The 227,277-nt window shown below is 61.7% G+C and carries 224 protein-coding genes and 2 pseudogenes (1 of these 226 cut by a window edge); 116 read left to right on the plus strand and 110 right to left on the minus strand.

The window, feature by feature from the left end; all coding sequences use genetic code 11:
* The first annotated feature begins 74 nt into the window (after positions 1-74).
* From K3555_RS10265 to K3555_RS10290, 6 genes are all read left to right on the plus strand, one after another.
* Entirely contained in the window at positions 75-989 is a 915-nt protein-coding gene (locus K3555_RS10265) for a DMT family transporter (RefSeq protein WP_259992427.1), read from the plus strand.
* 55 nt (positions 990-1,044) lie between these two features.
* On the plus strand, positions 1,045-1,908 hold the full coding sequence (locus K3555_RS10270; RefSeq protein ID WP_259992428.1) for an ATPase: 864 nt from the start codon (positions 1,045-1,047) through the stop codon (positions 1,906-1,908).
* Positions 1,909-1,967: 59 nt separating this feature from the next.
* Positions 1,968-2,885 carry a homoserine O-succinyltransferase gene (gene metA, locus K3555_RS10275; protein WP_260008396.1) on the plus strand — a complete coding sequence of 306 codons (918 nt, stop codon included), beginning with the start codon at positions 1,968-1,970 and terminating at the stop codon, positions 2,883-2,885.
* Positions 2,860-3,840, plus strand: a complete 981-nt coding sequence (locus K3555_RS10280) for an alpha/beta fold hydrolase (RefSeq protein WP_260008397.1) — start codon at positions 2,860-2,862, stop codon at positions 3,838-3,840. The genes metA and K3555_RS10280 overlap by 26 nt, the downstream gene beginning before the upstream one ends.
* A 61-nt stretch (positions 3,841-3,901) precedes the next feature.
* Complete coding sequence (gene ppk2, locus K3555_RS10285; protein ID WP_260008398.1) at positions 3,902-4,771, plus strand: polyphosphate kinase 2; 870 nt, start codon at positions 3,902-3,904, stop codon at positions 4,769-4,771.
* Positions 4,764-5,381, plus strand: coding sequence for a TetR/AcrR family transcriptional regulator (locus tag K3555_RS10290; protein ID WP_027258814.1), 618 nt, complete (start codon positions 4,764-4,766; stop codon positions 5,379-5,381). The genes ppk2 and K3555_RS10290 overlap by 8 nt, the downstream gene beginning before the upstream one ends.
* Here K3555_RS10290 and K3555_RS10295 read toward each other — a convergent pair.
* From K3555_RS10295 to K3555_RS10315, 5 genes are all read right to left on the minus strand, one after another.
* Positions 5,378-6,436 carry an adenylate/guanylate cyclase domain-containing protein gene (locus K3555_RS10295; RefSeq protein ID WP_260008399.1) on the minus strand — a complete coding sequence of 353 codons (1,059 nt, stop codon included), beginning with the start codon at positions 6,434-6,436 and terminating at the stop codon, positions 5,378-5,380. The two genes, K3555_RS10290 and K3555_RS10295, sit on opposite strands and share 4 nt — an antisense overlap.
* A complete protein-coding gene (locus K3555_RS10300; RefSeq protein ID WP_259999290.1) occupies positions 6,433-6,801 on the minus strand; it encodes a group 1 truncated hemoglobin in 369 nt (122 codons plus the stop codon). The genes K3555_RS10295 and K3555_RS10300 overlap by 4 nt, the downstream gene beginning before the upstream one ends.
* Positions 6,802-6,945: 144 nt before the next feature.
* Positions 6,946-7,431, minus strand: a complete 486-nt coding sequence (gene rpsI / locus K3555_RS10305) for a 30S ribosomal protein S9 (RefSeq protein WP_129370747.1) — start codon at positions 7,429-7,431, stop codon at positions 6,946-6,948.
* A gap of 5 nt (positions 7,432-7,436) precedes the next feature.
* Positions 7,437-7,895 (minus strand): 50S ribosomal protein L13, encoded by a 459-nt coding sequence (gene rplM / locus K3555_RS10310; RefSeq protein WP_129370746.1) that lies wholly within the window; start codon positions 7,893-7,895, stop codon positions 7,437-7,439.
* 165 nt (positions 7,896-8,060) lie between these two features.
* Positions 8,061-9,464, minus strand: a complete 1,404-nt coding sequence (locus K3555_RS10315; protein WP_260008400.1) for a PLP-dependent aminotransferase family protein — start codon at positions 9,462-9,464, stop codon at positions 8,061-8,063.
* Between the two features lie 94 nt (positions 9,465-9,558).
* Between K3555_RS10315 and K3555_RS10320 the strand changes: the two genes are divergently transcribed.
* The 4 genes from K3555_RS10320 (at position 9,559) to asd (ending at position 12,556) form a co-directional block, all read left to right on the plus strand.
* Complete coding sequence (locus K3555_RS10320; protein WP_027258807.1) at positions 9,559-9,792, plus strand: DUF1127 domain-containing protein; 234 nt, start codon at positions 9,559-9,561, stop codon at positions 9,790-9,792.
* Between the two features lie 246 nt (positions 9,793-10,038).
* Positions 10,039-10,545: an adenosylmethionine decarboxylase gene (gene speD, locus K3555_RS10325; RefSeq protein WP_260008401.1), complete on the plus strand. Its 507-nt coding sequence runs from the start codon at positions 10,039-10,041 to the stop codon at positions 10,543-10,545.
* Positions 10,542-11,405, plus strand: a complete 864-nt coding sequence (gene speE / locus K3555_RS10330) for a polyamine aminopropyltransferase (protein WP_260008402.1) — start codon at positions 10,542-10,544, stop codon at positions 11,403-11,405. The genes speD and speE overlap by 4 nt, the downstream gene beginning before the upstream one ends.
* A 254-nt stretch (positions 11,406-11,659) precedes the next feature.
* Positions 11,660-12,556, plus strand: coding sequence for an archaetidylserine decarboxylase (asd, locus tag K3555_RS10335; protein WP_260008403.1), 897 nt, complete (start codon positions 11,660-11,662; stop codon positions 12,554-12,556).
* On the opposite strand, the gene K3555_RS10340 is transcribed toward asd, so the two are convergent.
* Positions 12,546-12,968: a PaaI family thioesterase gene (locus K3555_RS10340; RefSeq protein WP_129370735.1), complete on the minus strand. Its 423-nt coding sequence runs from the start codon at positions 12,966-12,968 to the stop codon at positions 12,546-12,548. The two genes, asd and K3555_RS10340, sit on opposite strands and share 11 nt — an antisense overlap.
* A 58-nt stretch (positions 12,969-13,026) precedes the next feature.
* On the opposite strand from K3555_RS10340, the gene K3555_RS10345 reads away from it, so the two are divergent.
* The 4 genes from K3555_RS10345 (at position 13,027) to gluQRS (ending at position 17,059) form a co-directional block, all read left to right on the plus strand.
* Positions 13,027-13,815, plus strand: coding sequence for an enoyl-CoA hydratase (locus K3555_RS10345; protein ID WP_260008404.1), 789 nt, complete (start codon positions 13,027-13,029; stop codon positions 13,813-13,815).
* A gap of 383 nt (positions 13,816-14,198) precedes the next feature.
* Positions 14,199-15,554, plus strand: coding sequence for a methylenetetrahydrofolate--tRNA-(uracil(54)-C(5))-methyltransferase (FADH(2)-oxidizing) TrmFO (trmFO, locus tag K3555_RS10350; protein WP_259992500.1), 1,356 nt, complete (start codon positions 14,199-14,201; stop codon positions 15,552-15,554).
* A gap of 33 nt (positions 15,555-15,587) precedes the next feature.
* Positions 15,588-16,202: a class I SAM-dependent methyltransferase gene (locus K3555_RS10355; RefSeq protein WP_260008405.1), complete on the plus strand. Its 615-nt coding sequence runs from the start codon at positions 15,588-15,590 to the stop codon at positions 16,200-16,202.
* The gene (gene gluQRS / locus K3555_RS10360) at positions 16,199-17,059 is read left to right on the plus strand and encodes a tRNA glutamyl-Q(34) synthetase GluQRS (RefSeq protein WP_260008407.1); all 861 of its coding nucleotides are present in this window, start codon (positions 16,199-16,201) and stop codon (positions 17,057-17,059) included. The genes K3555_RS10355 and gluQRS overlap by 4 nt, the downstream gene beginning before the upstream one ends.
* Before the next feature lie 45 nt (positions 17,060-17,104).
* Here the strand turns inward: gluQRS and hisI are convergent, their stop codons facing one another.
* On the minus strand, positions 17,105-17,476 hold the full coding sequence (gene hisI / locus K3555_RS10365) for a phosphoribosyl-AMP cyclohydrolase (protein ID WP_260008408.1): 372 nt from the start codon (positions 17,474-17,476) through the stop codon (positions 17,105-17,107).
* Positions 17,477-17,553: 77 nt separating this feature from the next.
* Between hisI and K3555_RS10370 the strand changes: the two genes are divergently transcribed.
* A complete protein-coding gene (locus tag K3555_RS10370) occupies positions 17,554-18,006 on the plus strand; it encodes an iron-sulfur cluster assembly scaffold protein (RefSeq protein WP_260008409.1) in 453 nt (150 codons plus the stop codon).
* A 290-nt stretch (positions 18,007-18,296) separates the two neighbouring features.
* Here K3555_RS10370 and K3555_RS10375 read toward each other — a convergent pair whose 3' ends face one another.
* The 5 genes from K3555_RS10375 to K3555_RS10395 form a co-directional block, all read right to left on the minus strand.
* Positions 18,297-18,419, minus strand: a complete 123-nt coding sequence (locus K3555_RS10375; protein ID WP_259992508.1) for a hypothetical protein — start codon at positions 18,417-18,419, stop codon at positions 18,297-18,299.
* Positions 18,420-18,567: 148 nt separating this feature from the next.
* Positions 18,568-20,658: an ATP-dependent DNA helicase RecG gene (gene recG / locus K3555_RS10380; protein ID WP_260008410.1), complete on the minus strand. Its 2,091-nt coding sequence runs from the start codon at positions 20,656-20,658 to the stop codon at positions 18,568-18,570.
* Complete coding sequence (ligA, locus tag K3555_RS10385) at positions 20,655-22,907, minus strand: NAD-dependent DNA ligase LigA (protein WP_260008412.1); 2,253 nt, start codon at positions 22,905-22,907, stop codon at positions 20,655-20,657. Before ligA ends, recG begins: the two co-directional genes overlap by 4 nt.
* 169 nt (positions 22,908-23,076) lie before the next feature.
* Entirely contained in the window at positions 23,077-23,796 is a 720-nt protein-coding gene (gene ctrA / locus K3555_RS10390) for a response regulator transcription factor CtrA (protein ID WP_259992512.1), read from the minus strand.
* Positions 23,797-23,913: 117 nt separating this feature from the next.
* Positions 23,914-24,201, minus strand: a complete 288-nt coding sequence (locus K3555_RS10395; RefSeq protein WP_259999311.1) for a DUF1153 domain-containing protein — start codon at positions 24,199-24,201, stop codon at positions 23,914-23,916.
* A gap of 147 nt (positions 24,202-24,348) precedes the next feature.
* Between K3555_RS10395 and mnmA the strand changes: the two genes are divergently transcribed.
* Positions 24,349-25,494 (plus strand): tRNA 2-thiouridine(34) synthase MnmA, encoded by a 1,146-nt coding sequence (gene mnmA / locus K3555_RS10400; protein WP_259992515.1) that lies wholly within the window; start codon positions 24,349-24,351, stop codon positions 25,492-25,494.
* Between the two features lie 242 nt (positions 25,495-25,736).
* On the opposite strand, the gene lpxB is transcribed toward mnmA, so the two are convergent.
* The 13 genes from lpxB to pyrH all read right to left on the minus strand — a co-directional run bounded on the left by lpxB (position 25,737) and on the right by pyrH (position 38,109).
* Complete coding sequence (gene lpxB / locus K3555_RS10405) at positions 25,737-26,900, minus strand: lipid-A-disaccharide synthase (protein WP_260008413.1); 1,164 nt, start codon at positions 26,898-26,900, stop codon at positions 25,737-25,739.
* Entirely contained in the window at positions 26,897-27,685 is a 789-nt protein-coding gene (locus K3555_RS10410; protein WP_260008414.1) for an LpxI family protein, read from the minus strand. Before K3555_RS10410 ends, lpxB begins: the two co-directional genes overlap by 4 nt.
* Positions 27,686-27,689: 4 nt before the next feature.
* The gene (lpxA, locus tag K3555_RS10415; protein WP_259992519.1) at positions 27,690-28,475 is read right to left on the minus strand and encodes an acyl-ACP--UDP-N-acetylglucosamine O-acyltransferase; all 786 of its coding nucleotides are present in this window, start codon (positions 28,473-28,475) and stop codon (positions 27,690-27,692) included.
* Position 28,476: 1 nt separating this feature from the next.
* Positions 28,477-28,947, minus strand: a complete 471-nt coding sequence (fabZ, locus tag K3555_RS10420; RefSeq protein ID WP_129370710.1) for a 3-hydroxyacyl-ACP dehydratase FabZ — start codon at positions 28,945-28,947, stop codon at positions 28,477-28,479.
* Between the two features lie 75 nt (positions 28,948-29,022).
* Positions 29,023-29,568 carry an OmpH family outer membrane protein gene (locus K3555_RS10425; protein ID WP_260008416.1) on the minus strand — a complete coding sequence of 182 codons (546 nt, stop codon included), beginning with the start codon at positions 29,566-29,568 and terminating at the stop codon, positions 29,023-29,025.
* 73 nt (positions 29,569-29,641) lie between these two features.
* On the minus strand, positions 29,642-32,053 hold the full coding sequence (gene bamA / locus K3555_RS10430) for an outer membrane protein assembly factor BamA (protein ID WP_260008418.1): 2,412 nt from the start codon (positions 32,051-32,053) through the stop codon (positions 29,642-29,644).
* A 126-nt stretch (positions 32,054-32,179) separates the two neighbouring features.
* The gene (locus K3555_RS10435) at positions 32,180-32,308 is read right to left on the minus strand and encodes a hypothetical protein (protein WP_259992731.1); all 129 of its coding nucleotides are present in this window, start codon (positions 32,306-32,308) and stop codon (positions 32,180-32,182) included.
* A gap of 140 nt (positions 32,309-32,448) precedes the next feature.
* Positions 32,449-33,798: an RIP metalloprotease RseP gene (gene rseP, locus K3555_RS10440; RefSeq protein WP_260008420.1), complete on the minus strand. Its 1,350-nt coding sequence runs from the start codon at positions 33,796-33,798 to the stop codon at positions 32,449-32,451.
* Positions 33,799-33,802: 4 nt separating this feature from the next.
* Positions 33,803-34,975: a 1-deoxy-D-xylulose-5-phosphate reductoisomerase gene (gene dxr / locus K3555_RS10445; protein ID WP_260008421.1), complete on the minus strand. Its 1,173-nt coding sequence runs from the start codon at positions 34,973-34,975 to the stop codon at positions 33,803-33,805.
* Between the two features lie 16 nt (positions 34,976-34,991).
* Entirely contained in the window at positions 34,992-35,768 is a 777-nt protein-coding gene (locus tag K3555_RS10450; protein WP_260008422.1) for a phosphatidate cytidylyltransferase, read from the minus strand.
* On the minus strand, positions 35,765-36,523 hold the full coding sequence (locus K3555_RS10455) for an isoprenyl transferase (RefSeq protein ID WP_129370700.1): 759 nt from the start codon (positions 36,521-36,523) through the stop codon (positions 35,765-35,767). Before K3555_RS10455 ends, K3555_RS10450 begins: the two co-directional genes overlap by 4 nt.
* 8 nt (positions 36,524-36,531) lie before the next feature.
* Positions 36,532-37,095 carry a ribosome recycling factor gene (gene frr, locus K3555_RS10460; RefSeq protein WP_129370698.1) on the minus strand — a complete coding sequence of 188 codons (564 nt, stop codon included), beginning with the start codon at positions 37,093-37,095 and terminating at the stop codon, positions 36,532-36,534.
* 264 nt (positions 37,096-37,359) lie between these two features.
* Positions 37,360-38,109, minus strand: a complete 750-nt coding sequence (pyrH, locus tag K3555_RS10465) for a UMP kinase (RefSeq protein ID WP_129370696.1) — start codon at positions 38,107-38,109, stop codon at positions 37,360-37,362.
* A gap of 129 nt (positions 38,110-38,238) precedes the next feature.
* On the opposite strand from pyrH, the gene miaA reads away from it, so the two are divergent.
* From miaA to K3555_RS10495, 6 genes are all read left to right on the plus strand, one after another.
* A complete protein-coding gene (gene miaA / locus K3555_RS10470; protein WP_259999326.1) occupies positions 38,239-39,099 on the plus strand; it encodes a tRNA (adenosine(37)-N6)-dimethylallyltransferase MiaA in 861 nt (286 codons plus the stop codon).
* Between the two features lie 140 nt (positions 39,100-39,239).
* Entirely contained in the window at positions 39,240-40,052 is an 813-nt protein-coding gene (locus K3555_RS10475; RefSeq protein ID WP_260008424.1) for an AraC family transcriptional regulator, read from the plus strand.
* Positions 40,053-40,352: 300 nt separating this feature from the next.
* The gene (locus tag K3555_RS10480; RefSeq protein ID WP_260008426.1) at positions 40,353-42,017 is read left to right on the plus strand and encodes an ABC transporter substrate-binding protein; all 1,665 of its coding nucleotides are present in this window, start codon (positions 40,353-40,355) and stop codon (positions 42,015-42,017) included.
* Between the two features lie 122 nt (positions 42,018-42,139).
* Positions 42,140-43,192: an ABC transporter permease gene (locus tag K3555_RS10485; protein WP_259984658.1), complete on the plus strand. Its 1,053-nt coding sequence runs from the start codon at positions 42,140-42,142 to the stop codon at positions 43,190-43,192.
* A gap of 15 nt (positions 43,193-43,207) precedes the next feature.
* On the plus strand, positions 43,208-44,422 hold the full coding sequence (locus K3555_RS10490) for an ABC transporter permease (RefSeq protein WP_259984660.1): 1,215 nt from the start codon (positions 43,208-43,210) through the stop codon (positions 44,420-44,422).
* A gap of 95 nt (positions 44,423-44,517) precedes the next feature.
* Positions 44,518-46,608: an ABC transporter ATP-binding protein gene (locus K3555_RS10495; RefSeq protein WP_259999332.1), complete on the plus strand. Its 2,091-nt coding sequence runs from the start codon at positions 44,518-44,520 to the stop codon at positions 46,606-46,608.
* 121 nt (positions 46,609-46,729) lie between these two features.
* Here K3555_RS10495 and K3555_RS10500 read toward each other — a convergent pair whose 3' ends face one another.
* The 3 genes from K3555_RS10500 to K3555_RS10510 all read right to left on the minus strand — a co-directional run bounded on the left by K3555_RS10500 (position 46,730) and on the right by K3555_RS10510 (position 49,340).
* A complete protein-coding gene (locus K3555_RS10500; protein ID WP_260008427.1) occupies positions 46,730-48,193 on the minus strand; it encodes a sulfotransferase in 1,464 nt (487 codons plus the stop codon).
* Positions 48,194-48,263: 70 nt separating this feature from the next.
* Positions 48,264-48,638 carry a hypothetical protein gene (locus K3555_RS10505; protein WP_259999336.1) on the minus strand — a complete coding sequence of 125 codons (375 nt, stop codon included), beginning with the start codon at positions 48,636-48,638 and terminating at the stop codon, positions 48,264-48,266.
* A 117-nt stretch (positions 48,639-48,755) separates the two neighbouring features.
* The gene (locus K3555_RS10510) at positions 48,756-49,340 is read right to left on the minus strand and encodes a lytic transglycosylase domain-containing protein (RefSeq protein ID WP_259999338.1); all 585 of its coding nucleotides are present in this window, start codon (positions 49,338-49,340) and stop codon (positions 48,756-48,758) included.
* Positions 49,341-49,573: 233 nt separating this feature from the next.
* On the opposite strand from K3555_RS10510, the gene ssb reads away from it, so the two are divergent.
* The 3 genes and pseudogenes from ssb (at position 49,574) to K3555_RS24970 (ending at position 50,926) form a co-directional block, all read left to right on the plus strand.
* The gene (gene ssb, locus K3555_RS10515; protein WP_259999340.1) at positions 49,574-50,107 is read left to right on the plus strand and encodes a single-stranded DNA-binding protein; all 534 of its coding nucleotides are present in this window, start codon (positions 49,574-49,576) and stop codon (positions 50,105-50,107) included.
* Positions 50,108-50,406: 299 nt separating this feature from the next.
* A pseudogene (locus K3555_RS10520) lies at positions 50,407-50,523 on the plus strand (IS3 family transposase); the annotation flags it as partial.
* Positions 50,524-50,683: 160 nt separating this feature from the next.
* Positions 50,684-50,926, plus strand: coding sequence for a transposase (locus K3555_RS24970; RefSeq protein WP_409201685.1), 243 nt, complete (start codon positions 50,684-50,686; stop codon positions 50,924-50,926).
* Between the two features lie 415 nt (positions 50,927-51,341).
* Here the strand turns inward: K3555_RS24970 and K3555_RS10525 are convergent, their stop codons facing one another.
* The 3 genes from K3555_RS10525 to K3555_RS10535 form a co-directional block, all read right to left on the minus strand.
* Positions 51,342-52,745, minus strand: coding sequence for a TRAP transporter large permease (locus K3555_RS10525; RefSeq protein WP_259984672.1), 1,404 nt, complete (start codon positions 52,743-52,745; stop codon positions 51,342-51,344).
* A 5-nt stretch (positions 52,746-52,750) separates the two neighbouring features.
* The gene (locus tag K3555_RS10530) at positions 52,751-53,401 is read right to left on the minus strand and encodes a TRAP transporter small permease subunit (RefSeq protein ID WP_129370679.1); all 651 of its coding nucleotides are present in this window, start codon (positions 53,399-53,401) and stop codon (positions 52,751-52,753) included.
* An 81-nt stretch (positions 53,402-53,482) separates the two neighbouring features.
* On the minus strand, positions 53,483-54,499 hold the full coding sequence (locus tag K3555_RS10535) for a C4-dicarboxylate TRAP transporter substrate-binding protein (RefSeq protein ID WP_260008428.1): 1,017 nt from the start codon (positions 54,497-54,499) through the stop codon (positions 53,483-53,485).
* Positions 54,500-54,989: 490 nt separating this feature from the next.
* On the opposite strand from K3555_RS10535, the gene acs reads away from it, so the two are divergent.
* From acs to K3555_RS10575, 8 genes are all read left to right on the plus strand, one after another.
* The gene (acs, locus tag K3555_RS10540; RefSeq protein ID WP_260008430.1) at positions 54,990-56,951 is read left to right on the plus strand and encodes an acetate--CoA ligase; all 1,962 of its coding nucleotides are present in this window, start codon (positions 54,990-54,992) and stop codon (positions 56,949-56,951) included.
* 7 nt (positions 56,952-56,958) lie between these two features.
* Positions 56,959-57,645 (plus strand): adenylate kinase, encoded by a 687-nt coding sequence (locus tag K3555_RS10545; RefSeq protein ID WP_259999349.1) that lies wholly within the window; start codon positions 56,959-56,961, stop codon positions 57,643-57,645.
* A gap of 188 nt (positions 57,646-57,833) precedes the next feature.
* Entirely contained in the window at positions 57,834-58,118 is a 285-nt protein-coding gene (locus tag K3555_RS10550; RefSeq protein ID WP_129370675.1) for a DUF4212 domain-containing protein, read from the plus strand.
* A gap of 1 nt (position 58,119) precedes the next feature.
* The gene (locus K3555_RS10555; RefSeq protein WP_260008431.1) at positions 58,120-59,904 is read left to right on the plus strand and encodes a sodium:solute symporter family protein; all 1,785 of its coding nucleotides are present in this window, start codon (positions 58,120-58,122) and stop codon (positions 59,902-59,904) included.
* Positions 59,905-60,008: 104 nt separating this feature from the next.
* Positions 60,009-61,832: a putative nucleotidyltransferase substrate binding domain-containing protein gene (locus K3555_RS10560; RefSeq protein WP_260008432.1), complete on the plus strand. Its 1,824-nt coding sequence runs from the start codon at positions 60,009-60,011 to the stop codon at positions 61,830-61,832.
* A gap of 123 nt (positions 61,833-61,955) precedes the next feature.
* On the plus strand, positions 61,956-62,471 hold the full coding sequence (locus tag K3555_RS10565) for a hypothetical protein (protein WP_260008433.1): 516 nt from the start codon (positions 61,956-61,958) through the stop codon (positions 62,469-62,471).
* A 2-nt stretch (positions 62,472-62,473) separates the two neighbouring features.
* On the plus strand, positions 62,474-63,883 hold the full coding sequence (locus tag K3555_RS10570) for a 3'-5' exonuclease (RefSeq protein ID WP_260008435.1): 1,410 nt from the start codon (positions 62,474-62,476) through the stop codon (positions 63,881-63,883).
* A 60-nt stretch (positions 63,884-63,943) separates the two neighbouring features.
* Positions 63,944-64,444, plus strand: a complete 501-nt coding sequence (locus K3555_RS10575) for a flavin reductase family protein (protein WP_259984688.1) — start codon at positions 63,944-63,946, stop codon at positions 64,442-64,444.
* Positions 64,445-64,470: 26 nt separating this feature from the next.
* On the opposite strand, the gene K3555_RS10580 is transcribed toward K3555_RS10575, so the two are convergent.
* From K3555_RS10580 to K3555_RS10610, 7 genes are all read right to left on the minus strand, one after another.
* Complete coding sequence (locus K3555_RS10580) at positions 64,471-65,271, minus strand: ATP-binding protein (RefSeq protein WP_260008436.1); 801 nt, start codon at positions 65,269-65,271, stop codon at positions 64,471-64,473.
* 319 nt (positions 65,272-65,590) lie between these two features.
* Complete coding sequence (locus K3555_RS10585; protein WP_260008437.1) at positions 65,591-66,577, minus strand: ABC transporter substrate-binding protein; 987 nt, start codon at positions 66,575-66,577, stop codon at positions 65,591-65,593.
* A gap of 80 nt (positions 66,578-66,657) precedes the next feature.
* Positions 66,658-67,503: an ABC transporter permease gene (locus tag K3555_RS10590; protein ID WP_260008438.1), complete on the minus strand. Its 846-nt coding sequence runs from the start codon at positions 67,501-67,503 to the stop codon at positions 66,658-66,660.
* Between the two features lie 85 nt (positions 67,504-67,588).
* Positions 67,589-68,506, minus strand: coding sequence for an ABC transporter permease (locus tag K3555_RS10595; RefSeq protein ID WP_260008439.1), 918 nt, complete (start codon positions 68,504-68,506; stop codon positions 67,589-67,591).
* Between the two features lie 147 nt (positions 68,507-68,653).
* Positions 68,654-69,493: an ABC transporter ATP-binding protein gene (locus K3555_RS10600; RefSeq protein WP_260008440.1), complete on the minus strand. Its 840-nt coding sequence runs from the start codon at positions 69,491-69,493 to the stop codon at positions 68,654-68,656.
* Positions 69,494-69,554: 61 nt separating this feature from the next.
* Positions 69,555-71,009 carry a dihydropyrimidinase gene (hydA, locus tag K3555_RS10605; protein ID WP_260008442.1) on the minus strand — a complete coding sequence of 485 codons (1,455 nt, stop codon included), beginning with the start codon at positions 71,007-71,009 and terminating at the stop codon, positions 69,555-69,557.
* Between the two features lie 132 nt (positions 71,010-71,141).
* The gene (locus K3555_RS10610) at positions 71,142-72,392 is read right to left on the minus strand and encodes a Zn-dependent hydrolase (RefSeq protein ID WP_260008443.1); all 1,251 of its coding nucleotides are present in this window, start codon (positions 72,390-72,392) and stop codon (positions 71,142-71,144) included.
* Between the two features lie 268 nt (positions 72,393-72,660).
* On the opposite strand from K3555_RS10610, the gene K3555_RS10615 reads away from it, so the two are divergent.
* Positions 72,661-73,275, plus strand: a complete 615-nt coding sequence (locus K3555_RS10615) for a TetR family transcriptional regulator C-terminal domain-containing protein (RefSeq protein WP_260008444.1) — start codon at positions 72,661-72,663, stop codon at positions 73,273-73,275.
* 187 nt (positions 73,276-73,462) lie between these two features.
* Here K3555_RS10615 and preA read toward each other — a convergent pair whose 3' ends face one another.
* The 12 genes and pseudogenes from preA to K3555_RS10675 form a co-directional block, all read right to left on the minus strand.
* Positions 73,463-74,767: an NAD-dependent dihydropyrimidine dehydrogenase subunit PreA gene (gene preA, locus K3555_RS10620; protein WP_259984708.1), complete on the minus strand. Its 1,305-nt coding sequence runs from the start codon at positions 74,765-74,767 to the stop codon at positions 73,463-73,465.
* Between the two features lie 53 nt (positions 74,768-74,820).
* On the minus strand, positions 74,821-76,155 hold the full coding sequence (locus K3555_RS10625) for an NAD(P)-dependent oxidoreductase (protein ID WP_260008445.1): 1,335 nt from the start codon (positions 76,153-76,155) through the stop codon (positions 74,821-74,823).
* Between the two features lie 157 nt (positions 76,156-76,312).
* Positions 76,313-76,951 carry a cupin domain-containing protein gene (locus tag K3555_RS10630; RefSeq protein ID WP_260008446.1) on the minus strand — a complete coding sequence of 213 codons (639 nt, stop codon included), beginning with the start codon at positions 76,949-76,951 and terminating at the stop codon, positions 76,313-76,315.
* Between the two features lie 88 nt (positions 76,952-77,039).
* Positions 77,040-77,438 carry a RidA family protein gene (locus tag K3555_RS10635; protein ID WP_259984714.1) on the minus strand — a complete coding sequence of 133 codons (399 nt, stop codon included), beginning with the start codon at positions 77,436-77,438 and terminating at the stop codon, positions 77,040-77,042.
* 144 nt (positions 77,439-77,582) lie between these two features.
* Positions 77,583-78,587: an Ig-like domain-containing protein gene (locus K3555_RS10640; protein WP_260008448.1), complete on the minus strand. Its 1,005-nt coding sequence runs from the start codon at positions 78,585-78,587 to the stop codon at positions 77,583-77,585.
* Positions 78,574-80,049 (minus strand): Ig-like domain-containing protein, encoded by a 1,476-nt coding sequence (locus K3555_RS10645; RefSeq protein WP_260008450.1) that lies wholly within the window; start codon positions 80,047-80,049, stop codon positions 78,574-78,576. The genes K3555_RS10640 and K3555_RS10645 overlap by 14 nt, the downstream gene beginning before the upstream one ends.
* A 93-nt stretch (positions 80,050-80,142) precedes the next feature.
* Positions 80,143-81,048: pseudogene (locus tag K3555_RS24975) on the minus strand (calcium-binding protein); the annotation flags it as partial.
* 120 nt (positions 81,049-81,168) lie between these two features.
* Positions 81,169-81,369, minus strand: coding sequence for a hypothetical protein (locus K3555_RS24980; protein ID WP_409201686.1), 201 nt, complete (start codon positions 81,367-81,369; stop codon positions 81,169-81,171).
* A 146-nt stretch (positions 81,370-81,515) separates the two neighbouring features.
* Positions 81,516-82,253 carry an SDR family oxidoreductase gene (locus tag K3555_RS10660; protein ID WP_260008455.1) on the minus strand — a complete coding sequence of 246 codons (738 nt, stop codon included), beginning with the start codon at positions 82,251-82,253 and terminating at the stop codon, positions 81,516-81,518.
* Entirely contained in the window at positions 82,250-83,578 is a 1,329-nt protein-coding gene (locus K3555_RS10665; protein ID WP_260008457.1) for an FAD-binding oxidoreductase, read from the minus strand. The genes K3555_RS10660 and K3555_RS10665 overlap by 4 nt, the downstream gene beginning before the upstream one ends.
* Positions 83,575-83,994 (minus strand): GtrA family protein, encoded by a 420-nt coding sequence (locus tag K3555_RS10670; RefSeq protein WP_260008459.1) that lies wholly within the window; start codon positions 83,992-83,994, stop codon positions 83,575-83,577. Before K3555_RS10670 ends, K3555_RS10665 begins: the two co-directional genes overlap by 4 nt.
* Positions 83,991-84,239: a hypothetical protein gene (locus K3555_RS10675; RefSeq protein ID WP_260008460.1), complete on the minus strand. Its 249-nt coding sequence runs from the start codon at positions 84,237-84,239 to the stop codon at positions 83,991-83,993. Before K3555_RS10675 ends, K3555_RS10670 begins: the two co-directional genes overlap by 4 nt.
* A 21-nt stretch (positions 84,240-84,260) precedes the next feature.
* Here K3555_RS10675 and K3555_RS10680 point away from each other — a divergent pair, with 21 nt between their 5' ends.
* A complete protein-coding gene (locus K3555_RS10680) occupies positions 84,261-85,838 on the plus strand; it encodes a DUF2079 domain-containing protein (protein WP_260008461.1) in 1,578 nt (525 codons plus the stop codon).
* 97 nt (positions 85,839-85,935) lie between these two features.
* Here K3555_RS10680 and K3555_RS10685 read toward each other — a convergent pair whose 3' ends face one another.
* The gene (locus K3555_RS10685; RefSeq protein WP_024089791.1) at positions 85,936-86,199 is read right to left on the minus strand and encodes a DUF2312 domain-containing protein; all 264 of its coding nucleotides are present in this window, start codon (positions 86,197-86,199) and stop codon (positions 85,936-85,938) included.
* A 193-nt stretch (positions 86,200-86,392) separates the two neighbouring features.
* On the opposite strand from K3555_RS10685, the gene K3555_RS10690 reads away from it, so the two are divergent.
* On the plus strand, positions 86,393-86,611 hold the full coding sequence (locus K3555_RS10690; RefSeq protein ID WP_024089790.1) for a hypothetical protein: 219 nt from the start codon (positions 86,393-86,395) through the stop codon (positions 86,609-86,611).
* 29 nt (positions 86,612-86,640) lie between these two features.
* Here K3555_RS10690 and K3555_RS10695 read toward each other — a convergent pair whose 3' ends face one another.
* Complete coding sequence (locus K3555_RS10695; protein WP_129370651.1) at positions 86,641-86,856, minus strand: hypothetical protein; 216 nt, start codon at positions 86,854-86,856, stop codon at positions 86,641-86,643.
* A 293-nt stretch (positions 86,857-87,149) separates the two neighbouring features.
* On the opposite strand from K3555_RS10695, the gene K3555_RS10700 reads away from it, so the two are divergent.
* Genes K3555_RS10700 through K3555_RS10715 form a run of 4 tightly spaced genes read left to right on the plus strand, consistent with a single transcriptional unit; the run spans position 87,150 to position 89,332 of the window.
* The gene (locus tag K3555_RS10700; RefSeq protein ID WP_260008462.1) at positions 87,150-88,013 is read left to right on the plus strand and encodes an MBL fold metallo-hydrolase; all 864 of its coding nucleotides are present in this window, start codon (positions 87,150-87,152) and stop codon (positions 88,011-88,013) included.
* Between the two features lie 22 nt (positions 88,014-88,035).
* Positions 88,036-88,461 (plus strand): YeeE/YedE family protein, encoded by a 426-nt coding sequence (locus K3555_RS10705; RefSeq protein WP_260008463.1) that lies wholly within the window; start codon positions 88,036-88,038, stop codon positions 88,459-88,461.
* Positions 88,461-88,895, plus strand: coding sequence for a DUF6691 family protein (locus K3555_RS10710; RefSeq protein ID WP_260008464.1), 435 nt, complete (start codon positions 88,461-88,463; stop codon positions 88,893-88,895). The genes K3555_RS10705 and K3555_RS10710 overlap by 1 nt, the downstream gene beginning before the upstream one ends.
* 11 nt (positions 88,896-88,906) lie before the next feature.
* Entirely contained in the window at positions 88,907-89,332 is a 426-nt protein-coding gene (locus K3555_RS10715; RefSeq protein WP_260008466.1) for a TIGR01244 family sulfur transferase, read from the plus strand.
* A gap of 265 nt (positions 89,333-89,597) precedes the next feature.
* Here K3555_RS10715 and K3555_RS10720 read toward each other — a convergent pair whose 3' ends face one another.
* From K3555_RS10720 to K3555_RS10740, 5 genes are all read right to left on the minus strand, one after another.
* Positions 89,598-90,938 carry a FliM/FliN family flagellar motor C-terminal domain-containing protein gene (locus K3555_RS10720; RefSeq protein ID WP_260008468.1) on the minus strand — a complete coding sequence of 447 codons (1,341 nt, stop codon included), beginning with the start codon at positions 90,936-90,938 and terminating at the stop codon, positions 89,598-89,600.
* Between the two features lie 84 nt (positions 90,939-91,022).
* A complete protein-coding gene (locus tag K3555_RS10725; RefSeq protein WP_260004992.1) occupies positions 91,023-93,701 on the minus strand; it encodes an ATP-binding protein in 2,679 nt (892 codons plus the stop codon).
* The gene (locus tag K3555_RS10730; protein ID WP_129370644.1) at positions 93,701-94,033 is read right to left on the minus strand and encodes a hypothetical protein; all 333 of its coding nucleotides are present in this window, start codon (positions 94,031-94,033) and stop codon (positions 93,701-93,703) included. Before K3555_RS10730 ends, K3555_RS10725 begins: the two co-directional genes overlap by 1 nt.
* On the minus strand, positions 94,030-94,410 hold the full coding sequence (locus K3555_RS10735; protein ID WP_259992618.1) for a response regulator transcription factor: 381 nt from the start codon (positions 94,408-94,410) through the stop codon (positions 94,030-94,032). Before K3555_RS10735 ends, K3555_RS10730 begins: the two co-directional genes overlap by 4 nt.
* Before the next feature lie 92 nt (positions 94,411-94,502).
* On the minus strand, positions 94,503-95,801 hold the full coding sequence (locus K3555_RS10740) for a short-chain fatty acyl-CoA regulator family protein (protein ID WP_259984749.1): 1,299 nt from the start codon (positions 95,799-95,801) through the stop codon (positions 94,503-94,505).
* 231 nt (positions 95,802-96,032) lie between these two features.
* On the opposite strand from K3555_RS10740, the gene K3555_RS10745 reads away from it, so the two are divergent.
* From K3555_RS10745 to K3555_RS10765, 5 genes are all read left to right on the plus strand, one after another.
* Complete coding sequence (locus K3555_RS10745) at positions 96,033-97,379, plus strand: substrate-binding protein (protein ID WP_260004993.1); 1,347 nt, start codon at positions 96,033-96,035, stop codon at positions 97,377-97,379.
* A gap of 131 nt (positions 97,380-97,510) precedes the next feature.
* On the plus strand, positions 97,511-98,533 hold the full coding sequence (locus tag K3555_RS10750) for a branched-chain amino acid ABC transporter permease (protein WP_129370641.1): 1,023 nt from the start codon (positions 97,511-97,513) through the stop codon (positions 98,531-98,533).
* Positions 98,534-98,536: 3 nt separating this feature from the next.
* Entirely contained in the window at positions 98,537-99,739 is a 1,203-nt protein-coding gene (locus tag K3555_RS10755) for a branched-chain amino acid ABC transporter permease (RefSeq protein ID WP_259984753.1), read from the plus strand.
* A gap of 12 nt (positions 99,740-99,751) precedes the next feature.
* Positions 99,752-100,507: an ABC transporter ATP-binding protein gene (locus K3555_RS10760; RefSeq protein WP_259999395.1), complete on the plus strand. Its 756-nt coding sequence runs from the start codon at positions 99,752-99,754 to the stop codon at positions 100,505-100,507.
* Between the two features lie 12 nt (positions 100,508-100,519).
* Positions 100,520-101,275 carry an ABC transporter ATP-binding protein gene (locus tag K3555_RS10765; RefSeq protein ID WP_259999397.1) on the plus strand — a complete coding sequence of 252 codons (756 nt, stop codon included), beginning with the start codon at positions 100,520-100,522 and terminating at the stop codon, positions 101,273-101,275.
* A 152-nt stretch (positions 101,276-101,427) separates the two neighbouring features.
* Here the strand turns inward: K3555_RS10765 and K3555_RS10770 are convergent, their stop codons facing one another.
* Positions 101,428-102,924 (minus strand): class I adenylate-forming enzyme family protein, encoded by a 1,497-nt coding sequence (locus tag K3555_RS10770; protein ID WP_260004995.1) that lies wholly within the window; start codon positions 102,922-102,924, stop codon positions 101,428-101,430.
* Between the two features lie 91 nt (positions 102,925-103,015).
* Here K3555_RS10770 and K3555_RS10775 point away from each other — a divergent pair, with 91 nt between their 5' ends.
* The 4 genes from K3555_RS10775 to aat all read left to right on the plus strand — a co-directional run bounded on the left by K3555_RS10775 (position 103,016) and on the right by aat (position 106,266).
* Positions 103,016-103,552, plus strand: coding sequence for a PAS and helix-turn-helix domain-containing protein (locus K3555_RS10775; protein ID WP_259984761.1), 537 nt, complete (start codon positions 103,016-103,018; stop codon positions 103,550-103,552).
* A gap of 156 nt (positions 103,553-103,708) precedes the next feature.
* The gene (accB, locus tag K3555_RS10780; protein ID WP_259984763.1) at positions 103,709-104,200 is read left to right on the plus strand and encodes an acetyl-CoA carboxylase biotin carboxyl carrier protein; all 492 of its coding nucleotides are present in this window, start codon (positions 103,709-103,711) and stop codon (positions 104,198-104,200) included.
* A 9-nt stretch (positions 104,201-104,209) separates the two neighbouring features.
* Positions 104,210-105,559, plus strand: coding sequence for an acetyl-CoA carboxylase biotin carboxylase subunit (gene accC, locus K3555_RS10785; protein WP_259984766.1), 1,350 nt, complete (start codon positions 104,210-104,212; stop codon positions 105,557-105,559).
* 74 nt (positions 105,560-105,633) lie between these two features.
* Positions 105,634-106,266, plus strand: coding sequence for a leucyl/phenylalanyl-tRNA--protein transferase (gene aat, locus K3555_RS10790; RefSeq protein WP_260004997.1), 633 nt, complete (start codon positions 105,634-105,636; stop codon positions 106,264-106,266).
* On the opposite strand, the gene K3555_RS10795 is transcribed toward aat, so the two are convergent.
* From K3555_RS10795 to K3555_RS10820, 6 genes are all read right to left on the minus strand, one after another.
* On the minus strand, positions 106,230-106,592 hold the full coding sequence (locus K3555_RS10795) for a DUF2155 domain-containing protein (protein WP_260004999.1): 363 nt from the start codon (positions 106,590-106,592) through the stop codon (positions 106,230-106,232). The two genes, aat and K3555_RS10795, sit on opposite strands and share 37 nt — an antisense overlap.
* On the minus strand, positions 106,592-107,047 hold the full coding sequence (gene mlaD / locus K3555_RS10800) for an outer membrane lipid asymmetry maintenance protein MlaD (RefSeq protein WP_129370628.1): 456 nt from the start codon (positions 107,045-107,047) through the stop codon (positions 106,592-106,594). The genes K3555_RS10795 and mlaD overlap by 1 nt, the downstream gene beginning before the upstream one ends.
* A 24-nt stretch (positions 107,048-107,071) precedes the next feature.
* Complete coding sequence (locus K3555_RS10805) at positions 107,072-107,458, minus strand: NADH:ubiquinone oxidoreductase subunit NDUFA12 (RefSeq protein ID WP_129370627.1); 387 nt, start codon at positions 107,456-107,458, stop codon at positions 107,072-107,074.
* Between the two features lie 133 nt (positions 107,459-107,591).
* A complete protein-coding gene (locus tag K3555_RS10810) occupies positions 107,592-107,960 on the minus strand; it encodes a RidA family protein (RefSeq protein WP_260005000.1) in 369 nt (122 codons plus the stop codon).
* A gap of 563 nt (positions 107,961-108,523) precedes the next feature.
* Positions 108,524-109,792 carry an ATP-dependent Clp protease ATP-binding subunit ClpX gene (gene clpX / locus K3555_RS10815; protein WP_129370625.1) on the minus strand — a complete coding sequence of 423 codons (1,269 nt, stop codon included), beginning with the start codon at positions 109,790-109,792 and terminating at the stop codon, positions 108,524-108,526.
* A 149-nt stretch (positions 109,793-109,941) separates the two neighbouring features.
* Positions 109,942-110,574, minus strand: a complete 633-nt coding sequence (locus tag K3555_RS10820) for an ATP-dependent Clp protease proteolytic subunit (protein WP_129370624.1) — start codon at positions 110,572-110,574, stop codon at positions 109,942-109,944.
* A gap of 253 nt (positions 110,575-110,827) precedes the next feature.
* Here K3555_RS10820 and K3555_RS10825 point away from each other — a divergent pair, with 253 nt between their 5' ends.
* Both K3555_RS10825 and K3555_RS10830 read left to right on the plus strand, forming a co-directional pair.
* The gene (locus K3555_RS10825) at positions 110,828-111,835 is read left to right on the plus strand and encodes a GlxA family transcriptional regulator (RefSeq protein WP_129370623.1); all 1,008 of its coding nucleotides are present in this window, start codon (positions 110,828-110,830) and stop codon (positions 111,833-111,835) included.
* A 395-nt stretch (positions 111,836-112,230) separates the two neighbouring features.
* Positions 112,231-113,670 (plus strand): hypothetical protein, encoded by a 1,440-nt coding sequence (locus K3555_RS10830; RefSeq protein ID WP_260005001.1) that lies wholly within the window; start codon positions 112,231-112,233, stop codon positions 113,668-113,670.
* 97 nt (positions 113,671-113,767) lie between these two features.
* Here K3555_RS10830 and K3555_RS10835 read toward each other — a convergent pair whose 3' ends face one another.
* The 9 genes from K3555_RS10835 to K3555_RS10875 all read right to left on the minus strand — a co-directional run bounded on the left by K3555_RS10835 (position 113,768) and on the right by K3555_RS10875 (position 121,697).
* Positions 113,768-114,814 carry a c-type cytochrome gene (locus K3555_RS10835; protein WP_260005002.1) on the minus strand — a complete coding sequence of 349 codons (1,047 nt, stop codon included), beginning with the start codon at positions 114,812-114,814 and terminating at the stop codon, positions 113,768-113,770.
* Entirely contained in the window at positions 114,798-116,069 is a 1,272-nt protein-coding gene (soxC, locus tag K3555_RS10840; protein ID WP_260005004.1) for a sulfite dehydrogenase, read from the minus strand. Before soxC ends, K3555_RS10835 begins: the two co-directional genes overlap by 17 nt.
* A 114-nt stretch (positions 116,070-116,183) precedes the next feature.
* Positions 116,184-117,881 (minus strand): thiosulfohydrolase SoxB, encoded by a 1,698-nt coding sequence (gene soxB / locus K3555_RS10845; protein WP_260005006.1) that lies wholly within the window; start codon positions 117,879-117,881, stop codon positions 116,184-116,186.
* A 98-nt stretch (positions 117,882-117,979) separates the two neighbouring features.
* On the minus strand, positions 117,980-118,831 hold the full coding sequence (gene soxA, locus K3555_RS10850; protein ID WP_260005014.1) for a sulfur oxidation c-type cytochrome SoxA: 852 nt from the start codon (positions 118,829-118,831) through the stop codon (positions 117,980-117,982).
* A 74-nt stretch (positions 118,832-118,905) separates the two neighbouring features.
* Entirely contained in the window at positions 118,906-119,235 is a 330-nt protein-coding gene (gene soxZ / locus K3555_RS10855) for a thiosulfate oxidation carrier complex protein SoxZ (RefSeq protein ID WP_259984786.1), read from the minus strand.
* A gap of 44 nt (positions 119,236-119,279) precedes the next feature.
* Entirely contained in the window at positions 119,280-119,696 is a 417-nt protein-coding gene (gene soxY / locus K3555_RS10860) for a thiosulfate oxidation carrier protein SoxY (protein WP_260005022.1), read from the minus strand.
* 58 nt (positions 119,697-119,754) lie between these two features.
* A complete protein-coding gene (gene soxX / locus K3555_RS10865; RefSeq protein ID WP_259984788.1) occupies positions 119,755-120,231 on the minus strand; it encodes a sulfur oxidation c-type cytochrome SoxX in 477 nt (158 codons plus the stop codon).
* A gap of 127 nt (positions 120,232-120,358) precedes the next feature.
* Positions 120,359-120,940 (minus strand): thioredoxin family protein, encoded by a 582-nt coding sequence (locus tag K3555_RS10870; protein ID WP_260005023.1) that lies wholly within the window; start codon positions 120,938-120,940, stop codon positions 120,359-120,361.
* Between the two features lie 19 nt (positions 120,941-120,959).
* Positions 120,960-121,697, minus strand: coding sequence for a cytochrome c biogenesis CcdA family protein (locus K3555_RS10875; RefSeq protein WP_260005025.1), 738 nt, complete (start codon positions 121,695-121,697; stop codon positions 120,960-120,962).
* 109 nt (positions 121,698-121,806) lie between these two features.
* Here K3555_RS10875 and K3555_RS10880 point away from each other — a divergent pair, with 109 nt between their 5' ends.
* From K3555_RS10880 to mdoH, 11 genes are all read left to right on the plus strand, one after another.
* Positions 121,807-122,190 (plus strand): hypothetical protein, encoded by a 384-nt coding sequence (locus K3555_RS10880; RefSeq protein ID WP_260008529.1) that lies wholly within the window; start codon positions 121,807-121,809, stop codon positions 122,188-122,190.
* A gap of 60 nt (positions 122,191-122,250) precedes the next feature.
* Positions 122,251-122,589 (plus strand): helix-turn-helix transcriptional regulator, encoded by a 339-nt coding sequence (locus K3555_RS10885; RefSeq protein ID WP_129370612.1) that lies wholly within the window; start codon positions 122,251-122,253, stop codon positions 122,587-122,589.
* 20 nt (positions 122,590-122,609) lie between these two features.
* Positions 122,610-123,668, plus strand: a complete 1,059-nt coding sequence (locus tag K3555_RS10890; RefSeq protein ID WP_260005027.1) for a YeeE/YedE family protein — start codon at positions 122,610-122,612, stop codon at positions 123,666-123,668.
* A 175-nt stretch (positions 123,669-123,843) separates the two neighbouring features.
* Positions 123,844-125,877 (plus strand): PhoX family phosphatase, encoded by a 2,034-nt coding sequence (locus K3555_RS10895; protein ID WP_260005029.1) that lies wholly within the window; start codon positions 123,844-123,846, stop codon positions 125,875-125,877.
* A 155-nt stretch (positions 125,878-126,032) separates the two neighbouring features.
* A complete protein-coding gene (locus K3555_RS10900) occupies positions 126,033-126,503 on the plus strand; it encodes a DUF302 domain-containing protein (RefSeq protein WP_260005031.1) in 471 nt (156 codons plus the stop codon).
* A gap of 150 nt (positions 126,504-126,653) precedes the next feature.
* Positions 126,654-128,267: a thiamine pyrophosphate-binding protein gene (locus tag K3555_RS10905; RefSeq protein ID WP_260005032.1), complete on the plus strand. Its 1,614-nt coding sequence runs from the start codon at positions 126,654-126,656 to the stop codon at positions 128,265-128,267.
* A complete protein-coding gene (locus K3555_RS10910) occupies positions 128,251-129,453 on the plus strand; it encodes a CaiB/BaiF CoA transferase family protein (RefSeq protein ID WP_409201654.1) in 1,203 nt (400 codons plus the stop codon). Before K3555_RS10905 ends, K3555_RS10910 begins: the two co-directional genes overlap by 17 nt.
* Before the next feature lie 260 nt (positions 129,454-129,713).
* Positions 129,714-131,075, plus strand: coding sequence for a tetratricopeptide repeat protein (locus K3555_RS10915; protein WP_260005034.1), 1,362 nt, complete (start codon positions 129,714-129,716; stop codon positions 131,073-131,075).
* Positions 131,076-131,099: 24 nt separating this feature from the next.
* Complete coding sequence (locus K3555_RS10920; RefSeq protein ID WP_259999434.1) at positions 131,100-132,362, plus strand: OpgC family protein; 1,263 nt, start codon at positions 131,100-131,102, stop codon at positions 132,360-132,362.
* Positions 132,359-133,867: a glucan biosynthesis protein gene (locus tag K3555_RS10925; protein ID WP_260005035.1), complete on the plus strand. Its 1,509-nt coding sequence runs from the start codon at positions 132,359-132,361 to the stop codon at positions 133,865-133,867. Before K3555_RS10920 ends, K3555_RS10925 begins: the two co-directional genes overlap by 4 nt.
* The gene (gene mdoH, locus K3555_RS10930; protein WP_260005041.1) at positions 133,864-135,741 is read left to right on the plus strand and encodes a glucans biosynthesis glucosyltransferase MdoH; all 1,878 of its coding nucleotides are present in this window, start codon (positions 133,864-133,866) and stop codon (positions 135,739-135,741) included. The genes K3555_RS10925 and mdoH overlap by 4 nt, the downstream gene beginning before the upstream one ends.
* Before the next feature lie 263 nt (positions 135,742-136,004).
* On the opposite strand, the gene K3555_RS10935 is transcribed toward mdoH, so the two are convergent.
* Positions 136,005-136,841: a PHB depolymerase family esterase gene (locus K3555_RS10935; RefSeq protein ID WP_260005043.1), complete on the minus strand. Its 837-nt coding sequence runs from the start codon at positions 136,839-136,841 to the stop codon at positions 136,005-136,007.
* Positions 136,841-137,317, minus strand: coding sequence for a rhodanese-like domain-containing protein (locus K3555_RS10940; RefSeq protein WP_260005045.1), 477 nt, complete (start codon positions 137,315-137,317; stop codon positions 136,841-136,843). Before K3555_RS10940 ends, K3555_RS10935 begins: the two co-directional genes overlap by 1 nt.
* 288 nt (positions 137,318-137,605) lie before the next feature.
* Between K3555_RS10940 and K3555_RS10945 the strand changes: the two genes are divergently transcribed.
* Genes K3555_RS10945 through selD form a run of 7 tightly spaced genes read left to right on the plus strand, consistent with a single transcriptional unit; the run spans position 137,606 to position 145,726 of the window.
* The gene (locus K3555_RS10945; RefSeq protein WP_260005047.1) at positions 137,606-140,467 is read left to right on the plus strand and encodes a monovalent cation/H+ antiporter subunit A; all 2,862 of its coding nucleotides are present in this window, start codon (positions 137,606-137,608) and stop codon (positions 140,465-140,467) included.
* 2 nt (positions 140,468-140,469) lie between these two features.
* Positions 140,470-140,823, plus strand: coding sequence for a Na+/H+ antiporter subunit C (locus K3555_RS10950; protein ID WP_259984816.1), 354 nt, complete (start codon positions 140,470-140,472; stop codon positions 140,821-140,823).
* Positions 140,823-142,361: a monovalent cation/H+ antiporter subunit D gene (locus tag K3555_RS10955; RefSeq protein WP_260008531.1), complete on the plus strand. Its 1,539-nt coding sequence runs from the start codon at positions 140,823-140,825 to the stop codon at positions 142,359-142,361. The genes K3555_RS10950 and K3555_RS10955 overlap by 1 nt, the downstream gene beginning before the upstream one ends.
* Positions 142,358-142,855 carry a Na+/H+ antiporter subunit E gene (locus tag K3555_RS10960; RefSeq protein WP_259984818.1) on the plus strand — a complete coding sequence of 166 codons (498 nt, stop codon included), beginning with the start codon at positions 142,358-142,360 and terminating at the stop codon, positions 142,853-142,855. The genes K3555_RS10955 and K3555_RS10960 overlap by 4 nt, the downstream gene beginning before the upstream one ends.
* Positions 142,852-143,121 carry a K+/H+ antiporter subunit F gene (locus tag K3555_RS10965; RefSeq protein WP_260005049.1) on the plus strand — a complete coding sequence of 90 codons (270 nt, stop codon included), beginning with the start codon at positions 142,852-142,854 and terminating at the stop codon, positions 143,119-143,121. Before K3555_RS10960 ends, K3555_RS10965 begins: the two co-directional genes overlap by 4 nt.
* Positions 143,122-143,130: 9 nt before the next feature.
* Positions 143,131-143,532 carry a Na+/H+ antiporter subunit G gene (locus K3555_RS10970; protein WP_259984822.1) on the plus strand — a complete coding sequence of 134 codons (402 nt, stop codon included), beginning with the start codon at positions 143,131-143,133 and terminating at the stop codon, positions 143,530-143,532.
* Positions 143,533-143,563: 31 nt separating this feature from the next.
* Positions 143,564-145,726 carry a selenide, water dikinase SelD gene (selD, locus tag K3555_RS10975; protein ID WP_260008532.1) on the plus strand — a complete coding sequence of 721 codons (2,163 nt, stop codon included), beginning with the start codon at positions 143,564-143,566 and terminating at the stop codon, positions 145,724-145,726.
* A 239-nt stretch (positions 145,727-145,965) separates the two neighbouring features.
* On the opposite strand, the gene mnmH is transcribed toward selD, so the two are convergent.
* On the minus strand, positions 145,966-147,018 hold the full coding sequence (gene mnmH / locus K3555_RS10980; protein WP_260005050.1) for a tRNA 2-selenouridine(34) synthase MnmH: 1,053 nt from the start codon (positions 147,016-147,018) through the stop codon (positions 145,966-145,968).
* Between the two features lie 189 nt (positions 147,019-147,207).
* Here mnmH and K3555_RS10985 point away from each other — a divergent pair, with 189 nt between their 5' ends.
* Entirely contained in the window at positions 147,208-147,699 is a 492-nt protein-coding gene (locus K3555_RS10985) for a MarR family winged helix-turn-helix transcriptional regulator (RefSeq protein WP_259984828.1), read from the plus strand.
* 5 nt (positions 147,700-147,704) lie between these two features.
* On the opposite strand, the gene K3555_RS10990 is transcribed toward K3555_RS10985, so the two are convergent.
* Entirely contained in the window at positions 147,705-148,394 is a 690-nt protein-coding gene (locus K3555_RS10990) for an SOS response-associated peptidase (protein WP_260005051.1), read from the minus strand.
* Between the two features lie 91 nt (positions 148,395-148,485).
* Here K3555_RS10990 and K3555_RS10995 point away from each other — a divergent pair, with 91 nt between their 5' ends.
* A complete protein-coding gene (locus K3555_RS10995) occupies positions 148,486-150,234 on the plus strand; it encodes a tetratricopeptide repeat-containing sulfotransferase family protein (protein ID WP_260005052.1) in 1,749 nt (582 codons plus the stop codon).
* 6 nt (positions 150,235-150,240) lie between these two features.
* On the opposite strand, the gene K3555_RS11000 is transcribed toward K3555_RS10995, so the two are convergent.
* Both K3555_RS11000 and K3555_RS11005 read right to left on the minus strand, forming a co-directional pair.
* Positions 150,241-150,549: a DUF1992 domain-containing protein gene (locus K3555_RS11000; RefSeq protein WP_260005053.1), complete on the minus strand. Its 309-nt coding sequence runs from the start codon at positions 150,547-150,549 to the stop codon at positions 150,241-150,243.
* Positions 150,550-150,702: 153 nt separating this feature from the next.
* Positions 150,703-152,283, minus strand: coding sequence for a bifunctional UDP-sugar hydrolase/5'-nucleotidase (locus K3555_RS11005; protein ID WP_260005054.1), 1,581 nt, complete (start codon positions 152,281-152,283; stop codon positions 150,703-150,705).
* Positions 152,284-152,445: 162 nt separating this feature from the next.
* Between K3555_RS11005 and K3555_RS11010 the strand changes: the two genes are divergently transcribed.
* The 3 genes from K3555_RS11010 to arsC are packed head-to-tail and all read left to right on the plus strand — an operon-like array spanning position 152,446 to position 154,177.
* Positions 152,446-152,784, plus strand: coding sequence for a DUF952 domain-containing protein (locus tag K3555_RS11010; RefSeq protein ID WP_260005055.1), 339 nt, complete (start codon positions 152,446-152,448; stop codon positions 152,782-152,784).
* On the plus strand, positions 152,781-153,839 hold the full coding sequence (locus K3555_RS11015) for a quinone-dependent dihydroorotate dehydrogenase (RefSeq protein ID WP_260005056.1): 1,059 nt from the start codon (positions 152,781-152,783) through the stop codon (positions 153,837-153,839). Before K3555_RS11010 ends, K3555_RS11015 begins: the two co-directional genes overlap by 4 nt.
* Positions 153,836-154,177 carry an arsenate reductase (glutaredoxin) gene (arsC, locus tag K3555_RS11020; RefSeq protein ID WP_260005058.1) on the plus strand — a complete coding sequence of 114 codons (342 nt, stop codon included), beginning with the start codon at positions 153,836-153,838 and terminating at the stop codon, positions 154,175-154,177. The genes K3555_RS11015 and arsC overlap by 4 nt, the downstream gene beginning before the upstream one ends.
* Positions 154,178-154,213: 36 nt before the next feature.
* Here arsC and K3555_RS11025 read toward each other — a convergent pair whose 3' ends face one another.
* From K3555_RS11025 to K3555_RS11035, 3 genes are read right to left on the minus strand one after another with little or no spacing between them, the layout of a single operon-like run.
* The gene (locus K3555_RS11025; RefSeq protein ID WP_259999466.1) at positions 154,214-155,533 is read right to left on the minus strand and encodes an MATE family efflux transporter; all 1,320 of its coding nucleotides are present in this window, start codon (positions 155,531-155,533) and stop codon (positions 154,214-154,216) included.
* 4 nt (positions 155,534-155,537) lie between these two features.
* The gene (locus K3555_RS11030; protein WP_259984844.1) at positions 155,538-156,056 is read right to left on the minus strand and encodes a PaaI family thioesterase; all 519 of its coding nucleotides are present in this window, start codon (positions 156,054-156,056) and stop codon (positions 155,538-155,540) included.
* Positions 156,053-156,475, minus strand: coding sequence for a PaaI family thioesterase (locus K3555_RS11035; protein WP_259984846.1), 423 nt, complete (start codon positions 156,473-156,475; stop codon positions 156,053-156,055). Before K3555_RS11035 ends, K3555_RS11030 begins: the two co-directional genes overlap by 4 nt.
* A 124-nt stretch (positions 156,476-156,599) precedes the next feature.
* On the opposite strand from K3555_RS11035, the gene K3555_RS11040 reads away from it, so the two are divergent.
* From K3555_RS11040 to K3555_RS11080, 9 genes are all read left to right on the plus strand, one after another.
* Positions 156,600-156,968, plus strand: coding sequence for a MerR family DNA-binding transcriptional regulator (locus tag K3555_RS11040; protein WP_134829707.1), 369 nt, complete (start codon positions 156,600-156,602; stop codon positions 156,966-156,968).
* Between the two features lie 286 nt (positions 156,969-157,254).
* Positions 157,255-157,656 carry a MerR family DNA-binding transcriptional regulator gene (locus tag K3555_RS11045; RefSeq protein WP_259992627.1) on the plus strand — a complete coding sequence of 134 codons (402 nt, stop codon included), beginning with the start codon at positions 157,255-157,257 and terminating at the stop codon, positions 157,654-157,656.
* Positions 157,657-157,730: 74 nt separating this feature from the next.
* Complete coding sequence (locus K3555_RS11050) at positions 157,731-159,512, plus strand: acyl-CoA dehydrogenase C-terminal domain-containing protein (RefSeq protein WP_260005060.1); 1,782 nt, start codon at positions 157,731-157,733, stop codon at positions 159,510-159,512.
* A gap of 66 nt (positions 159,513-159,578) precedes the next feature.
* Positions 159,579-159,791, plus strand: coding sequence for a hypothetical protein (locus K3555_RS11055; RefSeq protein WP_134829705.1), 213 nt, complete (start codon positions 159,579-159,581; stop codon positions 159,789-159,791).
* Between the two features lie 28 nt (positions 159,792-159,819).
* Entirely contained in the window at positions 159,820-160,968 is a 1,149-nt protein-coding gene (locus tag K3555_RS11060) for an acyl-CoA dehydrogenase family protein (RefSeq protein ID WP_260005061.1), read from the plus strand.
* Positions 160,969-161,247: 279 nt separating this feature from the next.
* Positions 161,248-161,880 (plus strand): glutathione S-transferase family protein, encoded by a 633-nt coding sequence (locus K3555_RS11065; protein ID WP_260005064.1) that lies wholly within the window; start codon positions 161,248-161,250, stop codon positions 161,878-161,880.
* Between the two features lie 10 nt (positions 161,881-161,890).
* Positions 161,891-163,102, plus strand: coding sequence for an acetyl-CoA C-acetyltransferase (locus K3555_RS11070; protein WP_260005066.1), 1,212 nt, complete (start codon positions 161,891-161,893; stop codon positions 163,100-163,102).
* Positions 163,102-163,587, plus strand: coding sequence for a cupin domain-containing protein (locus K3555_RS11075; RefSeq protein ID WP_260005076.1), 486 nt, complete (start codon positions 163,102-163,104; stop codon positions 163,585-163,587). The genes K3555_RS11070 and K3555_RS11075 overlap by 1 nt, the downstream gene beginning before the upstream one ends.
* The gene (locus K3555_RS11080) at positions 163,584-165,785 is read left to right on the plus strand and encodes a 3-hydroxyacyl-CoA dehydrogenase NAD-binding domain-containing protein (RefSeq protein ID WP_260005078.1); all 2,202 of its coding nucleotides are present in this window, start codon (positions 163,584-163,586) and stop codon (positions 165,783-165,785) included. Before K3555_RS11075 ends, K3555_RS11080 begins: the two co-directional genes overlap by 4 nt.
* Before the next feature lie 98 nt (positions 165,786-165,883).
* Here the strand turns inward: K3555_RS11080 and K3555_RS11085 are convergent, their stop codons facing one another.
* The 3 genes from K3555_RS11085 to K3555_RS11095 form a co-directional block, all read right to left on the minus strand.
* Positions 165,884-166,564 (minus strand): Hint domain-containing protein, encoded by a 681-nt coding sequence (locus tag K3555_RS11085; RefSeq protein WP_260005080.1) that lies wholly within the window; start codon positions 166,562-166,564, stop codon positions 165,884-165,886.
* Positions 166,565-166,674: 110 nt separating this feature from the next.
* A complete protein-coding gene (locus K3555_RS11090) occupies positions 166,675-167,340 on the minus strand; it encodes a sulfotransferase family protein (protein WP_260005081.1) in 666 nt (221 codons plus the stop codon).
* A gap of 174 nt (positions 167,341-167,514) precedes the next feature.
* Positions 167,515-168,438, minus strand: a complete 924-nt coding sequence (locus K3555_RS11095; RefSeq protein ID WP_260005082.1) for a DMT family transporter — start codon at positions 168,436-168,438, stop codon at positions 167,515-167,517.
* A gap of 76 nt (positions 168,439-168,514) precedes the next feature.
* On the opposite strand from K3555_RS11095, the gene K3555_RS11100 reads away from it, so the two are divergent.
* The gene (locus K3555_RS11100) at positions 168,515-170,143 is read left to right on the plus strand and encodes an AMP-binding protein (RefSeq protein WP_260005084.1); all 1,629 of its coding nucleotides are present in this window, start codon (positions 168,515-168,517) and stop codon (positions 170,141-170,143) included.
* A gap of 105 nt (positions 170,144-170,248) precedes the next feature.
* Positions 170,249-171,259 (plus strand): hypothetical protein, encoded by a 1,011-nt coding sequence (locus K3555_RS11105; protein WP_260005086.1) that lies wholly within the window; start codon positions 170,249-170,251, stop codon positions 171,257-171,259.
* A gap of 211 nt (positions 171,260-171,470) precedes the next feature.
* On the opposite strand, the gene K3555_RS11110 is transcribed toward K3555_RS11105, so the two are convergent.
* The 5 genes from K3555_RS11110 to K3555_RS11130 form a co-directional block, all read right to left on the minus strand.
* Positions 171,471-172,793, minus strand: coding sequence for an SPOR domain-containing protein (locus tag K3555_RS11110; protein ID WP_260005091.1), 1,323 nt, complete (start codon positions 172,791-172,793; stop codon positions 171,471-171,473).
* Between the two features lie 184 nt (positions 172,794-172,977).
* Positions 172,978-173,610: a uracil phosphoribosyltransferase gene (upp, locus tag K3555_RS11115; RefSeq protein WP_027259330.1), complete on the minus strand. Its 633-nt coding sequence runs from the start codon at positions 173,608-173,610 to the stop codon at positions 172,978-172,980.
* Between the two features lie 90 nt (positions 173,611-173,700).
* Positions 173,701-174,912 carry a phosphopentomutase gene (locus tag K3555_RS11120; RefSeq protein ID WP_260005092.1) on the minus strand — a complete coding sequence of 404 codons (1,212 nt, stop codon included), beginning with the start codon at positions 174,910-174,912 and terminating at the stop codon, positions 173,701-173,703.
* A complete protein-coding gene (locus K3555_RS11125; RefSeq protein WP_259999494.1) occupies positions 174,912-176,216 on the minus strand; it encodes a thymidine phosphorylase in 1,305 nt (434 codons plus the stop codon). Before K3555_RS11125 ends, K3555_RS11120 begins: the two co-directional genes overlap by 1 nt.
* Positions 176,216-176,608: a cytidine deaminase gene (locus K3555_RS11130; RefSeq protein ID WP_259984878.1), complete on the minus strand. Its 393-nt coding sequence runs from the start codon at positions 176,606-176,608 to the stop codon at positions 176,216-176,218. The genes K3555_RS11125 and K3555_RS11130 overlap by 1 nt, the downstream gene beginning before the upstream one ends.
* A 103-nt stretch (positions 176,609-176,711) precedes the next feature.
* Here K3555_RS11130 and K3555_RS11135 point away from each other — a divergent pair, with 103 nt between their 5' ends.
* From K3555_RS11135 to K3555_RS11145, 3 genes are all read left to right on the plus strand, one after another.
* Positions 176,712-177,116 carry a hypothetical protein gene (locus K3555_RS11135; protein ID WP_259999496.1) on the plus strand — a complete coding sequence of 135 codons (405 nt, stop codon included), beginning with the start codon at positions 176,712-176,714 and terminating at the stop codon, positions 177,114-177,116.
* Positions 177,117-177,173: 57 nt separating this feature from the next.
* Positions 177,174-179,447: an NADP-dependent malic enzyme gene (locus K3555_RS11140; RefSeq protein ID WP_260005094.1), complete on the plus strand. Its 2,274-nt coding sequence runs from the start codon at positions 177,174-177,176 to the stop codon at positions 179,445-179,447.
* Between the two features lie 62 nt (positions 179,448-179,509).
* Positions 179,510-179,911 carry a GFA family protein gene (locus K3555_RS11145; protein ID WP_259984884.1) on the plus strand — a complete coding sequence of 134 codons (402 nt, stop codon included), beginning with the start codon at positions 179,510-179,512 and terminating at the stop codon, positions 179,909-179,911.
* A 94-nt stretch (positions 179,912-180,005) separates the two neighbouring features.
* On the opposite strand, the gene prpE is transcribed toward K3555_RS11145, so the two are convergent.
* Positions 180,006-181,895 carry a propionate-CoA ligase PrpE gene (gene prpE, locus K3555_RS11150; RefSeq protein WP_260008533.1) on the minus strand — a complete coding sequence of 630 codons (1,890 nt, stop codon included), beginning with the start codon at positions 181,893-181,895 and terminating at the stop codon, positions 180,006-180,008.
* Between the two features lie 532 nt (positions 181,896-182,427).
* Here prpE and K3555_RS11155 point away from each other — a divergent pair.
* Positions 182,428-183,873, plus strand: coding sequence for an amidase family protein (locus K3555_RS11155; RefSeq protein ID WP_260005096.1), 1,446 nt, complete (start codon positions 182,428-182,430; stop codon positions 183,871-183,873).
* Between the two features lie 444 nt (positions 183,874-184,317).
* Here the strand turns inward: K3555_RS11155 and K3555_RS11160 are convergent, their stop codons facing one another.
* Complete coding sequence (locus tag K3555_RS11160; protein WP_260005098.1) at positions 184,318-185,079, minus strand: NAD kinase; 762 nt, start codon at positions 185,077-185,079, stop codon at positions 184,318-184,320.
* A gap of 168 nt (positions 185,080-185,247) precedes the next feature.
* Here K3555_RS11160 and glyA point away from each other — a divergent pair, with 168 nt between their 5' ends.
* Complete coding sequence (glyA, locus tag K3555_RS11165) at positions 185,248-186,543, plus strand: serine hydroxymethyltransferase (protein ID WP_260005100.1); 1,296 nt, start codon at positions 185,248-185,250, stop codon at positions 186,541-186,543.
* Positions 186,544-186,666: 123 nt separating this feature from the next.
* Positions 186,667-187,377: a class I SAM-dependent methyltransferase gene (locus K3555_RS11170; protein ID WP_260005102.1), complete on the plus strand. Its 711-nt coding sequence runs from the start codon at positions 186,667-186,669 to the stop codon at positions 187,375-187,377.
* A 66-nt stretch (positions 187,378-187,443) separates the two neighbouring features.
* Here the strand turns inward: K3555_RS11170 and K3555_RS11175 are convergent, their stop codons facing one another.
* From K3555_RS11175 to K3555_RS11190, 4 genes are all read right to left on the minus strand, one after another.
* Positions 187,444-187,731, minus strand: a complete 288-nt coding sequence (locus K3555_RS11175) for a hypothetical protein (protein WP_129370559.1) — start codon at positions 187,729-187,731, stop codon at positions 187,444-187,446.
* 71 nt (positions 187,732-187,802) lie between these two features.
* Complete coding sequence (locus tag K3555_RS11180; protein WP_260005103.1) at positions 187,803-188,480, minus strand: PspA/IM30 family protein; 678 nt, start codon at positions 188,478-188,480, stop codon at positions 187,803-187,805.
* Positions 188,481-188,570: 90 nt separating this feature from the next.
* Positions 188,571-189,167 carry a TetR/AcrR family transcriptional regulator gene (locus K3555_RS11185; RefSeq protein ID WP_260005104.1) on the minus strand — a complete coding sequence of 199 codons (597 nt, stop codon included), beginning with the start codon at positions 189,165-189,167 and terminating at the stop codon, positions 188,571-188,573.
* Between the two features lie 66 nt (positions 189,168-189,233).
* Positions 189,234-189,599 (minus strand): hypothetical protein, encoded by a 366-nt coding sequence (locus tag K3555_RS11190; RefSeq protein WP_259993705.1) that lies wholly within the window; start codon positions 189,597-189,599, stop codon positions 189,234-189,236.
* Positions 189,600-189,702: 103 nt separating this feature from the next.
* Between K3555_RS11190 and K3555_RS11195 the strand changes: the two genes are divergently transcribed.
* Positions 189,703-190,461: an alpha/beta fold hydrolase gene (locus K3555_RS11195; protein ID WP_260005105.1), complete on the plus strand. Its 759-nt coding sequence runs from the start codon at positions 189,703-189,705 to the stop codon at positions 190,459-190,461.
* Here the strand turns inward: K3555_RS11195 and K3555_RS11200 are convergent.
* The 4 genes from K3555_RS11200 to K3555_RS11215 form a co-directional block, all read right to left on the minus strand.
* Positions 190,458-190,646 carry a hypothetical protein gene (locus K3555_RS11200; protein ID WP_259984910.1) on the minus strand — a complete coding sequence of 63 codons (189 nt, stop codon included), beginning with the start codon at positions 190,644-190,646 and terminating at the stop codon, positions 190,458-190,460. The genes K3555_RS11195 and K3555_RS11200 overlap by 4 nt on opposite strands.
* A 162-nt stretch (positions 190,647-190,808) precedes the next feature.
* A complete protein-coding gene (locus tag K3555_RS11205) occupies positions 190,809-191,120 on the minus strand; it encodes a non-heme iron oxygenase ferredoxin subunit (protein ID WP_260005107.1) in 312 nt (103 codons plus the stop codon).
* 34 nt (positions 191,121-191,154) lie between these two features.
* Complete coding sequence (locus K3555_RS11210) at positions 191,155-192,183, minus strand: fatty acid desaturase (protein ID WP_260005109.1); 1,029 nt, start codon at positions 192,181-192,183, stop codon at positions 191,155-191,157.
* Positions 192,184-192,287: 104 nt separating this feature from the next.
* Positions 192,288-193,046 carry a class II aldolase and adducin N-terminal domain-containing protein gene (locus K3555_RS11215; RefSeq protein WP_260005111.1) on the minus strand — a complete coding sequence of 253 codons (759 nt, stop codon included), beginning with the start codon at positions 193,044-193,046 and terminating at the stop codon, positions 192,288-192,290.
* Between the two features lie 113 nt (positions 193,047-193,159).
* Here K3555_RS11215 and K3555_RS11220 point away from each other — a divergent pair, with 113 nt between their 5' ends.
* The 11 genes from K3555_RS11220 (at position 193,160) to K3555_RS11270 (ending at position 204,211) form a co-directional block, all read left to right on the plus strand.
* A complete protein-coding gene (locus K3555_RS11220; RefSeq protein WP_260005113.1) occupies positions 193,160-194,050 on the plus strand; it encodes a LysR family transcriptional regulator in 891 nt (296 codons plus the stop codon).
* Between the two features lie 254 nt (positions 194,051-194,304).
* Positions 194,305-195,324 carry an IS110 family transposase gene (locus K3555_RS11225; protein ID WP_260005117.1) on the plus strand — a complete coding sequence of 340 codons (1,020 nt, stop codon included), beginning with the start codon at positions 194,305-194,307 and terminating at the stop codon, positions 195,322-195,324.
* 901 nt (positions 195,325-196,225) lie between these two features.
* Positions 196,226-197,212: a thiamine pyrophosphate-dependent dehydrogenase E1 component subunit alpha gene (locus K3555_RS11230; RefSeq protein ID WP_260005119.1), complete on the plus strand. Its 987-nt coding sequence runs from the start codon at positions 196,226-196,228 to the stop codon at positions 197,210-197,212.
* Between the two features lie 21 nt (positions 197,213-197,233).
* Positions 197,234-198,259: an alpha-ketoacid dehydrogenase subunit beta gene (locus K3555_RS11235; RefSeq protein ID WP_260005121.1), complete on the plus strand. Its 1,026-nt coding sequence runs from the start codon at positions 197,234-197,236 to the stop codon at positions 198,257-198,259.
* A 71-nt stretch (positions 198,260-198,330) separates the two neighbouring features.
* Positions 198,331-198,564 carry a lipoyl domain-containing protein gene (locus K3555_RS11240; protein ID WP_260005123.1) on the plus strand — a complete coding sequence of 78 codons (234 nt, stop codon included), beginning with the start codon at positions 198,331-198,333 and terminating at the stop codon, positions 198,562-198,564.
* 50 nt (positions 198,565-198,614) lie between these two features.
* On the plus strand, positions 198,615-199,247 hold the full coding sequence (locus K3555_RS11245; protein ID WP_260005125.1) for a 2-oxo acid dehydrogenase subunit E2: 633 nt from the start codon (positions 198,615-198,617) through the stop codon (positions 199,245-199,247).
* On the plus strand, positions 199,244-199,942 hold the full coding sequence (locus K3555_RS11250) for a lipoyl protein ligase domain-containing protein (RefSeq protein ID WP_260005126.1): 699 nt from the start codon (positions 199,244-199,246) through the stop codon (positions 199,940-199,942). Before K3555_RS11245 ends, K3555_RS11250 begins: the two co-directional genes overlap by 4 nt.
* A 35-nt stretch (positions 199,943-199,977) precedes the next feature.
* Entirely contained in the window at positions 199,978-200,571 is a 594-nt protein-coding gene (locus tag K3555_RS11255; protein WP_260005128.1) for a hypothetical protein, read from the plus strand.
* 12 nt (positions 200,572-200,583) lie between these two features.
* Positions 200,584-202,161 (plus strand): GMC family oxidoreductase, encoded by a 1,578-nt coding sequence (locus K3555_RS11260; protein ID WP_260005129.1) that lies wholly within the window; start codon positions 200,584-200,586, stop codon positions 202,159-202,161.
* Positions 202,162-202,271: 110 nt separating this feature from the next.
* Positions 202,272-202,862, plus strand: coding sequence for a VOC family protein (locus K3555_RS11265; RefSeq protein ID WP_260005130.1), 591 nt, complete (start codon positions 202,272-202,274; stop codon positions 202,860-202,862).
* A gap of 56 nt (positions 202,863-202,918) precedes the next feature.
* Positions 202,919-204,211, plus strand: a complete 1,293-nt coding sequence (locus K3555_RS11270; RefSeq protein WP_260005132.1) for a HupE/UreJ family protein — start codon at positions 202,919-202,921, stop codon at positions 204,209-204,211.
* 110 nt (positions 204,212-204,321) lie between these two features.
* On the opposite strand, the gene K3555_RS11275 is transcribed toward K3555_RS11270, so the two are convergent.
* The 6 genes from K3555_RS11275 to gatC form a co-directional block, all read right to left on the minus strand.
* Positions 204,322-206,052 carry a sigma-54-dependent Fis family transcriptional regulator gene (locus K3555_RS11275; RefSeq protein WP_260005141.1) on the minus strand — a complete coding sequence of 577 codons (1,731 nt, stop codon included), beginning with the start codon at positions 206,050-206,052 and terminating at the stop codon, positions 204,322-204,324.
* A gap of 104 nt (positions 206,053-206,156) precedes the next feature.
* Positions 206,157-206,495 carry a carboxymuconolactone decarboxylase family protein gene (locus K3555_RS11280; protein ID WP_260005142.1) on the minus strand — a complete coding sequence of 113 codons (339 nt, stop codon included), beginning with the start codon at positions 206,493-206,495 and terminating at the stop codon, positions 206,157-206,159.
* Positions 206,496-207,304: 809 nt separating this feature from the next.
* Positions 207,305-207,994, minus strand: coding sequence for an N-acetylmuramoyl-L-alanine amidase (locus K3555_RS11285; protein WP_260005150.1), 690 nt, complete (start codon positions 207,992-207,994; stop codon positions 207,305-207,307).
* Entirely contained in the window at positions 207,994-208,770 is a 777-nt protein-coding gene (locus K3555_RS11290; RefSeq protein ID WP_259984945.1) for a hypothetical protein, read from the minus strand. Before K3555_RS11290 ends, K3555_RS11285 begins: the two co-directional genes overlap by 1 nt.
* 41 nt (positions 208,771-208,811) lie before the next feature.
* Entirely contained in the window at positions 208,812-210,299 is a 1,488-nt protein-coding gene (gene gatA, locus K3555_RS11295) for an Asp-tRNA(Asn)/Glu-tRNA(Gln) amidotransferase subunit GatA (protein WP_260005157.1), read from the minus strand.
* Between the two features lie 5 nt (positions 210,300-210,304).
* Positions 210,305-210,592, minus strand: a complete 288-nt coding sequence (gene gatC, locus K3555_RS11300) for an Asp-tRNA(Asn)/Glu-tRNA(Gln) amidotransferase subunit GatC (RefSeq protein ID WP_259984949.1) — start codon at positions 210,590-210,592, stop codon at positions 210,305-210,307.
* Between the two features lie 186 nt (positions 210,593-210,778).
* On the opposite strand from gatC, the gene K3555_RS11305 reads away from it, so the two are divergent.
* On the plus strand, positions 210,779-211,471 hold the full coding sequence (locus K3555_RS11305; protein WP_260005158.1) for a metal-dependent hydrolase: 693 nt from the start codon (positions 210,779-210,781) through the stop codon (positions 211,469-211,471).
* 119 nt (positions 211,472-211,590) lie between these two features.
* On the opposite strand, the gene K3555_RS11310 is transcribed toward K3555_RS11305, so the two are convergent.
* From K3555_RS11310 to K3555_RS11325, 4 genes are all read right to left on the minus strand, one after another.
* Positions 211,591-212,214 (minus strand): DNA-3-methyladenine glycosylase I, encoded by a 624-nt coding sequence (locus K3555_RS11310; protein ID WP_260005159.1) that lies wholly within the window; start codon positions 212,212-212,214, stop codon positions 211,591-211,593.
* Positions 212,211-212,504 carry a YciI family protein gene (locus tag K3555_RS11315; RefSeq protein ID WP_259984956.1) on the minus strand — a complete coding sequence of 98 codons (294 nt, stop codon included), beginning with the start codon at positions 212,502-212,504 and terminating at the stop codon, positions 212,211-212,213. Before K3555_RS11315 ends, K3555_RS11310 begins: the two co-directional genes overlap by 4 nt.
* 21 nt (positions 212,505-212,525) lie before the next feature.
* Positions 212,526-213,107 carry a TetR/AcrR family transcriptional regulator gene (locus K3555_RS11320; RefSeq protein WP_260005160.1) on the minus strand — a complete coding sequence of 194 codons (582 nt, stop codon included), beginning with the start codon at positions 213,105-213,107 and terminating at the stop codon, positions 212,526-212,528.
* A gap of 95 nt (positions 213,108-213,202) precedes the next feature.
* A complete protein-coding gene (locus K3555_RS11325; protein ID WP_260005161.1) occupies positions 213,203-213,652 on the minus strand; it encodes a nucleoside deaminase in 450 nt (149 codons plus the stop codon).
* Between the two features lie 61 nt (positions 213,653-213,713).
* On the opposite strand from K3555_RS11325, the gene K3555_RS11330 reads away from it, so the two are divergent.
* The 12 genes from K3555_RS11330 to K3555_RS11385 form a co-directional block, all read left to right on the plus strand.
* On the plus strand, positions 213,714-214,754 hold the full coding sequence (locus K3555_RS11330) for a pseudouridine synthase (protein WP_260005162.1): 1,041 nt from the start codon (positions 213,714-213,716) through the stop codon (positions 214,752-214,754).
* Positions 214,755-214,927: 173 nt separating this feature from the next.
* Positions 214,928-215,821 carry a 5-bromo-4-chloroindolyl phosphate hydrolysis family protein gene (locus K3555_RS11335; protein WP_260005163.1) on the plus strand — a complete coding sequence of 298 codons (894 nt, stop codon included), beginning with the start codon at positions 214,928-214,930 and terminating at the stop codon, positions 215,819-215,821.
* A gap of 18 nt (positions 215,822-215,839) precedes the next feature.
* Positions 215,840-217,030 (plus strand): toxic anion resistance protein, encoded by a 1,191-nt coding sequence (locus tag K3555_RS11340; RefSeq protein WP_260005164.1) that lies wholly within the window; start codon positions 215,840-215,842, stop codon positions 217,028-217,030.
* A gap of 14 nt (positions 217,031-217,044) precedes the next feature.
* Complete coding sequence (locus tag K3555_RS11345; RefSeq protein ID WP_409201655.1) at positions 217,045-217,977, plus strand: DUF2927 domain-containing protein; 933 nt, start codon at positions 217,045-217,047, stop codon at positions 217,975-217,977.
* Positions 217,978-218,003: 26 nt separating this feature from the next.
* A complete protein-coding gene (locus tag K3555_RS11350) occupies positions 218,004-219,194 on the plus strand; it encodes an SPFH domain-containing protein (RefSeq protein WP_259984969.1) in 1,191 nt (396 codons plus the stop codon).
* Positions 219,195-219,279: 85 nt separating this feature from the next.
* Positions 219,280-220,401: a TFIIB-type zinc finger domain-containing protein gene (locus K3555_RS11355; RefSeq protein WP_260008535.1), complete on the plus strand. Its 1,122-nt coding sequence runs from the start codon at positions 219,280-219,282 to the stop codon at positions 220,399-220,401.
* Positions 220,402-220,546: 145 nt separating this feature from the next.
* A complete protein-coding gene (gene dtd, locus K3555_RS11360; protein ID WP_260005165.1) occupies positions 220,547-220,993 on the plus strand; it encodes a D-aminoacyl-tRNA deacylase in 447 nt (148 codons plus the stop codon).
* A 448-nt stretch (positions 220,994-221,441) separates the two neighbouring features.
* Entirely contained in the window at positions 221,442-223,025 is a 1,584-nt protein-coding gene (locus K3555_RS11365; RefSeq protein ID WP_260005166.1) for an ABC transporter substrate-binding protein, read from the plus strand.
* The gene (locus K3555_RS11370) at positions 223,026-223,982 is read left to right on the plus strand and encodes an ABC transporter permease (RefSeq protein WP_259984981.1); all 957 of its coding nucleotides are present in this window, start codon (positions 223,026-223,028) and stop codon (positions 223,980-223,982) included.
* Positions 223,979-224,794 (plus strand): ABC transporter permease, encoded by an 816-nt coding sequence (locus tag K3555_RS11375; RefSeq protein WP_259984983.1) that lies wholly within the window; start codon positions 223,979-223,981, stop codon positions 224,792-224,794. The genes K3555_RS11370 and K3555_RS11375 overlap by 4 nt, the downstream gene beginning before the upstream one ends.
* Entirely contained in the window at positions 224,791-226,428 is a 1,638-nt protein-coding gene (locus K3555_RS11380; protein WP_260005167.1) for an ABC transporter ATP-binding protein, read from the plus strand. The genes K3555_RS11375 and K3555_RS11380 overlap by 4 nt, the downstream gene beginning before the upstream one ends.
* 225 nt (positions 226,429-226,653) lie before the next feature.
* Positions 226,654-227,277, plus strand: partial view of a DUF1326 domain-containing protein gene (locus tag K3555_RS11385; protein WP_260005168.1) — the 5' portion only. 18 nt of this gene lie beyond the right edge of the window; the window shows 624 of its 642 coding nt (coding positions 1-624); it begins with the start codon at positions 226,654-226,656; its stop codon lies off the right edge, out of view.

The raw sequence follows: 227,277 nt of genomic DNA on the forward strand, positions 1-227,277 counted from the left end.
CTTTTCCGGGCGGGGTTTTCTTTTGCCGCAAGATCCGGGTCGCTCGCATCAGCCCTGCGCGCTAACTGATCCGCATGAGCCCTCAAAAAACCATATCCCCCCGCGCCTGGGCCGAGCTGATACTGCTCGGCGTGATCTGGGGCGGATCGTTTCTGTCGATCCGCATCGCCCTGGACGAAATCCCCGTTGTTACCCTTGTGCTGCATCGCTGCGGCTGGGCGGCGCTGTTCCTGTGGGGCGTGGTGCTGCTGATGCGGCTGCCGGTGCCAAAGGAGCCGCGTATCTGGGGCGCCTTTCTGGTGATGGGCCTTTTGAACAACATCATCCCCTTCGGCCTGATGACCTGGGGACAGCTGTATATTGAGACCGGCCTTACCTCGATCCTGAATGCGGCCACGGCCATCTTCGGCGTCATCGTCGCTGCGCTGGTGTTTGCCGACGAACGGCTGACAGCACGCAAGGCACTGGGAGTGGCGCTGGGGTTTCTCGGCGTGGCCACCGCCATCGGGCTGGAGCAATTTGCCAATTTCGACATCCGAAGCACCGCTCAACTGGCAGTACTGGCCGGCACCGTGTCTTATGCCTTTGCCAGTGCCTGGGCGCGGCTGAAACTGTCCGGACTGCCGCCGCAGGTGGCGGCTGCCGGTATGCTGACCGGCTCCACCCTCTGCCTGCTGCCGGCAGCCTTGCTGGTTGACGGCCCGGTTTCGCTGAGCCTGGAAACCGGCACCTGGCTATCCATTGCCTATTTTTCGCTGATTGCCACTGCTGGCGCCTATCTGCTGTATTACCGGGTGCTAGCGTTGGCGGGCAGCGGCAACCTGATGCTGGTCACCCTGATCATTCCGCCGGTTGCCATCCTGCTGGGCGCCTGGTGGCTGGGAGAAGAGTTGAAACCGCAGGCCTACGCCGGTTTTGCCCTGCTGGCAGCCGGGCTTATGGTCCTGAACGGCAAACCGGTCCTGCGGCGCAAACGCACACGGAATTGACCAAGCCCCCGCAGGTGATTAGCAAGGCGTGAAACCTTCAGGGACTTGGGATCTCATGCTTTACACTTCTGCGCAGGACTGGCGCGACGCGCCCAACAAACGGGTGCTGTTCTTTGGCATGTCCGGGCTTGGCAAAACCTATGTCAGCAACATCCTGCGCGGCGCCGGCAGCTGGTTCCACTACTCGGTCGATTACCGTATCGGCACCCGCTACATGGGCGAATACATCGCCGACAACGCCAAGGCCGAGGCGATGAAAGTGCCGTTCCTGCGGGACCTTCTGCTGTCGGATTCCATCTTCATCGGCTCCAACATCACGTTTGAGAACCTGACCCCGGTTGCCTCCTATCTGGGCAAACCAGGCGATAAGGCCAAAGGCGGGCTGCCGATTGGCGAATACAAGCGCCGCCAGGAACAGTTCCGGGTCGCCGAAATCCGGGCGCTGCTGGATACGGAATACTTCGCGGGCCGCGCCCAGCAGCTTTACGGCTATCCGAATTTCATCTGCGATACTGGCGGGTCGATCTGCGAATGGGTCGATGCCAATGACCCGAACGATCAGGTTCTGTCGGAACTCAGCAAACACACGCTGATGGTCTGGATCAAGGGCAGCGAGGCCCACACGGCAGAACTGGTGCGCCGGTTCGACCGCGCGCCCAAGCCGATGTCCTATCAGCCGGAGTTTCTGGACCGGGTCTGGCAAGAGTATCTTCAGGAAAATGGCGTAGCCGAAGGGGATGTCGACCCTGATACTTTCATCCGCTGGACCTATGCCCAGGCGCTGGCGCACCGCCAGCCGCGCTATCAGGCGATGGCCGACAATTGGGGCGTTACCGTCACCGCCGATCAGATCTCAGCCGTCAAGGATGAGGCGGGTTTCGAGGATTTGATCGCCTCCGCTCTTGAGGCCCGCGGCTAAGCCGCTTATCTGACGAATTCCGCTATATCGCACAACCTTCCGCAAATCAGGACACTGACATGCCCATCAAGATGCCCGCAGACCTCCCCGCCTATGACGTTCTGACGAACGAAGGCGTGATGGTCATGTCGCCGGACCAGGCGGCGCGTCAGGACATCCGCCCCATCCGCATCGGCCTGCTGAACCTGATGCCCAAGAAGATCCAGACCGAAAACCAGTTTGCCCGGCTGATCGGAGCAACCCCGCTGCAGATCGATCTGAGCCTGATCCGGATGACCGAGCATCAGACCAGGAACACCGCGGCTGAGCATATGGCCGAATTTTACCACTCCTTCCAGGAAGTGAAGAACGAGAAGTTCGACGGGCTGATCATCACCGGCGCCCCGATTGAGCATCTCGACTTCCCCGAGGTGACCTATTGGGAGGAGATGCGCGAGGTGTTCGAATGGACCCAGACCAACGTGCATTCCACCTTTGGCGTCTGCTGGGGCGGCATGGCGATGATCAACCATTTCCACGGCGTGAAGAAACATATGCTGGATCACAAGGCGTTCGGCTGCTTCCGGCACCGGAACCTGGCGCCGGCTTCGCCCTATTTGCGCGGGTTTTCGGACGATTTTGTGATCCCGGTCAGCCGCTGGACCGAGATGAAGCAGGCCGAAATCAGTGCAGCACCAGGGCTGAAGACGCTGCTGGGCAGCGACGAAGTCGGCCCCTGCCTGGTTGAGGACAAGGCGCACAACGCGCTCTATATCTTTAACCATTTTGAGTATGACAATGATACGCTGAAGCAGGAATACGACCGCGACGTGGCCAATGGCACCACGATCAACGTGCCGGGCAACTACTATCCGGACGATGATCCCAGCCAGCCGCCGCAAAACCGCTGGCGCAGCCACGCGCATCTTCTTTATGGCAATTGGATCAATGAGATCTACCAGACCACGCCTTATGAAATGGATCAGATCGGCCGCTAAGGTGCTGGTTTACGCAGGCCTTGCACTGGCGGCCGCCGCTGCGCTGACCAACTGGCAGGCGGGCCGCCGCGAGGCAGCGGCTGTCGCAAGCCACCCGCCATTGGGACAAACCCTGGTGGCGGGCAGCCACCGGGTGCATGTGGTAGAGATGGGCCGGCCCAAAGGCAGCGCGCCGGATCTGGTGCTGATCCACGGCTCCAGCGGCAGTACACGCGATATGACCTTCCGGCTGGCACCGGCTTTGGCAGAGGACTTCCGTATCCTGATATTCGACCGGCCCGGACTGGGGTATTCAGACCGCATCAATGGCACCGGGGCGACCATCCGCCAGCAGGCTGCCCTGCTGCGCCAGGCCGCGGCGCAAATGGGGGCGGACAGGCCGATTGTGCTGGGCCAAAGCTATGGCGGCGCGGTTGCGCTGGCCTGGGCGGTGGACCACCCGGACAGTATCTCGGCGCTGGTGACTGTGTCCGGCGTCGCCTATCCTTGGACCACGCCGCTGGACCCGCTGTACCGGGTCACCTCCTCGCGTGCTGGCAGTATGGTGGCGGTGCCCTTGCTGACCGCCTTTGTGCCGGACAATGCTGTGTCCCGATCGCTGCAGGAGGTCTTTGCGCCGCAAGCCGTGCCGGAAGGATATGCGGCACATTTTGGCCCTGGCCTGTCGCTGCGGCGCACGTCCTTGCGCGCAAATGCCCGGCAACGGGCAAACCTGCTGCAGGAAGTGACCGAACTGTCGCCGCGCTATGGTGAAATCCCGGTTCCGGTGGAAGTTCTGCACGGCACTGCTGACGATCTGGTCAGCCCGGAGCTTCACGCCCAAGGCCTGGCCCGGAATGTGAAAGGCGCGCAGCTGACCCTGCTGGATGGTATCGGCCATATGCCGCAGCATGTGGCCACAGCAGAAGTGGCCGCAGCCGTACGCCGGGCCGCACTGCGCGCACAATTGCGTTAAAACGATTCACATTCCTTGCCTCTTGCCCATATAAAGGGTTGAGGACAGAAGGGTTTTTCACATGCCGCTGCCATATGACGGGGCCATAAGCCACTATTACCGGACTGGCGCGCCGGAGGAGATCCGCAAGGCCATCAAAGGCGCGGATAAAGACGGGATCCTCAGCCCCAGCTACCCCTACCGGGAGCGGATGAAGCGCAAGGCCTACGAGGCGGAGCTGGAGGCGCTGCAGATCGAACTGGTCAAGCTGCAGTCCTGGGTCAAATCCAGCGGCGCCCGCATTGCCATTGTGTTCGAAGGCCGGGACGCGGCAGGCAAGGGCGGCACCATCAAGCGCTTTCGCGAGAACCTGAACCCCCGCGGTGCGCGGATCGTGGCGCTGTCCAAACCCTCCGAGGCCGAACAAAGCCAGTGGTATTTTCAGCGCTATGTCCAGCACCTGCCGTCGGGCGGCGAAATCGTGTTCTTCGACCGCAGCTGGTACAACCGCGGCGTAGTGGAAAGGGTGTTTGGTTTCTGCACGGACGCGCAGCGCGAGCGCTTCTTCCGCCAGGTTCCGGGGTTTGAACGGGCCCTGGCCGAGGATGGCGTGCATCTGTTCAAGTTCTGGCTGAATGTCGGCCGGGCAGAACAGCTGCGCCGCATTCTGTCGCGCGAGTCCGACCCGTTGAAACAGTGGAAACTCAGCCCGATTGACGTGAAGGGGCTGGAGAAATGGGACGGCTACAGCGCCGCCATTTCCGAAACCTTTGCGCGCAGCCACAGTGCCGAGGCCCCCTGGACCATCATCCGCTCGGATGACAAACGGCGGGCGCGGCTGGCGGCGATGCGCAGCGTGCTGCACGCGGTTGACTATGAAAGCAAAAACGCCGATGCGATTGGCGAGTTGGACACTGGAATTTGCGGAGGCCCGGATATCTGGGATGCCTAAACGCGGCTATCATCACGGCAATCTGCGCCAGGCGCTGGTCGAAGCAGCCCTGCATCTGATCGAGGCCAAGGGCCCGACCGGGTTCACCCTGTCGGAGGCTGCCAAACAGGCCGGAGTGACCCCCGCCGCCGTCTACCGCCACTTCAAAGGCCGCGAGGATTTGATCGCCGAAGCCGGGCGGCAGGGCTATGCGATGTTTGCCGACCTGATGCAGCACGCCTATGACAAATACCAGCCCTCGGCGCTGGCGGCGTTTGAGGCTACGGGGCGCGCCTATCTTGCCTTTGCCCGCAAGCATCCGGGCCATTACATCGCCATGTTTGAAAGCGGCATTTCGGTGAACCGGACGCCGGAACTGGCTGATGCTGCTGCCCGGGCACGGGCGATCCTGGAACGCGCGGCGGCAGACCTCAGCCAGCATATCCCAGAAGACAAACGCCCGCCTGCTTCGATGTTCTCGGCGCATGTGCTGGCGATGAGCCACGGAGTGGTGGAGCTTTATGCACGGAACTCGCCCGGTGCCGCCTCGCCCTTCCCGCCCGAGGACCTGCTGGAAAGCGGTATCGGTATCTACTTGCGAGGACTGGGGCTGATTGCACCGGACGGTTAGAACCGGCTGCTGGGCTGCGGGGCGCGCAACTCGTCACCGACGTTGACAAGATGCACCTCACCGATGCCCTTGATATCTTCGGGGCCAATGTCGGTGACGCGGAATTCCTCGGACAGGGCTTCCTTCATCTCTTCCGGCGCGACGATTTTCATCGGGTTGGCAAAGACTTGCAGGCGCGAGGCCAGGTTCACTGCCGGGCCGAAGACGTCATAAACGTATTTCTGAATACCGACCACCGAACCGACGGCCGAGCCGGTGCCCAGCCCGATCCGCGCCTGCCATTTATGCTGGTGGCTTTGGTTGCGCCGGTCCAGATAGCGCAGGAACCTGGTAGCGCAATGGGCCACGGCGGTGGCGTGATCCGGGGTAGGATCCGGCATCCCGGCCACCGCCAGATAAGCATCGCCAATGGTCTTGATCCGCTCGCAGCCGTATTGTTCGACGATGCGGTCAAAGGCGGTGAAGATATCGTTCAGCTCGCCCAAGGTCACCGTTGGATCGGTGCGCGATGCGAAGTCCGTAAAGTTGACGAAATCCAGCATCACCACTGACACTTTGGGATAAAGCTGCGGTGTCACCACGCCGAAGGTCTTGAACTCCTCATAGACCGAGCGCGGCATCAGGTTCAGCAGCAACCGTTCCACCCGCTCCTTCTCGCGCTCCAGCTCGCGGGTGTTGCGCTCCACCATGGCGGAATAGCTGTCGATCATGCTTTCCAGCTCGCGGATGCGGGTGATGTTCTGGCATTCCACTACCAACAGCGCCTCGTCCAGATGGCTGGCCTGGGAGATGTTGATGGCAAAGACCAGCGTCCGCCGCTTGCGCTTGATTTTCAGCTCCGCAGAATAGCGCAGCCCTTCATCGCACAGCGGGCCAAGATCCTGTGGCTGCAACCCTTCGATGGCATCCGTAAGGGCCGCATCCGGGCCGGGTGTGCCAAACCACTCAGCAAAGGGTTGATTGTGAAAGACAAACCCCAGATCAGAAGCGCGTACTACGGCAACTCCGACGCCAACGGCGCGCAGCAGCTGCTCGTTGATGGCAGCAATGCTCATGCGGCGTCCCGGTGGACGATGACGTTGCGCTTGCTTTCAATTGCGGCAAGCGTGGCCCGCACGTCCGGCTCGGACAGCCCGTGCTGCTCCAGCGCGTCTTTCAGCAACGCGCCCATTTCATCAAAGTCATCATGGGTTATGGCCAGGGCCCGGTGCACCGCCTCCAGCCGCTCATCACTGAAGGATGCAGGCCCGCCCAGCAGCGAGGAAATGAACTTGGTCTGATGGTCGATCAGCCGCGCCATATCGACATCGGCGAAGTAGTCGCCGATCTGATCGGACTCAAGCGCCAACTCATAAAAGGTCATCACGACCCGGCTGATGGCGCTGAATCCGCCGTATTTCTCATAGATGGTTTGCGCCATGGCAGCGTTCCCCCAACAGGAAGCGGTCCGCCCATGTTACGGCATTTTTTGAAAAAAGTTAACGGTGCAGGAAATTTGCGTATTCCAAACACAAAAAGGGCCGCTTCAAGAGCGGCCCTTTTGCAGTTCTGTTTCTGTGCAAGCTTAACGCTTGGAGAACTGGAAGCTCTTACGGGCTTTGGCCTTACCGTATTTCTTCCGTTCCACAACACGGCTGTCGCGGGTCAGGAAGCCAGCCGCTTTCAGCGCGCCGCGCAGAGCGGGATTATACAGCTGCAGCGCTTTGGAGACGCCGTGCTTGACCGCACCGGCCTGACCGGACAGGCCGCCGCCTTTGACGGTAGCGTAGACGTCGAATTCGCCTTCAACACCGGCAACCTGGAACGGCTGGCGCAGGATCATCTGCAGCACCGGACGGGCGAAGTATTTGTTGATTTCCAAACCGTTCACTTCGACCTTGCCGGAGCCCGGCTTGATCCAGACACGGGCAACAGCGTCTTTACGCTTGCCGGTGGCATAGGCGCGGCCCAGTTCATCGCGAACCGGCTCACGTGTGATGGTTTCTTCGGCCACTGCTTCCACACCGGTTGCAGCTGCGAGCTCTTCAAGAGTGTTGATCTGATCAGACATCTACATTAGCTCCGGGTGTTTTTCTTGTTCATGGATGCAACATCCAGAACTTCGGGGGCCTGTGCTTCATGCGGGTGCTCGGCACCGGCATAGACACGCAGATTGGTCATGATCTGACGGCTCAGACGGTTGCCCGGCAGCATGCGCTTGACCGCTTGGGTCACAACGCGCTCGGGGTGCTTGCCTTCCAGGATTTCCTGTTTGGTGCGCGATTTGATGCCGCCCGGGTGGCCAGTGTGCCAGTAGAAGTGCTCTTCGCGCTTCTTGCCGGTCATCTGCACCTTTTCGGCATTGATGATGATCACGTTGTCGCCCATATCCATATGCGGAGTGAAGGACGCTTTGTGCTTACCACGCAGGCGCATGGCGACGATGGAAGCAAGACGGCCCAGAACAACGCCCTCGGCGTCGATCAGGATCCACTTCTTCTCGATGTCTGCCGGAGTAGCAGAGAAGGTTTTCATGGCAGGTCAATCCTGTTTGTCGTGACGGCAGATTCCCCGAAAGGAAACGCCTGAATGCGATGGAGGGGGTTTACGGCGATCACAAAGCCGCGTCAACAGCGGCAATCAACAATAAACATAGCAAATTCAACATCTTACAAATTAGGTATAATAATACCCCAAAAATCAGACGCTGATCTGCTCGGGCGGGTTGTCCAGCAGGGCACGCAGGCGCAGCATCGCCTCCTCGAACTGTTTCAGCGGCACATGCGCGTTGATGGCGATGCGCACCGCATGCGGCGCGCGGCCGTCGCGTAGGGCAAATTCATCTGCCGAGCGGATCTGAACACCGTTTGATTCTGCGGCGCGGGTGAAAGCGGCAGCGCGCCAGCCCGAGGGCAGCCGCAGCCAGACAAAGGGCACATCCGGATTCCAGGTCAGATCAAACCCGCCAAGCGCATTGACCGCGACCCGGACATAGCGGGCCATTTCCCCGCGCACCGCCGCCACCAGATCAGGCAGCCGCGGATCGCTGAGCAGGATCCGCACCAGATCTGCCAGCGGCTGCGCCAGGCCGAAATACCCGTGTTCCGCCACCCGCCGCAGGTCCGTGGACCGGCCCTCGGGCGCCAGCGCAAAGCCGACGCGAAGGGCTGGTGTCAGGATCTTGGAGATCGAGGACACATGCCAGGCAAGCTCCGGCGCCAGCGACCGGTAGCTGGGTGCGCGCGACTCGCCCAACCGGTAGCAGTCATCCTCGACGATCTGCACCCCGTGGCGGCGGGCAATGCGGACAATCTCCTTGCGGCGCCCCAGCGGCGTGTGCAGCCCGGTCGGATTATGCACCTCAGGGCTGGTGCACAGCACCGTGGCGCCGGTCTTGCGGATCGCCAGTTCCATTGAATCCGGCCGGATGCCGTGTTCATCCATGGCAACCTCGACCACCTGCGCCCGCAGCAGTTCCGCGGCACGGCGGAACCCGGCATAGGTCAGATCCTCAACCATGATCACCGGCTGCGGCCCCTCGAGGATCGCTTGCAGAACCACCATCAGCCCGTTCTGACCGCCATGTGTCAGGACAATGTCGTTTTCTGTGACCATGCCGACCGGCGACTGCCCCACCCAGGCCGCCGCCGCCTGGCGCACCGGCAGATAGGCGTCGCGGGTCGGATAATTCAGGAAATTGCGTGCCTCGCCTTCCGCCACCTTGTGCAGCGCCTCGCGCACCGCGGCCACCTGCCCCATATCGGCAATCCGCGGGCTGAACAGGCTGACATGGCCGGGATCGCGCGCTTCCAGCAAATGCAGCTCCCGCGACCATACGTCATCGGGCACCGGCTTTTTCTTTTCGGCTACAAAGGTGCCGCGCCCAACCTCGGCCTCCAGCACGCCTTCATCGGTCAGAATGCTGTAGGCGCGGGCTACGGTGCCGGGTGTAATGCTCAATTGATACGCAAGATCGCGCACTGGCGGCAGCTTTGTACCAATTTTCAAACTGCCCAATTCGACAGCAGACCGGATTGTATCTGCCACCTTTTTATACTTGGGACCTTTTGTCTCACTCAGGCTTTGCGGCCAAATTGTACCCATTACAATCCATCCTTGGACAACACGCTTACCCCTTTGTATCAAAACATCACGACAAATCAACAGGATTGTATCAACACAATACAGGAAGCCTCCCATGGTACAGCACACGCAAATGGCACACTCGAACATGTCCTATCTGATCAGCCGCCCGGGCCTGCCGGTGCTGGCGCAATGGGCCGTCCTCTTTGCTGTGCTGGTCACCAAGTGGAGCCTGCGCCGCCGCACAAGGACCCATCTGAAACACCTGAGCGCAGCACAGCTTAAGGACATCGGGCTGAGCCGCCAGGACGCCCATTATGAAGCCACTCTTCCGTTCTGGCGCCCATGATCCCCTGGGCAATAGAACAACCTGACGGCCGGGGTTCGCCCCGGCCCTTTTTTTTGCCCGCCCTCATGATCCGCAGGATGCAGGTCCTTGCGCGTTACCGGCTATGCAAAAATTAAAGGTTGATCGAATCTCCCCCCCGGCCTAAATGCCCCTCACTTTCGGTACCGATCCCAACCCCGGACCCTTATTCGGGGGGGCGCTAAGGAACCGGCTGGATTGCAATCTACTGGAACGAAGGGGAGTGTCATGAAAGACGCCAACCTCTTCCAACTGGGGATCGGTCTGGAGACAGGCGCCCATGAGGAAGATACCGCCCGCGGTGTAACAGCCGCGAATATCGACTCCGTTGTGGACTCGGACCGCGAAGACCATTTCATCCGCAAGGATGGCAAGGTGTTTGCTGGGACCCATCTGATCATCGAAGTAATGAAAGGCACCGGCCTGGACTGCGAAGCCCGCATCCAGAAAGCGTTCCGCGACTGCGTTGACGTTTGCGGCGCCACCCTGCTGCACATCCACACCCACAAGTTTTCGCCCCAGGGCGTCTCCGGCGTGGCCGTGCTGGCGGAAAGCCATATCTCTGTGCACACATGGCCTGAAATCGGCTATGGCGCCTTTGACGTCTTCATGTGCGGCGATGCCGAGCCGTGGAAAGCCGTCGGCGTGCTGAAAGAGGCCTTCAACACTGACATGGTGGAAGTGCGCGAACTGCTGCGCGGAGAGGAACTGATCGCCAAAGAGGTTGCGGCATGAGCAGTGCCAGCAAACCGGAGTGGGTGACGGAAAGCCTGCACTCGCATTACGCCCAGGCCCTGCGCGTGGACGAAATGCTGTATGACAGCAACACCGAGCATCAGCGCCTGAAAGTGTTCCAGAACGGCCAATTCGGCCGCATCCTGACACTGGACGACGTGGTGCAGACCACCGAAGGCGACAACTTCATCTACCACGAGATGCTGACCCACGTGCCGATCCTGGCGCATGGTGCCGCAAAACGCGTGCTGATCATCGGCGGCGGCGACGGCGGAATGGCCCGCGAGGCGCTGCGCCACACGTCGGTCGAACATGTCACAATGGTGGAGATCGACGGCGGCGTGGTGGATTTCTCGAAAGAATACCTGCCGATGCTGAGCGACGGCGCCTTCGACGATCCGCGCCTCAATCTGGTGATCAACGACGGTGCGCTCTTCATGAAAGAGAATACCGGAAAGTTCGATGTGATCATCGTCGATTCGACCGACCCGATCGGCCCCGGCGAAGTGCTGTTCACCGACACCTTCTATGGCCACGCGGCCCGTTCGCTGACCGAAGACGGCATCATCGTAACGCAAAACGGCGTGCCGTTCATGCAGGGTGACGAGCTGACCGGCACCCTGCGCGCCTTCCAGGCGCTGTTCGCCGATGCGTCCTGTTATCTGGCGTCAGTGCCAACCTATGCCGGCGGGCCGATGGCGTTTGGCTGGGGCAGCCACTCGGACAAGGCCCGTAACGTGAGCCTTGCGGATCTAGAGGCACGCTTTGCCGCCGCCGGGATCGAGACCGGATATTACAATCCGGAGATCCACAAGGCCGCCTTTGCCTTGCCGAACTACGTGAAGAAGCTGTTCCCCTAAAGAACATCAGGGACAAGGGGGCGGCGGCCCCCTTTCTCTTTTTTGGAAAAGCAATTCCGCCCGCCTAGCGGGCAAGCGTCGCGCATCCGGTGCTAAGGCACTTTTCTGCCGCAAAAGCTCCACTGGCGCATTCGCAAGACGGCCCCCGGCCCCTGAACGGTCCCGGCCCCGGCGTTGCGACCCAATTCCGGCCTTGGCCCCGCCGCCGCTTCTTGCTAGGCGCGGCGGAGCAGAAACCAGACGTGGCAGGCCCTATGAAGCGCGATCCCATCCTTGTTGTTGACCGCGACACCGGCGAGACCTTTGAAGAGGCCGTGCTCGGCGAGAAATGGATTCGCTGGGCCTATCAGAACGCCAGTGCCCGGCCCATCGAGAAACTGCTGTTTCGATCGCCCCTCATCAGCCGTCTGATGGGCACCTGGTTCAACTCGCGGTTCTCCAAGAGCAAGATCAAGGCGGTGATAGAAGGCCTGTCGATCGACATGACCGAAGCTTCTGCCGACACTGAGAGTTTCTCCTGTTTCAATGAATTCTTTGTCCGCCACCTGAAACCCGAAGTGCGCCCCTTCAGCACCGACCCCAAGGACGTTGTCTCCCCTGCCGATGGCCGGGTGCTGGTGTTCCCGGAATTGGCCGAGGACATATTTGTGCCCGTCAAAGGCCACCCGATGTCTGTCCGCACCATGCTGCCAGGCATCGCCGATCGCTTCATCGGCGGCGCCCTGGCCATCGTGCGGCTGTGCCCGGCGGATTATCACAGATACCACTTTCCTGCCGCTGGCCGGATCAATGGCGCCCAGGACATTGCCGGCGCGCTGCATTCGGTGAACCCGATTGCGCTGGGGGCCGGGCCGGATGTGTTCGGCGAGAACAAACGCAGCTGGACCCTGATCGAGACCGAAACGCTGGGCACCTATTGTTTTGTCGAGGTCGGCGCCTTTGGTGTCGGCAGCATCGTCAACACCCGTACCGCTGGCGACGTGCAGAAGATGGACGAGAAGGGTTACTTCAAATTCGGCGGCTCCACCGTGGTGGTGGTGTTTGAACCCGGCAAGATCCGTTTCTCCGACGATCTGGTGGCAAACAGCGCCAAAGGCCGGGAGACGCTGGTGAAAGTCGGTCAGCCCTTTGCCACTGCGGTTAACGCTTAGGCGGGATCGAATATGTCATGCTGGCGCGCGCCACCGGCTCTGCCAGCCCTTCGGAATACATCAGCACATCGGCAACCGCCAAAACCCGGCCCAGCTTCAACAGCCGCGCCTCGGCGATGATATCCGCGCCGGCCACGGGTTTGCGCATGAAATCCAGCGAACAATTGGTGGTGACGGCCAGCGCCTCGCGCCCCAATCGCGACAGGAGCAGCGCATAGATCGCGCAATCCGCCAGTGCAAACATCGACGGGCCCGATACCGTGCCGCCGGGCCGCAAATGCCGCTCGGCTGTCAAAAGCCGCATCCGCAGGCCCTGCTCATCCATCGCGTCGATGGCGAAATCGTCTTTTACCTGCGGAAAAATCTCGTGCAGGTAATCCGTCAGACCTGCGACATCAAATGCCAGCGTCATGCTTTCCCTTTCCCCTATCCCTGCATAGAGTTGCCCCGAGAATTGCGAGGAGGGCAAGATGACAATTCTGGAACGTCACGACACGGGCGGCATTGCCCGGCTGAAGATGAACACGCCGGAAAAACTGAACGCCCTGTCGGACGAGATGCTGGCGGCCCTGCAGGCGCAGATCGACGCCCTGCGCGAAGACAGCAGTATCAAGGTGGTGATCCTGTCCGGCACCGGCAAAGGGTTCTGTGCGGGCCATGACATCAAACAGATGACCGCAGGCCGCGCCGCGGCGGACGGCGGCAAGGCTTACTTTCAAGACCTGTTTGCCCGCTGCACCAGCGTGATGACAGGGCTGCAGTCGCTGCCCCAGGTGGTGATTGCCCAGGTCCATGGTATCGCCACGGCAGCAGGCTGCCAGCTGGTTGCCTCTTGCGATCTGGCGGTGGCGGCAGAGGACACCAAATTCGGCGTCAACGGGGTGAACATCGGGTTGTTCTGCTCCACACCGATGGTGGCCCTGTCCCGCAATATCCCGCGCAAGCAGGCGTTTGAGCTGCTGACCACCGGCGAGTTCATCAATGCCGCCCGCGCGGTGGACCTGGGTCTGGCCAACCGCGCCGTGCCGCTGGAGGAGCTGGAGGACGAAACCGCCCGGCTGGCGGAAACCATCGCCGCAAAACTCGGCTCGGCTGTTAAAATCGGCAAACAGGCATTTTATCAGCAGCTGCAAATGCCGCTGGATCAGGCCTATGCCTATACCAGCGGAGTGATTGTCGAAAATCTGATGTACCGCGACACCATCGAAGGCATGGCCGCCTTTATCGAAAAACGCGCCCCCGACTGGCAGGAAAGCTGATGCGTCGGGAGGATTTTTCGGGAATTCCGGCCTGACCCCCGGAATTCTCCGAAAATTTTAGGCTTTGTTTACCAATCCGCACATATTGTTTCCTTAAGACGCCAGCCAAACGCCTTTCAATTCGGGCGGAAAGATGGCAAAGATTGGGCACGGTCGCTGATTAGTCACTGACCGGCACAATTTGGGCTGCTGCTGCGGAAGGGTCCCTCCAACCGGTTCTCTCTCACCGGTGACCATTCCCGCAGCGGCGGCCCCAAATTTCCCTCCCTCCCGGTCAGATCACATTCAGCCAACAAATTCTGTGCGATTTGCGGCGGCTCTGCGGCACGGGTTCGACCGCCAAGCCTGTTGCGCAACCCCTCCCCCTGCCCTATGTGGCGGGCATGACAGATCATTCGGCACAGACATTGCATATCGTGGGCGGCGGCATGGCCGGGTCCGAGGCTGCCTGGCAGGCGGCGAACATGGGCGTATCCGTGGTGATCCACGAAATGCGCCCCAAGGTAGAGACCTTTGCCCATCAGACCGGCAACCTGGGCGAGATGGTCTGTTCCAACTCCTTCCGCTCGGATGATGACGAACAGAACGCTGTAGGCCTGCTGCATTGGGAAATGCGCGCAGCAGGCGGGTTGATCATGGCCACCGCGGACAAACACCGTCTGCCCGCCGGCGGTGCGCTGGCGGTGGACCGCGATCCCTTTGCCGAAACTGTGACGGCTAAGCTGAAGGCGCATCCGAATGTGTCGGTCTCTTACGAAGAGATCACTGAACTGCCTGTGGACGGCCACTGGATCTTTGCCACCGGTCCGCTGACATCACCGGAACTGGGGCAGGCAATCCAGGCGGAAACCGGCGCCGAGGCACTGGCGTTTTTCGATGCCATCGCGCCGATTGTCTATGCGGAAAGCATCGACATGTCCCAGGCCTGGATGCAGTCGCGCTATGACAAGGGCGAGACCGAGGAAGAACGCACTGCCTACCTCAACTGCCCGATGGACAAGGACCAGTACGAAGCCTTTATCGACGCATTATTGTCAGCTGACAAAACTGAGTTTCACGAGGGCGAGACCGCCGGGTATTTCGATGGCTGCCTGCCGATCGAGGTAATGGCAGATCGCGGCCGCGAGACCCTGCGCTTTGGCCCGATGAAGCCGGTGGGTCTGACCAATCCGCATCAGCCTGACGTCAAGGCCCATGCGGTGGTGCAACTGCGCCGCGACAACGCGCTGGGGACGCTGTTCAACATCGTCGGTTTCCAGACCAAGATGAAATACGGCGCCCAGACAGACGTGTTCAAGATGATCCCCGGGCTGGAGAACGCCAGCTTTGCCCGCCTTGGCGGCATCCACCGCAACACGTTTTTGAACTCCCCCACTCTGCTGGATGCGCAGATGCGGTTGAAATCAAAACCCAACATTCGCTTTGCCGGCCAGATCACCGGCGTCGAGGGGTACGTGGAAAGTGCAGCAATGGGACTGCTGGCAGGCCGGCTGGCTGCTGCGGAAATCCTTGGTCAGGACCTGCCGGAAGTTCCGCAGGACAGTGCCATGGGCGCGTTGATCCATCACATCACCGGCGGCGCCGAGGCCAAGACGTTTCAGCCGATGAACGTGAACTTCGGCCTGTTCCGTCCGGTTGACGGTCTGAAGGGCGGCCGCCGCGGCCGCAAGGACCGCTACAAGGCCTATACCGACCGCGCCAAGGATGTCTGGCAACAGTGGCTCAGCAACTTTTCCTAGACGGACTGCGGCTGCCGGGCCTAAACTTGCAGCATGAGCGAAAAGTTTCTGGACAAGGCCTACGACCTTGAAACACCGGAAGCGACCCTGGAGCACTACAACCAATGGGCCGCTTCCTACGACGCCGAGATCGCCGAGAACGGTTACGCCACACCGGGCCGTATCGCCGAAGCCTTGGCAAAGTTCCAGCCGGACATGAATGTGCCCGTTCTCGATTTCGGCTGTGGCACCGGCCTGGCAGGCCTGGCCCTGCGGTTGCAGGGGTTTGACACCGTGGATGGTATGGAACCGTCTGACGAAATGCTCACCCAGGCCCGCAGCAAGGGCGTCTACCGCACATTGACACAGATTGACGTCATGGACAGCAAGCCGATCCCGCAAGGCGCCTACCGCCAGATCACCGGCTGCGGCGTTCTGGGCACTGGCGCAGCCCCGCCAGCGGTATTCGACATGATCCTGCATGCCTTGCCGCGCGGCGGGCTGTTTGCCTTTTCCTACAATGATCACGCGCTGGAAGACCGGGCCTATACCGGCAAACTCAATGAATGGCTGGACTGTTCGGCCGCCCGGCTGTTATTCCGGGAGCACGGCGACCACCTCCCTGGAATCAACTTGAAGTCCACCGTATATGTAATTGAAAAAACGTGACATTCACCACCCGTTTTGCGCCATCTCCAACCGGACCGCTGCATCTGGGCCACGCCTATTCCGCCATCCTGGCGCATGATATGGCCATGGCGGAAGGCGGCAGCTTTCTGCTGCGTATCGAAGATATCGATCAGTCCCGCGCGCGCCCCGAATGGGAGGCGCAGATTTTTGAGGATCTCGAGTGGCTCGGCCTGACATGGCCGCTGCCGGTAATGCGCCAGTCGGACCACCTGCCCCGTTACCGCACCGCACTGGACCAATTGACAGTGATGGGCCTGACCTATCCCTGCCGCTGCAACCGTGCCGATATCGAGAACGCCGCAGGCGCCCCGCAAGAAGGGGTTCCGCAATTCGGCCCCGACGGGCGCATCTACCCAGGCACCTGCCGCGCGCGCCTGACATCCGAGGCCACGGACAAGGACGTGATCCGGTTGAACATGATGAAAGCCGTCCAAGCAGCTGATTTACGCAGCTTCACGGAAACCAGCCCGGAGTTCGAAGGCATCCATCACCTGGACCCGGAACAATTGATCATGGCCGTTGGCGACATCATCCTGGTGCGCCGGAATATGGGCACATCCTACCATCTGTCCGTTGTTGTGGATGACGCGGATCAAGGCATCACACATGCAGTACGCGGTGCGGATCTTTTTGAGGCCACACAGATCCACGTGCTGTTGCAAAGCCTGCTCGGACTACCGACTCCAATCTACCACCACCACCGCCTGATCCGCGATGCGCATGGCAAGCGCCTTGCCAAACGCGACGATGCCCGCGCCATCGCCAAATACCGCGCCGAGGGGGCTACCCCGCAGGACATCCGCGAAATGGCCGGCCTGCCCGCTTCTTCTGGCTGAAAATATCCCCGCCGGAGGCACGGCCCGCCAGGGCCGTATCCTTGTTCAGCCCATCGGCTTCATCAGCTCAATCTCTTCGCCAGCGCGCACCGCAGTATAAAAACAGGTCCGCCGGTTGGTATGGCAGGCCGCCCCGGTCTGACGCACCAGCGCCAGCAGGCAATCCCGGTCGCAATCCACCCGCAGGTCTATCAGTTCCTGCACGTGGCCCGAGGTTTCCCCCTTCACCCAAAATGCCTGGCGCGACCGCGACCAATAGGTCACATGCCTGGTCTCCAGCGTGCGGACCACCGCATCGGCATTCATCCAGGCCATCATCAGAACTTCGCCCGAAGCCTCATCCTGCGCAATGCAAGGGATCAGCCCGGCATCATTGTACACCAGGCTGGCGGGATCAAAGGACGCGGCAATAGTCATGGATAAAAACCTTTTGCATCTGCTGTTCGGCTCCCTATGTATGGGGAAGAACCAAGCAGGGAAAGCCCGGGAAAGACATGGCTGGCGAAAGTGATCTGATCAAACTGTACTCCACCCGGATTCTGGCGCTGGCCGCGGATATCCCACATCTCGACAGGCTTGAATCCCCCAGCGCCACTGTCAAGAAACGCTCGCCGCTTTGCGGCTCTGCCGTGACCGTCGATGTTTCTGTGGAAGACGGGAGAATCGCGGATTTCGGCCAGGACGTAAAGGCTTGCGCGCTGGGACAGGCCTCGGCGGCAGTGGTGGGCGCCCATGTCATCGGCCGCTCGCTGGAAGAGGTTGAGACCGCCCGCGACCAGCTGAAGGCGATGCTGACCCAGAACGGCCCGGTGCCGGACGCGCCTTTTGACGGATTGGAAGTTCTGCAGCCTGCCCGCGAGTTCAAGAACCGCCACGCCTCGATCATGCTGGCGCTGGAGGCAACGCTGGAAGCCATGCAGACCGCCGCCAAGGAGCGCTGCGCCTGACGCGGCCTTTTGCGGCCCTGCACAGGCAGCCCAAATAATCGCAACGCGACCTGCACCTGTGCAAATCATTACGCTGTGTGATCACTCTCCCCTCAAATAAAAAGACCGCCGCGCATCCGGGCAGGATGGCGGCGGCAGTCATGCTCTGCTGTGCGGGACCCGGGCCGGCCAGGCTGGATATTGAGGCAATCCAAGTGGGGATCGGGACAGGCGGTTGATCCCTCGGGCAGTCCGGGACAGGAAAGGGCCGGCCCGGCACAGCAGATGCAATCAGGAATGGGAAAAGCGGATCAGAACAGCCCTGGAAGATGCAACGCCGCCACCAGCATCACCATCAGCGAGGCCGCGCCTATGGCGTCCTCCAGCAGGGTCGAATGGGCGTTCTGCATGGTGGTTTTGATCTGTGTAATCATGGCTCGGACCTCCTCCGGTCAGTCTCTTCGCTCTCTGGCAAGTTTGTTGCCTCTTTGTTCTCATTTTCAAGAACGCCTGTAAAGAACTTTTTGAGAACATTTGCGAACAGATTGGGGAACCGCCAGAGAACACGCTTTGAAATTCGCGTTAACCCACTGTAATCAAACGGATTGCCTGATCCTGCTTCATCAGCCACAGTAGAACACGCGCAGCCTTGCCGCGGGGGCTGTCCAGTTTGGGATCGGCGGCCAGCAGCGCCCGCGCATCGCTTTGCGCCACCGCCATCAGCCCGGCCTGGCGCTCCAAATCGGCAATACGGAAGCGTGGCAGGCCGGATTGCGCGGTGCCGATCATGTCGCCCGCGCCGCGCATCTGCAGATCGGTTTCCGAAATCCGAAAGCCATCCTCGGTTTCGCGCAGCACTTCCAGCCGTTTGCGCCCGCCCTCGGTAAGCGGCGGCTGATACATCAATAGGCAGGTTGACTGGGCACTGCCGCGCCCCACCCTGCCGCGCAGCTGGTGCAGCTGCGCAAGGCCGAAAATCTCGGCCCGCTCAATCACCATGATCGAAGCATTCGGTACGTTCACCCCCACCTCAATCACCGTGGTGGCCACCAAAACCTTGGTTCTGCCCTCCTGAAAGGCAGCCATGGCCGCATCTTTGTCCGCAGGCGGCATCTGGCCATGCACCAGCCCTACAGTGCCCTCACCCAGAATGGCCCGCAGATGCTTGAACCGTTCCTCCGCCGCTGTCAGGTCGCTCAGCTCAGACTCATCGACCAGCGGGCAAACCCAGTAGCACTGGCGTCCCTCACTGATTGCTTTGCGCAGATGATCAACCACTTCCTGCATCCGCTCGGTGCTGATCACGGCGGTCTTGACTGGCTTGCGCCCCGGCGGTTTCTCGTCCAGCACTGAAACATCCATGTCGCCATATTGTGCCAGCGCCAGCGAGCGCGGGATCGGCGTGGCGGTCATCACCAGCACATCCGCGCCCTTGCCTTTTTCCGCAAGCTCCATCCGCTGGCGCACACCAAAGCGGTGCTGTTCATCGACAATGGCCAGCCGCAGATCGCGGAATTCTACATCCTGCTGGAACACCGCGTGGGTACCTACCAGGATGTGAATGTCACCGCATTTCAGCGCCGCCAGCTTGGCCTTGCGCTCCGCGCCTTTGTCGCGCCCGGTAAGGATCTCAATCACCACACCTGCGTCCTCGGCCAGCGGTGCAAGCCCTTCCATATGCTGCTGCGCCAGAATGCCCGTGGGAGCCATCATCACCCCCTGCCCACCTGCTTCAACAGCGACCAGCAAAGCCATGAAAGCAACCAAGGTTTTGCCGGAACCCACATCGCCCTGCAAAAGCCGGTTCATCCGCTTGTCCGTCGCCATATCCGCCGAAATTTCCTCGATTGCGCGGGCTTGCGCGCTGGTCGGCCGGTACGGCAATGCCTTCAACACCCGGGATAGCAGCCGCCCTGTGGCCTGACTTTCAATGCCGCGAATTTTACGTTCGGTCTGGCGGGCCAGCGCCAGGGTCAGCTGATGGGCAAACAACTCGTCATACGCCAGCCGCGCCCGCGCCGGTGCCTGCGGGTCCAAGTCACCGGGACCCTGCGGTGCATGAGCTGTTTGCAATGCATCATGCCAAGCGGGCCAGTTTTCCCGAAGCATCTGCGCCGGGTCGATCCATTCGGCCAGCTCCGGCATCCGCGACAGCGCGCTTTGCGCCGCCTTATACATGGTCTTCTGGGTGACGCCGTGGGTCAGGCTGTAGACCGGTTCATACTCCGGGATCTCATGCGCTTCCTCAACAGGCAGCATGTGGTCCGGGTGAACCATCTGGGCCAGCCCGTCAAACAGCTCCAGCTTGCCCGAGACCACACGGCGCGCGCGCTCCGGCAGCTGAGCCTCAAGATAGCGGCTGCGGCCATGGAAGAACACCAGTTGGAATTCTGTCTCCGCATCTTCCACATGGATCCGGTAGGCACCGCCCCGGTTACGGGCCGGGCGGTGGCTGCCGATGGTCACTTCAACTGTAACGACGGCGGGCAGATCCACCCCAAGGATAGTATCGCGCCGCCGCCGGTCCACCACCGAATACGGTAGCGAAAACAATAGGTCACGCGGTGTCTCGACCTCTACCTGAGTAAGGGATTGTGCCGTTTTCGGGCCAACCCCTTGCAAGGTTTCGGTCCCGGCGAACAGCGGAAACAGGATTTCGGGACGTCCGCTCATGCCTCTGCAATCAGCTCCAGCCAGCTATCTTCATCCATTGTCCGGATGCCCAGATCAGCCGCCTTCTTGGCCTTGGACCCCGCGCCCGGCCCGGCCACCAGTATGTCGGTCTTTTTGGAGACCGAGCCGGACACTTTGGCACCCAAAGTTTCGGCCCGCGCCTTGGCTTCGGCGCGGGTCATCTTTTCCAGCGTGCCGGTGAAAACCACGGTCTTGCCCGCCACCGGGCTGTCTGCTGCCGGTGCATCCGGCGGCACAATGGTCAGCTTAGCCACCAGCCGGTCAAAGGCCGCGCGTTCTTCGGGGTTGGCAAAGGCGTCTGACAGGGACAGGCCCAGCACTGCGCCAATCCCATCCACACCGATAAGGTCCGCCCAAGCAGAGGCGGCTTCGGCTGGAACACCGCAAGCGATAATCGCCGCGTCGCGGGCGTCCTTGATGCGGGCACGGCGGCCCTCCTGCGTGGCAGCCTGGCGTTCAGCCTCCTCAGCCTCATCCGCTGCCCGGTGCGCCAGCGCGGCGGGTCGCGCGGCGTCAACCGCCTCCGCCATCGCGTACCAATCCCGGTAATGCAACGCCAGATCGCGGCCGGCAACTTCGCCCGCGTGGCGGATGCCCAGGGCATAGATCAGTTTGGCCATCGGTATGGTGCGTTTTTCAGAAATCGCAGCAAACAGGTTATCCGCAGATTTTTCGCCCCACCCTTCGCGGTTCTTCAACTGCTGGAGTCCGGATCCATAATTTTCTTGCAAATCAAAGATATCCGCGGGTTCTTTCACCCACTCGTCTGCATGAAACTGCTCCACCTGTTTGGCGCCCAGACCCTCAATGTCAAAGGCCGCGCGGGACACAAAGTGCTTCAGCTTTTCCACCGCCTGCGCCGGGCAGATCAGGCCGCCGGAACAGCGCCGCACGGCGTCACCTTCTTCGCGCACAGCCGGGCTGGCGCATTCCGGGCAAGTCTGCGGGAACTGATAGGGCGCGGCATCCGCAGGCCGCTTGGCCAGATCCACATCGGCCACTTTCGGGATCACATCGCCGGCCCGGTAAATTTGCACCCAATCACCGATGCGGATGTCTTTGCCCGCCCGGATCTCCGCGCCCTTAGAGTCGCGGCCCTGGATGTAGTCCTCGTTGTGCAGCGTCGCATTCGACACCACCACGCCGCCAACGGTCACAGGGGTTAGACGGGCAACCGGGCTCAGCGCGCCGGTACGGCCGACTTGAATGTCGATGGCCTCCAGCCGGGTCCAGGCGAGTTCCGCCGGAAATTTATGCGCGATCGCCCAGCGGGGCGTGGTCGAGCGGAAGCCCAGCCGCCCCTGCAAGGCCAGATCATTGACCTTATACACAACGCCATCAATGTCATAGCCAAGCGTTGCGCGCTGTTCTTCGATGCTGCGGTAGTGGCTGATCATCTCTTCAAGAGTTGCGCACAACCGGGTCAGCGGGTTTGTTTGAAACCCCAGGGAGTGCAGCCGCGCAATTGCCTCCATCTGCGTTTCTGCCAGGGGTTCACTCAGCTCACCCCAGCTGTAGGCAAAGAACCGCAAAGGCCGGACCCGGGTGATTTCCGCATCCAGCTGCCGCAGCGACCCTGCGGCGGCGTTGCGCGGATTGGCAAAAATCTTGCCGCCGCGTTCTTCGTGCCGGGCATTCAGCGCCTCGAAATCCGCGTGACTCATGTAGACTTCGCCGCGCACTTCCAGCACTTCCGGCGCGCCGTCCAGCTGCTGGGGAATGTCGGCAATAGTTCGGGCGTTGGCGGTCACATTTTCACCAATGCTGCCATCGCCGCGCGTTGCCGCCTGGATCAGAACGCCCTGTTCATAGCGCAATGACAGCGATAACCCGTCGATCTTGGGTTCGGCGGTAAAAGACAATCCATCAAAAGGCGTGAGGCCCAGGTATTTGCGGATGCTGCGGTCGAAATCGGCGACGTCCTCATCCTCAAAAGCGTTGCCCAGCGACAGCATCCGCACCGAATGGGTGATCTTGCCAAAGCCAGATGCCGCGGGCGCGCCAACAGCATCCAGCCGGGCCGCTGTTTCAGCCAATTCAGGGAATGCCTCTGCCAAGGTCCGGTAACGGCGTTTCAGCGAATCATACTCGGCATCGCTGATCTCAGGCGCGTCGGCCTGATGATAGGCCAGATCCGCCGCCCGAAGGTTTTCTTCCAGTGCCAGAAATTCAGCCTGCGCGTCTTCAGCCGTCAGGTTTGCCACGTCTTTTTCTGTTTTCTCTGCCACGCGCGGTCCCTCTTCGTTCTTCCCTTTCGTGATAAGGTGCGGCGCCAGCCGCGTCCAGCGCATCCATCAGACCGTCAGCAACAAGCTGCAAAAAGCAAAAAGACCCGCCAGCCGGCAGGTCCTTGCAACCGGCGGCACATGGTCATGTGCCGACCGGGTGATCATCCTTTCAGGCGCCGACAGCCAGCCGCTGGCCGCCTGAAAGGTGGTCCTCCTGCGGATCACGCAGCACATAACCGCGGCCCCAGACAGTTTCGATGTAATTCTCGCCGCCTGTTGCATTGCTAAGCTTCTTACGCAACTTGCAGATGAAAACATCAATGATCTTCAGTTCCGGCTCATCCATGCCGCCATAAAGATGGTTCAGGAACATCTCCTTGGTCAGCGTGGTGCCCTTGCGCAGCGACAGAAGCTCCAGCATCTGGTATTCCTTGCCGGTCAGATGCACCGCCTTGCCATCGGTCTCAACCGTTTTGGCATCCAGGTTGACCGCGATCTTGCCGGTCTTGATGATAGATTGCGAATGCCCCTTGGAACGGCGGATGATCGCATGGATCCGCGCCACCAGTTCCTCACGGTGGAAAGGCTTGGTCAGATAGTCATCCGCGCCAAAGCCGAAGCCCTTGATCTTATTGTCGGTATCATCGGCACCGGACAGTATCAGAATCGGCGTTTCGATACGGGACATGCGCAGCTGGCGCAGGACCTCGTGGCCGTTCATATCGGGCAGCCCCAGATCCAGCAGGATCAGGTCGTAGTCGTAAAGTTTAGCCAGATCGATCCCCTCTTCCCCCAAATCCGTCGAGTAGACGTTCAGGTTGGCATGGGTCAGCATCAGTTCGATGCTTTTGGCCGTGGTCGGATCATCCTCAACCAGCAGAATGCGCATATTATTTTCTCCGCCTGTACACTGTTTCCCTCAGGTCGCGTTAACCTTGGTGGAAAAAAGTTAATGCCTCGTTACCATGATGGTTAATTTACAAATGCAACTCAAGGGCGGGCCTGTTTATTTTGCGTCAGGGCTGCGGAATTTCTTGAGACGCGTGGTTTTCAGGGCCTCTTCGCCATGGTCTGCAACCGCTGCAACCCAGCTTCGGAACTCTTCCTCGCTCAGCCCGTAACGCTGCATGGCTTCCTTCTGAGGCAGCAGCCCGTACAGAACACCGCGCACCACCGCAGCCTTGCGCGAGGCAACCCAGCGCCTGGTGGTTGTCGGCGGCAGGTCCGCCCGGGTCATGATAGTGCCATCCGGCAGGGTGACGGCGCGCGGCCCGTCAACTTTCTTCAAAAACATCTTTCTTCCCTCGAAGATCTTTTTCGTTGAGGTCTGGCACAAGAATTTCCGATCAGGCTTAACGGCACGTGAACCACGGCCCTTGAGAGTCTGTAGGATTTTCCTATATTCTGCGGCGCCTGCCCCCTTGCCTTCAGGAGCTGCCCCATGGCGCTGGACCACGACTCAAACCTAAACTCGCTCGGCTTTGCCAAACCGCCCTCGGAAACCCGGGTGGTGGTGGCCATGTCAGGCGGCGTCGACAGCTCTGTTGTCGCTGCATACTTGGCCGATCAGGGCTATGACGTGGTCGGCGTGACGCTGCAGCTTTATGATCACGGCGCGGCGCTGGCCAAAAAAGGCGCCTGCTGTGCGGGCATCGATATCCACGACGCGCGGCGCGTGGCCGAGGAGCGCGGCTTTCCGCACTACGTCCTGGATTATGAGAACATTTTTAAGGATGCGGTGATTGACGAGTTCGCAGACAGCTATCTGGCCGGTGCAACCCCGGTGCCTTGCATCCGCTGCAACGAGCGGGTGAAGTTCAAGGACCTGCTGGAGACTGCCAAGGATCTGGAGGCCGACTGCATGGCCACCGGCCACTACATCCAGCGTATGATGGGGGCAAACGGGGCAGAGCTGCACAGCGCCGAGGATGCAAACCGCGACCAGAGCTACTTCCTGTTCTCAACGACGCCGGAACAGCTGGATTACCTGCGCTTTCCGCTGGGCCACCTGCCCTCCAAGGACGCAACGCGCAAGATGGCAGCGCAATACGGGCTGGCCGTAGCGGACAAGCCTGACAGTCAGGACATCTGTTTTGTGCCGGACGGAAACTATGCCGGGGTGATCGAAAAACTGCGCCCCGGTGCTGCGGAGCCGGGCGACATCGTTCATTCCGACGGCCGGGTGCTGGGCCGCCACGACGGGGTGCTGCACTACACCATCGGCCAGCGCCGCGGCCTGGGCATCGGCGGCCTCAGCGAACCGCTGTATGTGGTGAGGCTTGATGTGGACAAGAAACAGGTTGTTGTCGGCGCCAAGGAGCTGCTGGCCACCCGCACCATCCCGGTGCGCGAAATCAACTGGCTGGGCGACACGGCGTTCACCTCGCAGGATGAATGGCATGTGAAGGTCAGAGTCCGCTCCACCCGCCCCCCGCGCGAGGCGATCATCCGTCCTCTGAGCGAAACAACCGCCGAGGTCGAGCTGCTGACCCCGGAGGAAGGCGTCTCTCCCGGCCAGGCCTGCGTGTTCTACGCCAGCGAAGGCTCCCGCATCTTTGGCGGCGGCTGGATCTGGCGCGGTTACTGAGGCGCGCCATTGGGCGGTTGCGCCAGGTCAGGGAAACGCAGGTTTCCAAATCAAAAATGAGTCAACGCTAAGGGCGCATTTGCGCCCGAGCGATTCCCGGCAATACTAAATCCGCCGAGTCATCTTGCCGACCCGCACATGTTCTGCGCTGCCCGGGCGGCGCGCTCCGCGCGGGTGCGCAGCGCCCGCGCTACCAAAAGCCGCGCGGCGGAGGCATCAGCCTCCGGCGCGCTCCTGCCCTATCAGCTGGGTAAACGGTCCAGGACCGCGCGGGCGGCACGCAGTCCTGGCTCTTCACCACCCTTGCCAAGACGTTGCATGGTCACGTCCATGGCACCCAATTGCGCGCCAGGGTCGGCTGAAACCGCAGCCAGCCGGGCAGCTATATTGTCCGGTGTACACTCTGGCCCCAGGCATTCCGGCACCACGCGGGTATCGCTCACCAGGTTGACCAGCGTCACAGTGTCGATCAGCGCCATGCGTTTCATGATCTGCCAGGTCAGCCATTGGAATTTGTAGGCAATCACCATCGGCGTGGCCGCGGCGGCCAGTTCCAGCGATACCGTGCCAGAGGCGGCCAGTGCCAGATCCGCTGCCGCAAAGGCGGCGCGTTTGTGGGCCTTTGCCGTGGCTGGCTCGAATTTGTTCGGGTCAATCAGGACGGTGCCCGCAGGCCAGCTCTGCAAGGTCTCCTGCACCAGCCCTGCAACCGGCGCGGCGGCAGGAACGACCACCTTATAGTCCGGATGTGTCTCCAGGAAGTGTTTCAAGGCAGCCCCGAAGTCCGGCGCCAGCCGCGATATCTCAGAGCGCCGCGAGCCTGGCAGCGCCAGCACAAAGGGCGCATTTCCCAGACCAAATTGCTGCCGGAACGCAACAACCTCATCACGCGAGGCCTGCGGCTCGGCGACCACCGGGTGGCCGGCAAAGTCGCAGGCCATACCGGCCTTTTCCATAAGCGGCGGCTCAAACGGCAGCAACGCCAGCACATGGTCGATGACCTCAGCCATTTTGCCTGCCCGTTTGGGCCGCCAGGCCCAAACCGAGGGCGCCACGTAATGAACTGTGCGGATATTGCTTTGCTCTTTGACCAGCCGCGCTACCCGCAGCGAGAAATCCGGGCTGTCGATGGTGATCAGCACATCCGGCTTGGTTTCCAGAACCGCATCGGCTGTTTCCCGGATCCGGCGTTTCAGATGGCGGTATTTGGGCAGCACCTCGGCCAGCCCCATCACCGACAGCTCATCCATCGGAAACCGTGAGACCAGCCCCTGCTCAGCCATCAACGCACCGCCAATGCCGTCGAAACTGACGTCCGGTTCCAGCTGCTTCAAACCCGCCATCAACGCCCCGCCCAGCCGGTCGCCCGAAGGCTCTCCCGCCAGAATGAACACCCGCAGGCTCATCCCTTGCGCAGCCACAGGAACAGGCCCAGCCGGTCACAGGCCGAAATCACCGCCTCCTGATCCAATACGATCACGCCGCCTGCTTCCAGTGCAATGCCGGACAATCCGGCCTTAGCCGCGGCTTCCACTGTCCCGGCACCAATGGTGGGGAGGTCAGCACGGCGGTCCTGTGCCGGTTTCGGCGCCTTGAACAGCAAACCGCCCTGCCCGTCCGGGCGCTGCAGCAGCGAGGCCAGCATCCAGTCGGTGCCGAAGATGTTCTCGACCGCGATTGCCTGCTGCTTGCGCACTGCACAGGACTGGCCGATATCAGCCGCACACATGGCGGCGACAATTTCCGCGCCCCGTACAGCATCTGCCTTGTCCAGCTCGCCCGGCTGGACCTTGGTCGGCACGCCCTCTGCCATCAGCAGATCCGGCGCTACCTCATGCGCGGCGCGGACAGTGAACCCAGCCTGTTCGAAAATGCCAATGATCGCCCGCAAAGCCCCGTCATCGCCAGCAGCCAGCGCCGCCTGCAGCACCGGAACCAGCGGCATCGTCGCGGCATCGATGGCCGAAGGGTCGATATTGGGACGGCGCACCGCGCCCGCCATGCAGATCTCGGTCACATCTGCGGCCTTCAAGCGTTCCAGAAAGGATCCCAGCTGTTCAAACCGGAAAGTCACTTCCGCAACCACCGCGTCCGGTTCGGACCCTGCCATCGCACAGATCAGCGGCCGGCCGGCAACACGGGATACAACTTCAGCCGGCAGTTCACCGGTGCCTGCAATCACTGCCAGCATGGTCTCAGCCCCCCGGTGTCAGGAAAGAGCGGTCGCTGCCGCCGGTGATGAAAGCGACGATCCGCTGCACGTATTCGCTGTCGCTCTCGTCCCCCAGCCGCTTGGCGCGCTCCTGAAAGGTGCCTTCGCCCTGGGCCAGCATCTGAAACGCCGCACGCAAAGCGGTGATGTCGCTGCGGGCCACGCCGCGGCGTTTGAGCCCGACCAGGTTCAACCCGTCCAGTTCGCCCCGTTGCGCCTGCACCAACCCGTAGGGGATCACATCATTGGTCACCATGGTGACTGCGCCGATGATGGCGCCGCGGCCGATACGCACCCATTGGTGGATGCCCGACAGGCCGCCGATGATCACGTCATCCTCCAGCACGCAGTGGCCCGCCACCGCGGCAGAATTCACCACAATCACCCGGTCGCCGACCTGGGCATCATGGGCGATATGGCAGCCCGCCATGAACAAGCCGTCGTCGCCGATGCGGGTCACGCCGCCGCCGCCGTCGGTGCCGGCATTCACCGTCACATGCTCGCGGATGCGGTTGCGCTTGCCGATCACGGTCTTGCACTTCTCGCCCTTGAACTTCAGGTCCTGCGGGATCTCGCCCAGCACCGAAAAGGAGAATACAACGGTTTCGTCGCCGATCTCGGTGTCGCCTGTGACCACCACATGGGATTTCAGAACAACCCGGTCCCCCAGCACAACATCAGGTCCAACCAGGCAGAACGGGCCGATCTCGCAGCCCTCGCCGATTTTGGCACCGTCTTCGATAATGGCGCTGGGGTGGATGCTGCTCATATCAGGCGCCCTCTACCTGGCGGTCAACCATCGCGGTGAATTCGGCTTCTGCGGCCACTTCACCGTCCACCGTGGCGCGCCCCAGGAACTTGAAGATCTTGCCGCCCGGTTTGCCGCGCAGGGTTTCGACATGCATTTCCAGCACATCACCGGGCACCACCTTGCGGCGGAATTTGCATTTGTCGATATTCATGAAATAGATCAGCAGATCGGTATCGACCATGTCCATGCCAACGCCAAGCATCACGCCTGCGGTCTGCGCCATCGCCTCGACGATGGTGACACCCGGCATGATCGGCGTTCCCGGGAAATGGCCCTGGAAATGCGGCTCATTCATGGTGACATTCTTGATGCCGCGGGCCGATTTGTAGCTGTCGATATCAACCACCTTGTCGACCAGCAGGAACGGGTAGCGGTGCGGCAGGATCCGCTGGATCAGTTGAATGTCAGCATTTTGCAGCTCGGTGGTCATGCGTGGTTTCCCATTATCGTCAATTATGCTGCGCCGTCCCTAGCAAGCAGAGGGCACTTGGGCAAGTTCGCACACTCAGCGCTCACTCTCCTCATCTGCTGCGCCATCGCCAAGAACCTCGTCTATCCGGCCGATTGCCAGACTGGTGATATCAGCGGCATTGGCGCTCAGAAAGACCGAAGCATGATCCAGAATCGCCCCAGCGCCGGACTCCCGCATGATCTGCTGCAGCACCGGCAGTGAGGCGGCGATGAATTCCCGCCGGGCTTCCTCGCCCATCTGGTTGATTTCACGCAGCTTCTGGTCCTGGCGGCGCCGGGTTTCCTGCACCTTCTGATCAAAAGCATCCGCCAGGGCACGGAAGGCGTTCGGCGCCATGTCGCTGCGGCGTTCGGTCAGCTCCAGCTCCTCGGCGCGCAGTTCAGCCTCGATGCGGCGGTTTTCCGCGGTCAGCACTGCGCCCTCGGCCTCAATCTCGCGCTCCACCCGCTTGCCAAAGGCGCTTTCGGAAAACAGCCGGTCTGGCTGGATGGTGAGGATGCCGCTTTGCGGCAGCCCCAGCTGGAATTCCGCACCCGCATTGGGGGGGGGTGAAGCCGGCTCCTGGGCCAGGGCCGGCACCGTCCCGGGCCCGGACAGCGCTATGGCAAGACCAAGCGCTGCCCAATAACTGGGCGCAGGCCGCCGCACCAGATCAGAACCGCGCCTGCAAAGTCAGGTCGAAACTCTGTTCCTGGTCAAAGTCCTCTTTCTGGAGGGCTTTGGAGAAGTTGAAGCGCAGCGGGCCGATCCCGGTGGTCCACAGCAGGGAAACGCCGACGACGTGGCGGAACGATCTGCTGCCTCCTACCACAGTTGCATTTCCGCCTGCGGGGAGGGATCTGTCCACGTTCTGCGTTCCCCAAAGGCTGCCAACATCATAGAACAGGGCGCCACGCATCCCCAGTTCCTCAGGCAAGCCCAGCGGGAATTCCGCATCAAAGCGGGCTACAGCATAATAGTTGCCGCCCAGGAAGTCATTGTAGTTTCCGTTAGGCGCGCCGCTGGACTGGTCCCGCGGACCGATACCGCCGGGTTCGAATCCGCGCATAACCGATGGGGTCAGAACGAACCGGTCGATCGAGCGGCTGGAACCGCTGCCTTCCCATTGGAACGCACCCGCCTCCAAGGTCGCACGGATCGTGACTTCCTCGTTCAGAATCTGTTTCTGCGCCACAATCTTGGTTGTGGTCTTGAAGTACTCAGAATCTCCGCCCAGGCCGGCATAGTCGGCCCCGATTTCAACCAGGAAGCCCGCAGTCGGATCCAGGCCGGTCAAACGGCTGTCATAGCGGTAGGTGAAACCGATGGCACTCGACGAACGCTCACCCTGCGCGATTTCATTGCGGATAACCGGACTCGCCAGGAAGGAGGTCGTGTCGTCATCCTCGCTATCGCTGAACAGCATCTCGTCCGCATCCCACGTATAGCGGACCTGAAGCGAGGTATCCTCGCCTGTGTTGAAGGTCAGCGCGGGCTGGAAGAAGATCCGCTTGGTGCGGTATTCCGAGAAACTGGAGTCGGTTTCATTCAGACCGAGATCCAGATCGAACCGAAGATCCCGCCCCAGAAGCGAAGGCTCGGTAAAGCCCAGAACATAGGAATCCGATTCCGTCGCCGTGGCGATATTGAACGACAGCCGCTGACCGCGGCCCAGGAAGTTGTTCTCGGTCAGGCCGACGCTGACCCCGAAACCATCCGTGACCGAGTATGCACCGCCAAGATTCAGCGACCCGGTTGGCTGTTCCTCGACGTCGACGTCGATAATCACCTGATCGGACGAGCTGCCCTCACGGGTTTCCACATCGGCGTTGGCAAAGAAACCAAGCGCCCGGATACGCTCTGCGCTGTTGCGGATGGACCGCGGATTGAAGGGGTCGCCTTCCACCGAGCGGAATTGCTGACGTACCACCCGGTCCAGCGTGGTGGTATTGCCTTCGATATCGATACGCTCGACAAACACCCGCGGACCGCGGCGCAATACGAACTCAATATCCAGGGTCAGATCCCGCTCATTGCGGGTGACCCGCGGCTCGACCCGCAAAAAGTCGATCTCATTGCGGACGGCCAGCCCCTCCATCCGGTCGATCGCATTCTCGACCAGCGACGGGGAGTAGACCACGCCGGGCTTGATCTTCAGGGTGGAGCTAAACAGGTCGGCATCCGCTTCCGGCATTTCGCTGGTCACAGAGACATTGCCAAACCTGAATTGCTGACCTTCGGTCACATCGACCACCAGAAAAACCGCATCCCGCTCGCGCGTGACTTCAGCATTGGAGCTGTTCACCCGGAAATCCACGTAACCGCGCGACAGATAGAAATCACGAAGCACTTGCTTGTCGAATTCCAGCCGGTCCTCGATCAACGTGTCCGAGTTGATGAAACCGCGCAGAAATCCAGCCTGTTTGGTCTGCAGGATCCGGCGCAGACGGCGGTCGGAATAAACCCGGTTGCCGGTGAAGGAGACGCGCTCCACCTCGATGGTGTCGCCTTCGGAAATCTCGAACACCAGGTCGACGCGGTTGTTGTTGCGGCGGATAATCCGCGGGGTCACGCGCGACGCCAGACGGCCTTGAACGCTGTACGCCTCGGCAATTGCGGCGGCGTCGCGCTCAGCCTGCGAGGGGCTGAACACCCGGCGCGGCGCAGATTCGATAATCTGGTCCAGGGAATCATCCTTGAGACGGCGGTTGCCCTCAAAGCTGATCTGATTGATGGTCGGGAATTCGGTGACTTTGATCACCAGCGTATTGCCGCGCGGCAACAATTCCACTGTTTCAAATACGCCACTGTCAAGGATGCGCTGATAGGCGTCGTTCAACTCGCCCGCACTGACTGTCTGCCCCCGTTCGATCCCGGTGTAGGCAACAACAGTGGACGTCTGGATCCGCTGATTGCCCTCGACCTGAACCGTATTGAAGCGGAAGCTTTGCGCCTCGGCCGGCAGCGGAGACAATGCATAACCCAGCGCAACCGCCAGAGAAATAGCCGAAACTTTACGGTACAAGATGTTGATGCCCGACTTACACTCACCACAGGACTTGCCTGCGACTTTCCCCCAAACCATTTTTCAAAACCCGATTATTATAGCAGCTTTGGGATGTGCGTACCGGGTTTGAAAGCGCTTGTCAAAACCAACAAAGCGCATTCTGGCAGCAACCGGCACGGCGGGCTTGCGCGCCGGTTGCAGGAATCACAATGTGGCGAGCCAGGCGCCTGCGGTCAATGCGCCGAGGACGGCAAAACCCGTCAGCGCACGGTCCCAATTCAGCAGAACCAACAGGCCCAGGCCATGGTAAGATTGCGAGAGTGTCTGCATCATTTGTCCCCCAGTTATCGTTCACCAGTCCGCAAAGCACCTATCTGGCACAATTTGCGGATTGATAAAAAGTTAACGGGAGAATGTGGCAGCACTTGGGCGGCAAAATGGCCGCCCGAAGTCATCCTTTCTGTACCGGCTTCTCAGCAGAACAAATCATTGCCAAGCGCAAACACCATCAGCGACAGCACAATAGCAATGCCAAGCGACATCAGCACCCGCACCGCCCGGTCGCTGGGCGGACGGCCTGCCACGGCCTCGTAGGCGTAGAACATCAGATGGCCGCCATCCAGCGCAGGCACCGGGAACAGGTTCAGCAGGCCCACAGCCGTCGACAGCACCGCAATGAAGCGGATAAAGCTCTCGGCCCCCTGGCTGGCCATCGCGCCCGAAGTTTCGGCAATGCCGATCGGCCCGGACAGGTTGCAGGTGCTGATGGCGCCGGTGATCATATGCTTCAGCCCCGACAACGAGGTCTCCACCACAGCCCAAACCTGATAGGTTCCCGCCGCCAAAGAGGCGCCGAAGCCTGCGGATTCTGTTGCCGGTTCAAAGGCCAGGCCGCCAATGATGCCGATCCGCCAGCGGGTGGCAAAGCCGCCATCCGGCTGCGGCTCATCGGTGCGGCGCGGCGCCAGGGCCATTTCGACCTGCTGGCCGTCGCGCCAGACGTCCAGCACCAGCACTTTGCCGTCCGCAGCCTCGACGTGCGTCTTGAGCTGGTCAAAGGACACAACCGGCGCGCCATTCATCGCCAGGATCACGTCTTCCGGCTGCAATCCTGCATCTGCGGCTGCACTGCGCGGCACCACACCGCGCACATAGGGCGGATAAAGATACGGTCCGCTGACGCTGATTTCAGTACCGTCGCGGCGCACTTGATAGTCCAGCGGCTGCTCTTGCGGCAGGGCCTCGCGGAAGGCCTCCCAGGCATCGGGATCGGTATAGCTTGGCACCGCAATTCCGCCTGCTGCTATCAGCTCATCCCCCTGCTGCAGCCCGCTTTCGACCCCCGGCAGCGGCGCCAGCACGCCGATGGTCAGCGGGTCACGCATGATGCCTTGGGACATGGCAACTGCGGTAAAGATGATCGCCGACATCACAAAGTTGAACACCGGGCCTGCTGCCACAGTTGCGGTCCGGGCCCACAACGGCGCGCCATGCATGGTGCGGCGCAGGGCTGCCGGATCGTCTGCGGCGGCTTCCATAGCACCGGCATCCTTGCCCGAGGCCGCATCAGCATCACCAAGAAATTTCACATAACCGCCAAACGGCAGCGCTGCGACCTGCCAGCGGGTGCCGTGTTTGTCCACCCGGCTCCACAGCACCGGACCAAACCCCAGCGAGAACACCTCGGCGTGGATTCCCGACCAGCGGCCAACAATGTAGTGGCCGTATTCATGCACTGCCACAATCACCGACAAGGCGATGACAAAACTGGCAATCGTATAAAGAAAACCGCCAAACTGCGGAACAAAAGCAAGTACGTCCAAAGATCTACCCTATGCGTTCTTCTGCGGCGCGTGCCGCCTGTTGCCGGGCGAGATGGTCGACCCGGGTCACGTTATCAAGTGTCATTGCGGCATCAATGAGGTCACGTTCCGCTGACATGCGCTCCAGCGCGGTCTCGGTGACGGCCGCCATATCAGTGAACCGGATGCGGCCTGCGATGAAGTCATCCAGCGCCTGTTCCTTGGCGCCGTTAAAGGCTGCGCCCATCATGCCGCCGCGGGCCATCACATCATAGGCCAGGCGCAGCGCCGGATAGCGGGCCGGGTCCGGTGCGCGGAAATTCAACTGGCCGATGCGGGCCAGATCCAGCCGCTCCACCGGCAGTTCCTGGCGTTCCGGCCAATGCAGCGCGTATCCGATGGCGTGGCGCATGTCCGGCGCGCCCAGATGCGCCATCAGCGCACCGTCATTGAAGCCAACCAGCGCATGAACCAGCGATTCGGGATGCACCAGCACCTCGATCTGTTCAGGCCGGACACCGAAGTATTCCCGGGTTTCAATAACTTCCAGCGCTTTATTGAACATGGACGCGCTGTCGATGGTGATCCGCTGCCCCATGTCCCAATTGGGGTGGGACGACGCCTGCGCCAGGCTTGCACCTGGCAGCTCTTCCAGCGGCCAGTCGCGAAATGCCCCGCCGGACGCGGTGATGATGATCCGCTCAACTGCACCGATGTCTTCGCCCGCCAGGCCCTGGAACACCGCCGAATGCTCGCTGTCCACCGGCAGCAGCCGGGCGCCGTGCGCCGCTGCTGTCTCCAGCAGCAACCGGCCGGCGCAAACCAGCGATTCCTTGTTGGCCAGCGCCAGGGTGGTGCCGTGTTTCAGCGCCTCCAGCCCCGGAGCCAGACCAGCCGCGCCCACAATGGCCGACATGATCCAATCCGCGGGACGCGCAGCAACCTCAACCAGCGCCGCCTGCCCTGCTGCGGCCTCGACGCCGGTTCCTGCCAGCGCCGCGCGCAGATCCGGCAGGCGGTTGTCATAAGCAGTCACAGCAACATCAGCCCGCAGCGCAACAGCGTCTTCGGCCAGCTGGGCGATATTGGCGCCGCCGGTCAGCGCCACAACATCATAAGCGTCCGGCGCGCGGCGGATCAGATCGATGGTGTTCTGGCCAATCGAGCCCGTCGCGCCGAAAATCGAGACTTTCCGCATAGTTTTTCCTGTCTGGTTATCCCCAGAGGGCGGTCACGGCCAGGAACATCGCCGCAGCCCCCAGCATCCCGTCGAACCGGTCGAACAGCCCGCCATGGCCGGGAATCAACCCGCTGGAATCCTTGACGCCCATCTTCCGCTTCAGTGCGCTTTCGGCCACGTCGCCCGCCTGGCTGGCCATCGACAGCAGCACCGACAGCACCACAATGCCATAGCCCAGACCCATCTGCCCGGCAAAACCCGCGCCCACGACAGCAGCTGCCAGCCAGCCAGCCGCTGTGCCGCTCCAGGTTTTCTTGGGGCTGACACGCGGCCAGAACTTTGGCCCGCCGATTGCCTTGCCGGCAAAATAGCCCGCGATATCAGTTGCCACCACAATGCCGATCAGCCACAGCATCCAAGCCACACCCATCTGGCCGCGCAGCCAGATAAAGCCGAAACCCGCCAGCAGAACCCACAAGGCAAAGCCGGTGAAATACTGCCGCCGTTCGCTGATCTGGCTGAACCCTGCCGCCACAGGGGCCGCCAAGACCGGCAGCACCCAAAGCACCGGCAGGAACGACGCCAGCAGTACGGCAACGGCAGAGATTGCACCAAGCTGCAGCGCAGTGCCGCTGCGCGCAGGCTGAAGCATCCGCACCAGTTCCCACACCATGCCGCCGCTGCACAGCGCAATCATCACATCAAACACCAGCCCGCCGGCCCACACGGCATATCCGCCCGCGGCCACCATCACCAGCGCAGACAAGGCCCGCGGCAGCAGGTCCGCCCAGCGGCCCTTGGCGGCACTCATGTTTTGACGGCCCCGAACCGGCGGTCGCGGCTGCCATAGCTGTTGCAAAGCCTCGCCAGCTCCTCACCGGAGAAATCCGGCCACAGCGTGTCGATGAACTCATACTCCGCATAGGCCGATTGCCACAGCAGAAAGTTCGAGATCCGCGCCTCGCCGCTGGTGCGGATCACCAGATCCGGATCCGGCAGCACATGGGTGTCCAGATACCGCGGCAGAGTTTCTTCATCGACTTTGGCGGGATCAAGCCGGCCATCCGCCACATCCTGCGCCAGCCGCTTGGTGGCACGGGCAACCTCGTCACGGCCACCGTAATTCAGCGCGATGGTCAGCTGGGTGCCGTCGTTGCCTTCGGTCTTCTGTTCCAGCTTGTCCATCAGGTCGATCAGCTTGGCATCCAGCCGAACCCGGTCGCCGATAAAGCGCACCCGGACATCTTTTTCGGCCAAAGCGTTCATTTCCTTGGAAATGTAACGCCGGAACAGGCTCATCAGGCCTGCGACCTCGGTCTGGGTGCGTTTCCAGTTCTCGGTCGAAAAGGCAAAGATAGTCAGGTATTTCACGCCCAAACTTGGGCAGCACTCGACAACTTCACGCACCCGGCGCGCGCCGGCATGGTGGCCGAACAGCCGCGGCCGCCCGCGGGCCTGCGCCCAGCGGCCATTGCCGTCCATGATGATGGCCACATGGCGCGGGCCGGAACGGACCGCCGGAGACTCTCCGGCGGCGCTCAATTGCGGATTTGCATCTCCTGGCATACTGCCGGTCAGACCTGCATGATTTCGGCTTGCTTGGTCTCAAGCGCCTCATCCACGGCCTTGATCATCTTGTCGGTCAGCTCCTGCACTTCGGCTTCCCAGAACTTCTGATCGTCTTCCGACATGCCGTCGGCCTTGGCCTTCTTGATCTGGTCCATGCCGTCGCGGCGCACGTTGCGGATCGAAACCCGGCCATGTTCGGCATACTGCCCGGCAACTTTGGTCAGCTCGCGGCGGCGTTCCTCGTTCAGTTCCGGAATCGGCAGCATGATGATGGTGCCATTAAGCTGCGGGTTGATCCCCAGCCCGGATTCGCGGATTGCCTTTTCGACCTTGCCGACCAGGCCCTTGTCCCAGACGTTGATGGTGACCATGCGCGGTTCCGGCACGTTCACGGTGCCGACCTGGTTGATCGGCGTCATCGAGCCATAGGCATCCACCATCACCGGCTCCAGCATCGAGCCAGAGGCCCGGCCGGTGCGCAAGGACGCGAATTCGGTCCGCAGGTTGGCCATGGCACCGTCCATACGGCGCTTCAGGTCGTCGGTATCCAGTTCAAAATCATCAGACATTCTGCTCTCTCCCCTTATCTGAGGCGGTCTTCCCTTGGCTCATAAGCCATTGGAAGGCTGATGTATAGCGATGTCGGCCAGGATTTGCCGCCGCCGGGATTGCATATTGCCCCTTGCCGGTCTCCCCTGTCATCCAGGAAATTTAGTCTGCATTCCGGTGATTTCACGGAATTGCCCTGCCTCGCCAAGGGATCCGCCCCGGCCAGACACAAAAAAACGCGGGCTGCAATGGGCCCGCGTCTTTCCTCAACCCCTGATCAGGGCTTAGCCGTGAACCTTGGTATAGGTGCCTTTGCCGGCCAGGATGCCGCGGAAGCCGCCCGGCTCATCCAGCGGGAACACGATCAACGGCAGATTGTTGTCACGTGCCAGCGCAATGGCCGAGGCATCCATCACCTTCAGCCGTTTGGCAAAGACTTCGTCATAGCTGATCTCGTCATAACGGACGGCATCGGCATGTTCCTTGGGGTCTTTGTCATAGACGCCATCAACCCCGTTCTTACCCATGAAGATTGCCTCACAGGCCATTTCATTGGCCCGCAGGGTGGCGGCAGTATCGGTGGTGAAATACGGGTTGCCGGTGCCCGCCGCAAAGATGCAAACCCGCTTTTTCTCCAGGTGGCGCACGGCGCGGCGGCGGATATAGGGTTCGGCCACCTCATCCATGCGGATCGCCGAGATCACCCGGGTGAAAACCCCCAGTTCTTCCAGCGCCGACTGCATGCCAAGCGCATTCATCACGGTTGCCAGCATCCCCATGTAATCGGCGGTGGTCCGTTCCATGCCCTGGGCGGACCCGGACAGACCGCGGAAGATGTTGCCGCCGCCGATCACCATGCAAATCTCGACGCCCATCTCCTGCACCGATTTCACTTCGCGGGCGATGCGCTGCACGGTCGGCGGATGCAGGCCGAACCCCTGATCGCCCATCAATGCCTCGCCCGAAATTTTCAGCATGACGCGTTTATAGGCGGCGGCCGGATGCAGCTCCGGCTTGTCTTGCGGTTGAGGCATGTTGCGCTCCAGAAGATGTGAGGGTTAGTTTGCGCGCAAAATGAAGCAAATCGCCGCCGGTTTCAATCCGCGCAGCGCGCTTTCCGCACAGTTTTGCGGAACTGGACTTAAGAGACGGAACACGCCTGAATGAACCTGCCTGACATCAACCCGGATCTGCCTGTGCTGATTGCCGGCCCCACCGCTTCGGGAAAGTCCGCGCTGGCGCTGGAGATTGCCGCGCGGCAGGGCGGCATCATCGTCAATGCCGATGCCAGCCAGGTCTATGATTGCTGGCGGGTGATCACCGCCCGCCCCTCGGCTGAGGAAGAAGCGCAGGCGCCCCACGCGCTCTACGGGCACCTGCCCTATGATGCGGATTATTCCGCCGGCCATTGGCTGCGCGAGGTGCTGGAGCTGCTGAAAGGGCCTGAACGGGTGATCATCACCGGCGGTACTGGCCTTTACTTCACCGCCCTGACCGAAGGCATGGCGGACATTCCTGCCACCCCGCCCGAGGTCCGCGCCAAGGGCGACAGCTTGCCCCTTGAGGCGCTGCTGGCAGAGCTGGACCCCAAGACCGCCTCCCGCATCGATCTGCAGAACCGGGCCAGGGTGCAGCGCGCCTGGGAAGTGCTGAAGGCCACCGGCCGCCCGCTGGCCGGCTGGCAGGATGACACCCCCGCCCCGGCGCTGCCGCTGTCCGGCTGTACCGCACTGGTGCTGAACTCAGAGAAATCCTGGCTGGAGGCCCGCATCCGCAAACGCTTTGGCCAGATGCTGGATCAAGGCGCCATGGCTGAGATCGGCGCGATGCAGGACCGCTATGACCCCGCCCTGCCCTCCTGCAAGGCGATCGGCGTTCCGGAATTGATGGCTTATGGCCAGGGCCGGATTTCGCTGACCGAGGCAGAAGAACGCGCGGCCATCGCCACCCGGCGGTTTGCCAAGCGTCAGCGCAGCTGGTTCCGCGCCCGCATGAAAGACTGGCAGCAGGTGGCCCTGGCCTGACCGCCGCTGCGCGGACAACCAGCAGGCACAAACCCTAAAAATTTAGGCGTTTTCGGTGCCAGCCGGCGAAAACTTGCCAGAATCAGGGATTCATGCCCTGTTGCAGCAGATCGTATTTGTTCCTGCGCCTAAGATATCTGATGCCATTTGATCCGACCCTGTCCGGCGACATTCACGCCGCCCCCTTGTCCAGGCTTGCCCCAGACGGCGCCTGGCAGACCGGGTTGGCGCATACCCGCCGCGAACACCTGCTGATCTGGATCACCCGCGGACAGGGGCGCATCTGTGTCAATGGCGCACAGCGCGGCTTTGGCCCCTACAGCGCCATCTTCCTTCCGGCCGGCACGCTGTGGTCCGCCGAATTCACCCGCCAGTGCCTGGGGCAGGTTCTGTCGGTATCCGGCCCGCTGCCGCTGCCATTTCCGGAAACGCCGGTCCAGAAGCGGTTCGCCAGTCTTCAGGACCAGGCCAGGCTGACCGCCCTGTTCGAAGCCATCAGCCGCGAGCAGAACGCGCAGGAGCTGCTCTGGCACCGCTCCGTTCAGGCACATTGCGAACTGGCCGCCATTGCATTGCACCGGCAACCGGAGCCCGCCGGACGGGCTGCCCGGCAGACCGCAGCGCAGCGCCTGTGCCAGGCCTACTGCCTCCGCATCGCCGAACTGCCCGGCACCCAGGCCGCCATGGCCGATCACGCGGCCGCGCTGAAGGTCACGCCAACCCACCTGACGCGGGTCTGCAAGGCCGAGACCGGCAAGACCGCCGCAGCCCTGCTGACTGAGCGCCAGCTGCACGCCGCGCGCACGCTGCTGATCAGCTCTGAGCTGCCCATCCGCGACATCGCTGCTCATCTGGGGTTTGGCAGCGCCGCTTACTTTACCCGCTTCATCTCCCAGCACGCCGGTCAAACCCCCAGCGCAGTGCGCAAAGCCGCCCGCAAGAAGTCACAATAGTTTGATCCGCTTGCAGATTCTTGCATGTTTTCCAGCAAGTGCGGAATTCACCCCGGTTACTGGGCAGTTTTGAACAGTATTCAGTAGCATACCGTTTCAATTCGGGAAAACGACACCCCGAATGTCGTAATTTTACCTTCAAACGCCGAAACTGTGCATTGACGAAACGGCATATCTCTGCCCGAATACAGCCATGGGGAAACTTTAATCCAAAACGCTAAACAAAAACGCCCGGCACACCGCCGGGCCAAAATCCGTTTCGCAAGACAAATGACCAAACGGGATAACAGGGAGACCTAAATGACCAACGACACAATCAACGGAGCACCGGTACACTGGGCCGCCAAGATGCACGCCGGAGAAGTGCTGGATGGCAAGCTCGACCGCCGCGAGTTCCTGACCCGCGCCACCGCGCTTGGTGTGACCGCAACGGCTGCCTATGGCATGATCGGCATGGCCGCACCGGTACAGGCTGCTGAAGAGAAAAAGCAAGGCGGAACCCTGCGTATCCAGACCGAAGTCCGCCCGCTGAAGGACCCGCGCACATTTGACTGGTCGCAGATGGCCAACAAGACCCGCGGCACCATCGAATATCTGGTTGAATACAACAATGACGGCTCCTTTACCGGCATGCTGCTGGAAAGCTGGGAAGTCAACGAGGACGCAACCGTCTACACGCTGAACGTCCGCAAAGGCGTCAAGTGGAACAACGGCGACGACTTCACCGCCGAAGACGTGGCCCGCAACATTGCAGGCTGGTGCGACAAGTCGCTGGAAGGCAACTCGATGGCCGGCCGTTTTGCGACCCTGATCGACGCAGACTCCGGCCAGGCGATTGAAGGCGGCATCGAAGTGGTCGACAGCCACACCGTGAAGCTGAACCTGCCGAACTCCGACATTTCGCTGATCGCGGGCATGTCGGATTACCCGGCGGCGATTGTTCACGCGTCCTTCCAGACCAATGATTTCCTGTCCAACGTCGGCACCGGCCCTTTCCTGCTGACCGAACTGGAAGTGGGCGTGAAATCGACCCTGGAACGCAACGACAACCACACCTGGTGGGGCGAAGCGATTTACGGCAAGCCCGCTTTGGACCGTATCGAATACGTCGATTTCGGTACCGACCCGTCGTCCTGGCTGGCCGCGCTGGAATCCGACGAAGTCGACATGCTTTATGAATCGGTTGGTGAATTCATCGACGTGATGGACGGTCTCGGCTACAAGAAATCCGAAGTTGTCACCATGTCTTCGATTGTGATCCGCACCAACCAGCTGGCAGAAATCGACGGCAAGAAGCCCTATGCTGACAAACGCGTCCGCCAGGCGATCCAGATGGCTGTCGACAACTCCGTCTGTCTTGAACTGGGCTATGGCGGCCGCGGCGAGCCAGCCGAAAACCACCATGTCGGTCCGATCCATCCGGAATATGCCGAACTGCCGCAGCAGAAGGTTGATCCGGCGGGCGCCAAGGCGCTGATGGAAGAAGCCGGCATGATGGATTTCGAGCATGAAATCCTGTCGATTGACGACGACTGGCGCCGGAACACCACCGATGCCGTGGCCGCACAGCTGCGCGACGCAGGCTTCAAGGTTAAGCGGACCGTTTTGCCCGGCTCGACCTTTTGGAACGACTGGGTGAAGTACCCATTCTCCTCGACCAACTGGAACCACCGCCCGCTGGGTGTGCAAATCTGGGCCCTGGCCTATAAGTCCGGCGAAGCCTGGAACGAATTCGGTTGGGAAAACGCTGAGTTCGACGCCCTGCTGGCAGAAGCTCTGTCGATCGCCGACGCCGACAAGCGCCGCGAGGTCTCGGCCAAGGGCCAGGCGCTGATCCAGGAAGAAGGCGTTACCATCCAGCCTTACTGGCGTTCGATCTACCGCCACACGCGCGAGGGCGTTGTCGGCGCGGATATGCACGTCGCCTTCGAGCACCATCATTACAAATGGGGCTGGGCTGCATAAGCAAAGCCCTAACAGGCTCCCGGCACCCGCACCGCCCCGGATGGGGCGGTGCTTTCCAGCTAAGATGATAAGAGACCCGCACCTGCAGCCGGGTCCGATCCGCCAGACTGACAGGGGACCCCATGGGACTTTTCATTCTCCGACGTTCAGGCGTGATGCTGCTGACGGCCTTGTGCCTGACGTTCATCGTGTTCTTCCTGACGAACCTTTACCCGAACCTTGAGAAACTCGCCAAGACCCAGGGCAACTTCCGCATGTCGGACGAAGCCGTGGCCAGTTGGCTGGACTCCAACGGCTATGGCGGCTCCATGGTCTCAAAATACGGCCAATGGCTGGGCGTGCTGCCCGGCTGGACCCAAGAAACCGAAGAGGGTTTCAAAGGCCGGTGCATGACTGGCACCGTTTCAGCCGAAGTGGCCGCCGAAGCCTCAACCTTTTGCGGTATTCTGCAGGGTGACTGGGGCTATTCGACCCGTTTTAAAGACGAAGTTTCCTCCATAGTGGCAGTGCGTTTGGGCAATACCGGCCGCCTGATGTTCTGGGTGCTGGTCCTGATGATCCCATCGGCACTGATCATCGGTGTCCTGGCGGGGATGCGCGAAGGATCGGTGACGGACCGAAGCCTGTCGACGGCCTCAATCCTGACGACGGCAACGCCGGAATACGTGTCCGGGGTGATCTTTATCGCTGTCTTCACATCTTCCACCGTCGGTCTGAAATGGTTCAAGGGCACCGCCACCTCGGCGATGGATAATCCGAATTTCGAAAACTTCTTCCTGCCGGTGCTGACCATCGCGCTATACGGCATGGGCTACATCGCCCGGATGACCCGCGCCTCGATGACCGAGGTGATGACTGCGCAGTATATCCGCACCGCCCGCCTTAAGGGTGTGAGTTTTCACAACATCGTTCTGAAGCACGCGCTGCGAAATGCACTGATTGCGCCTTTCACCGTCATCATGCTGCAGTTCCCCTGGTTGCTGAACGGCGTGGTGATTGTCGAAACCCTGTTCAACTACAAGGGCTTCGGCTGGATCCTGGTGGAAGCCGCAGGCAATAACGACATCGAACTGCTGCTGGCCGTCTCTGTGGTCTCAGTTGTCGTGGTTCTTGTGACACAGCTGATCTCGGACATTGGCTATGTGTACCTGAACCCGCGTATCCGGATCTCTTAAGGAAGGCAGCAGAGAATGGAACCTCTTAGCGCAATTGAAATTGCAGGGCGTATTATCTACCAGCTGTCTCCGGTTTGGATTTCCCTGGTGATCCTCTACGCTTTCTCGATCGGCTTCAAACGGCGGCTTGGCCTTTACGGCAAGCTGTTTGACAGCCCCATCGGCATGATCGGCTTTGGCCTGGTGATGTTCTGGGTGTTCACCGGCGTCTACGGCGCCATGGACATGATCATCACCCATGACCCGCTGGCACAGCTTTCCGGCATGAAGAACAAGGTGCCTGGCACGCCGCTGCGCAGCCCTGAAGAAGGTCAGTATGAATGGTATCTGCTGGGCGGTGACAACCTGGCCCGGGATGTCTTCAGCCGTCTGGTCAAGGGCGCCTGGGAAGTCATCAAGATTGCCCCGATGGCCGCGGTCTTTGCCTTTATGGTGGGGATCACTCTGGGCCTGCCCGCGGGCTATTACGGCGGCCGCCTGGACACGATTCTGTCGTTTGCAGCCAACCTGATCCTGGCCTTCCCGGTGATCCTGCTGTTCTACCTGCTGGTGACCCCGGAAATCGTCGCCACCGGTGTTCCGAACTATATGGCCATCGTGCTGTTTGTGTTCCCGATCATCTTTGTCGGGGTGCTGCTGAACTCGCGCTACTACACCCGGCCCAAACTGCGCAACTGGCTGCTGCCGGTTGTGCTGGGGACCATCATCTGGTTCTATCTGCAGCTGGTCTCCAACGGCGGTTACCTGATCAAAACACCGGAATACGCGATCTGGGGCCTGCCCCGGGCGATGGATATGTTCGACATTCCCGGCGGTATCCTGGTGGTGTTTGTCTCGGTGGTCTTCGTCAACTCGCCCACAGTGTACCGTATCGTGCGCGGCCTGACGCTGGACATCAAAACCCGCGACTATGTAGCCGCAGCGCAAACCCGCGGCGAAGGGCCCTGGTACATCATGCTGTGGGAGATCCTGCCCAACGCCCGCGGTCCGCTGATCGTCGATTTCTGCCTGCGCATCGGTTATACCACCATCCTTTTGGGCACCCTGGGTTTCTTTGGCCTTGGCCTGCCGCCGGAAAGCCCGGACTGGGGATCGACCATCAATGACGGGCGCAAGCTGCTGTCGATCTACCTGCACCCGGCGCTGCCGCCTGCCTTTGCGCTGCTGACGCTAGTTCTTGGTCTGAACCTGCTGGCGGACGGGTTGCGCGAAGAAAGCCTGAAGGACTGATCCGGCTGGGGGACCGGCCCACCCGGTCCCCCGGAGAATTGGAGCCAGATGAAGGGGTCCTTTTCCCCTCCCGCTCCAACAGGGAGAATAAGAAAATGAGCAAAATAGAAGAATACGACGGCCCGATCCTTGAGATTGACAAGCTGTCGATCTCCTTCTTCACCCGCCTGCGCGAAATTCCTGCGGTGATGGACTTTTCCGTAGCCGTGCAACCGGGTGAGGCTGTCGGGTTGGTCGGCGAGTCCGGCTGCGGCAAATCCACTGTGGCGCTTGGCGTCATGCAGGACCTGGGCAAGAACGGCCGCGTTGTCGGCGGAACTATCAAGTTCAAGGGCCGCGACCTGGCCGAGATGAGCGCCGAAGAGCTGCGCGACATCCGCGGAAATGAGATCGCGATGATCTATCAGGAGCCGATGGCCTCGCTGAACCCGGCGATGAAAATCGGCAAGCAGCTGATGGAAGTGCCGATGATCCACGAGGGCGTCAGCGAGAAGGAAGCTTATAACCGGGCGATGGAAGTGGTGACCGACGTGCGCCTGCCCGACCCGGAGCGGATGCTGAACTCCTTCCCGCACCAGCTGTCGGGCGGCCAGCAGCAGCGGATCGTGATTGCGATGGCGCTGATGTCGAAACCGTCGCTGCTGATCCTGGATGAACCCACCACCGCGCTCGACGTGACGGTTGAGGCCGCCGTGGTTGAGCTGGTGAAGGATCTGGGTAAGAAATACGGCACCTCGATGCTGTTCATCTCACACAACCTCGGCCTGGTGCTGGAAACCTGTGACCGCCTGTGTGTGATGTATTCTGGCGAAGCGGTTGAGCGCGGCTCGATCGCGGATGTGTTTGATGAAATGCAGCATCCCTATACCCAGGCGCTGTTCCGCTCAATCCCGCTGCCGGGCGCCGACAAGAACTCGCGCCCGCTGGTGGCCATTCCCGGCAACTTCCCCCTGCCCCACGAACGCCCCAACGGCTGCAACTTCGGGCCGCGCTGCGACTATTTCGAACAAGGCCGCTGCGATCAGGATATGATTATCCCGATGTCGCCGGTGCATGGCAACGACCGCCATGAAACCCGCTGTCTGAAGTTCCAGGAAATCGACTGGAACGCCCCGATTACCTTGGCTGAGACGAAGGAAAAAACCGCGCCTGGCAAGGTTGTTCTCAAGATGGAAAACCTCAAGAAATATTATGAGGTCGCAGCCAACGCCCTGTTCGGCGGCGGCGAGAAGAAGGTGGTGAAAGCCAACGAAACGCTCAGCTTCGAGGCACGCGAGTCTGAGACATTGGCCATCGTCGGTGAATCCGGCTGCGGCAAGTCCACCTTTGCCAAAGTGCTGATGGGCCTGGAAACCGCCACCGAAGGCCAAATCCTGCTGGACAATCAGAACATCGAACAGATCCCGATTGAGGAGCGCGACACCAGGACTGTCTCGGACGTGCAAATGGTGTTCCAGAACCCCTTCGACACGCTGAACCCGTCAATGTCGGTCGGCCGCCAGATCATACGGGCGCTGGAAATCTTCGGCATCGGCAACTCTGAAGCCGAGCGCAAAAAGCGGATGCTGGAGCTTTTGGACCTGGTAAAGCTGCCCCGCGCTTTTGCCGACCGGATGCCGCGGCAACTGTCAGGCGGCCAGAAACAGCGCGTGGGCATCGCCCGCGCCTTTGCCGGCGGTGCACGTATTGTGGTGGCGGACGAACCCGTCTCGGCGTTGGATGTGTCGGTGCAGGCGGCGGTGACCGACCTCTTGATGGAGATCCAGCGCAAGGAGAAAACCACGCTGCTGTTCATCTCCCACGATTTGTCGATCGTGCGCTACCTCAGCGACCGGGTGATGGTGATGTATCTCGGCCATGTGGTGGAACTGGGCGACACCGATCAGGTGTTCTCGCCGCCCTACCACCCCTACACCGAGGCGCTGTTGTCGGCGGTGCCGATTGCCGACACCTCAATCGTGAAAGAGCACATCGTGCTGGAGGGCGACATCCCTTCGGCGATGAACCCGCCGCCGGGCTGCCCGTTCCAGACCCGTTGCCGCTGGAAGTCCGAAGTTCCAGGGGGCCTGTGCGATAAGGAAGTGCCGCCTGTGCGCCAGTTGGAAGACGGCCATCAGATCAAATGCCACCTTAGCGACGAGGTGCTGGAGCGCATGACACCGGTGATCAAGGTTGCGGCGGAGTAAGACGCGAGAGCCTCAGCAAGTGTCTTCATCCACAGCCTAAAAAAGCCGGGGTCGAATACCCCGGCTTTTTTAGCTTCTGAGCTCCGCTGATAGAATTCAACCAGTGACTGGTTGATTCAGCTCATATAACAGGACCAGTTTCAAAGCGGCCAGTCAAAGCCGCGTTTTTGTCCCAGCGCTCCCAGTTTTCGATCCACTCCTGCCCGCCCAGTGCCTCAACAAGCGGTTGCAACTGCTTTTCAAAAGGTTTCCATTTGTTCAGGCCCTTAATGTTGATTTTCTCTCGTACTTGTAGAAGCGATGCGGTATTCACAACGCTCTTATTGCCTTCTGGTGCAAGGCAGGCATCTTCCCAGTCCAGCCCGCATTGCTGGAGCAAAACCGGGATTTGGTTCTCGGGATCAGTGACAAGCGCCTCATAGGATTGGACCCGCATCTGCGTCCCAAGCTTGGACTGGTAGTCCAAGGCCGAGCGGTACACCTCGCGTGTCATGCAGCCAAGCCAGTCCAACCTGCAAGTGAATGCCATGACCTCCTGGAAGCAAATCGAGAAATTCGATAGCCCTACATCCAGCGGGTGCCGCGACAAGAAAACAAACTTGCAGCCTGGCAGGAGAACCTGAGCCAAGGCCATGTCCCGGCAATTCATGGGCATTTTGTCGATCAATACCGGGCCCTTGTTCTGCCCGTTCAGAGCCAACTGAAAGTACATCTTGCGAAAAACTTCAATCTCCTGCTCCTCTAAGCTGCCGGCCCAGGACCAAACATCTGTGCCTCTTCCGACCTCGGCCGTATACTTGCGAACCTCCCGCAATGTCCGGGACAGTGCCTTGCTTTCGCCAATTGTTTCAACGGCAGAATGCCGTTGCAGGATTGCCTCTGCCCACGTTGTGCCCGATCTCGGCATGCCGCACACAAATATCACTTTGGGACCGGCTGGATCGCTCGTTTCCGACAGTGCAGGTTTGAACTGTTGGATTTGACCGTCGATGGCACTTTGCAGTGCTTCGGAATGGAACCGGGCGCCCAGTGATGCCTTCGAGCGTGCAAAACAGTTGAAGGCCACTGAATACTTGCCGTGACGCTTTTCAATCAACCCAATGGTGTTGTGGACCAGAGCCTGATCCATCGGTGGCAGAGTTTTTTCCTGCGCAAGTTTCTTGAGGCGCTTGTACTTCTGGCCATTTCGCGAAAACGGCTCCAGGCCGTTCAGAGCCGACAACGCCCGGATCAGATAGGGGTCCAGTTTCAAAGCCGTTTTAAAGTTACCGGCAGCAGCTTCGATGTTGCCCGCGGTTTGCTGCATTGCCGCCAGCTTTGCCCAACCTGCAGCCACATCGGGCCATTGCTTCACCATCACTTGGATCAGCGACAATGCCGTTTGCACGTCGCCTAGCTGGTAATAGCTCATCGCGGTACGATCGAGCGTTTTGATGTCAGGCAACCCCGCCTTGACACGCGGTATCAATACAGCAAGCGCCTGCTTGTAGTGCCCCTCCGCCAGAAAACTGTCAACGCGCTCAAGCCATGGTTCAGCCCGCATCTCCACCTCAGATCCGGGAGGTTTGCGCACATGTTGGTTCATCAGCCGCTCCTTGGTTCTGGCTTCAGCATGAACCTAAGGGAAAGTCGGTAAAGGAGCTGTAAACAACCTGTCAGCTCAGCAGCAGCACCACGATCATCAGCAGGTTCATCGACGCAAACTGCATCAGCCGCGGGGCCTCTTTCCCTTTGGCCGCAGCCAACAGGGCAGCCGTTACCGAAGCGGCCAGGCCAGCCAGCGCCAAGCCGCCGCCGATTGCACCCGCAAGGCCGGTTTCCGGGCCCCAAGGAGATCCGGCCAAAGACATGCCCTTGAGGCCGGTGCCGATCAGAATGCCAACAATGGCACCTGCCAGGCTCAGCACAGCACTGCGCGGCTGCCGGGGCAGACGGCTGGCCAGGACACTGTCGATCATCTGCCGCGTCGGAACCGCGCTCGGCTGCCAGTCAATCCGGTTGATCCGCTCATCAAAGCTGTTGGTATACAAGCTATTCCCTCCAGAACTTGAGGGCAGATTCATAAAAATTTAAGGCAAATGCGTGACGCTATCACGGAGTTAACGGGGCATTAAGGGAACTTACCCACAGGTTAATAAAACGGCGCGTCAGCTGCCCCAGATCTTCTTCACGTAGTTCTGGGTTTCCTTATAGGGCGGCACCCCGCCGTATTTCTTCACCGCGTCCGGACCAGCATTATAGGCTGCCAGCGCCAGCCGCCAGGACCCGAATTTGCGGAACTGCCGCGCCAGATACCGCGCGCCGCCCTCCAGGTTCTGCTGCGGCACCGCAGGGTTGACCCCCAGCGCCCGTGCAGTTGCAGGCATCAGCTGTGCCAGGCCCAACGCGCCTTTGTGCGATTTGGCGTTCGGGTTCCAATTGCTCTCCTGCTGCACCAAGCGCAGGAACAGATCTTCGGGCACACCGTGCTGGCGCGCCGCGTCCCGCGCCAGCTGCAGATACTGGCCGCGGTACTTGCCGCTATAGGGCAGCGTGCCCGCGGCTGAAGGGATCTGATAGGTCTTGGGCTGCAGCCGGGTTGAGTTCTTGTACTGGGTCGCCGCACGGCCATCCAGCACCCTGGTGTGGGCGGAAAACAAATCCCGCCGGTTCTTGGTGCTCAATACATCGGCGGCGGCAGGCTGCCCTGCCCCGACCATGGCAATCACCAACCCCGCAACGGCTTTGCGCATTTCCGCTGTCCCAACACTGTCCCACTTTGCGCAAATATAACCAATGCAGAAGAAATTTAAAGCAACACCGGCGCAATCCGTCATCATTGCAGCGCAAACTCCTGCAAAATCATCCCCAGAGAGCTGCTTTCCTCACCTTGCACAGGTCTGTACTGTGCCAATCAAGCAGCCCGGACGGATTCGCGCCGGACCGGTGCTGGACAGGACATTCAGGAAAAAAAGGACGGAACCCTATGGCCGGCTCTCTTAATAAAGTCATGCTCATCGGCAATCTGGGCCGCGACCCGGAGGTGCGCAGCTTCCAGAACGGCGGCAAGGTGTGCAACCTGCGCATTGCCACCTCGGAAAACTGGAAGGACCGCAACACCGGTGAACGCCGCGAGCGGACCGAGTGGCACTCTGTGGCCATCTTCAGCGAAGGTCTTGTGCGCGTTGCAGAGCAGTATCTGCGCAAAGGCTCCAAGGTCTATATCGAAGGCCAGCTGCAGACCCGAAAATGGCAGGACCAAAGCGGCCAGGACCGGTATTCGACCGAAATCGTCCTGCAAGGCTTCGGCTCCACCCTGACCATGCTTGACGGCCGCGGTGAAGGCGGCGGCGGCCAAGACGGTGGTGGCGGCGGCGGTTATGGCGGCGGCAGCCAGGGCGGCGGTTACGGCGGCGGTTATGACAGCGGCCAGCAAGGCGGCAGCGGCGGTGCTGGTGGCGGCGGCAATTTCGGCGGCGGCGCGTCCCATAACATCGATGACGACGAAATCCCGTTCTAACGGGCTATGCTCTCGGCATGTGAAGTCTCTCCGTTTTAGAAAAAAAGCAAAGGGTTGGCATTTGCCAGCCCTTTCACGTTACGACACCGCTGTTTCGTATTTCCCTTTTCAAGGAGATGTGAACAATCACCATGACGATCCGCAATTTGACCTGAGCACTGGATCAACCATTCCTTTGCTTGTCGCACCAGATGGCAAGCTATTGATCGCGCCAACAGTCTACATCGCTGCCTCCGTGGACCTGCAGCGGTTTGATGCCGCTCCTTTGACAGCATTTTTTGCAACAAAGGAGACGAACTCTGGGTCTGAAACGGACGGACGAATTCCGCCAGGATGCGGTGCCTTTTGCACTGGCCAGCGGGCTGCCGCGCAGGCAGGTAGCTGATGATCCGGGTGTTGGTATGCCGACGCTGAACATTGAGTATATGCAGCACCATTGGTTCGAGCGTGCATCCAGCATGAGATCGGGAAAGCACAGCAGTCGGGGCCCCGGCAAGGCACAAGATCACGGACTTGCCGTCCTGCAATGAAACATTGAGGCAGCGGAAACCGTTATAGACCTGGTTTGATGGAGACATGATCCGGGTCCCGCCACCGTCCGGAAACCGGCGCCAGCAGCATTTCAGCGACGCCGCAACTCAGACTTGTCAAACCTTGAAGGTGCTGGCCGGCCTGCCGTGGCGGCACTCCATAAGATTCGTGGTAAGTTTGCCGCGGATGGCCGGACTGGACTGGCAGGTGCCCGGCTTCAGCACGCTGTGCAGCCGCCAAAGGACGCTGAAAGTGAGCCTGCCATGTCATGGCGGAACCAGTCCCTGAGCCTTCTGCCCCTTCTCGGGCCTTGCTGCGCAATACCTTGTGAAACAACGCATAACACCGGATCAGGACATCGGGCGGGTTAAGATCATAAAGAGACTCAACGGAATGGCCGGGACGCCTCAAGGTGTCTCGGCGCAAATTTTCGTGCGGACAAAAGTGTTGCATCTTCAGGCGAGTAAAGCACGACTGCACAATCAGGCAGAGATGATTTCCAGGAGAATGCGACACGCCAGTTCAATTCCTGAAAACTACACGAATTCAAAAAGATACACTCAACCGCACGGATCCGCTACCGAGACCGGCAACTGTCGGTCTGCCTGGTGCAAGGGCGCAAAATCACTCATGCCGCGCCATATGGGCCTTGCGCCGCCGCCTGCCAAGCCGATCTGTATCGGTGCGTCCTGAGCGCCCGTCCTTACCCCGCCAAGGACGGCAGGTAGAGCACAATTCCCGGAAAGGCGACCAGCAGCGCAATTGTCACGGCGTCGGCAATGAAAAACGGGGTCACACCCTTGAACACATCCTGTACGCTCAGATCATCGCGCACACCGGCCACCACAAAGCAGTTGAGGCCAATCGGCGGGGTGATCAGGCAGAATTCGGCCATCTTTACCACCAGGATGCCGAACCAGATCGCGCACATGGTGCCGCTCATGCCGAATGCGCTGTCTGCGGCCGCCACACTCTCGCCGCCGTTCAGCGCCATCACCGCCGGGTAGACCACCGGCAGCGTCAGCAGCAGCATCCCGATTGCATCCATGAACATGCCCAGAACCGCATAGGCCAGCAGGATGCAGATCAGGATCACCATCGGCGGCATTTCCAGCGCGGTGATCCAGTCCGAAAACGCCCCCGGCAGATCGGCAAAGCCAAGGAAGCGCACATAGATCAGCACGCCCCAGATGATGGTGAAGATCATCACCGTCAGCTTGGCTGTCTCCAGCAGTGCCGATTTCAGCTCGGCCCATTTCATGCCGTTGACCAGCGCCATGCAGAACACCACAAAGGCCCCCAGCGCGCCGCCCTCGGTTGGCGTGCCCCAGGCGTCGCCGCCAAAGGGGTTGTAGACAAAGCAGATGATGATCACGACGACAAAGATGATCGGCAGCGCGCCGGGCAGCGATTGAAACCGCTGCCGCCAGGTAAAGCCGCGCACCGGCGGGCCGACGTTTTTGAACACCAATGCAATGCCGACGATCAGCGCCACATAGACAATTGCGCTGAAGGCACCGGGGATGAAGCCTGCCAGCAGCAGCTTTCCCACGTCCTGCTCGACGATAATGGCATAGATCACCAGAATGGCCGAGGGCGGGATCAGCGACGCCAGCGTGCCCGCCGCCGCAACAACCCCTGCCGCAAATTGCTTGTTATAGCCGATTGCCAGCATTTCGGGGATGGCGATGCGGGCAAAGACGGCTGATGTGGCGACGGATGCTCCCGATACCGCGGCAAACCCTGCGGTGGCAAACACGGTGGACACCGCCAGCCCGCCCGGCAGCCAGGCGATCCAGCGTTTGGCTGCCTCGAACAAGGCGCTCGTCAGCCCCGCATAATAGGCCAGATAGCCGATCAGTATGAAGGTGGGGATCAGCGACAGCGCCTGTGATGACACTTTGGAGTGCGGAACTTGGCCTGCGATCTTTACCGAGACCGTCAGAGCCTTGCCAAACCGCGCCGGGTCATAGCCGAACTTGGCCCAGAAGATCCAGGTCAGGCCGATAAGGCCCGCAAGACCGGCGGCAAAGGCCACCCGCATCCCCAGCACAACCATCGCCAGCAGGCCGCCCGTGACCCACAGGCCGATTTCAATGGGTTCCATCTGCCTTACCCCTGCCCGCTGCCATTGGTGTCATGGCCTGCCAATTGATCTGCCTCTGCCGCCGCTTGTTCCGCAGCACTTAGCACCAGCGGCACCGCCACGGGCGTTTCCAGCCCCAGGACCAGCGCCCTGCCATAGCCCCAGATCTGCAGTATCAGCCGCAGCCCCAGAACCGCAAAGGCCACCGGCGCCAGCAATTTCGCAGGCCAGATCGGAATGCCGATGTCGATGGAGCTGTCGCGGCTCCACCAGGGGGCGGCAAAATCAAAGGAACGCAGAAAATGCGACCAGCTGCCCCAGACCAAGGCCAGGATCAGCAGCAGGATCAGCAGGACCGAGATCAGCTCAAACAGCCACATGGCCCGGCCCCGCAGGGCACCGACAACAATGTCCATGCGGATGTGGCCGCCGTCGCGCTGCACATAGGCAATGCCCATAAAGGCAATCAGCGGCATGATCTGTTCAATCCAATCCACATAGCCGGGCAGCGGCGCGTTCATCGCATTGCGTCCGCCAACCGAGACCACCGCCAGGATCATCAGGGAGAACACCGCGATGCCGCTCAAAAGCGCCAGCAGGCGCTCCGCTTTCACTAACCGCTGGTCCAGCCTGCTGATCAGGCTGCCATCCTCCAGCACTGCTGCGCTGCCTGCCATGCCCGCCCCCGTCTTTTTGTGTCATCAAAGGCAAAAGGGGCCGGACCTGAGCAGCCCGGCCCCTTTTGTGTTGCGTCAGGGTCAGCTGCCCGAACGGTGATCGCTGAGGGTCTTTTGCACCAGATCATAAAGCTCTTGCGCCGGAAGGCCCTGCGCGCTCATGTCCTCGATCCATTGGGCGCGGATCGGGTCGGCGGCCACTTTGCGGAACTCGGCCAGCTGGTCGTCGGAGATGGTGACTTTCTCGACGCCCTTCTCGGCCAGCACGCCGTCCCATTTCTCCAGCAGTGCCCCGTAGTTGGCAAGATAGTGGCCGATCGCCTCCTCGACCGAGCTGTCGAGCGCTTCGCGTTCAGCGTCGCTGAGGGCGTCATAGGCATCGGTGTTGACCACCACCGGACAGTTCACGGTGCCGGGGTTCAGGTTTGCGGTCCACCAGTCAGCACGGTTAATGGTGCCAAAGGCCAGATGCGCGTGCTGGGCAAAGGCGACAGTGTCCACAACGCCGGATTCCATCGCATTGTAAGCTTCGGTTGCGGTGACCGAGGTCGGCACCGCGCCAACAGCCGAGAACGCCTTGCCGATGCCGCCGGTGGCGCGCACCCGCATATCCTTGAACTCTGCCAGCTCATCACGCGGTTCGCCGGTGCCGACGATATTGTACTGCGGCATCGGCGAGGTCATCAGCAGCTTAGCATTCCAGCGCGCCAGATCCGCCTGCACCGCCGGATGCGCGTATACCGCATTGGCCACGGCCACTTCTTCGTCCAGCGTGTTCACGCCCAGAAACGGCAGTTCCAGAACGGTGATCGAGGGGTTCTTGTCACGGTGGTAGCCGGCACAGAACTGCGCCATCTCAAACGCGCCGATAGAGATCCCGTCAAGGTTCTCCTTGTTCTTGCTGAGCCCGCCATAGCTGATGTTCAAGGTGAACTCGCCGCCGGTCTTTTCACTGACCAGCTCAGCCAGTTTTTCCACATGTTCGGTGAACGCCCGGCGTTTGCCCCACAGGGACACGTTCCACTCGGTGGCCGCAGCCTCGCCTGCCATTGCAATGCCCGCGGTTGCCGCCACAGCGGCGGTCAGAATTCTGTTCATGATGTAACTCTCCCGAATTGCGCCCTTTTCGATCCGGCATCGGGCCGGCGCGGTGCGCTTGACGGTCAGGCTAGCGGCACAGATACGCTCTGCCAAGCCCCCCGGAGGGAAAGGTGACGCAGCGACTCGCGCTGCCCGCAGAGCACTGGTTCCGCCGCACCGGCACAATATGCCGCAGGTGCAAAGGCGCCGGAAGCTGCGGCAGTACGCCGCTGCCAAGCCGATAACGGGGATAGAAGCCGTAAACGGCCAATGGTGGAATTTACAGAAAAGCCTATGAAAACATGCGGTGGTATGCGTTTGCATGCGCTATCATTTACAAGAACCTCTGAAAACTTGAAATTCGTTTACAGATAAACTCTTTGATATCGGTGTTTTATTCACAAATTTTCAATCTGCGGTATTATCTAGCCCCAGGAGGAAACGGTTTGACAGCCACGGCACAGCGTTGTCGTTTGTCTTGCCAATAAAATTTCTGGGAGGAAATCGAATGAACGCGTTGCACGCAGACGCTGTCTATCCGCCGTCCGACGAAACCGTTGCCCGGGCGCATGTGACTGCCGCCAAGTATCAAGAGATGTATGACGCCTCGCTAACTGACCCGGACGGGTTCTGGGGCGAACAGGGCAAGCGCATCGACTGGATCAAGCCTTTCACCCAGGTGAAAGATGTGAACTACAGCTTCGGCAACGTCTCGATCAACTGGTACGCCGACGGCACCCTGAACGTTTCTGCCAACTGTATCGACCGCCATCTGGAAACCCGCGGCGACCAGACCGCGATCATCTGGGAACCGGACAGCCCCGAAGAAGCGGCGCAGCATATCTCCTATAAGGAGCTGCACCGCCGCACCTGCCGGATGGCCAACATCCTGGAATCGATGGGCGTGCGCAAAGGCGACCGGGTGGTGATCTACCTGCCGATGATCCCCGAAGCAGCCTATGCGATGCTGGCCTGCGCCCGGATCGGCGCCATTCATTCGATTGTCTTTGCCGGTTTCTCCCCCGACGCACTGGCGGCCCGGATCAATGGCTGCGACGCCAAGGTTGTGATCACCGCCGACGAGGCGCCGCGCGGCGGCCGCAAGACGGCACTGAAATCCAACGCCGACGCCGCGCTGCTGCACACCAAGGACACGGTGAAATGCCTGGTGGTCAAACGCACCGGCGGTCAGACCACCTGGGTTGACGGGCGTGACTTCGACTACAATGAAATGGCACTGGAAGCAGAGGATTACTGCGCCCCCGCCGAGATGAACGCCGAAGATCCGCTGTTCATCCTCTACACCTCCGGCTCCACCGGCCAGCCCAAGGGCGTTGTGCATACTTCCGGCGGCTATCTGGCCTATGCCGCGATGACCCATGAGATCACATTCGATTACCACGATGGCGATGTCTACTGGTGCACCGCGGATGTGGGCTGGGTCACCGGCCACAGCTATATCGTCTATGGGCCGCTCGCGAATGGCGCCACCACGCTGATGTTCGAGGGCGTGCCGACCTACCCCGATGCCTCCCGCTTCTGGCAGGTCTGTGAAAAGCATAAAGTCAACCAGTTCTACACCGCCCCCACCGCCCTGCGGGCACTGATGGGCCAGGGCAACGAATGGGTTGAGAAATGCGATCTGAGCGATCTCAAGGTGCTGGGCACCGTGGGCGAGCCGATCAACCCGGAAGCCTGGAACTGGTACAATGAGGTTGTCGGCAAGGGCAAATGCCCGATCGTCGACACTTGGTGGCAGACTGAGACCGGCGGCCATCTGATGACGCCGCTGCCGGGTGCCCATGCGATGAAGCCAGGTGCCGCGATGAAGCCCTTCTTCGGCATTCAGCCGGTGGTTCTGGACCCGGCCAGCGGTGTCGAGATCACCGGCAACGGCGTTGAAGGCGTGCTGTGCATCAAAGACAGCTGGCCGGGCCAGATGCGCACCGTCTGGGGCGACCATGAACGGTTCGAGAAGACGTATTTCTCGGACTACAAGGGCTATTATTTCACCGGCGACGGCTGCCGCCGCGACGAGGACGGCGATTACTGGATCACTGGCCGCGTCGATGACGTGATCAACGTCTCCGGCCACCGCATGGGCACGGCTGAGGTCGAAAGCGCGCTGGTGGCCCATGCCGCGGTGGCGGAGGCCGCCGTGGTCGGATACCCGCATGAGATCAAGGGCCAGGGCATCTATTGCTATGTGACCCTGATGAACGACCGCGAACCCTCGGATGAGCTGGTAAAGGAGCTGCGCACCTGGGTCCGGACCGAGATCGGGCCGATTGCCTCGCCGGATGTCATTCAATGGGCACCGGGCCTGCCGAAAACCCGTTCCGGCAAGATCATGCGCCGCATCCTGCGCAAGATTGCCGAGAATGACTTTGGCAGCCTGGGTGACACCTCGACCCTCGCCGATCCGTCGGTGGTCGAAGACCTGATCCAAAACCGTGCGAACAAGGGGTGATTGACCAATGAATATGGCAGTATTGACCCGTCCCGCCGTTCTGATCCTGCTAGGCCCTCCGGGGGCCGGCAAGGGAACCCAGGCGCGGATGCTTGAGGAAAAATTCGGCTATGTGCAGCTGTCGACCGGCGACCTGCTGCGCGAAGCCGTTGCCGCGGGCACCCCGGCAGGCCTGGCCGCCAAGGCCGTGATGGAAGCAGGCCAGCTGGTCAGCGACGAGATTGTGATCAACATCCTGCGCGACCGTCTGACAGAACCTGATTGCACCAAGGGCGTTATCCTTGACGGCTTCCCCCGCACCACCGTGCAGGCTGCCGCACTGGACGAGCTGCTGGCGGAAACCCAGCAAAAGATCAACGCCGCGATCAGCCTTGAGGTGGACGACGCCGCCATGGTGACACGGATCTCGGGCCGCTACACTTGCGGCGGCTGCGGCGAGGGCTACCACGACAGCTTCAAGCAGCCCGCCGAGGCCGGGAAATGCGACAAATGCGGCAGCACAGAGATGAAACGCCGCGCCGACGACAACGCGGAAACCGTTGCCAGCCGGCTGGAGGCCTATCACGCGCAGACCGCGCCGCTGATTGACTACTACGGCGGCAAGGACGTGCTGCAGACAACAAATGCCATGGGCGATATCGCGGATATTGCCCGGGACATGGCGGCCATCGTGACCACGGCCACCGGCCAATAACCAAGAAACGGGGCCTGCCCTGACCCGGCAGGACCCCGTCCCCGGACATTTGAATACCCGAAGGCACCGCCTTGGCGGACCAGAGGAGTCATGCCTGCACGCCGTGACCACGGCCGCAGGCAAACGGAGAGAGTCTGCCCGGCGCCGCGTGCGCAAAGCAGCTCAGGAGGAAGAAGGAGGAGCCGCTCATGGCGGACCAAACCACAAATGCGGCAAAAACCGCCGAGGCCGATAAAGGCTATTGGGCGGCGAACGTGCGCATCATTCTTGTCAGCCTGGTGATCTGGGCTGTTGTTTCATTCGGCTTTGGCATTCTGCTGCGCCCTGCCCTGTCGGGCATCAGCGTCGGCGGCGCCGATCTTGGCTTCTGGTTCGCCCAGCAAGGTTCGATCCTGGTGTTTCTGGGGCTGATCTTTTTCTACGCGTTCCGGATGAACAAGCTGGACCGCGAATACGGCGTGGAGGAAGAATAAGATGGACCAGTTTACCATCAACCTGCTGTTTGTGGGCGCGTCCTTTGCGCTTTACATCGGCATCGCGATCTGGGCCCGCGCGGGCTCCACATCTGAATTCTATGCCGCCGGCCGGGGTGTTCACCCCGTCACCAACGGCATGGCCACCGCGGCTGACTGGATGTCGGCGGCGTCGTTCATCTCGATGGCGGGCCTCATTGCTTTCACCGGCTATGACAACTCCACCTTCCTGATGGGCTGGACCGGCGGCTATGTGCTGCTGGCGCTGCTGCTTGCCCCCTACCTGCGCAAGTTCGGCAAGTTCACCGTGTCCGAATTCATCGGTGACCGGTTCTACTCGCCGACCGCGCGCATCGTTGCGGTGATCTGCCTGATCGTCGCCTCGACCACTTACGTGATCGGCCAGATGACCGGCGTCGGCGTCGCCTTTGGCCGCTTCCTGGAGGTTTCCAACACCACCGGCCTGCTGATCGGCGCCTGTGTTGTGTTCGCCTACGCCGTGTTCGGCGGCATGAAAGGCGTGACCTATACTCAGGTGGCGCAGTATTGCGTGCTGATCATGGCCTATACCATTCCGGCCATCTTCATCTCGCTGCAGCTGACCGGCAATCCGGTTCCGGCACTGGGCCTGTTCGGCGATCATGCTGCATCCGGTGAACCGCTGCTGGCCAAGCTGGACGCCATTGTCCGCGAGCTGGGCTTTAATGAGTACACCGCGCATCATTCCGACACCTTTAACATGGTACTGTTTACGCTCTCGCTGATGATCGGCACCGCGGGCCTGCCCCATGTGATCATGCGCTTCTTCACAGTCCCCAAAGTGGCTGATGCCCGCTGGTCGGCCGGCTGGGCGCTGGTGTTCATCGCGCTTCTGTACCTGACCGCTCCGGCAGTTGGCGCCATGGCGCGTCTCAACATCACCGAAATGATGTGGCCCAATGGCGGCATCGAAGGCGGTGCCGTGACCGTGCAGCAGATCGAAAACGATCCGCAGTACGACTGGATGGCCACCTGGCAGAAAACCGGCCTGCTGGCCTGGGAAGACAAGAACGGCGACGGTGCGATCCAGTACTACAACGACAAATCCGAAGACCTGCAGGCAACTGCCGCGGCAAACGGCTGGGCCGGCAATGAGCTGACCAAGTTCAACCGCGACATCCTGGTTCTGGCCAACCCGGAAATCGCCAACCTTCCCAGCTGGGTGATCGGCCTGGTTGCTGCCGGCGGTCTTGCCGCTGCGCTGTCAACCGCGGCGGGCCTGCTGCTGGCGATCTCCTCGGCGGTGTCCCACGACCTGATCAAAGGCTCGATCAATCCGAACATCTCGGAAAAGAATGAGCTGCTATCGGCCCGTATCGCCATGGGTGTGGCCATCGCGGTGGCCACCTATCTGGGCCTCAACCCTCCGGGCTTTGCCGCGCAGACCGTGGCGCTGGCGTTCGGCCTCGCAGCTGCCTCAATCTTCCCGGCGCTGATGATGGGCATCTTCACTAAGGTGAACAACAAGGGCGCCGTGGCCGGCATGCTGGCAGGTCTGGGTGTGACCCTGGTCTACATCTTCCTGCACAAAGGCTGGCTGTTCATCCCGGACACCAACTCCTTCACCGACGCAGACCCGCTGCTGGGCACCATCAAATCCACCTCCTTTGGTGCGGTTGGCGCGATGGTGAACTTTGCAGTCGCCTTCATCGTCTCAAAATCGACCGCGGCCATCCCCGCCGAGATCGAAGAGCTGGTGGAAAGCGTCCGCATCCCGCGCGGTGCCGGAGTTGCGCAGGACCACTGAACCTCCCCTGGGCGGGCTGCCCTGCGGCCCGCCTTTTTCCTCATGGTCCCGTCCGGTTCTTACTGGCGGGGCCATTTTTTTCCTGATTTCATGCAGGTATGCCCATGCCCCTTTCTGACGCCGCCCTGCTCCGCTTTCTGACGTCGGTCCACCCCTATGACAGCCTGGAGCCTGCGCTGCTGCAGGATCTGGCTCTCCAATTCCAACAGATCGAGGCCGCCGCAGGCGATCCCGTCTATGCGCTGAACCAAGAGCTGGAAGGGCTTTATCTGGTCCACACCGGCGAAGTCGAAGTGACGGATGAAAACCGTATTCCCGTCTCGATCCTCGGCCCGCGTAATTCATTCGGCGAGCGCGGGCTGACCCGCAGCGGCCGGGCGATGACCTCAGCCCAGGCCACCACAGAGACGCTGCTGCTGTTGCTGCCCAAGGCAAAATTCCACGCCCTGATGGCAGATCAGCCGCAAGTCGCCAAATTTTTCGACCGCCGCCGCCCCGGCGCGCAGGAGACCAGCAACCTGGCCACCACCCGCGTCGAGGCCATCATGGCGCGCGAGCCGGTCACCTGCTCCAACGGTATTACCTGTCAAAGTGCGGCACAGCTGATGCGCGACCACTTCATCTCCTCAGTCTGCGTGACCGACGGGGACAGGCTGCAAGGCATCCTCACCACGCGCGACCTGACCGGCAAGATTCTTGCCGCGGGCAAACCCATCTCCACCCCGGTCTGTAACGCGATGACCCCGGACCCGCTGACGCTGGCGCCCTCGGCGATCGGCTCGGACGTGCTGCACATGATGATGGAGCACGTCATCGGCCATGTCCCGGTGGTTGAGGCCGGAAAGCTGGTCGGGATCGTCACCCAGACCGACCTCACCCGGTTTCAGGCTGTGAGTTCCGGCGAGATGGTCTCAAGCATCGCCCGTGCCGTCAATGCTGAAGAAATGGCCAAGGTCACCACTGAAATCCCGCAGCTTCTGCTGCAACTGGTCGCAAGCGGCAACCGGCATGAGGTGGCGACCCGGCTGATCACCGACATCGCCGACACCGTAACCCGCCGCCTGCTGGCGCTGGCCGAGGAGAAACTGGGCGCTCCGCCTGTGCCCTACCTGTGGTTGGCCTGCGGCTCACAAGGGCGGCGCGAGCAAACCGGGGTGTCGGATCAGGACAATTGCCTGATCCTGTCGGACGACATGACACCGGAGGATGAGAGCTATTTTGCGCAGCTCGCCGGATTTGTCTGCGATGGGCTGAACACCTGCGGCTATGTCTATTGCCCCGGCGACATGATGGCGTCGAATGCGCGCTGGCGTCAGCCCATGCGCGTCTGGCACGACTATTTCCGCGGCTGGATCGCTAAGCCGGTTCCAGAGGCGCAGATGCTGGCCTCGGTGATGTTCGACCTGCGCCCCATCGGCGGCGAGGCTGCGCTGTTCGAGGATCTGCAACAGGAGACCCTGAAGGCGGCCGGTGCCAATACGATCTTTACAGCACATATGATCGCCAACTCGCTGAAGCACACGCCGCCGCTGGGCCTGTTGCGCGGGCTGGCCACCATCCGCTCGGGCGAGCACCGCAACACGCTGGACATGAAGCACAACGGCGTGGTGCCGGTGGTGGATCTGGGCCGGATCTATGCGCTGCAAGGCCGGCTGGACACGGTCAACACCCGCGCCCGGCTGGAGGCGGCAGAGACCGCAGGAGTTCTCAGTCCTTCCGGCGCGCGCGATCTGCTGGACGCTTACGACCTGATCGCCCAAACCCGTCTGGAACACCAGGCGGCACAAATCCGCAGCGGCCAGGCTCCGGACAACTATCTGGCGCCCTCGGATCTTTCGGATTTTGAGCGAAGTCATCTGCGGGACGCCTTTGTTGTGGTAAAGACTATGCAATCGGCAGTTGGGCACGGAAAGGGCATGCTAAGCTGACACCTGCGATTGGCGGAGAGTTTGGAAGCCTCCGCTTCCGGCGGCAAAGCCGCCTGCCGGGCAGCGGGACGGGAGTATTTTGGAAAAGATGAAATGGACCGGGCATATCCCGGAGGAGAGCGGATGTTTCTGGAACTGATAGCAGTGATCTTTGCGGGCATTGCCGCGGCGGGCGTGGTGATGCTGCTGGGCAAAACCATGGGCGGGCGGCTGCCGCGCTGGCTGGCGCCGGTGGCGGCAGGTCTGGCAATGATCGCAGCCACCATTGCCTCGGAATACGGCTGGTACCCGCGCACGGCTGCGGCCCTGCCCGAGGGGCTGGTCATCGCGGACACGGTGGAAAACCAAAGCTTTTACCGGCCCTGGACCTATGCGGTGCCTTATGTCGACCGCTTTGCCGCATTGGATACCGCGACGATGAAGACCCATGCGGATCATCCGCAGATCTATCTTGGAGAACTGTACTTCTTTGGCCGCTGGGCCCCGGTCAGCAAACTGCCGGTCTGGCTGGACTGCGGCAGCGGCCGGCGGGCGCTGGCGGCAGGGGACACGGGGTTTGCCGGCGGTCTTCCTGAAAACCTGGACTGGGTCGGCGGCGGCGGCGATGACCCGATCCTGGCAACTGCCTGCGGAGGGTAACGATGCTGTCACGCCTCAGCCTGCGTTTGCGGATTTTCCTGTTCTTCTGCCTGCTGGCGCTTGGCAGCATTTTTGTCACCGGCGGCGCATTGTGGCTTGGCTACAACCGGGCAGATCAACCTCAGCTGGCGGATGCCTTTGTCTTTTCAGGCCTGCTCAGCACATTCGCCATCCTTGGTCTCATTGCCGCGGTCTGGCTGTTGTTTGACGAAAACGTCGCCAAACCGATAGAGCGGCTGGCGGCGGGCATGCGCGCCCGCGCCCATGCCGGCGTGACCAAGGAACTGGACACCCGCGGCGCACGGTACCTGGGCGATCTGGCAGCCGCCGCCGAGGGGCTGGCCGGGCAGCTGGGGGACTCGGCGCTGTCCGCGGCTGAGGCCATCGCCCGCGAAACCGAGCACCTTGAAGCCGAGAAGTCCCGTCTTGCGGCGCTGCTGACCGACATCCCCATTGCCACCGTTATGGCAAACCCCGCCCATCAGATCGTACTGTATGACGGTCAGGCCGCCGCGGTTCTGGCGCAGGAAGCTCCGCCGCGGCTGAACGCACCGCTGTCCGACTATCTGAACCTCACCGGGCTGGAGGCCGCCTATGGCCGGCTGGTGCGCAGCGGGCTGGAGGTCAAGGCCGAAGTCAAAAGCGCCAGCGGCACCCAGGTGTTCGATTTGCGGCTGAAACCCTTGGGTGGCGCGCCGGGCTATATCATTCTGTTCGAAGGCAGCCATGCCGGTCTTGCGCCTGAAGACGCGCGGCCGCTGGTCTATGATTTTGCACTGCTGGAAACCGACCACACCGAGCTGGACAGCCGCAAGCTCAGCACCCTCAGCTATGTCATATTCGACACCGAAACCACCGGCCTCTTACCGCACAAGGACGAGATCGTGCAGATCGGCGCGCTGCGGATGGTGCGGGGCCGGATCATCGCCAGCGAGGCTTTTGAGACCCTGGTCGATCCGGGCCGGCCGATTCCGGCGGCCTCGACCAAGGTGCATGGGGTCAGCGACGCCATGGTACAGGGCGCGCCGGACATTGCCGAAGCTGCCCGTGCCTTTCACCGCTTTGCCTCGGACGCCGTGATCGTGGCCCACAACGCGCCCTTTGACATGGCCTTTCTGCACCGCCATGCCAAACGCACCGGTGTCAGCTGGGATCAGCCGGTTCTGGATACGGTACTGCTCAGCGCGGTGCTGTTCGGCGCCTCGCAAAACCACACGCTGGACGCGCTGTGCGAACGGCTGGACGTCACCATTCAGCCTGCTTTGCGCCACACGGCGATGGGCGACGCCCGCGCCACCGCTGAGGTGTTCTGCAAGATGCTGGCGATGCTGGAGGCCCGCGGCCTCAGCACCTTTGGCGCGGTGCTGGAACAGACCCGCAAACACGGGCGCCTCATTGAAGACATGAACTAGGTAGACAATCGCCCCTATGCGTGGCAGGTCACTGCCCGGAACGGATAAAAGGCGCGCGACATGGCCGAAACCAGCTTTATCCCCGGGCCCGAGACCGCCCGGGACTACCGCGATGCGCTCGGCTGCTTTGGCACCGGGGTGACCGTTGTCACCACCATGACAGCGCGCGGCCCCCTGGCCATTACCGTCAATAGCTTTACCTCCGTGTCGCTGGATCCGCCGCTGTTGCTGTGGTGCCCGGCCAAAGCGTCCCTGCGCCATGATGCTTTTGTTATGGCTGAGAATTTTGCCATTCACGTGATGGCAGAGGATCAACTGGGGCTGGCCAAGCATTTCGCGGCCCACGGCGAAGATTTCAGCGCCGCAGCATGGCAACTCAACGATCAGGGGGCGCCGGCGCTGGACGGGGTGATTGCCCGGTTTGATTGCCGCCGCTTTGCCGCCCATCTGGCGGGTGACCACACCATCATCATAGGCGAAGCGGCCAGCGTCACCACCCGCCCCGGCAAGGGGTTGATCTTCAAGCGCGGCCAGTATGGCGGGTTCCTGGAGCAAAGCTGAACAGTACAGTCTTAGGCCTAGCCCCCCTAGCCCCGGGCTTGCCCCAAGGCTTGCACCGCTGCACTGGCGCTGCCCAGAACTGCAATCTCCTCCACCAATCCAGGGGTGCCTGCATCTTCCGCACCTTGCCCCGCCAGCAGATGCGGCAGCACGGCAGACGCGGACAGATCCATACCCGGTTCCATGCTGAGCGCCCGCTGCGGACAGATCGAAATGCACAGGCCGCATTGAAAACACAAGGATTCCACAAAGCTCAGTGCGCCGCCGTCTTCCGTCAGGCTCAAGGCATCCGACGGGCAAACCCAGACACAGCTGCTGCACTGATTGCACAGGTCTTCATCCAAGCTGACGGAACCGTATGGCGCCTGTTCCGGCAAGGCGACATGGTCCGCACTGGGCGGCAAAAGCGCCGCGGCGCTGGCCCGCGCGGTGTCCCTGCGGCTGCCAACCGCCAATATGTCCGGTGCAACCGAAGGAAACGGGAAAATGCCTGCCGCCAGCCGCATTGCCAGGACCTCAGCCCCGTCAAACAGCAAAATCCGGCCCAGCCCGCCCAGCACCTGCACCAACTCCACCTCCTGCTGCTGATGCAGCCTGCCGGCAGAGCTGGCGCAGGCCTGCACGTGAATGACATCGAAACCGCAGGCCAAGGCGTGCAGCAAATCAGTGTGCGTGATCTGCTGCAAGCAGCAGACTGAAACCGGTATCACGTCGCTCTGCCGGGGCGCCGTCAGTTCCAGCCCCAGTGGTTCTACTTCGTATAGCAACAGAATTTGGACCCGCCCTGTTTCCAGCTTACGCTGGTGCGCCGCCTGGCAGAGGTTCATCAGCGGCAGCTCGCAGCTTCTGCTGGCGACATCCAGCAACGCAGCCCGACCGTGTGCTGCGTACCGAGCGTGGCAGGCAGTGTCGTCTGGCTGAGGGCAAAGGCACAAGTATTGCTGCGGGTATCCGAATTGCTTTTGCCGGTCAGGGATATGAACGCACATCTCTCCCATAAGGAGAGGCTAACACAATAACAAACACCTCAGAGAAGTATTTTTAAATTGCCGCCGAATTGTTGAATTTTTAACAATATTGCGCGGAAACCAAGCGGAAGATCCGCCGGGCCCAGGACCCGGCAAATCTCCAAATTCTAAGCCCTGTCTATTTCAGCGCCGCATCGGTGATGGCATGGGACCAGGCGCCTTCCGGGGTCTTGGTGATTACCGGATCCGAGCCGCCGCCCATCAGTGTTGACACTGTCCGTTCATAATCCGCCGGATCCAGCGCGCCGTTGCTGCCAGCGGTCAGCTTGGCAATCTCGCCCATCATCCGCTTCTGGTGGGTTTCGGTCTGCGCACCAGAGGCATCATTATCGAGAACGATCCCTGCCGCCTCATCCGGATGCTCCTCAGCGTATTTCCATCCCTTCATCGAGGCCCGCACAAAGCGCTCCATCTTGCCGGTGAACTCCGCATTGCTCAGGTTTTCTTCCAGCACATACAAACCGTCTTCCAGCGTCGCCACGCCCTGATCCTCGTATTTAAACGTAATCAACTCATCGGCGCCGACCCCGGCATCAATGACCTGCCAGTATTCGTTATAGGTCATAGTCGAGATGCAGTCTGCCTGGCGCTGCAGCAGCGGATCAACGTTGAAGCCCTGCTTCAGGACTTCAACACCAGCCTCGCCCTTACCCTCAGTGGAAATGCCCAGCTGGCTCATCCAGCTCATGAAAGGGAACTCATTGCCAAAGAACCACACACCCAGGGTGCGGTTGGCCAGATCGGCAGGCGCGGCAATGCCGGTGTCCTTCCAGCAGGTCAGCATCATGCCCGAAGATTTGAACGGCTGCGCAATGTTAACCAGCGGCAGGCCTTTTTCCCGTGCTGCCAGCGCCGCGGGCATCCATTCCACCGTCACATCCGCACCGCCGCCGGCAATCACCTGGGTCGGCGCAATATCCGGCCCGCCGGGCAGGATGGTGACATTCAGGTCCTCTTCTTCATAGAACCCCTTGTCCAGCGCCACGTAGTAGCCAGCGAACTGTGCCTGTGTCACCCATTTCAGCTGCAGCGTCACATCGTCAGCTGCCTGGGCAGCACCTGCCGCCCCCAGCGCCAGTGCCGCTGCTGTCATAATGTGCTTCATTGGTAAGTTCTCCCTATTGGTTTTTGATTTTACCTGTTGTTGTTATTTTCTTTTCACTTTCCCGTATGTGCTGTGCCCGCTCAACCTCTTTGTGACGGGTGCCAGAAGGTAAAGCTCTTCTCAATCAGCGCCATCAGCCCGTAAAAGACCGAACCTGCGAGTGCAGCCACCACAATCTCGGCCCAGACCATGTCCAGTGCCAGTTGGCCGACACTGGTAGAGATGCGGAACCCCATGCCGACAGTGGGCGAGCCAAAGAACTCCGCTACAATCGCGCCGATCAGAGCAAGCGTGGTGGAAATCTTCAAGCCATTGAATACAAAGGGCAGAGCCGCCGGCAGTCGCAACTTGAAAAACGCCTGCCAGTAACTCGCCGCATAGGTCTGCATCAAGTCGCGCTGCATGGCAGAGGTCTCGCGCAGGCCCGCCACCGTATTCACCAGCATTGGAAAGAAAACCATGACCACCACGACAGCAGCCTTGGAGTGCCAGTCAAAACCGAACCACATCACCAGGATCGGTGCGGTGCCGACAATCGGCAGCGCTGCAATGAAATTCCCCACCGGCAGCAGACCCCGGCGCAGAAAATCGCTGCGGTCCACCAGGATCGCGGTCAGAAACGCCGCGCCGCAGCCGATCACATAGCCGCCAAGCGCGCCCTTCAAGATGGTCTGGGCGAAATCCGCCCACAGAATTGGGATGCTGGAGACAAAGCGCACCGCGATTACGGAAGGAGCCGGCAGGATCACCAAAGACACCTCCATCCCGCGCACCAGCAGCTCCCAGACCACCAGAACGGTGATGCCGAAGATCGCGGGCACCAACAGCTGCACTGCACGGGTTTTCGCGGCCGGACTGTTTGCCAGACGGCTGTTCAGCCACCACCCCAAACACCAGACCAGCACGGCTAGAACAACCATCACCATGACAGCACCCCCTTGTTCATCTGGCCTGAAATATCCCGGGTGAGCCGCGCAGCGGCGAGGGCAGAGCCCTCTGTCCATCGCTTGATCATGCGCTTACCCCCATGCGTTTCAGAACCATCCGCTCGATCAGCCCGAGCAATGCCACCAGCGCCGCTGCCAGGATCGCCGCTGCAAACAGCGCCGACCAGATCTGCACGGTCTGACCGTAGTAGCTGCCGGCCAGCAGCCGCGCACCAAGCCCTGCAACCGCGCCGGTCGGCAGCTCTCCCACGATGGCCCCCACCAGCGAGGCGGCAATGCCGATCTTCAGCGAGGCAAACAGATACGGCATCGAGGACGGCAGCCGCAGCTTCCAGAACCCCTGATTTGTATTGGCGTTATAGGTTTTCAGAAGGTCCAGCTGCATCCCATCCGGCGCCCGAAGACCCTTCACCATGCCGACAACCACCGGGAAGAAGCTGAGGTAGGCCGAGATAACCGCTTTCGGGATAATCCCCTGCACCCCGATGGAATACAGCACCACGATGATCATCGGTGCCAGCGCAATGATCGGGATGGTCTGGCTGACAATCGCCCAGGGCATCACCGACATATCCATAACACGGGAATGCACGATCCCCACCGCCAGCAGAATGCCCAGCCCGGTGCCGATGGCAAAGCCCAGGAGGGTCGCTGAAAGCGTCACCTGCGCATGATAAATCAGGCTGCGCTTCGAGGTGATCTTCTTTTCCACCGTCGTCTGCCACAGCTCCACCGCCACCTGATGCGGGGCTGGCAAGCGCGGGCGCTGCTGCACCCAGGTTTCGCCAACGGCAAATGTGTTTTTCGCCACCAGCCCGATTTCACTCATGTACCGGCGCTCTTTGGCAGTCGCCGGTGTGACCACGGCCCCTGTCCGCTCTACCTGATCAAGCACACCTTTGATATTCATCGGCACGCATGCCGCGTACCAGAAGGCGATGATGGCAGCGAGCACCGTAAAGACTGCAACAAAGCTTTTCATGACCCGCCCCCGCACCGCATCAATTTTCTGCGCAGAAAATTGACCGGAAAATTCGAATTTTCCGATGCCGCGAATGATGCGCCCGCCAGTGTACAAGCGATGCTCAGAGGCTGCATGTCCGGTGCCGCAGTATTTTGCTGGTTGATATCAGTCATCGCCATGACCCGCCCGCAGCCCTTCGCGCACCCGATGCGCAATTTCGATGAACTCCGGACTGTCTCGGATATCCAGAGGCCGTTCTTTCGGCAGGGTGCTATCAATCACATCATGAATGCGACCCGGCCGCGGTGACATCACCACGATCTTGGTCGACAGATACACCGCTTCAGGGATCGAGTGAGTAACAAAGCCGATGGTCTTGTTGGTCCGCGCCCAAAGCTTCAGCAGCTGTTCGTTCAAATGGTCGCGCACGATCTCGTCCAGCGCCCCGAACGGTTCATCCATCAGCAGGATATCAGCATCAAAAGCCAGCGCCCGCGCAATGCTGGCCCGCTGCTGCATCCCGCCCGACAGCTGCCAGGGAAACTTACCGCCAAACCCTGTTAATTCAACAAGTTCCAGCACCTGATTAACGCGCTTTTCCTGCTCTGCCCTGGAGTATCCCATGATCTCCAGCGGCAGTTTGATGTTCTTGGAGATGGTCCGCCACGGGTAAAGCCCCGCCGCTTGAAACACATAGCCATAGGCGCGGTTGCGGCGCGCCTCGTCCGGTGTCATGCCATTAACGCTCAGGCTGCCGCCGGTGGGTGTCTCCAGTGCCGCGATGCAGCGCAAAAACGTCGTCTTGCCGCAGCCCGACGGCCCGATAAAGGAGACAAAATCCCCCCTGTTGATCTCCAGGCTGATGTCCTTCAGCGCGTGCACTGGACCGTCGTTTGTCTCAAACGTCAGATCCAGGTTCCGGGCCTCGATCACACATTCTGCGGGAGCTGGATCGGAAACGGCGGCCTCGGGTCGGATTGCCTGGGTGGTCGGTTCCATATTCATATCTTCGCCTTGATTTCACACAGGAAAACGGGCCGCCGATACCGGCAGCCCGCTCCTGGATTTAAACACCTGTTGCCGGGATTCCGGTGCGTTCCACCGGGCGCGGCGCTGTTAGCTCTTTCCACGTGCTGAGCGCCTTGTTGACCGTTGTGTTCGCCTCCCGCGAGACAAACTTGCCGTGGCCCTCCTGGCACTTGATCTCGCCGTCGTGCACCGCCACATGGCCCCGGGTCAGGGTAAAGCGCGGCAGCCCCTTCACCTCATGCCCTTCAAACACGTTGTAGTCGATCGAGGACTGCTGGCTGGCGGCCGAGATCGTCTTGGTCTTCTTCGGATCCCAGACCACCAGGTCTGCATCGGCACCAACCAGAATCGCACCCTTTTTCGGATAGCAATTCAATATCTTGGCGATGTTTGTTGACGTAACAGCGACAAATTCATTCGGAGTGATCCGCCCGGTTTCAACGCCATGGGTCCACAGCATCGGCATCCGGTCCTCCAGCCCGCCGGTGCCGTTCGGGATCTTGGTGAAATCCCCCACACCTGTCCGTTTCTGTTCGGTGGTAAAGGCGCAGTGATCGGTAGCCACAACTGACAGAGAACCCGACTGCAGACCGGCCCACAGGCTGTCCTGATGCTGCTTGTTGCGGAACGGCGGCGACATCACCCGGCGGGCAGCGTGGTCCCAATCTTTGTTGAAGTACTCGCTTTCATCCAGCGTCAGATGCTGGATCAGCGGCTCGCCCCAGACCCGTTTGCCCTGCATCCGGGCGCGGCGGATGGCCTCGTGGCTGTCCTCGCAGGAGGTATGCACCACATAGAGCGGCACGCCGGCCATATCGGCGATCATAATAGCGCGGTTGGTCGCCTCGCCCTCTACCTGCGGGGGCCGGGAATAGGCATGTGCCTCGGGGCCAGTATTGCCTTCTGCCAGCAGCTTAGCCGACAATTCTGCTACGACATCGCCGTTTTCGGCATGCACCATGGCAATGCCGCCCAGCTCTGCCAGCCGCTGGAACGAGGAATACAGCTCGTCATCATTCACCATCAGCGCGCCCTTATAGGCCATGAAATGCTTAAAGGTGTTGATCCCGCGCTCCTGGATCACCGTCTTGATGTCGTCAAAGACCTGCTCGCCCCACCAGGTCACCGCCATATGGAATGAGTAGTCGCAATTGGCGCGGGTCGATTTGTTGTCCCAGCGCTTCAGTGCATCCAGCTGGCTCTCGCCTGGATTGGGCAGCGCAAAATCCACTACCATAGTGGTGCCGCCCGCCAGCCCGGCACGGGTGCCGCTTTCAAAATCATCCGTGCTGTAGGTGCCCATGAAAGGCATCTCCAGATGGGTATGCGGATCGATCCCGCCCGGCATCACATAACAGCCGGTAGCATCCAGCTCCTCGTCGCCTTTCAGGTTCGGGCCGATCTGTGTGATCACCCCGTTTTCAACCAGAACATCCGCCTTATAGGTCAGATCGGCGGTCACGACAGTGCCGTTCTTGATGACTTTACTCATGGCTATAACTCCCTGAATCGGGGCGTTTATTCACGCCTCCCGTTATTTCTTCCGCTGTCTGGCGCAGCTCTTTTCATCTTTTCCGGAAATACTCCGGGGGAAGCGGCCCAACGGGCCGCGGGGGCAGCGCCCCTATTCCACGATTTCCGCCGTCTCGACCACCGCATGGAACAGCACATTGCCGCCGGCCTCCGCCCAGTCCTTGCTGATCTCCTCGGCCTCGTTGTGGCTGAGACCATCAACGCAGGGACACATCACCATCGCGGTCGGTGCAACCCGGTTGATCCAGCAGGCATCGTGGCCCGCGCCGGAAATCAGATCCTGATGCGAATAGCCCAGCCGCTCTGCCGCACTGCGCACGGCACTGACGCATCCCTCGTCAAAGGCCACGGGATCAAAGCCGCCCACCTTCTCGAACGCGATTTCAACGCCCATTGCCTCTGCAATCTGGGTGCCCTTCTCGTGCAGCTGGTTTTCCATATCGGTGATCACGTCCAGTTCCGGGCTGCGGAAATCGACGGTGAAAACCACCCTGCCCGGGATCACATTGCGCGAGTTCGGATAAACGTCGATATGACCCGCCGCCCCAACCGCATGAGGCGCGTGGCCCCAGGCAATTTCGTCCACGGTTTCCAGGATCCGCGCCATTGCCAGCCCCGCGTTGCGGCGCATCGGCATCGGGGTGGAGCCGGTATGCGCATCCTTGCCAGTCACCGTCACCTGGGTCCAGCTAAGACCCTGGCCATGGGTCACCACACCGATGTCCTTGCCCTCAGCCTCCAGGATTGGCCCCTGTTCGATATGCAGCTCAAAGAAGGCGTGCATTTTACGCGCGCCCGTCTCTTCCTCGCCGCGCCAGCCGATGCGTTTCAGCTCATCCCCGAATTTCTTGCCCTCGGCATCTTCGCGGCCGTAAGCCCAGTCCTGCGTATGGATGCCCGCAAAGACACCCGAAGACAGCATCGCGGGCGCATAGCGGGTGCCTTCCTCATTGGTGAAATTGGTGGCAACGATCGGATGTTTGGTCTTGATGTTCATATCGTTGAGCGAGCGGATCAGCTCCAGCCCGGCCAGAACCCCAAGCACACCGTCATACTTGCCGCCGGTCGGCTGGGTGTCCAGATGCGAGCCCACATAGACCGGAAGCGCGTCCGGATCGGTGCCCTCCCTGCGGGCAAACATATTGCCCATCTGATCCAGCCCCATGGTGCAGCCGGCATCTTCGCACCATTTCTGGAACAGGGCGCGGCCCTCGCCATCTTCGTCTGTCAGCGTCTGGCGGTTGTTACCGCCTGCGACGCCCGGGCCGATCTGGGCCATCTCCATCAGGCTGTCCCACAAACGGTCGCCATTGATCTTCAGATTCTGTCCAAGCGACGTCATCTCAGCTTCCTTCCCTGTGCGCCCGTCTTTGCAGGCTTCAATCGGCTTTGCGCCGTTTAGGTGGCTTTGAATGCTGGCCGGTTCAGAGCGCCGGTTTTCGCGATTCCAGGCAATGATTTGACCAACTGGTCAAACTCACGCTATCACGGGTTCACTATCAGTCAAGAAATTGCCGCACAGCCCTTGAAAAAATCGGCTCTTTTGCCGGAAACAGGTGAAATTCCGCGCTTCAGCTGGCAGAAGGCGGCAGAAACAGACAGGGACGGACATGCCCGCAGACCGCGCGCCAACCCGAATTCAGAAAAAGAATCGCGCCGCCATCCTGGAGGCCGCGCTGGACGTGTTTTCCAGCCACGGATTCCGCGGCTCCACAGTAGACCAGATCGCTAAGGCTGCCGGCCTCTCAAAGCCGAACCTGCTTTACTACTTCCCCTCCAAGGAGGCGATCTTCAACGAACTGATGTCAGGCTTGCTGGATACCTGGCTCGACCCATTGCGGGCATTGGACTCGGAAGGCGAACCATTGGATGAAATCCTCGCCTATGTGCAGCGCAAACTGCAAATGAGCCGGGATTTTCCGCGCGAAAGCCGGCTGTATGCCAATGAGATTGTACAGGGAGCACCCCGGCTGCATGATGTGATCGCCAGCGACCTGAACGGGCTGGTGGAGGAAAAGGCACAGCTTTTGCAAGGCTGGATGGATGGCGGCCGGATCAACCGCGCACATCCCAAACATTTGCTGTTTTCGATCTGGTCGCTGACCCAGCATTACGCGGATTTCGATGCCCAGGTACGCACATTGATGGGGGATGAAGACCCGTTCGATGCAGCGCCGCAATACCTGGAAACCTTGTACCGGCGGATGCTTACACCGCAAAGCTGACCCCTGACTGCCAAACGTGACAAAGCGCTCCCGCCCCCGCAGTAACCATCAGCCTTGCTGATGGTTACTGAACGGCGTTGGGCCCGGCACCGCGCCTTGCGCGGTGCCGGGCCCAACGGGAGGAGCGCCTCCGGAAGGAGGCCGACAACGGGCGGGAGAACACCCCGGGGCCAGCCCTGGCGGCGGATTACTCCGCAGCCGTGGCTGCCGGGTTGTTCGGATGTGTTGTCCAATTGGCGTAATCGTCCGAAACCACCTCGCCGGTGCGCTCGTCAATCTGGCCCGCAGCCACTTCTTCCATGGTGATACAGCCCTCGACCGGGCAGACATTCACACAAAGATTGCAGGCGACGCATTCGTCGTCCTTCACCGTGAACACCCGGTCCTCGCTCATCGCAATTGCCTGATGCGAAGTGTCCTCGCAGGCTGCAAAACAGCGGCCGCAGCTGATGCAATCGTCCTGATTGATCTTGGCCTTGGCCACGAAATTCAGGTCCAGATACTGCCAGTCGGTCACATTTGGAACCGCCATGCCGATGAAATCCTGGGTAGAGGTGTACCCCTTTTCATCCATCCAGGTGGACAGGCCCGAGATCATCTCCTTCACCACATTGAAGCCATAGGTCATCGCGGCGGTGCAGACCTGCACGTTGCCGGCGCCCATCGCCATGAACTCAGCTGCATCGCGCCAAGTGGTAACGCCGCCAATCGCCGAAATCGGCAGGTTGCGGGTCTGCGCATCGCGGGCAATCTCTGCCACCATATTCAGCGCAATCGGTTTCACCGCCGGGCCGCAATAGCCGCCATGGGTGCCCTTGCCGCCGATGGTCGGCTCCGGCGCCATGCTGTCGAGATCGACCGAGGTGATCGAATTGATGGTATTGATCAGGCTGACCGCATCGGCATTGCCCGCATTTGCCGCCCGCGCCGGCTGGCGGATGTCTGCGATGTTCGGGGTCAGCTTTACGATCACCGGTTTGGAGTAGTATTTCTTGCACCACTCGGTGACCATCTGGATGTATTCCGGCACCTGCCCCACAGCTGAGCCCATGCCGCGCTCCGCCATGCCGTGCGGGCAGCCGAAGTTCAGCTCAATCCCGTCGGCACCGGTGGCCTCCACCAACGGCAGGATGTCTTTCCAGGCCTGTTCTTCGCACGGCACCATGATCGAGACGATAATGGCGCGATCCGGGTAGTCTTTCTTGACCCGGGTGATTTCCTCCAGGTTGGTCTGCAGGGGGCGGTCGGTGATCAGCTCAATATTGTTGAGGCCCAGCAGACGGCGGTCTGCGCCCCAGATCGCGCCATAGCGCGGGCCGTTCACATTAACCACGGGCGGGCCTTCGGCGCCCAGCGTCTTCCAGACCACACCGCCCCAGCCGGCCTCAAAGGCGCGGCGGACGTTGTATTCCTTGTCGGTTGGCGGCGCCGAGGCCAGCCAGAACGGGTTCGGGGATTTAATCCCCAGAAATTCTGTTGTCAGATCAGCCATTTGATCTCTCCTCTTCAGGCTAGCTTGGCGCAATCAACTTGCGCCGCACTGGCTCAGCCCATCAGGCTGGAGTGAATATCCATTGCAGCATCGCGGCCCTCGGCCACGGCAGTCACGGTGAGGTCCTCGCCCCCCGAGGCGCAGTCGCCCCCGGCCCAGACCCCGGCCAACGACGTGCGCCCTGTCTCCGAGACCTTGATTTTGCGGCCCTCAAGCTCCAGCGCGTCAGGCTGGCCTTCCAGTGTCTGGCCAATGGCCTTGAACACCTGATCTGCAACCAGACGCACGGTCTCGCCGGTGCCGGAAACCTTGCCACCTGCAACCGCAGTATACTCCAGTTCGATCTCAGCAGCAGCACCATTGCCAAGCACTGCCTTGGGCATGACATTGAACATCAGTTTCACCCCCTTGGAGGCGGCCAGATCCTGCTCAAACCGGCTGGCGCCCATGTCCTCACGCCCGCGGCGGTAGGCTATGGTGACGTTTTCAGCACCTAGCAGTTTCGATTGCACTGCGGCGTCCACCGCAGTCATGCCGCCGCCGATCACCACCACATTGCGGCCCACCGGCAGCGCAGTCAGGTCCTCCGCCTGGCGCAGCTCAGCAATGAATTCCACCGCGTCGCGCACGCCGTCCTTATCCTCACCGGGCGCACGCAGGGCATTGACCCCGGCCAGACCGATGGAAAGAAACACCGCGTCATAGCCGGACGCCAGCCCGCCCAGCGACAGATCCGCACCCAGCTTCTTGCCGTAATCCATTGTAATACCGCCAATCTTCAGCAGCCAATCCACTTCGCGCGCAGCAAAGCCGTTGGTGGATTTATAAGCCGCAATGCCAAATTCATTGAGGCCGCCTGCCTTGGGTTTGGCATCATAAACCACCACGTCATGGCCAAGCATCGCCAGCCGGTGCGCCGCAGAAAGACCCGCCGGGCCTGCCCCGACAACAGCGATTTTTTTGCCGGTTGCTTCGGCGCGGGTGAAAGGATGCACGCCCTTCTCCATCAGCGTGTCGGTGGCAAAGCGCTGCAGGCGGCCGATCTCGACCGGTTTGCCTTCGGCAGTTTCACGCACGCAGACTTCCTCGCACAGCGTTTCGGTCGGGCAGACCCGGGCGCACATGCCGCCAAGGATGTTCTGCTCCAGAATGGTCTTGGCCGCGCTTTCGGCATGGCCCGCCTGGATTTCCCGGATGAACTGGGGAATGTCGATGCTGGTCGGACAGGCCGTCATGCAAGGCGCGTCATAGCAGAAATAGCAGCGGTCCGCCGCTACGGCTGCCTCATGCGCATCATAGGCTGGGTGCAGATCCGAGAAATTCTCAGCAATTCCAGCAGCGTCCAAACGCGCTGCCTGAATGCCGGATGCCTGATGGCTGGTCGCCATTGGGTGTCTCCCTGATTATTACATTCTTCTTGCCTATTAGACTGCCACAGTCTGATTTTTTATCAACTGGTAAAATTTTTACTTGGCGAAAAAAAATGCCGCCCCTGCAGGAACGGCATTCAAAGATTTGATTTCAGGGCAAAAACGCGTTGACGGCCTAGGCAGTCATTTGCGCAAGATGGCCGGTTTTCACCCAAACCTGTGCACCTTCAGCGCCAGCCGTGGCCTCAAAACGGCAGCCCGGCGGCAGCCGAAGCCAGTCCCAGCGCGTGAACGCTTCATCGTTTTCGCTAAAGCTGCCATGCACCACAAATACCTCCACGCCGCCAACGGCATCCAGGCTGATCGCCTGCCCCGGCGCCCAGGTTTGCAAGGTCACCGTTTCAACACTGTCCTGGAACAGTTCTTGCTGCGCTGCATTGCCCGAGATCCGGGTTTTCACTTCGGTTCGGTCGGCTGGATCGAACTGGTGCAGCTTTACCAGGATCACCGCCCCTTCTGCCGCAGCAGGTGTGTGGCTGGTGGTCGGCGGGTTCCGGATGTAGGAGCCTTTGGGGAAATCCCCGTGTTCGTCCTGAAACACACCGTCCAGCACCAAAAATTCCTCGCCGCCGTCATGCACATGCGGTGCAAAGGCAGAGCCCGGTGCAAACCGGACGATGGTGGTGGCGCGGGCCACTTCTTCGCCAATGCGGTCCAGCATCTTGCGCTCGACCCCAGGCGCCGGGCTTGCCACCCAAGGTGTTTCATCGAAATGCACCGCTGCCCGTTTGGTGAAATCGGCGTTGATCCGCATGTCGCTCTCCCCTGGCTCTGCGCCTTGGAATGTGGCGTCCGGCACGGTCCTTGGGAAGAGCGCTCACGAAACCGTGTGACGTATCGCGTCAAGCGGGCAGTACTGCCGTAGCTTCGATTTCCACCTTGGCCTCATCCTCGACCAGAGCGGAAACAACCACCATGGTCATGGCCGGAAAGTGATAGCCCATAATTGCGCGGTAGGCTTTTCCGACTTCTGCCTGATGGGCAAGATATTCGGCCTTGTCGGTCACAAACCATGTGAGCCGGGTGATATCCTGCGCGGACCCGCCCGCGGCTTCGACCACCTCCAGAATATTCTGCAGCGCCTGGCTCATCTGGCCGATGAAATCCTGCGCCTCGAACACCTGATCCGCGGTCCAGCCGATCTGGCCGCCGACAAACAGCAGCTTGCCCTCGGCCACCATACCGTTGGCATAACCTTTGGCGGGCTTCCACCCTTCGGGATGCACGCTGATGGCTGGCATGATGGGGCTCCTTTGCTGATGCGGTCTGCCAGCGACCATACCGTTGCCACGGTATTTATTTCAAGCTTAAAACTTATCACGCTGAAGCTCATCACCCGAGGGCCATTGGCCGCACGGGCAGACGCCCGCACAGCAAGGTCCCATTTACAGCAGCACGCCGTAATCTTCCTGTGCAAACAGTGGGGCTGCCCCTACATCAGCCTCATCAAGGCCGCCGACCAGGATGGTCACTGTCGCCTCGGAAGTGCCACCCTGCCCATCGGAGATCGTGTAGGTAAAGCTGTCTTCCAGCACCTCACCGTCAGAGAGCGATTGGATGCCGCCGGCAGCGGTCGGATCGTAAAACAGGGTATCCGTTTCCGCATCATAGGACACCACAGCACCGTATTCACTGGTACTGGCAGCAAGAGCAAACGTCAGAGCATCTGCATCCGGATCGCTGTCATTGGCCAGCAGATCAAGCACTGCAATTTCAGCAACTTCATCTTCAAAACCATAAGGCAGCTCGACGGGGGAGCCATCGCCTTCGAACACAGTGTACTTTACCGAGTCACCACTATGGTTATCCCCCCAGGTGATGATGAACCGCCCGCCCTCAAGCGCCTCAATTTCGTAATAGCTTTGCGTACCCATGGTTTGCTGGTTGACCACGAATTCATCACCTTGCGGTTCGCCTTCCGAACTGAAAACCCGCGCCCAAACACCTGGATTCCTGGCCCATGCACCCGCTGCCGGATCGCCGTCTCCCGGTGCGCCCCAGACAAAAACGAAATTGCTATCATCAAGCCACGCAACTTTTGGAGGGTTGTTGCCGGGCCCGCCGGCCGCATCCTGATGCACCTGGAATTCATCGACCAGAACCTTTCCCTCCTGGTCGATGATTTTTGCAAAATAGGCAGTACTGCCGGAAACATCCGGGTCATAGAACTTCCAAACAACTAGCAACTGCCCGTCCGGCCCTTCCGTTATATCCGGGAAACTGTCCAGCTGGCCCGCGGGCTTCGTGACATCAAATTCAGCAGCAGCGGTGTTGCCGGTTTCGTCGAACAATTGAACCTTGATCGTCTTTGAACCTCCGGAACGGTAATAAGGCTCATAGTCTGGCTGAGACCAAGCAACTGCATACCCGCCGCTTTCAAGAGCGATCACCGAAGGAACGCTGAGGGCACCTATATACCGAAGGAACGCTGGGGGCGCCAATATCAGGTAGATTGTAAACAATCTCGTCCCCGATTTTTCTGCCGTTGTTGTCAAACAAAGCTATGCGGAAATCGGTCTCCAGAGCATAAGCCGTCCAAACTGCGACGAAGCCGCCGCCTTTCAGTGCGGTTATGTCTACATCTTTGACAGCTTCATCAGCGGCGTCATTGACCACCAATTCCTGAGTTACTGCGTTGCCTTCTTTGTCAAAAATACGGATCGGAAACTCACTTTTGGCATCATCGGCGTCGTAATTGCTGCGCCACCCGATCACAATATTGCCATCGCTAAGAACTGTGACTTCGGGATCGACCTGATAACTCTCAGTGAAACTGTTCACTAGGAACGTTTCAGCAATTACACTGCCGTCGGCATCATAGATTTTGGCCCAAATATCCGATCTTTCATCGGTTCCAATGGCCTTATGCGCCTGCCAGACAACAACATAGCCCCCGTCCTTCATCCCGGCCACGGTTGTCCCCCAAGGAAGAATGGCCCCTGCCCCTTGGACAGTCCATTCAGGCGAAGGAGTATAGCCGCCGAAAGGTTTCAGGCCGCCGTTCAGGTAGTCGTCACCTGCGACAGGCACATCATTTTCACCAGTGAGGGCCACGTTTACTGTGGCCTGAGAACGGTTCCCAAAGGCATCTATTACGTAGTAGGTGAAGCTGTCCTCGAAGACATCCCCCTCTTTCAGGCCTTGCAGCAGGTCATCGGCGTTGTAGGTGACGATGCCGCCGTCGAAGTCCACCCGAAGACCGCCGGCGCTCACGTCATCGACGCGAACGCGGGAGGTACCGGCGCGCGTTTCTCCGTCGTTCTCCAGCAGAGTTTCCAGCGATATTGCAAGCGGGCCTTCGCCTTCTGCCGTGATCTGATCATTCTGCAGTTGCAATCCGGCTGGCGCATTCAGATCTAGGAGAAGCCCGTCTTCTTCAAACAAAAGCGCCTCGACCCCAAGAAGCGTGTCAGTCCCCTGGTCCCCCTCGCTGCCCGCGCGCGACGTGATATACGCCTTGCCGCGGCCGCCGTTGTAGCGGCTCAAATCAAGGTCATAGTCCTGAAAGCTACCGCTCAGCACCACGGTGTCATAGCCACGCCCGGCGTTGACATAGTCATCGCCCGCGCCGCTGCTGATCCGGTCATCCCCGTTGCCGGTCTGGATCCGGTCATTGCCACCGCCGGTAGAAATTTCATTACTGCCGTTCCCGGTTTTGATGCTGTCGGCGCCGTCCCCGGTTTCAATTGCATTTTGCCCGTGTCCAACCTTGATCTTGTTGTTGCCGCCAAGTGACGTGATCGTGTTGTTGCCGTCACCAAGCTGGATTGCATCCTTGCCGGCACCAGTCTGAACTGTGTTGTTGCCGTGATCCGCTTTGACCGCATTGTCACCGCCGCCTGCGTCAATCATGTTATCGCCGTCACCGGCCCTGAGATTGTCCTTTCCGGTACCGGTTTCGACAATATTGCTGCCATCGCCCAGTTTGACGCGGTTGTTCCCGTCCCCTGCATGAATACGGTTGTTGCCGTCGCCAGCCTGGATAGCATCGTTCAATCCAGCGGCAGTGATCTCGTTATCGCCGCCGCCAGCCTTGATCTGGGCGCTTCCATCCTGCACCTGCAAAACGTTGTTGCCATCGCCAGCCGAGATCTTGTTGGCACCGCCAAGATCCGTGACAGAGTTGTCTCCATCCCCAAGCCGAATATCATCCCGGCCGGATCCTGCCTGCACAGAGTTGCTGCCATCACCCAGCTTTATGCTGTTGTTCCCGCCGCCGGCTTGAACCTGATTGTCGCCGTCGCCGGCCTGGATGGCATCGTTCTGAGCTGCAGTGCTGATCTGGTTGTCACCGCTGCCGGCCTTGATCTGTGCGCTGCCGTCCAGCAGCTGGAAAACGTTATTGCCATCGCCGGCCGTGAATCTGTTCGCACCCCCGGCAACAGTGATACTGTTGTTGCCTTCGCCGGTTTGGATCCTGTCTTTGCCGGCTCCTGTGGCAATCTGGTTATCCCCGTCGCCCGTGGTGACGGAGTTGTTGCCGGCCCCTGCATCAATAGTGTTGCTGCCATCACCGGCAAGGATTTTGTCGTCGCCGGTGCCGGCCGAAATCTGCGAATTGCCGTCGCCGGTACTGATGCCGTTGCGACCGTCGCCGGCTGCTATCGCATTTGCACCATCGCCAACCTGGATGCGGTCGCTTCCGGCACCCGCCGAGATCCGGTTGCTGCCATCCCCAGTGGTGATCCTGTTGCTGCCGGCACCAGCATCTATAGCATTGTCACCGTCCCCGACGATGATCTTGTCAGCATCCTTGCCGGTCTCAATTGAATTGTTGCCGTCGCCGGCCATGATAGTGTTTTTTCCATCCCCGGCGAAAATACGGCTTGTGCCGTCCTCAACAATAATCATGTCGTGGCCGCTGCCAGCGGTGATCGTGTTAACGCTGTCCGACAGATCGCGTGCAGTAATTTTGTTGTTGCCGCTGCCTGTACCGATCCGGTTGCCGCCATCGCCGGCATTGATCTTGTTCTAGCCGCCGCCTGCGTTGATCTCGTTGGCGCCATCTCCAAGGAGAATTTGATCGTTGCCATCAGCCGCATCGATCTCGTTATTGCCATCTCCGGCAAGGATCTTGTTGTCGCCGGCGCCCGCCAGAATAACGTAATGCTCGTCGTCTACCAGTATCCGGTCACCCCTGCTGGTGCCGGTAATGCTCTTTTTGCTGTTCATAATTCCACTCTGAAGCTACCCGGCTGTGACGCTATCCGGCCAGCCCTTTCGAGAGTGTTAAGGAAAAGTGTTCAATTCTATACAACCAAGGACTGCAAGGCGGCAATTTAAATGGCAAGTCTATCCAAAGATAGGATCGCCCGTGCTCAGATGCTTGTCTTCTTAAAGATCGCTTCGGGAATGTTACGGATAATCAGCATGATCAGCTGCCAAACAGGCCGCACATACACAACATTCCGGCCTTTGGATGCGGCGGCGGTGATGGCTTTTGCCACCTCTTCAGGCTGAGCAGTCAGCTTGGCCGGCAAGTCCATGCCTTCGGTCATTTGCGTGGCGACAAACCCCGGCAGCACGGTGACAACATGAACGCCTTTGCGGGCCAGCCGGTTGCGAAGCCCGGATAGGAAAGCGGTAAAGCCGGCCTTGGCCGACCCGTAGACGTAATTGGACGCTCTGCCGCGCTCACCGGCGACTGAACTGATGCCAACCAGCGTGCCGGTGCCGCGCTGCTCAAAACGGTTGGCGAGAACCGCCAGAATGCTCGCCGGGCCCTCAAAATTACTCCGCAGCACCTGGGCTGCTTGATAGGGCGTCTGTTCGCTTTCCGCCTGATCGCCCATGTAGCCGACGGCGCAAACGGCTATGCCCGGCAGCTCAGGCAGTGCATCGGCAAAACCCTCGTGATCTTCCAGCGCCAGCGCATCGAAATCATGCAGGCTCACCGGCACGCCATGGCGCAGTTCAAGATCCGTTTTTTCAGCCCCGAGCGTGTCCGCCCGGCGGGCGGCAAGCTGCACTGGATGCCCTTGTGCGGCAAAAGCATGGGCCACGGCCAGGCCGATGTCCGAACGGGCGCCAAGGATCAGAACTGGGGTTTTTGTCATAGCGAAAGCCTTTGCGATTGTGCGGACTGAAAGGACGGGTGCAGCCCGGAGGATTGCCGCATTCCGGTGAAGCCCGCAGCCCTGGGGTCCGCCGCGCGCAAGGTGTCCGCGTGCATCCGGCTGTCCTTGGCCAGGTAGAACCGGCCGCCATGGGCGATGGTGATCCGGTCCAGTTCCTCCATCAGCGCCAGGCTGCGGGGGTTGACAGGGAAATCCAGCGCCAGCGTGTAGCCTTCCATCGGGAAGGAGAACGGGCTGTCCTGCGGTCCCAGCCGCTTGAGCACCGCCAGAAAAGATCCCTGCCCGGCAGCCGAGATCGCCTGCAGCAGCCTGCGCAGGCCGGGCCGGGCGCTGTCGAGCGGCAGCACACATTGAAACTGGGCAAAGCCCTTGCGCCCGTAAATCCGGTTCCAGCCAAGCAATGCATCAAGCGGGAAAAAGTAGCGGTTCCAGTCGGTAATCAGCAACCCGGCCTTTCGGGCGCCTGCCCAGTAGTAGGCGGAATTGAAGGCCCGGACACTGAAGCGGTTCAACAGAAAGGAGGGAAACACCGGCGGCACCTGCCGGGTCTTTGCACTGGCGATGGCATAGGGGGTGGCCACCTGTTGCGCGCTCAGGTCCTGCAACTCCGCATGTTCGCCCAGCATAACCAGCGAGCGGCCCAGCGTGCTGCCTTCCGACAGGCAATCGATCCACGCCACCGAATAGGTTGCGCTTGCCGACCGCTCGAAGATTTCGATGGCGGCATCCAGATTTGCAGCCGGCTGTGTCTGCTGCCGGATCCAGGCCGACGGCACCGCCCGCAGCCTGATCGCGGCCCTGACAATGATCCCGGTGAGCCCCATGCCGCCAGCAGTCCAGCCGAACAATTCTCTGTTCTCCTGCGCCGAACAACGGCGCAGCATACCGTCCGGCCCCATGACATCCACCCAATCCAGGCAATTGCGGAAACTGCCCTCCTTATGGTGGTTCTTACCATGCACATCCGCCGCGATCGCTCCGCCAAGGGTCACAAACTTGGTGCCGGGCACCACTGCCGGAAACCAGCCGCGCGGCAGGAAGGCCGAGATGATATCACCCAGCAACACCCCGCTTTCAGCAACCAATTGCCCGGTTCCGGCGTCAAACGAGACCATCCGGTTGAAATGCCGCATGTGCAATGTCGCCGGCAGGCCGATGGCGCTGTCACCATATGCGCGGCCATTGCCGCGGGCGATGACCGAGGGGTGACCGGCGATCAAGGTTTGCAGCTCAGCCTCATTGCGGGGGGCCAGAAGCTGTGCCCGTGCCACCGGGTAGTTCCCCCAGCCTGACAGCATTGTCATTCCGTCCCCTTTGCGCCTTGAGTGAAAACGAAATGCCGGTCCAGCTGGTACTTAACCGTATAGCCGATCACCAGCCCGAGGACAGCCCCGGCCTCGCGCGCGGCATCAGTTCCCCAGGTGATCCAAAACAGCGTTTCAGTGATCCAGAACACCGCTGTGGTTGCGATACCCATCAATGCATAGAGCGAAAAGGTACGCCCCTGATGCTTGAGGCCGCTGTGCTGATCAAAGAAGATCCAGCGCTTATCCAGCAAATATTTAACAACCAGCCCGGCCAAGGTGCCCGCCGCCATGGCAGCGGTGAAATGCGCAGCACTTTCACCCGATTGCAGGACCGCGCGCTGGGTGGCGAGGTTGACCGCGGTGGCAACAACCGCAAAGGCTGTGTAGCGGACCAGAAGCTGCTGCAAGGTCATAGCGCGCGGCCCCAGACCGCAACAGCCAGTACAATCAGGCTGAACGGTAAAAACGCCAAGGTAGATTGCATCTGCGTCACAGCGCCCGGCAGATACGCGGCCCGCCCCTGAAACAGCGCCATTGCCGAGGTGAACGGGCTGTTCCGATCCCGCCCGAAGACGGGCCACGAGCTTTCATACAGGATGTTGCTGCGCCGCAGAGTGCCATCCAATCCGACGGCAAGCATACCGGGCTGGCCGGTCATAAGCGATGAATCTGTCGTCAAATGAAATCAACCGAAAGATGCTTTTACTTCCGGTCCGATTTGTATCAGCACCATCACTTTTTGGCTAGGTGTCAAACTGCCCGCTGCCTGGCCCGCCTTGCCGGCCAGAACCTGCGGGGAATTTCAAACTGCGCCGGATTAACCTATAAGGGCATAAAAACGTTGAGGACGGGCATGACAAATCAATCGAATCCATCCGCCAAGCCAGCCGCTCGCGCACCGGCCAGCGCTGCTCTGCCGCGTGAGACAGCGCTGTTTGCGCTGGCGGCAGGCGTCATCATCCTGGCCTCCAGGCTGCTGGCAGCCGGCCTGCTCGACATCCGCCCCGATCCCATTCATCTGGACGGTTCCTACCAGCATCTCCCGGCGCAGCAGCTGCATGACGGTTTGCTGGATGCCCTGCTCACCCTGCACTCCCAGCCTCCGTTCTGGAATTTCCTGCTGGGGATCGCCGCCAAGGCCTGCAGCGCACAAGACGCCTGCATGATCCAGCTGATCTGGAGCAGCCACCTGGTGCTAAGCGTCCTGACCGCCGTCTGCATGTTTGCGGCGCTGCGACTGCTGGCGCAATCGCGGCGCCTGGCCTGGCTGCTGCCGTTGACCTACATTCTGTCGCCGGCCGTGTTTTATTATGAGAATTTCCTCCTCTATGCCCATTTCACCTCAGCGTTTTTTGCGCTGTCCTGCCTCTGTGCCCTGCTGTTTCTGAAATCGCAGAGGACGCTCTATTTCCTGCTGTTCTGCGCCTGTCTGGCGGTGCTGTCATTGACCTGGACGCTGTTCCACCCGATCTACATCCTGCTGGTGGCCGGGCTGCTGCTGTTCAAGACCGCAGCGACCCCTGCCCGTTCGGCCATCCTCGCCGTGACATTGGCAGTCACGCTGCTGCCGTCGGTGAAGAACAAGGCGGTGTTCGGCATCTTCAGCTCCGGCAGCTGGCTTGGCCTCAATGCGTCGCAAACCGCGCCTGAGCCGATCGAAGGCTGCTCGTTCAAAACATTTGCCCAAGTCCACGGGCTAATCGGCCAGCATACCGGCACAGCGCTGAATGATCCGCGGATGATCCCCTATTCCAAGACCTGCCTGAAGAAATCGCTCGAGGTCATCGCTGCCAGCCCGGTGCAATACGCCGCCGGCGTCGTGGTGCGGGCTTCCACCAGCCTGTCGCTGTGGCCGAACGAATATTTTTACCCGCCGCTGAACTGGGACCGTTTCCCAAAGATCCCCGACACCAAGCGGGTGCTGACGGCCGAGAACAAGATCATAATCGACCCCAGCATGTCACGTTTCCTGACCCTGGCGCTGAATCTGTTCGCGCTGATCGCCCTGGCGGAACTGGCCCGCCGGGATCAGGACCACACACGCCGGGCCTTCTTTCAGGTGATGCTGCTGTCGGTGGTGCTGTTCCTGGGCGTGGCCCATGCGGTGAACGGGCCGGAACAGGAGCGTATGAGATACACGCTGCACCCGTTGTTCTGGGGGCTTTATGCGGTGGTGTTCCAGGAGGCCGCCCGGCGCGCAGGGCGGCTGACCCGCCGCATCCGGGTAAAGGCCCTGCCGGAAACCGGCAGCTCATAATAAGCCGTAAGGACCTGCGTCAGCTGGCTGGTGCCGCAAGCGGGCAACCCCCTCCGGCACCAGCAGAAACGCACGCGGGACCGCGGTCCCGCCGGGCTTACATGCCCAGGGCTTCCTTATACATTTCCAGCACCGCTTCTTCTTCGTCGATGTCGTTCTGGTCGCGCTTGCGCAGCGCAATGATCTTACGCATGACTTTGGTGTCGTAGCCGCGTGCTTTGGCTTCGGCCATCACCTCTTTTTGCTGTTCGGCGATGGTCTTCTTTTCTTCGTCCAAACGCTCGAACCGTTCGATGAACTGGCGCAGTTCGCCAGCGGTCACACGGTAGTTTTCGCTTTTTTCGTCTTCGGTGATATCCATCTGCGGCTCCGTCGGCACATGCTGTCAATTGCTGTCGGAGCAAGGGGATAGCGCCCTGCCCGCTGCGCCGCAAGCAAGGAAAGCCGCAGGGCCGCTGTAAGCGGCAAAAACCGGCGCCCGTTCCCTCGCGGCTTGCACGCAAAGCCCGGATCGGCTAGGCGCGGCGCAGCGCGAAAACCGCAGGAGCACGCAAATGTTCGAACTCATCGTCTGGGCCGGAGCCGCCTTGTCCATCGCCGGTCTGCTGGGCCTGGTCTGGTGCATTGTCCGCGTCGCGCGTGCGCGCCGCCAAAAACTGGACGACGAAGCCCTGCGCGCGGTCGTGCAATCAGTGCTGCCCTACAATCTGGGCGCCCTGCTGCTGTCAGTTCTGGGACTGATGCTGGTTATGACGGGCATTTTCCTGGGCTGAAGCCTGGGGCGCCCTGCCTGACAGACCGGCTAGACCGGCATATTGTCAAACATCTCTTCAACCGCTTCTTCGCACAGTGCGGCTTCCAAACGGCGGAAGCGGCCCGGCACCGCAGCACCCGTCTTGCGCATGTGATCCAGCAACCGGATAAACTCAGGCCGCATGGCAAGCCGGGCAGTACCGGTCTCTTCAAGAATCCGGGTTTCCAGATTCTCGACGGTGTGCAGCAGGTCTTCTTGTGTCATTGGCAGTCCTCCCTGGATCATGATGGGGTTATGCTGGTATTTCACAACAGCTGCATGAAAGCCCGCAAAAATTAGGCGCCCGACCGCCTATTTGTGAAATTTTGCCGGCCGGTTGACGGTTTTGCAGGCGTCACGCACGCCTGCCAAGCATACTGCAGCGCAACCTTACCCTGTCTTGACACAGGTCAACCGGCTGCGATGATTTCAACGGCACCATCGGTCTACGCACCGGCATCCTTGAAACACATTCTCTAATCAATATATGATTATTCAAACTCAAGGGAGAGCAACAGATGACCCCCGCCGTCAAGGCCTTCTTCGACGAAGCCACCAACACCGTTTCTTATGTGGTGGTTGAGCCTGAGGGCTCCGCCTGTGCCATTATCGACTCCGTTCTGGACTACGACCAGGCAGCGGGCCGCACCGGCACGGCATCAGCCGATGCCATCATCGCCTGGATCAAAAAAGAAGGCCTGCGGACAGAGTGGATCCTGGAAAGCCATGTGCATGCCGACCATCTGTCTGCCGCGCCCTACCTGCAAGAACAGCTGGGTGGCAAGATCGGCATCGGCGCCCAGATCACCGTGATCCAGGACACCTTCGGCAAAATCTTTAATGAAGGCACCGAATTTCAGCGCGACGGCAGCCAGTTCGACCGCCTGTACCGCGAGGGAGACGCCTTCATGATCGGCCAGATGCGCGGCGAGGTGCTGCACACACCGGGCCACACGCCCGCCTGCCTGACCTATGTGATCGGGGACGCGGCCTTTGTCGGCGACACGCTGTTCATGCCGGATTTCGGCACCGCCCGCTGCGACTTTCCCGGCGGGTCTTCAACCGATTTATATAATTCGATCCAAAAGATCCTGGCGCTGCCCGGCAACACCCGCATCTTTGTCGGCCATGATTACAAGGCGCCGGGCCGCGATGATTACGCCTGGGAAACCACCGTAGGCGAACAAAGGGCGCTGAACGTGCATATCGGCGAAGGGCGCAGCATTGAGGAATTCACCCGAATGCGCGACGCCCGTGATGCGACACTGGGCATGCCGCGTCTGATCCTGCCGTCGCTGCAGGTGAATATGCGCGCGGGCCAGATGCCGGAACCGGATGATCAGGGCAATGTCTTTCTAAAGATCCCGATCAACAAGATCTGACCGAAGCAAGCGGAAGGCGATCATGGAAACGGATTGGATTTTGGGCTTGGCGGGCGGCATGCTGGTCGGGCTTGGCGGTGCCGTCTACCTTTTGGGCAACGGACGCATCATGGGCGCCAGCGGTATTCTGGGCGGGCTGCTGGATGGCAGCGGGCAGAGCACCGCAGGGGAAAGACTAGCCTTCATCACAGGTGTAATTGCCATGCCGTTGCTGATGGGCCTGCTGGCAGGCACACCGCAAACCCATGTCACCAGCAGCGCCACCGTGCTGATCATTGCGGGATTGCTGGTCGGCCTTGGCACGCGGATGGCCAACGGCTGCACGTCCGGTCACGGGGTCTGCGGTGTTTCCCGGCTGTCCTTGCGTGGCATCACCGCGGCGGCGGCATTCATGCTGGCAGGTATCCTGACGCTGGCAGTTCTGCGCCAGGTTATGGGAGTGATCTGATGCTTCGTATTCTTCTGGCACTGATTGCAGGCAGCCTGTTTGGCGCCGGGCTAATGCTGTCAGGCATGACTGACACCGCCAAAGTACAAGGGTGGCTGGATGTTTTTGGGCGCTGGGATCCCACACTAGGCTTTGTTATGGGCGGCGCGCTGCTGCCGATGGCACTGGCCTGGCGGCTGGCAAAGGGACGTCAGCCTGCCGCTGGGGGCAGCTTCCCCGCCCTGCCGCGCGCCGGGCTGGACCGGCGGCTGATCCTTGGATCCATTCTGTTCGGCGCGGGATGGGGCCTGGCGGGGCTCTGCCCCGGTCCTGCAATGGCCTCGCTCAGCTATAACGGATGGCAGGGCGCGCTGTTCCTGGCGGCGATGGCCTGCGGCATGATAGCCGCTCCCAGGCTCAGCCGGCATCTGGACCGGCGCGCCGCAAACGCGTAAAGACTCGGGATATGGATGCACGCGTTATTACCCCCCGCTATTCGGTCTCGCCGCAGATCTCGGCTGAGGACTTGCCCGCCATTGCCGACGCCGGCTTTAAAACGGTGATCTGCAACAGACCGGACGCGGAAGTCCCGCCCAGCCATCAGGCTGAGGCGATCCGCGCAGCCGCCGAAGCCGCCGGGCTGCGGTTCGAGGTTCTGCCGCTCACCCATCAGACCATGACACCCGAAAATGCAGCCCGCCAGCGGGCGCTGTATGAAGGCTGCGAAGGCCCGGTGCTGGCCTATTGCGCGTCCGGAACCCGCTGTTCTGTGGTTTGGGCGCTCAGCCAGGCCTGCGATATGTGCGCCGATGACATTCTGCTGAAAACCGCAGCCGCCGGCTATCAGCTGGACGGGTTGCGGCCAGCACTGGATTCCCTGGCGGGAAATTAACCCTGTGAAAACTCTGCCTGCGTCGAATGTTGCTGGCAGCAGCCAAACCTTTGGCCGACGCGGGAAACCCGGATCTGACCAATACTGATCACCCCAGGCCGGAACCCAATGCGTCAACCGGACCCGGCGCCTGCACTGATGAATGTGCAGGCTGCTAACCGTTTGGAATGGCTATAAGGGTTTGGCTGCCCGCGGCGCCCCCGGGATAAGCCCCTGGAGTCCGGGGCTGAGTGATGGCGGTTCGCAGCGCAAAGAACTTAATGAATCAGTTACTTCCTGGCAAGGCGCCGTCCAGCCCGGCCAATTGCGAGATTTCTGCCGCGGCATCCCCCGGGTCAAAATCCCCCAAGTCGACCGCGGGAAGATCAGGCAAGTCAGGCAGCCCGCCGTCCAGCCCATCCATGCCCAAAGCGCCATCGTCGCCAAGACCGGGCAAATCCATTGCGCCCATTCCACCCATTGCGTCATCCATGCCGCCCATGCCGCCGTCAAAACCGCCGTCACCCAGCGCAGGAAGCCCCTCGCCGTCCATACCAAGACCGCCGCCCAGACCCGGTGCCGCTTCCAATGCAGGCAGGCCCGTGTCGTCCATCGGGTCCTGCAGTCCCTGCGCGGCAATTCCCATATCGAGTGCCGGAGGTCCGCCGCCCATCATGTCGGCGCCTGCCCCGTCGGAGAACCCCATTCCTTCTGCCCCGGCATCGCCTGCCAGCCTGGCCCCGGACTGGTTCAGCCGGACTGCACGCGCGCCGTTCATTTGGCCCAGGCGCCCCTGAGCAATCGACTGGCCGCCAATGGTCAGCAGGTCGGTTTCATACAGAAAGGCGGAATCCAGCGGCAGCGAATCGCCGACTTTGAGGCCGGTAAAATCCCTTAGGGGCACCCGCATCTTGCACAAAACAGCCGACAGCTCCGCCCGGATCGACCCCAGATTGCGGCCCAGAGATGGACCTTGCGCACCGCTTCCCTGACCGTCCTGCAGTTCTTCGGCAGTGGGTTCCGGAAGTATCAGCTTCATCACGCCCTGCATGGCGCCGCAGGCCAGATCCAGGTTCAACTCGATCACCCGGTAATCCTCAGCCTCCATGCCCAGCACCAGGCTGCGCACATTTTCAACCTGTGCGCCAAAGCGGTAACCGGTAAAGATTGCCTGATCGGCTTGGCCATCCAGCATCGCAAACACCTTGCCAAAGGTGCGTTCCAGAAACTCTGCCGTCATGGCTGCATCTGTCGGGGTATAGTGACGCTCGTCCGGTGCTTTGCCCATCACCGTACCGATGGTCTGCTGCTGGATCAGCGCTGTCACCGTGGCTGCATCCATGCTGGCTGCACCCATTCTGCCATGCGGGCAATCCAGCACCACCAGAAGATCCTTATCCGACAGCTGCTCTGCCAGATCTTCGGGAATGCGGTTGGATTGCCGGGCTGCCAGAACTGCCACCGGCAATCCGCACAGGTCCGCAGCTGCCCGCGCCACCGATCGGCGCAGTGCTTTCAGCGTCAAGGAACTGGTAAGCGCCCCAACACCTTCCTTTGTCGCTGCCAGCTTGCGTGCAAGCACACCCTGCTTGCCGCTGCCTGCCTCTGCTGCTTCTGTTTCAGACATAGGCTGTTTAACCTGCCCCTTGCACGTCCCGTTTCCCCGTTTTTAACCGAAAGGAGGTTAACAACTCCTGTACCTCGGGCCAGGTTACGCAGCCTTTTCGCCTTCTGCGGGTAAGGAAACCCGGAACGCACCGCCGCCGTGCCCCGGCAGATAGGAAACATTGCCGCCCAGCCGTTGCATAACTTCGCGGCAGATTGCCAAGCCAAGCCCCGCACCGCCTGCCCGCTCGGGGCTGACACGCGAAAATTTCTCAAAAATCATCTGTTGAAATTCTGCCGGCACGCCGCTGCCGTTGTCAGTAAAGTCGATCTGCAGCCATCCGCTGGTTGCGGAGGCGGAAATGGACAGTTCCGGCTCCGCAGCATCGCAATATTTCTGGGCATTGGCGATCAAATTGATAAAGACCTGCGCCAGCCGGTCGAGGTCGGAGGATATGCGCACCCCTTCCGTTGCGGGATTGCGGCAGACCTTGAGCGGACGGTCTGATCCCGCCAGTGCGGCGGCCACCGCGTGGTCCAGCACGTCCGGCAGGGCGCCGGCCGACATGTTCAGGCTCACCTGACCGTTCTCCAGTACGCTGAGGTCCAGAAGATCGTTCAGCAGCCGGGTCAGCCGCAGCGTTTCGTCATGGATGATCCCGGCATAGTGGCGCTGATCCTGCGCGCTCAGCTGCCCGTCATCGCGCAGGATTTCCGAAAACGCCCGGATCGAGGTCATCGGCGTGCGCAGCTCATGGCTGACCTGGCTAAGGAAGGCGTCCTTCTGTTCGGAAATTTGCGTAAGTTTTTCGTTTGTTTCCCGCAACTTGCGGGCAGTCGCTGTTAGCTCTGCCGATTGCGTCTCCAAGCGGCTGGAATACTCCAGCATCTGGGCGGTTTCATCCGCAACTGCCAGCAGATCCGCAACCGAAACCGAAGAGCCGCCGGCGATCTGGCCAATCATCGCATGCGCTGCAGCCGCGCCGATGGAGGCGCTCAGCTCGCGCTCCAGCCGTTCAAGAAAGGCCGGTGTCGGCTCAGGCAGCGGGCCGCGGCCGCCCTGCCGCAGCCGCTCGCGCTGAAAGAACGCTTGCGCTTCTGCGGCACCCAGAATCCGCTGCGACATGATCATCAGATCTTCGCATTGCGCCACAGATCCGGTCCAGCCGCGCGGGCCGGCGGAATGGTCGAAGACATTGACGAATTGCGCGCCCTGCAGCCGCTCCAGCGGGCTGGGGAAGCTCATCAGCGACACCAGGCAGAACGCCAGCGCATTCAGACTCATCGACCACAAAACGGCGTGAACGGTCGGATCCATGGCTTCGATTCCGAACAGCGCCTCGGGACGCAGCCAGCTTAGGCCAAACAAGCCGTCACGCAGGATATGCTCGGGCAACAACCCGCCGCCCAGGGCCGGCAGCAGCATGGTATAGAGCCAGATGGCAAACCCCACCGTAAGCCCGGCCAGTGCGCCGCTGCGGGTGGCACCGCGCCAGAACAGCCCGCCAACCAGCGCCGGCAGAATTTGCGCCACCCCGGCAAAAGAGATGAGGCCGATGGCGGCCAGCGCCGCAGCGCCGCCGGACAGGTGGTAATAGAAATACCCCAGCGCCATGATCACCGCGATCGACACCCGGCGCGACAGCAGCACTACATCGCGCACATCGCCCGAAACCGACGCCCGGCGGTTCTGCAGCCGCAGCCAGACCGGCATCACGATGTGGTTCGATACCATTGTGGACAGCGCCATGGCGGCCACAATCACCATCGACGTGGCCGAGGAAAACCCGCCGAGAAATGACAGGACTGCCAACCCCTGCTGCCCCTGCTGCAGCGGCACTGTCAGCACAAACATATCCGGGTTGGCGCCTGCAGGCAGCAGCTCCAGCCCGACTGCGGCGATGGGGACCACAAACATCGAAATCAGCAGCAGATACAGAGGGAATGCCCATGAGGCGATGCGCAGGTGGCGCTCATCCTCGTTCTCCACCACCATCACCTGGAACATCCGCGGCAGGCAGACAAAGGCCGCCGCAGCCAGAAAGGTAACGGTGGCCCAACGGCTGCCATCAACGTTCCACTGGCCGATTTGCGAGGCGTCAATTCTCTGCAGCGTCTCTCCCACGCCGCCGGCCACGCCCCAAACAACAAACACCCCAACCGCCAGCAACGCCGCCAGTTTGACGATGGCCTCCAGCGCCACCGCGGTGACCACCCCGTGGTGACGCTCATTGGCGTTCAGGTTGCGGGTGCCGAACAGAATGGCAAAAACCGCCAGTCCTGCTGCCACCCAGAACACGGTGTAGGTTTCATTGTAGCTGCGCAGCGGATCCGCCTCGGCAAAAATGGCAAAGGACAGCGTGATGGATTGCAACTGCAGCGAAATATAGGGCGTGACGCCAATCACCGCGAGAATGGTCACGCCGGCCGCCAGCAGGTTCGACTTGCCATAGCGCGACGACAACAGGTCGGCGATTGACGTGATCCGCTGGCTGCGCCCGATCCGCACCAGTTTGCGCAGGCCCCACCACCATCCGATCATCACCAGCGACGGGCCAAGGTAGATCGTTACGAACTCCAGGCCTGAGCGCGCGGCATAGCCAACCGCGCCGTAAAAAGTCCAGGCGGTGCAATAGATTGACAGCGACAACGTGTAGATCAGCGGCGACCGCATCCAGGCGGCGCTTTTACCGCGGGTTGCCATCCGGTCGGCCCAGAAGGCAATGAAAAACAGAAACGCCACATAGGCGAGACAGACAACCGCAAGCACGTTGAGCGAGGCCATCAGCGGTCCTCCGCTCCGTCCGGAGATCCTGCCCCGTCCGGCCCGCCGCCGGTCCAATGATCCGCCCAACGCTGCACAGCGAGGCTGAAGGCAAAACAAGCACCGATCAGGCCGGTCCAGACGGCAAAAATATAGATGATGGCCGACGACATACTGACACCATCGCGCGCCGCGGGATGGGTGGAGGCTTCGGGCCACAACAGCGGCAGCGCCAGCAGCAATGCGCCCAGAACCGGCAGCAGGCGGGCAATATCCATCAGCCTGCGGCGGCGGTAGGTCTGGCGTTCCGCGCGGGTGCCTGTTTGCTCTTCGGCGCCGCTCCCCTGTGTCATCCCTGTCCGGCCTGGGCGTGCAGGTCGCGCACCGCCGTCAGCACCTCGGCATTGGAGAAGGGTTTGGTCATAAACCGCGTCACCCCCGCCTTTTCCGCCATCTCGCGGTCGCGCATCTGGCCGCGGGCGGTCAGCATCAGCACCGGCAGTGCGCCCATGCCACCCTCGCTTCGCAGCTCGCGCACGATCTCCAGACCGCTTTTGCCCGGCAGCATAAGGTCCAGAATCACCAGATCGGGATTGGCATCGCGGATCACCTCCACCGCGGTGGCACCATCGGTATGCGCATCCACGCTCCAGCCGTCCCGTATCAGCAGAAACCGGATGGCCTCGGTGATATTCGGCTCGTCTTCGATCAGAACAACATGCCTGCCCATCAGCAGAATTTCCTCCCGGCGCCGACTGCCGGCCAGGCCGGTCCGCAGACGCATTCATTTTTGTGCAGATTAGCCCCGCGGCCGTGTCACTGTCAAAACTCTTCCTTCAGAATCGATGGCTCGCGCCGCGCCGGACAGCCCTGGCGCGGGCAGATCCGGCAACTGGCGCCAACCGGCTGCGGATCCCGTGCATCCTTGGCGCCGGGCAGGATCAGCATAACCGCCCTGTACATAGGATCAGCGCCAAAATCCTGCATCTCCTGCGGCCAGGCCACCGCCATGCAGTCAAAAGCCGCCGCGTTGCGCCCCTGCTGCAGAACATTGCGCCGCACCGGGATATTCGGGTGCACAAGCGCAGTATACAGCGGCCACAGCGGGCAGGACGCCCCGAAACGCGGCATCGAAAACCCGGTCACAGGCTTGCGGAACAAAAGCGTGCCTGAGGCATCGCAGACCACCAGCCCGGCCTCCTGCCCCAGCACCTCCTCAGGCAGCGCCGCCAAACGGCGCAGCACGGCAGGGAGCCCGCATTTGAAGCGGCGCGCGATCGCCACCGGAGCAACCCCATCCGCCTGGATTTCCTGCTCCAGCGCCTGCAGCGGCATCGCCAAGGCATCCGCCCGGTATTGCGCCAAGGCAGCCTGTGCCAGGCTGCGGGCCGCCGGGCTTGTCAAAGCAGGGGCAGTCTGGACCAGCTGTCCGGGTTCAGCGGAACCATCCTCCAGTGCAGGGAAGTGAAACCCGTTTTCCTGAAAGAAGACCTCGGCCTCCTCTTGCGGCATTCCGCGGCGGTCGTCGCTGGTGTCGCCCTCGTCCAGAAAATTCACCAGCGCCCGGCTGCTCTCGGACAAGCGCAGGGAATCTTCGTTGAGGTTCTTGTGAAAGCGGTCGCGCCACTCCGGCTCCAGTTCGCCGGTCTCTGCCAGGATCGACGCGGTGGAGCGGATCGCAGCAGCAGTCGACAGCACCTCATGCACCGAGGCCGCCAGATTGGGATCATGGGTCAGCCGGTCTGACAGGGTTTCCACCGTGCGTTCCAGCGTGGCAATGCGGCGGTGGCCGGCTGCCAGCACCTCGGCCCAGCCGGGAAACCGGCCGGCAAATTCATCGACCCGGTCCAGCTCGGCCACCGGCACCCCGCTGTCCGCCGCCGCCTCCCGCAGGGTAGAGATCAGGGCCGCCTCGGCCCCCTCGCTCAGCATCGACGGCTCCACCCCCAGCACCCCAGCGAGATCAACCAGCAGCTTGCCGCCGATTCTGCGCCGGTTATGTTCGATCAGGTTGAGGTAGGAGGCCGAGATCCCCGCCTCCCGCGCCAATTCGGCCTGACGCATTCCAAGGATCAGCCTGCGTTCGCGGATCCGGCTGCCGGTCAGGGTATCGCGTGCCATTATGCGTGGCCTCCCAAAACACTGTCAATTCAACGGCTTTCTGCGTTGCAATATAATACAATTTACAGAATGCCACTGAATACTGTTCAGTTATTTACAGAAATTTCAAGCAATAAAAGGGATTTATTGCCTGGCTTTACATAGCGCGCTCATACTGATTTTGCACGAAACGTGCTGGTGCTGCGCAGAAGTGAGGAGCTGCAAGGCACTAATCATATTAGGGAGGAATACATGTCTGAATTTGACGCATCGCGCCGCAGAGTCTTAAAGACCGGCGCAATCGCAGGCGCCGGTATGGCGCTGCCAACGATCTTTACCGCCTCTTCCGCCGCGGCTTTTACCAATGAACCGACCGGCGGCACCGTGACCCTGGGCTTCAATGTGCCCCAGACCGGCCCCTACGCTGATGAAGGCGCCGACGAGCTGCGCGCCTATGAACTGGCGGTCGAGCATCTGAATGGCGGCGGCGACGGCGGCATGATGAACACCTTCAGCTCCAAGGCGCTGCAAGGGAACGGCATCCTGGGCAAGAAGGTGGAATATGTCACTGGCGACACCCAGACCAAGTCTGACGCAGCCCGTGCCTCGGCCAAGTCGATGATCGAAAAAGACGGCGCGGTGATGATCACCGGCGGCTCGTCCTCGGGTGTTGCGATTGCCGTGCAGGGTCTCTGCCAGGAGGCAGGCGTGATCTTCATGGCTGGCCTGACGCATTCCAACGACACCACCGGCAAAGACAAAAAAGCCAACGGTTTCCGCCACTTCTTCAACGGCTATATGTCGGGCGCGGCGCTGGCGCCGGTGCTGAAGAACCTCTATGGCACCGACCGCACCGCTTACCACCTGACCGCCGATTACACCTGGGGCTGGACCCAGGAAGAATCGATTGCAGCCGCAACCGAGGCCCTGGGCTGGAACACCGTGAACAAGGTGCGCACGCCGCTGGCCGCGACCGACTTTTCCTCCTACATCGCGCCGGTTCTGAACTCTGGCGCTGATGTGCTGGTTCTGAACCACTATGGCGGCAACATGGTGAACTCGCTGACCAATGCGGTGCAGTTCGGCCTGCGCGACAAGGTGGTGAACGGCAAGAACTTCGAGATCGTCGTGCCGCTCTACTCCCGCCTGATGGCCAAGGGTGCAGGCGCCAACGTGAAGGGCATTCACGGCTCCACCAACTGGCACTGGACGCTGCAGGACGAAGGCTCCAAAGCGTTCGTCAAATCCTTCGGCACCAAATACGGCTTCCCGCCGAGCCAGGCCGCCCATACCACCTACTGCCAGACGCTGCTTTACGCGGATGCGGTTGAGCGTGCGGGCACCTTCAACCCCTGCGGTGTTGCCGGAGCGCTGGAAGGCTTTGAATTCGACGGGCTGGGCAATGGCAAAACCCTGTACCGCGCCGAAGACCACCAGTGTTTCAAAGACGTTCTGGTGGTGCGCGGCAAGGAAAATCCGACCTCGGAATTCGACCTTCTGGAAGTGGTCGAGGTCACCCCGCGTGCACAGGTGGAATACGCACCGGACCACCCGATGTTTGCCGGCGGCCAACTGGGCTCCTGCAACCCGGGCGCCTGAAGCCCGCCACTGGCGCCGGAATTATGCAATAGTTCCGGCCCGGATTCCGTACCGGAATCCGGCTGCGCCGCATCGCGGGTCTTCCGGCATTGCCGGAAGACCCTTCCCTGACCTGACGAACGGTGGGACCCATGGACGCCATTCTCCTGCAAATCCTGAACGGGCTCGACAAGGGCTCGGCCTATGCGCTGATCGCGCTGGGATTGACACTTATCTTCGGCACGCTTGGCGTGGTGAACTTTGCCCATGGGGCCCTGTTCATGATCGGCGCCTTCTGCGCTGTCACCGTGCAACGTTTTCTGAACCTCAGCTTTGAGACCGTCGACGAGACCCAGACCGACTTTCTGGGCAACCCGCTGAAAGTGAAAACCCCCTACGTCGAGGCCTGGTTCGGTCCCGAGTTCGGCGGCTCCATCATCGACTGGGCGGTGCCGCTGGCGATCCTCTTTGCCATCCCGATCATGATCGGCGTCGGCTATGTGATGGAACGCGGTCTGATCAAGCATTTCTACAAGCGACCCCATGCGGACCAGATCCTGGTGACCTTCGGCCTTGCCATCGTGCTGCAGGAAGTCATCAAGTATTTCTACGGCGCCAACCCGATCCAGACCCCGGCCCCGGACGCGCTGAACGGCGTGATGAACCTGGGCGCTGTCATCGGCATGGACATCATCTATCCGGTCTGGCGCGTGGTCTATTTCTTTTTTGCAGTGCTGATCATCGGCGGCATCTTCAGCTTCCTGCAATTCACCACATTCGGCATGGTGGTGCGGGCCGGCATGGCCGACCGCGAGACCGTGGGCCTGCTGGGCATCAACATCGACCGCCGCTTCACCATTATGTTCGGCATCGCTGCCGCTGTCGCAGGGTTGGCCGGTGTGATGTACACGCCAATCAACTCGCCCAACTACCACATGGGCATGGATTTCCTGGTCCTCAGCTTTGTGGTGGTGGTTGTCGGCGGCATGGGATCGCTGCCCGGTGCGGTGCTGGCGGGTTTCCTGCTGGGTGTTCTTGAGAGCTTCGCCTCGATGAACGAGATCAAATCGCTGATCCCCGGCATCGACCAGATCATCATCTATGTGGTCGCAATCATCATTCTGCTGACCCGTCCACGGGGCCTGATGGGCCGCAAAGGCGTGATGGAGGACTAAGACATGTTCGGACTGGATAAAAAAGACACCTCTATGCTGATCATCGTCGCCTGCCTGACGCTGTTCGCCCCCTTCATCCTGAACCCCTTCCCCACCGGCAGCGCCATGGCGCAGTTCAACGCGGGCTATCCGGACCTGATGCAGCGCTTTGTGATCTTTGGGATCTTCGCCATCGGATTTAACATTCTGTTTGGCCTCACCGGCTATTTGTCATTCGGCCATGCGGCTTTCCTTGGCGCCGGATCCTACTCGGCCGTCTGGATGTTCAAGCTGGTGGGCATGAACGTGATCCCGGCGATCCTGCTGTCGGTCATCGTTGCAGGCCTGTTCGCCTTGCTCATTGGTTTTGTCAGCTTGCGCCGCTCCGGCATCTATTTCTCGATCCTGACACTGGCCTTTGCCCAGATGTCCTTCAACCTGGCCTATTCGGTGCTGACCCCGATCACCAATGGCGAAACTGGCCTGCAGCTGACACTGGAAGACCCACGCATCCTGGGTGTCTCTGCCACCGCGGACGGCTCAATCCCGGTGACCAGCCTGTTCGGCCTGGAGATGCGTTCAACGTTTGAGCTGGCAGTCGGCCCCTGGGCCTTTCAGTTCAACGCGGGCTATTACCTGTGCGCGCTGATCCTGCTGGCGGCCTTCTACCTGTCGATCCGCATCTTCCGCTCGCCCTTTGGCATGATGCTGCGGGCGGTGAAATCGAACCAGCAGCGAATGAACTACACCGGCCTGAACACCCGGCCCTATACCCTGGCGGCCTTTGTGATCTCGGGCATGTATGCGGGTCTGGCTGGTGGCCTGATGGCCTCGATGGACCCCTTGGCAGGCGCTGAGCGGATGCAGTGGACAGCCTCGGGCGAGGTGGTGCTGATGACCATCCTCGGCGGTGCCGGCACGCTGATCGGCCCGGTGCTGGGTGCAGGATTCATCAAGTACTTCGAGAACATTTTCTCGAAAATCAACGACAACGTGCTGCACAGCTGGTTCAGCTTTATGCCCGACGGGATGGAGGATGCCCTTGTCTTTCTGGTCCACCCCTTCATCGGCAAAGGCTGGCATCTGACCCTGGGTATCCTGTTCATGCTGGTGGTGATCTTCCTGCCCGGCGGCCTGGTAGAGGGCGGCCAGCGGATCAAGGGCTGGCTCAGCCGCCGCAAGGCCAAGGACAGCAATACGTCCGGCAAAACCAACCCCGCGGAATAAGGAGACAACACAATGGGTATCCTTGAAGTCAAAGACGTGGGGAAACGGTTCGGCGGCCTGCAAGCGCTGTCCGAGGTGAACCTCAGCGTTCAGGAAAACTCGGTCCATGCGATCATCGGACCAAACGGCGCGGGCAAATCCACCCTGCTGAACTGCCTGGTGGGCAAGCTGATCCCCGACACCGGATCCGTCATGTTCGACGGCCAGTCGGTGCTGGGCCGCGCGCCTTACGAGATCAACCAGATGGGTATTTCCCGTGTGTTCCAGACGCCTGAAATCTTTGGTGATCTGACGGTGCTGGAAAACATGATGATCCCTTGCTTTGCCAAGCGCGACGGCGCGTTTGAGCTGAACGCCCTGTCATCGGTGCTGAAGCAGAAAGACATCCTGCAAAAGGCCGAGCATATGCTGGAAGAGATGAACATGGCGGACAAGCGGCACATGCATGCCGCCGCCATGTCCCGCGGCGACAAGCGGCGGCTGGAGATCGGCATGTGCCTCAGCCAGGAACCCCGGCTGCTGCTGCTGGACGAACCCACTGCCGGTATGGCGCGGGCCGACACCAACAACACCATCGACCTGTTGAAACAGATCTCGGACCAGCGCGACATCACCATCGCCATCATCGAACACGACATGCATGTGGTGTTCAGCCTCGCCAACCGGATCACCGTCCTGGCCCAGGGCACGCCGCTGGTCGAGGACGACCCGCAAAACATCCGCGGCAACCCCAAGGTGCGCGAAGCGTACCTGGGCGAGTCGGCGTAAGGAGAAACCAACATGAATGTGAAGCCCGATTTCTCCAAAAGCGCCAATGCGGCCACCACCGCGCCTGCCTTCCTGTCGGTCTGGGATGTCCACGCCTATTACGGTGAAAGCTACATCGTGCAGGGCATCAGCTTCAACGTCCACGAAGGCGAAATCCTGGCCTTGCTGGGCCGCAATGGTGCTGGCAAAACGTCTACCCTGCGCTCGATTGCCCGCACAGGGTCCCCCTTGGTGACCCGCGGTGAAATCTGGCTGGACCATAAACCGCTGCACAAGATGGAATCCTATGAGGCCGCATCCGTGGGCCTGGGCCTGGTGCCTGAGGACCGCCGCATCATCCCCGGCCTGACGGTTGAGGAAAACCTGCAGCTGGCGCAGATCGCGCCGCCCGTCGGCTGGTCGCTGGAGCGTCTGTACGATCTGTTCCCGCGCCTTGGTGAACGGCGCAAGCAGGAGGGCGTGACCCTCTCGGGCGGCGAGCAGCAGATGCTGGCAATTGCCCGCGCGCTGGCCCGCGACATCAAGGTGCTGCTGCTGGACGAACCCTACGAAGGCCTGGCCCCGGTAATCGTCGACGAGATTGAAAAGACCCTCATCCACATCAAGGAACAGGGCATGACAACCATCATTGTTGAGCAGAACGCGGTCCGCGCCCTGGAACTGGCGGACCGTGCGGTGATCCTGGATACCGGCGGCATCGTCTTTGACGGAACCGCCGCCGAGGTTCTGGAAAACGAAGAGCTGCGCGCCGAATACCTGGCGATCTAAAACATCCTTTTGCGTCATACCGAAACTGGCAGACTGAGGCCACCCCGACCGGGGCTGGCCTCTTTTTCAAGCCTTGCACCTTTTCCAAATCCGCCCTGTTTTCCTCTTGCCAAAAATATCCCGGGGTTTGGGGCAGAGCCCCAATCTACCTTTTAAAAACGCTCCCGCAGCTCGGTTTTCAGCACCTTGCCATAGTTGTTCTTGGGCAGCGCTTCGATGCGCAGATATGCCTTGGGGCGTTTGAACCGGGCGATCCGGCTGCTGCAAAGGTCATCCAGCTCTGCATCCTGCGCATCTCCCACAACAAAGGCCACCACTTCCTCGCCCCAATCCGCATGGGGCCGGCCCACGACTGAGACCTCGCGCACTTCAGGGTGCAGCAACAAGACTTCCTCCACCTCGCGCGGATAGACGTTGGAACCGCCGGTGATGATCATGTCCTTGGAGCGGTCCTGCAGCGTCAGATAGCCGTCGGCGTCCAAAACCCCCATGTCGCCGGTCATCAGCCAGCCATTGACCAGTGTTCTGGCGGTGGCTTCCGGATTATTCCAATAACCCGGCATCACCACATCGCCGCGCACCATGATCTCTCCGTGGCCGCCGGCGGGCAGGAATTCTCCCTCCGGCGTGCCGATCCGCACCTCAACCACGCTTTGCGCCCTGCCGACACTGGCCAGCCGCTCGCGCCAGCGCGGATGCGCGCGGTCCTGCACGGCATGACGCGGCAGCGCGGTGATCGCCATCGGGCATTCCCCCTGGCCGTAGACCTGCACAAAGACCGGGCCGAAATGCTCCACTGCCTCCACAATGTCGGCCGTATACATCGGCCCGCCTGCGTAAACCACTGTGCGCAGCCCCTCGCCCTTGCGGCCCAGCCGCTTGGCTTCCGAGGTCATCCTTGTGACCATCGTGGGCGCTGCAAACATATGGACCCGCCCGAAATGCGCTGCCAGATCAAAGATCTCCGCCTCGTCAAATCCGCCGGACACCGGGCAGACATGCGCAGCCCCCGCGAGCACATGCTGAATTGCATAAATTCCCGCCCCATGGCTCATCGGTGCCGCATAAAGCGCCTGATCCCCGGCGCTGACCTGATCCACATCAGCGAAATAGGCGATTGCCATGGTCATCAGCATCCGGTGGGTAATCATCACCCCCTTGGGCCGCCCGGTGGTGCCAGAGGTATAGAACAGCCAGGCCAGATCTTCCGGGGCACGGAAAACAGGCTCAGCCACAGGCTGCGCTTCCAGGCCAGCGGCAAAGTCTGAACCCGTGATGTCCACACAGCGCACAATCGCCTCTGTTCCCGCAACAGCCTCTGTCAGCCCGGGCGAGGTAAACACCAGCCCCGCACCGGAGTTTTGCAGGATGTATTCCGCCTCCTTGCCATGCAGCTTGGCATTGACCGGCACCGCCGCCGCCCCCGCATACCAAATGCCGTAAAGCGTGATCAGGTAGTCCGGGCAATTCTTCATGAAGATGCCGACCCGGTCCCCCGGCTGCACACCCTGCATCTGCAGCCAGCCCGCCACCGACGCCGCGCGGGCGTGAAAGCCTGCGTAGTCCGCAACCTGCTCCTGTCCCAGAAACAACGCAGGCCGCGCCGCCTCTGCCGCTGCCATGCGCTGCAACCACACTGCAATGTTCATCCGCTTTCCCCTCCGGCTTGCCCGTCGGCGTGCATCGCGGCACGCAAACACCCCCTTCAATTCCGCAGAAAGGCCGGGGTAGAAACACCATATGAGCGATCTTGCCTTTGACCATGCCCCTGTGGGCCTTGCCGTGCTGGAACGCCGCGTCATCACGCGGTGCAACCTGCAGTTTGCTTCCACCTTCGGCGGAACTCCCGGTGAATATACCGGCATGCCGATTTCAGGGCTGTACCCCAGCCAGGAGGATTTCAACCGTATCGGCACCCTGTTGCAACAGCCTGAGGCGCAAAGCGGCAGCTACAGCGACGAACGCATCATGCGCCGCCGCGCAGGCGCATTGTTCTGGTGCCGGGTGCGCGGCCGTTCAGTGACACCCGAGACGCCGTTTCAGACCGGCATCTGGTCCTTTGCCGATATATCCGAGGACCGCCCGGTGGTCTCGCTTACCCCGCGCGAGCGCGAAGTGGCGATCCTCACCTGCAAAGGGCTGTCGGCCAAAGAAATCGGCCAGCAGCTGGATCTGTCCTACCGCACAGTGGAAAGCCACCGGGCGCATCTGCTGCAAAAATTCGGCGCCCGCAAGCTGCCGGAACTGGTGGCCAAACTGACCGGCATGCCGCTGTGAGACAAAATACAGTCCGGCAATTGCAAATCAGATTATCTGCCTCCATGTTACAGCCCGGACCGACGGTGCTTTCCTTGCGGTAATCCTTGCCCTATAAGCGCCCTAATTTCCGGTCCGCCTGCCCTGGCGGGCCTGTCGGAATTGGCTGAGGAAAATATGACAAACAAATCTCACGAAGCTGACGTGGCATTCATCAAGGCGCTGGCGGAATTGCTGCGCGAAAACGATCTGACCGAACTGCAGGTAAAGCGGGACTACGGCGACGACGACAGCCTGAATGTGCGTGTCTCCCGCCAGACCGCCATGGCCGCACCGGTGCAGGTTGCGATGCCCGCCGCCGCTGCGCCGGTTGCAGCAGCTGCCCCTGCCGCCGCCCCTGCCCCCGCTGCCGCCAGCGATGACCCGGCAAGCCACCCCGGCGCCGTGGCCTCGCCGATGGTCGGCACCGTCTATCTGCAGGCCGAGCCCGGTTCGCCCGCCTTTATCTCCGTGGGCAAGCAAGTCAACGAAGGCGACACTCTGCTGATCGTCGAAGCCATGAAGACCATGAACCACATTCCGGCGCCGAAATCGGGCACCGTGAAGCGCATTCTGGTTGAAGACGGCGCCGCCGTTGAATTCGGAACCCCCCTGGCCATCATCGAGTAAGGATCTGCAATGTTTGACAAGATCCTGATTGCCAACCGCGGTGAGATTGCCCTGCGCGTGATCCGTGCCTGCCGGGAAATGGGCATCAAATCGGTAGCGGTGCATTCCACTGCGGATGCCGACGCAATGCACGTGCGCATGGCCGATGAATCGGTCTGCATCGGCCCGCCGTCCAGCACCCAAAGCTACCTGTCGATCCCGGCCATCATCTCGGCGGCCGAAATCACCGGCGCCCAGGCCATTCACCCGGGCTATGGCTTCCTGTCGGAAAACGCCAACTTTGTGCAGATCATCGAAGACCACGGGCTGACCTTCATCGGCCCCTCGGCTGCGCATATCCGCATCATGGGCGACAAGATCACCGCCAAGGAAACCGCCCTGAACCTCGGCATTCCGGTTGTTCCGGGATCTGAGGGCGGCGTGCCCGACATCGCCGCGGCCAAAAAAGCCGCCGCAGACATGGGCTATCCGGTGATCATCAAGGCCACCGCCGGCGGCGGCGGCCGCGGCATGAAAGTGGCCTTGAACGAAAAAGAGCTGGCCAACGCCTTCTCCACTGCCCGTTCCGAAGCCAAGGCTGCCTTTGGCAATGACGAAGTCTATATGGAGAAATACCTCCAGAAGCCGCGTCACATCGAAGTGCAGGTTTTTGGCGACGGCAAAGAGACCGGCATCCATCTGGCGGAACGTGACTGCTCGCTGCAGCGCCGCCACCAGAAGGTGTTCGAAGAGGCCCCCGGCCCCTGCATCACCCCGGAAGAACGCGCGCGCATTGGCAAGATCTGCGCCGATGCCATCGGCAAGATGGGCTATTCCGGTGCCGGCACCGTGGAATTTCTCTATGAAGACGGTGAGTTCTACTTCATCGAGATGAACACCCGCCTGCAAGTGGAACACCCGGTGACCGAGGCGATCTTCGGCGTCGATCTGGTGCGTGAGCAAATCCGGGTCGCCGAAGGGCTGCCGATGTCGTTCACTCAGGACGATCTGGAAATCAACGGCCACGCCATCGAGGTGCGGATCAACGCCGAAAAGCTGCCGAACTTTGCCCCCTGCCCGGGCAAGATCACCCAGTACCACGCCCCCGGCGGATTGGGGGTGCGGATGGATTCGGCGCTGTATGACGGCTACTCGATCCCGCCCTATTACGACTCGCTGATCGGCAAGCTGATCGTGCATGGCCGGGACCGGACCGAGGCGCTGGCCCGTCTGAACCGCGCCCTGGGCGAGCTGATCATCGACGGCATCGACACCACCGTGCCGCTGTTTCATGCGCTGTTGCAGGAACAGGATATCCACACCGGCGACTACGGCATCCACTGGCTGGAACGCTGGCTAGAAGAAAACCAGCCCGGATAACTTCAGCGGGGCGCGCCACTGGCTGCGCCCCGTTTTACATTTGCCTGCCTTTTCCGGTTATACTGGCCAGCACCATGAGCTTAACTGCGGACCTATTGCTGCACGCCTATTCCGCCGGTGTTTTTCCGATGGCTGAACACCGCGACGACCCCGAGATTTTCTGGGTCGATCCCAAGCGGCGTGGCATTCTGCCGCTGGATGGCTTCCGCATCTCCCGCTCGCTGGCCAAACGGATCCGCAACGGCGGCTTTGAGATCACCGTGAACCAGGATTTCGGCGGCGTCGTAGACGGTTGCGCCGACCGGGCGGAAACCTGGATCAACGGGGAAATCCGCGACCGCTACCTGGATCTGCACCTGATGGGCAACGCCCATTCGCTGGAAGTCTGGCAGGACGGTGTTCTGGCCGGCGGCACCTATGGCGTCTCTCTGGGCGGCGCCTTTTTCGGCGAAAGCATGTTCTCGCGCCGCCGCGATGCCTCCAAAGTGGCACTGGCCTATCTGACGGACCGGCTGGTGCAGGCGGGCTACAGCCTGTGCGACACGCAATTCCTGACCACGCATCTTGCGTCGCTTGGCGGGATTGAGGTTACCCGCGCGCGTTACCGGGCCCTATTGCGCGAGGCCCTGAAAACGGATGCGGATTTTGCCCGGCCGGCTGTGCCCGCGCCTCAGCTGCTGCTGCAGCGCATGACCCAGACATCATAACGGTTGTGGTCCAGCGCGTTCAGCGCCGGGCTGGACGCCACCATCCAGCCCTGGAAATGCGTCGCACCATCATCGGGGTTCCGCACGGTCAGATAGGCATAGGCATCCCCGGTCGGGTTCTCTGCCGGAAAGCGGCAGTCCGACACGGTCACCAGCAGGCCGAACATTTCCGAACTGCCGCCGATCGCCACTTCCGCATCCATGGTATGGCCGTTGACCTTGTCCAGCGCCCTTAGCACCGCAGCACTGCCCTGCGCCGCCGGCTGCTCCTGGCCCCAGGCCGGCAGGGCCAGCGCACAAGCCACGGCCACCGCCGCAAAGCGCATCAGGAATCGCCCTCGCCGCCGCCGGCGACAAATTTGACCAGCAGTGAAATCAGGCTGACCGCGCCCTGTGTGTCCTCGATCTCATCCCCTGCCTCAAAGGCAAAGGGCGAGCCGCCGGGCATGATCTCGACAAAGTTACCACCCAGCAGCCCTTCGGAGGAGATCACCACCGCGCTGTCATCCGGGATTTCGATGCCCTCGTTGACAGAAAACATGGTATCTGCGCGGAAGGTTTCCGGGTTCAGGCCAACGCCGGTCACGGTACCGATCTTGACGCCGGCCAGCCGCACGTCGGTGCCGACACTGACCCCTTCCAGAGAACGGAAAGACGCGTTCAGATCATAGGTCGCGCCGCCGCGCGACAGGCCGGCCGCTTGACCGGCATAGACGGCAAAAGCAACAGCAGCAGCCAGCACGACGCCGCCGGCAAAAACTTCGGTAGGATTGTGGGACATGAAATCAGCCTTCTGGCAGATGTTTTATTCGGGCACCCAGGCCTCATAATCGCGGCGTTCCTTGGGTTCGCCGCCTGCACGGATCGAGCCCGCCGGCGCATAGGCCATCATGGTGCCGGTCAGGTTTTCCTGATGCGGCTTTTCCCAGGCCTTGTGCTTCAAGGGTTTCTCGCTGGGCAGCTCGTCAAAGGTACGGTGCAGCCAGCCGTGCCAGTCGGGGCTGACGCGCGAGGCTTCGACCTCGCCGTTGAACATCACCCAGCGCTTGCTGTCATCGGCATTGCGGTAGAACACATTGCCCTGATCATCCTCGCCCACCTTGATGCCCTTGCGGGCGGTGAACATCCGGGTGTTCAGGGTGGCGCCGTTCCACCATGTCACAGCGCTCAGAAGAGTGTTCAGGATTCCCATCGGTGCCTCCGGATTTTTCCATTTCTGATATGGCCCAATTTCCCGCCAAGGTCCAGTGGCTTGCACCCCTCTGGACGGGTCACGGCGGGAATTGGCAGTTTTGCCAGAGGCGCGTTTCCCGCACCTGACAGGATCAGCCTGCCGCTGGGGCCAGCGCCGTCACTTCAATCTCAATGCGGAACTTGGGATCGATCAGGTTGCACTCGATCATTGTCGCCGCAGGCGGGTTGGCGCCAAAGACCTCAGCCAGAACCGGCCAGCAGGGTTCGAACTCCGCCGCATCCGGCAGATAATAGTTCACCCGCACCACATCGGCAAAGCCAGCGCCCGCCTTCTGCAAGGCACCGCCAATGGTTTCAAGCGCAGACTTGCACTGTGCCACCACATCATCGCCCTGCCCGACGGTGCCGGCCACATGCACGAAGCCGCCAGCCACAACAGCGCGGCAATATCCGATCTTGGCCTCAAACTCACCGCCTGAAGAAATACGTTTTATTGTCATCTGATTTCCTTTCGCATCGCTTTTTAATCTCCAAAACGTATTCGGGCCGCAAGCCTTCTTTGCGGCGCAAAGATAAACAGAGTTTCTCCAACCCGATCACGCGAAAACCAGGCACCGTGAGTATAAAGCGCAGCCCGCAACTCTATCGTTAGCTCTACAGGCCAATATTTGGAGCAGAACTGCACAGCATCACGCGTATTCTCGCCCAATGGCGGTGCAGGTGTCTTTTGCCAGCCTCCGCCAAACTCGTACTGCCAGCCAAGATCATTCCGAGAAGGCCGCGTAGGAGGTTCAGCCCGTAGTTTGCCTTTGAGGCGTACGATTGCGTAAGTACAGTCCCATGGCTCAGCCCCCTTTGCATGCCATTTCCGGGTTTCAAGGACCTGCTCCACGGGCAAGAGGCCTTTAAACAGTTCGGCTGCATAAGCGGGGTCTTCTTCTCGCCTGAGCTTGTCCTTATACCCAACGAAAACCCACCACCCGACAAAAACGAAGAAGGCCAATGTCAGTCCGACATTGGCCATTCCTCTCAAGACTGCAACAACAGCCCACATTGTCTAAGTTCAGCCCGCTGAAGCCGGCTCTTTCTCGGCATCCGCATGGATCATCAGCGGCTGCGCATCCGAGGTCACCGCCTCCTCATTGACAACCACCTTGGTCACGCTGTCCATACCCGGCAGATCGAACATGGTATCCAGCAGGATATCCTCCATGATCGACCGCAAACCGCGGGCACCGGTCTTGCGTTCGATTGCTTTCTTGGCAATCGCACTCAGCGCCTCGTCGGTAAAGTCCAGCTCGGTGTCTTCCAGCTCGAACAGGCGCTGATATTGTTTGACCAGAGCGTTCTTGGGCTGGGTCAGAATGATAACCAGCGCGTCTTCGTCCAGATCTTCCAGCGTTGCCAGCACCGGCAGTCGGCCGACAAACTCCGGGATCAGCCCGAATTTCAGCAGATCTTCCGGCTCCAGCTCCTGGAACACTTCGCCGACGCCGCGGTCATCGTTGTCGCGCACATCCGCGCCAAAGCCCATCGCAGACCCTTTGCCGCGGGCCGAGATGATCTTGTCCAGCCCGGCAAAAGCACCGCCGCAGATGAACAGGATGTTGGTGGTGTCCACCTGCAGGAATTCCTGCTGCGGATGCTTGCGCCCGCCCTGCGGCGGCACCGAGGCAACAGTGCCTTCCATCAGTTTCAAAAGCGCCTGCTGCACGCCCTCGCCCGATACGTCGCGGGTGATCGAGGGGTTTTCCGACTTGCGGGTGATCTTGTCGACCTCGTCGATATAAACGATGCCGCGCTGCGCGCGCTCGACGTTGTATTCGGACGATTGCAGCAGCTTCAGGATGATATTCTCGACATCCTCGCCCACATAACCGGCCTCGGTCAGCGTGGTGGCATCTGCCATGGTGAACGGCACATCCAGGATCCGCGCCAGCGTCTGCGCCAGCAAGGTCTTGCCGCAGCCGGTGGGGCCGATCAGCAGGATGTTCGATTTCGCCAGTTCAATGTCCGACCCGGCCTTTTGGGCGTGGTTCAAACGTTTGTAGTGATTGTGCACCGCAACCGACAGCACCCGCTTGGCGGTGGCCTGGCCGATCACATAGTCATCCAGAACCTGGCAGATGTCCTTGGGCGTCGGCACCCCGTCGGTGGCCTTCAGCCCGGAAGCCTTGGTTTCTTCACGGATGATATCCATGCACAGTTCAACGCATTCATCGCAAATGAATACGGTGGGGCCTGCGATCAGCTTGCGCACTTCATGCTGGCTCTTGCCGCAGAAGCTGCAATAGAGGGTGTTTTTGCTGTCGCCGCCTGAATTCGTCGCCATGGTCTACCTTTCAGTCCGCCCGGTCCGCTGCTCCCGCACTGCGGGGCTACTCAACTTTCTGCCAGCTTAAGCGAGTGCTTAGGCCGCCACAATGTGAAAGTGCGCCCCATTTCAAACACGGGGCACACCGCTGTTCACAACGCCAGGCGTTACGCCTGCTCTTCGTCGCCTTTGGCGCGGTTTTCGACGATCTCATCGATCAGGCCGAACTCTTTGGCTTCTTCCGGCGCCATGAAATTGTCCCGCTCCAGCGCGTCGACGATCTTGTCGTATTCCTGGCCGGTGTGCTTGACGTAGATCTCGTTCAGGCGCTTCTTCAGCTTCAGGGTTTCCTCGGCGTGGATCATGATATCGGTCGCCTGGCCCTGGAACCCGCCAGAGGGCTGGTGCACCATCACCCGGGAATTGGGCAGGCTGAACCGCATGCCTTTTTCGCCGGCGGTCAGCAGCAGCGACCCCATCGAGGCCGCCTGGCCGATCACCAGGGTCGAAACCTTGGGCTTGATGTACTGCATGGTGTCATAGATCGACAGGCCGCTCGTCACCACGCCGCCGGGGCTGTTGATGTACATCGAGATTTCCTTGGACGGGTTTTCCGCCTCAAGATGCAGCAGCTGCGCCACGATCAGCGAACTCATCCCGTCATGCACCGGACCATTCAGAAAGATGATCCGCTCCTTCAGCAGGCGGGAAAAAATGTCATAGGCCCGCTCGCCCCGGCTGGTCTGCTCCACCACCATCGGGACCAGGGTATTCATGTATGTTTCTCTGGGATCAATCATTTCGACCTGCCTGCGTTGTTTATGTCCGGCACCATACCCGACAGTGTGTTACCTGAGTCTTAGTATCGCCACTTTTGAGCTGCAAGGGGCGGCGGCCATTTTACGGTGCCGCAAAGCTGCATACCGTGTCGCAATCCGCTGGAACGCTGTCGCTATTCTCGGGCTGCGGCGCCCGGCAGCACCTTAGGAAACAAACTCAAGTCCGAATTCCACCCGGGGGGCCAAATCCCGGGTGCCGTGCTGGGGTTCCGCCATGGCTGATGACAGTTTCGTTCAGAAAGGCGCCGCCGCCAATCTCGCCGTTCCCTTTGAGGGCGAGCCGCAGGATTTTTACTTCCTGCTGCTGCCCAAGGCAACAATGCTGCCGGTGGCCGCCGCCATCGAGCCTTTGCGCATTGCCAATCAGGTGACCGGCACCCGGCTGTACCGCTGGTACATCATGACCGAAGACGGCCAGCCGCTGCATTGCTCCAACGGTATGGTGATCACGCCGGACACACCGCTGCAGCCGCTGCCCTCGGATTCGCTGGGCTTTGTCTGCGCCGGCGTGGAGCCGCAAAATACGGCCAGCGAGATCACCCTGAACTGGCTGCGCCGCGAAAGCCGCTTTGGCCGCTCCATCGGCGGCATCTGCACTGGTGCCTTTGCCCTGGCCCAGGCCGGGCTGATCAAGAACCACAAATTCACGCTGCACTGGGAAAACCAGCCGGGTTTCCTGGAAAGCTACCCGAACCTGGACCCCTCGCCCAATATCTTTGAAATCTCCGGCCCGCTGATGACCTGCGGCGGCGGCAATGCGGCCACCGACATGATGCTGCACCTGATCGAGGAACGCCACGGCAAGCAGCTGGCGATCATTGTCGCCGACATGTGCCTGCATGTGCGCTCAGGCGGCCAGGCGGCACCGCAGAAATCGAACTATGCGGTGGCCATCGGCAGCCGCAACCAGCGCCTGCTGAACGCACTGCAGCTGATGCAGGAATCGATCGAGGAGCCGCTGTCGATCGGCGAGCTTTGCGACCGGCTGGATATTTCCCGCCGCCAGCTGGAGCGGCTGTTCTCGCGCTACCTGAACCAAAGCCCGATGCATGTCTATTTCGACATGCGCCTCAGCCACGCCTTTGCGCTGATGAACGAAACCTCGATGAGCGTTACCGAAATTGCGCTGGCCTCGGGTTTCAATTCGGCCACGCATTTCTCACGCCAGTTCAAACGCAAATTCGGCGCCTCCCCGCATTTCTTCCGCAAAGGCTGGAGCTGATACCCGGACTCCGGCGGCCAGTCTTGCCCGGCCACCGGCCAGCGCTGCGGCTTTCTGCACCGCGCAGCTAGATTTCCCGGCTCAGCTATCTGCCGGCGGTCATCTCCCCTGGCCAGGAGTATGCATCCCCGCACCTTCTGGCCCGTTTGTGAGAGTTAGCGCAATACGCCTAAAATTTGCCGAATTCTCCCTATATCTGAAAAACACGCCTGGGGAGATTTAACTTCAGGGCAAAAACTCATAACAGGATTTATGCGGCGGCTCTCCTGCAACCAGGTAACCGAAAAATTTCCAGGGCAAAGCCGCGCGCTAGGTCATTCATTGAACACAACTTTCGAAATCAGCACCACCGGGCGCAGAACAATGGCGCCACAGCACCATTTTTGGATTTTCGCATGACGCATTCTCCGCACCTTCATCTGCCGCATATACAGGAATTGGACACCGGCAGACTCCGGGCGTTCCGTATCTCTGCCGGTGTGGCGCTGCCGCTTATACTTGCCGTGTCCGCCGGAAATCTGCTGGATCCGATTGTCCGGTTTGACGATTACCCCGCTCTGCTGGCCAGGCCCGATGGGTTCTGGCCGAAAACCCTTCATGAAGGGCGCTGGCTGAATTACCTGTGGCATCTGCGCGGACTTGTAACACCGCCCTGGCTGAACTTCGCCCTGTTCCAGGTGCTGTGGGCGTTGACCGCAGCCGCCATTGCAGCCACGGCAACCAGAGACAATAACCGTACCTGGTTCACCATTGCCCTCACCCTCACCCTGCTGCCGGCCCCGCCTGTCTTTTTGATGGCAGGCTGGTCCAGCACCGTCATTCCGGGCTTTGCATTGCTGGCGCTCTACGGGTTTCTTGCGCTCACCCTGCGCCAAGCCACGCTGCGGCTGCTGCTGCCGCTGTTTACCCTGCTGGCCTTTACCGCCTACACAACTTTTCCGCTCATCCTGTTTGCGATCTGCCTGATCAGAACGCAGCAGCGCTCTATTCGTGACCTTGCGGGGCTGGTGGTTCTGTTCGGGCTCAGCTTTGCAGGTGCGGTGCTGGCGGTCTATGCGTTGAACTGGCAGGTGCATGGGGTGTTCGGCATCCCGCTGGCTCCGGCGCGCAGCCCGGACCCCGCGCTTGACCTGGCCGGGTTCTGGTCCCATCTGCCGCAGCTGCGGGCGACGGTTTCAGTTCTCCTGGACAAGCTGAGCTTTCAGTCCGCCCCGGTTCTGCTGTTTCATGCCGGCATGCTGACAGCGGCCACTGCCGTGCTGTTGCGCCGGCAGCCGATGGAGACCCTGTACATCTGGGTTGCCTTATGGGCGGGCATGGCACTGATGACCCTTCAGGTGCTCAAGCTGGGAGTGACCATCCCGGCCCGCGCCTTCCATTTCACCTGGATCATCTATGCTGTGATGATAGTCAGGGCAGCACAGGAGCTAAGCCGCAAGCCTGGTTTGCCGGGCCGGCTGGCGCGCAATGCGGTGCTGCTGGTGGCCGCCAGTTATCTTGTGCAGACTGCCGTGCAATTCACCCGCTTTCGCGACTGGCAAGTTGAAACCCGCGCAATGGCTGCTGCCATCGCAGTCAGCCCAAAGCCGGTATTTGTCACCGGAGACATTCTGAATTACCCCTCTGCCGCCAAAGCCGGCCTGCACATGTCCAGCAGTCTTGCAAACCGTCTTGAACTGCTGACTGGACGCGCCGTCATCCTTTGCCAGGCGGCACCGCAAACCTGCGCGGATCTGCCCGAAAGCCTGCGCCGGCCTGCCGCAGAACGAACACCGAAGGCCCGGCTTGAAGACATCCCGGATGCAATGGTCCTGGTGTTCCCGCCCCTCCCATAAGGGGCCCGGCTACTGGGCACATGCCCCTTGTACAGCGAACACTAAAAAGAGGGGCGCCAGCCGCGCCCCTCTCTGCTGCAGCTCTTCAGGGCCGCCGTTACTGCGAATAGGATTGCAAATAGGCGATCACGGCTTCGATATCGCTCTCTTTCTTCAACCCGGCAAAGGACATCTTGGTACCCTTCATGTATTTCTTCGGCTTGGCCAGAAAGGCCGCCAATTGCGTTTCATCCCACACAAGTCCGTCTTCAGCTGCGGTTTTCATTGCCTTGGAATAGCGGAACCCTTCGGCATGGCCGGCCGGGGCGCCGATGATACCGTTCAGAACGGGTCCGGTCTTCGGCTTGGCACCGTCCCCGACCTGATGGCAGGCCTTGCACTTCTTAAAGGTCTTCTCGCCTTTGGCGACCAGTTCCGGATCCGGAACCGCAGCCACTTCAACGGGAGCCTCCGCTGGCTGTTGCGCAGCCGCTTCCTGTTCTGCCTCACTTGCGGCGCGCGGTTCGGCGCTGTCCTCATCCGGCGTCACATCCAGCACCATGGCCCGCATGGTGATCTCCACGCTCTCCTTGCAATTTTCCATGCAAGGTTCCGGGTTCCAGAAATGCGCCTCTGCCTCTTGCCGGTCATCCAGAATAAACCCGCCGGCATTCGGCAGCTCAACATCCGTGAAAGTCCCGTCCGAGAGCACAAACTCATCATCGACCAGATCATTGGAGTAAAGGATATAGGCCACGATGGCATAGACCTCATCCGGGGTCAGCGACTGCGCATCGCCAAACGGCATCGACCGGTTCACGTAGTCCCAGGTGGTCGACAGATACGGCCAATAACTGCCAACCGTCTTCAGCGGGTCGTCGTGATCCAATGTGCCCTGCCCGCCGGCCAGCTTGGGCCAGTTGCCGACGCCTTCGGCAAAATCACCATGGCAGACGGCGCATTTCTCGGCAAAAACCTCCTCGCCGGTGAACACATCGCCCGAGCCGGCGGGCAGGCCGGTGCCGTCGGGGGCAACGTCCAGATCCCACGCCGCGATTTCTTCCGGCAGCGCCGGGCGGCCCAAGCCGAATTTCTCCGCATAGGCCGGTGCCGCACAGGCCGCCACGACTGCGGTTGCTGCCGCAAGCTTAGGAAACTTCAACATTTTCCGCCTCCCCGTTTGCCTTGACCCACCAGGTCTGAATGGCGTTGTTGTGATAGATCGAATTCAGCCCCCGCACCTCGCGCAACTGCGCCTTGGTGGGCTGCACATAGCCGCTGGAATCCCTGGCCCGGCTTTGCAACAGCATCTCCGCCCCATCCCAGTTTGTATCCAGATAGAACCGCGTCAGCGCCCTGTCGGTGCCGGGTGCAGCCAGCCGTGCCTCAGCCCAGGTCTTGCCGCCATCAACCGACACATCCACTCCGGTGATGGCGCCACGCCCCGACCAGGCCAGCCCGGTGATCACCAGCGGTCCCGTGCCATGTTTGATCGGCGCTTGCGGGCTGGGGCTGGTGACAACGGATTTCGCATCCATCTCCCAGGTCCATTTGCGGCTGACACCATTGGCCAGCGTATCAGTGTATTTCGACGTCTCCTCGCGGCTTTCAATCGGCTGATCCGTCACCTCGATCCGGCGCAGCCATTTGATCCACATGTTGCCTTCCCAACCCGGCACCACCAGACGCACGGGATAGCCATGCTCCTTGCGCAGCGCCTCGCCATTGGCCTTGAAGGCCACCAGCACGTCGTCCATCGCCTTTTCCAACGGGATTGAGCGCCCGTTCGAGGATGCATCCGCCCCTTCGACATAGACCCATTTTCCTTCGGGGCTGACACCGGCCTCTTCCAGAAGCGTCCGCAGCGACACGCCGGAATATTCCATGTTGTGGATCATGCCATGGGTGAACTGCGCCCCGTTCAGCTGCGCGCCGGCCCACTCCATGCCGGAATTCGCAGCACATTCGCAGAAATACACGCGGTTTTCGCGCGGGAACCGCTCCAGATCCGCGTAAGTGAACACCAGCGGCGTATCGACCAGCCCGTTGATCATCAGCCGGTAGTCTTCTTTGCGCAGCTCAATCGCGCCCGAATGATGCCGCTCAAACGCGCAGCCCTGCGGCGTGATGGTCCCGTCCAGCGCGTGGATCGGCGTGAAGTTGATCGAGCTGATGGTGTCCGCCGTCAGCCACTCCACATTGCGGCGCACCACGTCGCTTTCAAACTGGACCGGCAGGCCATAGGGCGTCGCGTCCACCCCCTCACCCAGCCCGCTGGCCCAATCTTGCACCTCGGTAATCAGCGGATCCGGTGTTGCGGCCCTGGCAGCGCCTGCAGCCACCGCCCCGGCCCCGGCAGCCGCCGCCCCGGTCAGGAACTGGCGGCGCGAGGGCGCCAGGCTCTTGGCGTTATCACTCATCTGTCTTTGCCTCCTCACATAGATAAATTCACGTTCGTGAATTCAACTGCGCAAAATTTTTTACATATCCCCGCCTCAGGCGGGTCTGTTCAGCCCCTGCCGGGGCGGGCGCTGTTAAGCGCCTGCCACCTGTACGGAAGTATTCGGATTCAGGCTCACGGTGCCAAGCTTGCGGATATGATCCTCGACCACATCCCAGATCATCGGCCCCTCGGTGTCTACATTTACGCTGGCCCAGCCGGCCACCACATAAGACTTTGCCGGATCAATTGCCTCGCCGGTCTTCAGCAGCGTCATATCCGTGATCCGCTCGCCCTGCGGCTTGGTGATGTCGATCCGGTAGCCCATGCCGCCGATCCGCACCATGTCTCCGCCCTGCTGATAGTAGGGGTCGGGGTTAAAGATGTTGTCGGCCACATCCTCCAGGATCACCTTGATGAATTCACCGGTCATCTCGGACCGGTACGCCGCGCCGTATGACATCGAGGTCACATTCCAGATATCCTCGCGGGTGATGTCGTCGCCCGGCACCAGCGACGGCCCCCAGCGCACACCGGGCGACATGGCGATATCCGCCTCCCGCTCGCTCAGCAGTGCGTCGCAGATCAGATCGTCCCAGGTGCCGTTAAAGTTGCCGCGGCGATACAGCAGCGTATCGGTCTTGCCGATCACCTCCGCCAGCTGCGCCTTATAGGGCGCGCGTTCTGCGTCAATCAGCTGCGCCACTGCCGGGTCCGGCGCGATCACATCCGAGAACACCGGGATCAGTTTGTGCCGCAGCCCCATCAGCTGGCCGTCCCGCACATCCAGATCAACGCGGGAGACGAATTTGCCGTTCGACCCCGACGCAATGATATGGGTCTTGCCCACCAACACCGGCTCGGGCAGCGCATCATGGGTGTGGCCCGACAGGATCACGTCGATGCCCTGAACCTTGCCGGCCATCTTCTTGTCCACGTCAAAACCGTTGTGGCTGAGCACCACCACCAGATCGGCACCGGCGGCGCGGACCTCATCGACCATGGCCTGCATGTTCTCGTCCCGGATGCCGAACGAATACTCCGGGAACATCCAGCCCGGGTTGGCAATCGGCATATAGGGGAAGGCCTGGCCGATCACCGCCACCTTAGCGCCGCCGCGCTCAAAAAACTTGTAGGGTTTGAACAGCTCGGCCGGCTCGTCCCATTCGGCGTCAAAAATATTCTGGCCAAGGGCGGCAAACGGCAGTCCCTCGACGATCTCATTGACCCGCTCGGATCCCAGCGTGAACTCCCAGTGAAAGGTCATCGCATCCGGCTTCAGCGCATTCATCACATTGACCATGTCCTGACCTGCCGTGTGGTGACAGGTATAGGAGCCGTGCCAGGTGTCGCCGCCATCGAACAACAGCGCATCGGGACGGTCGGCGCGGATCGCATTGATGATCGTCGCCATCCGGTCCAAGCCCCCGACGCGGCCATAGCCCTGCGCCAGCGAGGCAAAATCGTCATAGGTCAGCGCATAGGCCGAAGGGCTGCCGTTCGCGATGCCATAGGCCTTGCGGAAATCGGCGCCGGTGATATGCGGCACATGCCCCTTGTTGGCGCCAACCCCCAGATTGACCGACGGCTCGCGGAAATGGATCGGCTTCAATTGCCCATGAATATCGGTCACATGGATCAGGCTGATGTTGCCAAAACTGTCGAACTGCAGCAGCTGGTCCTGCGTCAGCGACTGCTGCGCCGCCAGCCGCGCCCAATTGCCAAAGCCTGACGCCCCCACCATGGCCGATGCCGCCATGGAAACCTGCATAAAATCACGGCGCGAGATCATAAGTACCGGTATCCTGTGTGCCGCGCGATATATTCACGCGAATGAATGTTTAAAGTGAAATACGCCCCGCTCCTGGGTTCAGGAACGGGGCGCAAAGATCAGTTGCGGACGGAGGGTGCTTCGACCGACAGCCCGTTGCCGCGCGATGCGACATACAGCTCCAGCGCGACAAAATCCGCCGAACCCGGCTTGTAGGTCTCGGCGCGGGTGTCACGGATGCAGCCCTTGAAACGCGCATGCGCCGTGTTCAGCTTGGTGTTCTTCAAGCGGTACACCGGAAAGCCGTTGATCTGGCCCTGGCTCAGATGGTCGGCGCGGATCATGTTGCCATAGTTGTCTTCATGGCAATTCGCGCAGGACAGCTCCAGCTGGCCGGTGCGGGTGTAATACATCTCCTTGCCCTGCTCCCAGGTAGACTGGGCCGGCCCGTCGATGGCCACATTGACCGGCATTCCGCGCGACTGGACGGAAATAAGCGCTTCCATCGCCGCCATCTTACCGCCGGAGTATTTCCACTTCTCGGCGCCCATCTGGTTTTCGCGGCAGTCGTTGATCTGCATGTTCAGAGTGCGGACCTCGCCAGCGGCCTCGTTCCACTTGGGATACACCGCGCGCACGCCAGCCATGCTGTCCTCGGCATCATCGTGGCAGGACGCGCAGGACTTGCCTTCGGACCCCTCGACAGTGTTCCAAGTGTCGATCGCCTGATCGACAAAGATCATCGCCGGGTTCTCGAAATCGTCCATCTGCAGCGCTTGGGTTTCATCCTTGCGGAAGTGCCAGCCCGACATCACCTCATCGATCACATCCGCGATATGCGCGGGCGCTGCGGTCTTGGTGACCATCTCGATCTCTTCGTTGACCACCAGCGTGTCGTCGTCGGGGCCTGCGCTCGCGGCCATCGGCAGCGCCAGCACGGCGGCAATTGCTGTGATTGCCTTCTTGTTCATTCCCTGTCCTCCCTTGGGTGCCTGCCCTGCCCGAACGTGCCGGACAGGACGCGTGCCTGAAGATCCGGAACGGATCAGCCGATGGCGATATTCTTCTTGGTGTCGTAGACGGCGCCGTCGTCGTCATACCAGGTGAAGACAAATTCACCGGCTTCCGGCACGACAGCGTCGAATTCGAAATACGGGTTGGTCGAGATCGCAGGCTCCATCGCCACGTCCAGCACCATCGCACCGTTGAATTCGCAGGTGAAGCGGTTGATGATCGAGCGCGGGATCAGGTTGCCTTCCTTGTCCTTGCGCTGGCCGCTTTCCATTTTGTGGCTGATCAGGGTCTTGATAGTGACCGCCTCACCGGCGGCGGCTGTCTTCGGGACCTTGACGCGGGGTTTAACACCGGATGCCATGTCTTTAATTCTCCTTAAGAAGTCCGTTCAGGGTGCAAGCGGCCTCAGCCGCCGCAGCCGCCGATGGTCACTTTGACGGTGGCGCTTGCCTTGGTGAATGTGCCGTCGGCCAATTTGGCAATCGCAACCACATCCTGGGTGCCTGCCAGACGGATCCGGGTCGAGGCCGATTGCGCCGCCGCACCGGGGCCGAAATTGAACGTCGCCACGCCCGGGGTCGGGTTGCCTGTGGCCAGCACCATAATCGCGGTGGCGCCTTCGGCGGCCACGGACACCGGAACGGTGTTGCCGTTTTCAGCGATTTCCGGCGCGGTCAGGGTGACGCCGCCCTCGGCGATATCCGCACCGCCGGTAAAGGCGGCAATCCGGTCATCCGCCGCCGCATTCAAACGGAACGGCAGCACGGTTACCATGGCAGCGCCCAGGCCCATCGCCAGGGTCTCACGGCGTGAGAACTCCATCATATCTCTCCTTTGAATTCTCTAAAGGCTGCAGGGCACACAAGGCCCCGCCCGCGCCTTACTCTTCTTTCAGTGTCGCAAGGAATGCGACCACATCTTCAATTTCCTGCGCTGTCAGGATCGGCGGCAGCGGCTCGGTCCCGGCATCGCCGGTATAGGCATCGCCCGGGCGGATAAAGCCATCGACCTTGTAAAAGGCCGGCATCATGGTGCCCTCAAACGTCATCTTGGCGTTGGCCACCAGCCCGCGCAGCTCTTCCGCGGTCCAGCGGTCGCCGGCACCATCCAGCGACGGGCCGATTTCACCGTGGAACGGCACATCCGCCAGCGCGGTCAGCTGGTGGCAGGACACGCAGTTGCCCTTGGATTTGGTGCCAACAACCAGCGCGCCATTGACGGCATCGCCGGCAACACCCGTCAGCGACGCGGCCACTTGGCCATCCTCGCCATACTGCACCGCTTTCGGAGCAACCTCCCCGGCCCAAACCGCACTTCCGGCCAGGCTCAGCACCAGTGTCAGAGATGTAAGCTTCATGTATCCTCCCAATGGCTGCCGCATCTGAGTGCGGTTGCTTAGCTGCTGCATACCGTAGGGCACGGCCGCCCTGCTACGCAACAACAAATTCATTATTGTGAATTTTTCCAAATTATGCGCCAGACACCTAGTCGGCAGACCCATTATTGCGCTCGCGAATCCGGCGCGCGTGATACCGCTGGAAATCTTCCCCGTTATCAAGCGCATACCGCTTTTCGTTGACCCATGTAAACATGTCCAGCGTGGTTCCGCCGCCAAATGCGCCCGGCATCATCGCAACCGCGGCTTCGGTGGCTGTGACGTTTTCGCCCACGTCCTCCGGCAGGAACAGAATCGTCGGCGTGAACAAGACGCCCCATTTGCGTGCCATGTCCTTTTCCGCCAGCGCCTCGCCGTCGAAATCCGTGACCTCCACATCGCCATAGAGGTTCAGCTGCACCACAAAGAAGTTCTCTTCAATGTACTGGCTGACCTCAGGCCGGGGAAAGACCTCTTCATGCATCTTGGTGCAATAGATGCAGCCGCGCTGCTCAAAGATCAGCGCCAGCCGTTTGCCTTCGCCATTGGCCTCCTCCAGGTCTTCGCGCAGATCTTTGAAAGTGTCCCGCATCCAGGCTGTCTTGTGCAGCCCGTCATCGCCCAGCTCCGCCGCTGACAGGGGCGCGGCCAGCACCACCGCCATTAACACTTTCGCAATACTTCTCAGCATGTTGAACTCCTGACCTCACTTACCCAATCGAACCGAAACCCGGCATCCAGCGGATCATCGCCTCGGCAATCAAACGCACCCCGCCGGTGGCGATCAGCACTGCAAACAGCACCAGCATTGCGCCCATCCCCTTCTCCACCCAGGCAAAGGCGGTCCGGTGCCGCGCCACCCAGCCCAGAAACGGCCTGGCAAACAGCGCCGCCACCACAAAGGGCGCCGTCATGCCCAGCCCGTAAACCAGCAGCAGCACCCCGCCGCGCCAGATATCGCCCATGCCTGAGGCGATCATCAGGATAGACGCCAGCGCCGGCCCCACGCAGGGCGTCCAGCCAAAGCCGAATGCCAGCCCCATCAGATAGGCGCCCAGCACGGTCGACGGCTCTGCAGAACTCTCCATCCGCGCCTCGCGGTACAGCAGTGGGATTTTCACCAACCCCAGAAAATGCAGCCCGAACAGCAGCAACAGTGCCGCCGCGCCATAAGACAGCACCTCCAGATACTGCCCGAACAGCTGCCCCAGCGCCGTCGCCCCCATTCCCATTAGCATGAAAACCGTGGTGACACCGGCGGCAAAGCAGCAGGCAGATACCAACAGCCGCCGCTGCGCCCCGGCGGCAATCGCCCCGTCCCCGCGCAGCTCGGCCATCGACAACCCGCCCATGTAAGACAGGTAAAACGGCACCATCGGCAGAATACAGGGGGTGAAAAAGCTCAGCAATCCTGCGATCAAGGCGCCAAACAGGGATATTTCCAGCATCAATTCCCCCAGTTGCCCCACAACAACGTTATCCGGGCCCGGCTTGTGTCATTCACATATTCGAATTATGTTGTTTCAATAGCAACCGTCAACAGATGGAATGACACACATGCGCCACCTTCGGCAACTGGCTGCAGCCGCAGCCGCGGCCTGCCTTGCCCTGCCCGCCTGGGCGGCTGAACTGGTGATGGTTGAACAGGCGGGCTGCGAATGGTGTGCCCGCTGGGACGAAGAAATCGCCCCGGTCTATCCGAAAACAGCCGAAGGCAAATTCGCACCCCTGCGCCGGGTCGACCTGCGCGCCCTGCCTGAGGATCTGCAAGTCGCCCGCAGGGTCATGTTCACGCCGACGTTCCTGATTGTTGAGGACGGACAGGAACAGGCCCGGCTCGAAGGCTATCCCGGCGAAGATTTCTTTTGGCCTTTGCTGGCAGATTTGCTAACCGCCCATGCAGGGTTTGTTGATAATACGCACACTCAGGGCGGCAGCTGACCGTCCCGGCGGGGTCAAGCAGAGGAGTGCGGCGTGCATGCGCCGCTCAGGAGATAACAGATGGCATTACCGCAGTTTTCCGCCGACATGGAACCGGAAGAAATGGACAAGATGGTGGATAACGCCACCAAAGCCTCCAACTTCCTCAAGGCGATCAGCCACGAAGGCCGGCTGATGATCCTGTGCCACCTGGTCTCGGGCGAGAAATCCGTGACCGAGCTGGAAGAGCTGCTGTCGGCCCGCCAGGCCGCCGTCTCGCAGCAATTGTCACGGCTGCGGCTGGAGGGCCTGGTCATTCCCCGCCGCGAAGGCAAAGCCATATTCTACCGCCTCGCCGACGACAAACCCCGCCGCATCCTGGAAGTGGTCTATGACCTGTTCTGCAAAGACGGCAGCTAAGGCCCGATTGAAATCCCCGCATGTTTGAATTCCTGACAGAACACCAGCTGGCCGCCTGCATCGGGCTGCTGGGCGGTGTGCTGCTGGGTCTTGCCGCACGGCTGGGACGGTTTTGCACCCTGGGTGCAATCGAAGACCTGCTCTATGGCGGCTCCTCCCTGCGGATGCGGATGTGGGGCATTGCTATCGGCGTGGCGGTCACGTCCAGCTTTGCGCTGATCGGCCTCGGGCTGGTCGATGCCGGCCAGTCCTTTTACCTCTCGATCCGCTGGATGCCCGCCGCGTCAATTATCGGCGGGCTGATGTTCGGCTACGGCATGGCCCTCAGCGGCAACTGCGGCTACGGCGCCATCGCCCGTCTGGGCGGCGGCGACCTGCGCAGCTTTGTGATCGTGCTGGTGATGGGGGTCTCCACCTATGTCGTGCTGGCAGGCCCCCTCGCCCCGTTGCGCAACCTGTTTTTCACACAGCAGGACGTCACCACCGAAATCCCGCCGGGACTGGCCCATTACGCCGCCGCCTGGAGCGGCCTGCCGGTTGCCGCGGTCGGTATCGCTGCCGGCCTGCTGATCCTGTTGGCCACGCTTGCCAATGCGGAACTGCGCGCCGACAGGCAAGCGCTGTTCTGGTCTGCCGTGGTTGGACTGGCCGTCACCTCCGGCTGGGCCGGCACGACCTATGTCAACGCCGAGGGGTTCGACGCGCTGCCGGTTGTCTCGCATTCCTTTTCCGCTCCCTTGGGGGAGACGATCCTTTGGACCATGACCGGCAGTCTGCGCCCGCTGTCCTTTGCCGTCGGCTCCATTGCCGGCGTCTGGACCGGCGCCTTCGCCGGTTCGCTGATCAAGGGTCATTTCCGCTGGGAGGCTTGCGACGACCCGCGCGAGCTGCGCCGACAGATTATCGGCGCCGCCATCATGGGTGCCGGTGCTGTGATCGCCATGGGCTGCACCGTCGGTCAAGGCCTCAGCGCATTCTCCCTTCTGGCGGTCTCGGCGCCCGTCACCATGCTGGCAATCTTTGCAGGTGCCGCAATCGGCCTGCGCCAGCTGATCGAAGGCTTCCGCCCGGCAGAATAAGCCGCTGCCCCCGCCGGGACTGGCGGGCAATTGCAGTCCGCTCCGCCGAATGTGATAGTTCGATTAACCCGCATCAACCTTTATGCAGCTGTTACACACCCGCCCATGATGATCCCGGTCCGTGTTTGGCCCTGCTGGCCGGCCGGCACCGATGGATGAGATTTTGGAGCCCGCCATGGACCGCAAGCAGATCATCGAAGACCCGCAAACCGGCAACAAGGGGGAAGCCTTTGAAGCCTTTGATGATATTCCCGCCAATCCGAACCTGACCCGCACCATCGGCGAAGTAATCGCCAGCCGTTATGGCCGCCGGGACATGCTGAAAGGCCTGCTGGGGGTCTCAGCCTCCACCGCCCTGTTCGGCGCCTCAGCCCTCACCGCGCCGCGCCAGGCTGATGCTGCCGGCACTGCTGCAAGCAGCCGCTATGCCTTTGACGAATTGGCCTGGGGCAACGACGGGACCCACCACGTGGCCAAAGGCTATGACGCAGATATCCTGCTGCGCTGGGGCGACCCGATCACGGCAGATGCGCCGGATTTCGACGTGTTGAACCAGACGGCCCAGGCCCAGTTGCAGCAGTTCGGCTACAACAACGACTATGTCGGCTTTACCCCGCTGAATACCGAAGGCACCCGCGGGCTGCTGTGCGTGAACCACGAATACACCAATGAAGAGGTGATGTTCCCCGCCCTTGGCCGCCAGGACAAAGCAGACTTTGCCGGCATGACACGCGCGCTGGTGGATATCGAAATGGCCGCACACGGCGGCTCGGTGGTCGAGATTACCCGCGGTACGGACGGCAAATGGGCGGTGGTCCGGGATGGCAGCATGAACCGCCGCATCTCGCCGCTGAACACGGTGATGACCATCGACGGACCCGCTGCGGGCCATGCACGGATGCAAACCAGCGCGGATCCCAGCGGGGCGCAGGTCATCGGCACATTGAACAATTGCGCCGGCGGCATGACCCCCTGGGGCACCTGGCTGATGGCCGAGGAAAACTTCCACGGCTATTTCTGGACGGACAGGCTGGACGCAGACGGCAAGCCGGACCTGTCGGATCAGCCTGAAGCGGCGCAGATGAAACGTTACGGCGTGCCGGGCCGCTGGTACGCCTGGGGCAAGTACCACGACCGCTTCAACATCGACAGGGACCCCAATGAGGCCAACCGTTTCGGCTGGATTGTTGAGGTCGATCCGCGCAATCCGGAGGCTGCACCGGTGAAGCACACCGCGCTTGGCCGCTTCCGCCATGAAGGCGCTGAAACCACCACCTCCACGGACGGGCATCTTGTGGTCTACATGGGCGATGATGCACGGTTTGATTATCAGTACAAGTATGTCTCCAAGGGCGTTGTGTCGGACGACCCGGCGGCCAATGCAATGCTGCTCAGCGACGGCACGCTGTATGCGGCGCGGTTTGACCCGGACGGCAGTGTTCACTGGCTGCCGCTGGTCCATGGCGAGGGCCCTTTGACGGCTGAAAACGGCTTTGCCAGCCAGGCTGACGTTCTGATCGATGCACGGCTGGCGGCGGATGCGCTGGGGGCCACGCCAATGGACCGCCCCGAGGATGCAGCCCCCCGCGGCGACGGCACTGCCTATATCATGCTGACCAACAACGCCCGCCGGAAGGCAGGCGAGACGGACGCAGCCAACCCGCGGGCAAAGTCGCGCTTCGGTCATATCATCGAAATCAAGGAAGACGGCGGCGACCATACAGCGACCCGCGGCAACTGGTCGATCCTGGTGAAATGCGGCGATCCGGGCATTGCCGCCGTCGGGGCCGAATGGAATCCGGAAACCTCTGACAACGGCTGGTTCGCTTCCCCCGACAACTGCGCCTTTGACGCCGATGGCCGCCTGTGGGTCGCGACCGATCAGGGCAGCAAATGGGGAAAGACCGGCAAATCGGACGGGCTGTACGGGGTTGAGACCGAAGGGAGCCTGCGCGGTCACTCCAAACTGTTCTTCCGCTGCCCGGCCGGCGGCGAGCTGTGCGGCCCCTGTTTTGCACCGGACGGCGAGACACTGTTTCTGGCAGTGCAGCATCCCGGCACCGACGGCACCAAGGCGCTGGCGGGGTTTGCGCGCGCATCGACTTTTGAAGACCCGGCTACCCGCTGGCCGGATTTCGACCCTCAAATGCCGCCGCGCCCCTCAGTGGTGGTGGTCACAAAACAGGGCGGCGGCAGAATCGCAGGATGATACCCGGACAGCTGTTATCAAGCGGAGCGCGCCCCAAACGGGGCACGCGCAGGTTTTTGCCCTAACGGGCGGATTGCCGCCTGATGCACGCAATTGTGAGCAACCAGCCCGCCCGCGTGATTTAAAAAACCCGGTAAAGCCATTGGAGGGTCCCCATGTTTTTCCAACGCCTGACTGCCGCGCTCATTCTGGCAGCCTCTGCCGCATCCGCCGGTAACATTGCTGCACGCAACGGCTGGGCAGTGTATGAGACGTCAAAGCCCTATGAGCAGCTGATCAAGGACGTCAAAGCCGCCGCCAAGGCCGAAGGCATGGGAGTGGTGACCCAGGCAGGCCCCACCAAGGCCGCTGCCGCCCGCGGCATCACCATCCCTGGGAACCGGGTGATCGGGTTGTTCAACAATGATTTCGCGGTGAAAATCCTGGCGCTGTCCACCGCCGCAATGATCGAAGCCCCCGTGCGCATCTATGTCACCGAGGAAGCCAACGGCAGTGCCACCCTCGCCTACAAGCTGCCCTCCCATGTCTTTGCACCCTACACCGATGAGGGCGGTGCAGCGCTGAAAGCTCTGGCAGGCCAGCTTGATAATCGCTTTGCGCAGATCGCTGAAAAGGCTCAGCAATAGCCCCTTCCGCTTCTTTCTGGTTTAAAATACCCGAAAGCGCATGAAATGCGCCGATTTCCGCTGCAACACGTCTCACACTGGCGTGAGAGGGCTTGCACGCGGGCACATCCTCGGCAATCTGACGGCAAATCAACGGATTGGACCGACAAGATGACAGAGATCCTGCGCACAGCTGACGTTCTGGCCCGGCGCCTGTATGAAGCGGGCTGCCGCCACGCCTTTGGCATGCCCGGCGGCGAGGTGCTGACGCTGGTGGATGCGCTGACACGCGCGGGCATCACGTTCCACCTGGCCAAGCATGAAAACTGCGCCGGTTTCATCGGCGAAGGGGTGCATCACGCTGACGGTGCACCGGTCATTCTGGTTGCCACCCTCGGCCCCGGTGCGCTGAACGGCATCAATGTGGTGGCCAATGCGCATCAGGACAGGGTGCCGATGCTGGTGCTGACCGGCTGCGTCGACGCAGCAGAGGAGCAGAGTTACACCCATCAGGTGCTTGACCATCGCGCAGTGTTCACCCCGATCACAAAAGCAACGTTCCGTTTAGATGCCGAAGCTGCCGATCTGATCGCCGACAAGGCTGTTGCCATCGCAACCGAGGCTCGAAACGGCCCGGTGCATATTGATGTGCCGATCTCAGTGGCCGATGCGGCGGCCAGAGATCGCGGCCACCGCCGCGCGCCTGCAAGTGCGGCTGTGCCAAGCGGTGAAGCGCTGGCGCAGGCGCACTCCTGGCTGGAAGCGGCAGAACGCCCGCTGGCGGTGATCGGCCTTGACGCTTTGCAGGAAAATGCCGGTTCTGCCCTCCGCGCCTTTGTGGAAAAACACCGGATACCGTTCATTACCAGTTACAAGGCCAAGGGGATCATTCCTGAAAACCATCCGCTCTGCCTTGGCGGCGCAGGCCTGTCGCCGCTGGCAGACACACATCTGTTGCCGCTGGTGCAGGAGGCCGATCTGGTCCTCTCCATCGGCTATGACCCGATTGAAATGCGCCCCGGCTGGCGCAATGCCTGGGACGTGAAACGCCAGAACGTGATCGACATCGCGCCTGTGGCCAACACCCATTACATGCACCAGGCCGGGCTGAACTTCCTGACCGCCATTGCGCCGACGCTAGAGGCCCTATCCGATGGCACCGTACCGCGCGAAACCTGGACGAACGGCCGCCCTGCCGCTGTAAAAACAGCCCTGGCCGCGGCCTTTCCCCGCGACGACGCATGGGGTCCGGCGGGCGTTATCGCCGAATGCCGCGCTACCTTGCCGCCGGAAACCCTTGCCACAGCCGACAGCGGTGCGCACCGGATCCTGCTGAGTCAGATGTGGCCATGCCATGAGCCGCGCGGGCTGATCCAGTCATCGGCGCTGTGCACCATGGGCTGTGCGGTGCCGATGGCAATCGGGCGCAAGCTGGCGCAGCCGGACCACCCCGTGGTCAGCTTCTCAGGCGATGCCGGTTTTCTGATGGTGGCGGGCGAGCTTTCCACCGCGGCGGAACTGGGCCTGGCGCCGATCTTTGTGGTCTTTGCCGATGCCAGCCTTGCGCTGATCGAACTCAAGCAGCGCCAGCGCCAGCTCGCCAACGGCGGGGTTGATTTTGCGGCGCATGACTTCGCTGCGATGGGCCGGGCCTTTGGCGGCAACGGGGTGACAGTAACCAGCCGCGCGGAACTGCGCGCCGCCCTGCAGGACGCGATGCAAGCAGACACATTCACCGTCATCTCGGCAGTGATCGACCGCGGAGGCTATGATGGCCGGATCTGATCTTCTTCCCCACGGCGCCCTCAAAGGGGTCAAGGTTCTGGATCTTTCCCGCATTCTGGCGGGCCCCACCTGCACTCAACTCCTGGGCGACCTCGGCGCTACGGTGATCAAGGTGGAGAACCCCAAGACCGGCGGCGATGACACCCGCCAATGGGGTCCGCCCTATGTGACCGATGCGGACGGAAGCCGATCCGATCTCTCGGCCTATTTCATGGCCGCCAACCGCAACAAACGCTCAGTTGCCATTGATATTGCTGCAGAAGACGGACAGCAGGCCATCCGCCGCCTGGCGGCAGAGGCCGATATCCTGATCGAGAATTTCAAACCCGGCGGGCTGGCAAAATACGGGCTGGATTACACCAGCCTCAAGGATGATTTTCCGGGCCTGATCTACTGTTCAATCTCCGGCTACGGCCAGACCGGCCCCAACAGCCACAAACCGGGCTACGACATCATGGCGCAGGGGTTTGGCGGCATCATGTCGCTGACCGGCGAACCTGACGGCCAGCCGATGAAAGCCGGTGTTGGCATCGCAGACGTCATGTGCGGCATGTATGCCTGTATCGGCATCCTGTCGGCCCTGCACCACCGCGAAAAAACCGGCGAAGGCCAGCAGATCGACCTCGCCCTGGTCGATGCGCAGATCGCTTGGCTGATCAACGAGGGCACCGCCTATCTGAACACCGCGCAAATCCCCAAGCGCCGCGGAAATGAGCATCCCAGTATTATGCCTTATGGCGTCTATAAAACCTCGGACGGGCATGTGATCCTGGCGGTGGGCAACGACAGCCAGTTCCAACGCTTTATGGAATTCCTGAAACTGGAAGGCCTGGCAGAAGACCCGCGCTTTGCCACCAACCCGGCCCGGCTGCAGAACCGCGACGCGCTGAACGGGGTCCTGATCCCGTCGGTGCAGCGGTTCACCACGGAAGAGGTGCTGGCAGCGATGGAGGCCCGCAAGGTTCCCGCAGGACCGGTGCAGGATCTGCAGACGCTGTTTGCCACCGATCAGGTCGCGGCCCGCAATATGGCCATCAGCATGGACAGCGCGGCCGGCCCGGTCAAACTGCTGGGCAACCCGCTGAATTTCTCCCGCACGCCTGTAACATACCGGCACGCCCCCCCCGTTTGCGGTGAAGGGACAGAGGAGATTCTGGACGCCAGCGACCCCTTTGGGCCAAGCTAAGCACCGCCTTTCGCGGCGGCTTTCCGCCAAGTGTTACACTTTCCGGCAAATCACCGCCAAATCGGCGGTCATTTCGCCGCTCCTTAACCCTTTCGCTTGCAAAAATTTCCCCGGAAATCCTACACATCCGGCGAATTTGACTGTCAGGCACACACAGGCCATCACCAAACCGCGAGCGGGGTTCGCCCGGACCGATCCGATGAACTACTCTTTCATCAGGACACGGAACCCGCGCTTATTTTGAGAAAGATTGGACTCCTATGATGCATGATATTTTCGGCCAAGACAGCAGCCTGACCGATGCAGCGGCGCTGCGGGATTGGAATGCCGTGCAGATGGGCGTTCTGGCACATGCCGCAGTAACCGCCGATCACTTGGGCGCGGTGCTGAAATCGGCGCCGGAGTTTGCCCTGGCCCATGCGATCAAAGGATTGTCCCTGTTGATGCTGGGCCGCCGGGAGCTGCTTCCCACAGCGCAGGAAGCCCTGCGCGATGCCAAAGCGCAGTACGAAGGTGCCCTGCCGCGGGAACGCAAATATGTGGATGCGCTGGAAAACTGGCTGGCCGGCCGCCCCAGTCAGGCCATCCGCCGGATGGAAGAGGTGCTGGACATCTTCCCGCAGGACACCCTGGCAATGAAGCTCAGCCATGGCATCCGCTTTATCCTTGGCGATCCTGATGGCATGCGGGCATCCGTTGAACGGGTGATGCCGGCCTATGCGCCCGACCACGCGGGCCGCGGTTTTCTGTTGGGCTGCCACTCCTTTGCGCTGGAGGAAACCGGCGAGTTTGAACGCGCGGCCAATGCCGGCCGTCAGGCGCTGTGGATGGCGCCGGATGATGCCTGGGGCCTGCATGCGGTGGCGCATGTGCATGACATGACCGGCAATGCCAAATCAGGGCTGGACTGGCTGCACGGCCGCGAAGAGGCCTGGGCGCACTGCAACAATTTCCGCTATCACGTCTGGTGGCACAAGGCGCTGATGCATCTGGACCTGGGCCAGATGGACGAAGCCCTTGCGCTGTATGACACCGAGGTGCGCAAGGACAAAACCGACGACTACCGCGACATCTCCAACGCGACGTCGTTGCTGGTGCGGCTGGAACTGGAAGGCGTCGATGCAGGCAGCCGCTGGGAAGAGCTGTCGGACCTCTGCGCCAACCGGACCGAGGACGGCAGCCTGATTTTCGCCGACCTGCATTACCTGCTGGCCCTCACCGGCCACCGCAAGGAAGACGCCCGCAAGCTGGTTCAGCGCATTCATGCCGACGCCAAACAAGGAGGGTCCGAAGCCTGCGCCCGCATGGGTGATCCCGGCTGCGCAGCCGCCGATGGGCTGGAAGCCTTTGGCGACGGCAATTACAAATCCGCCTTCAGCCATCTTGCGTCCGCCCGCGGCAGCATGCAGCTGGCCGGCGGCAGCCACGCGCAACGCGATGTTTTTGAACGCATTACCATAGACGCGGGAATCCGCTCAGGCCAGCTTGACGCGGTCGAGGCAATCCTGGATGACCGCCGTGCCAAGCGCGGCGGCGCCGAGGACAATTACGCGCTTGCCCGCCGCACCCTGATCGCCGAAGGCCGGAACTCTCCCGGTGCTGCAAGCGTTCCTGCCGAATAAGACTTTCAAGGACCAAAAACACAAATGTCCAGCGTTGCGCCCTTCCCCGGGCCTCAAAACGATCCCGGCGTTGCCAACCGCGCAGCCCCCCCGCCGCAAGCGGCACAGCCGCGTGTGCGCGACCCGCGGCTCGACTTCTACCGTGGCATTGCCATGTTCATCATCCTGGCCGCCCATATCCCGGGCAACCGCTGGACCGGCTGGATTCCGGCCCGTTTCGGGTTCTCGGACGCAACCGAGATCTTTGTGTTTTGCTCCGGCATGGCCTCGGCCATTGCCTTTGGCGGCTCTTTTGCCAAGCAGGGCTGGTGGCTGGGCACCGCCCGCGTCGCATTCCGCTGCTGGCAGGTATTCTGGGCGCATATCGGCCTGTTTGTTTTCATTGCCGTCTCCATGGCTGCCATCGACCTCTATGGCGGGTTCGAGAAGAGCTATGTGAACTCTCTGAATCTCGGCCATTTCTTCAAGGATCCGATGACCCAGCTGGTGGGGCTGTTCACCCTGACCTATGTGCCGAATTACTTTGACATCCTGCCGATGTACCTGGTGGTGCTGATGCTGATGCCGCTGATGATGGGTCTGGAAAAAATCGGCCTTTGGGCTGTGGCCGCTGTATCGGTGCTGATCTGGCTGACCGCCAACCCCTATATGATCGGTCTGGGTCCCGACGGTGTGTCACTGCCGGCGGAACCCTGGTCGGAACGCGAATGGTTCTTTAACCCGTTCGGCTGGCAGCTGCTGTTTTTCACCGGCTTTGCCTTTATGAAAGGCTGGCTGCCGAAGCCGCCGGTGTCCAAAGTGCTGGTCGTGCTGGCCGCCGCATTCCTAATCCTGTCGGCGCCTTATGGATCGTGGAAAGTCTTCACCTGGGTCAAGGCCGCCAGCCCCGAGCTGGCCGACCTGATCAAGCCGGGCCGCGATGCCATCGGCGAATGGCGCGAAAAAACAGACTTCGGCCTGCTGCGCTATGCCCATTTTCTGGCGCTGGCCTATCTTGGCTGGGTCGCAGCAGGCGAAGGCGGCAAACGGCTGATCGCCTCCGGCAGTTCCGCCGCAGCGCGGATCTGGGCGGTTCTGCTGCAGGTCATCACCAAAGTCGGCCAGCAGTCGCTTGCGGTGTTTGTATTCTCAATGGCTCTGGCACGTTTCATCGGCTTTGCGCTTGACCAGACCGACCGCGCGGTTATGACCACGGCATTCGCCAATCTGTTTGGTTTTTTCCTAATCATTGGTTGCGCTTACGGCGCTGCCTGGTTCAAGTCCCAGCCATGGAGAGCCAAGAAATGAGCTCTTTCACCCGCCGTTCTTTTTTGGCCGCCGCACTTGGCAGCACCGCGCTTGCCGCATTGCCGTCTGTGGCACGCGAGGCCATGCCCTTTACCCGCAATGTTGTTGTGGCCAAGGCCCGCGCGCTGGCCGCCAAACCCTTTGCCGAACGCCCGATGGTGCCGCAGGATTGGCTGGACCAGTCATATGACGACTATAAATCGCGCTGGTTCCGCACCAAGGACGCGCTGTGGGCGGGGACCGACCGCAGCTATAACGTCGATTTCTTCCTGCCCGGCCTTTATTTCCCGCGCGCCGTTCAGGTGAACACGGTGGCGGACGGCATGGCTGAGCGGATCGGCTTTGACCTGTCGCTGTTCGACAAGAACGACAAGGCGCCGGATCTGACGACCGAGGGCGACCTGGGCTATTCCGGCCTGCGCCTGCGCACCGATCTGGATCACCCGGACAAAAAGACAGAATTCTGCGTATTCCAGGGCGCCAGCTATTTCCGTGCCATCGGCACCGGCAACGCCTATGGGCTGTCGGCCCGCGGCCTGGCACTGAAAACTGCCGATCCCGAGGGTGAGGAATTCCCCGAATTCATCGAGTTCTGGCTGGAGGCCCCTGCCCCCGGCCAACGCTCGATGGTGGTGCATGCGCTGATGGATTCGCCCTCTGTCACCGGCGCCTACCGGTTCACCATCACCCCCGGCAGCAGCGCCGTGATGGATGTGGAGGCGACGCTGTTCGCCCGCGAGGAGTTAAGCCACGCAGGCCTTGCGCCGCTCACCTCAATGTTCCTGTTCGACGCCACCAACCGCAACCGTTTCGACGATTTCCGCCCCGCAGTGCATGACAGCGACGGCCTCTTGGTGCTGAACGGCAATGGCGAGACCCTGTGGCGGCCGCTTGCCAATCCGACCCGTCTGCAGGTCTCGTCCTTTGTCGATGAAAACCCGCAGGGCTTTGGTCTGATGCAGCGCCCGCGCAGACTGTCGGAATTCAACGACCTGGAAGCCTTTTATCACAACCGCCCCTGCCTGTGGGTCGAACCCAAGGAAGACTGGGGCAAAGGCGCCGTCACCCTGGTTGAGATCCCGGCCGACAAGGAAATCTACGACAATATCGTCGCCTACTGGCGCCCGCGTGACCCCTATGCCGCCGGATCTGAGGTGAACCTGAATTACCGCCTCACCTGGGGCGAAGAGCCGGTGCTGTCGATGTCGCGGGTGATCGACACCGCCGAGGGTGCGCGGATCTTTGGCGGGCCGGGCCGGATCATGACCATTGATTTCGATGCCCACCCGCTTTTTGACGGCGGGCCGGACACTCTTGACGTCCACATCCACTCTCCCCATGTGGCGACCAGCGAAGGCGTGCTGCAGCACAACCCCGAAACCGGCGGTCTGCGGCTGGCCTTCTATTTTGACCCCGGTGAGCGGGATCACGTTGAACTTCGCGCCCAGCTCAGGAAAGACGGCGATGCCGCTTCCGAGGTCTGGCTTTACAGGTGGACCGCATGACTGCATGTGATCTGATGCCCCCGGAACAGCCCCTGGCGATGCCGGAACAGGATTTCAGCAAGGACTTCCACGATGCAGACGCGCCCGGCGATGCCGCGCCGCGGCAGGTGGCGTTGTGGCGGCTGCTGGCGTTTTCGCCGGCGATGCTGGCGACCGGTGTCTTGACCTGGGTAATGCGGGGCTGGTTCACCGCTGACGGGTTCTCAGTGCTGGAGCTGGTGCTGCTGGCGCTGATCGCCTTCAACTTCTTCTGGATCGCCTTTACCGTCTCGACCGTGCTCCTGGGTCTCTATGGCCTCTCGCGCCGGGAAAAGACCGTGGCCCGCGGCGCGGCGCGCCCGATGAAGGTGGCGCTCTTGATGCCGGTCTATAACGAGGTGCCCTGGTACGTGCTGGGCAACGCCCAGACCATGCTGCAGGAACTTCACGGACGCGGCGGCCAGCACGAATACGCGATGTTCATCCTCTCGGACACACGCAACGACGCCATCGCCGCACAGGAGCGCGCCAGTGTCGAGGCGCTACGCAGCATGCTGCCAGAAGGCACTGCGCTGTATTACCGCCGCCGGGCCGACAATGAGGGGCGCAAGGTCGGCAATATCTCTGACTGGGTGCGCCGCTGGGGCGCGGATTACGAGGCGATGCTGGTGCTGGACGCCGACAGCCTGATGACCGGCCGCGCCATTGCCCGGCTGGCCGATGCGCTGGCCCGCGATCCCAGCGCCGGCCTGATCCAAAGCTACCCGCAGCTGATCGGCGCGCAGTCAGTCTTTGGCCGCATGCAGCAGTTCGCCAACGGCGTCTATGGCCTCGCCCTGGCCGAAGGGCTGGCTCGCTGGGCAGGTCACGAGGGCAACTATTGGGGCCACAACGCGATCATCCGCACCCGCGCCTTTGCCGCTTGTGCCGGCTTGCCGCTGCTGCGCTCGCGCTTTGGCGGTGGTGACAAGCTGATCATGAGCCATGATTTTGTCGAGGCGGGCTTGTTGCGCCGCGCGGGCTGGTCGGTGCGCTTCCTGCCCCGCATCCGCGGATCATACGAGGAAACCCCAGCCACCCTGATCGACCACATCCTGCGCGACCGGCGCTGGTGCCAGGGCAACCTGCAACACCTGAACCTGCTGCACGCCAAAGGTTTCCGCGCCATCTCCCGCTTTCACCTGTTTGCCGGCGCGATCGGCTATCTGATGGCACCGGTGTGGTTTGCGCTGCTGGTGCTCTGGGCCGTCATCGGCCGCAGCGATGAGGCGTCTGTGATCAGCTACTTCAGCGAGGCCAACCCGTTCCGCCCCAGCTGGCCGGATATGTCGGAACCCAAACACGTGCTGGTGATCATCCTGATTTACGCGATGCTGCTGGCGCCCAAGATGCTGGCCGCAATGGCGCTGCCGCTGACCGGCAGCCGGTTCTCGGAATACGGCGGGCCGGTGCATTTCGCGCTGTCCTTTGTCTCCGAAGTGCTGCTGGCAATCCTCTATGCGCCGATCCTGATGGTGCAGCAGATGATCGCGGTGTTCCGTACTGCCTTGGGGCTGCAGCGCGGCTGGGAACCGCAGGCCCGCGACGGCGGCAGCTATTCATTGCGCTCGCTGATCACCTGCCACGCGCTGGAAACCGTCAGCGGATTGGCGCTCTGGGCCGGGATCCTTAGCGGCACCGTATCGCTGTGGCTGGTGCCGATTGCGCTCTCGCTGGTGCTGGCAGTGCCGCTGTCGGCACTGTCCGGGGTGAAGACCGTGAACCGCATCCGCAACTGGATGGCCACGCGCGAGGAATTCACTGAACCCCAGATCACCCGTGCCGCCCGCGTTGCGCGGGCTGACCTGAAGGCCCTGCTGGAAGGCAGCACCGCCCGCAGCACCCCGGCGGAATAAGCCCGCACGTCAGCGGGGAACTCCCGCGGCCGCAGGATCCCCGGCTGCGCCGGGACACCCTTGGCGGTCTTGGGCCAAGCGCCGCGCTAACGCGCGGCGCGGTTGCGCAAATACCCGCCGCTACCCTCAAAAATACCGGCCTCGCGGTGGCATGCAACAGCAGCGCGCCCACAGGGCGCGCTGCCTGGCCCAACGCTTTGATGGAAATCTTTGATTTCTGTCAAAGGGGCGGGAGTGCTCCGCTCGTTGCAGCCCCCCCAAGGTCAGCGCACCGCCGGTTCATCCTCGAACCAGTCTGCCATCCAGCCCGCCCAGCCCTTGGGCACCGTATGGCCGCCGTCAAACAACACCAGCTCGATTTCTGCCCCCGCCCCGCAATCCCAGTGGCGGCGCAACAAGCCGCCCTCGCCCCAGGCATTGGACGGCGCGTGCGACGCGCAGCCATTCGCCTCGCGCCAAACCTCAAGCCCGGCAAAGACATCGCCCTGCTCCCAGCGTCCGCCACCAAGGATACGCCCCTCCAGCGGCACCACTTCGTCACTCCAGCCATGCACCTGCAACAGACGCACCGGCCCCTCGCAGGTCTCAGGCTGCGGCCGCCAGAACGCACCGGACACCGGCGCATAAGCTGCAAAGGCCGCCGGGTCGCTGCAGGCCAGGTAATGCACCATGAAGGCGCCGGCTGAGAACCCCGCGAGAACCGTCTGCGCAGAGGATGTGCCAAACCGGTCCGAGGCATCCGTCAGCACCGAGGCAAAAAACGCCCCCTCATCCCGGCCTTCGGTAAACGGCCCGAAGCCCCAGGACTGCGGACCGCTGCCGCCGCGCTTGCGCCCTTCCGGGGCAATCACCGCATAACCGCGCTCGGTCAGCCCTTCGGACAGCGCCTTGTTACGCATCACCTGCGCGCCGCTGCCGCCGTAGCCATGCAAAAACATCACCACCGGCGGCGGCGTGTTCGCATCAGCGGGCAGCGCGATGTGATAGGCGCCATCCGCAACCTCACACGCGCCGGCCTCTGAACCGCATCCCGCAACAGCCGCGCCGCTCGACACCGCAGACAGCAGCGCTGCGGCTGCGCCTGTTTTCCAAGGCTGCATCATCCCTCCCATCGGGCCACCGGCAGGTTGGCGGCAATCCAGCCTGGTCCTGCACCGGACCCCAGCATGCCTTCGGGCACGTCAATCACATTGCTGAAACCCGCCTGCGCCAGGGCCAGCGTCAGCCGGGCCGACCGCACGCCGCGCGCGCAGATCAGCGCCACAGGCAAAGCCGGGTCCGGCCCAGCCGCGGTTTGCAAGGCTGCGATAAAGTCGTCGCGGCGCATGTCGATCTGATGGCTGCCCACCGGCACCCCCGAGGCGCGCCATTCCTGCGGCGTGCGGATATCCACCAGGGTAATCTCCCCGGCCTGCGCGTGGGCAAAGGCCTCGGCCACGGTCAGCCGCGGGTGATCATGATCGGGGGGCTGCCTGCGCTGCCACCAGATCCCCGCACCAGCCGCCGCTGCAATACCGCCGAGCAGCGCCAGCCGGCGGGACACTCCGCGTTTACCTGTGTTTTCCTGTGCCGCCATCCCGCCGCTTTCCTTTCAATCCGACCGCCCGCTGACTGCCCGGCCCCGGGCCCTTGCTCCAAGACCTAGCAGGCCATGAGGCCGCAATCACCAGAAACAGGCCAATACCGCCGGTCAAGTTCTTGTTATTGGACGGGCACTGCCCAATTATGGCCCTAACGAGCGTAAGATTCCCGTCTCTGGCTGCGTCATTATTACCGCATCCAGGTCGGCGGGGGTGGTTCTGGGCAAGAAAATTGCTTAGCACTGGTCGAAAAACGACGCGCCAACCCGACAGGAGACCTGCACGTGTCCCTATTCCTGATTGCGGCCCTGCCCTTTCTCGGAGCCGTCTTCCCAGCGCTGTTGATCCGCGCGGGGCGCAATGCGGCAGCCTCAGCCGCCGGGCTTACCACCCTGCTCGCCTTCATCGGGCTGATGCTGCATATCCCGGCCGTGTTCCGCGGTGAAACCATTCATGCCTCTGCGAGCTGGCTGCCTGCCCTGGGCCTGAATGCCAATTTCTTCCTCGACGGGCTGGGCTTCCTGTTTGCAGCAATGATCCTGGGGATCGGCCTGCTGATCATCCTTTACGCCCGGTTCTACCTGTCGCGCGAAGACCCGATGGGCCAGTTCTACAGCTATCTCCTGTTGTTCCAAGGCGCCATGGTCGGCATCGTTCTCTCTGACAACATCCTGCTTTTACTGGTGTTCTGGGAACTGACCTCGCTCAGCTCCTTCCTGCTGATCGGCTATTGGAAACACCTGCCCGAAGGCCGCCAGGGCGCGCGGATGGCACTGGCAGTCACCGGCTCCGGCGGGCTGGCGATGATCGCAGGCATGCTGATCCTGGGCCATATCGCCGGCTCTTATGACCTGAGCGTCATTCTGCAGAACAAGGACGCCATTCAAGCCTCGCCGTTGTATCTGCCCGCGTTGATCCTGATCCTGCTGGGGGCCTTCACGAAGTCGGCGCAGTTCCCGTTCCATTTCTGGCTGCCGCACGCGATGGCCGCGCCCACGCCCGTTTCGGCCTATCTGCACTCTGCCACCATGGTAAAGGCCGGGCTGTTCCTGATGGCCCGCATGTGGCCCGTCCTCGCCGGTACGCCCGAGTGGTTCTATATCGTTGCCACCACCGGCCTTGTCACCATGCTGCTTGGCGCGGTGATTGCGCTGTTCAAGGACGACCTCAAGGCGCTGCTAGCGTTCTCCACTGTCAGCCACCTTGGGCTGATCACCATGCTGCTGGGCTTTGGCACCAAGATTGCCGCGGTGGCGGCTATTTTCCACATCATCAACCACGCCACCTTCAAGGCCGCACTGTTCATGACCGCGGGCATTGTCGATCACGAGGCCGGCACCCGCGACATCAAACGCCTTGGCGGATTGCGGCATCTGATGCCGGTCACCTTTACCATTGGCATGGTCGCGGCGCTGTCGATGGCCGGGATCCCGCCGTTGAACGGCTTCCTGTCCAAGGAGATGATGCTGGAGGAAGCCGCCCATACCGTCTGGAACGGCTCGCATCTGGTGATCCCAGCGCTGGCCTCCGTGGCGGCGCTGTTCTCAGCCGCCTATTCCTTCCGCTTCATCGCGCATGTCTTCTTTGGCCCCAAGCGTGACGACTACCCCGGCCATCCGCATGACCCCAGCTCCGGCATGTGGATGGGACCGGCCTTCCTGGTGGTACTTGTGGTGCTGATCGGCTTTGCTTCGGCCAAGATCGCAGGCCCGATGGTCGCCACTGCCGCAAGTGCCGTGATCGGCGGCGAGAAACTGCCCTATTACTCGCTCAAACTGTGGCACGGGCTGACCCCGGCGCTGTATATGTCGCTGTTTGCCGTTCTGGGCGGCGCGGTGCTGCTGGCGCTGCATAAGCCGCTGGAGCGGATCTGGAACGCCCTGCCCCGTCCCGAAGCCAAGGTCATTTTCGACGCCCTGATCGACGCCTTTACCCGCCTGGGCCAAGGGGTGACCGAAGGCCTGCACAATGGCAACCTGACCCGCTATGCGGCAGTTATGGTCACCTTTACCGTTGCCATCGCCTATTACGCCTATCAGGGCGGCACTCTGGGCGCGGCGACGCGCGAACTGCAAAAGCCGGGCCTGCTGCCCGTGCTCGGCTGGTTTGCCCTTGTGGTGGCGACGCTGTTCATCGTCGCCAAACATCGCAACCGCCTGTTGTCGCTGGTGCTGATCGGCGTTGTGGGGCTGGTGGTGTCAATGTCGTTCAACTACCTCTCGGCGCCTGATCTGGCGCTGACCCAGATCTCGGTCGAGGTGGTGACGATCATCCTGATGCTGCTGGCGCTGAACTTCATGCCCAAGGAAACCCCGGTTGAAACTCCGGCCCTGACCCGCATCCGCGATGGCGCGATTTCAGTGATCGCAGGACTGGGTGCCGGCGGGCTGATCTATGCGCTTTTGATGCGCGATTTTGCCTTCCCGACCATTTCGGACTTCCACCTTGCCAATTCCTACAAGGGCGGCGGCGGCACCAATGTGGTGAACGTGATCCTGGTCGATTTCCGCGGCTATGACACCTTCGGCGAGATCATCGTGCTGGGCATCGCCGCCATGGTGATCTTTGCCCTGACCGAGGCGGTTTTGAACAGCCGCGTCCGCGCCCATCTTCTGAACCGCAAACCCGACCTGCCGCAGGCCGGCGACGCGCATCCGCTGATGATGGTGGTGGCAACGCGGGTGATGATGCCGCTGGCGCTGATGGTGGCGGCCTATATCTTCTTCCGCGGCCACAACCTGCCGGGCGGCGGCTTTATCGCCGGGCTGATCGCGGCGATTGCGATCATCATGCAATATATGGCCTCCGGCTTTGCCTGGGCGACCGAGCGCCAGCGCTACCCCTACCACGCCATCATCGGCTCCGGCGTGCTGATTGCCGCCGCCACCGGCATGGGCGCCTGGTTCAACGGCATGCCCTTCCTGACCAGCGATTTCGGCTACCTGCACTGGCCGCCGCTGGAGGAATTCGAATGGGCCACCGCCGCCCTGTTCGACCTTGGCGTCTTCCTGGCAGTTGTCGGCGCGGTGCTGCTGGCGCTGGAAAGCCTGTCGCGCTTTGCCTGGCAGCCAGGGATAAGCACCGAGCACGCGATGGACATCAACCCGGCACGCGACGAAGCGGCCAAGACCGGGACGGAGGGATAGATATGGAACTTCTCGTCGCTTCGGCCGTCGGCATTCTGACCGCGGCCGGCATCTACCTGATCCTGCGCCGCCGCAGCTTCCCGGTGATCCTTGGCCTGTCGCTGATCACCTATGCGGTCAACGTCTTCCTGTTCGCCACCGGGCGGCTGGCAACCGCCGCGCCGCCGATCCTCAACAAATATGAAGAGGTCGCCTATACCGACCCGCTGCCGCAGGCGCTGGTGCTGACTGCCATCGTGATTTCCTTTGGCATGACCGCCGTGGTGGTGATGATCGCGCTGGGGGCCTATTTGTCGTCCCGCGATGACAGCACTGCCATGCCGGTTGAAACCGAAGGCGCAGGAGACGACGCATGATCGACCACCTTCTGATTGCGCCGGTGGTGCTGCCCGCCCTTGTGGCGCCGTTCATCATCATGGCGGTGCGCCACCATCTGGACCTGCAGCGGATCTTTTCGCTGGCCAGCGTGGTGCTGCTGGCCGCCGTGTCGCTGACCCTGGCCGCCCAGGCCCTCGACGGCACCGTCAAGGTCTATGAGCTAGGCGACTGGCCCGCGCCCTTTGGCATTGTGCTGGTGCTGGACCGGCTGTCAGCAATGATGATCGTGCTGACCTCGCTCTTGGCCCTGCCGGTCCTGCTCTATGCCATTGGCTCCGGCTGGGATACCCGCGGCGCCAACTTCCACGCGCTGTTCCAGTTCCAGCTGATGGGCATCATGGGCGCTTTCCTGACCGGTGACGCCTTCAACCTGTTTGTGTTCTTCGAGGTGCTGCTGATCGCCTCTTACGGCTTGATGATCCACTCCGGCGGCACCCGGCGGTTTCAGGCAGGCGTGCAATATGTGGTGTTCAACCTCCTCGGCTCCACCCTGTTCCTGTTTGCGCTTGGCACGCTTTATTCTGTCACCGGCACCCTGAACATGGCCGACCTCGCCGTAAAGGTTGCACAGATCCCGGCTGAGGATACCGCGCTGCTGCGCGTTGGTGCTGTGATGCTCTTGCTGGTCTTTGCCATCAAAGCCTCGCTGCTGCCGCTGCATTTCTGGCTGCCCTCGGCCTATGCCAATGCGCCGATGCCGGTCGCCGCGCTGTTTGCCATCATGACCAAAGTCGGCGCCTATTCGATCCTGCGCATCTACACGCTGATCTTCGGCCCCGAGGTTCAGGCCACCGCCGGCCTGACCGAGGCCTGGCTGCTGCCCGCTGCCCTCTTGACCCTCGGCGCCGGCGCCATCGGCGTGCTTGGCTCCAAGAAGCTGGGCCGCCTGGCGGCCTTTGGCGCCATCGCCTCGATGGGCACGCTGCTGATCGCCATTTCGCTGTTCACCCAGACCGCCGCCGCAGCGGCGCTCTACTATCTGGTGCATTCCACCCTCGCGGCAGCGCTGCTGTTCCTGGTTGCTGATCTGGTGATGGAGCGGCAGGGCCCGTGGATCCTGCCGCAGCTGCCGATGCCGCAGACCGGACTGATCTCGGCGCTGTTCTTTGCCGCCGCCATCGCGCTTGCGGGGATGCCGCCGCTTTCGGGTTTCCTTGGTAAACTGCTGGTGCTGGACGCCACCCGCGGCGTTGATCTGGCGCCGTGGATCTGGGCCGTGATCCTGCTGGGGTCCCTGATCACCATTATCGGCATGGCCCGCGCAGGCTCGCTGCTGTTCTGGAAAGGCCACGGCCTGCCGCCTGAAGATGCAGACACCAGCGCCGAACCGCCCGTGGACATCCTGCCCGCCAGACCAGCGCAGCTGCCCTTTGTCGCCTGCTTCGGCCTGCTGGGCGGGCTCATTGCCCTTACCGTATTTGCAGGCCCCGCCACCCGCTATGCCGAGGCGACGGCTGCCCAGCTCTTTACGCCAACAGCCTATATCGAAACCGTGCTGGGGAGGACGGCAGAATGAAACTGATCCGGCGGCTGTTCCCGCACCCCCTGCTCACGCTTCTGCTGACGCTCACCTGGCTGCTGCTGGTCAATGGCTGGTCGCTGAATTCGCTGGTCTTTGGCCTGCTGCTGGGGGTGCTGATCCCGTTTGTGACCCAGCCCTACTGGCCCAACCGGCCCAAGCTGCGCCGCCCGCTGAAGATCGCGGAATACATCCTGGTGGTTCTGCTGGACATCGTACAGGCCAACATCATCGTTGCCCGCATCGTGCTGTTCAAACCCAATGCCGACCGCCGCCCCAACTGGATCACCGTCCCGCTGGACCTGAAAACGCCTGAGGCGATCACCGCCCTGGCCGGCACCATCACCATGACACCCGGCACCCTGTCGGCAGATGTCTCGGACGAGGGCCACGCCCTTCTGGTCCACTGCCTGGACGCCCCCAATCCCGACGCGGTGCGGGACGAGATCAAACAGCGCTACGAGCGCCGGCTGATGGAGATTTTCGAATGATCGAAAGCGCTACCACCTTCGCCTTTGCCTGCTTTGCGCTCGCCATGCTGATGAATCTCTGGAAAGTCGTCACCGCCCCGGATGTGGCCGACCGCATCCTGGCGCTGGACACCATGTTCATCAACGCCATCGCGCTGATGGTGCTCTATGGCCTGGCGCTGGGGAGCGAGATTTTCTTTGAGGCCGCCATGATCATCGCCATGCTTGGCTTTGTCTCCACCGTGGCCTATGCGCGCTTTATCCTGCGCGGCAATATCATCGAGTGAGGAGGAAAAATGGAAACCCTGTTTGAATTCCTCGTTGCCGCCTTTCTGGTGATCGCCGGGGTCTTCGGTTTTGTCGGCTCTTTCGGGTTGCTGAAGCTCAACGATCCGATGTCGCGCCTGCACGCCCCGACCAAGGCCACCACGCTGGGCGTCGGCGGCGTGCTGCTGGCCTCGATGCTGCACGCGGCAGCGTTTGAGAAATACTTCTCGGTGCATGAGCTGATGATCACCCTGTTCCTGTTCCTGACTGCGCCGATCACCGCCAATTTCATTGCCAAGGTGCATATCCACCGGCAAGAGAGCCGCGACACCATGCCCTCGGCGGGCGAGGATGACCATTGGGCCACCCATGACACGCCAGAGGACGAGGAACGCCGCCACCCGACCCACACCCCGCCCGCCGAAGACTGAACGCAGACCACTCAGGAAGGCCTGAACCGTGATGGACACCTCCCGCTTGCCGCTGACCCGCGATCTGGTGCTGGTCGGCGGCGGCCACACCCACGCGCTGGTGCTGCGCAAATGGGGCATGCGTCCGCTGCCCGGCGCCCGGCTCACCGTCATCAACCCCGGCCCCACTGCGCCCTATTCCGGCATGCTGCCGGGATTTGTGGCCGGACATTACGCGCGTGACGAACTGGACATCGACCTGGTGCGCCTCAGCCGTTTTGCCGGTGCCCGTGTGGTTCTGGGGGCCGCCGCGCATATCGACACCGCGGCCCGGCTGGTGCATGTGCCGGGCCGCCCGCCGATTGCCTATGACGTGGCCTCGGTTGATGTCGGCATCACCTCTGCCATGCCGGACCTGCCGGGCTTTGCAGACCACGGGATCCCTGCCAAGCCGCTGGGACGTTTCGCCGCCCAATGGGACGCGTTCCGCGACGGTGACACCCCCGCCCATGTCGCCGTGATCGGCGGCGGCGTGGCGGGGGCAGAGCTGATCCTGGCGATGGCCTTTGCTCTCAGATCCCGCGGCCGGCTGGCGCAGGCAACCCTGATCGACAGCGACCAGGCCTTGCGCGCGATTGGCAAAAAGGCCCGCCAGACCCTCCGCCGCGCGCTGGTCGAACAGGGCGTCCGGCTGGAGGAGAACGCGAAAATCGCACGCATCTGTGACGGCTATATCGTGCTGGAAGACGGGCGCGAGATCCTGTCGGACTTTACCACCGGCGCCGCCGGCGCCCGCCCCTACGGCTGGCTCGCAGACAGCGGCCTGGACCTGCAGGACGGCTTCATCCGGGTCAGTGATTCCCTGCAAAGCTCCGCCGCCAACGTCTTTGCCGCCGGCGACTGCGCCCATATGGACTTTGCCCCGCGCCCCAAGGCCGGCGTTTATGCGGTGCGCCAGGCGCCGGTGCTGTACCACAACCTGCGCGGCACCCTGACCGGCGATCCTTTGCGCAGGTACCGCCCGCAAAAAGACTACCTGAAACTCATCTCCATGGGGGCAAGGGAAGCGCTTGGCGAGCGCTTTGGAACCACCCTGGCCGGCCCCTTGATGTGGTCCTGGAAAGACCGCATCGACCAGGCCTTTATGGAGAAGTTCCGCGACCTGCCTGCAATGGACGCGCCGCCCCTGCCGGCCGAACACACACTGGGCATGGAGGCCGCACTTGGCGACAAGCCCATGTGCGGCGGCTGCGGCGCCAAGGTCGGCCGCGACGCGTTGCTTGGCGCGCTCGCAGGTCTTGAGCCTGCGGACCGCACAGACATCACCCCGCTGCCCGGCGACGACGCCGCGCTTCTGACCACCGGCGGCGTCAGTCAGGTGATCAGTACCGACCATCTGCGCAGCTTCACCAATGATCCGGTCCTGATGACCCGCATCGCTGCCGTCCACGCGCTTGGCGACATTTGGGCGATGGGGGCAGACCCGCAGGCCGCCACCGCCAACCTGATCCTGCCGCGGATGTCACCCGGCCTGCAGGCCCGGACCCTGCAGGAGATCATGGCTGCCGCCTCGGACGTCATGCAGCAGGCCGGCGCCGCCATAATCGGCGGCCATACCTCGCTGGGGGATGAGTTGACTATCGGGTTCACCGTCACCGGCCTCTGCCCCCGCCCTGCCATCACCCTGGCGGGTGCCAAACCTGGCGACGCGCTGATCCTGACCAAACCCATTGGCTCCGGCGTGCTGATGGCCGCGGAAATGGCGGGTCTGGCCAAGGGGGAATGGGCCGCCGCCGCGCTGGAACAGATGAGCCAGCCGCAGGGCAACGCCGCCCGCATCCTGCAGGATGCCCGCGCAATGACCGACGTGACCGGCTTTGGCCTTATTGGCCATCTGCTTGGTATCTGCGAGGCCTCCGGCGCGGGCGCAGAAATCTTCACCAGTAAGATTCCCCTGATGCAGGGCGCCGCTGAACTGGCGGACCGCGGCATCCGCTCCTCGCTGTTTCCCGCCAATCAAGCCGCTGCACCGGAGCTGAAAACCACTGGCTGGCAGGACCTGCTGTTCGACCCTCAAACCGCGGGCGGCCTGCTGGCAGCGGTCGCCGCAGATCAGGCTGATGATTTGCTGAACCGGCTGCACGCTGCCGGATACCCGGCTGCGCGCGCCGGCAAGGTAACGTCAAGCCCCGGCGCCATCACCCTCAGTGCCTAGCGGCGCCCGGCGCACAGGGGCCAGCCCCTCTTGGCCCTGCGGGCCAATTCACCCCGGGGTAGTTTCAACCAGAAAGAAGCCCGGTTCCGGTGCTTCACCTTTGTGAAAATACTCCCGTCCCGCTGCCTGGCAGGCGGCTTTGCCGCCGGGAGCGGAGGCACGCTGCGCGCCAGCGCAGCGCCATGCCCAACGGGAGCGGGGCATCTTTGATGTGCCGGCGACGGGCGGGAGAACTTCTGTCAGAGATCGGACATGAGCGCAGCCACCTGCGCCGCTGCGGCATCCAGGCCCGCGTCATCCAGCGCCTCTGCGTCGACAGTGGCGGCAACCTCTGCGCCGATTGCCGTGCGGGACTTGCGGTAGGCGGGGTCATAATGCTCGGCCATCAGTGCCTCGGTCAGCCCGGCTTTGTCGCCCTTGGCAATGCTGGTGAACCAACCATCAACAACCGCGCCTGAGCGGTACGCGCGCAAGGGGGCCAGTTTTTTGCGCAGACCGTCCGCGTCTGACAGGATGTCGTCATAAGCCGCCACCAAATAGCGGCAGCGGGCCGCAACCGGCACCTGCAGGTCAATCCTCGGTGCCTGCTTCATTGCCGCCCAGATCGAAGGCGGAATGATCCGCTGGCCAACTTTGCTCGATTCCGCCTCCACCAGCACCGGGCGGCTGGGGTCCAGCCGCATCAAGGCGCCCGCCAGGGCGGATTCAAACCCCTTCTGCGACGGTTGCGGCGTCGGCATGTCCCCCAGAAGCGAGCCGCGGTGATTGGCCAGCCCCTCCAGATCCAGCACCTGCACGCCCAGAGCACCGGCCCGCTTCAGCACCTCGGTCTTGGCCGATCCGGTATAGCCGTCCAGCGCCACCATCCGATGCGGCAATGCAGTCTGATACAGCGCTGTATTCACCAGACGGCGATAGGTCTGATAGCCGCCCTCCACCACCTCGGCGCGCCAGCCGATCTGTTGCAGCATCCAGGTGAAGGACCCCGACCGCTGACCGCCGCGCCAGCAATAGACCAGCGGTTTCCAGCCGCCCTCATGGTGGCTCAGATGCTGCTCGATGTGATTTGCGGCATTGCGGAACACCAGCGCCGCGCCCAGCTTGCGCGCTTTGAACGGACTGTCCTGCACATAGATGGTGCCGACCTCGGCCCGTTCGTCATTGTCCAGCACCGGCAGGCTGATTGCGCCCGGCACATGGTCCTCGGCATATTCCGCCGGGCTGCGCACATCGATCACAGTGTCGAACCCGTGGGCATAGAAGTCTTGCAGGGAGGTGAATTTCAGCGCCATGGCCCATGCCTACCCCGCGCCTTCGGCAAGGAAAAGCCGCAAATGCCGCCGTTGCGGCAATAAAACTTGCACGTACTGCGCACAGGGCAGTATGGCAGTCAAGGTGAACAGACCCGCGGGCAGAAGGCCCGAACCAGCAAACCGGCACCAGCAAACCGGCCCTTACAGGCCGGCAAGGACCAGAAGGCCATGAATAGCGACCCTTTGGACATTCACACCCTGCCCGGCCACCTGATCCGGCGGCTGCATCAGATCTCGGTCGCCCAGTTCATGGAACGGATGGCCGAGGAGGGTGCCGACCTTACCCCGGTGCAATTCTCCGCCATGGCCGCGATCCACCGCCATCCCGGCATCGACCAGGCCTCGGTTGCCGGGCTCATCGCCTATGACCGGGCCACCCTGGGCAAGGTGGTGGACCGGCTGGTGGAGAAGGGGCTGGTGGCCCGCGGGATCTCCAAGGCAGACCGGCGGGCGCGCGAGGTCAGCCTGACCGGTGAAGGCGAAGCATTGCTGGAACGGATCCTGCCGGTTGTGCGGGCCGCGCAGCCCGGCATCCTGACGGGCCTTACCGATTCAGAACAGGAGATCTTTGTCGCCCTGCTGCAAAAGGCGGCCATTGCGGCCAATGGCCTGAGCCGCGCGCCGCAGCGCGACCTGCCGTCCCGCCAGGCAGCCGAATAACCTGATCAGATCAGGTGGCCGCGCGGGATATCCCCGTCCTCAAACGGCTCAATCAGCTCCGGCCCGCTGGCCCGGTTGGAATTCACCGCCGGATCCACCCGGTGGAAATCCAGAACGCCCGCCGCCCCCGGCTGCATCAGCCGCGCGGCGCCTGGCCCGTCCTCGCCCAGCCATCTGCCCCAGTCCTGCGGCTCCAGGATCAATGGCATCCGGTGGTGAATGGCCGACAGCGCCTCATTTGCCGCGGTGGTGACAATAGCGCAGGTCTTGACCGGATCCGCCGCTCCCCAGCTCTGCCAGATGGCGGCAAAGGCCAAGGGGGCTGCGTCGCTGCGACGGATGTACCAGGGCAGCCGGGCGCCATCCCCTGCTTTGGTCCATTCATAGAACCCCGTGGCCGGGATCAGACAGCGCCGCTCGCGGCAGGCGGCGGCAAATGCGGGTTTTTGCGCAATGGTTTCCGCGCGGGCATTGATCAGCAGCGGCCCGGCGGTCTCAGCCGTGTACCACTGCGGCAGGAACCCCCAGCGCATAGGCACCAGCTGGCGGTCCCCCTCCCCGGCCTGCACTGCATGCACCGTATTGGTGGGGCAGACATTAAAATCAGGCACATCCGGCAAAGTGTTCGCAGGCCGCGCCGCAAACAGCTGCGCCATTGCATCATTGGGCAGGGTTATGGCAAATCGTCCGCACATGCTGATTTTCTAACCCAGGACTGCCCCCGCGCAAAGAGCCTGCGCACACCCGGGAAGCAGCCGCCCTGACACAACGAGACGGATAGGCCACATGACACTTCAGAACGACCTCCAGGCAGCGTTCGGCTTTCTCAATCAGGGCAAGTTCAAACAGGCGCTGAAACAGTCCAAAGCCGGGATGAAACGGCACAAGACCCATCCGGATTTTCCCAACATCGCGGGCATCTCCCTGTCCGGGCTTGGCAAACACCGCGATGCGGTACCGCATTTCAAGAAAGCGCTGGCCCTGGCGCCCGGCTTTCATGACGCCCGCAAGAACCTGGCGCAGACGCTGCTGTTCCTGCAGCAGGGCGGGACCGCAATGAAATTGCTGGACCGGGTGCTGGCGGATCTGCCCGCTGATCAGGGCGCGTTGTACCTGAAGGCGCAGGCGCAGCTGGTGCAGAATGATCCCGAAGCGGCTATCGCCACCGCAAGCGATGCGCTCGCCCGCGATGGCAAACAACCGCGGATGCTGCGGCTGCGCGCCATGGCCTGGAAGAACCTTGGCGATGAAAAAGCAGCGCTGGAAGACTATCAGGCCACCCTGCGCCTGAACCCCGATGACGTGGACGCGCTGACCAATATCAGCCTGCCGCTGGCCCGGCTGATGCGGCAGGACGAGGCCACAGAAGCCGCGCAAAAGGCCGTTGCCCTGGCGCCCGATAACCTGGAGGCACGGCGGCGTCTGGCCAGCCAGCTGATCTCCAACGGCGCGCCTGAAGCCGCGCGCGGGCATTGCCTGGCGATTTTGGATCTGGACCCCAAGGACAGCCAGGTGCTGGAAATGCTGGCCCGGCTCAACAGCCGTGAACAGAACGCAGAGCTGCTGCCGGTGGCGCAAAAGGCGCTGAAAGCAGCCGCGCCGCGCTCGCTGGACCGGGCCAACGCCAGCTTTGCCCTGGCGCGGATATCCGACCAAGGCGGCGACAAGGACGCCTTTGCCGCCCACAACGACGAGGCAAACGCCTGTATGGCGGCGCAGAATCCCTATGATTACGAGGACAGCGAACGCCAGTTCAGCCGCATCATGGCGGCCTTCCCGGAGGCGGTCACTCCGGCGGACACCGCACCCGAAGGCCCGCGCCCGATTTATGTGGTGGGGATGCCGCGCTCCGGCACCACCTTGACGGAAACCGTGATCGGGTTGCACCCGGATGTGTTCCCGCTGGGCGAGCGCGGCGTGCCGGCCTTCTTGCTGCATCCCTATCTGGACAAGGATCAGAATTTCACGCCCGAGGCCGCCCGCAGTTTCGTGGCAGAGGACATCAGCCGCCTGCCCGCGATGCCCGAAGGCACCGCAGCCTATGTCGACAAAATGCCCGACAATTACCGGCTGCTGGGCTACCTTGCGACCGCCTACCCGGATGCACGGTTTGTTCATCTTTGCCGCGACCCGCGCGATGTGGCGCTGTCGATCTGGCGCGGCTATTTCTCCGGCAGCTCGCTCACCTATGCTTATGATTTGAAGGCCATGGCGCACCGGTTCAACCTTTATGGGCGGCTGATGCAGCATTGGCGGCAGGTGATGCCGGGCCGGATCTATGACCTGGGCTATGAAGATTTCGTTGCCGATATCGAAGGCGAAAGCCGCAAGCTGGCAGGCTTTTGCGGGCTGAACTGGGTCGAGGATATGGCCCACCCGGAACGGCACGAGGGCCAGGTGCTGACGCTGTCGAACACCCAAGTCAGACAGACGGCGCACACCCGCTCGATCGGAAAGTGGGAGAAATACGCCGATGTACTGGCGCCGTTCATCGACGGGCTCAATCCGGAGATATGGCCTGAAATCAAAGGGTAACAGGGTCTACTTGGTGTAGGTCTTGCGCGCGATTTCCAGCCGCGCATCCATCATCGACATCTCTTTCAGGATCTCCTGCCGGCGGCTGCGGTCGCCGGCCTCGCGCAGCTCCGCCCGCAGGCGCTGCAGCTCGCGCGACAGGCTGACGAACTCCGGCACCCCGCCGCTTTCGCGCACCAGCCGGTTGACCAGCGCGTTTTCCGGATCGCCGCAGTCCGGCAGCGGCTTGCCCGCGCCTTGCAGATCGTCAAAGGCGCCGTCCTTTTCAGCGGCTTCAATGCGGGCGTTGATAAGGTCGATCAGCGGGTGGTCCATGACCTGCATTCTGCCATGCCCCCCAGCCACCCGCCAGCCCGTTTACGAACCGCCGGCAAAGGTTAACAATCTCCGAACATAATGCGGCAGCCTCCCTGCCTGAATGTTTCGCGCGCGAAACGTTAGATCCACTTCGGACCTATATTTCCCTGTCTATTTCACCCGAGAAATCCGCCCGTCGGTATAGGGCGTATAGGGGCCCTGCGCCGCCAGATATTCTGCCAGCACATCGGCCACATCCGGGCCGAAATCATACGCATTCTTGTCGTCGCCCTCGAACATCGCATAACCATCGCCGCCGTTGCGGACATAGTCATTGGTGACCACAAGGTATCTCTTTGCCGGATCAATCGGCACAAAACCCCCGCCCTCGGCCACCATCACTTGCCTGATGCGGCCCTCGTTCGGCGCAGCTGAGGCGTCCCAGCTGTATGTAAGGCCTGCGACCTGCGGAAAGCGGCCCTTGACGTCCTCCACCTGGCTGACCCCGTTTTCCAGCGCTTGGATGAGGGTTCCGCCGCTGATCTCAAAGGTCGACAGCGTGTTTTGAAACGGCAGGATGGTCAGCACTTCGCCCATGGTGACGGCGCCTGCATCCAGGCTGGCGCGAATGCCGCCGGAGTTGGCAATGGCAATGGTCACGCCCTGATCCCGCACGTGGTCCAGCATCGCATCAGCCACCAGATTGCCCATCGGACATTCCTGCACCCGGCACACGTCGCGGCTGCCTTCGACCGGCTCCGCGGTCTCCGCCACCACCTTGTTACGGATCTCATCCAGCGGCTGTGCCAGTTCGGCAATGCGGCCCAGGGTGGCCGAATCCTCGCTGACGGCGGCATCCATGATCAGCGGCTCGCCTTCCGCGCTGACCACAGTGCCCGCATCGTCAAATGTCACATTCAGCTCCCCCAGAAACTTGCCATAGGCATAGGCCTGCACAATCTGCACCCCGTTCACCACGGTCGGGTACGGGCCGGCAGCCTTCTCCGACACATTGGACAGGTAGGTGTTGCTATGGCCGCCGACGATCACATCCACCCCTGTGGTTTCAGCCGCCACCCGCTGATCGACGCCATAACCGGAGTGACTCAGCACCACGATCTTGGTCACGCCTTCCGCCGTCAGTCTGTCCACCTCTGCCTGCACCGCCGCCACGGGATCGGAGAAATGCACGTTTTTACCGGGGCTTGCCAGCTCATGTGTATCTTCGGGTGTCAGGCCGATCAGACCGATCCGCTCGCCGCCGCGCTCGATCACCGTGGATTTCTTCAGCACATCCGCCAGCGCCGGTTCGCCCGAGACATCCGCATTGGACATCAGAACCGGAAAACCCACCGCATCCATGAACCCGCGCAGCACTTCCGGCCCGTCGTCGAACTCATGGTTGCCCACGGTCATGCCGTCATAGCCCAGCTGGTTCATGAACTCCGCCGCGGCTTTGCCCTTGTAGTAGGTATAAAACAGTGAGCCCTGAAACTGGTCGCCGCCATCCACCAGGATTGTATTTTCCGCCCGCCCCCGCGCGCGCGCAATCGCCGTCACCAGCCGCGCGGTGCCGCCGAAACACTTGCCTTCGGCCTGATCCTCCGCGTCGCAGGTGCTGTCGTATTTGTTGATCGGCTCGAACCGCGCGTGAAAGTCGTTGGTGTGCAGGATGGTCAGCTTATACTCCGCCGCCGCCGCGCCGGCTGTGAGGGCCAGGGCTGCAACCGAAGTGAGAATGCGTACAATCATGAGGAGCGCTCCCGTTGTTCTGTTTTAGACAGAGCCTGCGCCCAAAGCCCGCACCGGTCAAAGGGGAAAAGCCGCGCCGCTGCCTCCCCTCGCGTCAGCTCTGCGCGGCTGCTGGCGCCAATCCCCCTTGATTCACCTGCAAACACAAGGCATCAGGCCGTCATGCTGATTTACAAGATTTTCCGGGCGGACGAATGGGCCGCACTGCAGGCGGCGGGCGAAACCACCGGCGCGCCGATTGATGTGGCGGACGGCTATGTCCATTTCTCCACCGCAACCCAGGCGGCGGAAACCGCGGCCAAGCATTTTGCCGGTGCCGAAGGGCTGACCCTTCTGGCCTGCGATGCGGATGCAATGGGAGCGGACCTGAAGTGGGAGATTTCCCGCGGCGGCGCCGAATTCCCGCATCTCTACCGCAAAATCCGCATGTCGGATGTGGTCTGGGCCAAGCCGCTGCCTCTGGCAGACGGCGTGCACCAGTTCCCGGAGGAGATGGCATGAAGCTGACAGAGAAGCTGGCACTGGCCGCAATGCACAAGGTCGATCCGGAAACTGCGCATGGGCTGTCCGTGAAAGCGCTGACCATGGGCCTGGCCCCAGCGCCCGGCCCGGTAACTTCTGCCCGGCTCAAGACCACGCTGGCGGGCATTGAATTGCCGAACCCGGTGGGGCTGGCGGCAGGCTATGACAAAAACGCCGAGGCCCTGGCGCCATTGTCCAAATCCGGATTTGGTTTTATCGAGGTCGGCGCCGCCACCCCGCGCGCCCAGCCCGGCAACCCCAAACCGCGCCTGTTCCGCCTGACCGAAGACAAGGCGGCAATCAACCGCTTCGGCTTCAACAACGAGGGCATGGAGGCAATCGGCGCGCGTCTGGCGCAACGTCCCCGCGAGGCGGTGATCGGGCTGAACCTTGGCGCCAACAAAGACAGCGAGGACCGCGCGGCGGATTTTGCCAAGGTGCTGGCCCATTGCGGCGCGCACCTGGATTTTGCGACGGTGAATGTGTCCTCCCCCAACACTGAAAAACTGCGCGACCTGCAAGGCAAAGCGGCCCTGTCGGCGCTGCTGGCAGGCGTCATCGAAACCCGTAACGGCCTGAGCCGCAGGGTGCCGGTGTTCCTGAAGATCGCGCCGGATCTGGACCGTGCGGGTATCGAGGACATTGCCGCCGTTGCCTTGGAGAGCGGCATCGACGCGGTGATTGCCACCAACACCACCCTGTCGCGCGACGGCCTGCGCAGTGCCCACAAGGATGAGGCCGGCGGTCTGTCCGGCGCACCTCTGTTTGAGAAATCCACCCGCGTTCTGGCGCAGTTGTCGGAACTGCTGGACGGCAAGGTGCCGCTGGTGGGTGTGGGCGGCATCAGCACGGCGGAGCAGGCCTATGCCAAGATCTGCGCCGGGGCGTCAGCGGTGCAGTTCTACACCGCGATGGTCTATGGCGGGTTGTCGCTGGCCGGAGACATCGCCCGCGGACTGGACGCGCTGCTGGCGCGGGATGGCTTTGACAACGTCGCAGAAGCGGTTGGAACCAAACGGAAGGATTGGCTGTGATTACATATTGGCATTACCCGAAATGCTCAAAATCCCGCGCAGGCCTTGCGCTGATTGAGGAGAGCGGCGCGGATGTGCAGACGCGGGTGTATCTGGAAGATGCGCCCTCGGTTGCGGAGTTGAAGACGGTTCAGACCGCCCTTGGCACCCCGGCGATTGAGATGGTGCGGAACGGTGAGAAGATCTTCAAGGAGCTGGGCCTGACCAAGGACAGCACCGAGGAAGAGCTGCTGGCAGCGATGGCCGCGAACCCGATCCTGATCGAGCGCCCGATTGCGATCAAGGGTGGCAAGGCCGTGATCGGCCGCCCCACCGAGGCGATTGAAACGCTGCTGTAATCGGCTGCGGCGGGCCAAGAGGCCCGCCTTGCACATTCAGGCGCCCACCTGCGCCTCCAGCCGCGGGTAACGCAGACCCAGTGTGACGCCGCGGGCGATGTTCAGGACTATCAGCGCGGCCCATAGGCCGTGATTGCCAAAGGCCGGCACCAGCAGCAGCAGCGCCGCGACATAGATGGCCACCGATTGCAGCATCGCCCACCGCATGTCGCGGGTCCAGGTGGCCCCGATGTAGATGCCGTCAAACATCCAACTGGCAATTCCCAGAACCGGCATTGCCACGGCCCAGATCAGGAACACCCGCCCGGCTGCGCGCACATCCTCCGAAGTTGACATCAGGTCGATCAGCCAGGGACCTCCGGCGGCAAAAGCCAGCCCCAGCAGGACTGCACCGCCAACGCCCCATTGAGACGTCACCACGGCAGCCCGGCGCACGCGCGCACGCTCCTTTGCACCAACAGCACCGCCCACCAGCGCCTCAGCCGAGAAGGCAAATCCATCCAGCGCAAAGGCGGTGATCTCGACAAATTGCAGCAGGATCTGATTGGCGGCCAGGTTCACATCGCCGATGCCCGAGCCGATGAACAGGAAAGTGGTGAACGACCCGGTGAGCAGCACCGAGCGCACCATGATGTCGCCGTTGACCTGCATCATCCGTTTCAGCCGCGCCGGGTCGAACACCCGCGCCCAGTCGCGCCATTGATCGCCGGCAAAGGCATCGCGGCACAGGTACAGACCCAGTGCCAGACCGGTCCATTCTGCAATCAGCGTGGCGATGGCGACGCCTTCCACGCCCCAGCCAAGCCCCAGCACAAACCACAGGTCCAGGGCGATGTTGAGGCCATTCATCCAGACCTGCAGCAGGAACACGCCGCGGGTGCGCTCCACCGCGATCAGCCAGCCGGTGACCGCATAAAGCGCGATGGTGGCAGGCGCGCCCCAGATACGGATCTGCAGGTAGTCCCGCGCCAGGCTTTCGACCTCGGCACTGGCGGGGGCCAGCGCAAAGGCACCCCAGAACACGGCTCCTTGGGCGACTATGAAGACCGCGCCGGCAGCAAAGGCCAGCAGCAACCCGCGCATCAGGAGGGCGCCGGTTTCACCCCAGTCCCCGGCCCCGCGGGCCTGTGCCGCCAACCCGGTGGTGCCCATGCGCAGGAAACCGAAAATCCAGTAGATCGTCGCCAGGATCACCGCGCCGATACCCACTGCGCCGATGGGGGCGGCCTGGCCCATCTGGCCGACCACGCCTGTATCCACCGCGCCAAGGATCGGCACGGTGGCGTTAGACAGCACAATCGGCAATGCGATCTTCAGCACCCGCTTATGGGTGATGTCTGTGTCCGCGCTGGTCATAAGGTCAGCCGTCGCCGTTCTGATCCTGCGGCATCAGAAAATGGCCAGTGGCCTGGGCAAACAGCTTGTCCTTGTGATCCTGCCAGGCCTCAACATGCACCGAAGCATAGCGCCGCCCGGAGCGGTTCACGCGAGCGCGGGCATAGGCATCGCGCGGCAGGCCCGAGCGCAGGTAGTCAACGGTAAAGTCGATGGTCTTGGGCTGGCGCGGCAGGTTGCCCTTGGCCATTTCCGCCGGATCCAGATCACCGGATTCGATGCGCTGCCACAGGTGCGACCAGTTCAGCGTGATCATCGCGGTGATCTCAAGAAACGCCGCCGTCACCCCGCCGTGAATCGCGGGCAGGAAGGGGTTGCCGATCAGCTTGTCGTCGAAATTCAGCTGCGCCGTCAGCTCATCGCCGCGGCGCTCAAAAGTCACGTTCAGGAAGCGGATGTAGGGCACCGAATCCACCAGCGCCGACAGGGCTGCGTCGCGGCGCTGCTTGACCACCTGGATCGGTTCAGGACGGGGGCGGCTCAAAACTTCTTCTCCACGGTAAAGGCGCCTGCGGCGGTGGCGACGGGACGGTCCGTGTCTTCGTCCATTGCCACGGCGCGGACAAAGGCGACGCTGCGGGTGATCTGGTGGCAGGTGGCGCGGGTGGTGATCATCTGCCCCGGCGTTGCCGGGCGCATGTAGTCGATGCGCAAGTCAATCGTGGCGGTGCCGCCGGGGGCCGAAGGGTGGCTCATCACTGCGGCGCCGCAGCAGGTGTCCATCAGCGCCGACACCGCGCCGCCGTGAATGACGCCGGTTGCTGGATCGCCGATCAGCTTTTCATCATAGGCCATGCGGATTTCGGCAGTACCGTCGCCGATCTCAGTCAGCTTCATGCCCAATTGCTGGGCATGGGGGATCGCTTCGATGAACTGGCGCGCGAGGTCGGTCTTGTCGGCCATGGGGCTGTCCCTTTGGTTTGTCTGATCCATCTTTGGCCCCGCTCCGGCGAAAGCGCAAGAGTGCCGCCGCGGAGGTTGCACTGTCCGCTGCAAGTGCATAGGTTCCCGGCAAGGGAGAAGACGGATGACCGACAACAGATTGTCATTCAAAGAAATGTGCGCCGAGTTCGAGGTTACGCCGCGGACGCTGCGCTACTATGAATACATCGAATTGCTGCAGCCGGACCGCGAAGGCCGGTCGCGTTTCTATGGCGCGCGGGAGCGGGCACGGATGAAGCTGATCCTGCGCGGGCGCAAGTTCGGCTTTCAGCTGGAAGAGATCCGCCAGTGGCTCATGATCTATGAAAAAGAGAGCAATGACGCCCAGAACCATGCGTTCATGGATATGGCTGACCGTCAGCTGGTGGAACTGGAAAAGCAACGTGAACAGATCAATGAGGCCATTGAAGAGCTGAGCGAGCTGCGCGAAAGCACCCGGGCGCTGCTGAAGTAGACCGAACACCTGTTTTTGGAATTTGAACCCCGCCCCTTGTGGCGGGGTTTTCCTTTTTCAGATCTGGCAACCGGATTCGCCGGTTTCCAGGTCAGATGCGGTGTCAAAACCCGCCAGCAACCCTTCCGCCAGACTACAACGTTACGTCACTTTATGCGCGTTTTGCGAACCGGTAACAGCTCGCAAAGTGACGCAACGTACAACTTACGTAAACGTAAAGTCAGTCTTGATCGAAAAGCCGGATGCGCCCAGCTTGGTCCTGCACCAAGCCGTAAGAGTAACGATGATGACTGAAACAACCATGACCATCCGGGAGATGTGCGAGGCCTATGATGTAACCCCCCGCACGCTCCGGTTCTACGAGGCCAAGGAACTGCTGTTCCCGATCCGCGACGGCCAGAAGCGGCTGTTCACCAAACGCGACCGCGCCCGGCTGAAGCTGATCCTGCGCGGCAAGCGGTTCGGGTTCAGCCTGGAGGAAATCCGCCAGCTGCTGGATCTGTACCATGCCGGTGACCAGCAGGTGACCCAGCTCACCAAGACCTATGAGGTCGGCCGCGAGCGGCTTGCCGATATGGAGCGCCAGCGCGAAGAGCTGACCGAGGCGATCGAAGACCTGAAAGACCAACTGGCCTGGGGCGAAAAGATGATCGCCTCGATGCGGGCCAAGCAGGAGGCGGCTGAATAGGCCGCCGCCCCGCCCTATCCCGCCGGCCTGCCCGGCACCGACCCTAAGCAACAAGACCCCTGAAGAGGACCGCAATGCCTTCTTATACAGCCCCCGCAAAAGACGCCCAGTTTATCCTGCATGACGTATTGAAGGTGTCCGGCAGCAGCATCCCCGGATACAGCGAACTGGAGCCGGATTTTACCGGCGCTGTGCTGGAAGAAGCCGGCAAGATCGCCAGCGCAGTGCTGCACCCCCTGAACGTGGTGGGCGACACTGAGGGCTGCCGGCTGGAAAACGGCGTGGTCTACACGCCCAAGGGCTTCAAAGACGCCTTTGAGCAGGTCAAGGAAGGCGGCTGGACCGGGCTGGATATGCCCGAGGAATTCGGTGGCCAGAACATGCCCTATGTGATGGGCACCGCAGTGGGGGAGTTTTTCTCCTCCGCAAATCAGGCATTCACCATGTACCAGGGCCTGACCCATGGCGCCGCCTCGGCTATTCTGGTGCATGGCACGGACGAACAGAAAGCCACCTATCTGCCCAATATGGTCAGCTGCCAGTGGACCGGCACGATGAACCTGACCGAACCGCATTGCGGCACCGATCTGGGCCTGATGCGCAGCAAGGCGGAACAGCAGGGCGACGGCAGTTTCAAGATCTCGGGGCAGAAGATCTTCATCTCCTCCGGCGATCACGACATGGCGGAAAACGTGGTCCATCTGGTGCTGGCCAAAATCCCCGGCGGCCCCGAGGGCATCAAGGGTGTCAGCCTGTTCATCGTGCCCAAGTTCCTGGTGAAAGAAGACGGCTCGTTGGGGGAGCGCAACGGTGTTTCGGTCGGCAAGATCGAAGAGAAGATGGGCATTCACGGCAATTCGACCTGTGTGATGGATTATGACGGCGCCACCGGCTGGCTGCTGGGCGAAGAGCATAAGGGCATGCGCGCCATGTTCACCATGATGAACGAGGCGCGGCTGGGGGTCGGCATGCAGGGTCTGGCGCAGGCCGAGGCCGCCTATCAGAACGCCGTAGACTACGCCAAGGACCGGCTGCAGGGCCGCGACGTGACCGGCGCCAAGAACCCGGACGGCCCCGCCGATCCGCTGATTGTGCACCCGGATATCCGCCGCTCGCTGATGGACCAGAAAAGCTTTGCCGAGGGCGCGCGCGCGTTCCTGCTGTGGGGCGCCACCCTGATCGACCAGGCGCACCGCGCGGACGACAAGGACGCGGACGGGCTGATCTCGCTGATGACGCCGGTGATCAAGGGCTTCCTGACCGATCAGGGCTATGACATGACCGTGCAGGCGCAGCAGATTTACGGCGGCCACGGCTACATCGAAGAATCAGGCATGTCGCAATACACCCGCGACGCCCGCATCGCGATGATCTACGAGGGTGCCAACGGCGTGCAGGCGCTGGACCTGGTGGGCCGCAAGCTGGGCCAGCACGGCGGCAAATACGTGCTGGCGTTCTTTGATCTGGTAAAGACGTTCTGCCAGGAAAACAAAGATGTTTCAGAGGCTTTCACCAAGGACTTCATCAAACCCCTGCAAGCGGCATCCAAAGACCTGCAGGCGGCGGGGATGTTCTTCATGCAAAACGGCATGAAGGATCCCAACCACGCGCTGGCGGGTTCTTACGACTTTATGCATCTGTTCGGACAGGTCTGCCTGGGCCTGATGTGGGCAAAGATGGGCAAGGCCGCGCAGGAAGCGCTTGACGCGGGGTCCTCTGACGCGGCGTTCTATGAGACGAAACTCGCAACCGGCCGGTACTATATGGCACGGCGGCTGCCCGCGACCAAACTGCACCTGGCCCGCATCGAAAGCGGTGCAGAAACAGTGATGGCGCTGGACGCAGACGCTTTCTGATGCCTTCCGGGCGCCCCTTCCGGGGCGTCTCCCCGGCTGGTGCTTTGACATGCAAAGGACCACATGATGCCAAAACGTTTCCGCCTGACCCGCCGCTTTCCGGTTGCAATGACCGAGGATGGCTATCGCAAGCTAAAGAAGTTTGCCCAGGAGGCGGGGCTGGATGAAGGCGAAGCGCTGTCATTCCTGTTCGAGAATTTCGACAGCGTGACGGACTTTGAAAACCTGAGCCACCGGCTGCGGCTGTTCAACGCCGAGCTGGAGGCGCGCAAAAGATAAGGCCCGCAAAGCGGCCAAAGGGAGAAAGATGACCGAGACGCGCTCCGCATGGATGACGGATGAGCATCAGATGCTCGCCGGAATGACGGCCCAGTTCATCACCAATGAATGGGCGCCCAAGTTCGAGACCTGGCGCAAGCAGGGCATGATGGACCGGGAGACCTGGAACCAGGCCGGGGACCTCGGCCTGCTCTGCCCCTCAATCCCCGAAGAATACGGCGGCGCCGGCGGCGATTTCGGCCACGAGGCGGTGATCCTGATGGAAGGCAGCCGCGCCAATCTGGCCAGCTGGGGCCAGGGCATCCATTCCGGCATCGTCGGCCACTATATCCTGGCCTATGGCACCGAAGAGCAGAAACAGCGCTGGCTGCCCAGAATGGTCAGCGGCGAACTGGTCGGCGCGCTGGCGATGACCGAACCCTCGACCGGATCGGACGTGCAGGCGATCAAGACCAAGGCGGTACGGGACGGCAATGCCTACCGGCTGTCGGGGCAGAAGACCTTTATCACCAACGGGCAGCACGCCAACCTGATCCTGGTCGCCGCCAAAACCGACCCCTCAGCAGGTGCCAAGGGTGTCTCGCTGGTGGCGGTGGAAACCGATGGCGCAGCGGGTTTCAGCCGCGGCCGCAACCTCGACAAGATCGGCTGCCATGCGGCGGACACCTCCGAGCTGTTCTTTGACAATGTGGAGATCCCGCCGGAAAACATTCTGGGCGGCACCGAGGGCCAGGGCTTTTATCAGATGATGAAGCAACTGCCGCAGGAGCGGCTGATCATTGCCTGCGGCGCAGTGGGCGCCATGGAAGGAGCCGTGGACCGCACCATCGCCTATTGCAAGGAGCGTGAAGCTTTTGGCGGTCCGATCCTGCAGTTTCAGAACACCCGCTTCAAACTGGCGGAATGCCTGACCAAAGCCAAAGTGGCGCGCGCCTTTCTGGATGACTGCATTGCCGAGCATCTGGCGGGCAAGCTGACGGTTGAGAAGGCAGCGATGGCGAAATACTGGATCACCGATACCCAGGGCGAAGTGCTGGACGAATGCCTGCAGCTGCATGGCGGCTACGGCTATATGCAGGAATATGCGGTGGGTGAGATGTGGGCAGACGCCCGGGTGCAGCGGATTTATGGCGGCACCAATGAGATCATGAAGGAACTGATTTCAAGGGCGCTGTAGGCGCAGGGACCGCGGCGGAGCGGCGGGTGGCTGATGATAGGACTTGAGTATTTGGGGAAAGATGAAGGCGAAAGAGTGCCCCTGCCCCCAAGGACAGCGCCAAATGGGCAGGGACGTCTTCAGCTTTCACGGCCATCGGCTCTCCAGCCTGTACCGCAGGTCCAAGATAGCAAACAGGAGGATGCGGCGGGTTAATGCTGCATCATCTTTCCAAAAATACTCCACGGGGGCGCGGGGGTGTGAAACCCCCGCTCCGCCAGCAGACACAGGGAACAGCAGATGACAATAAAACTGCATTGCTTCGGCGAAAGCGGTCATTCCTATAAGGCGGCACTGGCGCTGGAGCTGTCGGGCCTTGCCTGGGAACCGGTCTTTGTCGATTTCTTTAGCGGCGCGCACCGCACCGACGATTACCGCGGCCTGAACGTGATGGCCGAGGCGCCGGTTCTGGTGGACGGCGATGTGTGCCTGTCGCAGTCCGGCGTGATCCAGCAGTACATCAGTGACAAGACCGGCAAATTCGGCGGCGCGCCAGAAGACAAATACGAAGTGCTGCGCTGGATCCTGTGGGACAATCACAAAATGTCCAGCCAGGCAGGCATGACCCGCTTCCTGATCAACTTCCTGCCGGAAAAACACCGGCCGCCGGAAGTGATCGCTTTCATGCAGGGCCGCCTGAAAGCAGCATACGCCACATTGGAACACCATCTGAAGGGGCGCGAGTGGATTGCGGGGGAGGACCTTAGCAATGCCGACATCAGCTGCTGCAGTTACCTGTATTATCCCGAACCCTTCGGCTTTGACCGGGCTGACTGGCCCAATATCGACGCCTGGCTGACCCGCATCAGCGCGGTTCCAGGCTGGAAACACCCCTATGATTTGATGCCCGGCAACCCGTCGGACCGGGCGTGAGGAGAGCAAAATGACTGATGCATATATCTATGACGCCCTGCGGACCCCGCGCGGCAAGGGACGCAAAGACGGCTCCTTGCATGAGGTGACCTCGGTCCGCCTGTCGGCCCTGACGCTGAACGCGATAAAGGAGCGCAACAACCTGGAAGGCCATGCGGTTGAGGACGTGATCTGGGGCAATGTCACTCAGGTGATGGAACAGGGCGGCTGCCTGGCGCGCTCGGCTGTTCTCGCCTCGGACTTGGACGAGCGTATTCCCGGCCTGGCGATCAACCGCTTCTGCGCCTCTGGCATGGAAGCCGTTAACCTGGCCGCCAACCAGGTGAAGGGCGGCGCGGGCGATGCCTATATCGCAGGGGGTGTTGAGATGATGGGCCGGGTGGCCATGGGCTCGGACGGCGCAGCAATTGCCGTGGACCCGAGCCTGGCGATGGACACCTATTTTGTGCCGCAGGGCATTTCCGCGGATATCATCGCAACTGAGTATGGCTTTACCCGTGATCAGGCCGATGCACTGGCGATGGAGAGCCAGCGCCGGGCCAAAGCCGCGTGGGACGATAACCGCTTTGCCAAATCGGTGATCACGGTGCGCGACCAGAACGGGCTGGCGATCCTGGATCACGACGAATACATGCGCCCCGGTACCGACATGCAGGCGCTGGGATCGCTGAACCCGGCGTTCCAGATGATGGGCGAGCATATGCCCGGTTTCGACAAAGTGGCGATGATGAAATACCCGCATCTTGAGCGGATCAACCATATCCACCATGCGGGCAACTCATCCGGTATTGTGGACGGCGCCGCGGCCTTGCTGATCGGCAACAAGGAATTCGGTGAGAAGCACGGGCTGAAACCGCGCGCCCGGATCAAGGCGACCGCCAAGATCGGCACTGACCCCACCATCATGCTGACCGGCCCGGTGCCGGTGACCGAGAAGATCCTGGCCGACAACGGCATGAAGATCAGCGATCTGGATCTGTTTGAGGTGAACGAAGCCTTTGCCTCCGTCGTGATGCGCTTCCAGCAGGCATTTGATGTGGATCCGGAACTGGTCAACGTCAACGGCGGCTCCATTGCCATGGGCCACCCGCTGGGTGCGACCGGCGCGATCATCATCGGCACCCTGCTGGATGAGCTGGAGCGTCAGGACAAGGAAACCGGTCTCGCCACCCTTTGCATCGCCTCGGGCATGGGTGCTGCCACCATCATCGAGCGCGTCTGATGCCGAAGCTGGACCTTTCCCAACTGCCCTGGCGCAGCGGATCGGGCTATCCCGGTAAGCTAGCGGCCTCGACTGAAGGCCGCAGCGTGCAGCCCTTGGGCGACCCCGGCGGCCTCACCCAATACGGGGTCAACATCGTGCGGCTGGAGCCGGGCGCGGCCTCGTCATTGCGCCATTACCACATGGAGCAGGACGAGTTCGTTATGGTGACCGAGGGCACCTGCACCCTGATCGACGATCAGGGCGCGCATGAGATGCTGCCCGGCGATTGCGCCACCTTTCCAGCGGGGGACGAGAACGGCCACCATCTGGTGAACCGTTCCGATAAACCCGCGGCGTTTCTGGTGGTCGGCACCCGCACCCCGACAGAGACCGGCTATTACAGCGATTTGGACATGATGGTGAAATTCGCAGGCGGCGAGTTCACATTCACCCGCAAGGACGGCAGCCCCCTGACGGCTGACCAGACCGGAGAAGACACATGAGCGATTTCAAATACAACGTGGACGCAGACGGCGTCGCAATCATCACCTGGGACGCCGAGGGCAAGTCCATGAACGTCCTCACCCGCGAGGCCTTTGGCCTGGTGGAGGAATACGTGGACCGCGCGCTGGAGGACGAGGGTGTCAAAGGCATTGTGATCACCAGCGGCAAGAAGGACTTTGCCGGCGGCATGGATCTGAACGTGCTGGCAACCATCCGCGAGGAATCCGGCGAAAACCCGGCGCAGGGCCTGTTCGACTTCACCATGGGCGGCCACCGCATCCTGCGCAAACTCGAACTTGCCGGCATGGACCCCAAGACCAAGAAGGGCGGCAAGCCGGTGGCCTGCGCCATCAACGGCACCTGTGCCGGCATCGGCACCGAAATTGCACTGGCCTGCCATCACCGGGTAATGACCAGTAACCCCAAGGCCAAGATCGGCCTGCCGGAAATCATGATCGGCATCTTCCCCGGCGGCGGTGGCACCACGCGGTACTCCCGCATGGTGGGTGCCATGGCGGCAGCGCCTGTGCTGCTGGAAGGCAAGATGCTGGACCCGAAGAAGGCCAAGGGCGCGCAGCTGATCGACGCGGTTGCAGATGATGCGCTGGCCGCAGCCAGGGACTGGGTGCTGAATGCCAAACCTGCCGATCTGGTCAAACCCTGGGATGCCAAGGGTTACAAGATGCCCGGCGGCGCGCCGTATCACCCCGCTGGTTTCATGACCTTTGTCGGTGCCTCGGCGATGATCAACGGCAAGACCCAGGGCGCCTTCCCCGCGGCACAGGCACTGCTGTCGTCGATCTATGAGGGCGCGCTGGTTGACTTCGACACCGCGCTGAAGATCGAAGCGCGCTGGTTCACCCATGTGCTGATGAACCCGTCGTCCTCGGCGATGATCCGCAGCCTGTTCCTGAACAAGCAAGCGCTGGAAAAAGGTGCCGTGCGTCCCAAGGATGTGCCGGATCAGTCGGTGAAGAAGATCGGCGTGCTGGGGGCAGGCATGATGGGCGCTGGCATCGCGCTGGTCTCGGCCCAGGCCGGCATGGAAGTTGTTCTGATCGACCGCGATCAGGAGGCTGCCGACAAGGGCAAGGCCTATTCTGCCGCCTATATGGACAAGGGCATCAAGCGCGGCAAAGCGACCGAGGAAAAGAAAGAGGCGCTGCTGGCGCAGATCACCGCCACCCCGGATCTGGACGTGCTGAAAGGCTGCGACCTGATCATCGAAGCAGTGTTTGAGGACCCCGGCGTCAAGGCCGAGATGACCCAAAAGGTCGAAGCGATTATCCCCGAAGACTGCATCTTTGCCTCCAACACCTCGACCCTGCCGATCAGCGAACTGGCCAAGGCATCGAGCCGGGCGGATCAGTTCATCGGCATCCACTTCTTCTCGCCGGTTGAGAAGATGTTCCTGGTGGAGATCATCAAGGGCAAGGAGACCGGCGACCGCGCGGTGGCCAAGGCGCTGGATTATGTGCGCCAGATCCGCAAGACGCCGATTGTGGTCAATGACGCGCGGTTCTTCTACGCCAACCGCTGCATCATCCCTTACATCAACGAAGGGGTGCGGATGATCGCCGAGGGTGTCAGCCCGGTGCTGATCGACAACGCTGCGCGCCAGCTGGGCTTCCCGGTTGGGCCGATCCAGCTGACCGATGAGACCTCGATTGATCTGGGCGCCAAGATCGCGCGGGCCACCAAGGCGGCGATGGGCGATGCCTATCCCGAAAGCCCGTCGGATGATCTGATTTTCTGGATGGAAGAACAGGGCCGCCTGGGCCGCAAGGCCAATGCCGGCTTCTTCGACTACGACGACAAGGGCAAACGGGTTGAGTACTGGAAAGGCCTGCAGGAGAAATACCCGCAGGCGCCCGAACAGCCCGAGCTGATCGAAGTGCAGGAACGGCTGATGTTTGCGCAGGTGCTGGAAGCGGTGCGCGCACTGGAGGAAGGTGTGCTGATGGACATCCGCGAAGGCGACGTGGGCGCGGTTTTGGCCTGGGGTTTTGCCCCTTGGTCCGGCGGCCCCCTCAGCTGGCTGGACATCATCGGTACGCCTTATGCAGCTGAACGCTGTGATCAGCTGACCGCGAAGTACGGCGAACGCTTTGCCTGCCCGGATCTGCTGCGCGACATGGCGAACAAGGGCCAAAGCTTCTATGGCCGTTTCGACCCGGAGAAATCCGCCGCCGCCTGACGGCAACGGAAAACACAAAACGGCCAGGGCATTCCCTGGCCGTTTTTATTGCTCCGAATGGAGTGCCGTCCGCTTAGCCTAGCGGCGGATGTTTCCGCTCAGTTCAGCGGCTGCTGATGCTGGGCTGCAGCCGGGGCTGCGCCAGGTGCGTCCCAGGATTCTTCCCCGGCCATCATCGACAAGACCAGGCCGCGCGCCTCATCCGGCGGAAGCACACGGTAAGTGCCTTCTTCGGTAAAGATACGCCCGCACATCAAGTTGACCGGGGCGGCTGCGAAACCCAGCATTCCGGCTTCCAGGTAAATCACCTGATCCTGGGCAAACCGCGGCGTGACCAGCTCCAGCTGCGCGCCGGGATGCATCCGGCGGATACCCCGGTAGCCCTCCAGCGCGGCGGCGGGCACGACGGCAAAGGGATCGCCCTGAACATCCTCCACCAGATCGCTCTCCAGCAGCACGCCCTGATCCGGCATCAGCCACAGCGGCACCCGGTTCATCAGCGCATCACGCGGCACCAGCAGCGGACAGCGGGCCGGATCCAGATCCCCGTCGCCCGGAATGATGGTTTCGCGCTGCAGTTCCACAACTGTTTGCATACCATGATCAAATGTCAGCACCTTGTCGCCCGGCGTCAGCGCTTCAACCGGGCGCCAGCCCAGGTTCGAGGCCATGTGGGTGCCAGCCAGAAACCCGCCCTGCCCGACGGAAACCAGTGGAAAACCGCTGTTCAATGCCCGTCCCAGCGGGATTTGCGAACGTTTCAGAAGCCAATCCAGCATCCGGTTTCCTTTCCTGCGGCCCAGGCCTTCCCAGGCTGGCCTCAACTCTCACGCCTTGGCAAATCCCCGTTGGCCGATCCGCCCCGGGGCCGCAAAAGCGCCTTTCCTAGTCACCTGGATAGAGGGGAATCGTTAAAAGAGTATTCAAATTGCGCGATATCCTGCGCGCAGGCCTTTGCCACGGCCCCGGCTGCACGATCATCGTAATAGGCCCGCCAGTCCCGCTGCCGGCCGCTGTCATTGACTCGCGGCAGGTCCAAGGAAAATCCCAGATGGCTGAACAGAGGCTGCGCATCGTCGTGAAAATGCTCCAGCCGGATGTAAAGCCGGCACTGCTCTGCCCCGTCCGCGTGGCGCATGTATGAGGCCGCCGGGCTGCCGCGGAACGCGCTGATGATCTCCGGGTGCTGCACAAAGCCGCGGAACTCCAGATCTTGTGCCAGACGGATTGCCGGGTGGTTGAAGTTCTGCCCGCGCAGCCAATGGTAATAGCTCACCGCCCGGTCCCACGGGTTGCGCACCAGGGTAAAGGCGAACAGCGACCGCAGTGCCGGATCCGGCACCAGCCCTTCGATGTCAGCCAGCGTCGAGTGTTTCCACAGCCGCCCGCGTGTCTGCGCGTCCTTCAGACGGCGGCGGCGTTTCAGCGCTTTTGGGGTGTCCCCCAGCATCATGTCATTGGCCATGGCGCGCGCCTCCAACGCCAGGGCCAGCGCTGTTCCGCCGGTCTTGGGGATATGGATAAAGACGTATTTGCGGCCCGGAGACAGGATCATGAGCCGACCCTAGGCCATTGATCCGCAGTTGGAAATGCTGATGTGCACGGGTCTGCAGACCGCCCTGCCCCGGTGAACGGCAGACCCAAAGCAACCCCGGCCCATTTCACCTTTGCGCAAATACTCCGGGGTGAATTGGCCCTTAGGGCCAAGAGGGGCAGCGCCCCTGCCCGGCTACCTTGAGCGCACCGCAATGGTGGTGCCAGCGGCAATGATCAGGGTAATCCCCAGCATCTGCCAGATGTTCAGCGCCTGGCCCCAATAGGCCCAGGCAACACCCGGCCCGACAATCATCACCGAATATTCAAACACCGCCACAAAAGACGCCTCGCCCAGCTGATAGGCCTTGGTGATCAGGAACACGCCGCCAACTGCCGCGCAGCCCTGCAGCAGGATCAGATGCGAGATTTCCCACAGCGGCCAGACCCAGCCGCGGGTGACAAAACCATCGGCGCCAGCGGGCACCGCTTGCGGCCAGATTTCCAGCCCGGTGAGCAGCACCGCCCCCAGTGCGCCCTGCACCAGCAGATAGATGAACAGCATCGCCACCGTGCTTTCGCCCTGGCAGTAAAGGCCGGTTGCCAGCGACCCTAATGCGTAGAACAGCCCGCCTGCTACCGGCACCAGGATCAGCCAGTTAAAGGCTGCCGGGTCGGGCTGCAGCACCATCAGCACCCCGGCAAATCCAAACAGCACGGCACCGATGCGGACCCAGCCGATCCGCACTTTCAGAAACAGAACCGAGATAAGCACAATGATGATCGGCGAGGTGAACAGCCCCGCCAGCGCCTGTGCGATCGGCATCAGCGCGACAGCAGCAAAGTAGAACACCATCGCCACCGCAACCAGCACCGCCCGCAGCAGCACCGCCCCCATCCGGCGCGGCGCCAGCCCGCCCAGCCCGGCCCGCGCCATCAGCCACAGGAACGGCAGCGCGACAAAACTTCGCAGCAGGTAGAACTGCCCCAGCCCGATCTGTTCGGCCATCAGCGGGACCGCATTGTCGGTAATGCCGATAATCAGCATGGCTGCCAGCATGGCGTGCGCGGCTGCCGTCTGGCTGCCGGTCTCTGCGGAAAGGGTCGCTGTTTGTTTCATACCCTTCCCATTGCCCGCAACTTTCCGCAATATCTGTTCTCTAAACGACACCAAAGTGATTCAGGGGAGGAAACTGATGGGGTGGATGGCGGATGAAACCGGTCTGGAGAAGACCGCCGCGAATTATGTGCCGCTGACACCGCTGTCGCATCTGCAGCGGGCGGCGCAGGTGTTCCCGGAGCATCTGGCGGTAAGCTATGGCAAGCACCGCAAAACTTATGCCGAATACCACGACCGCTGCAGCCGGCTGGCCTCGGGGTTGGTCAAGCTGGGGGTAAAGCCCGGCGACGTGGTGGCCACCTTGCTGCCGAATATCCCGGCCCAGGCAGAGGCGCATTTCGGCGTGCCCGCCTGCGGCGCGGTCTTGAACACCATCAATACCCGGTTGGACGTGGGTACGGTCTCCTATATTTTTGACCACGGCGAAGCCAAGGCAGTGCTCGTTGATCCGCAGTTCCTGGAACTGGCCGAAGCCGCCGTCGAGGAAATGGACGGTCCGGCCCCGGTTTTGATCGAAGTGGCAGATGATCAGGCCACCTGGCACGCCACCGGCCGGCATATGGAATACGAGGCGCTGCTGGCGAGCGGCGACCCTGATTTCGCCTGGATCATGCCCGGGGATGAATGGGAAAGCCTGGCGCTGAACTATACCTCCGGCACCACCGGGCGGCCCAAGGGTGTGGTTTACCACCATCGCGGCGCATACCTCATGACCACCGGCACGGTGATCTCATGGCGGATGGTGCTGCATCCGGTCTATCTGACCATCGTGCCGCTGTTTCACTGCAACGGCTGGAACCACACCTGGATGATGCCGGTCGTGGGCGGCACCCTGGTCTGCTGCCGCGATGTCACCGCGCAGAACATCTATAACGCCATCCACTATGAGGGCGTCACTCATTTCGGCGGCGCGCCGATTGTGCTGAACATGCTGGTCAATGCGCTGGACGAAGAGCGCCGCACCTTTGACCATACGGTGGAGGTCTTCACCGCAGGCGCCCCGCCAGCGCCCGCAACCCTGTCCAAGATCGAGGATCTGGGCTTTAACATCACCCATGTTTACGGGCTGACCGAAACCTATGGCCATGTCACCGAATGCTACTGGAAGGCTGCTGAATGGGACGGGCTGGACAAGGCCGGCATTGCCGCCAAGAAATCCCGCCAGGGCGTCGCCATGCCGATGCTGGAGCCGGTGGTGGTGCGCGACAGCGACCACAACGTGCTGCCGATGGACGGCCAGAGCCAGGGCGAGATTGCCTTGCGCGGCAATGTGGTGATGAAAGGGTATCTGAAGAACCCGGAGGCCACGGCAGAGGCGTTCAAGAACGGCTATTTCAACTCCGGCGACCTGGCAGTGCAGCACCCCGACGGCTACATCCAGATTGCTGACCGGGCCAAGGACATCATCATCTCGGGCGGCGAGAACATCTCCTCGGTCGAAGTGGAGGGGGTGCTGATGGCGCATCCGGATGTGCTGCTGGCAGCGGTCGCCGCGATGCCGGACGACAAATGGGGCGAGGTTCCTTGCGCCTTTGTCGAGTTGAAAGCCGGCGCCAAGGAAGACGCGGCAGCATTGATCGCCTTCACCCGCGAGACGCTGGCGGGCTTCAAGGCGCCTAAGAAAGTGGTGTTCCTGGAGCTGCCGAAAACCTCCACCGGCAAGATCCAGAAGTTCGAACTGAGGAAAATCGCCAAGAACCTGTAATTTTTCACGGCGAAACAGCATCCAGGGGCAGCAAAGCAATTTGCTGCCCCTGTTTTATGTGATTATTCTGGCGGCAACGATAAGAACGGGGGCCGGGCTGGCTGCATGACGGCATTGAGGGAATTTGAGCGGCTGGAGGCTGCGGGCTTGTGGCGCGCGGACCGGGAGGCGCAGCGGCGGGATGTGATTATCTCGCTGGGCGATGCGACGCTGACCATCGCCAGCATGAATGACCTGCCGCTGGCCCATTGGTCGCTGGCAGCGGTCGAGCGCGCCAACCCCGGAGCGTTCCCGGCCCTGTTCCACCCCGATGGCGACCCCGGCGAGACGCTGGAACTGGGTCAGGATGAAACCGCCATGCTGGAGGCGATAGCCCGGGTGCAGAACGCCATCGGCCGTTCCCGCGCGCGGCCCGGGCGGCTGCGGGCTGTCAGTATCCTGAGCACCTTTGCGCTGGTGCTGGCGCTGCTGGTTTTGTGGCTGCCTGGTGCTGTCACCCGGCATGCTGTCAGCGTGGTTCCTGACATCAAGCGCAAGGCCATCGGCCAAGCCTTGCTAGGCCGGATCGAGCGGGTCTCGGGGCCGGCCTGCGCGACGCCCGAAGCCGCTCCGATCCTGCGGGATCTGGCAGCGCGCACCGGGGTGCGGCAGCTGGCGGTGCTTCGCTCAGGCATTCCCGGCAGCCTGCATCTGCCTGGCGGCATCGTGCTGCTGAACCGGTCGTTTGTTGAGGATTTCGAGGATCCGGCAGTTGCGGCCGGCGCCATCCTGGCGGAACGCGCCCGGGCTGAGGCCAGCGACCCGATGTTCGAACTGCTGGAGGCCGGCGGTGTCATGGCCGCCTTCAAACTGCTGACCACGGGCGAGCTGGACCGCGCTGCCCTGGATGCCTATTCCGAGGCCACCCTGGCCAGTCCGCGCCCGGCACTGCCGGATCAGGTGCTGCTGGCCGAGTTCGCCCGCGCAGCGCTGCCCTCCTCGCCTTATGCCTACGCGCTGGACATCACCGGCGAGACGGTGCTGGGGCTGATCGAGGCGGACCCGATGGCAGGCCGCGACCAGAAGCCGCTGCTGAATGACCGCGACTGGGTTCAACTGCAGAACATCTGCGGCTAGACCCCCGGTTTGGGGTCCCGGCGCGATACGGGCAGCGCAGTTGTTCAATCAGAAACTGGAGCAGCTGCAGCACTAAAGACAAAGCCCGCCCCTGATGCTGTCAGGAACGGGCTGTTATGCGCTCATTGGTGCATTTCGCCTTCGGGCCACAGGGGGTGCCAGCCGTAATTGCAGAGGCCGGGACAGGCACTGCCCCGCCCCTGCCCCGATGTTATTTACTGATCCGAGCGCCGGTGAAACCAGCATTGCGGGCCTTAGCCAAGGCTGCGGCGGCTTGGTCATCGGCTAGAAACGGGCCCGCCAGAACCACCTTGTAGGGCTGTCCCTTGCGGCTGACCGCGCCAAGGCGCACCGGCAATCCGGCAGCGGCAAGCCGCTGTGCCGCGGCCTTGGCCTGACCGGCGTCGGCATAGGTTGCGGCGCGAATATACCGCCGCGGTGCGGCCTGCTGCGGCACCGCCGCATCCGGTGCCGAGCGGGAGGATAGGCGCAGGCCCGACGGCTTCGCTTCGGCCGGGCTGCGGCGCACATTGCGCGGCAGTGTCAGCGTGGCACGATCCAATGGCAGCTGCACCAGGCGGCGCGGCACCCCATTGGTCCAGATCTGCGCCATCTGCGCGTCGCCCTCGGGCGTGCGCACGCCGCGCATCGCGTTCAAGCGGCCATCCTCACGTTCCACTGTCAGATAGCCGGCCGGGGCCTGGGCAAAACCGGTCACCACTGCCGGACGCACGGTACGCACCGCACGCTGCGGGTTCAGCCGCCCGTCGGTCCAGACCGGGCGATAGCCTTCGGGCACCGTGAAACTGTTGCTGAGGCGGCGGTCCTGGTAGATGTGCGTCTGCACCACACGTGTATTCGGGGTGAGGCGCAGAGAGGACTGCGCGCCGCTGTCCTGCCCGCCGTAGGTCACCGGCGAAACAGTTTGCGGGCCGCAGCGCGCACCGGTGGCATTGGAGTACTGGCGGCTGATATCAGATAGCCCGGCGCAAGCACCGCTGCCCGCAGGCTGCACTGCTGCCGGAGCAGGCGCTGCCGGGGCTGGTGCCGGGGCCGGTGCTGGCTTGGGCGTCACACGCACGACCCTTTTGACTGCCGGTTTCGGCAATGGCGCCGGAGCGGCTGCAGGCCGGGCGCTGGTGGATTGCGGCGTGCGGCGCGGTTTGGCCGTGGTGACAACCTTGGGGGCCGCGGCGCCCGCATTCGATTGCGCCGGTTGCTGGCCCGGGTCAAGGGTGATCAGTTCCGGTGCCGGGGCTGCCTGCTGCGTCCGCGTGGCGCCCGCCAGCTTGGTTGGTGCATAGCCGCAGATCTGCTTGCGCGAGCGGGAAACCCGCGGCACCCAGGTGACATTGCCGTCAATGCCAGCACGGATGTAGACGCAGCCGCGGCTGTCCACATATTGCTTGCCCGTGTAGGAGGCAGGCGGAAATTCGGCGGGCGGGCTGGTTTCACGCAGGGTTTGCGCCTGTATACCTGCTGCCCCGGTTGTCCCCGCGATGATGGCCAGTGCAATAATTCTAGTTATTTTCATTCCTGAGCCCCACAAAATATGGCTGCAGGATGCCTGAATCCGGCCTGTGAGTAAAGATTCTGCGGCAACAATAAGGCCGCACGGCGGCAATTTTTGCGCAAATTGGAACTTGTTTTTCTGCCGCGGGCGGCAGTCGGGCATTCCGGCCAAGGCAATCAGGGGCGCCCTGGCCGGTGCGTTCAGATCATTTAGTGCCGAACATCCGGTCGCCGGCATCGCCCAGACCGGGCAGAATGTAGCCCTTCTCGTTCAACTGGCGGTCCAGCGAGGCGGTGACGATCGGCACATCCGGGTGCGCTTCCTTCATCCGCGCAACACCCTCGGGCGAGGCCAGCAGGCACAGGAAGCGGATGTTGTTGGCGCCGGCCTCCTTCAGCAGATCAATGGCCGCAGCTGAGCTGTTGCCGGTGGCCAGCATCGGGTCCACCGCGATCACCAGCCGGTCTTCCAGCGCTTCAGGCGCTTTGAAGTAATATTGCACCGGTTCCAGGGTTTCCTCGTCCCGGTAAAGGCCGACAAAGCCGACACGGGCCGAGGGGATCAGCTCCAGCACCCCGTCCAGCATACCGTTGCCCGCACGCAGGATCGACACCAGCGCCAGTTTCTTGCCGGCCAGGATCGGCGCGTCCATTTCCTCCATCGGGGTTTCGATGTTGGTTGTGGTCAGCTCCATTTCGCGGGTGATTTCATACGCCAAGAGCTGGGTAATCTCGCGCAGCAGGCGGCGGAAGCCGGCCGTGGATGTGCCCTTGTCCCGCATCAGGGTCAGCTTGTGCTGCACAAGCGGGTGATCAACAACGGTCAGGTGGTCGGTCATGGGGCACTCCTATGGTCTGTTAGCGGCGGTTCTGTTTGCAGCGCTTTTACGGGCCTGGCCGCGGCTGGCAAGCGGGTTTTGACCATAAAGTCAAAGAAAGCTCTTGCCAGGCCCCTCGGCCGGGACGTTCAAACGGGCCGCAATAGAGGCGCCCACATCGGCGAATTTGACCTGCCCGACGGGGCCGGCGTCAAGCCCTGCGATCAGAACCGGCACCTGTTCGCGGGTGTGGTCACTGCCGGGCCAGCTGGGATCATTGCCGTGATCAGCGGTGAGCACGAGCATGTCATCCGGTCGCAGCTTTGCCAGCAGCCGGCCCAGTTCCGCGTCGAACCACTCCAGCGCGCGGGCATAACCGGCGATGTCGCGGGTGTGGCCGTACATGCTGTCGAACTCAACAAAGTTTGCAAATGTCAGACTGCCCTCCTCTGCCATCTCCACTGCATCAAAAAGATGCTGCATCAGCTTGGCATCAGAGCCTTTTTCCAATGTATCGATGCCGGACATAGAGAAGATATCACCGATCTTGCCGATGGCATGGACCTTGCCGCCGGCGTCCTGCACCCAGTTGGTCAGCACAGGTGCCGGCGGGGTGATCGCATAGTCGCGGCGATTGGTTGTGCGGATGAACCCGTCCTCTGCCGAGCCAAGGAAAGGCCGCGCAATAACCCGTCCCACCTTCATCGCGTGCAGGCGCGGAGCGATGGATTTGCACAAGGCCAGCAGGCGGTCGAGGCCAAATGTTTCTTCATGCGCGGCGATTTGAAAGACACTGTCGGCAGAAGTGTAGCAGATCGGCTTGCCGGTCCGCATGTGTTCGGCGCCAAGATCGTTTAGGATCACCGTGCCGGAGGCGTGGCAATTGCCGAGGATGCCATCGGTGCCGGCCTGCTCCGCCACAAAGGCCGTCAGGTCTTCGGGGAAGGACGGCGCTTGATCGGGGAAGTAATGCCAGCCCCAGGGCACCGGCAGGCCCGCCAGCTCCCAATGACCTGACGGCGTGTCCTTGCCGCGGCTGAGTTCGCGGGCACAGCCCCAACGCCCTTGCGGCTCCGCGTCCAGTCCCGGAAACGGCACCGAGGACGCCAGCCGCATCGCTGCGCCAAGACCAAGGCGTTCCATGCTGGGTACGTGCAGCGGGCCGCTTCTGCCCGCCTCGGCCTCACCTGCAGCACAGGCCTGGGTGATATGGGCCAATGTGTTGGCGCCGAGATCCGGCAGATCGCCGTTGAAGAACGTCCCGGCGTCCGGCGCGCCGCCGATACCGGCGGAATCCATCACAATCAGGAAGGCACGGGGCATCAGGAGATCCTTTCGTGAACCAGCGGCGGCAGCGCATCCGGCGCATCGCCGATGGCAATGGCGGCCAAGAGGGAAGCCTCGGCCATATCTGCCGCATCATCGCTGGCCGCGTGAATGCGGGCCAGGATATCCCCTGCCCCGACCTGCTGCCCCAGGCGGGCAATGTCAGAGATGCCAACGCCGGGATGGATTTTGTCGCTCTCCACCATGCGGCCGCCGCCAAGCCTGACAACTGCCAGGCCCAGGGCTTCGCCGTTCATCGCTGAGACATAACCGGCGATTGGCGCTTTCACATCACGCACGACCTCTGCGCCCGGCAGATGATCCTGCCATTTGGCCGCGAAATCCGCAGGGCCGCCCATGGCGGCAATCATACGGGCAAACCGCTCTGCCGCGCGGCCATCGGCAAGGGTTGCGGTGATCTTTGCCGCGCCATCCCCTGCATCGGCAGCCAATCCGGCATGGGCCAGCAGATCGCCGCCCAGAACCGCGGAAATCTCGGCCAGGGGGCCAGCCGCCTGCCCTGTCAGAACCCGCATCACCTCGGCCACCTCCAGCGCATTGCCAAGGGCGGGCGCCAGCGGCTGGTTCATGTCGGTGATCAGCGCCGAAGTGCGGCAGCCGGCGGCATTGGCGGTATCGCACAGCGACTGCGCCAGCGCACGGGCGTCATCGGCGGTTTTCATAAAGGCGCCGGAACCGATTTTCACATCCAGCACCAGCGCATCCGGGCTGGCGGCGAGTTTTTTGGACAGGATCGAGGCGGTGATCAGGTCGAGGCTGTCCACCGTCGCGGTCACATCCCGGATCGCATAAAGCCGCTTATCCGCAGGTGCGATGCGCGCAGTGGCGCCGGCAATGGCGCAGCCCATGTCCTGCATCATGTGGCGCAGGTGGTCTTCGCTGACGCTGATGGAAACACCGGGGATCGATTCCAGCTTGTCCAAAGTACCGCCGGTGTGGCCCAAGCCGCGGCCCGAAATCATCGGCACATAGGCGCCGCAAGCCGCCAGCGCAGGCGCCAGAAGCAGCGAGACACAGTCCCCCACCCCGCCGGTGGAGTGTTTGTCCAGAACCGGCCCGTCCAGATCCCATGTCAGCACATCACCGGTGTCGCGCATCGCCAGCGTCAGGGCGCGGCGGCCCTCGACGCTGAGGCCCTGCAAGCAGACCGCCATGGCAAAGGCGCCGGCCTGCGCGTCCGAGACCGCGCCGCTGGCCAGCCCTTCGGCAAACCAGCGCAGTGCGTCTTCGCCCGGTGTTTCACCGCGCCGGAGCGTTGCATTGATGGCGCGGGCGTCCATCAGCTGCGCTCCATATGGTCCGCGTCAAAAGCGCCCGGCAGCAGATCGCCGATTGTGGTGTCCTTCTCGGCGCCGTCAGTGGTTGCCAGGGTCACTTTCACCTCGCCTGTGCCAAACTCTTTGAGCTTCTGACGGCAGCCGCCGCAGGGCGGGATCGGAGTGGGGCAGTCGGCGATCACATAGACCTCTGCCAGTTCTTTCTCGCCTGCGGCCACCATGGCGGCGATGGCGCCGGCCTCGGCGCAGGTGCCCTCCGGGTAGGCGACGTTTTCAACATTGCAGCCAACGTAGATCTGGCCGCTGGACGAGCGGATTGCAGCGCCAACCTTGAAATTGGAGTACGGCGCGTGGGCGTTTTCGCGGACGGCGGTTGCGGCGGCTTTGAGGCTCATGGGTGTTTCCCCGGTTTTTGATCATCTGGTCAGAATGTCGCAGCCTAGCTGATATGCCCCGCAGAGCGAAAGCCCTGCTCTGCAGTTCACGTGGTATCCCAGCGTGAAGCTGAACAAGCAAAAGCAATCCACGTTCAGCAGTTTCACGTCGTTTCAGGGGCCGGCCAGGCGGCGGGCCTTCGTAAAACCAACTAAGATCTTCAGTCAGAATACAGGGGGCGCCAAGGAAGTCTTTGGTTTTCTTGCAGCCCGCAGGAAACCCGGCGGCTGGAAAAACCCGCAATTCGCAGATCATCCGCCGTTTGATTATGCCCGTTTTCTTCCCCAAGGCTTTGGCAACGAACATTACACCAGTGACCAGCTCCAGCCTGCGCAGGCAAAATCCGGCAACTGTGCGCCTCGATTTTATTCCCTTTTCATTTGCCGCCAATGGCGTCCGCAAGGCAGAATTCATGCAAGAAACCGCCGCTTGCCAGCACTGGCGTTCATTTGCGTCAGTTTGGACTAGGTTTCCGGCAAGAAAAATGGTTTAACACTAAACAATACTGATATTCAGGAGCGCCAGATGTCCGATTCACAGAACTTGCGCCAAGCCGCGCTCAACTATCACGAGTTTCCGCGGCCCGGTAAGCTGGAGATCCGCGCGACCAAACCGATGGCCAACGGGCGCGATCTGGCACGCGCCTATTCGCCCGGTGTGGCAGAGGCCTGCACCGAGATCAAAGCGGACGCTGCCAATGCGGCGCGTTATACCTCACGCGGGAATCTGGTGGCGGTTGTGTCGAACGGTTCAGCGGTTCTGGGGCTGGGCAACATCGGCGCGCTGGCCTCGAAACCGGTGATGGAAGGCAAGGCGGTCCTGTTCAAGAACTTCGCAGGCATCGATTGTTTTGACATCGAAGTGAATGAGAGCGATCCGGAAAAGCTGGCGGATATCGTCTGCTCGCTGGAGCCGACGTTCGGCGCGATCAACCTCGAAGACATCAAGGCGCCGGACTGTTTTATCGTCGAGAAGATCTGCCGTGAGCGGATGGGCATTCCGGTTTTTCATGACGACCAGCACGGCACCGCAATTGTTGTGGGGGCGGCTGCCAAGAACGCCCTGCATGTGGCGGGCAAGTCGTTTGAAGACATCAAGATCGTCTCCACCGGCGGCGGCGCGGCGGGGATTGCCTGTCTCAACATGCTGGTGAAGCTGGGGGTGAAGCGCGAGAATATCTGGCTCTGCGACATTCACGGCCTGGTCTATGAAGGCCGCGAGGAGGACATGAACCCGCAGAAGGCGGCCTTTACCCAAGCGTCGGACCTGCGCGCGCTGGATGAGGTGATGGACGGCGCGGATCTGTTCCTTGGCCTGTCCGGCCCCAATGTGCTGAAGCCCGAGATGGTGGCAAAGATGGCGGACCGACCGATCATCTTTGCGCTGGCAAACCCGACGCCCGAAATCATGCCGGAGGCGGCGCGTCAGGTGGCACCGGAGGCGATCATTGCCACGGGCCGCAGCGATTTCCCCAATCAGGTCAACAACGTGCTGTGCTTTCCCTTCATCTTCCGCGGCGCGCTGGATGTCGGGGCAACCGAGATCAACGACCAGATGCAGATCGCCTGCGTTGACGGCATTGCCGAGCTGGCCCGCGCCACAACCAGCGCTGAAGCCGCGGCTGCCTACAAAGGGGAGCAGCTGAATTTCGGCGCCGACTACCTGATCCCGAAACCGTTTGACCCGCGGCTGGTGGCGGTGGTGTCCTCGGCCGTGGCCAAGGCGGCAATGGACAGCGGCGTGGCGACCCGGCCGATTGAGGACATCGAGGCTTATAAGCAGAAGCTGAACCAGACCGTCTTTAAATCCGCCCTGCTGATGCGTCCGGTGTTCGAGGCCGCCCGCGCCGCTGCCCGCCGGATTGTCTTTGCCGAGGGCGAAGACGATCGGGTGCTGCGCGCCGCCCAGGCGATCCTGGAAGAGACAACCGAGACCCCGATCTTGATCGGCCGCCCGGAAGTGATTGAGCGCCGCTGCGAGCGGCTGGGGCTGGATGTGCGGCCGGGGCGCGATTTTCAGCTGGTGAACCCGGAAAACGACCCGCGCTATTACGATTACTGGAACAGCTATCACAAGGTGATGCAGCGCCGCGGGGTGACGCCGGATCTTGCCAAGGCGATCATGCGCACCAACACCACCGCAATTGGCGCCATCATGGTGCACAGGGGCGAGGCCGACAGCCTGATCTGCGGCACCTTTGGTGAATACCGCTGGCACATGAACTATGTCGAACAGGTTCTGGGCGGCAACAGTTATGCGCCGCACGGGGCGTTGTCGCTGATGATCCTGGAGGACGGGCCGCTGTTCATTGCCGACACCCATGTGCGGATCGAGCCGACGCCGGAACAGATTGCAGAAACCGTGATCGGCGCCGCCCGCCACGTGCGCCGCTTCGGCCTGGAGCCGAAGATTGCGCTGTGTTCGCAATCGCAGTTCGGCAATATCGCTTGCGACACCGGCAGCCGCCTGCGTGCCGCGCTGGAGATCCTGGACGAAAGCCACCGGGATTTTGCCTATGAGGGCGAGATGAACATCGACAGCGCGCTGGATCCCGAACTGCGCGAACGGATTTTCCCCAATTCGCGGCTGGAGGGCGCGGCCAATGTGCTGATCTTTGCCCATGCCGATGCGGCCTCAGGCGTGCGCAACATCCTGAAAATGCGGGCCGGCGGGCTGGAGGTCGGGCCGATCCTGATGGGCATGGGCAACCGCGCCCATATCGTTTCCCCCTCGATCACCGCGCGCGGGTTATTGAACATGGCTGCCATTGCCGGCACCCCGGTGGCGCACTACGGTTAATCCTGCGGCTGGGAATTACCGCTGGCCGCCTATCCAGGGAAGCCAACAGCGAGGGACCAGCCATGAGAGGGCATTGCCACTGCGGCGCCGTGCATTGGGAGAGTGAGGCCGAGGCGGCCTGGAGCTGCTATTGCCACTGCGCCGATTGCCGCCGCAATTGCGCGGCACCTGTCACCGCATTTTTCGGACTGCCGCATGCGGCGGTCGCGTGGTCCGGTGCAGAGCCGCAGATCTACAACTCCTCTGACGGTGTCGAACGGCTGTTCTGCGGCGCCTGCGGCACCCAGATGGCCTATCGCACCGCACGGGATGCGGTGAATATCCACATGTACACGGCGACTTTGGAATGCCCCGGGGAGATGCCGCCCAAGTTCCATGTCTTCCACTCCGACCATGTGAGCTGGCTGGAGCTGAAAGACAGGCTGCCCCGCTACGGCCGGAGCAGCGGCCAAGACCCGCGGTAGCCAGGCCGGGTCGGCGACCGGACATAGTGTTTCCTGCGCCGCTAGGAGATTGCGGGATTTCCTAGCGGCTTCTATGCAGGGAACCGGCGTATGCTTAGCTGGCGTAACCGATGGTTTGCAGCGCATCCTTGATTTCGTCCAGCACAGCCGGATCGTCAATCGTGGCAGGCATCTTCCACGGGGTGCCATCCGCAATGTTCACCATGGTGCCGCGCAGGATTTTGCCGGAGCGGGTCTTGGGCAGCCGGTCCACCACGAGCGCCAGTTTGAAGGCGGCAACCGGGCCGATCTTCTCGCGCACCCGCTTGACGACCTCGGCCACCACCTCGCCATGATCGCGGCCGGCGCCGGCGTTCAGGCAGAGGAAGCCAACAGGCATCTGGCCCTTAAGGCTGTCCGCCACGCCGATCACGGCGCATTCGGCGACATCCGGGTGGCCCGCCAGCACTTCCTCCATGCCGCCGGTCGAGAGACGATGCCCCGCCACGTTGATCACATCATCGGTGCGCGCCATGATATAGAGATAGCCGTCCTCGTCCTTCATGCCGGCATCGCCGGTCTCGTAGTAGCCGGGAAAGGTCGTCAGGTAGCTTTTCTTGAACCGCTCTTCGGCGTTCCACAGCGTCGGCAAAGTCCCCGGCGGCAGCGGCAGCTTGACCGCAATTGCGCCCAGCTCGCCCGGTGCCACCGGGTTGCCGGCCTCGTCCAGAATGTCGACCTCATAGCCTGGCATCGGCACCGCAGGCGAGCCAAGCTTGGTCGGCAATTCTTCGATCCCCAGCGGGTTGGCGGCAATCGACCAGCCGGTTTCGGTCTGCCACCAATGGTCCACTACTGGAACCTTCAGCTGATCCTGCGCCCAGGTGATGGTGTCAGGGTCGGCGCGCTCGCCGGCCAGGTAAACCTGCTGCAGGCAGCTCAGATCGTATTTCTTGACGAATTCACCCTTGGGGTCCTCCCGCTTCACTGCACGGAACGCGGTCGGCGCGGTGAAGAAGCTTTTGACCTTATGCTCCGAGATCACCCGCCAGAAGGTGCCGGCATCCGGGGTTCCGACCGGCTTACCCTCAAACACGATGGTGGTGTTGCCGTGAATGAGCGGCCCGTAGCAGATATAGCTGTGGCCCACGACCCAGCCCACATCTGACGCCGCCCAGAACACATCGCCGGGATCGACGTTGTAGATATTCTTCATCGTCCAATTGAGCGCCACCAGCTGGCCCGCGGTGTGGCGGATCACCCCCTTGGGCTGTCCGGTGGTGCCGGAAGTGTAAAGGATATAGGAGGGGTGGTTGCCCTCGACGGGCACGCAGTCGGCGGGTTCCACACCGTATTGGAACCCGTGCCAATTCACGTCGCGGCCCGGTATCAGATCCGCCACTTCCTGTTCGCGCTGGAAGATCACGCAGAACTCCGGCTTGTGCTCCGACAGGTCGATGGCGCCGTCCAGCAGCGGTTTATAATGCACGGTGCGGCCCGGCTCAATCCCGCAGGAGGCGGCGATGATCGCCTTGGGCTTGGCATCGTCGATCCGCACGGCAAGTTCATTGGAGGCAAAGCCGCCGAACACCACCGAATGCACGGCGCCAATACGGGCGCAGGCCAGCATCGCCTCCAGCGCTTCAGGGATCATCGGCATGTAGATGATGACCCGGTCGCCTTTTTCGATGCCTTTCGCACGCAGCGCCCCGGCCAGCGTGGCGACCCGGTTGCGCAGCTCGACATAGGAGATTTCACGCTTGGTATGGGTGACCGGGCTGTCATAGATGATCGCCGTCTGCTCACCCCGCCCCTGTTCCACATGGCGGTCAACAGCGTTGTAGCAGGTGTTCACCTTGGCATCGGAAAACCATTCATAAAGGCCATCGCCCTTTTCAAACAGCGCTTGTTTCGGGGCTTCGTCCCAGCTGATTGCCTGTGCGGCCTCCATCCAAAACCCTTCCGGGTCCCGTTTCCAACCGGCGTAAATGTCCTGATATCCCATGGTGTTCATCTCCTCCTGCTCTTTGCCTAGGCGAGAAAGCGGCAAACGGGCAAGTTTTGCTGCCGCAGCACGCAAGGTTGGTCAATAAATTTACAGGTTTCGAACAGGCAGACAGCCTGAATTCACAAAATTTACACATGGTTTGCGGTTTGCATCCAACCCGCTTTGCAAACAGGTCTTTGCCGCAGAATATTCAGGAAAACCCCGCCAGAATTGCAAATCTGCAAACTTTTTCGCCAGATATGGCGGCAGTGATCAGGGAATCACCCGCAGCGGCAAGACCCATGACAAAGAAAAGACATTCTGGCATTTGCCGCGCCGGCTCGCCGTGCACCGCTGATCCTTCCTTCCGCCAAGCATGATTTCGATCAGGCTTTGCCGCTTTCGACTGCGCTTATCGCGTCGCGCTGACAGACATACCTGACAGGTCCTGCAACTTGGTGGAGTTCGCGCAGATTTCCGGCCCTTTTCCGTCCGGTTTCCCTTGCAACTCAGCCCTGCCCTCCTAGGCTGCGGCCAGGGAGGCTTGAGCATGACAAAACCGGATCTATGGCGCCTGAGTGCAACGGAACTGACAAAACGGACACGCACCGGAGATCTGAGCGCCGAAGATGCCGTGCAAGCCTCCATTGACCGGATGAACGCGGTGAACCCGGCGCTGAATGCCGTGGTTGAAGACCTGTGCGCCGAGGCACTGGAGCGCGCCCGCGCGCTTGACACGGCACGCGCAGGCGGTGCTGTTCCCGGCCCGCTGCATGGCGTGCCGGTCACCATCAAGATCAACGTGGATCAGAAGGGCCATGCCACCTCCAACGGCGTCCCGGCGCTGAAGGATTTGATAGCGCCTGCAGACGCACCGGTGGTGGAAAACCTGCAAAAGGCCGGGGCGGTGGTGATCGGGCGGACAAATACGCCGGAGTTTTCCTTCCGGGCCGACACCGACAACCCGCTGCATGGCCGCACCTATAACCCTTGGGGGCGGCATATCTCACCCGGCGGATCCTCTGGCGGTGCAGGGGCTGCGGTGATGGCGGGGATCGGCGCACTGGCGCATGGCAACGACATAGGCGGATCCTTGCGCTTTCCAGCAGCCGCCAACGGCGCGGTAACAGTGAAACCCGGCCTGGGCCGGGTGCCGGCCTGGAACCCCAGCCAATCCGCCGAACGCGGGCTGCTGGCGCAGCTGATGTCAGTGCAAGGGCTGATTGCGCGCTCGGCAGAAGACCTGCATCTGTCGATGCCCTCCTTGATTGCCGCAGACCCGCGCGACCCCTTCCATGTGCCGGTGGCCTGGCGCGGTGAAGCGGTGAGCGGTCCGGTTAAGGTCGCATTCACCAAGAACACCCATGGCTATGATCTGCACCCCGAAGTCGAGGCCGCGCTGGATTTTGCCCGCTCGGCGCTGACCGACGCAGGCTATCTGGTTGAGGACGCGGAACCGCCCAATGTGTTCGAGGCCGGGCGCAACGGTTACCGCGCACTGATGGGCGAGGTCTATGCGCTAATGAAGGATGACGTGGACGCGGCAGGCTCCCAGACCGTACGCGATATCTTTGCCGTCTATTTCCAGGAGTTCCCGCCCTTTGCTGGCGATGAGCTGCTGCGAATGATGGCCAAGCGCACCCATTACGCGCGGCAATGGTCCCTGTTCATGGAAGAATACCCGCTGGTTTTGTCGCCGTTCCTGCCGCAGCCCTTTTTCAAGCCGGACCGCGACACCGAAGGCGCCGAAGGCGTGCATGAGGTGCTCGGCTGCGCAGTTTATTCCTATGCGATGAACTTCCTCGGCCTGCCAGCCGCCTCGGTCCCCGCCCGGCTGGCGCAGCTGCCGAACGGGCCGCAGCCCATCAACGTGCAGATCGCCGCCCGCCGCTGGCGCGAGGATCTGGCAGTGGACGCCTGCGCCGCGATAGAAGCCCGTGCAGGCCGCATGTGCCTGCCGCTGTGGGACCAGATACAGGCCGGCGGAGGCGCCTGATTTCACAGTCAGCCGGTAAACGGCAGCATCAGCGGGTCCCAAAGGTTCAAATTGGAGATTGCCCCGAAGCAGTCCGGATGGGCAGCAATGGCGGGAGTATGCATCTTCACGCGCAGCCTGTTCACGCCCGTTTTGCCAGTTCATGCCAGTTTTGCCAATGGTCCCGGGGAACGGGTTGAACCGCCCCCGGGGAACTTCCATACCGAGATCACTCACTACAAACAGCGGTCGCCGCGCCGCGTTCAGCGAACCTGGCGTTCTGGCGCAGGTTTCGTGGGCATGACCGGCAGGAAACTAAATAAACAGGTAACGTACAAAACACGCCGGTACGGCACTGTGGCATTCTGCCCTTGGGCAATCACCACCCACATCCGCCTGTGGGTAAACCATCGCATATAATCGTTACCGGGATGTTCACAAATCCGTGAACTCTTCGTTAAACGGTTACGTAAACTGCTCGGATATAAGTCTTTCTTCCAGGCCATGACCCGGGTCGAACAGGATTTTATGGCGTATTTGCGGATCGGTGCGGATCTCAACCCAATCAATATCGGCCACCGAATTCGAATCCGCGTCAGCCATCACCGGACGTTTACCGGCCTCCAGCACATCAAAGCGCACCATTGCGTTGCTAGGCAAAAGCGCTCCGCGCCAGCGCCGCGGCCGGAAAGCGGCAATCGCCGTCAACGCCAGCACATCCGCCCCGATCGGCAGGATCGGCCCATGGGCAGAATAATTATAAGCAGTGGAGCCCGCAGGGGTGGAGACCAAGGCGCCATCGCAGACCAGTTCCTTCATCCGCACGCGCCCGTCCACGGATACTCTGAGCCGCGCCGCCTGCGGTCCGGCCCGCAGCAGAGACACTTCGTTGATGGCCAGCGCCTTATGCACCGCGCCGCGACGGTCCATTGCGGTCATCGACAGCGGATTGATGATTTCCTGCACCGCTTCTTCAAGCCGCTCGATCAGCCCGTCTTCGCGGTACTCATTCATCAGAAAGCCAACGGTGCCGCGGTTCATCCCGTACACCGGCGCCGGGTGATCCACCATCGCAAGCAATGTGCGCAGCATGAAACCGTCGCCGCCCAGAGCCACAACAATACCGGCTTCGGCGGGCGGCACATGCCCGTATCTGTTACGCAGAGTGCCCAGGGCCTGCTGCGCAATTTCGGCCTCACTGGCCAGAAAGGCGATTCTCAAACTCATGAAATCTGTTTCCGGTGTTAGGCATCTGGTTCCGAAACAATCACAGCTTTCCGGCAAAGACCATAGTTGCCGTTCTGTCGCAGGGAAATGTCGCTTTACAGGCTTCCTGCGCAAGGAAGTTTCCGATAGGAAATCCCTCAATTCTGATCCTTACTCAACGGAGCCACCATGACTGAAGCGACCCGTGACCCCGGCTTTTTCACCCAACCCCTCTCCGAGCGCGACCCTGAGCTTTATGCGTCGATCACCGCCGAGCTGGGCCGCCAGCGCGACGAGATCGAGCTGATCGCGTCTGAGAACATCGTCTCGGCGGCGGTGATGGAAGCGCAAGGCTCTGTGCTGACCAATAAATACGCCGAAGGCTATCCGGGTCGCCGCTATTACGGCGGCTGCCAGTATGTCGACGTCGCTGAAAACCTGGCCATCGACCGCGCCAAGGCGCTGTTCGGCTGCGAATTCGCCAATGTGCAGCCGAACTCCGGCAGCCAGGCGAACCAGGGCGTGTTCCAGGCGCTGATCCAGCCCGGCGACACCATCCTGGGCATGGATCTGGCCTCCGGCGGCCACCTGACCCATGGCGCGCGCCCAAACCAGTCCGGCAAGTGGTTCAACGCGGTGCATTACGGCGTGCGCGAAAGCGACAACCTGATCGACTACGACCAGATCCAGGCGCTGGCCACCGAGCATAGCCCCAAGCTGATCATCGCCGGCGGCTCCGCCATTCCGCGCCAGATCGACTTTGCCAGGTTCCGGGAAATCGCAGACAGCGTCGGCGCCTATTTCATGGTCGACATGGCCCATATCGCGGGCCTGATCGCCGCCGGTGAGCACCCCTCGCCGTTCCCGCATGCGCATGTGGCCACCACCACCACCCACAAAACCCTGCGCGGCCCCCGCGGCGGCATGATCGTGACCAATGACGAAGCGATTGCCAAGAAAGTGAACTCGGCGATCTTCCCCGGCATCCAGGGCGGCCCGCTGATGCATGTGATCGCCGGCAAGGCGGCGGCCTTTGGCGAAGCGCTGAAGCCGGAATTCAAAACCTACCAGAAGCAGGTGCGCGCCAACGCCGCGGCGCTGGCGGACCAGCTGATCAAAGGCGGCCTGGACATCGTCACCGGCGGCACCGACACCCATGTGATGCTGGTCGACCTGCGCCCCAAAGGTGTGACCGGCAACATCGCCGACAAGGCGCTGGGCCGCGCCCATATCACCACCAACAAGAACGGCATCCCGTTCGACCCGGAAAAGCCCACCGTGACGAGCGGTTTGCGTCTGGGCACCCCCGCAGGCACCACCCGCGGCTTCGGCGAGGGCGAGTTCCGCCAGATCGCCGACCTGATCATCGAGGTGATTGACGGGCTGGCGGCCAACGGTGAAGACGGCAACGCCGATGTGGAAGCCGCGGTGCGCGCCAAAGTGGCGGATCTCTGCGCCAGGTTCCCGCTGTATCCGAACCTGTAAGAGACTGAAGAACACAAAAAACCAAACGCCGCGGCCCTACACAGCCGCGGCGTTTTTTATTGACGGCACGTCTGTCAGCCACCACTACTCCCCTTTCGCGTATGCAGTATGGGAGAGCCTGTGATGGACAATGGATGGCAGGCCTCTGCTGACGCCTGGATCACACTGATGGGGGTAAGCGGCGACTTCAGCCGGCAACATGTTCTGGATCACCCGATGCTGAATCGTGTGCGTCTCCGGCCAAGCCCGCGCATTCTTGACGTCGGGTGCGGCGAGGGCCGGTTTTGCCGGATGCTCGCGCCCTTCGCAGGAAACGTAACCGGCCTGGATCCGACAGATGCCCTCCTCCGGCATGCAGAAGCCCTGTCTGATCAGAGGTTTGTAAAAGGCACTGCAGAAGCTCTGCCATTTGAAGACGCCAGTTTCGACATCGTAGTCAGCTATTTGACACTGATCGACATCCCGGACACGAAACGTGCAATCGCCGAGATGACGCGGGTGCTGGCGCCGGGAGGTCATCTGCTGATTGCCAACCTCAACAGCTGGATCACAGCCTCGCAGTCCAAAGGCGGAGGCTGGACACGTGATCAGGAGGGCGCGGCGAACATGTGCATCGACTGCTATTTCGAGGAACACCACCATTGGGGCGAATGGAATGGGATGCGGATAAAGAACTGGCACCGGCCGCAGGCGTTCTACATGCAGGCATTGCTGAACGCAGGGCTGCAGCTGACCCATTTTGACGAACCCATGGCGACGGGCGGCGAGCGGGCGGACAGCTACAACCGGGCTCCCTATCTCTACCTGATGGAGTGGCAAAAGCCGGCTGGCTGAATACGGCGGCACGGCAAACGCCCGCCAATAGATGGCGGGCGCCGGGCCTGTTTCACTTAATGCGGATCAAAGATCCTGTTTCGCGTCCAGCAGCGCGTCTTCCAGCAGCTTTTCGTTGCGGGCATCTTCGATCTTGCGGATACGGTCTTCGCTGGAGCGATGATCGAACCGGTACTTCACCACGTTGATCAAGCTGAGCGTCAGCAAGAGCACGCCCATGCCCCAATAGCCTTTGGTGGCAAGCGGTACTTCGGTGGAAAGCCACAGGGACACCCCCAGCATCGCATAGGCGATGGCCACGCCGGCAACGTTCAGGAGGATAATCAGTTTATTGTCAGTGCTGTCGGTAAACATGTCTTTGCTCCAGTTTTCAAAAATTTCATTAGGTTGCCCGGCGGTCCGGGTGATGCCTGGGCTGTGCCCGGTCAATCTTTAACTTTCAGCCGGTTCAGCACATCAGCAGCGGTGCTGCGGCTGCGGGGGCCGAAACCGGCGTCTGCCAGATCATCGGCGATGGTGCTGCCCGCCAGCTCGCCGTCGATTTCGCGCAGGATCTCGCCCTGCTCGAACGGGTCATCGCGCTGCAGTACCTGGCTGATCAGCGCCTCGGCCTCTTCGGCCGGGCTGTCACCGCCGGTGTGGCGGCGCAGGCGGCGCTGGATGTCCTGCTCGCGCCGCGTCGCACGGGCAGCTATGGCGCCCTGTTTCAGATCGGTGATGCGGCGGCTGGCGGTTTCCACCGACTGGCGCAGCTGCAGGATACGGGCTTCCAGCCGGTCCAGGGTCTGGCGGCGGACTGTCAGCTCATTCTCCATCTCGGCCACTGCCTGTGCCGCAGTTTGCGCCAGGTCTTCGCGCCCGCCTTCCAGCGCTTCACCGGCCCGGGCCATCAGGTCCCCTACGCGGATTTGCAGGGTTTCGATCTGGCGCTGTTCCGCGCGCTGGCGTTGGATCAGGCTGGCCAGGGTCAGCTTGGCAGCCTTCAGATTTCCTTCGGCCTCGCGGATCTTCTGGGTGATCAGCTCGATCGAATAGGTCTCCCGCAGCTGTTCTTCAGCCCGGGCATTGGCACCGGTGATCAGGGTCTTCAGAGTGGCGAACATCTCTTCCTCCATCTTGAACATCGTTCACAAGGGGAGTGATCGCATGATTTTGAACGTCGTTCAAGAACTATTTTGAACGACGTTCAAAAATTACTGTTTGCCGATTTGATTAAGAACCTGGGCTATCATCGTTTCGATCTGTTCCGGGGGCACCCCCGAGATACGCCGTTCCAGCCCCAAGAGCACAATGCCATGCACAGAGGAGAACAGCGCCCGCACCATCAGGCCGGTTTCCTCTGCCCCCATCCCCGGGAACAGTTCCCCCACCGGCAGGGCGATATTGGCAAAGAGCCCCTCCAGCGCGTCCAGATACCAGCCGGGCACCGGCCCCTCTGCGGTCATCTGCAGATCGAACAGCGCCCGCCACAGGTTGGTGTTGCCGATGGCAAAATGAAGGTAGGCGTTGCTCATCAGGATCAGGCGGGCAGTAGGAGGTTCCGCACCGGCATCCGCCACGGATGCCCTGACCGCAGCCCCCAGCCTGCGGAAGGTGCGCCCGTTCACCGCCATGATGATGGCGTTCAGATCGTCGTAAGCGTTATAGATCGCCCCCAGCGCACAGCCCGCATCCTCGGCCAGATCACGGGCGCGCAACGCCCCTGCCCCGTCGCGGGCAATGCGGATCTCTGCCGCTTCCACCAGTTTTTCCCGCAGCGCCGCCTTGCGCGCTTCTACTTTGCCTGCCATGGCGCCCTGACCTCATCTTGAACCGCGTTCAAAATACCGCAGGCAGCAGCGGCGTAAAGCAGGAAATCAGATCAGGCCGCGCCAGCGCAAGACAACGACCAGTAGAATCAGCACCACCAGAAGGGAAAACGCCACACTGCCCAGCACGCCCAGCCAAAAGCCCTTGCGCCGGTCGGCCAGGTCGACTTTCTGCAAATGCGCCTTCACTTCGCGGGCGGCGCCGCGCAGCGGTTTCTCGTCCACCGTCGGCCGCAACTTGGGGTGTTCCAGCATCGGCAGCGCATCGGCAAGTTTCATGCCCTGCTTGTAGATCCGGCGCGGCAGGCGGCGGCGCGCCCGTTTCAATGCGGCGGCCAGATCGCCGGAGGCCTGTTCGCGCTCCTTCAGCAACGTGCGGATGTCCTCGATATCCTGGTCCAGGCTGGCGGCCATTCCGGCACTCTCCCTCAGCTGCTGTTCACCGCCACCCTAGCCTGCGCCTGCAGCTGTCTCAATGGGGGTGGCAAGCCTTTGCCTGCGCGGGTATCTAGAACTTATGCTGAACACGATCACACATGGCACTGCCACCGACAAAACCCCGCTGCTGATTGCCCACGGTCTTTATGGCTCGGCCCGGAACTGGGGTGTTATTGCCAAACGCCTGTCGGATGAGCGGCTGGTGGTTGCCGTTGATATGCGCAACCACGGCGACAGCCCGCGGACCAAAAGCCACAGCTATCCTGAGCTGGCCGAAGACCTGGCCGAAGTGATTGCCGCCCACGGCGGGCAAATGGATGTGATCGGCCATTCAATGGGCGGCAAGGCGGCAATGACGCTGGCACTGAACCACCCTGATACGGTACGCCGGCTGGTGGTGGCTGACATTGCGCCGGTCGCCTATGGCCACACCCAGATCCAATACATCCACGCCATGCGCACAGTGGATCTGGAGACGGTGGAGCGCCGGCCTGAGGCCGCCGCGCAACTGGCCAAGGCCGGAGTGGAGCCTGCGCTGCAAAGCTTTTTCACCCAGTCGCTGGATATTGCGAACAAGCGCTGGAAGCTGAACCTGGACACGCTGGCAGATCAGATGCCGGACATTATGTCCTTCCCTGAGACGGATGCCGCCTGGGAGGGGCCTGCGCTGTTCCTGTCCGGGTCTGAATCGGACTATGTGCTGCCCGAACACCGCGACGAGATCCGTGCGCGCTTTCCCGCCGCCCGCTTTGCCAAACTACCCGGTGCGGGCCATTGGCTGCACGCCGAAAAGCCGCGCGAGTTCGAAGCCGCCGCGCGGGTGTTCCTGAGCGCCTAGGCGCCGCGGGCGTAAAGCTGCTTGGCCACCAGCCAGGCAACCGGCACCCCCAGCACAGCCCCAATGGCCGCCGAGGCCAGGATGGCCGGAACATTGGTCATGCCTGCGACCAGAACCACAATGACGCCAATGCCCGCCAGGCTGCTGCCGATCAGCGAGTAAAGAATGGATGCAAGGCGCAACATGGGGTTTCTCCTATAACTGCCGAGTCTCTTTGAGTACTTGCATAGGGAGAGTGAGAATCTGCCGCCTTGATCAGGATCAGATTGCAAGCCGATCAAAAGGGCGGCCCCAATGGGGCGCCGGCGGCTTACTTTGCGGCGAAGCACTGGCCGGGGAGACGCGGGTCAGGCGATGTTCACAAAAACCCGGCCGCCCTCGACCTTTACCGGATAGGTCTTAAGATCAAGATGCACCGGCGCCGACAGCGCCTTGCCGGTGCAGATATCAAACCGGCCGCCATGCAGCGGGCATTCGATGACGCAATCAATCACCAGCCCGTCCTCCAGGCTCTGCTCTTCATGCGTGCACATCAGATCCGAGGCGAAGAACCCCTTTTCGGTGTTGTAGATCGCGTATGATTTACCTTCGTGCTGCCAAGCGATCAGGTCCTCCTCGTCGATGTCATCGGTGGCGCAGGCGTCTATCCATTGGCTCATGCTGTGGCTCCTGTTTGGTGTATTCCGGCATAACTCACATTGTCCGCTGCGCGACACGTTCCACCGGGCCGCCCCCGGTGATCATATGCGGCGCCTGGCGGATGCTGGCGGCCTTGGTCGGGCGGCCAAGCGAGCGGCGCAGCACCACTGACAGCACCTCGAGATTGGTCTTGCAGAAGCCCGGATCCGGCTCTGGCAGTTGATCCTGCACCGCTTTGGCCAGTTTGGGCAGCGCGTGGAACGGCACCTGCGGATACAGATGATGTTCGACGTGGTTGTTCATCTTCATATAGAGGAACTCGGCCAGCCGGTTGCTGCGGAACGAGCGGGTGCTCTCCAGTATCGAAGGCGAATTCTCCTGCAGCTCCACGTGCTGGATCAGCGTGAACAGCAGCATAACGGGAGCACCCAGGATGCGCGGGATCACCAGGAACCAGACCACCCACCAGATACCAAAGAACGGCGCCGCGGCGATCAGCGCATAAATCATCAGCATAATGCGCGCGTTGCGGGTCATCCTGGCGAACTCGTCTTCCGGCGTGACCATCTTCATCGTATCGGTGTAGCGGCCCGCCGCCAGATGCACGAACACCTGCATGTGGAACCGCAACAGCGCAAAGCCGGTGATCTCGGCCAGCCAGCCGCCAAAGCCCATCGGCGTGTCGAACGGCATCTGGCTGTCCTTGCCGACATGCCAGGTATGGGTGTGGTGGTTGGTGTGGGTGTAGCGGCGGTGCAGCGGCTCCTCCATGTATAGGAATGAGGTCACCCACAGCACCACCTCGTTCAGCCAGCGGCTGCGGAAGGCCGTGCCATGCGCGGTTTCATGGCTGAAGGAATAGGCCGGCACGGTCAGGAAGATGCCATGCAGCAGCATCGCGGGCCAGACCCAGAGTGTGCCGAGCGTTGCCCAGACCAGCGCGCCGGTGGCCGCCAGATAAGCAAACCATTGACCAATATAGATCAGGCCGGGTTTATCGCTGCGGGCAGCGATGGATTTCAGCGTTTTCTTGTCGAGCTTCACCCCGGAAGACGCGGCATTTGTGGGGATATAATCAGGCATCTGCAACCTTCCGGATGGCTGAAGTGATGTGTCAGACGGGTGCAGAAAACCTCCGGGCAGTCCGCTGACCACCCGTGGCTTCCGCACCTTCCAGGACTGCCTGCTCAGCTCGCGTAATTGGCGCCTTCGTCGTCGAGGATCGCCTTCAGCTCGGCCAGGTGGCGTTCGGCCTGGCTGGGATAATCCTCCAGCTCCTGCGCGGTCTTCTCGGCGATCTCGTCGCTCAGCACCCGCAGCTTCTGACCGGTCTGCAACGCCCGGATATAAGTCTCGGCGGCGCGCTCAAAATAGTAGAGACGGTTGAAAGTATCCGCGACATCGTCGCCGATGATCAGCACCCCGTGGTTGCCCATGATCATGGTCTTGACCTTGGGGTCGGTCAGCATCGACGCGCAGCGCGCACCCTCGTCGTCAAACGCCAAGCCGCCAAAGCCGTTGTCTATCACATAGCGGTTGTAGAAGGTCGCTGTGTTCTGGTCGATCGGCGGCAGGGTGCTGTCGGCCAGGCAAGCCAGCACTGTGGCGTGGATCGAATGCACATGCATCACGCAGCGCGCATGGGGACACAGGCGATGGATCGAGCCGTGCAGCCCCCAGGCGGTCGGGTCCGGCGCATCGGGGCGCTCCATCGTCTTGGGGTCATTGGCGTCCAGCAGCAACAGATCCGAGGCCTTGACCCGGGAAAAATGCACCTGGTTCGGGTTCATCAGGAACTGGCTGCCGTCGTCGTTCACCGCCAGGCTGAAGTGGTTGGCCACCGCCTCATGCATGTCCAGCTTGGCCGTCCAGCGGAACGCAGCAGCCATGTCCACGCGCTCCTGCCAATGGGTGAGGTTCGGGCTGAGATCCGCTTGCTTGTTCATTCTGACGCCTCCGAAACTGTTGATGCACAAGTGGTGCCAGCAGAATTGCCGGCTGACAAATGATTGATTCAGCGCTAATGCATTAATTGAATTAATGCATAGGTCGTGCGTCCGTGTCTTCTCCTGCCTCGCCCTCTTCTTCGCTGCCCCCGCTCACCTGGCTGCGCGCATTTGAGGCCAGCGCGCGGCATCTGTCCTTCACCCGCGCCGCAGGCGAGCTGAACCTGACGCAATCGGCGATCAGCCAGCATGTGCGCAGCCTGGAGACTTTTCTGGGCCGCGAGCTGTTCATCCGCAAAACCCGCGCGCTGGAACTTTCCGAAGCCGGCGCCAACTACATGCCCATCGTGCGCGAGGCCTTTGACCTGATTGCAGCCGGAACGCAGGCTTTCACCGGCGGCGATCAGGGGCGGCACCTGGTTTTGCAGTGCAATATGGCGTTTTCGGTGTTCTGGCTGTCACCCCGCCTGCCCCGTCTGTACAAAAAGTTCCCCTGGCTGGTGCTGAACATCGTGACCCCGATCTGGGATCCCGAACGCCATGCCGCCAATGCAGGCACCGAGATCCGCTTTGGCCGCCCTGCCGACATGTCGGCCGCCGCCGTCCGGCTGACGCGGGACCGGTTCTACCCTGTCTGCGCGCCGGGCTATCAGGACGGCAAAGTTGATTTCGAGACCGGGACCCTGTTGGATTGCGGCGGTGTGACAGGCTCTTGGGGGGCGTGGTTCAAGTCGCAAGGGCGCACGTTTGAACGCAATCACGAGATCAACCTGGCCTCCACCTACGTGATCGCCATGACAGCGGCGGTGAACGGCGCCGGTATCTCCATGTCGCACGACACGCTGGCAGGCGGGCTGCTGGAAAGCGGCCAATTGGTCAAACCCAGCGGGCATTCAGCGGAATTGCTGGAGAACTATTTCCTGCTGCCGCCCCCCAGCCATGCCAGCACCCCGGCGTCGCGGGCGTTTCTGGAATGGCTGGAGGGTGAACTGCCTCCTGTATAGCACCAACATGAGGCCCGCGCCTGACCTTCTGTAATGGGGGCAAAATCAAGACAAAATATTCATCTCAGTTAAAGGCCCAACCGCCCCAAACGTGCACAGATGGGGATTGTGAGGAACACAAAGAGAACACACGATACAGTGGCCATTCGCTGCGCGTTGTTCGAACTGGTGAAGAGTGGATGGCGTCTGCACCGAACCGTCGCGCAATGCGGCATAGTGCAGATGTTTTCACCAGCTAGGAATGAAGCTCCGCCTTGGAAGTTACGACAATAGGATTGGATCTTGGAAAGGACGTTTTTCAAGTTCACGGTATCTCCGCTGACGGAACAGTTGTTTTCAATCGTTCGATCCGGCGCAAACAAATGCTCAATTTCTTTGAGGCGTTGCCAAACTGTCTTGTTGGGATTGAGGTCTGCGGATCTGCACATCATTGGGCGCGTGAACTAATTGCGATCGGTCATGATGTGCGGCTAATGCCAGCGGTCTATGTGAAGCCGTATGTGAAGCGCGGAAAGACATACGCCGTCGATGCGGAGGCAATCTGCGAGGCCGTCACACGACCGACCATGCGGTTTGTTGCTGTGAAGTCGAAAGAGCAACAGGCCCTGCTGACCATCCATCGGGTGCGACAGCTTATCGTCCGCCGAAAGACCCGGATGTTGAACGTAATCCGCGGTCTTCTTCGTGAGTTTGGCCATGTGATCGGGAACGGACCGGTTGCTGCGATGCGTTTCATTAAGACATTTCAGACGGACGGCTGCCTAGACATGCCTGATGTGGCCAAGAGCATGCTCAAAACACTCTGCGAACAGGTTGTTGCTCTCGATGAGCGGGTGACCTTTTATGACAAGCTGATAGAGTATCATTCCCGGATCGATGAGCGCGCCAAACGGATTAGGAAAGTGCCAGGCGTTGGCCCCGTCACCGCTTCGGCCATTGTGGCCACCACCGGCGACGGTCGCCAATTCAAGAACGGACGTGAGTTTGCCGCCTGGCAGGGGCTGACACCCCTTAACAGATCGAGCGGTGGCAAAGAGCGTTTGGGGCGTATCAGCAAAAAAGGTGATCGCTATCTTCGACGATTGCTCGTGATCGGCATGACCTCTCAAGTACAGCGTGCACGTGGATACCCGGAACGTGTGCATCCATGGATCAAGCAGCTTCTTGGACGCAAACCCGTCCGCCTCGCAACGATTGCTATGGCGAACAAGGCGGCCAGGATCATCTGGGCGATCCGCACCAAAGATACGTACTACCGCCAATCAGCGGCATAGAAGGAGCCGAACAAAACCGATTTGCAAGACGAATGCCCCCTCTCGGCAGATTTGCCGTGCAAATCGCCTGCCGGGCAACGGATGGCACGTGCGGTCATCCGAAAACCTGAAATCCCGTGCTTTGTCCTGAACTCACAGGTTCGCGTCGCCGATTGGGAGCAGGTTTGCGGAACCCGTCAAGGCCAGCGGCAAGTATCGACGCCGCGATCAAAGGCCGGACACAGGACTGTACTGACCAACCGCGCAATCAACGCATTTTTTCCTTGCAAAGCAGACGCCATCCACACAGGACAATCCGGACTTATGCAGCTGCGGAGAATGCGCTTGCAGAAAACGCGAGAACTTCTTTGCACCTGCAACAGCAGCCTTTCTGCAATGCAGCGGGTTTCACCGAACAGGCCATCCAGTTCCGCAGCTTGGCTGCGTCTTCCATAACCTCAACTGGCTACTGCCAGGCTCAACATTCGAGACGCAAGGTCTTGCAAGAGATCGCACAATTTCTGGTACTCGAGCCCGAAGTGCAACGTTGCCGCTATTGAGATGCGGCAGACACAGCCAGCACATATAGAAATTAAATCGGCAAAGCGCCAATCGCATCCGCAGCTGCCACAATTTCCCGACTGAAGGAAACAAGAGGCAATTCCTGGATAAGGCATCAGTTCTTGCCCGCAGCACATTCAGTGATTCCGGCTCGGTGCAGCCCTGAGGGATATCAGACTTCCCGCCTCTGCTCTTCCCAGCGGCGGCATAACAACAATCCTAGTGCTTCGTTTTTCTAGCGGCTGTCTCGCAGCCCTGTAGAATGAGACAGTTTTTCACGAACCGTCCACGAGCACCTGAAAACGCTGTCAACGGTGTCGGCAGCGCGGCAGCCTTTTCCCTGACAAGGAGGAGAGGAATTATGCAGCCAGCAAAAGACACCTTGGCGTGGATGTATGAAAAGATGGTGACAAGCCGTCGTTTCGAGAACGCCATCGAAAAGATCTATATGGAAGGCAAATCGCCTGTCTTCAACATGGCGGACGGTCCGATCCCGGGTGAGATGCACCTGTCGGACGGTCAGGAGCCTGTTGCCGTGGGGGTCTGCGCCCATCTTGAGGCCGGGGACGTGGTCACGGCCACGCACCGCCCGCATCATCAGGCGATTGCCAAGGGCGTAGACCTGAAGAAGATGGCTGCCGAGATTTTCGGCAAGGCAACCGGCCTGTCCGGCGGCCGCGGCGGCCATATGCATATCTTCGATGCCGAGGTGAACTTCGCCTGTTCCGGCATCATCGCGCAAGGCATGGGACCCGCCGCCGGCGCGGCGCTGTCGCGCCAGATCCAGGGCAAGCCGGGGGTTGCGGTTTCATTCATCGGTGAAGGCGCGGCAAACCAGGGCGCGTTTCACGAAGCGCTGAACCTGGCGGCGGTCTGGAAGCTGCCGATGGTGGTTATAGTTGAGGATAACGCCTGGGGGATTTCGGTCTCCAAGGAAGCCTCCACCGCGATCAAGCGCAACTCGGACCGGGCGGCGGCCTATGGCATTCCCGGCCATTACATCCCCGGCAATGACCCCCTGAAGATCTACGAGGTGGCGGGCGAAGCCATCGCACGGGCGCGCCGCGGCGAAGGCCCGACGCTGATCGAGGTCGAAACCTACCGGCTGGCGGGCCACTTCATGGGCGATGCCGAGGGCTACCGCCCCGATGGCGAGAAAGACGGGCTGTTCGCCAAGGACCCGATCCCGGTGATGCGCGCCCGGCTGCTGGCTGGCGGCAGCTTTACGGATGCCGAACTGGACGCGCTGGAAACCGGCGCCCAGGCGGCGGTGGATGAGGCGATCCGCTTTGCCCGCAACAGCGCCGATCCGAAACCCGAAGACGCGCTGACAGCCGTTTTTGCCTGAAGGCTCTAGGGAGGAAAACACATGGAAAATGAACGGAAACTGACAATTGCACGGGCGATGGCCGAGGCCACGGCGCAGGAAATGCGTGATGACCCGAGCGTGTTCGTGATGGGCGAGGATATTGCGGAGCTGGGTGGCGTTTTCGGCAACACCCGCGGCCTGCTGGAGGAATTCGGCAAGAAGCGCGTCCGCGATACCCCGATTTCCGAAACCGGGTTCATCGGCGCCGCGGTGGGTGCGGCGCAGGATGGCATGAAGCCGGTGGTTGAGCTGATGTTTGTGGATTTTTTCGGCGTCTGCTTTGACGCGATCTACAACCTTATGGCCAAGAACACCTACTTCTCGGGCGGCAACGTCAACGTGCCGATGGTGCTGATGACCTCCACCGGCGGCGGCTATTCGGATGCGGGGCAGCATTCGCAGTGCCTTTACGGCAGCTTTGCGCATTTGCCCGGCATGAAGGTCGTGAGTCCCTCCAACGCCTATGACGCCAAAGGGCTGATGACGGCGGCAATCCGTGATCCGAACCCGGTGATTTACATGTATCACAAGGGACTGCAGGGCATGGGCTGGCTGGGCACCGAGGCGGGCGCAATTACCCATGTGCCGGAAGAAAGCTATGAAGTTGAGATCGGCAAGGCGGCTATTGCCCGCGAAGGGCGCGATGTGACGATCGTGTCAATTGCTCAGGGCGTGCATCACGGGCTGAAGGCCGCGGATGCGCTGGCGTTACAAGGCATCAGCGCCGAGGTGGTCGATCTGCGCTCGCTGGTGCCATTGGATCGCGAAACGGTGCGCGCCAGCGTCGCCAAGACCGGGCGGTTGATTGTGGTCGATGAGGATTATCACAGCTACGGCGTCTCGGGTGAGATCATCGCCACGGTCACCGAGAGCAACATGGCAGACCTGAAGGCGCCGCCGCGGCGGATCGCCTATCCGGATGTGCCGATCCCCTTTGCCCGGGTGATGGAGCAGCACTGCCTGCCCAATGCGGACAAGATCGCCGCAGCTGCCCGCGACCTTTGCGGGGCGCCGGTTCCGGCCTGAACGCACTCAAAATTCCTGGAAACAATCAGCTGCCCCGCAGTGCCGGGGCGGCGCCAAGAGGAGATTGCCAAGTGGCAAACGATATCATCATTCCATCCGGCTTGTGGGAGGGCGACGACGAATGCGTCATCACCGCCTGGCTGGCAAGTGACGGCGCACAAGTCACCCAGGGCGCGCTGATTGCCGAGATCATGACGGCCAAGGTCCAGTACGAAATCACCGCACCGGCAAGCGGCACCTTGAGCATCGCAAAGCAGCAGGACGAAGTTGCGGCCAAGGGCGACGTGATCGGGGCGGTCTCATGACCGTGCAGGCGGCAAGTCCTGCTGTGGTTCCACTGCGCGGGGCACGCGGGATGATCGCTGACAAGATGTGCGCCTCGCTGCGCGACGCGCCGCAGCTGACCCACCATGCACGGGCAGACATGACTGCACTGCTGGCGGCCAAGGCGCACCTCAAGGAATCCGGCACCGCGCTGTCGGTCGAAGACCTGCTGATAGGCGCGGTGGTTCGCACCCTGCGGCGCCATCCGGGCATTAACGGCACCGTGCAGGACCGCGCGGTGCATCTGCCGGATGCCATTGATTTGGGGGTTGCCATCGCCCTGCCGGGCAACCTGCTGGCGGCACCCGCGATCTTCGGGGCGGAAAGCCTGGACCTTGAAGGCCTGCGGGCCGCACGGCGGGATCTGGTGGCCCGTGCAAGGACAAACAAGCTGACGGTGCCGGAGATGACAGGCGGCACATTCACGGTGTCCAACCTCGGCCTCAGCCGGGTGGAGCAGTTCACGCCGATCCTGAATGCGCCGCAGATTGCCATTCTCGGCATTGGACGCACGGTCGAAACCGCGGTGCGCGACGGCGATGGCATCGCCTGGAAGCCTTATGCGGGCCTGTCGCTGACCTTTGACCACAGGGCCATCGACGGTGCCCCGGCGGCGGAGTTCCTGACGGAGCTTTGCGAAGCGATCGAAGGTTTCGCGCCATGATCACCCCGCCGTTTTCCATTGCCGCAGAAGGGATAGCTCGCGAAGCCACCCTATTGAAGAAGGGTAAGCCTGCGCTGATGCTGTGGCAGGCGGCAGAAAACGCACTGGTGGTTCCGGCTGCCGTAGCACGTAGGGATGGTATGCAACGCTTGATGGCCGAAGCAGCCGAACAGGGCTGGCCGGTCACCGTGCGCGGAAGCGGCGGCGGCATTGTTCCACAAGGACCATCTACCCTGAACCTTGCCATGGTGCTGCCCTGTGCGGCGGGTTTCACGGTGGAAGACGGCTACCGGATGATCTGCGGCGCGGTGACTGAGGCGCTGACCCGGTTTGACATCACCGCAGAAACCGGCGCCTGCCCGGGCGCCTTCTGCGATGGCGCCTGGAACGTTCTTGCAGGCGGCCGCAAGCTGGCTGGCACCGCACAGCGCTGGCGCGCCGCGACGCGGGAGAGGGTTGTGCTGGCGCATGCCGCGATTCTCGTCCGGACGCCGCAGCCGGATCTGTGGCCGGTGCTTCGGCAGTTGCAGGCCGCCGCCTTTGCAGCAGAACCGCCCTTACGGACGGGTGCTCATATTGCCCTGGACGCGCTGTTACCCGGCAGCATGGGCCAATCAGCCTTTCCCGGCGCCCTGATCAGAGCCGCGGAGGACCGGCTGACTGCTCTGACGCGCCGCGAAAAACAAGCGGCCTGACCGCATCAACACCACTCACTGGGAGGAGAGTAACCATGACAATCAGATTCCACCGGCGCGGCAAGGAGAAGGGCGGCAGTGCCGCCATGAACCGCCGCATGTTCCTGATGACGACCACACTGGCCGGCGTCACCACCAATGCCATGCTCGGAAGCGCATCCTTTGCGTCATCAGCGGTGCTCGACGAGGCGCAGGGCGCCAGCCTGCTGCGGATGATCCAGGATATCTACCCGCATCCGGATGTGCTGCAGGTTTCACACTACGAGGCGATTGCTGCCACAGTGAGGAAGAACGCCGAAGCGGATGCGGCGACCGCCAGTGGGCTGACTGATGGCCTGGCGCGGATCGACGCCAAGGCGCAGGAGCTGTTCGGCACCCCTTACACTGGCATCGAAGACCCGGACGCGCGTGAAGGCCTGCTGCGCCATTTTCAGGACGAGGGCTTCTTTCAGGGGGTCCGCTGGACCGCCTACTTTGGCATCTACGACAACAAGGAGGTCTGGCCGCTATTCGGCTACGAGGGCTCCTCAGTTGAGCACGGCGGCTACATCGACCGTGGGTTCTCCGACATCACCTTTGTTCCCGAGGGGCCGACCCTTGAGGAACGCATGGCCGACGTTCAGGCATAAGGGGAGGCTGACATGACAAAATTCGACCTCAACGACGACAATGTGGTTGTCATCATCGGCTCCGGCGCGGGCGGTGGCACCCTGGCAAACGAACTGGCCCAGAAGGGTGTCAAATCGGTTGTTCTGGAAGCTGGCAAGCGGTTTGACCTGAGCGATATCGAAAACGACGAATGGGCAATGTTCCAGAAAATCTCCTGGATGGATAAACGCTATTCCGGCGGCGGCTGGCACGGGGCGGTGAACCACCCGACGCTGCCTGCCTGGATCGTCAAAGGCTATGGCGGCTCGACCATCCACTGGGCGGGCGTCGCCCTGCGGTTCAAGGATTTCGAGTTCAAGACCCGCAGCACCTATGGCGAAATCGGCGGCGCCAATGTCGAAGACTGGCCGATCGACCTGGCGGAAATGACACCGTGGTATGAAAAGGCCGAGCTGAAGATGGGCGTCACCGGCAGAACCACCGGCATGCCGCATCTTCCCTGGAACAACGGGTTCCGGGTGCTGGCCGAAGGCTGCCGCCGCACCGGGCGCAGCGATTACCGCTCGGGACCGATGGCGATCAACTCGGTTGAACGTGACGGCCGCCCGGCCTGCCAGCAGATCGGGTTCTGCATGCAGGGCTGCGCCATCGGCGCCAAGTGGTCGACGATGTACACCGAACTGCCCCGCGCCGAGGACACCGGCAACTGCGAGGTGCGCACCGATGCGATGGTTCTGCGGATCGAGCATGACGATGCAGGCAAGGTGAACGCGGTGGTCTATGCAGACAGCGAGGGCAACCAGCACCGCCAGAAGGCGCGTGTTGTCTGCGTCGCGGGCAATTCCATCGAAAGCCCGCGGATGCTGCTGAACTCGGCCTCCGCGATGTTCCCGGACGGCCTTGCCAATTCCTCCGGCCAGGTGGGCAAGAACTACATGAACCACACCACCGGCGGGGTCTACGCGGTGCTGCCGGAGAAGGTGCATATGCACCGCGGCACCTCGGTGGCCGGGATCGTCGGCGATGAGGTCTACCACGACGCTTCGCGCGGGTTCAGCGGCGGTTACTACCTTGAATTCCTATCGCTTGGCCTGCCGTTCATGGCCGCCTTCCTGGAACCGGGAAACACCGGCTGGGGCCGCAGCGTGGCAGGCGCGCTGGAAAACTACGACCGGATGTCAGGAGTCTGGGTGCTGGGCGAGGATCTGGCGCAGGAGCGAAACGCGATCACCCTGCACGGCAGCGAGACCGATCAGCACGGTCTGCCGGTGCCGGTCGTCTCCAAGACCCCGCATAACAACGACTACGAGATGACGGCACATATGTATGAGACCTCGGCGCAGATTTACGAGGCCGTCGGCGCTACTGATGTTTATGAGCTGCCCGCCTATCCGGCGACCCACAACATGGGCACCAACCGGATGCACGCCGATTCCGCCAAGGGCGTCGTCAATGCCTACGGCCAGGCGCATGACATCGATAACCTTTTTGTCTCGGATGGCAGCCAGTTCACCTCCTCGGCGGCCTGCAACCCGACGCTGACCATCGTGGCGCTGGCCATCCGCCAGGCGGAATATATCGCACAGGAAATGAACGCGCAGAACATCTGACGCGGCACGTTTTCTCCCTGGCGGCCCATTCTTTCGAGGCGGGCTGCCCCTGCCGCTTCGGGAGTTTCCTATACGCCCCCGAAGCGGCGACAAAACAGAAGGAAATCGACATGTTCGGAAAACTGAAAAGTATCACCCTTATGACCCTGCTGGGCTTGAGCATACCGGCCGCGGCTGTGGCCCAGATGCCCGGCATGCGCGGCACGCAACATATCGGAATTACGGTGCCGGATGTTGACGAGGCGGTGGAATTCCTCGTCGACGTGCTGGGCTGTGAGTCATTCTTTTCGTTCGGTCCGTTCGGCCCGTTCGAGGATGACTGGATGACCAAGAATCTCAATGTCGACGCCAGTGCCGTGATCGACATCATCACAATGGTGCGCTGTGGCAACGGCCCTGCATTCGAGGTGTTCAAATACACTGCTCCGGATCAGAACAAGACCCCGCCGAAGAACAGCGACATCGGCGGCTATCATATCGCGCTCTATGTCGACGATATCAAAACGGCGACGCAATACCTGCGCGACAACGGTGTTCAGGTCCTGGAGGCGCCCCACCCGCTGCCCGGAACGGAACTGGAAGGCCTGGAATGGGTGTATTTCCTGTCGCCTTGGGGCATGCAGATGGAAATTGTAAGCCATCCCGACGGCATCGCATTCGACCAAAGGGGCGATAGCCGTCTTTGGGACCCGCGTTCCTGAAAACCAGGAAATCACAACAATCCGGACTTCTGCATTCGACATCAGGGGTCCGGAAGATGGGGGAATTTGATATGACGGAGCCAAGATTTTCCGGGATCGTTCCATTCCGAAAAAGCCTGTTTATCGCCTTACTGTCGCTTGCCGTGCTTTTCTGCGGCCCTCAGGGTGCCCGTGCGCATTTCAGCCACGCTGATCCGCGCATCATCCATATCGCGGCGCAAGGCAATGATCGGGCGATCATCCTGATCCGCATGCCCGCGCCCCTGGCGCTCTTGCCCGATGACTGGCAAGGCAGAGACGAGGTTCGGCTTCCTCCTTTTGCTGCCGAAATGAACGGTGAGCCGGTTCTTGACACCGCTGCCATCGCAAAGTCAGATGAGGCGGTGAAACTGCGGCTGCGCGATGTTGTGACGCTATGGGTCTCGGGGCAACGCCAGGAAACCCGGGTCGAGAAGTTCAGGTTCTGGGAAGACAGCGCACGGCCCTCCTTTGGCACCCTCAAGTCCGCGCTATCTGCCTATGAGGCACCGTACAGCAAAGACCGCGAGACACCGCTGCCTTATTTCGATCTCACGCTTGATGTTATGATCTCCGTACCCTCCGGCATCCTGGCGCAGGAAATACGCCTGGACTCCCAGCTTGGCCGGAATTTTCGTGTGATGGAGAGTCTCGGGACAGTGACAAAACTGCACCGGGAAACAGGCATCGAAACAAGGGCGACAATGGGCGTGCTGCAAGTGTCCTTTCCAGCCTTGCCGACGACAACCAAGATCCTGCTGGACACCGCCAAGTCAGGGGCCGAGCATATTTATCGCGGGCCCGATCACCTGGCCTTGATCATCCTGATCGCCATCGCGGCACAGCACTGGCGTCAGGCACTGTCCTGGGCCTCAGCCTTCACTGTCGGGCATATGACCACCCTTGTGGCCGGCCTTTACGGTTTTGCACCGTCAGCGTCCTGGTTCGTGCCGGTGGTCGAAACTGCGATCATCTTGTCTATCATCTACGCCTGCGCCGCCGTTTTCCTGCGGCAGGGCCGTGCATTCGGCTGGGCAAGCCTTCTGATTGTCGGATTGTTTCATGGTTACGGTTTTGCCGCTTCGGCGTCCGAAGCGCTTTTCACAGGCCAGTTTGATCCTCTGGTTCTGATCTCTTTCGCGATGGGGTTGGAGCTATGTCAGTTTGCCATTTACGCAATGGCTCTGCCATTGATTGTGATTGCTGACCGTATCCCGCCTAAATTCCGCATCTCGTGGCGCAAAGCGGTAGTGCTTGGCATAATGGTCTTCGCAATTTCCGCGGCGATCTCGCGCCTGTCCGATACGGCCAGCGCCTTCGCCGTAGCGTGATTTCAGAAGGGTTGAAGACCTGTTCGCACCGGGTTCCTGATCGACATCAAGGCACGCTGCTTTGCCGGGTTCCTGGGCGCACTTGGTTGATCGGGTGCAGGTCCAAGAAACTATTCCGGACGCTGCAGCCCTTCCGAGGCAATCCAGCGGTTGAGCGTTGCGCGGCTCTTGCCCAGCAGGCGCGCGGCCTTTGTCACGTTCCAGTTGGTGCTGTCCAACGCGTCCCGCAGCGACGCCCGCGTCAGCGCTTTGGAACTTTCCTCCCGCGGCGCCAGCAAGCGTGCCGGCAGGTCGGTCACATTGATCCGCCTGCCGTTGCCGCAAATCACCGCTTCGCGCAGAACAGCCAGCATTTCCCGCCTGTTGCCTGGCCAATGGTAACCGGTCAGCACATCCAGGGCGTTTTCAGCGATCTCGATGGCAGTATCAAAACTCTCCGCGATGACATTGGCCAGCACCGTCTCGCAATCCCGCTCGGTAACCGGCGGCAGTTCAACAACTGACTGTGCCAGAAGATACAAGAGGTTCCTGGGAATGCCCTCGTCACTCTCAAGCTGCAGCCACGGTTTGCCCGCGGTGAACAGCACCACCGGAGGATGCGCCTTTGAGCCGCTGTCTGCCCGGCTGCTGTCAAGATAGCGTTCGAGGACTGCTTGCGCTTCTGCCGACAGAGTTTCGACATTCTTCAGGATCAATGTCGGAGCTATGTCGCAAACCGGGTAATCGCTGAGGAAGTCCAGGCTTTTCAGTGCCTCTGCGAGATCGCTTTCGGTGCCGCTATGGGCCGCGTCGAGGGTGAGCGTCATTGGAGTGTCGAGGTTCTGGTCTTCCAAAAGCGCCCGGGCAAACCGTCCGGCCCCTGTGCCAGGCGCGCCGCAAATCAGCAATGGCACCCGGTGCGCCACCAGTTTGCGGGCCCGCTCCGCCAAGACCGGCAAGCCGCCGCCCTCCGCAATCAGCCGCCCCAGTGTGGCGTCCTTGCCGATCCGCGCAGGAAGGCGCGGCTTATCGGGGTGCAGCACCTTGCGCTTGGGCGGAACCACAGCCGGCCCGCGCAGGCTGATTTTAAGGTTTTTCAAATCGGAAATGTAACGCCCTGCAAGACCCTGGTGTTCGGTCGGCCGTGCGGCATCGCGCCAGAGCGGCAGGTGCGAGATGATGACACCGTCTTCATCGCAGGCCACCAGGGTTTCAAAGATGCGGTTCTGCTCCAAGTCCTGCGACAACACGCGCCCGGTGAGCTTGTCCGCGTGAAAATTGCGAAACAGGCGTGTTTGAAACTGACGGGAGGCTCGCCGCACGACCTGCTCGCACAAGGCGTGTTCCTCGGGACGCCGATGCAGAGATCCCACCAGCGTTATTGTTCCGATCAGGTTGTTCTGGGCATCGGTCAGCGGCGCTGAGCTGCAGCTGAGCTGGTGAAAGCAATCGTAAAAATGCTCGCCTCCGCGTACCGTCAGGACCCGGCCGGACTGCATCGCCATCGCGATCCCATTGGTGCCTGCAACACGCTCATCCCATACCGCCCCTCTGACAAGGCCGCTTCTTTGAAATTCCGCCTCCACCCCCTCAGGCGCATAGGATTCAATTACAATTCCGTCTGCATCAGTGATCAGCAAGCAATACCTAGAGCGGCTGGGCAGCAGAGCGGATTTGTCTACCTCTGCCGCCGCCCCGCCAGCTTGATCCAGAAACCTCTCATTGCGGTGGATGATTTCGTCGGCCTGCAGCCGCAGGATCGGGTTTCTGGTGCTTGACGTCAGGCTGTGCTTGGATTGGCTCCGCTCCCGTGAGGACCGGATCAGCTTGTCCACGGATGTCCTGTCCAAAAAAGCGGACATTTCTTGCACCTCCTGTTCTTCAGCCTTTCCGTTGCTTACCGATTGTCAGGCGAGTTTCGCTGAAATCATGCTCTGTGTCCAACCTGGTCAAACCCGGACGACAGTCAAAGCAAGCCTTCCAGCGCTTCCAAAGCCCGTCCGCCGTAAACCACTGACGGCCCGCCGCCCATTTCGACCGCAACAGAGATCGCCTCGACCACCTCTTCCCGGCTGGCCCCATGCTTCAGCGCAGCGCGAAGGTGGAACAGGATGCAATCCTCGCAGCGGATAGCAATAGAGATCGAAAACGCCATCAATTCCTTGGTTTTGCTGCTCAGCGCCGCCTCAGCTGAAGCCGCTTTCACAAGCTGGCTGTAGGGTGACATGACCCCTGGTGCCGTTTTGAACAGCGCGCCTGCGCGCCTGTCGATTGCCGCGGCTTGGTCCTTGTAAGCTGTCGTCAATTTCCGGGTTCTCCGTCAAGTACTATGGGACGGCCGGTTTGCGGATCTGCCCGCGGCCGGCTGCGTCTGTCTATTGCTGGGTGGCCGGGGAAAGTATTGCTGCATTCAACGTGCTTAGAAAGCGCTAGGGCCGAACTCTCTTTCGAGACGGAAAAATTGTCTCATCGAGCATGCAAATGAGACAGTTGCTGTCTGCTAGCTGCCTGCCTGCACGGATTTCAAAGGTTTTCAGGCTTTCCTGCCCAAATAGATGCTGCGTGGGTCCTGACCCTAAAACACTTCGGGCTATCAAAGAGCGGCGATACGCCGAGAATCCTGTTTGCTGCCGCAGTGTCATTGGACGGAACCCGTCTAACCAAATAGGCAGAGTACTCCAGGATGATCACTATGTGCGGTATTTCCGCCTTTAGAACCGCTGTGCGATGCTCAATCAGTTGCAACGCCACAGACGGATCCGCCCTGTACTGCAGGAAAGACCGCTTTTCCTTCTGCAATGCGGAGGGAGAATCTCTGCGGCGCAGCGCATCAGCGTGTTGCGTGCGCGCGCAGCATGATTTTGACAGCTCTGCTGTGGGCTCTCCGCCAGCTTTCGCCGCGTTTTACTCAAACGGCTGCTTCGCTGAATCAGCAAGGGCATTGAGCATTCCGATATTTGGTGTCTCCACGCTCAATGCCCTTGCTATCGTCGCGCCAGGATGTTGACCAAAGGTCCACGGTAGATATTGGCAGCCAGAAGAATACAGGATCCCCCTGTTCATCTGGCCGGAAATATCCCGGAGCGCGAGGCAGAGCCTCGCTGAACATCATGTTCAGAGGCCACCCCGGCCAAGCGGAATAAAATCCTCAGGCGAGAGCGGCCCGCGCGCCCAAGGCCGGAAACGCAAGCGGACAGCGGCCAGCAGCGCTTCGTCATCCGCCGGCGCTGTGAAGCCGGCCTTGCGGGCGGCCTTGCGGAAGTGATCAAACGTCCGGGTTTGCGGCCTCTCGCCGTTTCCTGCGTCTTCAGCCAATCCCTGGCGGGCCAGCCGGGCCCAGTCGAACCGCGGGCCGGGGTCGGCCTTGCGCCCCGGCGCCATGCAGGAATGGCCGATGACCCCGGCCGGAGCGATAGACCAGCGCTGCATGATACCCTGCATCAGATCTTCCAGCACCGCCATCTGCGGCGCGCTGAAGGGGTGATTGCCGCGATTGTCCAGTTCGATGCCGATGGAGCGGGAGTTTATATCCGCCTGGCCGCACCACTCCCCTGCCCCGGCATGCCAGGCGCGGTCTGCCTCGGCCACCAGTTGCCAGAGGGTGCCGTCCGCTCCGATCAGGTAGTGGGCGGAAACCTCGGCAACCGGGTCGCAGAGCCGTTCCAGTGCGGCCTGTGCGCTTTTCATCGCGGTGTAATGCAACACAATCAGGGACGGCGTCAGACCGTCCCTGCGCGGCCCGGAATTCGGGCTGGGGTGCCAGATGGCGCCCGGATGATCAGGCCCGCGCTGATCCGGCGCCATCAGTTCTGGACGGCCTGCCGGTACGGTGCCGGGTCCCAGCCGCAGGCAAAGCCGTCGCCGTCCGGATCCAGTGCCTTGCGGTCCCGCTGCGGGCCGCCTGCGTCAAGGAAGGCGGTCTGGGCCTGATCAGATGAGGCAAACTCGGCGCAGTTGCGCTTGCTGCGGGCCTGCAGGTTAATGCCCGCACGGCTGTAGAGACGGGCACCCTTGGGGTTGCTGGTGCTCAGCGCGTAACGCACGATGTTGGGACTGGCAGTATCGGTCCGCTGCGGCACGGCAACCGGCTGCACCTGCTGGTATTGCGCCCGCTGGCGCTCCAGCCGGGCGGCATCGCTTTCGATCGACTGACGGGAGGAAACCGCCTGGAAGTCGTTCTCATCCGAAATACTGGCATTCCCGCCCGGCTGCGGCGCCGGGTTGGAGGGGCTGGCCTGCAGCGGCGCGATCCCGGAATTCGACTGTGAAGCGGCAAGGGCCGCAGCCGTTTCGCGGGCAATATCGGCATCGCTGCCAGCGGCCGGCACAGACGAGGAGAACGTGCCTGCCGCCGCAACCGACCCTGGGCTGCGCGGCGCCGGGCTTACCTGATAGGGTTCGGTCGAGACCCGTGCAGGCGGCACCAGCGGCGCCCCTGTAATTGTGGTGCCCGCGGCGGGTGGCGGTGCAAACGGATCGCCGTCAATGCCGACGTTTGCGGCACTGTCGGGGACCTGAGGGGAACAGGCAGCCATAACCAGAAGGCTGCCTGCAGCGGCGTAAGATGCGAATGCGCGCATGGGGTTACCTGTCAGTTCTGCTCAACTCATTGAGCAGAGCATTACCACCATTGCTGCGGCTTGGCTACAAAGCCTGCAGCATTCTCCAGCGCATAGGCAGTGTTCAGCAGATCGCCCTCATCCCAGGGCTTGCCGATCAGCTGCAGACCCAGCGGCAGGCCCTGGCTGTCCAGCCCCGCGGGCACCGCAATCCCCGGCAGGCCTGCCAGGTTCACGGTGACGGTGAAGACGTCGTTCAGGTACATCTGCACCGGGTCCGCATCCGTCATCTCGCCGAGACCAAAGGCCGCCGACGGGGTTGCCGGGGTCAGGATCGCATCGACGCCAGCGGCAAAGACGTCCTCGAAGTCCTTTTTGATCAGAGTGCGGACGCGGCGGGCGCGGTTGTAATAGGCGTCATAGAAGCCTGCCGACAGCACATAGGTGCCAACCATCACCCGGCGCTGCACCTCGGGACCAAAACCTTCGGCGCGGGTCTTTTCGTACATCTCGGTGATGCCGTCGCCAGCCTCCAGCGCGGCGCGCTGGCCATAGCGGACACCGTCGTAGCGCGCCAGGTTCGAGGACGCTTCTGCCGGGGCAATCACATAATAGGCAGGCAGCGCGTATTTGGTGTGCGGCAGCGAGATATCCACGATCTCGGCGCCAGCGGCCTTCAGCATTTCAGCACCTTCAGACCACAGCTTTTCAATCTCGCCCGGCATGCCATCCATCCGGTATTCCTTGGGGATACCGATTTTCTTGCCCTTGATGTCGCCGGTCAGCATCGCCTCGAAATCCGGCACCGCCAGTTCGGCGCTGGTCGAATCCTTGGGATCATAGCCGCACATGGCTTCCAGCATGATCGCCGCGTCGCGCACCGATTTGGTCATCGGCCCGGCCTGATCCAGCGAGGAGGCAAAGGCAACAATACCCCAGCGCGAGCAGCGGCCATAGGTCGGCTTGATGCCGACAGTGCCGGTAAAGGCGGCAGGCTGGCGGATCGAGCCGCCGGTGTCGGTGCCGGTTGCTGCCAGGCAAAGGTCTGCTGCCACAGCCGAGGCCGAACCGCCGGAGGAGCCGCCGGGCGTCAGCTGGGCCTCGTCATTGCCGCGGCGCCAGGGGCTGACCGCATTGCCGTAAACCGAGGTCTCGTTGGACGATCCCATGGCGAATTCGTCCATGTTCAGCTTGCCGAGCATTACGGAACCGGCATCAGCCAGCTTTTGCGAGACAGTGGATTCATATTCCGGCTTGAAGCCTTCCAGAATCCCCGAGGCCGCCTGCGACGGCACACCTTTGGTGCAGAACAGATCCTTGATGCCGACCGGCAGGCCGCACATGGAAGGGGCATTCCCCGCCTTGAGGCGCTCGTCTGCCGCCTTGGCGCGGTCCAGCGCAATCTCCGGAGTCTTGTGCACAAATGCGTTCAGCGCATCTGCGGCGTCAATCGCCTTGAGGCAGGCTTCGGTCAGCTCAACAGAGGTGGTATCGCCCTTGCGCAGCGCGTCGCGGGCCTCTGCCAGGCCCAGTTTATTCAGATCGCTCATGTCTCTTACTCCACCACTTTGGGCACTGCGAAGAAGCCTTCGCGGGCATCGGGGGCATTGGCCAGCACCTTGTCCTGCTGGCTGCCATCGGTGACTTCATCCACCCGGCGCTTGAGGCGCTGCGGGGTGACCGAGGTCATCGGCTCGACGCCGTCAACATCCACTTCGTTCAGCTGTTCGATGAAGCCCAGGATCGTGTTGAACTCGTCCGCCAGCGCCGGAAGTGCTGCGTCTTCAACCTTGATCCGGGCCAGTTTGGCCACCTTGGCGGCGGTGCTTTGGTCAATCGACATGGGAACCCTCATCTGGTGTTACTGAGGCATTTACCGCCGCACCGCCCCGCCTGCAAGCCTGCAAGGGTCCTTCGCTGCATCCTGGCCTGACCTGCCCGGCGGGCGGGCAAACTTTCCGCAGGCTTCAATTCCATTTCGCAGCAAGCCTGTTAGGCTTCGGCCAAAAGCCACGGGAGGAGATTTGAGATGAAGATCATTTGGCTGGGACACGGATCGTTCCGCATCGAAACAGGCGGCCAGGTGCTGCTGGTGGACCCTTGGCTCAGCGGCAATCCGGTTTTGCCGGAGGATCAGCATGACGCCGCCATTACAGGCGCCACCCATATCCTGCTGACCCATGTGCATTTCGACCATGTGGTGGATGTGCTGCCGCTGGCAAAACGGCTGGAGGTGCCGGTGATCGGGCAATACGACCTGATGGGGCTGTGGGGCGAAACCGAAGGGGTTGAGACCGTGGGTTTCAACAAGGGCGGTACGGTGGATCTGGGCGGGGTGAAGGTTGCGATGGTGCCCGCCTCGCACAGCTCCACCTTCAACACGCAGGACGGCCTGCGCACCGGCGGGTCGGAAGTGGGCTACATGCTGATGGCAGAGGGCACGACAGTGTACCTGTCCGGCGACACTGCGATTATGGCCGACATGGACTGGATGGGGGAATACTACAAACCCGATATCGGTATCCTGTCTGCAGGCGGGCATTTCACCATGGACATGAAACAAGCCGCCTATGCGGCCAAGCGCTATTTCAGCTTCAAGACGGTGATCCCCTGCCATTACAAAACCTTCCCAATCCTGGAGCAGGACGCATCGGATCTGATCGAGGGGCTGCCGGGGGTCGAGGTCATTGAACCGGAGGTCATGAAAGCAATCGAGCTGTAACCGCTTTGGGTCGCACCGGGGCACTCCCGCCCGTTGCAGGATCCGCAGGGCGGACCCGCGCCCGTTGGGCCGGGCGCCGGGCCTGCGGCCCGGCGCGGTTGCGCTTCACTCAGATGCCGTCAGTCAGACGTTTCCAGCCCTGGCGCGGTAAAGGTCTTTCTCGCCTCGGCCGCTTTCTCCCGGCAGATACAGCCGTTGGCGTGGTCGTTGATCAGACCCATCGCCTGCATAAAGGCAAAGGCAGTCGTCGGGCCGACAAATTTCCAGCCGCGCTTTTTCAGTGCCTTGGACAGGGCCACAGAATCGGGACTGGTTGAGGCGGTCTGCGGTTCCGGAAGATTTTCCGGTCTTGGCTCGAAACTCCAGAAAAACGCCGCAAGCGAGCCGGCCTCAGCCACCAGCTCCTGGGCGCGGGCAGCGTTGTTGATCACCGCTTCAATTTTGCCGCGGTGGCGGATGATGCCCTTGTCCTGCAGCAGCCGCTCCACGTCCCGTTCGCCGAACTTGGCCATTTCATTGAAGTCAAAGCCGGCAAAGGCGGCGCGGAAGTTCTCGCGCTTGTCCAGGATGGTGCGCCAGCTGAGGCCGGACTGGAAGCTTTCCAGGCAGACCTTCTCAAACAGCCTTATGTCGCCGCCGACCGGATACCCCCATTCTTCGTCGTGGTAACGCAGGAAATCGGGCGCCGAGGCGCTCCAGGCGCAGCGGGGATGGCCGTCGGCGGCGGTGATGGTGCCGCTCATTCCCCGCCCCGCAGGAAGTCAAGCCGGGGGTCCATCATGGTGGGCGCCACGCCGATGATTTCCGGCTCCACCACGCCGCCGGTCACAAAAGGATCCTGCGCGACGCGGGCGGCCAGTTCCTCTTCGCCTTCGCCCACGGCAAGGATCGCGCCGCCTTCGCCATCGGTCATGGACCCGGCAGCAAGGAACACCCCGTCCTCGAACCCCTGTTGCAGCCAGGCCTTGTGGCCCTCCAGAAACTCGGCCAGGCGATCCTTCTGCGCCGCAAATGAAAGCAAAATAAAATACATGCGTGTCTCCTGTGATGAGTGTTAGGCAGGGTGATCCCCTGGCAGCTGATCGCCGAGCCAATCCAGCATCAGCGCCACTTCTCTATTGATGAATTCCACGTCGCCAAACGCCTGCGCCAGCGTTGCCGCTCCCTGGCTGCGGGCCAGCAGGTGCATGGCCAGGGAGTCCGCCGCTTCGCCGCAGCCCGACTCCTCAAACTGGCGGCACAGCCAATCGCGGAACAGGGTGAAAATGGCATTGGCCTGTTCCCGGGCGGCGTGGTCCAATTTGCCCAGTTCCGCCACCAGCGTGCCAACCGGGCAGCCGTAGAGGGTGATCTTGGCCTGATTGGCGATCAGGATGCGGATAAAGCAGGCAATCCGCTGCCCAGGGCTGCTGCCCTCCGCCTGCCAATTCTTCAGCTTGGTGCGGGTACTGGCCATGCGGCGCGCGATCACCGCTTCAAGGATCTCGTCCTTGGCCTTGAAATGATAGTAGAAATTTCCGCGCGAGATGCCAACCGCAGTGGCGATATCCGCGAATGATGTTGCCTCGAACCCGCGTTCATAGAACAGCTGATCGGCGGCTTCTGCAATCCGGTCTCTGGTTGTTTCCTGCGTCATCCAAACCTCTAGGGCAATTGACCTACACCACAAATAGGACAAGTGACCTAATTTTACAATCGCCAAAAGACGGGCGGAAAATTATCGTTTTCTGCTTAGCGTTTGCCCGCGAAGAAATCCCTGAGCAGTGCGCTGGAATCACCTTCTGCAATGCCGTCATAGACTTCAGGCGCGTGGTGCGCCTGTGGATGGGAGAACACGCATGCGCCGTGTGCCACACCGCCGGACTTGGGATCGGACGCGCCATAGTAGACTCGGCGGATGCGGGCAGCGGCGATGGCGGCGGCACACATCGCGCAGGGCTCCAGCGTCACATATAGATCAAAGCCGGTCAGCCGTTCGCGGCCCAGCGCCGCGCAGGCCGCGCGGATCGTCAGGATCTCAGCATGGGCGGTTGGATCGTTCAGCTCGCGGGTGCGGTTGCCTGCCAATGCTGCGACCTGTCCGTCCGGCGCGATCAGCACGGCGCCGACCGGCACCTCGCCGCGGTCTGCCGCGGCACGCGCCTGCTCCAGCGCCTTGTCCATATGCGATTTGAATGCCATGCCCCTTCCTGCCCGCGATTGCGCGCTTTCGCAAGGCGGCGGAATGCTCTATGGCACGCACATGAGCAAAGCACCCGCATCCCCCAAGGGCAAACCCGGCCCGAAACCCCAGCCCCGCAAAGCTGCAGCTGCCGCCCCTGCCGACGGCGCCCCCTCCGGCGGCGACCGCATCGCCAAGGTTTTGTCGCGCGCAGGTGTCGCCTCGCGCCGGGAGGCGGAACGGATGATCGCCGAAGGCCGCGTGTCGGTGAACGGCGAGAAGATCGACAGCCCGGCGCTGAACGTGACTGCCGCGGACCGGATCAGCGTCGATGGCAAGCCCCTGCCCGAGGCCGAGGCGCCGCGGATGTGGCTGTATTACAAGCCGATCGGACTGGTCACCTCGAACAGCGACGAAAAGGGCCGCACGACGATTTTTGACGAGCTGCCCGAAGACATGCCACGGGTGATGACGGTCGGGCGGCTTGATATCAACTCCGAAGGCCTGCTGCTGCTGACCAACGACGGCGGCATCAAACGCAAGCTGGAGCTGCCCTCGACCGGCTGGCTGCGCCGCTACCGGGTGCGGATCAATGGCCGCCCTAGGGACGAGGATTTTGCCCCGCTGCGCAAGGGTCTGGTGATCGAGGGCGAACGGTTCCAGCCGATGACCGTTGCTTTGGACCGCCAGCAAGGCGCCAATGCCTGGCTGACCGTGGGCCTGCGCGAGGGTAAGAACCGCGAGATCCGCCGCGCGATGGAGGATATCGGTTTCAACGTGAACCGGCTGCTGCGGATTTCATACGGTCCGTTCCAGCTGGGTGAGTTGAAACCCGGTGCAGTCGAGGAGCTGCGCTCGCGCGTGGTACGCGACCAGCTGGGGCTTGCTCCGGAAGAAGAACAGCCCGAAGCCCGCCCGGCCCGTTCGCGCGGCGGCAAACCCGCAGGCAAGCCTGGCGGCAAACCGATGGGCAGACCAGCTGGCAAACCGGGTGGAAAACCCGGACAGAACGCGCAAGGAAAACCGGGCAAACCCTCCGGCAAGCCGTCGGCCCCCCGCGGCGGCGGGGACGCTCAGCGCGGGGGCGGCAAGCGTCCGATCGGCAAGAATCCCCGCCGCTGAGCCATTTCCCGCAGACTTCCCCCTAGCAACAGAGCCAGCTATCCCCTAGATTTCCAATCAGTTAATCTTTGCTGGCCGTTCTGGGGGGACCTGCGTGCAGAAACTTGCCTATGCCGCCCTGTTGATCCTGATGCTTGGCCTTAGCACCGGCTGGATTGTAGGGGGCTGATCCCATGGCACAGCGTTACGGCGGCAAATACAGCCCCGATGGAAAACCCGCGCAGCAGCCCGCAAAGCCCGCGCAATCCTTTCGCAGTGCGCAAGTAGATCCTGTTGGCATGCGCGCCAACCTGATGTTTGTGCCGCCCGCGATCCTGACGCTTTTGTCCTTGAATGACGGAGCAATAGGGCTGGCGTTGGGGCTGGCAGGCGCAGGCCTGTGGACTGTCGGCGCCTTCCTGCTGCGCGAAGGGCTGAAGGCCGAGGCCGCCTTTGGTGCCCGCAAGGTGGCCCGCAAACCCGCCCTCCCCCGCAAGATCGCCGCCGCCTTGCTGGCAGGCACAGGCGCGGCCCTGGCGGCCTGGAAGGCCGAACCCGGTATTTTGATTGCCGCCATCTATGGCGCCGCAACGGTTGGATTGCATATTACCGCATTCGGGATCGACCCGCTGCAGGACAAGGGTGCCGAGGGCGTCGACGATTTCCAGCAATCCCGGGTGGCCCGCGCCGTGGACGAGGCCGAAGCGAATCTTACCGCCATGAAAGACGCCGCCCTGCGCTCCCGCGACCGCAAGGTTGAGGCGCGGGTGGAGCAGTTCCAATCTGTCGCCCGCGACCTGTTCCGCACGGTGGAGGAAGACCCGCGCGATCTGACTGCAGCGCGCAAGTATCTGACTGTGTATTTGCAGGGCGCCCGTGACGCGACGGTGAAATTCGCCGATATCTATGCCCGTAGCCAGGACGTCCAGGCCCGCACCGATTATCTGGCGCTGCTGGACGATCTGGAACAGAATTTTGCCGCGCGCACCCGCAAGATGCTGGTCGAGGACCGCGCGGATCTGAGTATTGAAATTGATGTGCTGCGCGACCGTTTGCAGCGTGAAGGGGTCCATCTGGACCAAAACTGATTAGCGAGGAAGCCGTTCATGTCCGAAGCCGTGCAACAGAAAGCCGCCCAAGCCGAGGCCCTGGTCAATGAGGTGACGGCGATCACACTGCCCGAACCCGCCGCAGACATCCAGCCGCTGGCGCAGGCCGACGCCCCTACCAGCGAGGCGATCCGGGTGCGGATGGATCAGATTGACATGGGCGACACCAATTCGATCATCCATTTCGGCTCGGCCGCGCAAAGCGAGCTGCAGACGATCAGCCAGGCGATGCTGGCCGATGTGCGCAACAAGGACGTGGGGCCTGCGGGCGATTCCTTACGCAATATCGTGACCGCCATCCGCGGCTTTTCAGTGTCCGAACTGGATATCCGCCGCAAGCCGACGTTCTGGGAGCGGCTGCTGGGCAAGGCAGCCCCTTTTGCCAAATTCACCGCGCGGTATGAAACCGTGCAGGGGCAGATCGACAAGGTCACTGATGACCTGCTGGGACACGAGCACACCCTGCTGAAAGACATCAAATCTCTCGATATGCTCTACGAGAAAACGCTGAGCTTTTATGACGAGCTGGCGCTGTACATCGCCGCGGGCGAGGCCATGCTGGCCAAGCTCGACGCCGAAGATATCCCCGCTAAGGAAGCCGAAGTGCAGGCAGCACCCGAAGATGATCAGGTGATGAAGGCGCAGGAGCTGCGCGACCTGCGCGCCGCCCGCGATGATCTGGAACGCCGGGTGCATGACCTGAAACTGACCCGCCAGGTCACCATGCAATCGTTGCCCTCGATCCGGCTGGTGCAGGAGAACGACAAGTCGCTGGTCACCAAGATCAATTCGACCCTGGTGAACACCGTGCCCCTGTGGGAGACCCAGCTGGCCCAGGCGCTGACCATCCAGCGTTCGGCCCAGGCGGCAGCGGCGGTGCGCGATGCCAATGACCTGACCAACGAATTGCTGAAGTCCAACGCCGCCAATCTGCGCCAATCGAACGAGATGATCCGGCAGGAGATGGAGCGCGGCGTCTTTGACATCGAAGCGGTAAAGCAGGCCAACGCCGATCTGATCGGCACCATTCAGGACAGCCTGCGGATTGCTGACGAAGGCAAAGCCAAACGCGCCGCTGCCGAGGCCGATCTGCAGAAGATGGAAGCTGATCTGCGCGATACGCTGGCCTCTGCCAAGTCGCGCCGCGATGGGGTTGGCGATAACGCCGGCACCGCTGTGCCGACCTGAGCGGAGTGGCAGGCGTGCAGGCATTCAGATCCGTTTGGACAAGCGGGGCGGTAGTTGCCGGGCTGACCGCGCTGTCTGCCTGCCTGCCCTTCGACCAAGCAGAATCGCTGGTGCCGCAGGCCCGACCCGCAGTGCCTGAACCTGCGGTCTACAAACCCTCTTCCGACAGCGCCCAGCTGGCTTATTATTATAACGCCCTGCAACGCGACCTGCTGACCCGCGGGCTGCTGCGCACCGATGGCGGCGGCCCGGACACGCCCTATGATGCCGAGGACCTGGCTGAAAGTTTCGAGGCGCTGGCGTTTTATGACGAATACGGCGGATCGGGCATTTCCGGCGGCTTGGGCCGTTGGGCCGGGCCGGTCCGGATCGCTGCCGAATTCGGCCCCTCGGTGCCGGCGGCCCAGCGGGCGGCGGACAAGGACACAGTCACCGCCTATGCGGCACGGCTGGCCCGCATCACCAGGCACCCGGTCAGCACGGTGGCGTCCCGGGCGAACTTTCACGTGATCTTTGCCAGCCTGGATGACAGCGCCTTTGTCGCTGAGCGGGTGCGCGAGCTGTTGCCTTCGATCAGCGCCAAAGACCTGTCGCTGCTGGCAGCCCCGCCCCGCAATTTTTACTGCCTTGTGGTTGCCGGCGGGCCGCAGAGCGACCCGCTGTCCTACACCCGCGGCGTGGCGCTGATCCGGGCCGAGCATCCCGATCTGGTACGCAAAAGCTGCGTGCATGAGGAAGTCGCGCAAGGGCTGGGTCTCAGGAATGACAGCCCGCGGGCGCGGCCCTCGATCTTTAACGACGACGACGAATTTGCGCTGCTGACCAGCTTTGACGAAAAACTGCTGCAGATGCTGTATGATCCAAGACTGAAAACGGGGATGGGCGCCGGCGAGGCCCGTCCCGTGATCCGCATTCTCGCCCGCGAGGCGATGGGCCAGGAGCTGTAGGCCAGCAAAGAAAGAGGACCTGACAGATGGGTATTTTCGATTTTCTCAAAGGCGAATTCATTGACGTCATCCATTGGGTGGATGACACCCATGACACCATGGTCTGGCGGTTTGAGCGCGAAGGCCATGAGATTAAATACGGCGCCAAGCTGACGGTGCGCGAGGGCCAGGCAGCGGTATTTGTGCATGAGGGCCAGCTGGCGGATGTGTTCACACCCGGTCTTTACATGCTTGAGACCAACAACATGCCGGTGATGACAACACTGCAACACTGGGACCACGCGTTCCAGTCGCCGTTTAAATCGGAAGTCTATTTTGTCGACACCACCCGGTTCAGCGATCTGAAATGGGGGACCAAGAACCCGATCATCTGCCGCGATCCGGAGTTCGGCCCGGTGCGGCTGCGGGCCTTTGGCAGCTATACCGTGCGGGTCGCTGACCCGGCGCGGTTCCTGACCGAGATCGTCGGCACCGATGGTGAATTCACCATGGACGAGATCTCCTATCAGATCCGCAACATCATCGTGCAGGAGTTCTCCCGCGTGGTCGCTGGCTCCGGCATTCCGGTACTGGACATGGCCGCCAATACCGCGGACCTGGGCAAGCTGGTAGCGGCTGAGATCTCTGGCACAATCGCCGAATACGGCCTGATGATCCCTGAGCTTTACATTGAAAACATCTCGCTGCCGCCCGCGGTGGAAGAGGCGATGGACAAGCGCACCCAGATGGGCGTTTTGGGTGATCTTGGCCGCTACACCCAGTTCTCCGCTGCCGAAGCAATGACCGCTGCAGCGCAAACCCCGAACAGCGGCATGGGTGCTGGCATGGGTATGGGCATGGGGTTCGCGATGGCCCAGCAGATGGGCAACCAGTTCGGCAACGGGGCAGCGGGTCAGCCCGCAGGCCCCTGGGGCGCCCGCCCCGCCCCCGCTGCAGCCGCACCGGCAGCGCCTGCCGCAGCCCCGCAGGCCGCACCTGTTGCCCCGCCCCCGCCGCCGGTCGAGCATGTCTGGCACATTGCAGCGGACGGACAGACCTCCGGCCCCTACTCAAAAGCAAGAATGGGACGGATGGCGCAGGACGGCACGCTGACGCGGGAAAGCCATGTCTGGACCCCGGGCCAGGATGGCTGGAAGCGGGCCGGCGACGTGATGGAACTGGCGCAGCTGTTCACCATCCTGCCGCCGCCTCCCCCGCCACCGCCACCTGCCGGATAACGCCGCGCCGGGGCAGCACCCCCCAAGCGGTTTGCTGCCCGCCCCATCCCCTGCCCCTTTACCTGACAGGTTGCCGCACGTGACGATGCCCCCGCCGCCGCCCGCTGAAACCATGCCCGCCACCGAGGAAGAAACTCATCGCTTCCCTTGTGAACAATGCGGTGCGGACTACTCCTATGACCCGGCCGCGGGCCCCCTGACCTGCGGCCACTGCGGGCATTCCGAAAGCATCCGCAGCGGGCCATGGAAAGGGACTGCGCTTCAGGAACTGGACTTCGCCGCCGCCGCCGCAGACCGGCTGCCAGAGGCGGAGATCGAAGTGACCCGCGTTTCCACCTGCCCCAATTGCGCAGCACAGGTTGAGTTTGACCCCGACACCCATGCCAAGGAATGCCCGTTCTGCGCCACACCGGTGGTCACTGGAACCGGCGAAAGCAGGCATATCAAACCCAAGGGCGTGCTGCCCTTTGCAATACCCGAGCGCGCCGCGCATAAGGCAATGACCGACTGGCTGGGCGGCCTGTGGTTTGCGCCTAGCGGCCTGAGGGAATACGCCCGCAAGGGGCGGCGGATGCAGGGTATCTATGTGCCCTACTGGACCTATGACGCCCAGACCCGCAGCCGCTACTCCGGTCAGCGCGGCACGGTTTATTACGTGACCGAGACCTACCAGCAGGATGGTGAGACCAAGACCCGGAAGGTGTCCAAGGTGCGCTGGACGCCGGTGTCTGGCCGGGTGCAGAGGTTCTTTGACGATGTTCTGGTACTGGCCTCCAACAGCCTGCCCAAACGCTATACCGAGGCACTGGAACCCTGGGATCTGTCTCAGCTGGAACCGTACCAGCCGCAATACCTGGCGGGTTTCCGGGCCGAGGCTTACACCGTGGATCTGGAAACCGGTTTCGCCGAAGCGGGCCAAAAGATGGACCGGGTGATTGAGCGTGATGTGCGATTTGACATCGGCGGCGACCGCCAGCGGATCGGCAATATTGACACTCAGGTTTCAGAGGTGACCTTTAAACACATCCTGCTGCCGGTCTGGCTGGCGGCCTATAAATACCGCGGCAAGACCTATCGGTTTGTAATCAACGGGCAATCCGGGCGGGTGCAGGGCGAACGGCCCTATTCTGCGGTCAAAATCGGAGCCGCCGCGCTGGCCGCCGCCATCGTGATTGCCGCCATCGCCTATTTCGCCGGGCAGCAGTAAGGCCCGCCGGCCAGCGACAGGAGAGACATGCATGACACCCGATCTGCCCAGCCTTGATGATCTGTTATTCACCCGCCACAGCTGCCGCGCTGCGCTGCAGGATTTCATGGGCTGACGCGGCTGAACCGAAGCAAGGACAAGACATATGCGGGCATTGATACAGCGGGTCAGCGAGGCCTCGGTCACTGTTGAGGGCACGGCCATCGGCGAAATCGGCCCCGGCTTGCTCATCCTGATCTGCGCCATGGAGGGCGACGGCCAGGCGCAGGCGGATCAGCTGGCGGCCAAAATATCCAAGCTCCGGATTTTCAAGGACACGGGCGGCAAGATGAACCGCTCGGTGCTGGATACCGGCGGCAGTGCGCTGGTGGTCAGCCAATTCACCCTGGCCGCCGACACCCGCCGCGGCAACCGTCCGGGGTTTTCCACTGCCGCAACCCCTGCCGACGGCGAACGGCTGTACGAATATTTTGCGGAGCAATTGTCCCGGCTAGGTTTGGAAATTGCAAAAGGACAGTTCGGTGCCGACATGAAGGTCCGGCTGCTGAATGACGGCCCGGTGACGGTCTGGATGGACACAGAACAGCTCTGATCCGGCGCCAACAGGCAGCCATCTGGCGTGCCGCAAACCGTTCTTAGGGATTGGCCAGGACGACCCCGCCTGCCGCTGCGGAAAAAGGTCAGGAATTGGTCTTTTGCGGTGCGGAAGACGTTTTTGGACCTCAAAGCATCGATTCTTTCCGAATTCAAACCCGGCGGCGTGCACGATCGCGGCAGATTCATAAAAATTCCGTCATTCCGGAGCACAAAAATTTCTTGTCGCATTCCGGATGTTTTTTTGATTTACACGCGACATTACCACTGAAAACGGCACCTTACCTAAAAAAGACGACACCCCCTTATCCGGCCTCGCAAGTACTCGTTCCCGCCCGCCAAGGGTTTGGCGAATAACGCTTGCGAGGTGGCAGTAAATGCGCAAATCTTGAACCACCAATCAAAAAACGGGTGCTTGCAGCACCGCAATCAATCGGGAGAAATCAATGAACAAGCATATGCAGTATCTGGCCAGTCAGGCCGTGGCAGGCAAACTGACGCGCCGTGACTTCCTGGGCAAGGCCGCCGCACTGGGCTTTACCGCTGTGTCCGCAAACCTGCTGCTGTCCGGCGCAGCCAAGGCCGCGGGTCCGCAAAAAGGCGGCACTTTGCGCCTGGGCCTGCAGGGTGGCTCCACCACCGACAGCCTGGACCCGGCGCTGGTTACCAACACGGTTGGCCTGATGGTCACCCGCCTGTGGGGTGAAACCCTGGTGGAACTGACCGAAGCCGGCGGCATCGAAGGCAAACTGGCCGAAAGCTATGAAGCTTCTGCAGATGCACGCACCTGGACCTTCAAACTGCGGTCCGGCGTGACCTATTCCAACGGCCAGAACGTCACCACAGAAGACGTGGTCAAGACCATGGAGCGCCACAGCGGCGAAGACACCAAGTCCGGCGCCCTGGGCATCATGCGCGGCATCAAGGACGTGCGCGCAGACGGCGATACCGTTGTCTTTGAACTCGACAGCCCGAACGCCGACCTTCCCTATCTGCTGGCCGACTATCACCTGATCGTTCAGCCGGGCGGCGGCAATGACGATCCTGCGGCTGCCATCGGCACCGGCCCCTACATCATGAAGTCCGCCGATATGGGCGTGCGTTTTGTGGCCGAGAAGAACCCGAACTACTGGGGTGATCTGGGCAATGCCGAGACCGTTGAAATCATCGTTATCAACGATGACACCGCCCGCGTTGCAGCACTGCAATCCGGCCAGGTGGATGTGATCGACCGGGTGCCCCCGCGCACCGCAAAACTGGTCGAGCGCGCGCCCAATATCACGGTCCATTCGACCTCGGCGGCCGGTCACTATGTGTTCATCATGCACACCAACACTGCACCGTTCGACAACTACGACCTGCGCATGGCGCTGAAGTACGGGATCAACCGCGAAGAAATGGTCGACAAGATCCTGAACGGCTATGGCACCGTGGGCAATGACAGCCCGATCAATGCGTCTTACCCGATGTACACCGAGCTGGAGCAGCGTCAGTTCGATCCGGACAAAGCGATGTTCCACATGAAGAAATCCGGCCATGACGGCTCGGTGCTGCTGCGCACCTCGGACAATTCGTTCCCCGGCGCACCGGATGCTTCCGCACTGTTCCAGCAGTCCTGCCAAAGCGCCGGCATCAAGCTGGACGTCAAGCGTGAGCCGAACGACGGCTACTGGTCGGAAGTCTGGAACAATCAGCCCTTCTGCACCAGCTACTGGGGCGGCCGCCCGACCCAGGACCAGATGTTCACAACCGCCTACCTGTCGACCGCGGACTGGAACGACACCCGTTTCAACAACGAGCAGTTCGACCAGATGCTGGTTGCAGCCCGCGGTGAGCTGGACGTCGCCAAGCGCACCCAGATGTATGCCGACATGTCGACAATCCTGCGCGACCAGGGCGGCCTGATCTGCCCGATGTTCAACGATTTTGTCGAGGCAACCACCGACAAGGTTGACGGTTTCGTCGAAGGTGTCCCGGGCCAGGTTCTGATGAACGGCTATGCTGCCAGCAAGCTGTGGGTCAAAGCTTAAATGTCCCCGATTATAAAACTCCTGGCTCAGCGCATCGCGCTGAGCCTCCTTCTTTTGCTGCTTATCTCAGTGGTGATCTTTGCGGGCACGATCGTGCTGCCTGGCGATGTTGCCCAATCGATCCTGGGGCAATCAGCAACACCGGAGGCTCTTGCCAACCTGCGGGCCGAACTTGGGGTCAATGATCCGCCTGTGGGGCGCTATTTCGCCTGGCTGTTCGGCGCCATGCAGGGTGATCTCGGCACTGCACTGACCAGTGGCCAAGACATCACCTCTGCGCTGGCCGGCCGTTTCTGGAACACTATGTTCCTGGCGTTCTGGGCTGCTGTGGTCGCAGTTCCGCTGGCGATTTTCCTGGGCCTGCTTGCCGTGCGGTTCAAAGACCGCTGGCCCGACAAACTGATTTCGGCCGTCACCCTGGCCTCAATCTCGATCCCCGAATTCCTGATCGGCTATGTGCTGATGTACGTGGTCGCAGTGAAACTGCGCTGGTTCCCGTCGGTCGCCATGATCAATGATGGCATGACCCTGTTTGAAAAGCTGAACGCCATCGCCCTGCCGATCACCGTGCTGACGCTGGTGGTTCTGGCGCATATGATGCGGATGACCCGTGCCGCAATCCTGAACGTGATGCAGTCCGCCTATATCGAGACCGCCGAGCTAAAGGGCCTCAACGCCTTTCAAGTAATCTACCGCCACGCTTTTCCCAACGCGATTGCACCGATCGTCAACGTTGTGATGCTGAACCTCGCCTATCTGGTTGTGGGCGTCGTAGTGATCGAGGTGGTGTTTGTCTACCCGGGCATGGGCCAGTATCTGGTGGATCACGTGTCCAAGCGTGACGTGCCTGTTGTGCAGGCCTGCGGCCTTATCTTTGCCGCCGTCTATATCGGCCTCAACATGATTGCCGATATCGTCGCCATCCTGAGCAACCCGCGCCTGAGGCATCCGAAATGAAGAACATCCCCATTTCCGCACTCATCGGGCTGTTCTTCACGGCCCTGTACTTTCTTGGCGCCATCTTTGCGCCGCTGCTGGCCCCCTTTGGCGTTGGCGAAATCGTCGGCGATGTGTGGGAGCCGTCCAGCGCTGAATACCTGCTGGGCACCGACAACATCGGCCGCGACCTTCTCAGCCGGATGATCTATGGCGGCCGCACCACCATCTTCATCGCCACCGCAGCAACCGTCTTGTCGTTCACCCTGGGGTCAATCCTCGGTTTCTTTGCCGCCGTTGCCGGCGGCTGGGTTGATCAGGCGCTGTCGCGCTTTGTCGATCTGGTGATGTCGATCCCGACGCTGATCTTTGCGCTGGTTGTGCTGTCGGTTGCACCGGTCACCATTCCGATGCTGATCATCGTGATGGGCCTGCTGGACGCCACCCGCGTCTACCGTCTGGCCCGGGCCGTCGCAGTGGATATCGAGGTCATGGACTATGTCGAAGCAGCCCGTCTGCGCGGCGAGAAAACCGCCTGGATCATCTTCCGCGAAATCCTGCCCAACGCGTTGTCCCCTTTGATTGCCGAAATGGGCCTGCGGTTCATCTTTGCGGTTCTGTTTGTCTCTACCCTGTCCTTCCTGGGTCTGGGTGTGCAGCCGCCTGAGGCTGACTGGGGCGGCATCGTGAAGGAGAACAAGGAAGGCATCGTCTACGGCATCCCCGCAGCCCTGATCCCGGCCTTTGCCATCGCCACCCTGGCGATCTCGGTCAACCTTGTGGCTGATTGGGTGCTGAACCGGACAACCTCGCTGAAAGGAGGCCGCGGATGAGCGATACTCTGTTGAAAGTCCGCGACCTGAAGATCGGCGCGACCGTCTACCCGCCCGGGGAACGCCCCCGTGATATCGAGATCGTGCACGGGGTCAGCTTTGACCTCGCGCCCGGCAAGGTGCTGGGGCTGATTGGCGAATCCGGAGCAGGCAAATCCACCATCGGTCTGGCGTCCATGGCCTATGGCCGCGGCGGCGTGAAGATCACCGGCGGCGAAGTCTGGGTTAACGGCCGCGACGTCCTCAAGGGCAGCCACAAGGACATCCGCAAACTGCGCGGCGCCGAGGTGACCTATGTGTCGCAATCGGCGGCAGCCTCCTTCAACCCCGCCAAGAAGATCATGGACCAGGTGGTCGAGGCCGCGGTGGAGCAAAAGAAGTTCTCTCGCAAGAACGCCGAAGCCCGTGCGCGGGTGCTGTTTGCCAAACTGGGCCTGCCGGACCCGGACAATATCGGCGAGCGCTTCCCGCACCAGGTGTCGGGCGGCCAGCTGCAGCGCTGCATGACCGCGCTGGCGCTGTGCCCGGAGCCGGATCTGGTGGTGTTCGACGAGCCGACAACCGCACTCGACGTGACCACCCAGATCGACGTTTTGATGGCGATCAAAGAAGCGATCCGCGACACCGGTGTTGCCGCGCTCTACATCACCCACGACCTGGCGGTTGTGGCGCAGGTGAGCGACGACATCATGGTGCTGAAGATGGGCAACACCGTGGAATACGGCAGTGTCGATCAGATCATCAACAACCCACAGGAGGAGTACACCCAGGCGCTTGTCTCGGTCCGCTCCATCGAACACGAGGAAAAGGCCCCGACGCCGGACCCTGTGCTGAGCGTGCGCAATATCACCGCGCGCTACAAAGGCACCCAGTTCGACGTGCTGCACAATGTGAATGTTGATCTTTATCCCGGCCAGACGCTGGCGGTTGTGGGCGAATCCGGATCCGGAAAATCCACCCTCGCCCGCGTCATCACCGGGCTTCTTCCCCCGCGCGAGGGTGAGATCGAATTTGCAGGCCGCACTCTTTCAGGCGACCTCAAAGGGCGCAGCCGCGAGGACCTGCGCGAGCTGCAGATGATCTATCAGATGGCGGATGTCGCGATGAACCCGCGCCAGACCGTTGGCACCATCATCGGCCGCCCGCTGGAGTTCTACTTTGGCATCCGCGGTGCGGAAAAGAAGAAGCGGATCATCGAACTGCTCGACGAGATCGAGCTGGGCGAAAAATTCATGGACCGTTATCCGGCGGAATTGTCAGGCGGTCAGAAGCAGCGTGTCTGCATTGCCCGCTCGCTGGCGGCCAAGCCCAAGATGATCATCTGCGACGAGGTCACCTCGGCGCTGGACCCGCTGGTGGCGGACGGCATCCTGAAGCTGCTTCTGGACCTGCAGAAGATCGAGGATGTGGCCTATCTGTTCATCACCCACGATCTGGCAACCGTGCGCGCCATCTCGGACAACATCGCGGTGATGTATCAGGGCAAGGTGCAACGCTACGGCGGCAAGTCCAAAGTGCTGAGCCCGCCATTTGACGATTACACCGACCTGCTGCTGAGTTCCGTCCCCGAGATGAAGCTGGGCTGGCTGGAAGAGGTGATCGCCAACCGCAAAATGGAAAGCGCCGGCAACTGATCCCGTAAATTTTTTGCGTCATCTTACGTCCCTGCCCGGTTCCGGGCGGGGGCTTTTTCTTTTCTGCCTCCGGTTATTTTATGATAGCTTGACGGAACCGGGAAAATGCGGCGGGTCCAGCCGCAAATAAATGTTCTGTTTCTGAGTGCAGCTGTTTTTGCTTTGCAGGTCAACCTGAAGTCATCGGGCAGTTTTGTTTGACTGCAACAGGCTGGAGGGGCTGCTATGACAGATTGGGCCATTCACGGACAGGAAATTGGCAACTGCAATTGCAATCCGGGGTGCCCGTGCCAGTTCTCACAGCTGCCCACGGACGGCACTTGCGAAGCCATGCTGACCTACCGTATCGACAAGGGGCATTATGGCAGCGTCCAGCTGGACGGGCTTTATGCGGCGGTGATCTATAAATGGCCCGGCGCCGTGCACGAGGGCAACGGCCAGATGCAGATGATCATCGACGAACGCGCCACCGCGGATCAGCGGGCCGCGCTGGAGGCGATCATGACAGGCGAAGACACCGATGAATTCGCCACCATGTTCTATGTGTTCAGCCTGACAAGCCCGACCAAGCACGAAACGCTGCATGCCGCGATCTCGTTGGACTATGATCGCGAAACCGGCACCGGGTCGGCCAGGGTTGGCGATTACGCCGAAACCAAAGTGCAGCCTATCGCCAATATCGTTTCCGGGGATCCGCATTTCATCAGCATCGCGCTGCCGAAAGGCTTCGAATTCACCGAGGCCGCCATGGCCAGCGGTTCGACCGTGACACGCAATGCAGCGATCAGCCTGGACAAGAACAGCGCAACCCACGCCCATATCGCCGAGCTGCACCTGACCGGCAGAGGC

The organism is Leisingera sp. M527, from assembly GCF_025141525.1.
Taxonomy (GTDB): Bacteria; Pseudomonadota; Alphaproteobacteria; order Rhodobacterales; family Rhodobacteraceae; genus Leisingera.

Coding starts and splice junctions, on each gene's coding strand:
- K3555_RS10265 (WP_259992427.1), top strand. CDS start 75: ATGAGCCCTCAAAAAACCATATCCCCCCGCGCCTGGGCCGAGCTGATA.
- K3555_RS10270 (WP_259992428.1), top strand. CDS start 1,045: ATGCTTTACACTTCTGCGCAGGACTGGCGCGACGCGCCCAACAAACGG.
- metA (WP_260008396.1), top strand. CDS start 1,968: ATGCCCATCAAGATGCCCGCAGACCTCCCCGCCTATGACGTTCTGACG.
- K3555_RS10280 (WP_260008397.1), top strand. CDS start 2,860: ATGAAATGGATCAGATCGGCCGCTAAGGTGCTGGTTTACGCAGGCCTT.
- ppk2 (WP_260008398.1), top strand. CDS start 3,902: ATGCCGCTGCCATATGACGGGGCCATAAGCCACTATTACCGGACTGGC.
- K3555_RS10290 (WP_027258814.1), top strand. CDS start 4,764: ATGCCTAAACGCGGCTATCATCACGGCAATCTGCGCCAGGCGCTGGTC.
- K3555_RS10295 (WP_260008399.1), bottom strand. CDS start 6,436: ATGAGCATTGCTGCCATCAACGAGCAGCTGCTGCGCGCCGTTGGCGTC.
- K3555_RS10300 (WP_259999290.1), bottom strand. CDS start 6,801: ATGGCGCAAACCATCTATGAGAAATACGGCGGATTCAGCGCCATCAGC.
- rpsI (WP_129370747.1), bottom strand. CDS start 7,431: ATGTCTGATCAGATCAACACTCTTGAAGAGCTCGCAGCTGCAACCGGT.
- rplM (WP_129370746.1), bottom strand. CDS start 7,895: ATGAAAACCTTCTCTGCTACTCCGGCAGACATCGAGAAGAAGTGGATC.
- K3555_RS10315 (WP_260008400.1), bottom strand. CDS start 9,464: ATGGGTACAATTTGGCCGCAAAGCCTGAGTGAGACAAAAGGTCCCAAG.
- K3555_RS10320 (WP_027258807.1), top strand. CDS start 9,559: ATGGTACAGCACACGCAAATGGCACACTCGAACATGTCCTATCTGATC.
- speD (WP_260008401.1), top strand. CDS start 10,039: ATGAAAGACGCCAACCTCTTCCAACTGGGGATCGGTCTGGAGACAGGC.
- speE (WP_260008402.1), top strand. CDS start 10,542: ATGAGCAGTGCCAGCAAACCGGAGTGGGTGACGGAAAGCCTGCACTCG.
- asd (WP_260008403.1), top strand. CDS start 11,660: ATGAAGCGCGATCCCATCCTTGTTGTTGACCGCGACACCGGCGAGACC.
- K3555_RS10340 (WP_129370735.1), bottom strand. CDS start 12,968: ATGACGCTGGCATTTGATGTCGCAGGTCTGACGGATTACCTGCACGAG.
- K3555_RS10345 (WP_260008404.1), top strand. CDS start 13,027: ATGACAATTCTGGAACGTCACGACACGGGCGGCATTGCCCGGCTGAAG.
- trmFO (WP_259992500.1), top strand. CDS start 14,199: ATGACAGATCATTCGGCACAGACATTGCATATCGTGGGCGGCGGCATG.
- K3555_RS10355 (WP_260008405.1), top strand. CDS start 15,588: ATGAGCGAAAAGTTTCTGGACAAGGCCTACGACCTTGAAACACCGGAA.
- hisI (WP_260008408.1), bottom strand. CDS start 17,476: ATGACTATTGCCGCGTCCTTTGATCCCGCCAGCCTGGTGTACAATGAT.
- K3555_RS10370 (WP_260008409.1), top strand. CDS start 17,554: ATGGCTGGCGAAAGTGATCTGATCAAACTGTACTCCACCCGGATTCTG.
- K3555_RS10375 (WP_259992508.1), bottom strand. CDS start 18,419: ATGATTACACAGATCAAAACCACCATGCAGAACGCCCATTCGACCCTG.
- recG (WP_260008410.1), bottom strand. CDS start 20,658: ATGAGCGGACGTCCCGAAATCCTGTTTCCGCTGTTCGCCGGGACCGAA.
- ctrA (WP_259992512.1), bottom strand. CDS start 23,796: ATGCGCATTCTGCTGGTTGAGGATGATCCGACCACGGCCAAAAGCATC.
- K3555_RS10395 (WP_259999311.1), bottom strand. CDS start 24,201: ATGTTTTTGAAGAAAGTTGACGGGCCGCGCGCCGTCACCCTGCCGGAT.
- mnmA (WP_259992515.1), top strand. CDS start 24,349: ATGGCGCTGGACCACGACTCAAACCTAAACTCGCTCGGCTTTGCCAAA.
- lpxB (WP_260008413.1), bottom strand. CDS start 26,900: ATGAGCCTGCGGGTGTTCATTCTGGCGGGAGAGCCTTCGGGCGACCGG.
- K3555_RS10410 (WP_260008414.1), bottom strand. CDS start 27,685: ATGCTGGCAGTGATTGCAGGCACCGGTGAACTGCCGGCTGAAGTTGTA.
- lpxA (WP_259992519.1), bottom strand. CDS start 28,475: ATGAGCAGCATCCACCCCAGCGCCATTATCGAAGACGGTGCCAAAATC.
- fabZ (WP_129370710.1), bottom strand. CDS start 28,947: ATGACCACCGAGCTGCAAAATGCTGACATTCAACTGATCCAGCGGATC.
- bamA (WP_260008418.1), bottom strand. CDS start 32,053: ATGGTTTGGGGGAAAGTCGCAGGCAAGTCCTGTGGTGAGTGTAAGTCG.
- K3555_RS10435 (WP_259992731.1), bottom strand. CDS start 32,308: ATGATGCAGACACTCTCGCAATCTTACCATGGCCTGGGCCTGTTGGTT.
- dxr (WP_260008421.1), bottom strand. CDS start 34,975: ATGCGGAAAGTCTCGATTTTCGGCGCGACGGGCTCGATTGGCCAGAAC.
- K3555_RS10450 (WP_260008422.1), bottom strand. CDS start 35,768: ATGAGTGCCGCCAAGGGCCGCTGGGCGGACCTGCTGCCGCGGGCCTTG.
- K3555_RS10455 (WP_129370700.1), bottom strand. CDS start 36,523: ATGCCAGGAGATGCAAATCCGCAATTGAGCGCCGCCGGAGAGTCTCCG.
- frr (WP_129370698.1), bottom strand. CDS start 37,095: ATGTCTGATGATTTTGAACTGGATACCGACGACCTGAAGCGCCGTATG.
- pyrH (WP_129370696.1), bottom strand. CDS start 38,109: ATGCCTCAACCGCAAGACAAGCCGGAGCTGCATCCGGCCGCCGCCTAT.
- miaA (WP_259999326.1), top strand. CDS start 38,239: ATGAACCTGCCTGACATCAACCCGGATCTGCCTGTGCTGATTGCCGGC.
- K3555_RS10475 (WP_260008424.1), top strand. CDS start 39,240: ATGCCATTTGATCCGACCCTGTCCGGCGACATTCACGCCGCCCCCTTG.
- K3555_RS10480 (WP_260008426.1), top strand. CDS start 40,353: ATGACCAACGACACAATCAACGGAGCACCGGTACACTGGGCCGCCAAG.
- K3555_RS10485 (WP_259984658.1), top strand. CDS start 42,140: ATGGGACTTTTCATTCTCCGACGTTCAGGCGTGATGCTGCTGACGGCC.
- K3555_RS10490 (WP_259984660.1), top strand. CDS start 43,208: ATGGAACCTCTTAGCGCAATTGAAATTGCAGGGCGTATTATCTACCAG.
- K3555_RS10495 (WP_259999332.1), top strand. CDS start 44,518: ATGAGCAAAATAGAAGAATACGACGGCCCGATCCTTGAGATTGACAAG.
- K3555_RS10500 (WP_260008427.1), bottom strand. CDS start 48,193: ATGAACCAACATGTGCGCAAACCTCCCGGATCTGAGGTGGAGATGCGG.
- K3555_RS10510 (WP_259999338.1), bottom strand. CDS start 49,340: ATGCGCAAAGCCGTTGCGGGGTTGGTGATTGCCATGGTCGGGGCAGGG.
- ssb (WP_259999340.1), top strand. CDS start 49,574: ATGGCCGGCTCTCTTAATAAAGTCATGCTCATCGGCAATCTGGGCCGC.
- K3555_RS24970 (WP_409201685.1), top strand. CDS start 50,684: ATGATCCGGGTCCCGCCACCGTCCGGAAACCGGCGCCAGCAGCATTTC.
- K3555_RS10525 (WP_259984672.1), bottom strand. CDS start 52,745: ATGGAACCCATTGAAATCGGCCTGTGGGTCACGGGCGGCCTGCTGGCG.
- K3555_RS10530 (WP_129370679.1), bottom strand. CDS start 53,401: ATGGCAGGCAGCGCAGCAGTGCTGGAGGATGGCAGCCTGATCAGCAGG.
- K3555_RS10535 (WP_260008428.1), bottom strand. CDS start 54,499: ATGAACAGAATTCTGACCGCCGCTGTGGCGGCAACCGCGGGCATTGCA.
- acs (WP_260008430.1), top strand. CDS start 54,990: ATGAACGCGTTGCACGCAGACGCTGTCTATCCGCCGTCCGACGAAACC.
- K3555_RS10545 (WP_259999349.1), top strand. CDS start 56,959: ATGAATATGGCAGTATTGACCCGTCCCGCCGTTCTGATCCTGCTAGGC.
- K3555_RS10550 (WP_129370675.1), top strand. CDS start 57,834: ATGGCGGACCAAACCACAAATGCGGCAAAAACCGCCGAGGCCGATAAA.
- K3555_RS10555 (WP_260008431.1), top strand. CDS start 58,120: ATGGACCAGTTTACCATCAACCTGCTGTTTGTGGGCGCGTCCTTTGCG.
- K3555_RS10560 (WP_260008432.1), top strand. CDS start 60,009: ATGCCCCTTTCTGACGCCGCCCTGCTCCGCTTTCTGACGTCGGTCCAC.
- K3555_RS10565 (WP_260008433.1), top strand. CDS start 61,956: ATGTTTCTGGAACTGATAGCAGTGATCTTTGCGGGCATTGCCGCGGCG.
- K3555_RS10570 (WP_260008435.1), top strand. CDS start 62,474: ATGCTGTCACGCCTCAGCCTGCGTTTGCGGATTTTCCTGTTCTTCTGC.
- K3555_RS10575 (WP_259984688.1), top strand. CDS start 63,944: ATGGCCGAAACCAGCTTTATCCCCGGGCCCGAGACCGCCCGGGACTAC.
- K3555_RS10580 (WP_260008436.1), bottom strand. CDS start 65,271: ATGAACCTCTGCCAGGCGGCGCACCAGCGTAAGCTGGAAACAGGGCGG.
- K3555_RS10585 (WP_260008437.1), bottom strand. CDS start 66,577: ATGAAGCACATTATGACAGCAGCGGCACTGGCGCTGGGGGCGGCAGGT.
- K3555_RS10590 (WP_260008438.1), bottom strand. CDS start 67,503: ATGGTGATGGTTGTTCTAGCCGTGCTGGTCTGGTGTTTGGGGTGGTGG.
- K3555_RS10595 (WP_260008439.1), bottom strand. CDS start 68,506: ATGAAAAGCTTTGTTGCAGTCTTTACGGTGCTCGCTGCCATCATCGCC.
- K3555_RS10600 (WP_260008440.1), bottom strand. CDS start 69,493: ATGAATATGGAACCGACCACCCAGGCAATCCGACCCGAGGCCGCCGTT.
- hydA (WP_260008442.1), bottom strand. CDS start 71,009: ATGAGTAAAGTCATCAAGAACGGCACTGTCGTGACCGCCGATCTGACC.
- K3555_RS10610 (WP_260008443.1), bottom strand. CDS start 72,392: ATGACGTCGCTTGGACAGAATCTGAAGATCAATGGCGACCGTTTGTGG.
- K3555_RS10615 (WP_260008444.1), top strand. CDS start 72,661: ATGCCCGCAGACCGCGCGCCAACCCGAATTCAGAAAAAGAATCGCGCC.
- preA (WP_259984708.1), bottom strand. CDS start 74,767: ATGGCTGATCTGACAACAGAATTTCTGGGGATTAAATCCCCGAACCCG.
- K3555_RS10625 (WP_260008445.1), bottom strand. CDS start 76,155: ATGGCGACCAGCCATCAGGCATCCGGCATTCAGGCAGCGCGTTTGGAC.
- K3555_RS10630 (WP_260008446.1), bottom strand. CDS start 76,951: ATGCGGATCAACGCCGATTTCACCAAACGGGCAGCGGTGCATTTCGAT.
- K3555_RS10635 (WP_259984714.1), bottom strand. CDS start 77,438: ATGCCAGCCATCAGCGTGCATCCCGAAGGGTGGAAGCCCGCCAAAGGT.
- K3555_RS10645 (WP_260008450.1), bottom strand. CDS start 80,049: ATGATTGACGCAGGCGGCGGTGACAATGCGGTCAAAGCGGATCACGGC.
- K3555_RS24980 (WP_409201686.1), bottom strand. CDS start 81,369: ATGAACAGCAAAAAGAGCATTACCGGCACCAGCAGGGGTGACCGGATA.
- K3555_RS10660 (WP_260008455.1), bottom strand. CDS start 82,253: ATGACAAAAACCCCAGTTCTGATCCTTGGCGCCCGTTCGGACATCGGC.
- K3555_RS10665 (WP_260008457.1), bottom strand. CDS start 83,578: ATGACAATGCTGTCAGGCTGGGGGAACTACCCGGTGGCACGGGCACAG.
- K3555_RS10670 (WP_260008459.1), bottom strand. CDS start 83,994: ATGACCTTGCAGCAGCTTCTGGTCCGCTACACAGCCTTTGCGGTTGTT.
- K3555_RS10675 (WP_260008460.1), bottom strand. CDS start 84,239: ATGACCGGCCAGCCCGGTATGCTTGCCGTCGGATTGGATGGCACTCTG.
- K3555_RS10680 (WP_260008461.1), top strand. CDS start 84,261: ATGAAATCAACCGAAAGATGCTTTTACTTCCGGTCCGATTTGTATCAG.
- K3555_RS10685 (WP_024089791.1), bottom strand. CDS start 86,199: ATGGATATCACCGAAGACGAAAAAAGCGAAAACTACCGTGTGACCGCT.
- K3555_RS10690 (WP_024089790.1), top strand. CDS start 86,393: ATGTTCGAACTCATCGTCTGGGCCGGAGCCGCCTTGTCCATCGCCGGT.
- K3555_RS10695 (WP_129370651.1), bottom strand. CDS start 86,856: ATGACACAAGAAGACCTGCTGCACACCGTCGAGAATCTGGAAACCCGG.
- K3555_RS10700 (WP_260008462.1), top strand. CDS start 87,150: ATGACCCCCGCCGTCAAGGCCTTCTTCGACGAAGCCACCAACACCGTT.
- K3555_RS10705 (WP_260008463.1), top strand. CDS start 88,036: ATGGAAACGGATTGGATTTTGGGCTTGGCGGGCGGCATGCTGGTCGGG.
- K3555_RS10710 (WP_260008464.1), top strand. CDS start 88,461: ATGCTTCGTATTCTTCTGGCACTGATTGCAGGCAGCCTGTTTGGCGCC.
- K3555_RS10715 (WP_260008466.1), top strand. CDS start 88,907: ATGGATGCACGCGTTATTACCCCCCGCTATTCGGTCTCGCCGCAGATC.
- K3555_RS10720 (WP_260008468.1), bottom strand. CDS start 90,938: ATGTCTGAAACAGAAGCAGCAGAGGCAGGCAGCGGCAAGCAGGGTGTG.
- K3555_RS10725 (WP_260004992.1), bottom strand. CDS start 93,701: ATGGCCTCGCTCAACGTGCTTGCGGTTGTCTGTCTCGCCTATGTGGCG.
- K3555_RS10730 (WP_129370644.1), bottom strand. CDS start 94,033: ATGACACAGGGGAGCGGCGCCGAAGAGCAAACAGGCACCCGCGCGGAA.
- K3555_RS10735 (WP_259992618.1), bottom strand. CDS start 94,410: ATGGGCAGGCATGTTGTTCTGATCGAAGACGAGCCGAATATCACCGAG.
- K3555_RS10740 (WP_259984749.1), bottom strand. CDS start 95,801: ATGGCACGCGATACCCTGACCGGCAGCCGGATCCGCGAACGCAGGCTG.
- K3555_RS10745 (WP_260004993.1), top strand. CDS start 96,033: ATGTCTGAATTTGACGCATCGCGCCGCAGAGTCTTAAAGACCGGCGCA.
- K3555_RS10750 (WP_129370641.1), top strand. CDS start 97,511: ATGGACGCCATTCTCCTGCAAATCCTGAACGGGCTCGACAAGGGCTCG.
- K3555_RS10755 (WP_259984753.1), top strand. CDS start 98,537: ATGTTCGGACTGGATAAAAAAGACACCTCTATGCTGATCATCGTCGCC.
- K3555_RS10760 (WP_259999395.1), top strand. CDS start 99,752: ATGGGTATCCTTGAAGTCAAAGACGTGGGGAAACGGTTCGGCGGCCTG.
- K3555_RS10765 (WP_259999397.1), top strand. CDS start 100,520: ATGAATGTGAAGCCCGATTTCTCCAAAAGCGCCAATGCGGCCACCACC.
- K3555_RS10770 (WP_260004995.1), bottom strand. CDS start 102,924: ATGAACATTGCAGTGTGGTTGCAGCGCATGGCAGCGGCAGAGGCGGCG.
- K3555_RS10775 (WP_259984761.1), top strand. CDS start 103,016: ATGAGCGATCTTGCCTTTGACCATGCCCCTGTGGGCCTTGCCGTGCTG.
- accB (WP_259984763.1), top strand. CDS start 103,709: ATGACAAACAAATCTCACGAAGCTGACGTGGCATTCATCAAGGCGCTG.
- accC (WP_259984766.1), top strand. CDS start 104,210: ATGTTTGACAAGATCCTGATTGCCAACCGCGGTGAGATTGCCCTGCGC.
- aat (WP_260004997.1), top strand. CDS start 105,634: ATGAGCTTAACTGCGGACCTATTGCTGCACGCCTATTCCGCCGGTGTT.
- K3555_RS10795 (WP_260004999.1), bottom strand. CDS start 106,592: ATGCGCTTTGCGGCGGTGGCCGTGGCTTGTGCGCTGGCCCTGCCGGCC.
- mlaD (WP_129370628.1), bottom strand. CDS start 107,047: ATGTCCCACAATCCTACCGAAGTTTTTGCCGGCGGCGTCGTGCTGGCT.
- K3555_RS10805 (WP_129370627.1), bottom strand. CDS start 107,458: ATGGGAATCCTGAACACTCTTCTGAGCGCTGTGACATGGTGGAACGGC.
- K3555_RS10810 (WP_260005000.1), bottom strand. CDS start 107,960: ATGACAATAAAACGTATTTCTTCAGGCGGTGAGTTTGAGGCCAAGATC.
- clpX (WP_129370625.1), bottom strand. CDS start 109,792: ATGGCGACGAATTCAGGCGGCGACAGCAAAAACACCCTCTATTGCAGC.
- K3555_RS10820 (WP_129370624.1), bottom strand. CDS start 110,574: ATGATTGATCCCAGAGAAACATACATGAATACCCTGGTCCCGATGGTG.
- K3555_RS10825 (WP_129370623.1), top strand. CDS start 110,828: ATGGCTGATGACAGTTTCGTTCAGAAAGGCGCCGCCGCCAATCTCGCC.
- K3555_RS10830 (WP_260005001.1), top strand. CDS start 112,231: ATGACGCATTCTCCGCACCTTCATCTGCCGCATATACAGGAATTGGAC.
- K3555_RS10835 (WP_260005002.1), bottom strand. CDS start 114,814: ATGTTGAAGTTTCCTAAGCTTGCGGCAGCAACCGCAGTCGTGGCGGCC.
- soxC (WP_260005004.1), bottom strand. CDS start 116,069: ATGAGTGATAACGCCAAGAGCCTGGCGCCCTCGCGCCGCCAGTTCCTG.
- soxB (WP_260005006.1), bottom strand. CDS start 117,881: ATGATCTCGCGCCGTGATTTTATGCAGGTTTCCATGGCGGCATCGGCC.
- soxA (WP_260005014.1), bottom strand. CDS start 118,831: ATGAACAAGAAGGCAATCACAGCAATTGCCGCCGTGCTGGCGCTGCCG.
- soxZ (WP_259984786.1), bottom strand. CDS start 119,235: ATGGCATCCGGTGTTAAACCCCGCGTCAAGGTCCCGAAGACAGCCGCC.
- soxY (WP_260005022.1), bottom strand. CDS start 119,696: ATGGAGTTCTCACGCCGTGAGACCCTGGCGATGGGCCTGGGCGCTGCC.
- soxX (WP_259984788.1), bottom strand. CDS start 120,231: ATGAAGCTTACATCTCTGACACTGGTGCTGAGCCTGGCCGGAAGTGCG.
- K3555_RS10870 (WP_260005023.1), bottom strand. CDS start 120,940: ATGCTGAGAAGTATTGCGAAAGTGTTAATGGCGGTGGTGCTGGCCGCG.
- K3555_RS10875 (WP_260005025.1), bottom strand. CDS start 121,697: ATGCTGGAAATATCCCTGTTTGGCGCCTTGATCGCAGGATTGCTGAGC.
- K3555_RS10880 (WP_260008529.1), top strand. CDS start 121,807: ATGCGCCACCTTCGGCAACTGGCTGCAGCCGCAGCCGCGGCCTGCCTT.
- K3555_RS10885 (WP_129370612.1), top strand. CDS start 122,251: ATGGCATTACCGCAGTTTTCCGCCGACATGGAACCGGAAGAAATGGAC.
- K3555_RS10890 (WP_260005027.1), top strand. CDS start 122,610: ATGTTTGAATTCCTGACAGAACACCAGCTGGCCGCCTGCATCGGGCTG.
- K3555_RS10895 (WP_260005029.1), top strand. CDS start 123,844: ATGGACCGCAAGCAGATCATCGAAGACCCGCAAACCGGCAACAAGGGG.
- K3555_RS10900 (WP_260005031.1), top strand. CDS start 126,033: ATGTTTTTCCAACGCCTGACTGCCGCGCTCATTCTGGCAGCCTCTGCC.
- K3555_RS10905 (WP_260005032.1), top strand. CDS start 126,654: ATGACAGAGATCCTGCGCACAGCTGACGTTCTGGCCCGGCGCCTGTAT.
- K3555_RS10910 (WP_409201654.1), top strand. CDS start 128,251: ATGATGGCCGGATCTGATCTTCTTCCCCACGGCGCCCTCAAAGGGGTC.
- K3555_RS10915 (WP_260005034.1), top strand. CDS start 129,714: ATGATGCATGATATTTTCGGCCAAGACAGCAGCCTGACCGATGCAGCG.
- K3555_RS10920 (WP_259999434.1), top strand. CDS start 131,100: ATGTCCAGCGTTGCGCCCTTCCCCGGGCCTCAAAACGATCCCGGCGTT.
- K3555_RS10925 (WP_260005035.1), top strand. CDS start 132,359: ATGAGCTCTTTCACCCGCCGTTCTTTTTTGGCCGCCGCACTTGGCAGC.
- mdoH (WP_260005041.1), top strand. CDS start 133,864: ATGACTGCATGTGATCTGATGCCCCCGGAACAGCCCCTGGCGATGCCG.
- K3555_RS10935 (WP_260005043.1), bottom strand. CDS start 136,841: ATGCAGCCTTGGAAAACAGGCGCAGCCGCAGCGCTGCTGTCTGCGGTG.
- K3555_RS10940 (WP_260005045.1), bottom strand. CDS start 137,317: ATGGCGGCACAGGAAAACACAGGTAAACGCGGAGTGTCCCGCCGGCTG.
- K3555_RS10950 (WP_259984816.1), top strand. CDS start 140,470: ATGGAACTTCTCGTCGCTTCGGCCGTCGGCATTCTGACCGCGGCCGGC.
- K3555_RS10960 (WP_259984818.1), top strand. CDS start 142,358: ATGAAACTGATCCGGCGGCTGTTCCCGCACCCCCTGCTCACGCTTCTG.
- K3555_RS10965 (WP_260005049.1), top strand. CDS start 142,852: ATGATCGAAAGCGCTACCACCTTCGCCTTTGCCTGCTTTGCGCTCGCC.
- K3555_RS10970 (WP_259984822.1), top strand. CDS start 143,131: ATGGAAACCCTGTTTGAATTCCTCGTTGCCGCCTTTCTGGTGATCGCC.
- selD (WP_260008532.1), top strand. CDS start 143,564: ATGGACACCTCCCGCTTGCCGCTGACCCGCGATCTGGTGCTGGTCGGC.
- mnmH (WP_260005050.1), bottom strand. CDS start 147,018: ATGGCGCTGAAATTCACCTCCCTGCAAGACTTCTATGCCCACGGGTTC.
- K3555_RS10985 (WP_259984828.1), top strand. CDS start 147,208: ATGAATAGCGACCCTTTGGACATTCACACCCTGCCCGGCCACCTGATC.
- K3555_RS10990 (WP_260005051.1), bottom strand. CDS start 148,394: ATGTGCGGACGATTTGCCATAACCCTGCCCAATGATGCAATGGCGCAG.
- K3555_RS10995 (WP_260005052.1), top strand. CDS start 148,486: ATGACACTTCAGAACGACCTCCAGGCAGCGTTCGGCTTTCTCAATCAG.
- K3555_RS11000 (WP_260005053.1), bottom strand. CDS start 150,549: ATGGACCACCCGCTGATCGACCTTATCAACGCCCGCATTGAAGCCGCT.
- K3555_RS11005 (WP_260005054.1), bottom strand. CDS start 152,283: ATGATTGTACGCATTCTCACTTCGGTTGCAGCCCTGGCCCTCACAGCC.
- K3555_RS11010 (WP_260005055.1), top strand. CDS start 152,446: ATGCTGATTTACAAGATTTTCCGGGCGGACGAATGGGCCGCACTGCAG.
- K3555_RS11015 (WP_260005056.1), top strand. CDS start 152,781: ATGAAGCTGACAGAGAAGCTGGCACTGGCCGCAATGCACAAGGTCGAT.
- K3555_RS11025 (WP_259999466.1), bottom strand. CDS start 155,533: ATGACCAGCGCGGACACAGACATCACCCATAAGCGGGTGCTGAAGATC.
- K3555_RS11035 (WP_259984846.1), bottom strand. CDS start 156,475: ATGGCCGACAAGACCGACCTCGCGCGCCAGTTCATCGAAGCGATCCCC.
- K3555_RS11040 (WP_134829707.1), top strand. CDS start 156,600: ATGACCGACAACAGATTGTCATTCAAAGAAATGTGCGCCGAGTTCGAG.
- K3555_RS11045 (WP_259992627.1), top strand. CDS start 157,255: ATGACTGAAACAACCATGACCATCCGGGAGATGTGCGAGGCCTATGAT.
- K3555_RS11050 (WP_260005060.1), top strand. CDS start 157,731: ATGCCTTCTTATACAGCCCCCGCAAAAGACGCCCAGTTTATCCTGCAT.
- K3555_RS11055 (WP_134829705.1), top strand. CDS start 159,579: ATGCCAAAACGTTTCCGCCTGACCCGCCGCTTTCCGGTTGCAATGACC.
- K3555_RS11060 (WP_260005061.1), top strand. CDS start 159,820: ATGACCGAGACGCGCTCCGCATGGATGACGGATGAGCATCAGATGCTC.
- K3555_RS11065 (WP_260005064.1), top strand. CDS start 161,248: ATGACAATAAAACTGCATTGCTTCGGCGAAAGCGGTCATTCCTATAAG.
- K3555_RS11070 (WP_260005066.1), top strand. CDS start 161,891: ATGACTGATGCATATATCTATGACGCCCTGCGGACCCCGCGCGGCAAG.
- K3555_RS11075 (WP_260005076.1), top strand. CDS start 163,102: ATGCCGAAGCTGGACCTTTCCCAACTGCCCTGGCGCAGCGGATCGGGC.
- K3555_RS11080 (WP_260005078.1), top strand. CDS start 163,584: ATGAGCGATTTCAAATACAACGTGGACGCAGACGGCGTCGCAATCATC.
- K3555_RS11085 (WP_260005080.1), bottom strand. CDS start 166,564: ATGCTGGATTGGCTTCTGAAACGTTCGCAAATCCCGCTGGGACGGGCA.
- K3555_RS11090 (WP_260005081.1), bottom strand. CDS start 167,340: ATGATCCTGTCTCCGGGCCGCAAATACGTCTTTATCCATATCCCCAAG.
- K3555_RS11095 (WP_260005082.1), bottom strand. CDS start 168,438: ATGAAACAAACAGCGACCCTTTCCGCAGAGACCGGCAGCCAGACGGCA.
- K3555_RS11100 (WP_260005084.1), top strand. CDS start 168,515: ATGGGGTGGATGGCGGATGAAACCGGTCTGGAGAAGACCGCCGCGAAT.
- K3555_RS11105 (WP_260005086.1), top strand. CDS start 170,249: ATGACGGCATTGAGGGAATTTGAGCGGCTGGAGGCTGCGGGCTTGTGG.
- K3555_RS11110 (WP_260005091.1), bottom strand. CDS start 172,793: ATGAAAATAACTAGAATTATTGCACTGGCCATCATCGCGGGGACAACC.
- upp (WP_027259330.1), bottom strand. CDS start 173,610: ATGACCGACCACCTGACCGTTGTTGATCACCCGCTTGTGCAGCACAAG.
- K3555_RS11120 (WP_260005092.1), bottom strand. CDS start 174,912: ATGCCCCGTGCCTTCCTGATTGTGATGGATTCCGCCGGTATCGGCGGC.
- K3555_RS11125 (WP_259999494.1), bottom strand. CDS start 176,216: ATGGACGCCCGCGCCATCAATGCAACGCTCCGGCGCGGTGAAACACCG.
- K3555_RS11130 (WP_259984878.1), bottom strand. CDS start 176,608: ATGAGCCTCAAAGCCGCCGCAACCGCCGTCCGCGAAAACGCCCACGCG.
- K3555_RS11140 (WP_260005094.1), top strand. CDS start 177,174: ATGTCCGATTCACAGAACTTGCGCCAAGCCGCGCTCAACTATCACGAG.
- K3555_RS11145 (WP_259984884.1), top strand. CDS start 179,510: ATGAGAGGGCATTGCCACTGCGGCGCCGTGCATTGGGAGAGTGAGGCC.
- prpE (WP_260008533.1), bottom strand. CDS start 181,895: ATGGGATATCAGGACATTTACGCCGGTTGGAAACGGGACCCGGAAGGG.
- K3555_RS11155 (WP_260005096.1), top strand. CDS start 182,428: ATGACAAAACCGGATCTATGGCGCCTGAGTGCAACGGAACTGACAAAA.
- K3555_RS11160 (WP_260005098.1), bottom strand. CDS start 185,079: ATGAGTTTGAGAATCGCCTTTCTGGCCAGTGAGGCCGAAATTGCGCAG.
- glyA (WP_260005100.1), top strand. CDS start 185,248: ATGACTGAAGCGACCCGTGACCCCGGCTTTTTCACCCAACCCCTCTCC.
- K3555_RS11170 (WP_260005102.1), top strand. CDS start 186,667: ATGGACAATGGATGGCAGGCCTCTGCTGACGCCTGGATCACACTGATG.
- K3555_RS11175 (WP_129370559.1), bottom strand. CDS start 187,731: ATGTTTACCGACAGCACTGACAATAAACTGATTATCCTCCTGAACGTT.
- K3555_RS11180 (WP_260005103.1), bottom strand. CDS start 188,480: ATGTTCGCCACTCTGAAGACCCTGATCACCGGTGCCAATGCCCGGGCT.
- K3555_RS11185 (WP_260005104.1), bottom strand. CDS start 189,167: ATGGCAGGCAAAGTAGAAGCGCGCAAGGCGGCGCTGCGGGAAAAACTG.
- K3555_RS11190 (WP_259993705.1), bottom strand. CDS start 189,599: ATGGCCGCCAGCCTGGACCAGGATATCGAGGACATCCGCACGTTGCTG.
- K3555_RS11195 (WP_260005105.1), top strand. CDS start 189,703: ATGCTGAACACGATCACACATGGCACTGCCACCGACAAAACCCCGCTG.
- K3555_RS11200 (WP_259984910.1), bottom strand. CDS start 190,646: ATGTTGCGCCTTGCATCCATTCTTTACTCGCTGATCGGCAGCAGCCTG.
- K3555_RS11205 (WP_260005107.1), bottom strand. CDS start 191,120: ATGAGCCAATGGATAGACGCCTGCGCCACCGATGACATCGACGAGGAG.
- K3555_RS11210 (WP_260005109.1), bottom strand. CDS start 192,183: ATGCCTGATTATATCCCCACAAATGCCGCGTCTTCCGGGGTGAAGCTC.
- K3555_RS11215 (WP_260005111.1), bottom strand. CDS start 193,046: ATGAACAAGCAAGCGGATCTCAGCCCGAACCTCACCCATTGGCAGGAG.
- K3555_RS11230 (WP_260005119.1), top strand. CDS start 196,226: ATGCAGCCAGCAAAAGACACCTTGGCGTGGATGTATGAAAAGATGGTG.
- K3555_RS11235 (WP_260005121.1), top strand. CDS start 197,234: ATGGAAAATGAACGGAAACTGACAATTGCACGGGCGATGGCCGAGGCC.
- K3555_RS11245 (WP_260005125.1), top strand. CDS start 198,615: ATGATCGCTGACAAGATGTGCGCCTCGCTGCGCGACGCGCCGCAGCTG.
- K3555_RS11250 (WP_260005126.1), top strand. CDS start 199,244: ATGATCACCCCGCCGTTTTCCATTGCCGCAGAAGGGATAGCTCGCGAA.
- K3555_RS11255 (WP_260005128.1), top strand. CDS start 199,978: ATGACAATCAGATTCCACCGGCGCGGCAAGGAGAAGGGCGGCAGTGCC.
- K3555_RS11260 (WP_260005129.1), top strand. CDS start 200,584: ATGACAAAATTCGACCTCAACGACGACAATGTGGTTGTCATCATCGGC.
- K3555_RS11265 (WP_260005130.1), top strand. CDS start 202,272: ATGTTCGGAAAACTGAAAAGTATCACCCTTATGACCCTGCTGGGCTTG.
- K3555_RS11270 (WP_260005132.1), top strand. CDS start 202,919: ATGGGGGAATTTGATATGACGGAGCCAAGATTTTCCGGGATCGTTCCA.
- K3555_RS11275 (WP_260005141.1), bottom strand. CDS start 206,052: ATGTCCGCTTTTTTGGACAGGACATCCGTGGACAAGCTGATCCGGTCC.
- K3555_RS11285 (WP_260005150.1), bottom strand. CDS start 207,994: ATGGCGCCGGATCAGCGCGGGCCTGATCATCCGGGCGCCATCTGGCAC.
- K3555_RS11290 (WP_259984945.1), bottom strand. CDS start 208,770: ATGCGCGCATTCGCATCTTACGCCGCTGCAGGCAGCCTTCTGGTTATG.
- gatA (WP_260005157.1), bottom strand. CDS start 210,299: ATGAGCGATCTGAATAAACTGGGCCTGGCAGAGGCCCGCGACGCGCTG.
- gatC (WP_259984949.1), bottom strand. CDS start 210,592: ATGTCGATTGACCAAAGCACCGCCGCCAAGGTGGCCAAACTGGCCCGG.
- K3555_RS11305 (WP_260005158.1), top strand. CDS start 210,779: ATGAAGATCATTTGGCTGGGACACGGATCGTTCCGCATCGAAACAGGC.
- K3555_RS11310 (WP_260005159.1), bottom strand. CDS start 212,214: ATGAGCGGCACCATCACCGCCGCCGACGGCCATCCCCGCTGCGCCTGG.
- K3555_RS11315 (WP_259984956.1), bottom strand. CDS start 212,504: ATGTATTTTATTTTGCTTTCATTTGCGGCGCAGAAGGATCGCCTGGCC.
- K3555_RS11320 (WP_260005160.1), bottom strand. CDS start 213,107: ATGACGCAGGAAACAACCAGAGACCGGATTGCAGAAGCCGCCGATCAG.
- K3555_RS11325 (WP_260005161.1), bottom strand. CDS start 213,652: ATGGCATTCAAATCGCATATGGACAAGGCGCTGGAGCAGGCGCGTGCC.
- K3555_RS11330 (WP_260005162.1), top strand. CDS start 213,714: ATGAGCAAAGCACCCGCATCCCCCAAGGGCAAACCCGGCCCGAAACCC.
- K3555_RS11335 (WP_260005163.1), top strand. CDS start 214,928: ATGGCACAGCGTTACGGCGGCAAATACAGCCCCGATGGAAAACCCGCG.
- K3555_RS11340 (WP_260005164.1), top strand. CDS start 215,840: ATGTCCGAAGCCGTGCAACAGAAAGCCGCCCAAGCCGAGGCCCTGGTC.
- K3555_RS11350 (WP_259984969.1), top strand. CDS start 218,004: ATGGGTATTTTCGATTTTCTCAAAGGCGAATTCATTGACGTCATCCAT.
- K3555_RS11355 (WP_260008535.1), top strand. CDS start 219,280: ATGCCCCCGCCGCCGCCCGCTGAAACCATGCCCGCCACCGAGGAAGAA.
- dtd (WP_260005165.1), top strand. CDS start 220,547: ATGCGGGCATTGATACAGCGGGTCAGCGAGGCCTCGGTCACTGTTGAG.
- K3555_RS11365 (WP_260005166.1), top strand. CDS start 221,442: ATGAACAAGCATATGCAGTATCTGGCCAGTCAGGCCGTGGCAGGCAAA.
- K3555_RS11370 (WP_259984981.1), top strand. CDS start 223,026: ATGTCCCCGATTATAAAACTCCTGGCTCAGCGCATCGCGCTGAGCCTC.
- K3555_RS11375 (WP_259984983.1), top strand. CDS start 223,979: ATGAAGAACATCCCCATTTCCGCACTCATCGGGCTGTTCTTCACGGCC.
- K3555_RS11380 (WP_260005167.1), top strand. CDS start 224,791: ATGAGCGATACTCTGTTGAAAGTCCGCGACCTGAAGATCGGCGCGACC.